207 protein-coding genes, 7 tRNA genes and 1 other RNA gene (2 of these 215 only partly in view) are annotated in these 226,642 nt (G+C 69.1%); 114 read left to right on the top strand and 101 right to left on the bottom strand.

Features of this window, described 5'->3' with window-relative positions; translation table 11 throughout:
* Positions 1-495: the 3' portion of an SDR family NAD(P)-dependent oxidoreductase gene (locus BLV63_RS16940; RefSeq protein WP_066217281.1), read on the top strand. It extends 288 nt beyond the left edge of the window; the window shows 495 of its 783 coding nt (coding positions 289-783); its start codon lies beyond the left edge, outside the window; its stop codon occupies positions 493-495.
* A 100-nt stretch (positions 496-595) separates the two neighbouring features.
* Here the strand turns inward: BLV63_RS16940 and BLV63_RS16935 are convergent, their stop codons facing one another.
* Positions 596-2,221: an MFS transporter gene (locus BLV63_RS16935; protein ID WP_066217279.1), complete on the bottom strand. Its 1,626-nt coding sequence runs from the start codon at positions 2,219-2,221 to the stop codon at positions 596-598.
* A 511-nt stretch (positions 2,222-2,732) separates the two neighbouring features.
* Between BLV63_RS16935 and BLV63_RS16930 the strand changes: the two genes are divergently transcribed.
* The 6 genes from BLV63_RS16930 (at position 2,733) to BLV63_RS16905 (ending at position 5,578) form a co-directional block, all read left to right on the top strand.
* The gene (locus BLV63_RS16930) at positions 2,733-3,236 is read left to right on the top strand and encodes an Asp23/Gls24 family envelope stress response protein (protein ID WP_082724320.1); all 504 of its coding nucleotides are present in this window, start codon (positions 2,733-2,735) and stop codon (positions 3,234-3,236) included.
* Entirely contained in the window at positions 3,233-3,424 is a 192-nt protein-coding gene (locus BLV63_RS16925; RefSeq protein ID WP_066217277.1) for a DUF2273 domain-containing protein, read from the top strand. Before BLV63_RS16930 ends, BLV63_RS16925 begins: the two co-directional genes overlap by 4 nt.
* Positions 3,421-3,813: a hypothetical protein gene (locus BLV63_RS16920; protein WP_066217276.1), complete on the top strand. Its 393-nt coding sequence runs from the start codon at positions 3,421-3,423 to the stop codon at positions 3,811-3,813. The genes BLV63_RS16925 and BLV63_RS16920 overlap by 4 nt, the downstream gene beginning before the upstream one ends.
* A 6-nt stretch (positions 3,814-3,819) precedes the next feature.
* Positions 3,820-4,425: a DUF6286 domain-containing protein gene (locus tag BLV63_RS16915; protein ID WP_373277872.1), complete on the top strand. Its 606-nt coding sequence runs from the start codon at positions 3,820-3,822 to the stop codon at positions 4,423-4,425.
* Positions 4,422-5,027: a hypothetical protein gene (locus tag BLV63_RS16910; RefSeq protein WP_066217272.1), complete on the top strand. Its 606-nt coding sequence runs from the start codon at positions 4,422-4,424 to the stop codon at positions 5,025-5,027. The genes BLV63_RS16915 and BLV63_RS16910 overlap by 4 nt, the downstream gene beginning before the upstream one ends.
* A 194-nt stretch (positions 5,028-5,221) precedes the next feature.
* On the top strand, positions 5,222-5,578 hold the full coding sequence (locus BLV63_RS16905) for a hypothetical protein (RefSeq protein WP_066217271.1): 357 nt from the start codon (positions 5,222-5,224) through the stop codon (positions 5,576-5,578).
* A gap of 105 nt (positions 5,579-5,683) precedes the next feature.
* On the opposite strand, the gene BLV63_RS16900 is transcribed toward BLV63_RS16905, so the two are convergent.
* Entirely contained in the window at positions 5,684-7,309 is a 1,626-nt protein-coding gene (locus tag BLV63_RS16900) for a glycoside hydrolase family 13 protein (RefSeq protein WP_082724323.1), read from the bottom strand.
* Positions 7,310-7,544: 235 nt separating this feature from the next.
* On the opposite strand from BLV63_RS16900, the gene BLV63_RS16895 reads away from it, so the two are divergent.
* From BLV63_RS16895 to BLV63_RS16875, 5 genes are all read left to right on the top strand, one after another.
* A complete protein-coding gene (locus BLV63_RS16895; protein ID WP_066217268.1) occupies positions 7,545-8,834 on the top strand; it encodes an ABC transporter substrate-binding protein in 1,290 nt (429 codons plus the stop codon).
* Between the two features lie 88 nt (positions 8,835-8,922).
* Positions 8,923-9,951, top strand: coding sequence for a carbohydrate ABC transporter permease (locus BLV63_RS16890; RefSeq protein WP_066217266.1), 1,029 nt, complete (start codon positions 8,923-8,925; stop codon positions 9,949-9,951).
* Between the two features lies 1 nt (position 9,952).
* Positions 9,953-10,825, top strand: coding sequence for a carbohydrate ABC transporter permease (locus tag BLV63_RS16885; RefSeq protein ID WP_066217264.1), 873 nt, complete (start codon positions 9,953-9,955; stop codon positions 10,823-10,825).
* Complete coding sequence (locus BLV63_RS16880) at positions 10,822-11,154, top strand: hypothetical protein (protein WP_244907368.1); 333 nt, start codon at positions 10,822-10,824, stop codon at positions 11,152-11,154. Before BLV63_RS16885 ends, BLV63_RS16880 begins: the two co-directional genes overlap by 4 nt.
* Positions 11,155-11,227: 73 nt before the next feature.
* Complete coding sequence (locus tag BLV63_RS16875) at positions 11,228-12,280, top strand: LacI family DNA-binding transcriptional regulator (RefSeq protein WP_373277871.1); 1,053 nt, start codon at positions 11,228-11,230, stop codon at positions 12,278-12,280.
* 45 nt (positions 12,281-12,325) lie between these two features.
* Here BLV63_RS16875 and BLV63_RS16870 read toward each other — a convergent pair whose 3' ends face one another.
* Together BLV63_RS16870 and BLV63_RS16865 are read right to left on the bottom strand one after the other, a co-directional pair.
* Positions 12,326-13,216 (bottom strand): DUF8083 family protein, encoded by an 891-nt coding sequence (locus BLV63_RS16870; RefSeq protein ID WP_066217262.1) that lies wholly within the window; start codon positions 13,214-13,216, stop codon positions 12,326-12,328.
* A 29-nt stretch (positions 13,217-13,245) separates the two neighbouring features.
* Positions 13,246-14,052, bottom strand: coding sequence for an exodeoxyribonuclease III (locus tag BLV63_RS16865; RefSeq protein WP_066217261.1), 807 nt, complete (start codon positions 14,050-14,052; stop codon positions 13,246-13,248).
* Between the two features lie 90 nt (positions 14,053-14,142).
* On the opposite strand from BLV63_RS16865, the gene BLV63_RS16860 reads away from it, so the two are divergent.
* Positions 14,143-15,279, top strand: a complete 1,137-nt coding sequence (locus tag BLV63_RS16860) for an NADH:flavin oxidoreductase/NADH oxidase (protein ID WP_074784685.1) — start codon at positions 14,143-14,145, stop codon at positions 15,277-15,279.
* Positions 15,280-15,395: 116 nt separating this feature from the next.
* Here BLV63_RS16860 and BLV63_RS16855 read toward each other — a convergent pair whose 3' ends face one another.
* From BLV63_RS16855 to BLV63_RS16840, 4 genes are all read right to left on the bottom strand, one after another.
* Positions 15,396-16,493 carry a VanZ family protein gene (locus tag BLV63_RS16855; protein ID WP_066217259.1) on the bottom strand — a complete coding sequence of 366 codons (1,098 nt, stop codon included), beginning with the start codon at positions 16,491-16,493 and terminating at the stop codon, positions 15,396-15,398.
* Between the two features lie 83 nt (positions 16,494-16,576).
* Positions 16,577-17,056: a hypothetical protein gene (locus tag BLV63_RS16850; protein ID WP_066217257.1), complete on the bottom strand. Its 480-nt coding sequence runs from the start codon at positions 17,054-17,056 to the stop codon at positions 16,577-16,579.
* Entirely contained in the window at positions 17,053-17,673 is a 621-nt protein-coding gene (locus BLV63_RS16845; protein WP_066217255.1) for a response regulator, read from the bottom strand. Before BLV63_RS16845 ends, BLV63_RS16850 begins: the two co-directional genes overlap by 4 nt.
* Entirely contained in the window at positions 17,670-18,830 is a 1,161-nt protein-coding gene (locus BLV63_RS16840; RefSeq protein WP_066217254.1) for a sensor histidine kinase, read from the bottom strand. The genes BLV63_RS16845 and BLV63_RS16840 overlap by 4 nt, the downstream gene beginning before the upstream one ends.
* Positions 18,831-19,085: 255 nt before the next feature.
* On the opposite strand from BLV63_RS16840, the gene BLV63_RS16835 reads away from it, so the two are divergent.
* Positions 19,086-19,679 carry a GlcG/HbpS family heme-binding protein gene (locus tag BLV63_RS16835; protein ID WP_066217252.1) on the top strand — a complete coding sequence of 198 codons (594 nt, stop codon included), beginning with the start codon at positions 19,086-19,088 and terminating at the stop codon, positions 19,677-19,679.
* Positions 19,680-19,684: 5 nt separating this feature from the next.
* Positions 19,685-20,455 (top strand): ankyrin repeat domain-containing protein, encoded by a 771-nt coding sequence (locus tag BLV63_RS16830; RefSeq protein ID WP_306306619.1) that lies wholly within the window; start codon positions 19,685-19,687, stop codon positions 20,453-20,455.
* A 127-nt stretch (positions 20,456-20,582) separates the two neighbouring features.
* On the opposite strand, the gene BLV63_RS16825 is transcribed toward BLV63_RS16830, so the two are convergent.
* Positions 20,583-21,599 (bottom strand): LacI family DNA-binding transcriptional regulator, encoded by a 1,017-nt coding sequence (locus BLV63_RS16825; RefSeq protein WP_066217250.1) that lies wholly within the window; start codon positions 21,597-21,599, stop codon positions 20,583-20,585.
* A gap of 157 nt (positions 21,600-21,756) precedes the next feature.
* Between BLV63_RS16825 and BLV63_RS16820 the strand changes: the two genes are divergently transcribed.
* The 4 genes from BLV63_RS16820 (at position 21,757) to BLV63_RS16805 (ending at position 26,371) form a co-directional block, all read left to right on the top strand.
* Complete coding sequence (locus BLV63_RS16820; protein ID WP_066217248.1) at positions 21,757-22,830, top strand: C45 family autoproteolytic acyltransferase/hydrolase; 1,074 nt, start codon at positions 21,757-21,759, stop codon at positions 22,828-22,830.
* 43 nt (positions 22,831-22,873) lie between these two features.
* Positions 22,874-24,223, top strand: a complete 1,350-nt coding sequence (locus tag BLV63_RS16815; protein WP_066217247.1) for an MFS transporter — start codon at positions 22,874-22,876, stop codon at positions 24,221-24,223.
* 137 nt (positions 24,224-24,360) lie between these two features.
* Complete coding sequence (locus tag BLV63_RS16810; protein ID WP_082724319.1) at positions 24,361-25,512, top strand: enoyl-CoA hydratase/isomerase family protein; 1,152 nt, start codon at positions 24,361-24,363, stop codon at positions 25,510-25,512.
* A gap of 70 nt (positions 25,513-25,582) precedes the next feature.
* Positions 25,583-26,371 (top strand): enoyl-CoA hydratase, encoded by a 789-nt coding sequence (locus BLV63_RS16805; RefSeq protein WP_066217246.1) that lies wholly within the window; start codon positions 25,583-25,585, stop codon positions 26,369-26,371.
* A 112-nt stretch (positions 26,372-26,483) separates the two neighbouring features.
* On the opposite strand, the gene BLV63_RS16800 is transcribed toward BLV63_RS16805, so the two are convergent.
* From BLV63_RS16800 to nadE, 3 genes are all read right to left on the bottom strand, one after another.
* A complete protein-coding gene (locus tag BLV63_RS16800; protein ID WP_066217244.1) occupies positions 26,484-27,251 on the bottom strand; it encodes a glucose 1-dehydrogenase in 768 nt (255 codons plus the stop codon).
* Positions 27,238-27,861 (bottom strand): TetR family transcriptional regulator, encoded by a 624-nt coding sequence (locus BLV63_RS16795; RefSeq protein ID WP_066217242.1) that lies wholly within the window; start codon positions 27,859-27,861, stop codon positions 27,238-27,240. The genes BLV63_RS16800 and BLV63_RS16795 overlap by 14 nt, the downstream gene beginning before the upstream one ends.
* Positions 27,862-28,006: 145 nt before the next feature.
* Entirely contained in the window at positions 28,007-28,834 is an 828-nt protein-coding gene (gene nadE, locus BLV63_RS16790; RefSeq protein ID WP_066217240.1) for an NAD(+) synthase, read from the bottom strand.
* Between the two features lie 269 nt (positions 28,835-29,103).
* Between nadE and BLV63_RS16785 the strand changes: the two genes are divergently transcribed.
* The 5 genes from BLV63_RS16785 (at position 29,104) to BLV63_RS16765 (ending at position 33,161) form a co-directional block, all read left to right on the top strand.
* Complete coding sequence (locus BLV63_RS16785; protein WP_066214682.1) at positions 29,104-30,495, top strand: MFS transporter; 1,392 nt, start codon at positions 29,104-29,106, stop codon at positions 30,493-30,495.
* Between the two features lie 9 nt (positions 30,496-30,504).
* Entirely contained in the window at positions 30,505-31,074 is a 570-nt protein-coding gene (gene pyrE, locus BLV63_RS16780; protein ID WP_066214684.1) for an orotate phosphoribosyltransferase, read from the top strand.
* Complete coding sequence (locus BLV63_RS16775) at positions 31,055-32,113, top strand: alpha/beta fold hydrolase (protein ID WP_139244781.1); 1,059 nt, start codon at positions 31,055-31,057, stop codon at positions 32,111-32,113. The genes pyrE and BLV63_RS16775 overlap by 20 nt, the downstream gene beginning before the upstream one ends.
* Before the next feature lie 97 nt (positions 32,114-32,210).
* Positions 32,211-32,729: a phosphoribosyltransferase gene (locus BLV63_RS16770; protein WP_066214690.1), complete on the top strand. Its 519-nt coding sequence runs from the start codon at positions 32,211-32,213 to the stop codon at positions 32,727-32,729.
* A gap of 90 nt (positions 32,730-32,819) precedes the next feature.
* Entirely contained in the window at positions 32,820-33,161 is a 342-nt protein-coding gene (locus BLV63_RS16765) for a hypothetical protein (protein WP_066214692.1), read from the top strand.
* A 16-nt stretch (positions 33,162-33,177) separates the two neighbouring features.
* Here BLV63_RS16765 and BLV63_RS16760 read toward each other — a convergent pair whose 3' ends face one another.
* Complete coding sequence (locus BLV63_RS16760) at positions 33,178-34,002, bottom strand: HAD-IIA family hydrolase (protein ID WP_066214694.1); 825 nt, start codon at positions 34,000-34,002, stop codon at positions 33,178-33,180.
* A gap of 182 nt (positions 34,003-34,184) precedes the next feature.
* On the opposite strand from BLV63_RS16760, the gene BLV63_RS16755 reads away from it, so the two are divergent.
* The 4 genes from BLV63_RS16755 (at position 34,185) to BLV63_RS16740 (ending at position 37,936) form a co-directional block, all read left to right on the top strand.
* A complete protein-coding gene (locus tag BLV63_RS16755; RefSeq protein ID WP_066214696.1) occupies positions 34,185-35,459 on the top strand; it encodes a hypothetical protein in 1,275 nt (424 codons plus the stop codon).
* A gap of 98 nt (positions 35,460-35,557) precedes the next feature.
* The gene (locus BLV63_RS16750; protein ID WP_074784654.1) at positions 35,558-36,292 is read left to right on the top strand and encodes a TrmH family RNA methyltransferase; all 735 of its coding nucleotides are present in this window, start codon (positions 35,558-35,560) and stop codon (positions 36,290-36,292) included.
* Positions 36,293-36,488: 196 nt separating this feature from the next.
* Positions 36,489-37,511 (top strand): class II fructose-bisphosphate aldolase, encoded by a 1,023-nt coding sequence (fbaA, locus tag BLV63_RS16745; protein ID WP_066214698.1) that lies wholly within the window; start codon positions 36,489-36,491, stop codon positions 37,509-37,511.
* A 2-nt stretch (positions 37,512-37,513) separates the two neighbouring features.
* Entirely contained in the window at positions 37,514-37,936 is a 423-nt protein-coding gene (locus BLV63_RS16740) for a DUF3151 domain-containing protein (RefSeq protein ID WP_066214700.1), read from the top strand.
* 232 nt (positions 37,937-38,168) lie between these two features.
* On the opposite strand, the gene BLV63_RS16735 is transcribed toward BLV63_RS16740, so the two are convergent.
* Positions 38,169-39,743, bottom strand: coding sequence for an AMP-binding protein (locus tag BLV63_RS16735; RefSeq protein ID WP_066214703.1), 1,575 nt, complete (start codon positions 39,741-39,743; stop codon positions 38,169-38,171).
* Between the two features lie 254 nt (positions 39,744-39,997).
* Between BLV63_RS16735 and BLV63_RS16730 the strand changes: the two genes are divergently transcribed.
* From BLV63_RS16730 to BLV63_RS16680, 11 genes are all read left to right on the top strand, one after another.
* Entirely contained in the window at positions 39,998-40,687 is a 690-nt protein-coding gene (locus BLV63_RS16730) for a SipW-dependent-type signal peptide-containing protein (RefSeq protein ID WP_066214704.1), read from the top strand.
* Between the two features lie 3 nt (positions 40,688-40,690).
* The gene (locus BLV63_RS16725) at positions 40,691-41,236 is read left to right on the top strand and encodes a signal peptidase I (protein ID WP_254780621.1); all 546 of its coding nucleotides are present in this window, start codon (positions 40,691-40,693) and stop codon (positions 41,234-41,236) included.
* A complete protein-coding gene (locus tag BLV63_RS16720; protein WP_066214706.1) occupies positions 41,233-41,994 on the top strand; it encodes a hypothetical protein in 762 nt (253 codons plus the stop codon). Before BLV63_RS16725 ends, BLV63_RS16720 begins: the two co-directional genes overlap by 4 nt.
* Positions 41,991-42,494: a hypothetical protein gene (locus tag BLV63_RS16715; RefSeq protein WP_066214708.1), complete on the top strand. Its 504-nt coding sequence runs from the start codon at positions 41,991-41,993 to the stop codon at positions 42,492-42,494. The genes BLV63_RS16720 and BLV63_RS16715 overlap by 4 nt, the downstream gene beginning before the upstream one ends.
* Positions 42,495-42,584: 90 nt before the next feature.
* Positions 42,585-43,874: an adenylosuccinate synthase gene (locus BLV63_RS16710; RefSeq protein WP_066214710.1), complete on the top strand. Its 1,290-nt coding sequence runs from the start codon at positions 42,585-42,587 to the stop codon at positions 43,872-43,874.
* A 180-nt stretch (positions 43,875-44,054) separates the two neighbouring features.
* A complete protein-coding gene (locus BLV63_RS16705; protein WP_066214712.1) occupies positions 44,055-44,510 on the top strand; it encodes a CoA-binding protein in 456 nt (151 codons plus the stop codon).
* A 97-nt stretch (positions 44,511-44,607) separates the two neighbouring features.
* Positions 44,608-45,006: an MmcQ/YjbR family DNA-binding protein gene (locus tag BLV63_RS16700; protein ID WP_066214714.1), complete on the top strand. Its 399-nt coding sequence runs from the start codon at positions 44,608-44,610 to the stop codon at positions 45,004-45,006.
* Between the two features lie 655 nt (positions 45,007-45,661).
* A complete protein-coding gene (gene ngcE, locus BLV63_RS16695) occupies positions 45,662-47,071 on the top strand; it encodes an N-acetylglucosamine/diacetylchitobiose ABC transporter substrate-binding protein (RefSeq protein WP_066214718.1) in 1,410 nt (469 codons plus the stop codon).
* A gap of 92 nt (positions 47,072-47,163) precedes the next feature.
* The gene (locus BLV63_RS16690) at positions 47,164-48,066 is read left to right on the top strand and encodes a carbohydrate ABC transporter permease (protein WP_082724198.1); all 903 of its coding nucleotides are present in this window, start codon (positions 47,164-47,166) and stop codon (positions 48,064-48,066) included.
* Entirely contained in the window at positions 48,063-48,950 is an 888-nt protein-coding gene (locus BLV63_RS16685) for a carbohydrate ABC transporter permease (RefSeq protein WP_066214722.1), read from the top strand. Before BLV63_RS16690 ends, BLV63_RS16685 begins: the two co-directional genes overlap by 4 nt.
* Before the next feature lie 319 nt (positions 48,951-49,269).
* Positions 49,270-50,145, top strand: a complete 876-nt coding sequence (locus tag BLV63_RS16680) for an endonuclease domain-containing protein (RefSeq protein WP_254780619.1) — start codon at positions 49,270-49,272, stop codon at positions 50,143-50,145.
* 93 nt (positions 50,146-50,238) lie between these two features.
* Here BLV63_RS16680 and purL read toward each other — a convergent pair whose 3' ends face one another.
* Genes purL through purS form a run of 3 tightly spaced genes read right to left on the bottom strand, consistent with a single transcriptional unit; the run spans position 50,239 to position 53,560 of the window.
* Positions 50,239-52,548, bottom strand: coding sequence for a phosphoribosylformylglycinamidine synthase subunit PurL (gene purL, locus BLV63_RS16675; protein WP_066214724.1), 2,310 nt, complete (start codon positions 52,546-52,548; stop codon positions 50,239-50,241).
* Complete coding sequence (gene purQ, locus BLV63_RS16670) at positions 52,548-53,306, bottom strand: phosphoribosylformylglycinamidine synthase subunit PurQ (RefSeq protein ID WP_066214726.1); 759 nt, start codon at positions 53,304-53,306, stop codon at positions 52,548-52,550. The genes purL and purQ overlap by 1 nt, the downstream gene beginning before the upstream one ends.
* A 2-nt stretch (positions 53,307-53,308) precedes the next feature.
* Positions 53,309-53,560, bottom strand: a complete 252-nt coding sequence (gene purS, locus BLV63_RS16665; RefSeq protein WP_066214728.1) for a phosphoribosylformylglycinamidine synthase subunit PurS — start codon at positions 53,558-53,560, stop codon at positions 53,309-53,311.
* A gap of 224 nt (positions 53,561-53,784) precedes the next feature.
* Here purS and BLV63_RS16660 point away from each other — a divergent pair, with 224 nt between their 5' ends.
* The 3 genes from BLV63_RS16660 to BLV63_RS16650 all read left to right on the top strand — a co-directional run bounded on the left by BLV63_RS16660 (position 53,785) and on the right by BLV63_RS16650 (position 57,993).
* Positions 53,785-54,219, top strand: coding sequence for a YchJ family protein (locus tag BLV63_RS16660; protein ID WP_074784683.1), 435 nt, complete (start codon positions 53,785-53,787; stop codon positions 54,217-54,219).
* A gap of 155 nt (positions 54,220-54,374) precedes the next feature.
* Positions 54,375-54,668, top strand: coding sequence for a DUF1540 domain-containing protein (locus tag BLV63_RS16655; protein WP_066215003.1), 294 nt, complete (start codon positions 54,375-54,377; stop codon positions 54,666-54,668).
* 175 nt (positions 54,669-54,843) lie between these two features.
* Positions 54,844-57,993, top strand: coding sequence for a S8 family serine peptidase (locus tag BLV63_RS16650; protein ID WP_082724178.1), 3,150 nt, complete (start codon positions 54,844-54,846; stop codon positions 57,991-57,993).
* 142 nt (positions 57,994-58,135) lie between these two features.
* Here the strand turns inward: BLV63_RS16650 and BLV63_RS16645 are convergent, their stop codons facing one another.
* The 4 genes from BLV63_RS16645 to BLV63_RS16630 form a co-directional block, all read right to left on the bottom strand.
* On the bottom strand, positions 58,136-58,486 hold the full coding sequence (locus tag BLV63_RS16645) for a hypothetical protein (protein ID WP_066214733.1): 351 nt from the start codon (positions 58,484-58,486) through the stop codon (positions 58,136-58,138).
* The gene (locus BLV63_RS16640; RefSeq protein WP_373277854.1) at positions 58,483-59,406 is read right to left on the bottom strand and encodes a 3-methyladenine DNA glycosylase; all 924 of its coding nucleotides are present in this window, start codon (positions 59,404-59,406) and stop codon (positions 58,483-58,485) included. The genes BLV63_RS16645 and BLV63_RS16640 overlap by 4 nt, the downstream gene beginning before the upstream one ends.
* A gap of 81 nt (positions 59,407-59,487) precedes the next feature.
* Positions 59,488-60,063, bottom strand: coding sequence for a hypothetical protein (locus BLV63_RS16635; protein WP_066214737.1), 576 nt, complete (start codon positions 60,061-60,063; stop codon positions 59,488-59,490).
* Between the two features lie 56 nt (positions 60,064-60,119).
* Positions 60,120-60,566 (bottom strand): MarR family winged helix-turn-helix transcriptional regulator, encoded by a 447-nt coding sequence (locus BLV63_RS16630; protein ID WP_066214740.1) that lies wholly within the window; start codon positions 60,564-60,566, stop codon positions 60,120-60,122.
* Positions 60,567-60,690: 124 nt separating this feature from the next.
* On the opposite strand from BLV63_RS16630, the gene BLV63_RS16625 reads away from it, so the two are divergent.
* Both BLV63_RS16625 and BLV63_RS16620 read left to right on the top strand, forming a co-directional pair.
* A complete protein-coding gene (locus BLV63_RS16625; protein WP_066214742.1) occupies positions 60,691-60,915 on the top strand; it encodes a hypothetical protein in 225 nt (74 codons plus the stop codon).
* A 119-nt stretch (positions 60,916-61,034) separates the two neighbouring features.
* Positions 61,035-61,253 carry a hypothetical protein gene (locus tag BLV63_RS16620; protein WP_066214744.1) on the top strand — a complete coding sequence of 73 codons (219 nt, stop codon included), beginning with the start codon at positions 61,035-61,037 and terminating at the stop codon, positions 61,251-61,253.
* Positions 61,254-61,337: 84 nt separating this feature from the next.
* Here BLV63_RS16620 and BLV63_RS16615 read toward each other — a convergent pair whose 3' ends face one another.
* The 5 genes from BLV63_RS16615 to ffs all read right to left on the bottom strand — a co-directional run bounded on the left by BLV63_RS16615 (position 61,338) and on the right by ffs (position 67,386).
* A complete protein-coding gene (locus BLV63_RS16615; RefSeq protein ID WP_066214746.1) occupies positions 61,338-62,705 on the bottom strand; it encodes an aspartate kinase in 1,368 nt (455 codons plus the stop codon).
* A 164-nt stretch (positions 62,706-62,869) separates the two neighbouring features.
* On the bottom strand, positions 62,870-63,478 hold the full coding sequence (locus tag BLV63_RS16610; RefSeq protein ID WP_066214748.1) for a GNAT family N-acetyltransferase: 609 nt from the start codon (positions 63,476-63,478) through the stop codon (positions 62,870-62,872).
* A 105-nt stretch (positions 63,479-63,583) separates the two neighbouring features.
* Entirely contained in the window at positions 63,584-64,177 is a 594-nt protein-coding gene (gene recR / locus BLV63_RS16605; RefSeq protein WP_066214750.1) for a recombination mediator RecR, read from the bottom strand.
* A 117-nt stretch (positions 64,178-64,294) separates the two neighbouring features.
* The gene (locus BLV63_RS16600; RefSeq protein ID WP_074784652.1) at positions 64,295-67,216 is read right to left on the bottom strand and encodes a DNA polymerase III subunit gamma and tau; all 2,922 of its coding nucleotides are present in this window, start codon (positions 67,214-67,216) and stop codon (positions 64,295-64,297) included.
* Between the two features lie 73 nt (positions 67,217-67,289).
* An RNA gene (gene ffs, locus BLV63_RS16595) (signal recognition particle sRNA small type) lies at positions 67,290-67,386 on the bottom strand.
* 119 nt (positions 67,387-67,505) lie between these two features.
* On the opposite strand from ffs, the gene BLV63_RS16590 reads away from it, so the two are divergent.
* Positions 67,506-67,593, top strand: a tRNA-Ser gene (locus BLV63_RS16590).
* Between the two features lie 114 nt (positions 67,594-67,707).
* On the opposite strand, the gene BLV63_RS16585 is transcribed toward BLV63_RS16590, so the two are convergent.
* On the bottom strand, positions 67,708-69,456 hold the full coding sequence (locus BLV63_RS16585; protein ID WP_066214752.1) for a cytochrome c biogenesis protein DipZ: 1,749 nt from the start codon (positions 69,454-69,456) through the stop codon (positions 67,708-67,710).
* A 375-nt stretch (positions 69,457-69,831) separates the two neighbouring features.
* On the opposite strand from BLV63_RS16585, the gene BLV63_RS16580 reads away from it, so the two are divergent.
* The 7 genes from BLV63_RS16580 to BLV63_RS16550 all read left to right on the top strand — a co-directional run bounded on the left by BLV63_RS16580 (position 69,832) and on the right by BLV63_RS16550 (position 75,912).
* Positions 69,832-70,494 (top strand): fasciclin domain-containing protein, encoded by a 663-nt coding sequence (locus tag BLV63_RS16580; RefSeq protein ID WP_066214754.1) that lies wholly within the window; start codon positions 69,832-69,834, stop codon positions 70,492-70,494.
* A gap of 118 nt (positions 70,495-70,612) precedes the next feature.
* Positions 70,613-71,191, top strand: a complete 579-nt coding sequence (gene sigK / locus BLV63_RS16575; RefSeq protein ID WP_066215010.1) for an ECF RNA polymerase sigma factor SigK — start codon at positions 70,613-70,615, stop codon at positions 71,189-71,191.
* Positions 71,184-72,086: an anti-sigma factor gene (locus BLV63_RS16570; protein ID WP_066214756.1), complete on the top strand. Its 903-nt coding sequence runs from the start codon at positions 71,184-71,186 to the stop codon at positions 72,084-72,086. Before sigK ends, BLV63_RS16570 begins: the two co-directional genes overlap by 8 nt.
* A gap of 164 nt (positions 72,087-72,250) precedes the next feature.
* Positions 72,251-72,688, top strand: coding sequence for a DUF4383 domain-containing protein (locus BLV63_RS16565; RefSeq protein ID WP_066214758.1), 438 nt, complete (start codon positions 72,251-72,253; stop codon positions 72,686-72,688).
* 320 nt (positions 72,689-73,008) lie between these two features.
* Entirely contained in the window at positions 73,009-74,229 is a 1,221-nt protein-coding gene (locus BLV63_RS16560; RefSeq protein ID WP_082724179.1) for a M23 family metallopeptidase, read from the top strand.
* Between the two features lie 280 nt (positions 74,230-74,509).
* Positions 74,510-75,319 carry a hypothetical protein gene (locus BLV63_RS16555; protein WP_066214762.1) on the top strand — a complete coding sequence of 270 codons (810 nt, stop codon included), beginning with the start codon at positions 74,510-74,512 and terminating at the stop codon, positions 75,317-75,319.
* A 71-nt stretch (positions 75,320-75,390) separates the two neighbouring features.
* Positions 75,391-75,912, top strand: a complete 522-nt coding sequence (locus tag BLV63_RS16550) for a glutathione peroxidase (protein WP_066214764.1) — start codon at positions 75,391-75,393, stop codon at positions 75,910-75,912.
* Positions 75,913-75,963: 51 nt separating this feature from the next.
* On the opposite strand, the gene BLV63_RS16545 is transcribed toward BLV63_RS16550, so the two are convergent.
* On the bottom strand, positions 75,964-76,971 hold the full coding sequence (locus BLV63_RS16545; protein WP_254780617.1) for a Cof-type HAD-IIB family hydrolase: 1,008 nt from the start codon (positions 76,969-76,971) through the stop codon (positions 75,964-75,966).
* A 131-nt stretch (positions 76,972-77,102) separates the two neighbouring features.
* Here BLV63_RS16545 and BLV63_RS16540 point away from each other — a divergent pair, with 131 nt between their 5' ends.
* Together BLV63_RS16540 and BLV63_RS16535 are read left to right on the top strand one after the other, a co-directional pair.
* The gene (locus tag BLV63_RS16540) at positions 77,103-77,402 is read left to right on the top strand and encodes a type II toxin-antitoxin system VapB family antitoxin (RefSeq protein WP_066214766.1); all 300 of its coding nucleotides are present in this window, start codon (positions 77,103-77,105) and stop codon (positions 77,400-77,402) included.
* 6 nt (positions 77,403-77,408) lie between these two features.
* Positions 77,409-78,038: a LytR C-terminal domain-containing protein gene (locus tag BLV63_RS16535; RefSeq protein ID WP_074784650.1), complete on the top strand. Its 630-nt coding sequence runs from the start codon at positions 77,409-77,411 to the stop codon at positions 78,036-78,038.
* A 56-nt stretch (positions 78,039-78,094) separates the two neighbouring features.
* Here BLV63_RS16535 and BLV63_RS16530 read toward each other — a convergent pair whose 3' ends face one another.
* Both BLV63_RS16530 and BLV63_RS16525 read right to left on the bottom strand, forming a co-directional pair.
* Positions 78,095-78,754, bottom strand: a complete 660-nt coding sequence (locus BLV63_RS16530) for a TetR/AcrR family transcriptional regulator (RefSeq protein WP_066214768.1) — start codon at positions 78,752-78,754, stop codon at positions 78,095-78,097.
* A 110-nt stretch (positions 78,755-78,864) separates the two neighbouring features.
* Positions 78,865-79,599, bottom strand: a complete 735-nt coding sequence (locus BLV63_RS16525; protein ID WP_066214770.1) for a DsbA family oxidoreductase — start codon at positions 79,597-79,599, stop codon at positions 78,865-78,867.
* A gap of 168 nt (positions 79,600-79,767) precedes the next feature.
* Here BLV63_RS16525 and BLV63_RS16520 point away from each other — a divergent pair, with 168 nt between their 5' ends.
* On the top strand, positions 79,768-81,069 hold the full coding sequence (locus BLV63_RS16520; protein WP_066214772.1) for an MFS transporter: 1,302 nt from the start codon (positions 79,768-79,770) through the stop codon (positions 81,067-81,069).
* Here BLV63_RS16520 and BLV63_RS16515 read toward each other — a convergent pair.
* The 3 genes from BLV63_RS16515 to aceA all read right to left on the bottom strand — a co-directional run bounded on the left by BLV63_RS16515 (position 81,066) and on the right by aceA (position 84,790).
* Positions 81,066-81,551: an SRPBCC family protein gene (locus BLV63_RS16515; RefSeq protein ID WP_066214774.1), complete on the bottom strand. Its 486-nt coding sequence runs from the start codon at positions 81,549-81,551 to the stop codon at positions 81,066-81,068. The genes BLV63_RS16520 and BLV63_RS16515 overlap by 4 nt on opposite strands.
* A gap of 263 nt (positions 81,552-81,814) precedes the next feature.
* Complete coding sequence (gene aceB / locus BLV63_RS16510; protein WP_066214775.1) at positions 81,815-83,440, bottom strand: malate synthase A; 1,626 nt, start codon at positions 83,438-83,440, stop codon at positions 81,815-81,817.
* A 33-nt stretch (positions 83,441-83,473) separates the two neighbouring features.
* On the bottom strand, positions 83,474-84,790 hold the full coding sequence (aceA, locus tag BLV63_RS16505) for an isocitrate lyase (protein WP_066214777.1): 1,317 nt from the start codon (positions 84,788-84,790) through the stop codon (positions 83,474-83,476).
* A gap of 141 nt (positions 84,791-84,931) precedes the next feature.
* Between aceA and BLV63_RS16500 the strand changes: the two genes are divergently transcribed.
* Both BLV63_RS16500 and BLV63_RS16495 read left to right on the top strand, forming a co-directional pair.
* Positions 84,932-86,443 carry a helix-turn-helix domain-containing protein gene (locus BLV63_RS16500; RefSeq protein ID WP_373277851.1) on the top strand — a complete coding sequence of 504 codons (1,512 nt, stop codon included), beginning with the start codon at positions 84,932-84,934 and terminating at the stop codon, positions 86,441-86,443.
* A 158-nt stretch (positions 86,444-86,601) separates the two neighbouring features.
* Positions 86,602-88,026 carry an amino acid permease gene (locus BLV63_RS16495; RefSeq protein WP_066214781.1) on the top strand — a complete coding sequence of 475 codons (1,425 nt, stop codon included), beginning with the start codon at positions 86,602-86,604 and terminating at the stop codon, positions 88,024-88,026.
* A 111-nt stretch (positions 88,027-88,137) separates the two neighbouring features.
* Here BLV63_RS16495 and BLV63_RS16490 read toward each other — a convergent pair whose 3' ends face one another.
* Positions 88,138-88,413 carry a helix-turn-helix domain-containing protein gene (locus BLV63_RS16490; RefSeq protein ID WP_066214784.1) on the bottom strand — a complete coding sequence of 92 codons (276 nt, stop codon included), beginning with the start codon at positions 88,411-88,413 and terminating at the stop codon, positions 88,138-88,140.
* A 109-nt stretch (positions 88,414-88,522) separates the two neighbouring features.
* Between BLV63_RS16490 and BLV63_RS16485 the strand changes: the two genes are divergently transcribed.
* From BLV63_RS16485 to BLV63_RS16475, 3 genes are all read left to right on the top strand, one after another.
* Positions 88,523-90,448 (top strand): site-specific DNA-methyltransferase, encoded by a 1,926-nt coding sequence (locus BLV63_RS16485; protein WP_066214786.1) that lies wholly within the window; start codon positions 88,523-88,525, stop codon positions 90,446-90,448.
* Positions 90,449-90,594: 146 nt separating this feature from the next.
* Positions 90,595-93,306, top strand: coding sequence for a restriction endonuclease (locus tag BLV63_RS16480; protein WP_066214788.1), 2,712 nt, complete (start codon positions 90,595-90,597; stop codon positions 93,304-93,306).
* A 282-nt stretch (positions 93,307-93,588) separates the two neighbouring features.
* Complete coding sequence (locus tag BLV63_RS16475) at positions 93,589-94,071, top strand: SRPBCC family protein (RefSeq protein WP_066214790.1); 483 nt, start codon at positions 93,589-93,591, stop codon at positions 94,069-94,071.
* A gap of 94 nt (positions 94,072-94,165) precedes the next feature.
* Here BLV63_RS16475 and BLV63_RS16470 read toward each other — a convergent pair whose 3' ends face one another.
* The 4 genes from BLV63_RS16470 to BLV63_RS16455 all read right to left on the bottom strand — a co-directional run bounded on the left by BLV63_RS16470 (position 94,166) and on the right by BLV63_RS16455 (position 97,812).
* Positions 94,166-95,014, bottom strand: a complete 849-nt coding sequence (locus tag BLV63_RS16470) for a hydroxymethylpyrimidine/phosphomethylpyrimidine kinase (protein ID WP_066214791.1) — start codon at positions 95,012-95,014, stop codon at positions 94,166-94,168.
* A gap of 100 nt (positions 95,015-95,114) precedes the next feature.
* The gene (locus BLV63_RS16465) at positions 95,115-95,543 is read right to left on the bottom strand and encodes an anaphase-promoting complex subunit 10 family protein (RefSeq protein WP_139244780.1); all 429 of its coding nucleotides are present in this window, start codon (positions 95,541-95,543) and stop codon (positions 95,115-95,117) included.
* Between the two features lie 5 nt (positions 95,544-95,548).
* Complete coding sequence (locus BLV63_RS16460) at positions 95,549-96,943, bottom strand: hypothetical protein (protein ID WP_066214793.1); 1,395 nt, start codon at positions 96,941-96,943, stop codon at positions 95,549-95,551.
* Positions 96,940-97,812 (bottom strand): hypothetical protein, encoded by an 873-nt coding sequence (locus BLV63_RS16455; protein ID WP_139244779.1) that lies wholly within the window; start codon positions 97,810-97,812, stop codon positions 96,940-96,942. The genes BLV63_RS16460 and BLV63_RS16455 overlap by 4 nt, the downstream gene beginning before the upstream one ends.
* 320 nt (positions 97,813-98,132) lie before the next feature.
* Here BLV63_RS16455 and BLV63_RS16450 point away from each other — a divergent pair, with 320 nt between their 5' ends.
* Entirely contained in the window at positions 98,133-98,861 is a 729-nt protein-coding gene (locus BLV63_RS16450; protein WP_066214797.1) for a queuosine precursor transporter, read from the top strand.
* A gap of 15 nt (positions 98,862-98,876) precedes the next feature.
* Here BLV63_RS16450 and BLV63_RS16445 read toward each other — a convergent pair whose 3' ends face one another.
* Together BLV63_RS16445 and BLV63_RS16440 are read right to left on the bottom strand one after the other, a co-directional pair.
* Entirely contained in the window at positions 98,877-99,284 is a 408-nt protein-coding gene (locus BLV63_RS16445; protein ID WP_066214799.1) for a DUF6264 family protein, read from the bottom strand.
* Between the two features lie 107 nt (positions 99,285-99,391).
* Complete coding sequence (locus tag BLV63_RS16440; RefSeq protein ID WP_139244778.1) at positions 99,392-99,985, bottom strand: TetR/AcrR family transcriptional regulator; 594 nt, start codon at positions 99,983-99,985, stop codon at positions 99,392-99,394.
* A 55-nt stretch (positions 99,986-100,040) separates the two neighbouring features.
* Here BLV63_RS16440 and BLV63_RS16435 point away from each other — a divergent pair, with 55 nt between their 5' ends.
* Both BLV63_RS16435 and BLV63_RS16430 read left to right on the top strand, forming a co-directional pair.
* Positions 100,041-101,801 carry an ABC transporter ATP-binding protein gene (locus tag BLV63_RS16435; protein ID WP_139244777.1) on the top strand — a complete coding sequence of 587 codons (1,761 nt, stop codon included), beginning with the start codon at positions 100,041-100,043 and terminating at the stop codon, positions 101,799-101,801.
* Positions 101,802-101,836: 35 nt separating this feature from the next.
* Positions 101,837-103,075 (top strand): cation:proton antiporter, encoded by a 1,239-nt coding sequence (locus tag BLV63_RS16430; protein WP_066214803.1) that lies wholly within the window; start codon positions 101,837-101,839, stop codon positions 103,073-103,075.
* 90 nt (positions 103,076-103,165) lie between these two features.
* Here the strand turns inward: BLV63_RS16430 and BLV63_RS16425 are convergent, their stop codons facing one another.
* Positions 103,166-103,645: a hypothetical protein gene (locus tag BLV63_RS16425; RefSeq protein WP_066214805.1), complete on the bottom strand. Its 480-nt coding sequence runs from the start codon at positions 103,643-103,645 to the stop codon at positions 103,166-103,168.
* A gap of 303 nt (positions 103,646-103,948) precedes the next feature.
* Positions 103,949-104,104 carry a hypothetical protein gene (locus tag BLV63_RS18700; protein ID WP_157412732.1) on the bottom strand — a complete coding sequence of 52 codons (156 nt, stop codon included), beginning with the start codon at positions 104,102-104,104 and terminating at the stop codon, positions 103,949-103,951.
* Between the two features lie 146 nt (positions 104,105-104,250).
* Between BLV63_RS18700 and BLV63_RS16420 the strand changes: the two genes are divergently transcribed.
* Positions 104,251-105,564 (top strand): MFS transporter, encoded by a 1,314-nt coding sequence (locus BLV63_RS16420; protein WP_082724181.1) that lies wholly within the window; start codon positions 104,251-104,253, stop codon positions 105,562-105,564.
* A gap of 147 nt (positions 105,565-105,711) precedes the next feature.
* On the opposite strand, the gene tgt is transcribed toward BLV63_RS16420, so the two are convergent.
* The 6 genes from tgt to BLV63_RS16390 form a co-directional block, all read right to left on the bottom strand.
* Positions 105,712-106,968: a tRNA guanosine(34) transglycosylase Tgt gene (tgt, locus tag BLV63_RS16415; RefSeq protein ID WP_174521276.1), complete on the bottom strand. Its 1,257-nt coding sequence runs from the start codon at positions 106,966-106,968 to the stop codon at positions 105,712-105,714.
* An 82-nt stretch (positions 106,969-107,050) separates the two neighbouring features.
* The gene (locus BLV63_RS16410; RefSeq protein WP_066214808.1) at positions 107,051-108,040 is read right to left on the bottom strand and encodes a DUF6707 family protein; all 990 of its coding nucleotides are present in this window, start codon (positions 108,038-108,040) and stop codon (positions 107,051-107,053) included.
* A 113-nt stretch (positions 108,041-108,153) separates the two neighbouring features.
* On the bottom strand, positions 108,154-108,696 hold the full coding sequence (locus BLV63_RS16405) for an NUDIX hydrolase family protein (RefSeq protein ID WP_066214810.1): 543 nt from the start codon (positions 108,694-108,696) through the stop codon (positions 108,154-108,156).
* Between the two features lie 27 nt (positions 108,697-108,723).
* Positions 108,724-109,239 carry a VOC family protein gene (locus BLV63_RS16400; RefSeq protein ID WP_066215019.1) on the bottom strand — a complete coding sequence of 172 codons (516 nt, stop codon included), beginning with the start codon at positions 109,237-109,239 and terminating at the stop codon, positions 108,724-108,726.
* A gap of 68 nt (positions 109,240-109,307) precedes the next feature.
* A complete protein-coding gene (locus tag BLV63_RS16395) occupies positions 109,308-109,892 on the bottom strand; it encodes a TetR/AcrR family transcriptional regulator (RefSeq protein ID WP_217640480.1) in 585 nt (194 codons plus the stop codon).
* Positions 109,893-109,978: 86 nt separating this feature from the next.
* Positions 109,979-111,970, bottom strand: a complete 1,992-nt coding sequence (locus tag BLV63_RS16390; RefSeq protein ID WP_066214814.1) for an MDR family MFS transporter — start codon at positions 111,968-111,970, stop codon at positions 109,979-109,981.
* A gap of 208 nt (positions 111,971-112,178) precedes the next feature.
* Between BLV63_RS16390 and BLV63_RS16385 the strand changes: the two genes are divergently transcribed.
* A complete protein-coding gene (locus tag BLV63_RS16385) occupies positions 112,179-113,024 on the top strand; it encodes a helix-turn-helix domain-containing protein (protein WP_254780616.1) in 846 nt (281 codons plus the stop codon).
* A gap of 89 nt (positions 113,025-113,113) precedes the next feature.
* Positions 113,114-113,902 (top strand): phosphatase PAP2 family protein, encoded by a 789-nt coding sequence (locus BLV63_RS16380; protein WP_066214815.1) that lies wholly within the window; start codon positions 113,114-113,116, stop codon positions 113,900-113,902.
* Here the strand turns inward: BLV63_RS16380 and BLV63_RS16375 are convergent.
* A complete protein-coding gene (locus BLV63_RS16375; RefSeq protein ID WP_066214817.1) occupies positions 113,886-114,947 on the bottom strand; it encodes a glycoside hydrolase family 76 protein in 1,062 nt (353 codons plus the stop codon). The two genes, BLV63_RS16380 and BLV63_RS16375, sit on opposite strands and share 17 nt — an antisense overlap.
* 209 nt (positions 114,948-115,156) lie before the next feature.
* Here BLV63_RS16375 and BLV63_RS16370 point away from each other — a divergent pair, with 209 nt between their 5' ends.
* Positions 115,157-116,329, top strand: a complete 1,173-nt coding sequence (locus BLV63_RS16370) for an acyl-CoA dehydrogenase family protein (RefSeq protein WP_066215025.1) — start codon at positions 115,157-115,159, stop codon at positions 116,327-116,329.
* 9 nt (positions 116,330-116,338) lie between these two features.
* On the opposite strand, the gene BLV63_RS16365 is transcribed toward BLV63_RS16370, so the two are convergent.
* On the bottom strand, positions 116,339-117,226 hold the full coding sequence (locus BLV63_RS16365; protein ID WP_066214819.1) for a DUF1684 domain-containing protein: 888 nt from the start codon (positions 117,224-117,226) through the stop codon (positions 116,339-116,341).
* 195 nt (positions 117,227-117,421) lie between these two features.
* Entirely contained in the window at positions 117,422-118,183 is a 762-nt protein-coding gene (locus tag BLV63_RS16360; protein WP_139244776.1) for a hypothetical protein, read from the bottom strand.
* Positions 118,184-118,401: 218 nt separating this feature from the next.
* Here BLV63_RS16360 and BLV63_RS16355 point away from each other — a divergent pair, with 218 nt between their 5' ends.
* The 5 genes from BLV63_RS16355 (at position 118,402) to ppc (ending at position 128,684) form a co-directional block, all read left to right on the top strand.
* Positions 118,402-120,021, top strand: coding sequence for a sigma-70 family RNA polymerase sigma factor (locus BLV63_RS16355; protein ID WP_066214821.1), 1,620 nt, complete (start codon positions 118,402-118,404; stop codon positions 120,019-120,021).
* Between the two features lie 950 nt (positions 120,022-120,971).
* Positions 120,972-123,269 (top strand): prealbumin-like fold domain-containing protein, encoded by a 2,298-nt coding sequence (locus BLV63_RS16350; RefSeq protein WP_066214822.1) that lies wholly within the window; start codon positions 120,972-120,974, stop codon positions 123,267-123,269.
* Between the two features lie 77 nt (positions 123,270-123,346).
* Positions 123,347-124,750, top strand: a complete 1,404-nt coding sequence (locus BLV63_RS16345; RefSeq protein WP_066214824.1) for a SpaH/EbpB family LPXTG-anchored major pilin — start codon at positions 123,347-123,349, stop codon at positions 124,748-124,750.
* A gap of 30 nt (positions 124,751-124,780) precedes the next feature.
* Complete coding sequence (locus BLV63_RS16340; RefSeq protein WP_074784648.1) at positions 124,781-125,716, top strand: class C sortase; 936 nt, start codon at positions 124,781-124,783, stop codon at positions 125,714-125,716.
* Positions 125,717-125,849: 133 nt separating this feature from the next.
* Positions 125,850-128,684, top strand: coding sequence for a phosphoenolpyruvate carboxylase (ppc, locus tag BLV63_RS16335; RefSeq protein ID WP_066214826.1), 2,835 nt, complete (start codon positions 125,850-125,852; stop codon positions 128,682-128,684).
* A gap of 89 nt (positions 128,685-128,773) precedes the next feature.
* Here ppc and BLV63_RS16330 read toward each other — a convergent pair whose 3' ends face one another.
* Entirely contained in the window at positions 128,774-129,361 is a 588-nt protein-coding gene (locus BLV63_RS16330; RefSeq protein ID WP_066214829.1) for a DedA family protein, read from the bottom strand.
* A 119-nt stretch (positions 129,362-129,480) separates the two neighbouring features.
* Here BLV63_RS16330 and BLV63_RS18990 point away from each other — a divergent pair, with 119 nt between their 5' ends.
* Positions 129,481-129,885, top strand: a complete 405-nt coding sequence (locus BLV63_RS18990; protein ID WP_066214831.1) for a hypothetical protein — start codon at positions 129,481-129,483, stop codon at positions 129,883-129,885.
* An 82-nt stretch (positions 129,886-129,967) separates the two neighbouring features.
* A complete protein-coding gene (locus BLV63_RS16320) occupies positions 129,968-130,414 on the top strand; it encodes a hypothetical protein (RefSeq protein ID WP_066214833.1) in 447 nt (148 codons plus the stop codon).
* A 41-nt stretch (positions 130,415-130,455) separates the two neighbouring features.
* Here BLV63_RS16320 and BLV63_RS16315 read toward each other — a convergent pair whose 3' ends face one another.
* Complete coding sequence (locus BLV63_RS16315; RefSeq protein ID WP_066214835.1) at positions 130,456-131,421, bottom strand: pseudouridine synthase; 966 nt, start codon at positions 131,419-131,421, stop codon at positions 130,456-130,458.
* A gap of 174 nt (positions 131,422-131,595) precedes the next feature.
* On the opposite strand from BLV63_RS16315, the gene BLV63_RS16310 reads away from it, so the two are divergent.
* The 3 genes from BLV63_RS16310 to BLV63_RS16300 all read left to right on the top strand — a co-directional run bounded on the left by BLV63_RS16310 (position 131,596) and on the right by BLV63_RS16300 (position 133,505).
* Positions 131,596-132,033, top strand: coding sequence for a VOC family protein (locus tag BLV63_RS16310; RefSeq protein ID WP_217640479.1), 438 nt, complete (start codon positions 131,596-131,598; stop codon positions 132,031-132,033).
* Positions 132,034-132,172: 139 nt separating this feature from the next.
* On the top strand, positions 132,173-132,820 hold the full coding sequence (locus BLV63_RS16305) for a winged helix-turn-helix domain-containing protein (protein ID WP_066214837.1): 648 nt from the start codon (positions 132,173-132,175) through the stop codon (positions 132,818-132,820).
* Positions 132,813-133,505: an SRPBCC family protein gene (locus tag BLV63_RS16300; protein ID WP_066214839.1), complete on the top strand. Its 693-nt coding sequence runs from the start codon at positions 132,813-132,815 to the stop codon at positions 133,503-133,505. The genes BLV63_RS16305 and BLV63_RS16300 overlap by 8 nt, the downstream gene beginning before the upstream one ends.
* Positions 133,506-133,672: 167 nt before the next feature.
* Here the strand turns inward: BLV63_RS16300 and BLV63_RS16295 are convergent, their stop codons facing one another.
* Positions 133,673-134,251: a TetR/AcrR family transcriptional regulator gene (locus BLV63_RS16295; RefSeq protein WP_254780615.1), complete on the bottom strand. Its 579-nt coding sequence runs from the start codon at positions 134,249-134,251 to the stop codon at positions 133,673-133,675.
* 55 nt (positions 134,252-134,306) lie between these two features.
* On the opposite strand from BLV63_RS16295, the gene BLV63_RS16290 reads away from it, so the two are divergent.
* Positions 134,307-134,903 (top strand): DUF4188 domain-containing protein, encoded by a 597-nt coding sequence (locus BLV63_RS16290; protein ID WP_082724183.1) that lies wholly within the window; start codon positions 134,307-134,309, stop codon positions 134,901-134,903.
* 77 nt (positions 134,904-134,980) lie between these two features.
* On the opposite strand, the gene yczR is transcribed toward BLV63_RS16290, so the two are convergent.
* Entirely contained in the window at positions 134,981-136,468 is a 1,488-nt protein-coding gene (gene yczR, locus BLV63_RS16285; RefSeq protein ID WP_066214843.1) for a MocR-like transcription factor YczR, read from the bottom strand.
* Between the two features lie 59 nt (positions 136,469-136,527).
* Here yczR and yczE point away from each other — a divergent pair, with 59 nt between their 5' ends.
* A complete protein-coding gene (yczE, locus tag BLV63_RS16280; protein WP_306306605.1) occupies positions 136,528-137,316 on the top strand; it encodes a membrane protein YczE in 789 nt (262 codons plus the stop codon).
* 54 nt (positions 137,317-137,370) lie between these two features.
* Here the strand turns inward: yczE and BLV63_RS16275 are convergent, their stop codons facing one another.
* The 9 genes from BLV63_RS16275 to BLV63_RS16235 form a co-directional block, all read right to left on the bottom strand.
* Positions 137,371-138,000 carry an MBL fold metallo-hydrolase gene (locus BLV63_RS16275; protein WP_066214845.1) on the bottom strand — a complete coding sequence of 210 codons (630 nt, stop codon included), beginning with the start codon at positions 137,998-138,000 and terminating at the stop codon, positions 137,371-137,373.
* Complete coding sequence (locus tag BLV63_RS16270; protein ID WP_066214847.1) at positions 137,997-139,091, bottom strand: S-(hydroxymethyl)mycothiol dehydrogenase; 1,095 nt, start codon at positions 139,089-139,091, stop codon at positions 137,997-137,999. The genes BLV63_RS16275 and BLV63_RS16270 overlap by 4 nt, the downstream gene beginning before the upstream one ends.
* Positions 139,092-139,251: 160 nt before the next feature.
* On the bottom strand, positions 139,252-139,755 hold the full coding sequence (locus BLV63_RS16265; protein WP_066214849.1) for a tetratricopeptide repeat protein: 504 nt from the start codon (positions 139,753-139,755) through the stop codon (positions 139,252-139,254).
* Positions 139,752-140,705, bottom strand: a complete 954-nt coding sequence (locus BLV63_RS16260) for a DNA-formamidopyrimidine glycosylase family protein (protein WP_066214851.1) — start codon at positions 140,703-140,705, stop codon at positions 139,752-139,754. Before BLV63_RS16260 ends, BLV63_RS16265 begins: the two co-directional genes overlap by 4 nt.
* Positions 140,698-145,728 (bottom strand): DNA glycosylase AlkZ-like family protein, encoded by a 5,031-nt coding sequence (locus BLV63_RS16255; protein WP_066214853.1) that lies wholly within the window; start codon positions 145,726-145,728, stop codon positions 140,698-140,700. Before BLV63_RS16255 ends, BLV63_RS16260 begins: the two co-directional genes overlap by 8 nt.
* A gap of 103 nt (positions 145,729-145,831) precedes the next feature.
* On the bottom strand, positions 145,832-146,491 hold the full coding sequence (locus tag BLV63_RS16250; RefSeq protein ID WP_074784675.1) for a DUF4232 domain-containing protein: 660 nt from the start codon (positions 146,489-146,491) through the stop codon (positions 145,832-145,834).
* Between the two features lie 133 nt (positions 146,492-146,624).
* Positions 146,625-147,338, bottom strand: coding sequence for a YcnI family copper-binding membrane protein (locus BLV63_RS16245; RefSeq protein ID WP_066214857.1), 714 nt, complete (start codon positions 147,336-147,338; stop codon positions 146,625-146,627).
* Positions 147,339-147,421: 83 nt separating this feature from the next.
* Positions 147,422-148,114 (bottom strand): hypothetical protein, encoded by a 693-nt coding sequence (locus BLV63_RS16240; protein ID WP_254780614.1) that lies wholly within the window; start codon positions 148,112-148,114, stop codon positions 147,422-147,424.
* Between the two features lie 90 nt (positions 148,115-148,204).
* Complete coding sequence (locus BLV63_RS16235) at positions 148,205-148,918, bottom strand: TetR/AcrR family transcriptional regulator C-terminal domain-containing protein (protein ID WP_174521274.1); 714 nt, start codon at positions 148,916-148,918, stop codon at positions 148,205-148,207.
* An 83-nt stretch (positions 148,919-149,001) separates the two neighbouring features.
* Here BLV63_RS16235 and BLV63_RS16230 point away from each other — a divergent pair, with 83 nt between their 5' ends.
* The gene (locus tag BLV63_RS16230) at positions 149,002-150,657 is read left to right on the top strand and encodes an amidohydrolase (RefSeq protein ID WP_066214859.1); all 1,656 of its coding nucleotides are present in this window, start codon (positions 149,002-149,004) and stop codon (positions 150,655-150,657) included.
* A gap of 50 nt (positions 150,658-150,707) precedes the next feature.
* A complete protein-coding gene (locus BLV63_RS16225; RefSeq protein ID WP_066214860.1) occupies positions 150,708-152,075 on the top strand; it encodes an APC family permease in 1,368 nt (455 codons plus the stop codon).
* Positions 152,076-152,176: 101 nt separating this feature from the next.
* Here the strand turns inward: BLV63_RS16225 and BLV63_RS16220 are convergent, their stop codons facing one another.
* The 3 genes from BLV63_RS16220 to BLV63_RS16210 are packed head-to-tail and all read right to left on the bottom strand — an operon-like array spanning position 152,177 to position 155,513.
* The gene (locus tag BLV63_RS16220; protein ID WP_082724186.1) at positions 152,177-153,349 is read right to left on the bottom strand and encodes a DmpA family aminopeptidase; all 1,173 of its coding nucleotides are present in this window, start codon (positions 153,347-153,349) and stop codon (positions 152,177-152,179) included.
* Positions 153,346-154,002 carry a TetR/AcrR family transcriptional regulator gene (locus BLV63_RS16215; RefSeq protein ID WP_066214864.1) on the bottom strand — a complete coding sequence of 219 codons (657 nt, stop codon included), beginning with the start codon at positions 154,000-154,002 and terminating at the stop codon, positions 153,346-153,348. The genes BLV63_RS16220 and BLV63_RS16215 overlap by 4 nt, the downstream gene beginning before the upstream one ends.
* Complete coding sequence (locus BLV63_RS16210; RefSeq protein ID WP_066214866.1) at positions 153,999-155,513, bottom strand: APC family permease; 1,515 nt, start codon at positions 155,511-155,513, stop codon at positions 153,999-154,001. The genes BLV63_RS16215 and BLV63_RS16210 overlap by 4 nt, the downstream gene beginning before the upstream one ends.
* Before the next feature lie 256 nt (positions 155,514-155,769).
* On the opposite strand from BLV63_RS16210, the gene BLV63_RS16205 reads away from it, so the two are divergent.
* From BLV63_RS16205 to BLV63_RS16175, 7 genes are all read left to right on the top strand, one after another.
* The gene (locus tag BLV63_RS16205; RefSeq protein ID WP_066214867.1) at positions 155,770-156,480 is read left to right on the top strand and encodes a hypothetical protein; all 711 of its coding nucleotides are present in this window, start codon (positions 155,770-155,772) and stop codon (positions 156,478-156,480) included.
* Between the two features lie 118 nt (positions 156,481-156,598).
* Positions 156,599-157,228, top strand: coding sequence for a copper resistance CopC family protein (locus tag BLV63_RS16200; RefSeq protein ID WP_082724187.1), 630 nt, complete (start codon positions 156,599-156,601; stop codon positions 157,226-157,228).
* 76 nt (positions 157,229-157,304) lie between these two features.
* Positions 157,305-157,892, top strand: coding sequence for a copper chaperone PCu(A)C (locus BLV63_RS16195; protein WP_074784644.1), 588 nt, complete (start codon positions 157,305-157,307; stop codon positions 157,890-157,892).
* Positions 157,889-159,184 carry a Dyp-type peroxidase gene (locus BLV63_RS16190; protein ID WP_066214871.1) on the top strand — a complete coding sequence of 432 codons (1,296 nt, stop codon included), beginning with the start codon at positions 157,889-157,891 and terminating at the stop codon, positions 159,182-159,184. The genes BLV63_RS16195 and BLV63_RS16190 overlap by 4 nt, the downstream gene beginning before the upstream one ends.
* Positions 159,185-159,394: 210 nt before the next feature.
* The gene (locus BLV63_RS18820; protein ID WP_066214873.1) at positions 159,395-160,000 is read left to right on the top strand and encodes a sunset domain-containing protein; all 606 of its coding nucleotides are present in this window, start codon (positions 159,395-159,397) and stop codon (positions 159,998-160,000) included.
* A 176-nt stretch (positions 160,001-160,176) separates the two neighbouring features.
* A complete protein-coding gene (locus BLV63_RS16180) occupies positions 160,177-160,494 on the top strand; it encodes a hypothetical protein (RefSeq protein ID WP_139244775.1) in 318 nt (105 codons plus the stop codon).
* 36 nt (positions 160,495-160,530) lie between these two features.
* Positions 160,531-161,379: a hypothetical protein gene (locus BLV63_RS16175; RefSeq protein ID WP_066214880.1), complete on the top strand. Its 849-nt coding sequence runs from the start codon at positions 160,531-160,533 to the stop codon at positions 161,377-161,379.
* A gap of 64 nt (positions 161,380-161,443) precedes the next feature.
* Here the strand turns inward: BLV63_RS16175 and BLV63_RS16170 are convergent.
* From BLV63_RS16170 to tadA, 4 genes are all read right to left on the bottom strand, one after another.
* Positions 161,444-161,533 (bottom strand) — tRNA-Ser (locus BLV63_RS16170).
* 198 nt (positions 161,534-161,731) lie between these two features.
* Positions 161,732-163,750, bottom strand: a complete 2,019-nt coding sequence (locus BLV63_RS16165; RefSeq protein ID WP_066215035.1) for an MDR family MFS transporter — start codon at positions 163,748-163,750, stop codon at positions 161,732-161,734.
* 30 nt (positions 163,751-163,780) lie between these two features.
* On the bottom strand, positions 163,781-164,257 hold the full coding sequence (locus BLV63_RS18155; protein WP_082724189.1) for a MarR family winged helix-turn-helix transcriptional regulator: 477 nt from the start codon (positions 164,255-164,257) through the stop codon (positions 163,781-163,783).
* Between the two features lie 163 nt (positions 164,258-164,420).
* The gene (tadA, locus tag BLV63_RS16160; RefSeq protein ID WP_066215036.1) at positions 164,421-164,921 is read right to left on the bottom strand and encodes a tRNA adenosine(34) deaminase TadA; all 501 of its coding nucleotides are present in this window, start codon (positions 164,919-164,921) and stop codon (positions 164,421-164,423) included.
* A 150-nt stretch (positions 164,922-165,071) separates the two neighbouring features.
* Between tadA and upp the strand changes: the two genes are divergently transcribed.
* Positions 165,072-165,719: a uracil phosphoribosyltransferase gene (gene upp, locus BLV63_RS16155; protein WP_066214885.1), complete on the top strand. Its 648-nt coding sequence runs from the start codon at positions 165,072-165,074 to the stop codon at positions 165,717-165,719.
* 77 nt (positions 165,720-165,796) lie between these two features.
* On the opposite strand, the gene BLV63_RS16150 is transcribed toward upp, so the two are convergent.
* Positions 165,797-167,374: a sensor histidine kinase gene (locus BLV63_RS16150; protein ID WP_082724190.1), complete on the bottom strand. Its 1,578-nt coding sequence runs from the start codon at positions 167,372-167,374 to the stop codon at positions 165,797-165,799.
* Positions 167,371-168,111 (bottom strand): response regulator transcription factor, encoded by a 741-nt coding sequence (locus tag BLV63_RS16145; RefSeq protein WP_066214888.1) that lies wholly within the window; start codon positions 168,109-168,111, stop codon positions 167,371-167,373. The genes BLV63_RS16150 and BLV63_RS16145 overlap by 4 nt, the downstream gene beginning before the upstream one ends.
* Positions 168,112-168,344: 233 nt before the next feature.
* On the opposite strand from BLV63_RS16145, the gene BLV63_RS18445 reads away from it, so the two are divergent.
* Positions 168,345-168,710, top strand: a complete 366-nt coding sequence (locus tag BLV63_RS18445; protein WP_139244774.1) for a hypothetical protein — start codon at positions 168,345-168,347, stop codon at positions 168,708-168,710.
* Here BLV63_RS18445 and BLV63_RS16140 read toward each other — a convergent pair.
* From BLV63_RS16140 to BLV63_RS16130, 3 genes are all read right to left on the bottom strand, one after another.
* Positions 168,639-169,013 carry a hypothetical protein gene (locus tag BLV63_RS16140; RefSeq protein ID WP_066214890.1) on the bottom strand — a complete coding sequence of 125 codons (375 nt, stop codon included), beginning with the start codon at positions 169,011-169,013 and terminating at the stop codon, positions 168,639-168,641. The two genes, BLV63_RS18445 and BLV63_RS16140, sit on opposite strands and share 72 nt — an antisense overlap.
* A 94-nt stretch (positions 169,014-169,107) precedes the next feature.
* Entirely contained in the window at positions 169,108-169,944 is an 837-nt protein-coding gene (locus BLV63_RS16135; protein ID WP_254780627.1) for a sigma-70 family RNA polymerase sigma factor, read from the bottom strand.
* A 700-nt stretch (positions 169,945-170,644) separates the two neighbouring features.
* Complete coding sequence (locus BLV63_RS16130) at positions 170,645-171,475, bottom strand: aggregation-promoting factor C-terminal-like domain-containing protein (RefSeq protein WP_066214896.1); 831 nt, start codon at positions 171,473-171,475, stop codon at positions 170,645-170,647.
* 669 nt (positions 171,476-172,144) lie between these two features.
* Between BLV63_RS16130 and BLV63_RS16125 the strand changes: the two genes are divergently transcribed.
* Together BLV63_RS16125 and BLV63_RS16120 are read left to right on the top strand one after the other, a co-directional pair.
* A complete protein-coding gene (locus BLV63_RS16125; RefSeq protein ID WP_066214898.1) occupies positions 172,145-173,044 on the top strand; it encodes a winged helix family transcriptional regulator in 900 nt (299 codons plus the stop codon).
* Between the two features lie 440 nt (positions 173,045-173,484).
* A complete protein-coding gene (locus BLV63_RS16120; protein ID WP_066214899.1) occupies positions 173,485-174,009 on the top strand; it encodes a SixA phosphatase family protein in 525 nt (174 codons plus the stop codon).
* Here BLV63_RS16120 and BLV63_RS16115 read toward each other — a convergent pair.
* The 6 genes from BLV63_RS16115 to BLV63_RS16090 all read right to left on the bottom strand — a co-directional run bounded on the left by BLV63_RS16115 (position 173,924) and on the right by BLV63_RS16090 (position 180,930).
* A complete protein-coding gene (locus tag BLV63_RS16115; RefSeq protein WP_074784642.1) occupies positions 173,924-174,499 on the bottom strand; it encodes a hypothetical protein in 576 nt (191 codons plus the stop codon). The genes BLV63_RS16120 and BLV63_RS16115 overlap by 86 nt on opposite strands.
* A gap of 81 nt (positions 174,500-174,580) precedes the next feature.
* The gene (locus BLV63_RS16110; protein ID WP_082724191.1) at positions 174,581-175,276 is read right to left on the bottom strand and encodes a TetR/AcrR family transcriptional regulator; all 696 of its coding nucleotides are present in this window, start codon (positions 175,274-175,276) and stop codon (positions 174,581-174,583) included.
* Complete coding sequence (locus BLV63_RS16105; RefSeq protein ID WP_066214903.1) at positions 175,273-177,324, bottom strand: YhgE/Pip domain-containing protein; 2,052 nt, start codon at positions 177,322-177,324, stop codon at positions 175,273-175,275. Before BLV63_RS16105 ends, BLV63_RS16110 begins: the two co-directional genes overlap by 4 nt.
* Complete coding sequence (locus BLV63_RS16100) at positions 177,321-178,097, bottom strand: heme ABC exporter ATP-binding protein CcmA (protein WP_074784640.1); 777 nt, start codon at positions 178,095-178,097, stop codon at positions 177,321-177,323. Before BLV63_RS16100 ends, BLV63_RS16105 begins: the two co-directional genes overlap by 4 nt.
* 98 nt (positions 178,098-178,195) lie before the next feature.
* Entirely contained in the window at positions 178,196-179,668 is a 1,473-nt protein-coding gene (locus tag BLV63_RS16095) for an aldehyde dehydrogenase family protein (RefSeq protein WP_066214907.1), read from the bottom strand.
* On the bottom strand, positions 179,665-180,930 hold the full coding sequence (locus tag BLV63_RS16090) for an amino acid deaminase/aldolase (RefSeq protein ID WP_082724192.1): 1,266 nt from the start codon (positions 180,928-180,930) through the stop codon (positions 179,665-179,667). The genes BLV63_RS16095 and BLV63_RS16090 overlap by 4 nt, the downstream gene beginning before the upstream one ends.
* Positions 180,931-181,036: 106 nt before the next feature.
* On the opposite strand from BLV63_RS16090, the gene BLV63_RS16085 reads away from it, so the two are divergent.
* From BLV63_RS16085 to BLV63_RS16075, 3 genes are read left to right on the top strand one after another with little or no spacing between them, the layout of a single operon-like run.
* On the top strand, positions 181,037-181,975 hold the full coding sequence (locus tag BLV63_RS16085; RefSeq protein ID WP_066214909.1) for a LysR family transcriptional regulator: 939 nt from the start codon (positions 181,037-181,039) through the stop codon (positions 181,973-181,975).
* Between the two features lie 45 nt (positions 181,976-182,020).
* Positions 182,021-183,325 carry a D-arabinono-1,4-lactone oxidase gene (locus tag BLV63_RS16080; RefSeq protein ID WP_066214910.1) on the top strand — a complete coding sequence of 435 codons (1,305 nt, stop codon included), beginning with the start codon at positions 182,021-182,023 and terminating at the stop codon, positions 183,323-183,325.
* 57 nt (positions 183,326-183,382) lie between these two features.
* Positions 183,383-184,630, top strand: a complete 1,248-nt coding sequence (locus tag BLV63_RS16075) for an MFS transporter (RefSeq protein WP_074784638.1) — start codon at positions 183,383-183,385, stop codon at positions 184,628-184,630.
* Between the two features lie 53 nt (positions 184,631-184,683).
* Here BLV63_RS16075 and BLV63_RS16070 read toward each other — a convergent pair.
* Together BLV63_RS16070 and BLV63_RS16065 are read right to left on the bottom strand one after the other, a co-directional pair.
* Positions 184,684-184,757 (bottom strand) — tRNA-Arg (locus tag BLV63_RS16070).
* A 183-nt stretch (positions 184,758-184,940) separates the two neighbouring features.
* A tRNA-Arg gene (locus BLV63_RS16065) sits at positions 184,941-185,014 on the bottom strand.
* Positions 185,015-185,278: 264 nt separating this feature from the next.
* Here BLV63_RS16065 and BLV63_RS16060 point away from each other — a divergent pair.
* Positions 185,279-187,108, top strand: coding sequence for a phosphoenolpyruvate carboxykinase (GTP) (locus BLV63_RS16060; protein ID WP_066214912.1), 1,830 nt, complete (start codon positions 185,279-185,281; stop codon positions 187,106-187,108).
* 229 nt (positions 187,109-187,337) lie between these two features.
* On the opposite strand, the gene BLV63_RS16055 is transcribed toward BLV63_RS16060, so the two are convergent.
* The gene (locus tag BLV63_RS16055) at positions 187,338-188,243 is read right to left on the bottom strand and encodes a LysR family transcriptional regulator (protein WP_066214914.1); all 906 of its coding nucleotides are present in this window, start codon (positions 188,241-188,243) and stop codon (positions 187,338-187,340) included.
* Between the two features lie 72 nt (positions 188,244-188,315).
* Here BLV63_RS16055 and BLV63_RS16050 point away from each other — a divergent pair, with 72 nt between their 5' ends.
* Positions 188,316-189,371, top strand: coding sequence for an EamA family transporter (locus tag BLV63_RS16050; RefSeq protein ID WP_066214915.1), 1,056 nt, complete (start codon positions 188,316-188,318; stop codon positions 189,369-189,371).
* A 178-nt stretch (positions 189,372-189,549) separates the two neighbouring features.
* Positions 189,550-191,274, top strand: a complete 1,725-nt coding sequence (gene poxB, locus BLV63_RS16045; protein ID WP_066214916.1) for a ubiquinone-dependent pyruvate dehydrogenase — start codon at positions 189,550-189,552, stop codon at positions 191,272-191,274.
* Positions 191,275-191,371: 97 nt separating this feature from the next.
* On the opposite strand, the gene BLV63_RS16040 is transcribed toward poxB, so the two are convergent.
* A complete protein-coding gene (locus tag BLV63_RS16040; protein WP_066214918.1) occupies positions 191,372-191,905 on the bottom strand; it encodes a CGNR zinc finger domain-containing protein in 534 nt (177 codons plus the stop codon).
* Positions 191,906-191,930: 25 nt separating this feature from the next.
* Here BLV63_RS16040 and BLV63_RS16035 point away from each other — a divergent pair, with 25 nt between their 5' ends.
* On the top strand, positions 191,931-192,131 hold the full coding sequence (locus BLV63_RS16035) for a hypothetical protein (protein ID WP_066214920.1): 201 nt from the start codon (positions 191,931-191,933) through the stop codon (positions 192,129-192,131).
* A 58-nt stretch (positions 192,132-192,189) separates the two neighbouring features.
* On the opposite strand, the gene BLV63_RS16030 is transcribed toward BLV63_RS16035, so the two are convergent.
* On the bottom strand, positions 192,190-192,798 hold the full coding sequence (locus BLV63_RS16030; protein WP_066214921.1) for an NAD(P)-dependent oxidoreductase: 609 nt from the start codon (positions 192,796-192,798) through the stop codon (positions 192,190-192,192).
* 89 nt (positions 192,799-192,887) lie between these two features.
* Between BLV63_RS16030 and BLV63_RS16025 the strand changes: the two genes are divergently transcribed.
* Complete coding sequence (locus BLV63_RS16025) at positions 192,888-193,265, top strand: winged helix-turn-helix transcriptional regulator (protein WP_066214924.1); 378 nt, start codon at positions 192,888-192,890, stop codon at positions 193,263-193,265.
* Positions 193,266-193,342: 77 nt separating this feature from the next.
* Here the strand turns inward: BLV63_RS16025 and BLV63_RS16020 are convergent, their stop codons facing one another.
* From BLV63_RS16020 to BLV63_RS16010, 3 genes are all read right to left on the bottom strand, one after another.
* Positions 193,343-193,963, bottom strand: coding sequence for a dihydrofolate reductase family protein (locus BLV63_RS16020; protein WP_066214926.1), 621 nt, complete (start codon positions 193,961-193,963; stop codon positions 193,343-193,345).
* Positions 193,964-194,076: 113 nt separating this feature from the next.
* Positions 194,077-195,534, bottom strand: coding sequence for an amino acid permease (locus BLV63_RS16015; protein ID WP_066214928.1), 1,458 nt, complete (start codon positions 195,532-195,534; stop codon positions 194,077-194,079).
* Between the two features lie 217 nt (positions 195,535-195,751).
* On the bottom strand, positions 195,752-197,167 hold the full coding sequence (locus BLV63_RS16010; protein WP_066214930.1) for a phosphomannomutase/phosphoglucomutase: 1,416 nt from the start codon (positions 197,165-197,167) through the stop codon (positions 195,752-195,754).
* Between the two features lie 69 nt (positions 197,168-197,236).
* Between BLV63_RS16010 and BLV63_RS16005 the strand changes: the two genes are divergently transcribed.
* From BLV63_RS16005 to BLV63_RS15995, 3 genes are all read left to right on the top strand, one after another.
* On the top strand, positions 197,237-197,659 hold the full coding sequence (locus BLV63_RS16005; protein WP_066214932.1) for a DUF6157 family protein: 423 nt from the start codon (positions 197,237-197,239) through the stop codon (positions 197,657-197,659).
* 164 nt (positions 197,660-197,823) lie between these two features.
* Positions 197,824-199,986, top strand: coding sequence for a RecQ family ATP-dependent DNA helicase (locus tag BLV63_RS16000; protein WP_066214934.1), 2,163 nt, complete (start codon positions 197,824-197,826; stop codon positions 199,984-199,986).
* Between the two features lie 84 nt (positions 199,987-200,070).
* On the top strand, positions 200,071-201,558 hold the full coding sequence (locus BLV63_RS15995; RefSeq protein WP_169795523.1) for an alpha-L-fucosidase: 1,488 nt from the start codon (positions 200,071-200,073) through the stop codon (positions 201,556-201,558).
* A 159-nt stretch (positions 201,559-201,717) separates the two neighbouring features.
* On the opposite strand, the gene BLV63_RS15990 is transcribed toward BLV63_RS15995, so the two are convergent.
* Positions 201,718-201,809 (bottom strand) — tRNA-Ser (locus BLV63_RS15990).
* Between the two features lie 180 nt (positions 201,810-201,989).
* On the bottom strand, positions 201,990-204,083 hold the full coding sequence (locus BLV63_RS15985; RefSeq protein WP_066214941.1) for a prolyl oligopeptidase family serine peptidase: 2,094 nt from the start codon (positions 204,081-204,083) through the stop codon (positions 201,990-201,992).
* Between the two features lie 147 nt (positions 204,084-204,230).
* On the opposite strand from BLV63_RS15985, the gene BLV63_RS15980 reads away from it, so the two are divergent.
* Entirely contained in the window at positions 204,231-206,216 is a 1,986-nt protein-coding gene (locus BLV63_RS15980; RefSeq protein WP_066214943.1) for an FAD/NAD(P)-binding protein, read from the top strand.
* A 101-nt stretch (positions 206,217-206,317) separates the two neighbouring features.
* Here the strand turns inward: BLV63_RS15980 and BLV63_RS15975 are convergent, their stop codons facing one another.
* The 3 genes from BLV63_RS15975 to BLV63_RS15965 all read right to left on the bottom strand — a co-directional run bounded on the left by BLV63_RS15975 (position 206,318) and on the right by BLV63_RS15965 (position 212,194).
* Positions 206,318-210,880: an ExeM/NucH family extracellular endonuclease gene (locus BLV63_RS15975; protein ID WP_066214945.1), complete on the bottom strand. Its 4,563-nt coding sequence runs from the start codon at positions 210,878-210,880 to the stop codon at positions 206,318-206,320.
* Between the two features lie 221 nt (positions 210,881-211,101).
* Positions 211,102-211,878 (bottom strand): VOC family protein, encoded by a 777-nt coding sequence (locus tag BLV63_RS15970; RefSeq protein ID WP_066214947.1) that lies wholly within the window; start codon positions 211,876-211,878, stop codon positions 211,102-211,104.
* 228 nt (positions 211,879-212,106) lie between these two features.
* Positions 212,107-212,194 (bottom strand) — tRNA-Ser (locus BLV63_RS15965).
* Positions 212,195-212,362: 168 nt separating this feature from the next.
* Between BLV63_RS15965 and BLV63_RS15960 the strand changes: the two genes are divergently transcribed.
* The 6 genes from BLV63_RS15960 (at position 212,363) to BLV63_RS15935 (ending at position 218,087) form a co-directional block, all read left to right on the top strand.
* A complete protein-coding gene (locus BLV63_RS15960) occupies positions 212,363-213,346 on the top strand; it encodes an NAD(P)H-quinone oxidoreductase (protein ID WP_066214949.1) in 984 nt (327 codons plus the stop codon).
* An 84-nt stretch (positions 213,347-213,430) separates the two neighbouring features.
* On the top strand, positions 213,431-215,701 hold the full coding sequence (locus BLV63_RS15955) for a carbon starvation CstA family protein (protein ID WP_066214951.1): 2,271 nt from the start codon (positions 213,431-213,433) through the stop codon (positions 215,699-215,701).
* 125 nt (positions 215,702-215,826) lie between these two features.
* Positions 215,827-216,009, top strand: coding sequence for a YbdD/YjiX family protein (locus BLV63_RS18985; protein WP_066215043.1), 183 nt, complete (start codon positions 215,827-215,829; stop codon positions 216,007-216,009).
* A 20-nt stretch (positions 216,010-216,029) separates the two neighbouring features.
* Positions 216,030-216,734 carry a bacterial proteasome activator family protein gene (locus BLV63_RS15945; RefSeq protein WP_066214953.1) on the top strand — a complete coding sequence of 235 codons (705 nt, stop codon included), beginning with the start codon at positions 216,030-216,032 and terminating at the stop codon, positions 216,732-216,734.
* A gap of 3 nt (positions 216,735-216,737) precedes the next feature.
* Positions 216,738-217,163 carry a hypothetical protein gene (locus tag BLV63_RS15940; RefSeq protein WP_066214956.1) on the top strand — a complete coding sequence of 142 codons (426 nt, stop codon included), beginning with the start codon at positions 216,738-216,740 and terminating at the stop codon, positions 217,161-217,163.
* A gap of 84 nt (positions 217,164-217,247) precedes the next feature.
* Positions 217,248-218,087: an aldo/keto reductase gene (locus BLV63_RS15935; protein WP_066214958.1), complete on the top strand. Its 840-nt coding sequence runs from the start codon at positions 217,248-217,250 to the stop codon at positions 218,085-218,087.
* A gap of 97 nt (positions 218,088-218,184) precedes the next feature.
* Here the strand turns inward: BLV63_RS15935 and BLV63_RS15930 are convergent.
* Positions 218,185-218,257, bottom strand: a tRNA-Thr gene (locus BLV63_RS15930).
* A gap of 247 nt (positions 218,258-218,504) precedes the next feature.
* On the opposite strand from BLV63_RS15930, the gene BLV63_RS15925 reads away from it, so the two are divergent.
* Entirely contained in the window at positions 218,505-219,269 is a 765-nt protein-coding gene (locus BLV63_RS15925; RefSeq protein ID WP_066214960.1) for an HAD-IA family hydrolase, read from the top strand.
* Positions 219,270-219,368: 99 nt separating this feature from the next.
* On the opposite strand, the gene BLV63_RS15920 is transcribed toward BLV63_RS15925, so the two are convergent.
* The 3 genes from BLV63_RS15920 to tmk form a co-directional block, all read right to left on the bottom strand.
* The gene (locus tag BLV63_RS15920; RefSeq protein WP_082724195.1) at positions 219,369-220,973 is read right to left on the bottom strand and encodes an alpha/beta hydrolase; all 1,605 of its coding nucleotides are present in this window, start codon (positions 220,971-220,973) and stop codon (positions 219,369-219,371) included.
* 119 nt (positions 220,974-221,092) lie between these two features.
* A complete protein-coding gene (locus tag BLV63_RS15915) occupies positions 221,093-222,235 on the bottom strand; it encodes a DNA polymerase III subunit delta' (RefSeq protein WP_066214962.1) in 1,143 nt (380 codons plus the stop codon).
* Positions 222,232-222,930 (bottom strand): dTMP kinase, encoded by a 699-nt coding sequence (gene tmk / locus BLV63_RS15910; protein ID WP_066214963.1) that lies wholly within the window; start codon positions 222,928-222,930, stop codon positions 222,232-222,234. Before tmk ends, BLV63_RS15915 begins: the two co-directional genes overlap by 4 nt.
* A gap of 131 nt (positions 222,931-223,061) precedes the next feature.
* On the opposite strand from tmk, the gene BLV63_RS15905 reads away from it, so the two are divergent.
* Positions 223,062-224,240, top strand: a complete 1,179-nt coding sequence (locus BLV63_RS15905; RefSeq protein WP_066214965.1) for a trans-sulfuration enzyme family protein — start codon at positions 223,062-223,064, stop codon at positions 224,238-224,240.
* A 9-nt stretch (positions 224,241-224,249) separates the two neighbouring features.
* Entirely contained in the window at positions 224,250-224,573 is a 324-nt protein-coding gene (locus BLV63_RS15900; RefSeq protein WP_066214967.1) for a DUF2516 family protein, read from the top strand.
* Positions 224,574-224,641: 68 nt separating this feature from the next.
* Here the strand turns inward: BLV63_RS15900 and BLV63_RS15895 are convergent, their stop codons facing one another.
* Entirely contained in the window at positions 224,642-225,475 is an 834-nt protein-coding gene (locus tag BLV63_RS15895; RefSeq protein ID WP_066214968.1) for a class I SAM-dependent methyltransferase, read from the bottom strand.
* 82 nt (positions 225,476-225,557) lie between these two features.
* On the opposite strand from BLV63_RS15895, the gene BLV63_RS15890 reads away from it, so the two are divergent.
* A complete protein-coding gene (locus BLV63_RS15890) occupies positions 225,558-226,304 on the top strand; it encodes a phosphoglyceromutase (RefSeq protein ID WP_066214970.1) in 747 nt (248 codons plus the stop codon).
* A gap of 137 nt (positions 226,305-226,441) precedes the next feature.
* Here BLV63_RS15890 and phoU read toward each other — a convergent pair whose 3' ends face one another.
* Positions 226,442-226,642: the final stretch of a phosphate signaling complex protein PhoU gene (gene phoU / locus BLV63_RS15885; protein WP_066214972.1), read on the bottom strand. It continues 462 nt past the right edge of the window; the window shows 201 of its 663 coding nt (coding positions 463-663); its start codon lies off the right edge, out of view; its stop codon occupies positions 226,442-226,444.

Genomic DNA, 226,642 nt, shown 5'->3' with positions numbered 1-226,642 from the left:
CTGCAGAAGCCCTTCGACGAGAATCCGGTCGAGGATGAACTGAACCACCTGCGGCTCCATGTGCAGACCACGCTGGAGCTCTGCCATGCGGCGCTGCAGGAGATGCTGCCGCGCGGCACGGGCCGGATCATCAACGTGGCCAGCGTCGCGGCCTTCGCGACCCGTGGCACGTACGGCGCGGCCAAGGCCTGGGAGCTGAGCTTCAGCCGCTGGGCCAATGTGAACTACGGGCCGGCCGGGGTGAAGGTCACGGCGCTGTGCCCGGGCTTCACACACACCGAGTTTCATCAGCGCATGGGCATCGACAAGGCGGCCATGCCCCGCTGGATGTGGCTCGACGCCCGCCGGGTGGTGCGGGACGGCCTGGCCGACAACGCACACGGCAAGGCCGTGTCGATTCCGAGCCTCCGGTACAAGGCCGTGGTGGCCGCGACGAGGCTCCTGCCCGCCCGCTTCGCCCGTGGCCCGGCGCGGAGGCCGGTCGAACAGCCCTGACAGCACCCCTTAAACACCATCGACTGCTCCCTACGATGCCGTTCCACGCCCTTTCCGGGCGTTTCAGGCATCGTAGGGAGCAGCCGATGAGAGGGGGAGGCTACTTACCGGCGCCGGCCAGCGGACGGTCCTCGAAGGGGAGGGTGTCCAGGTCCAGCAGCGGGTTCTCCTCCTGGGTGGCCACGAGCTCGCGGGCCTCCTCTTCGGTCGCGACGCTCGGCATGGAGCCGGGCAGCGGGCGACGTGCCGATTCAGGCAGGAAGTAGATCGCGATGCCGCCGATCACCGACGTGGCCATCAGGTAGTACGCGGGCATCATGTCGTTGCCCGTGGCCTGGATGAGCGAGGCCACGATGAACGGCGTGGTGCCGCCGAAGATCGCCATGGAGAAGTTGTAGGCGATGCCCATGCCGCCGTAACGGCTCGACGTCGGGAACAGGGCCGGCAGTGCGGAGGCCAGGTTCGCCACGTAGAAAGTCACGGGGAACGCGACCAGCGCCAGGCCCAGCAGGGTGGACCAGACTTCGCCGACGCCGATCAGCAGGAAGGCCGGGATCGACAGCACGATGGTGCTGCCCGCGCCGACCCACAGGACCGGGCGGCGGCCCACCCGGTCGGACAGGCGGCCGGTCAGCGGGATGCAGGCGGCCATGATCACCAGGACCGGGATGGTCAGCAGGGTGCCGTGGACGGGGTCGTAACCCTTCGAATCCGTGAGGTACGTCGGCATGTAGGACGTCAGGGCGTAGCCGACGGTGTTGGCCGCGGCGGCGAGGATCATCGCGAGGATGATCTGGCGCCAGTACGTCTTCACCAGCGTGATGGGACCCGTGTTGGTGGTCGGATCATTCTCCGTGGCGCTGCTGACCTTGGCCTCCTGGGCATCCAGGGTGGCCTGGAACTGCGGGGATTCCTCGATCTTGCTCCGGAAGTAGATGGCGACCAGGCCCAGCGGGCCGGCGAGCAGGAACGGGATGCGCCAGCCCCAGGCTTCCATGTCGGCCGGGCTCAGGGTGAGCTGGAGGACCGAGACGAGGGCGGCGCCGACGGCGAAGCCCAGGTAGGAGCCCATGTCCAGGAAGCTGGCGAAGAAGCCGCGCTTCTTGTCCGGGGCGTACTCCGAGACGAAGGTGGTGGCGCCGGCGTATTCACCGCCGGTGGAGAAGCCCTGCACGAGCTTCAGGGTGACAAGCAGAGCCGCTGCCCAGCCGCCGATCTGTGCGTAACCGGGCAGCAGGCCGATGGCGAAGGTGCTGGCGGCCATCATGGTGAGCGTCGCCGCGAGCACGCGCTGACGTCCCACCTTGTCGCCGAGCCAGCCACAGACGATGCCGCCCAGCGGACGGGCGATGAAGGTGACCGCGAAGGTGCCCAGCATGAAAAGGGTGCGGATGGCGGGGTCGGCGTCCGGAAGGAAGACCGGACCCATGACCGTCACGAGATAGCCGAACACGCCGACGTCGTACCATTCCATGGTGTTGCCGACGATCGTGCCGCCGATGGCCTTCTTCAGCATCGGCTTGTCGACGACGTTGACGTCGGAGACCTTCAGCCGGTAGCTGGGAAGACGGAACTTGCGGGCGGGCCCCCCAGGGCGCCTCGGTGCGGCAGCGGGGACGACGGTGTCGGTGCCGCCGGCAAAGGCCGAGCGGGCGCCGCGGGCGTCCTCGATGGGTCGGTCACCAGGGGCCGTCACGGTCTTCTGTGAGTCTGGGTCTATGGGCATTTGGGCTTCTCCTTGAGGGAGGTCATTTGCTTGCGACTTGCACTTCTGTGCGGGGTCCTGCCCCGCGATGACGTTCAAGTTTAGTCCCGTTGACGCAATTTGATGGAATCGGAGGCGCTCAAGACGCCGTCTGTGAGGCGGTATGACTGCCGGAGAAACCCCGGAATTCCGCGGTTTTTCCACGCTCCTGAAGAAATCCTGGGAGCCTCGTCACACGGGGCCGGAAACAGCCGTTCCGCGGCCGCTCCGGCAGGGCGGGCTCCCCACCTCAGCCTTCTCGCGTACTAGCGCCTAGTCCGCTCCCCAAACTCGCTTCGCTCCCCACCGGCTCCCAACACTCGCTTCGCTCGTGTCGGGTCCCTCGCCGGCGGGGCCCCAGCCCGGGGCCCCGCGTACTAGCGCCCAGTACGCTCCCCAAACTCGCTTCGCTCGTCCGGGGCCCCTCGCGTACTAGCGCCTAGTCCGCTCCCCAAACTCGCTTCGCTCGTCCGGGGCCCCTCGCGTACTAGGCTTGAGCCAAGGGAAAGGGAGCACAGTGGACTCTGAATTCGAGCAGCACACAGCAGGCGGACGGACCGTGATCTCTGATTCAGCGGTGGCCAAGGTCGCCGGGCTCGCGGCACGCGCCGTCGCGGGTGTCCATGCCCTCGGCACGGGAAGCACGCCCCGCGCGCTGGGCGCCATCCGTGACGCCGTCGGCAACCCGGACCACGTCCCCGGGGTGCGCGCCGAAGTCGGCGAGACCCAGGTGGCGGTGGACCTCACCCTCGTGGCCGAGTTCGGCTACCGCTTCCACGACATCGCCAACGCCGTCCGTGCCGCCGTCTACCAGGCGGTGGAGGACCTCGTGGGCATGGACGTGATCGAGGTCAACATCGAGATCAACGATGTTCAGCTGCCCGGCGCCAAGCAGGAGAACCGCCCCGCCCGTGGCGCAGCCGCCCCGACCCCGCAGGAACTTCCGCAGGGCACCGGGCCGGACGCCGTCGTCGTCGAAGGAAAGCGAGTCCCATGAACCACACCCTGAGCGGTATCGCCATCGGAGCATTCCTGGCCTTCATGTCCTTCCAGTTCGGCTGGTGGGGCTTCCTGGTCTCCCTCATCTTCATGGCCGTCGGCGCCATTCTGGGTCGCGCGGCCGAAGGCCGGATCGACCTCCGCCGGGTCCTGGACGCCCTGACGGGACGGCGCTCCTCCTCATGACCGACGCCGCCGTGGCACCGGCAGGGACCCCCGCACCGCAGCAGCGTGTCCTGGCCGGTCACAACCGATTCAGCACGCAGGCCCTCACCAGCCTGGCGAAAGCGGCCTGCGCCGAAGCCCTGGACGTGCCGGCGCAGGATGTGCGCGTCGAATGGCGCGACGACGACGGCCTCCTCGCCCTGAGCGTGGTGAGCCCCGTGAGCATCCCCGCGCTGAGCGAGGTGGTCCGCGACCCCTCGGCACTCGCCGGCGGCACCATCTGGGACCGCGCCGTCCACGCCAAATCGGCCATCCGCGCGCGCGTCATGCAGCTGAGCGGTTCCGAGCTGAGCCGCGTGGACATCCGGATCTCAGGCGTCGTGCATCGCACCGCGGGAAGGGTCAGGTGAATGGGCGTGTCCGTTGAACCGCTGTCCGCAGAAGAGGAACGCCGTTTCCTCGACGAGATCACCCGCCGGGAGCTCACGCCGTCGAGGTCTGTCGCGGCGCTCCTCGCCGGGATCCTCGTCATCGTGCTGTGCGTCTACCTCATGCTGGAGTCCGTGCTGGCGCTGTTCCGCCTGCCGGGCTGGCTGATCGACCCGGATCGCGCCCTCGACTGGATCGCGACGTTGCCCGCCGGCGGGCCCGCCCCGGTCCTGGCCCTCGGCGGCGCCGTGCTCGCCATGATCGGGCTGATCTTCCTCCTCGTCGCCGTCGTCCCGGGTCGCCGGGCCCGGCACAGCATGCCTCATCCCACGCTGGCCGTGGTGGTGGATGACGAAGTGGTGGCCTCGACTCTGGCGCGCCGCGCCCGGCTGGCCGCCAACGTCTCCTCCGCGCAGGTCATGGTCACCGTGGCCCAGTCGCAGGTGGTCGTCAACGTCCGTCCCACCTCGGGCCTGCGCGTGACCCCGGAGGCGGTGGAGCGAGCCGTTGCGGACGAACTCGGCGCCATGGGACTGGAACCCCGGCCCAGCGTCACGGTCAACATTGCGAGCACGGGAGTGGTGGGCGCATGAACGGCACGCCGAGAAGGATCAACCGCTTCTTCACCGGCCTGGTGGGCTTGGTGGTGCTGGCCGCCGGAGTCTTCCTGATGGTGGTGTCAGCCGTCCCGGCCGTGGCACAGGCCTGGCACCGGGTGGCGGAGCAGTGGGTGGAGTGGTTCCACCGCCGTTACGAGTCCACGCCTCTGCTCGCGAGCAGCTGGATCTACCTGGTGGCCGTCGCCGTGCTGCTGGTGATCGTGCTGCTCACGGTCCGGTGGATCTCCGTCCAGGGTCAGGGCCGGGTCAGCCTCCTGGTGGATCACGCCGATGATTCGCCGACGCCGGGCGATGTCACCATCAGCGGCAATGTCGCCGAGCAGATGCTCCGCGCCGCGCTGGCGGGCCGGAGCGATCTGCTCGGCCTGTCGGTGGGCACCTACCAGTACCGCGGCGTCACCGGGCTCCGCGTCCGGCTGTATCCTCGCAAGGGCGCCTCGCCGCAGAAGCTGGTCCGGGAGGTCGGCGTGCTCCTGCAAGGGCTCGACTCGACGGTCGGGCAGCACACCCCGGTGCTTCTCCACCTGGGGACGGGAACCCGGGCGCTGTTCACGCGCGAGGAACGGGTGCTCTGAGCCTTCTTGCTGCTCCGAGGTCCCGGGTGCGGCAGTGTGTCTCAGAAAGACGTGTCACCGCCGGTGACCACGTCCGATGCCGGATCGGCCTTGCTCCTGAGCGATGTGCCGTCTAGCTTGAAGGTGGAGTCAGCCTGACACCGGGCAAGCCGCCGACCAGCGCTTGCACAGCCACCGAGCATGCAGGAGTCATCATGAGTGAGAACATTCCGGGCGCCGAGGAAGTCAACAACGCGGCCGACACCGCCGGCGAAGCCGTGAAGAACGCCGCCGGCACCGCGGCGGAGCACGCCCCCGAGGGCGCCCGCGAATTCGTGGACGGCGCCGTCGAGAACGTCAAGAACTTCACCGAGGACGCTGTGGGCAACGTCAAGGAGTTCGCCGGTGACGCCACCGAGAACGTCAAGGAGTTCGCGGGCGATGCCGTCGAGAACGTGAAGGAATTCGCGGGCGATGCCGCCGAGAACGTGAAGGAGTTCGCCGGCGACGCCGTGGAGAACGCCAAGGGTCTCGGCGCGAAGATCGCCGGTTTCTTCAAGGGCGACAAGTAAGACGCGCCGCCTGAACCAGAACGCCGCGAAGGGCGGGCCCCGGAGGAATCCGGCGCCCGCCCTTCGTCATGCGCCCCGCCGTCGTGCGCGGCAGGTGAGCCGTCGTCAGCTCTTGCTCGGCACCAGATAGACGGTGGTGTCGGATGGGACCTTGTCCTCGACGGGTCCGCTGGCGAGGGCCAGGGAGAACCCGGCCGGCAGCGCCACGGGGGAGTCGCCCATGTTGGTCAGCACGAGCACGCCGCTGTTCAGGAACGCCACGACGCCGTGAGCCGGGTCGTGCAGGGCGGACCACAGGTGGGAGCCGCGCCCCAGACCATGCTCCCGCCGGAACGCCAGCGCCGCGCGGTAGAGCTCGAGGGTGGAGCCGTCGACGCCGTCCTGCACATCCGCCGCGTGTTCGCCGAAGGATGCGGGCTGCGGAAGCCACGGCTTGGCACCGTCCCGCGGTCCGTGCAGGCTGAAACCGTAGCCCGGGGCGTCCGCGGTCCACGGGAGCGGGACGCGGCAGCCGTCACGGCCGCGCTCCTCGCCGTGGGTGCGGAAGAAGGACGGGTCCTGGCGTGCCTCGGCCGGGAGCGTGGTGTGCTCCGGGAGCCCCAGTTCCTCGCCCTGGTAGAGGTAAGCGGATCCCGGCAGGGCCAGCTCCACGAGAGTCGCGGCGCGGGCGCGCGCCAGGCCGAGCGCGGCGTCGGGCTGCTCGTCCTCGGCCGCGATGCCCTTGGGGAACGTGGTGGGATCGCTCAGACCGAAACGGCTGGGGTGCCGCACGGTGTCGTGGTTGCTCAGCACCCAGGTGACAGGCGCCCCGACGGCGGCCACGGCCTCGATCGAGGCGTCGATCGAGGTGGCGAGGCGTTCGGCGTCCCAGCCGGCCAGGAGGAAGTCGAAGTTGAAGGCCTGCTGCATCTCATCGGGCCGCACATAACGGGCCAGTCGCTCGGCGGGCTCGACCCAGGCTTCGGCCACGAGCATCCGGTCACCCGGGTATTCGGCGAGGAGGCGGTGCCAGTCGCGGTAGATCTCGTGGACGCCGTCCTGGTCGAAGAAGGGCGCCTTGGAGAGGTCCTGGCCGCTGCCGGTGCCCTTCTCCTGGGTGGCTTCGCCTTCGGTGATGGAGCCCTCCACCATGGCGGCGGCGCCTTCCCAGTCCGGAAGACCCTTGGCCTTGATCATGCCGTGGGCGACGTCCACCCGGAAGCCGTCGACGCCCTTGTCCAGCCAGAAACGGAGGACGGACCGCATCTCCTCGCGCACCTCTTCGTTACCCCAATTGAGATCCGGCTGCTTGGTGTCGAAGAGGTGGAGGTACCACTCGCCGGGGGTTCCGTCGGCATTCGTGGTCCGGGTCCAGGCGGGTCCGCCGAAAATGGAATTCCAGTTGTTGGGCTCGATCTCACCGTTCTCGCCCTTACCGGGACGGAACATGTAGCGGGCGCGCTCGGGAGAGCCGGGGCCTGCGGCGAGTGCCTCCTGGAACCAGACGTGCTCGTCCGAGGTGTGGTTGGGCACGAGGTCCACGATCACCTTCAGGCCCAGCTCATGGGCCTTGTCGAGCATTCCGTCGAAGTCCTCGTTGCTGCCGAAGAGCGGGTCGACCACGCGGTAATCGGCCACGTCGTACCCCGCGTCCGCCTGCGGCGACTTGTAGAAGGGGCTCAGCCAGACGGCGTCGACCCCCAGTTCCGCCAGGTACGGAAGCTGCTGCGTGATGCCCGGGATGTCCCCCATGCCGTCACCGTTCCCGTCGGCGAACGAACGCGGGTAGACCTGGTATACCACTGCGTCGGACCACCAGGTGCCGTGGTGTGCCTCGTGGGATTCGGGTGCGGTCTGCGGCACGGGAGAACCTTCCTAACGATTCTATGTAAACGCTTGCATCGGACGATGGAAGCTTACTAATGTGATCTACGCAACATCAACCCGACTGGGAAGACTTGCTTCGCTCACTGAGGAGTCATCTGCAATGAAACCACGTAAATTCCTTGTGCCGGCCGCAGCGGTCGCTGTTCTGGCTGTAACCCTCACCGCCTGTGGCGGCGGGAGTGGGTCTGGCAACGGAGGGGGCGGCAACGATGCCGCGTCACAGGGCCTCGACGGACGCGGCCCGATCACCTTCGTGACCGGCAAGGACAACTCGAATGTCTGGCGTCCCACCATCGACCGCTGGAACTCGGCCCACCCGGACCAGAAGGTCACGCTCAAGGAACAGACCGACAACGCCGACCAGCAGCACGACGATCTGGTTCAGCACTTCCAGGCCAACGACGCCAATTACGACGTCGTGACCGTGGACGTCGTCTGGTCCGCGGAATTCGCAGCCAAGGGCTGGCTCCAGCCGCTCAAGGACAAGATGGCGGTGGACTCCACCAAGCTGCTGCCCGCGACGGTCAAGGCCGCGACGTACAACGGCACCCTCTACGCCGTGCCGACCTCCTCCGACGGCGGTCTCCTGTACTACCGCAAGGACCTGGTCCCCAACCCGCCGAAGACGTGGGACGAGATGATGTCCATGTGTTCGATCGCCAAGCAGCACAACATGAGCTGCTACGCGGGCCAGTTCCAGAAGTACGAGGGCCTGACGGTGAATGCGGCCGAGGCCATCAACACCTTCGGCGGCAAGATCGTCGATGACCAGGGCAAGGCCGCCGTGAACACTCCGGAGGCCAAGGCCGGTCTCTCCAAGCTCGTGGATGCCTACAAGAGCGGCAACATCCCCAAGGAAGGCATCACCTACCAGGAGGAACAGGGCCGTCAGGCGTTCGAAGACGGCAAGCTCCTCTTCCTGCGCAACTGGCCGTACGTCTACAACCTCGCCAAGAGTGACGGCGCCTCCAAGGTGAAGGACACCTTCGGCGTCGCGCCGCTCCCGGGCAAGGACGGCCCCGGCGCCTCCTCGCTGGGCGGCCACAGCGCAGCCATCAGCGTGTACTCCAAGAACAAGGCCACCGCGCATGACTTCGCGAACTTCCTGATCCAGGACGAGCAGCAGAAGTTCTTCGCCACTCAGGGCTCCCTGGCCCCGGTGACCGCTGATCTCTACAAGGATCAGACGATCGTGGCCAAGCTGCCGTACATGCCGACGCTGCTGACCTCGATCCAGAACGCGGTTCCGCGTCCGGTGACCCCCTTCTACCCGGCAGTCACCAAGGCGGTTCAGGACAACTCCTACGCCGCGATGAAGGGTGAGAAGACCGTCGATCAGGCACTGAGCGACATGCAGGCCGCCATCGACGCGGCCAGCGCCTCCAAGTAGCCGAACTGGTGGGGCCCGCTCCAGGGCGGGCCCCACCATCGCCCCTGCGCGGGGCCATCGACCAGGGGAACACCACAGAGGAGTCACCATGTCCACAGATGCCCCCTCGCAGACGCGGGGCACCACCACCGGCGGCGGCGCGGGGAAAGGGTCCAAAGGCGGACCCGGTCTGGCCGGCGCGGAGAGCGCCGACCGGCGCGAAGTGACGCAGGGCCGCTGGGCCTACACGCTGCTCACACCCACCTTGATCCTGCTGGCCGTGGTGATTGTCTACCCGATCATCAACGCCATCATCATGTCCTTCCAGAAGGACGCCGGCCTCGACCCGGCCACCGGCTTCTTCGTCCAGGGCGGCTTCGCCGGAGCCGACAACTACGTCCACTGGCTTCTGCAGCAGTGCAACGGCCAGGCCTGCCCTCCCGGCACCCTCGGTTCCCAGTTCTGGAACGCGATGGGCACCACCTTCTTCTTCACCGTCATCACGGTGATCCTGGAGACCGTGCTCGGTTTCTGGATGGCCGTCATCATGGCGCGCGCCTTCAAGGGCCGCAGCCTCATCCGTGCCGCCGTCCTGGTGCCGTGGGCCATCCCCACCGCCGTCACGGCCAAGCTGTTCTTCTTCATGTTCGCCTTCGATGGCATCATCAATCAGCTCTTCGGCACGCAGATCCTCTGGACGGGTTCCGAAGGGCCCGCCCGCTGGGCCATCATCATCTCCGACGTCTGGAAGACCACCCCGTTCATGGCGCTGCTGATCCTGGCGGGTCTCCAGCTCATCCCGGACGAGGTCTACGAGGCCGCGAAGGTGGACGGCGCCAGTGCCTGGCAGCGCTTCACCCAGATCACGCTCCCGCTGGTGCGGCCGGCCCTGATGGTCGCCATCCTGTTCCGCACCCTCGACGTGCTGCGCATGTACGACCTGCCCGCCATCATGACCGGTGGCGCGAACAACACCACCACGCTCTCCATCCTGGTGGTGCAGCAGGTCAGGCAAGGCCTCAACGGGGCGTCCGCGCTGTCCACCATCACCTTCCTGGTGATCTTCCTGGTGGCATTCATCTTTGTCCGCTTCCTCGGCGCCAACGCCGTGGAGTCCGCCGCACCGAAGAAGAAGTGACATGAGCAACGCAGTCAGCACCGCCTCCGAAACCACGCGCCGTCGTGCCTTCAGCTGGGCGCCCGCGCGCACGTACCTTCAGGCCGCCGTCATTCTCGTCTGGTGTCTCGCGCCCTTCTACTGGATGATCGTCACGGCCTTCCGCGATGTCGGCTTCACCTTCGATCCGACGCCGTTCTTCACCCACGTCACGTTCGACAACTTCCGCACGGTGTTCGATGAGAGCCTGGGCAACCACTTCGCCCAGAACCTCCTGAACAGCCTGATCGTGGCGGGCACCACCACCGTGATCTCCCTGGTGGTCGGCGTGTTCGCGGCCTACGCCCTGGCCCGGCTGAAGTTCCGCTTCAAGGAACTGGTGCTCGGGTTCATCCTGGGCGCGTCGATGTTCCCCGCCGTCGCCCTGATCACCCCACTGTTCCAGTTCTTCACCGGGATCGGCTGGATGGGCACCTACCAGGCGCTGATCATCCCGAGCATCTCCTTCTCCCTGCCCCTGGCGGTCTACACGCTCACATCCTTCTTCCGTGAGATGCCGTGGGAGCTGGAGGAGGCGGCCCGGATCGACGGCTGCACGCAGGGCCAGGCGTTCCGGAAGGTCATCCTGCCGCTGGCCGCGCCCGCGACGTTCACCACCGCGATCCTGACCTTCATCGGCGCCTGGAACGAGTTCCTGATCGCCAGCCAGCTCTCGGTGGATTCCACCAAGACCGTCACCGTGGCCATCGCCTCCTTCGCCGGCGCCCAGCCGCACCAGGAGCCGTACACAGCCGTCATGGCCGCCGGAACCGTGGTCACCATCCCGCTGGTCATCCTGGTGCTGGTGTTCCAGCGCAAGATCGTGGCCGGTCTGACCGCCGGCGCGGTCAAGTGAGCAAGCAGCAGTCCTCCGCGGACGACGACGGCCGCCGCGCCGCCGTCGCCCGCGGGCGGACCGTGGGCGGCTGGGAAGGCCCGGCCCGGGAGGAGCCGGAGCGGAAGCCCAGCCGTCGCCTCCTCAGAAGCGCTGAGGATCTGGACATCGTCCTGGGGATGCTGGGGTTCTGGACCCTGGTCCTCTTCGGCACCACGGTGTGGATGGAGGTCACGGGACAGCCGGCGCTCGGCTGGGCGCTCGGCCTGCTTGCGGCCGTGCTCGCCGTCTGGGGACTCATCAGGCTCCGCAGGCGTCTGCCGTCCCGGGCCATGGGCCGTCGCAACTGAGCACGAGGCGTCATCGACTGTGACGTGACATGGCACGCGTGGTTCAATTCATGATCCGGAGAACCTGAGGAGTGTGACTGGCATGGCTGCGCGTGCCGCCCGTGGTGGGCATCATGGCGTGAGCATCGAGGATGTGGCTGCCGCGGCCGGCGTCTCGACGGCGACCGTCTCCCGGGCCGTCCGCGGGCTTCCGAGGGTCTCCGAACAGACCCGCCGGCGCATCCTCGACGTCGCCTCCGAGCTCGGGTACGTGGCATCGTCCGCGGCGTCCGGCCTGGCGACGGGCCGCACCCGCACCATCGGGGTGCTCGCGCCCTATGTGGACCGCTGGTTCTTCTACAAGGCGCTGGAAGGCGTGGAGCGCGAACTCCATGAGCAGGGCTACAACCTGTCGTTGTTCAGCCTCGACAGCCGCTCCGGCGAACGGCAGCGGACCTTCAGCAAGACCATGGTCGCCAAACACATCGACGCCCTCCTGGTGCTCTGCATGGCGCTGTCGATGGACGAGATCCAGGAGCTCCGCCGGCTCGACATCCCGCTGGTCGCGGTGGGTGGGCCGGTGGAGGGCTGCTCCAGCATCGGCATCAACGACGTGGAGGCCGCAGCCCTCGCCACCCGCCACCTGCTGGACCTCGGGCACCGTGACATCGGCGTCCTGCATGGCCAGGACGACGACGAGGACCTCAATTTCCAGGTCCCCGAGCTGCGCGTGAACGGGTTCCACGAGGAACTCGCCCGCGCCGGGGTCGAGTACCACCCGGAGTGGGAGGTGCGGGGGAACTTCACACTCGCGAGCGGGGCCGAGGCGTTCGAGGAGCTGTGGAACCGGCCGGGTCCCAAGCCCACGGCGCTCATGTGCGCCTCCGATGAGATGGCCATGGGCGTGATCCTGCAAGCGCAGCGCCGCGGCTTGCGGGTGCCGGAGGATCTCTCGGTGATCGGGATCGACGACCACGAGTTCTCCCCGGTCATGGGGCTGAGCACCGTGGCCCAGGATCCGGTGGCGCAGGCCCGGCTCGGGACGCGCATGCTGCTCGACGAGCTGGCCGGCAAGGCGGGGTCCGTCCACGATGTGCACGCGGACTTCGAACTGAAGAGCCGGACGTCCACCGCGCCGCTGTCCTAGCTCTTTTCCCGGCGTCGTCTCAGGTGCGGACGGCGCGGGCCCGGCTCAGCTGGCGCGGCCGAGGTGCCGCAGCGGCACCCAGCGCGTGATGAGGCGCTGATACGCGGCGGCCGCGCCCGTCATGTCGCCCTCCGCGAGGCACTCGATGCCCATGCGGACATCGCTCGGGGACTCGTCCGGGTACACGCGGTCCGCGAGGGCTCCGTAGTCCAGTTCCAGGACACTGCTGGTGTGGAACCGCTCGAGCCACCCGACCACACGGGTCATCTCGTCCAGGAAATCCAGCTCCGGGGCGCCGAGGGACAGCGCCGCGATCAGGGTCCGGGAACGCGAGATCGCCTCCGTCACCGGCGTGTAGAGGCGCAGGGTGGCGATGCTCCCGTCCCTGTTGTTGATCATCTCCTGGCGGTCCGCCTCGTGGAAGAAGATGAACCACGCGAACGGAACTCCCCAGGTGGCGGTGCGGGTGAACAGCAGATCGGAGTCGATCAGGCCGGAGTCCACCAGCGTCTTGAGCCGTTCCTGATGCCGTTCGGTGGCGTCCACGGGGACGATCCGCTCCAGGCTCTCCGAGGTCGACCCGTCCGCCAGTTCCTCAGCCGCCAGCGCGGAGCGGAGCACCGTCTGGTTCGGGCAGTACAGCAGAACTCCCCGCTCGCTGGGGTCCGCGACGGCGCGCGAAAGCTCGGCGCGGCTGCCCGGGTAGGGGTCGTTGGGCTTCCGCAACAGCCGGTGAAGGGTGCTGCGCAGCTCGCGGCGCTCGACGTCGTCGCGCATCTGCCGCAGCTCCGAGGCGCTGAGGATGGCGCGCTCCGTCAGATCGCCGTACTGCGCGACGATGGCGCGCCGCTGCGGGGCGCCGAAGGCGTCGAGCGGCTGATAGACGCGCAGAGCGGAGATGTAGGGGAACCCCATGGGGGAGTCGTAGAAGGTCATCGGCTTCCCGGCCGCGCGCTGGGCATGGCTCAGTCCGCGAGTTCGACGATCACGGGGGCGTGGTCGCTGGCGCCCTTGCCCTTGCGCTCCTCACGGTCGATCACGGCGCCGGTCACGCGGGAGGCGAGGGCCGGGGACGCCATGACGAAGTCGATGCGCATGCCCTCCTTCTTCGGGAAACGGAGCTGCTTGTAATCCCAGTAGGTGTAGACGCCGGGGCCGGGGTTGAGCGGGCGGACCACGTCCGTGAAGGAGGCTTCTTCGAAGGCGTGGAAGGCGGCGCGTTCCGGGGCGGAGACGTGGGTGAGTCCTTCCTCGATGAAGAAGTCGATGTCCCAGACGTCGTCATCCTGGGGCGCGATGTTCCAGTCGCCCATGAGCGCGATCTGGGCGGCGGGGTCGGTGTCCAGCCAGGCCTCGGCGTTGGCCTTCAGGGTGTCCAGCCACTCGAGCTTGTACGGCATGTGCTCGTCATCCAGGGCGCGGCCGTTGGGCACATACAGGCTCCAGACGCGGACGCCGTTGCAGGTGGCGCCGATGGCACGGGCCTCCTGCTCCGGGTTCACCCCGCCCTTGCCGAACGTCGGCTGCCCGGGGAAGGTGCGCTCCACGTCCTCCAGACCCACGCGGGAGGCGATGGCCACGCCGTTCCACTGGCTGAACCCGAAGTGCGCCACTTCATAGTCCATGCGCTCGAAGAGCTCCCAGGGGAAGTTCTCGTCCTTGCACTTGGTCTCCTGGATGGCCAGGACATCGCAGTCACTGCGTTCCAGCCACGCCTCCACACGGTCGGCGCGGGCACGGAGGGAATTGACGTTCCAGGTGGCGATCTTCACGCTCCCAAGCTATCAAAGCGGACCGACAGTTTGGTGACCCGCGGCGTCACCATCGGAATACGTTCCGGCGACGCGGGGTTGCCCATCATCGTGAGCCAACTTTTCACTGAAGCAGTCCTGTCAGCCCCGTCCGGCCAGCTCACGCTGCGCAACCGGACCTTCCTCGCCCCGATGTGCATGTACTCGGTGGATGCGCGCGACGGCGTGCCGACCGCCTGGCATCAGGCGCACCTCGGCGCCCGCGCCGCCGGCGGTTTCGGCATGGTGATCACCGAGGCCACCGCCGTGGTGCCGGAGGGACGGATCTCCCCGGAGGACCTCGGCCTGTGGAACGACGAGCAGGTGGAGGCCTTCAAGCCGATCACCGCGTTCATCAAGAGCCAGGGCGCCGCCGCAGGCGTGCAGCTGGCGCACGCCGGCGGCAAGGCCTCCACGTACGGCTGGCTGCCGCGCTGGGTGGACAGGGGTCTCACCGGATCGGTCCCGGTGGACGACGGCGGCTGGGTCACCGTGGCGCCGTCCGTCACCTCGATCCACGGCCTGGCCGAGTCGCATGAGCTGACCGTCGAGGAGATCCAGGAGTCGGTCGCGTCCTGGGCCGCGGCCGCCCGTCGCGCCGATGAGGCCGGATTCGACTTCATCCAGATCCACGCCGCCCACGGCTACCTCGTGCACCAGTTCCTGTCCCCGCTGAGCAACACCCGCACGGACCTCTACGGCGGCTCGTACGAAGGCCGCACCCGGTACCTGCGGGAAGTCGTGGCCGCGGTCCGCGAGGTCTGGCCGGCCGACAAACCGCTGGGTGTCCGCTTCTCCGGTTCCGACTGGGTCGAGGGCGGCTGGACCATCGAGGAGACCGCCCGTCTCGCGGTGGAGCTCCGGGCCGAGGGCGTGTCGGTGTTCGACTTGTCCAGCGGTGGCATCGGCGCGTATCACGGCCCCACCGGCCCGGGATATCAGATCGCGCTCGCGGCCCAGGTGAAGAAGGCCCTGGCCGCGGACGCCGAGGAGCGTGGCGTGGAGAACGACGCCTTCGTCAGCGCCGTCGGCATGATCAACGAGGCGCAGCAGGCCGAGCAGGTCCTGGTGAACGGCCAGGCCGACGGCGTCTCGATCGCCCGCGCCGCCCTCAAGGAGCCGAACTGGCCCGCGCTCGCAGCTCGCTCCCTCGGCGAACCCCTGGACAAGACGCCGTTCGCACCGCAGTACTGGCGCGCGCACTGGTGAGGTGAGTCCTGCGGGGCGTACCTGCTGAAACAGTGGATTCCCGTCGAAACAGTGTGTTTAACACGCGGTTTCGACGGGAATCCACTGTTTCAGGGTGGGGCGGAGGAGCGCCCTGCTCAGCCCCTGGCGACCGGCTTCACAGGCTCGGCAGCCGGCGCCTCCCGTGCGTCCCGGACCTGCTGGCCCGACACCAGGCCCGGCAGGCCACGGCCCTTCGCGCTGAACACCAGCGCTCCGAGGGACACGAGGACGAACAGGGATTCCACCCAGCCGAACCCCTCCGGGAGGAGGCCGAGCAGCGCATAGCCGCCGATCCCGCCGAGCAGGCGCAGGAGCCGGGCAAGCGGGCGGGGGAGCGGCCCGCCGTCGTACTGGAGCTGGACCGCCTGGTCGCCGACGGTGCGTCCGCTCACCAACGTGACCACCAGCCACACCAGGAACGCGACGCCGGTGCCGACCACGCCGGAGTAGTCGTCCTGGTTGAGGGCTTCGCGGTCGTTGAGGACGTAGAGCAGGACCGCGCGGATGCCGACCGTGATCGACACGCTGAGCAGGACGAACGCCAGCCAGTCGCACAGCACGCCCAGGAAGCGCCGTGGCTTGGTGACGGGACGCGCGACGTCGGCGGCCGGGGCCACGCTGCGTCGTCGCCCGACGAAGGGCAGAGCGATGAGGGAGCCGAGGAGGGCGCCGAGGGTGTTGGCCATCAGGTCGTCGACGTCGAAGAACCGGTAGGCGCACGGGTACAGCCCCCACACGCCGGTCAGCTGGGTGAACTCGATCAGCGCCGTCGTCGCCAAGCCGGTCAGGGTCGCGATCACGACGCCCCGCCCGCCCAGCACTCGGATGAAGAACCCGAGCGGCATGAACAGCACCACGTTGAAGACCACCTGCAGGACCGCGAAGTCCATGACGGCCGCTCGGAGTCCTCCGCCGGACGATGCGAGCGAATCCCGGATGTCCTGGACGAAGGCGAACGGCTGAACGTTCGCCCCGACGCACTGATAACCGGCCGGGTCGGGCAGGGGTAGCAGCGTGTAGGTCCAGATGGCCCAGAAGTACACGAGCGCTGCGCCCCAGAGGACGAAGCGCCCTGCGGTGAGGCGGCCCCGTCGCCGGTAGCTGGCGGCCACGAACGGGACGAAGAGCAGGATCCCGGTGACCAGGCCGAGTCCCATGGCCATGAATGCGGACGTGAGGTGAACTGAGCGCATGACTTGAGTGTTCCATCGGAGCGCTCGGAGGGGGGCCGAAAATCCGCTGTTTCAGGGTGAACTCGCGCACACCGTGGGTGATCTCACCCCGCCTTCAGCACCAGCTCCACCACATCCCGGACCACGTCCAATGACTCTCGCAGCGCCTCACGGGACGTCAGCGTCTCCGCCCAGCGGCGGTCGAAGGTGGCCGAGGCGAGGCGGGCCACCCGCCGGGCCTCGGTGACCGGGTCCGCGGCCCAGTCGAACTCCACGGTGCGCACCGCGGCCGGTTCCACCGGCGTCGACGGAGCATCCCGCACCTGGACGGCCTGGTCGGTCACGAGGAACCCCACGCTCTCCATGCGGCGCGCGAACAGGTTCTTCGCCTGGAGCCCCGCGAACAGCAGCGGGGTCTCGCCGAGCAGCACGGCCTCTTCACCCAGGTCCTCGACGGCCGCAGCGAACACCTGATCCTGATCGTCCAGGGGGTGGCCGGCCAGTCCGGGGGCGAACAGCAGGAACCGCACCGGCCCCTGCCTGCGGCACACCAGCCCCGCGACGTCTTCAGCGCGCACCGTCACCGCATCCCCTCCCTGCGCAGCGCCTTCGCGATGGCGGCGGCCCGCGAATCCACCCCGAGTTTCGCGTAGATGTGCGCCAGATGGGTCTTGACGGTGGCCTCGGAGATGAACAGCTTCCGGCCGAGCTCCTTGTTCGAGAGCCCCTGGGTCAGGAGGGTCAGCAACTCCGCCTCCCGAGGCGTCAGCGCTTCGTCGGGGTTCCTCATCTGCTGGAAGAGCCGGCTCGCGACGGGCGCGCTCATGTGGCTCTGGCCCCGGGACGCGCCCCGCACCGCGGCGAAGATCTCGTCCGGGGCGGCGTCCTTGAGGAGGTACCCCATGGCCCCGGCGTCGACGGCACGCACGATGTCCGCGTCCGAGTCGTAGGTGGTGAAGACCAGGACGGCCTGCCCCGGGCGCTCGGCCCGCAACCGCCGGATCGCTTCGATCCCGTCGATCCCCGCTCCCATGGCCAGATCCATCAGCACCACATCCGGCGCCTGGTCCAGCGCGACCGACACGCCCTCCTCACCCGAGGACGCCTCGGCCACCACCTCGATGTCCGGCTGGGTGCTGAGGAGCGCCCGGAGCCCGCTCCGCACCACCAGATGGTCGTCCACCAGCAGTACCGTGATCACGTCGTTCCTCCTTCCACCGCGCCGGTGTCCCCGGCCGGGATCTCCACGCCGATGACCGTTCCCTCGCCCGGCGCGGATTCCACTGCGAACGTGCCGCCGAGCTGTTCGACCCGCTGCCGCATCGCGCGCAGCCCGTACCCGCCTCCTGGGCCCGGCTCCGGGGTGGTGGTGGGCAGGAAGCCCACGCCGTCGTCGTACACATCCAGCGTGACGGACCCCGGCAGATAGCCCAGCGTGACGCTCGCCCCCTGGGCGGAGGCATGCCGTTCGACGTTGGCCGCGGCACTCTGGGCGATGCGCACGACGGCGTGCCGCACCTCGGGCGGCAGGGCCCGCGGGGTGCCGGTCACGCTGATCCGCGTCGCCGGAACGTGCCGCCGGACGGCCGTAGCAAGGGCCTCCTCCAGCGGCAGATCGGGTTCCGGCGCGGTGGCCAGATTGTGGACCAGCCCCCGGGTCTCCGCGAGGTTCACCCTGAGCTGTTCGGTCGCCTGCCGGACCTCGGGACTCAGACCCTCCGTGCGATCCGCCGCCTCCAGCAGGAGCACCGTGCTGGCGAGGCCCTGCGTCACGGTGTCGTGGATTTCACGGGCCACGCGCTCCCGTTCCGCGAGTGTGCCGGCGGCTCGTTCCGCGGCGGCCGTCTGGGCCTGCGCCGTCCGCAGTTCGGCATTGAGCTGGGCCTGGCGGGACAGGGCGTCCTCCAGGCGGTCGTAGACGAGGGTGAGGACCAGTGCCGCGGCCGCTGGGCCCAGCAGCGCCGCGACGTCGGTGTACCCGCTGAGCTTGAACAGTCCCACGGACGTGCTGAGTGCTGTCAGCCCGGTCGCCAGCGCGGCGGCCTTCCCCGACACCGCGGACCGGCCGACGAAGAACACCGCGAACGCACACCAGGCGAAGCTCGGGGCGAGGATCACGAGTGCCGCCCAGACCGCGACGAGAACCCACGTGACCGCAGGCCGGGCGGGTCCGCGCATCCGGACCGCCGCCGCGTACAGGGCGCACAACGCAGCGGCCAGGACCAGGACGAGGGAGTTCTCGTCCGGCCCGTGACGCAGCACGTACCGGATCAGGGAGGCGGTCACGAGCACCGCGAAGCCACAGTGCACCGCCACGCCGAGATAGCGCTCGCGGCCTGCCGGGGGTGCGGTGATCATGGGGCCACTCTACGAGACCGGGCCGACAGGAAAGCGCGTCTCATCCTTTTGGCTGAGACGGCCACCCGAAGGCATGACGAACCCCTGCCGGAACAGCCGATGTGCCCGCAAGCGCCGCTCGGAAGGATGGATGTCAGGAGTTCACGGACCCGTCAGGAAGGCCGGGGGAGACCCGGCACGCCGGGGTCCGTGAGCTCGCACCGAGACCATCGAAACCGATCCACGCACGATCCATCCCCGAAGGGCAGGCACATCATGGCCATCAGCAAGAGCAACATCAAGGTCCTCTCCGCAGCGGCGGCGGCGCTCCTCCTGACCGGCGGCATCACGGCGGCCGCCAACGCCGGACAGGTCTCCCAGCCTGCGGCCGCGCCCGCGGCGGAGACCGCCAAGCGCCTTCCCACGGCGGACATTCCGGCCGGCGAGGGCACCACCGTCTCGCAGAACCGGATCTCCGCGACCGCCTCGGCCAAGGCCGTCCAGGCCGCCCTGGCCAAGTGCGTGGGGGACAAGCTCCCGTTCGTCTCCGTGACGGTCGTGGACCGCTTCGGCACGGTCCAGGCCGTCCTCCGTGGCGACAACGCCGCGCAGCACACCCTCGAAGCGTCGAAGCAGAAGGCCTACACCGCGGCGGCTTTCGGCGCTCCCACGAGTGAGCTGGCCGGACGCATCAGCGGCAACGGCAAGCCCTCCATCGCCGATCTGCCCGGCACCCTGTTCCTGGCGGGCGGGGCCCCGCTCAAGGTGAACGGCGTGTCCGTGGCGGGGATCGGCGTCGGCGGCGCACCCGACGGCGCCCTCGACGAGGCCTGCGCCGCGGCCGGCGCCGAGGCGATCCTGGGCCGCTAGGAGCCATGATGGAAGCCATGCCGACGCGTGGCGCAGTGCTCAAGGGGAGCCTGGCGGTCCTCACCGTCGGGCTCCTCGGCGCGTGCGCCCCGGGTCCCACTCAGGCGGGTTCCACTCAGCCGCCCGACGACGACGCCGCACCCTCCGCGCGGCCGTCGCCGCCGGCGTCGTCCCCGGCGCAGCATGGGTCACCCACCGCCGAAAGCGGCAGCACGGCGTCGCCCGCCGTGCTCGACGCCCGGGCCCGAGCCGCCGCCCGGGCCCGCCTGACCGAGGCTCAACGCGCCCGATTGGACCAGGACCTCATCCGGGCCGCGAAACGGAACGACGCCGCCGAAGTGAAACGCCTCATCGAGCAGGGCGGTGACGTCGATGCCAAGGATTCGATCCAGGATTCCGCCTTCCTCTACGCCGGGGCGGAAGGGTTCAACGAGGTCCTGCGCCTCACCCTGGCGGCGGGAGCGGACGTGCGGAGCGTCAATCGCTTCGGCGGGACCGCGCTCATCCCTGCCTGCGAGCACGGACATGTCGAGACGATCCGGATCCTCCTCGCGGCGGGGGTGCCGGTGAACCACGTGAACCGTCTCGGCTGGACGGGGATGCAGGAGGCGATCCTGCTGAACACGGGCGGGCCGCGGCAGCAGGAAGCCGTCCGGCTCCTCCTGGCCGCAGGCGCGGACCCCGGCATACGGGACCCGCAGGGCCGCACAGCCCTCGACAACGCCCGGCGGATGGGCTTCACGGAGATCGTGCGGATCCTCGAATCCCGCCGCTGACACCCCCGCACCTGTCACCCTCCAATCGACTGCTCCACACGATGCCGAAATCCCAGGAATTCCGGGCCGAATGACATCGTGCGGAGCAGTCGATCGGAGGGGCGGGCGGTCGGGGCGCGGAAGGGGACTAGTCCTTCCGCGTCGAGGCACGGGGTCGGAGCCGGGCCCGGGTGAGGCGCGGGCCCATGGTCTCGCCGGTCTTGAGCAGTTCCTGCAGCATGTCCAGGAGCAGGTCCGCGGTTCCGGCGGGGTTGAGTTCGAAGGCCGTGATGGCAGGCCGGCTGGACCGGGCATGCTCGGAGTCCGACGCCGCCGCGATCATGACCTGTCCGGGAACCGCCAGTCCGGCCGCCAGGACTTCCTGCTGGACGCCCGCCGCGTGCCGCCCCGTCATGCAGAACACCGCTTCAGGGACGCCGTCCGCGAGGATGCGCAGCCCGGCGTCGCGCCCGCCGTCGAGGCCGGACCGCTCCGACTGCTCGTAGACCCGCGGCGTCACCCCGTGGCGCTCGCACCATGACAGGTACTCCTGGAGGAAGTCCGCGTTCCAGGCATTCCGGTCCGTCCCGGAGACCAGCACGATCTCACGGGCTCCGGCCGCTTCGAAATGCGCCAGGATCTGCCGGGCGGCGAGGGGGTCGTCCTCGGACGACCAGCGCGTGAAGTCCGGCTTGTCCAGGAGCTTGCCGTAGCAGACGTAGGGGATGCCGCGCCGGTCCAGGAGGTCGATCACGGGGTCCTGGGCGTTGGGGCTCATGATGACGTACCCGTCCATCGAGAACGCCAGTGGCGGCACCGGGCTGCGGGTCAGGTCCGGCACGAGCGTGAGGCTGAGCCCGCGGGCCAGGGCGCGGGAGGACAGGATCCCGGCGAAGCGCTCGAACACGTCGACGCCGGCCGGGGTGTAATCGCCCAGGGCGTCGAGGGAACGCATCACGAGGCCGATGGCGCCGATACTGCCCTGCCGCATGCCACGGGCGAAGGCATCCGCTTGGTAGCCGAGTTCGTCCGCGGCGGCTTTCACGCGGGCCCTGGTCTCCTCGCTGATGGTCCCCTTGCCGTTCAGCGAGTGCGAGACGGCGGTGATGGACACCCCCGCGCGGCGCGCCACATCCCGGATCGTCACCCCTTTGCCACGTGCCACGGACCCTCCTCAAGTCGTTGTCACCCCCATTTCACCAGGGACGGAACCGCCCGCACACGCGTCGCGGAGGCCATGTGGAAAACCATCATTGCATAAAACGTTTTACTTCCCTAATGTGATCTGCACCTCAGAAAACGCCCCCACGAAGGAACCCCTCATGAAGCTCTTCACCGCCACCTCCACCACGCAGGACCCTGCTGTCCGCGGCCGTGAACTCGGACTGGAGTTCGGCGACCGCTTCGAGCACGTGTCCGGGCTGTACCTCGACCATTTCGCGGCGCTGAAGATCCCGGGGGAGACCGTGCGGCGTATCGCCGAGGCGAGCCACGCGGCACTGGCCGGCTGGGCTCCCGGCCTGGCCGCGGAGGCGGAGGCCATCGCCTCGGCCGCCGGTCTCGAGCTCTGGCGGCTCGCCGCCGTCGGCGCCCGCACCGAGATCCTCGCCGCCGAGCCGCCGCGCGGTGAAGGCGAGTGCTCCACCGCGGTCCTCACCGGTGCGGACCACGCCCCGGAGACCCTGCAGACCTGGGACTGGCACGAATTCCTGGTGCCGGACGGGCTGCTGCTGGACCTGACCACCCAGACCGGCCGCCGGGTCAAGCTGTTCACCGAGTTCGGCACCGCCGCGAAGATCGGGGTCAACGACGCCGGGCTCGGCCTGCACTTCAATATCCTGTCCCACCGCAGCGACTCCGATCAGGGCGGTGTCCCGGTCCACGCGATCGCCCGCCGCATCCTGGAGGAGGCCGCGACCGTGGAGGAGGCCCAGGCCATCGCGGCGAGCGCCACCGTCAGCGCCTCCACCGTCTTCACCGTCTTCGACTTCCACGACGGCGGCTCCCGCGCCGTGAGCCTCGAACTCGCCCCGGCCGGCCTCGGCGTCGTCCGGCCCGGCGAGGACGGCTGGCTGTTCCACACCAACCACTTCCTCGATCACGACCTCTTCCAGGGCGACACCATGCCCGCCGACTCCTCCACCGCCGAGCGCTATCAGCATCTCGATGCCGTCCGCGGAAATCTCACGGGCCTGGCGCCCGTCGAACGGGCCCGTGCGGCGTGCGGCGGCGAAGGATCCGCCGCCGCCATCTGCATGTCCCCGGACACCACCAAGCCCGTCATCGATCAGTGGGGCACCCTGCTGACGATCGGCGTCGACGTCGAGCACTTCGCTCTCGACTATTTCGTCGGCCGCCCCGACGAAGCCGCCGTTCACGGCCTCGCGCGCTTCTGACCTCCCCTCCCTCCCCGCATCATCTCCTCAAGGAACCACTCTCATGTCCCACACCCAGTCCTCACCGGCCGCCGCCCCGGCGCCGCGGGATGCCCCGACACTGGGCACCCAGGCCACCACCGCGCTGCGCACCTTCTTCATCTCGGGTTTCGGCACGGCGCTGGAGTTCTACGACTTCATCGTCTACGGCCTCGCCGCCGCCCTCGTCTTCCCGACGCTGTTCTTCCCCGCGACCGACCGGCTGACCGGCACCCTCGTGGCCTTCGCCGCGTTCGGCGCCGGGTTCATCGTCCGGCCGCTGGGCGGCATCGTGGTGGGCCACTTCGGTGACCGGATCGGGCGCAAGTCCATGCTCGTCATGACCCTGCTCCTGATGGGCGGCAGCACCTTCCTCATCGGCTGCCTCCCGACGTACCAGAACGTCGGTCTGCTGGCTCCCGTGCTGCTGGTGATCCTGCGCCTGGTGCAGGGGTTCGCGGCCGGTGGTGAATGGGGTGGGGCATCGCTCTTCGGCATCGAGAACTCGCCCGAGAACCGTCGCGGCCTGTGGGGCAGTTTCACGAGCACGGGCATCGGCATCGGCAGCCTCTTCGGCACGGGTGTCTTCACGGTGATGACCCTTCTGCCGGAGTCCGAGCTCACCGCCTGGGCCTGGCGTGTGCCGTTCTGGCTGGGTGGTCTCCTGGTCCTCGTGGGCCTGATCGCCCGCACCCGCATGCCGCACGAAACGGTGAACACGGAGAGCGCCCCCCGCGTTCCCCTGCTGGCGGCCATCCGGAAACACCCGAAGCAGATGCTTCTCGCCATCGGCGTCGCGTTCGGCTACAACACCATCGCGTACATCGGCTCCCTGTTCACGGTCACCTACACCGAGGAGCGTGGGTACACCGACACGCAGTCCCTGCTGTTCCAGGTGGCCGGCTCGTTCGCCTTCATGCTCGCCGCCCCGTTCATGGGTCTGCTCTCCGACAGGATCGGGCGGAAGAAGGTGATCGCCGGCGGCGCCGTGATCTACGCGGTGTTCTTCTTCCTCTTCTTCGGGATGGTCGACAGCCGGGTCGCGTTCCTCGCGACCGTCGCCTTCATCCTGGTGAACATCTTCATGGCCATGCCGCAGGGCTGCATCCCGGCGTTCCTGGGTGAGCAGTTCTCGAAGGAGAGCCGTTACTCGTCCATCTCGGCGACCTACCAGACGGGCGCGGCGCTGGGCGGCGGCACGGCGGCGAGCATCGCCACGGCCCTGTTCATCGCGTTCAACCGCGGCTCCCTGGGCATCGCGCTGTACTCCGGCGCCGCCTGCCTGGTCCTCGCCCTGTGCGTGCTCGGCCTCCGGGAGACGTACAAGGTCCGCACCAAGGACCTCGGCGAGAAGCCGCAGGACGTCCGCGTCTGAGGCCTCGCCGCCGGGGTGAGGTGGGCGGTCTGCGCCCGGCTCAGCCTCCTCCTCCGTCCACCGACGGAGGAGGAGGCTTTTCCACATCGGGTGCCGTTGCAGATGAAACTGGTCCTCCTTTCGGGCAAGCTAGAGCCATGGAGCCTTCCAGTACCAGCGCACCGTCCACTCTCTCCGCCTCCGCCGCCACGGCAGGGCAGTCTGCCGCGGAGGTGAAGCCCGCGGAGGTGACCTTCGAACAGCGTGGTCACGCCGGGGTGGTCATCCTCAACCGGCCGCGTGCGGTCAACGCGCTCAACCAGGGGATGGTGGAGGCGGTGGACGCGCAGCTGCGGGCCTGGGCGGTCGATCCGTCGATCGAGCACGTCATCATCACCGGGGCGGGTGAACGTGGGCTGTGCGCCGGCGGTGACGTCGTGGCGATGTACCGGGACATCGTGGCCGGAGAGCGGGCGTCCCATGACTTCTTCCGTGCCGAGTTCCGGATGAACTCGCTGATCTTCGGCTACCCCAAGCCCGTGATCGCCGTGCAGGACGGGCTGGTCCTGGGCGGCGGTGTGGGCATCTCCGCGCACGCGTCTCACCGGGTGGTCACCGAGAACACCCGGATGGGCATGCCGGAGGTCACCATCGGCTATGTTCCCGACGTCGGCGGGACCTGGCTGCTGGGCCACGCCGGCGTGGCGGGCGTGCACGCTGCGATGACAGGTGACCATGTGGGCGCCGGGGATGCGATCCACCTTGGGCTCTCGGACGCCTTCGTGCCGGCCCCGAACCTCCCCGAGTTCCTGACCTTCCTGGAGACCGACACGGCCGACGACGCCGTGGCCCGCTTCGCCGAGATGGCGCCGGAGGCGGTGCTCGCCGCGGCCGGGGACGCTGATGGGGCCGCCCCCTGGATCGAGGACTGCTACGCGGGGGCCTTGTCCGGCGACGCGTCCGCGGCCGTCATCCTGAGCCGCCTCGAAACGCATCCGGACCCGCAGGCCCAGGAGGCCGCCGCGACCCTCAAGACCAAGAGCCCGCGTTCCGTGGCCGTGGCGCTCGAAGCCGTGCGTCGGCACTGCTCCGGGACGCTGGAGGAGGCTTTGCGGGAGGAGTTCCGCGTCGCCGTCCGGTGCCTGGCCTCTCCTGACATGCGGGAGGGTATCCGCGCGCAGGTGATCGACAAGGATCGCACCCCGCGCTGGGAGCACCCCGGGCTGACCGAGGTCAGCCCTGAACTCGTCGCCTCCTACTTCGCTCCGTTCGCACCCGGCGAGACGGACGGCGGGGACCTGGTCCTCTGATCCGGGAGGCCATGCCTCCAGAGCCCGACACCGCAGCAGTCAGCCCGCATTCCCCATTCCTCAGACGCCGATGGCGAAGGAGCAAACACCCGTGCAGAACATCCTGGTGGAGCGCCGTGGGCGCGTCACGATCGTGACCCTCAACCGGCCGGAGGCGCTCAATGCGCTGAACCTGGCGACCATGACCGAGGTGGTGGAGGCCGTCCGGGCGGCGGATGCGGATCCCGGCACCGGCGCCGTGGTCCTCACGGGGTCGTCCAAGGCGTTCGCCGCCGGTGCGGACATCAAGGAGATGGCGTCCAAGGATCATCTCGAAATGTACCGGGCCGATTGGTTCCGCGGCTGGGAGGAGCTCTCCCGGGTGCGGATCCCCGTGATCGCGGCGGTGTCCGGCTACGCGCTGGGCGGCGGCTGCGAACTGGCGATGATGTGCGATCTGCTGATCGCCGCCGAGAACGCGAAGTTCGGTCAGCCCGAGATCAACCTCGGCGTCATCCCCGGCATGGGCGGTTCGCAGCGGCTCACGCGGGCCGTGGGGAAGGCGAAGGCGATGGACCTGGTGCTCACGGGCCGGATGATGGACGCCGCGGAAGCGGAGCGGTCCGGGCTGGTCTCCCGCGTGGTGCCCACGGAATCCCTCCTCGAAGAGGCGCTCGCGGTCGCCGAGACGGTCGCCGGGAAGTCCAAGCCGGTGGCCATGATGGCCAAGGAGGCCGTCAACGCCGCGTTCGAAACAGGGCTCGCTCAGGGCGTCGTCTTCGAGCGCAGGCTGTTCCACTCCCTGTTCGGCACGCCCGACCAGGTGGAGGGCATGGCGGCATTCCAGGAGAAGCGCCCGGCCGAGTTCAACCGGGACTGATGGCGGGATCCTGAGGTGTTGTGTGCTCAGTAATTGCGGGTGTTCGGGGCCACGACCCGCGACTACTGAGCACACAAGTCGGATCAGGCGCAGATGTCTGCGGCCAGGGGCATCACTGTCCCGCGATGTACTCGATGGACGGCCCGGCCGTCCATCCGCCGTCTACGGCCAATTCGGCGCCCGTGGTGTAGGAGGCGGCGTCGCTGAGCAGGTAGCAGACCGCTCCCGCGAGTTCCTCAGGGCGGCCGACGCGCTGGAAGGGATTGTTGGGGAAGGCGCCGTCGGCTGCGCTGATCCCGGTCACGGCGGTCATCGGTGTCAGGACCATGCCCGGATGTACCGAATTGACCCGGATCTTCTCCCGGCCGAGTTCGACGGCGGCGACCTTGGTCAGGCCCCGGACGCCCCACTTCGCGGCTCCGTAAGCCCCGGTCAGTGCCATGCCGATCAGGCCTGCGGCGGACGAGATGTTCACGATCGACCCACCGCCGGCTCGCCGCAGTGCGGGCACTGCGGCGGTGATCCCGGTGTGCACAGCGACAAGGTTGATGTCAATGATCCGCTGGAAGGTCTCGCGGCTTTCCTCTGCCACGGGGGTCCCGGAGGCGGAGACGCCGGCGTTGTTGACCAGGCCGGTCAGTGCGCCGAACTCGTGCTCCGCGAAATCGACGGCCCGTTTCCATGAAGCGGGGTCGGTGACGTCGAGATGGATGTAGCGGGCGCTTTCGGCGCCGAGGTCCGCGGCGAGAGCGGACCCCTGCTCATCCAGGATGTCGCTGATGAGGACGCGTCCTCCCTCGGCCACGACGGCTCGGGCGAAAGCTTCTCCGAGTCCGCGGGCGGCTCCGGTGATGAGGACGACTTTGTCAGTGAGATTCATGGTGTGCCTTTCCTTCGATGAACGCCTGGTGGGCGCCGGGGTGTACGGGGTGCGCGAGTCGCGCCATAGCGGTCGACACGGCACGGGCTGCTTCCTGAGGGCTCTGCCCCGTGGTGTTGATCTGCCCGAGGCCGGCGATCATGAAGGTGATCGCGTGACCGCTGGCGACGGTCGTCTCGAGGGAATCCTCCGGTGCGCCGATGATGCGCGCGACCGGTGCGCGGAGCAGCTCAGCGGCCTCGTAACTCGCTTCGAGCCAGATCCGCCGCAACGCCGAGCTCGCGAGAACCACTTGCATCAACCGGGTGGAGACGATCCCGGCGGTGCGGGCCAAGGTGTCGGTGAAGGCGGACTCGAGCGCGGAGTTCAGTGGAACCCCGTCTGGCTGGGCGGCCAGAGCGGAAGCGTAGATCCGATCGCCTCGGTCGAACAGGGGGCGGAGGCTGTCCTCCTTGGTCGGGAAATACCGGTAGAAGGTCCGCTCGGACAGGCCTGCCGCGGCGGCCAAGGTGGCGACCGTAGGTGTGGCGTCACCCGCGGAGAGAAAGACCTCCGCGCAGTGTTCCGAGATGGTCAGAAGTTCATCAGGGCGCAAGGGCTGCCGTGCCATGATTTCCACGGTACGCCTAAATGGCAGAAACTGCCACAAAAGCGATCGCGCCTGGCCGCGAACCTCTCCGCGAGAGAACAGTTGGCGCCCCATAGAAGCGATCTATGGGGCGCCAACTGTTCTCTCGCGGGCGGGGGAGGTGAGGTCAGCCCTGCTTCCACCACTCGTCGTGGATCGTGACCGGAGTGGTGCGCTTGTGGCGTGTGCGGAGGTACTTCTCCTCGATCGTCGCGGCGACGCCCTCGGGAACCTCGCGGCCCTCGAGGTAGTCGTCGATCTGGTCGTAGGTGATGCCCAGCTCGTCCTCGTCGGTGCGTCCGGGCTTGCCGTCCAGAAGGTCCGCCGTCGGGACCTTCTCCCACACCTGGCGCGGCGCGCCCAGGTGCTCCAGCAGCTGACGGTTCTGGCGCTTGTTGAGGCCGAAGAGCGGCAGCACATCGGCCCCGCCGTCGCCGAACTTGGTGAAGAACCCGGTGACCGACTCGGCGCCGTGGTCGGTCCCCACCACGAGGTAGTTGTGTTCGCCGGCCAGCGCGTACTGCGCCACCATGCGGATGCGGGCCTTCACATTGCCCTTGTTGAAATCGGAGATCTCGGAGCCCGTGGTCTTCAGGAACTCCTCCTCCACACCGTCCACGCCGGGCCCCACATTGAAGGTCCACTCGGTGTGGGGCTTGATGAACGCGAGCGCCGCCTGGGCGTCGTCCTCATCGTGCTGGACGCGGTAGGGCAGACGGACCGCGACGAAGGCGGCCTCCACCCCGTCGAAGGAGAGCTTCTCGACGGCGAGCTGGCAGAGCTTCCCGGCGAGCGACGAGTCCACTCCTCCGGAGATGCCCAGCACGAAGCCGTTGGTCTTGGTCGCCCGCAGATAGGACGCCAGGAAATCCACCCGTGCCGCAACCTCCGCCGCGGGGTCGATCTCGGGCTTGACGCCCATTTCCTCGATGATCTGTGCCTGAAGTGCGCGCATACGCCCAGGGTACTCGCCTCGCGTTTCGCGAGGGTTACACCGTTTCCGCGCGCGGCGCCCCCGCGCCCCCGCGCCCCCGCGCCCCCTCGCGCGGTGCCCCCGCGCCCGGACGCTCCGCACCGGCGCCCCGCGCCGACCGCCCCCACCCGGACGCCCCGCCCCCACCCGAACGCTCCCGGGGGCAGAATGGAACCGGCGGCACCCGCCGCCGTGCTTCCGGGCCCATCCCGCCCCGGGGGCATCGCGCTGCAGAACCGGAGTTCCTCGGCATGAAGACCGGCCCCGCCGCTCAGCGGCTCATTCTCTGGATCACCATCCTGGCGTCCTTCGTCTCCTTCCTGGACGGCAGTGTCATCAACGTCGCGCTCCCGGCCATCGACCGTGAATTCGGCGGGGGACTGGCCACGCAGCAGTGGGTCGTGGACGCATACCTCATCACCCTGGGCGCCCTCATCCTGCTGGCGGGATCGCTCTCGGACGTGCTCGGCAGGATCCTGATCCTGCGGATCGGTCTGATCGGCTTCGGTGTGACCTCGCTCGTGTGCGCCTTCGCCCCGACGGCAGAGGTCCTGATCGTGGGCCGCGGATTCCAGGGAGCGGCCGCCGCGCTCCTCGTGCCCAGTTCGCTGGCGCTCATCACCGCGAACTTCAGCGGACCCGACCGCGCGAAGGCCATCGGCCATTGGACGGCGGGCACCACGGTGGCCTTCATCGCGGGGCCGATCCTGGGCGGCGTCCTGGTGGACACCGTCGGCTGGCGCTCCGTGTTCTGGATCAACGTCCTGCCCATCGCCGTGACCCTGTACCTGCTGGCCGTCCTCGGGATGAAGGACACCCGGGCGCAGGGTGTCCGGATCGACTACGCGGGGGCCGTCCTCTGCGTGCTCGGCCTCGGCGGCCCGGTGTACGCCCTGATCGAGCAGGGGAATCTGGGCTGGGGGAGTCCCGGCATCTGGATCCCGTTTGTCGTGGGCGTGCTGTGCCTGGCGGGTTTCCTCTGGCGCCAGGCGACGGCGAAGCAGCCCCTCATGCCCCTGAGCCTGTTCACGGTGCGCAACTTCGGCGTCGGGAACATCGCCACCACCTTCATCTACGCGGCGCTCTCGATCGGCGGCCTGATCGTGGTGCTCTTCCTGCAGCAGGTGGCGGGGTTCCCGGCCACCTTCGCCGCTCTGGCCACGCTGCCCATCAGCATCCTGAACATCGCGCTCTCCAGCTGGTTCGGCTCCCTCGCGGGACGTTTCGGACCGCGGTGGTTCATGGCCCTTGGGCCGATCCTGGGCGGCGCCGGCTACCTGCTCATGGTCACGACCCGCATGCCGGTGGACTACTGGACCCAGCTGCTGCCGGGCATCCTGCTGTTCGGCATCGGCCTGTCCGTGACGGTGGCCCCGCTGACGGCGGCCATCCTCGGCTCGGTGTCGGAGGAGCAATCGGGCATCGGCTCAGCGGTGAACAACGCCGTGGCGCGGGTGGCGGGCTTGGTGGGCGTGGCCGTGCTCGGCCTTATCGTGGGACCGACGCTGGACCTCGACGGCTTCCACCGGGTCCTCCTCGTCACGGCGCTCCTGCTGGTCGTGGGCGGTCTGGTCTCCGCGGTGGGCATCCGCAATCCGCCGGTCCAGGAGCCGGCTGACGGCGCGGCCTCCGCCAGTCGATAAACTTCTCGTATGACTGCCCTCGACGCCGCCGCTGCCCGCGCCCGCCTGCTCGACCTCATCAAGGAACTCGCCGTGGTCCACGGCAAGGTGACCCTCTCCAGTGGCAAGGAGGCCGACTACTACGTCGACCTGCGCCGCATCACCCTGCACCACGAGGCCTCCCGCCTGGTGGGTCAGGTCATGCTCCAGCTGCTGGACGACGCCGGCATCGAATTCGAGACCGCGGGCGGCCTGACCATGGGCGCCGACCCCGTGGGCACCGCGCTCATGCACGCCGCCGGCGACGCGGGCCGCTCCATCGACGCCTTCGTGGTCCGCAAGGCCCAGAAGTCCTACGGCATGGGCCGCCAGGTGGAAGGCCCGGGCGTCGATGGCCGCGACGTCGTGGTCCTCGAGGACACCTCCACCACCGGCGGCTCCGCGCTGACCGCCATCGAAGGCGTCCGGAACGCGGGCGGCAACGTCAAGGCCGTGGCCGTGATCGTGGACCGCAACACCGGCGCCAAGGAAAAGATCGAAGCCGAGGCGGGCGTCCCCTACCTGTTCGCCTTCTCCAAGGATGAACTCGGACTCGACTGATCTCCCGCCCCCTGTGCCCGGGCCGGACGGTCCGGGCACAGGGCCCGACGACGACGGCGCGGCCCGCCGTCGCGATCTCGCGTCCCTGCTGCGCACGGCCGGCCGCATGCGCCGGTTTTCGCGGCGGAGTTTCCTCTGGCTGGGCGGCGCCTCCGCATTCCTCGCCGGGGACCTCGTCTACACGAGGGCCATCGCCGAGCAGCGACGGCAGACCACGATCCTGACCCTCGGTGACGACGCGCCCGGGGACGCCCCGGCCGACGCGGGCTGGTATCTGCTCCCGGGATTCAAGACCAGCTGGGACGAGGCGTCCTTCATCCTGACGACCCTCAAACCGGCGATCGGCCGCTGGGGACGGATGGCCGCCGTGGGGTACTCGAATCTCGGCCTGTCCGTGAACGACGTGGTGGACGCCATCGCCGCGTCGATCCGGCTCCGCGGGATCCGCCACGTGTTCTTGTACGGACACAGCTTTGGCGGGATGCTCGCGGTGCAGACGGCGGTGCTCCTGTGGGAACGTCACCGGATCCAGGTGCGGTTCATCCTGCTCGACTCCAGTCCCGCCAGCCGCTACGACGTGCTGGACCAGGACTCGTTCGGCGGCGTCGTCTACACCTACGAGCAGGGCGTGCCGATCCCCACGATCGTCCGGGGCGGTTACGAGCTGGGGGAGCGGATCGTCAACAAGCACGAGAGGACCTGGCGGCAGATCCTGGAACAGACGGCCGAGCAGCTGAGCCCGCTGGCGCCGTCGTCGTTCCTCATCCAGAGTGAGGCGGCCTACGTGTACGGCTTCGATGTGCGCCCGCTGGCGGAGCGGCTGCCGTACACGAGCCTGGTGTTCATCGGCAATCCGGAAGACGGCACGGTGGACTACGACACGGCCCGGCAGGGCTGGCGGAACGCGTTCCCGTCCCAGCTGCTGAGCTCCGACATCGAGACGCTCGGGGCGGTCCCCGCTCACGCCAGTCCGCAGTGGAGCCCGCAGGTGTACCACCCGATCCTTGAGCGGATCATGAATCGCTACTTCCCCCTGTGACTTCCGGTGGGCGCACCCCCAGGCGCGCCGTGGCCGTCGCACTGTCGCGTTCCGCCCCGACTACCCGCCGCAGCGGGCGCACCGGTAACTTTGGTACATGGCAAACAACCTTGATGATTCCGGGGTGGACGTCCTCCCCGAGCCCGAACGCGAAGTCCTCACCTGGGACACCTTCGGCGACGCGTCGCGCGAGCTGGCCCAGACCGTGGTGGACAGCGGGTTCCAGCCGGACGTGGTGGTGGCGATCGCCCGTGGCGGCCTGCTCCTGGCCGGCTCCATCGCCTACGCCCTCGGGGCCAAGGCGTGTGGCGCCCTGAACGTGGAGTTCTACACCGGCATCGGCACCGTGCTGCCGGAGCCCGTGGTCCTGCCGCCCATGCTGGACGAGGGCGCGCTGAGCGGCAAGAAGGTGCTCCTGGTGGACGACGTCTCCGATTCCGGCCGCACCCTGGCCAAGGTGGTCGACCTGATCGGTGACTGGGGCGCCGAGGTCAAGACCGTCTGCCTCTACACCAAGCCCCGCACCATCCTGGCGCCGGACTTCGAATGGCGCCGCACGGACAAGTGGATCACCTTCCCGTGGTCCTCGCTGCCGCCGGTCGAGCCGACGGTCTGAGCCCTGATCTTCGACCCTGGAGCACGACGGCGGGCCGGCCTCCGGTCCGCCGTCCCGGCTCGCTGACGAGAGCATCCTGAGGAGAGCGGCATGAGCGTTTCCGGGCAGCCCCTGCCGAACGGCGTGATCCCGTACGTCGAGCACCACGAGGGGGAGCGGCGCCTGCTGACCCTTCAGGTGACCACCCAGAACGTGATGGCCTCGGGCCGGTTCTGGCCCGTGGTGAGCATCGACGGGCGCAGTTACGTGGTGTTCTGGGGGTTCATGACCTTCGAGATCCCGGCGGACCGCTCCTGCCACGTCGCGGTGTACATCCAGGCCGACGCCATGACGCAGGCGGCTTCCCTGCTGCTGCCCCCGGGCCGTGACGTCACGCTCGTCTATGCGACCGATTTCGCCACGGGCCTGGGCAGGCTGGGCCCGGCCGCCTGAGCCGGCCCTGCCCGGCCTAGATCTGGTCGACGAGCGCCGCGACGCTCGTGAGGACCTGGTTGGGGCGGAACGGGTAGGAGCTGATCTCGTCGCTCCGGGTGATGCCGGAGAGCACGAGCACCGTGTGCAGACCGGCCTCCATGCCCGCCACGATGTCCGTGTCCATGCGGTCGCCGATCATGGCCGTGGTCTCGGAGTGGGCGTCGATCCGGTTCATGGCCGAACGGAACATCATCGGATTGGGCTTGCCCACGATGTACGGTTCGCGGCCGGTGGCCTTGGTGATGAGCGCGGCGATGGCGCCCGTGGCCGGCATCGGGCCTTCTTTGGAGGGGCCGGTGGCGTCCGGGTTGGTCGCGATGAACCGGGCGCCCGCCAGGATGAGGCGGATGGCCATGGTGATCGCTTCGAAGGAGTACGTCCGGGTTTCGCCGAGCACCACGAAGTCGGGGTCCTGATCCGTGAGGATGAAGCCCGCCTCGTGCAGCGCCGTCGTCAGTCCGGCCTCACCGATCGTGTAGGCGCGGTTGCCGCTGTCCGAGCTGTGCACCTGCTCCTTCAGGAACTGGGCCGTGGCCAGTGCGGAGGTCCAGATGTTCTCCTCGGGGACCTCCAGGCCGGACGACGCCAGGCGCGCGGCGAGGTCTCGCGGCGTGAAGATCGAGTTGTTGGTCAGGACGAGGAAGCGCTTGGAAGTGTCGACCCAGCGCTGGATGAGTTCGGCGGCTCCGGGGATCGCGTGGTTCTCATGAACCAGCACGCCGTCCATGTCGGTGAGCCAGCATTCGATCTCCTGACCGCTCCGGTGATTGCGCAAGGGACTGCGTTCGGCGTCGCTCATGATTCCTCCTCAGATGAGACTGTCTCCACTCTACGTTCCGCCCCACGTCTGAACGGAACGTGAAATCGCCGTCATGACTGGCGCGACAGCCCGGAATATGGCGAAATGGGAGAGAGTTTCCCAGTGAATCCAACGATTTGATTTAATGGGACTCATCACTCCTCCTCGTGAAAAGAAGACCCATGGACCCGAACAACGAGCCTGAACAGCCGCCCCTCGGCAGCACCCGACCCCTGGACCCCCGCGATGTCCCTGGCCGGCCCGGCCAGAATCCGCAGCAGAACCCAGGACAGCAGCAGGGGAACCCGTACCCCGGCGCCCAGAATCCCGGCGCACAGAATCCGGGCGCCCAGAATCAGGGCCAGCAGTACCCCGGCAACCCCTACCCGGGGAACCAGTACCCGGGCGCCGGTCAGCAGCAGAACCCGTACCCGGGTTCCTCCTACCCCGGTCAGGCTCCGACCCAGTCGTATCCCCAGCAGCCGGGACAGCAGCCCGGTCAGCAGCAGTCCTTCCAGGTGCACGTCCCGGAAGAGGAGGACCACACGGTCCTCCGCAACGGCCTGCCGCCCGTGCCGCCGCCCCCATCCGCCGGCAACCGCAAGACCCTGGCGATCGTGCTCGGCAGCATCGCCGCCGCACTCGTCGTGGTGCTCGTGGTCGTGTTCGCCTGGCTGGTGCCGGCGCTGTCCGGCAACAAGGAGCCGCGCGCCGTCGACACCGCGTCGCAGCAGAGCAGCCCGGAGTCCAGTCCCGAGGAGACGACGTCGGAGCAGCCCTCCGAAGAGCCGTCGCCGGAGGATTCCAGCGCCCCCGCCGTGTCGATGCCCGCCGGTGCCGTTCCACTCCCGGAGGAGTGGAAGGTCTACAAGAGCCCGGACGGCGCACCGGCGGACGGCGATTCCACGTTCAGCCGTTTCGTCACCGGTGAGTCGAGCTTCGCCCGCCTGAAGGAATGGTCCACGGACGTCAGCCTCGGCATCACGAAAGACCCGGAAAGCGGCCAGGAGATGCAGCGGGCCGCCGCGGGCACCAATCAGCTCGACTCGGACGGCCTGTCCGTCGCGTTCTCCTTCTTCGCCGAATCGGAGTCTCAGAAGTACGGTTCCGACCCGGAGAAGATCAAGGGCCTCATCAAGCAGCTCGAGACGAAGCTCAGTGGCATGTCGTCCGAACAGCTCGCCTCCGTGGTGGTGAGCCACAAGTGCGCCTCGGACTTCCGCACCACGAAGCCGGAGATCCGGTCCTTCCTCCGCGGCCTGGCCGTGGTGGTCGGCTTCGAATGCAAGACCTCGAAGGGCGACGCCATCCAGGGCGTCAACCTCTTCACCATCACGCCGTGGGGCACGCCCCAGCTGCTCGGCGTGAGCGGTCACCAGAGCTACTGGGACCAGCACCCCGGCCTCATGGCGGAGCTGGCCAACTCCTTCCGCATCAACAAGTGGCGGATGCCCTGAGCGGCCCACACCTCCTGCTCGGCCTCGTCTGAGACCGGCACTCCGCGCAGAGCCCGGGCCTTCGGTCCGGGCTCTGCGCGTCCCACTACAGTTGAAGGGTGACTGATCAGACCTCCGGCGACCCCGGCCTGCCCGCCCCCGCACAGGACACGGACGACGACGCCGGGGCCCGCGCCGTCGTCGCGCCGGATGCCGAGGGCGGAGCGGACGCCGTCGCGGCTCCGGAAGTGGGCGTCGGCCCGTGGGAGGGGCCGTGGCCCGAGGGGGACCATTGGGACCCTGAGTTGCTGGAGCACGGGGACCGGCGCAATGTGCTGGATCAGTACCGCTACTGGAAACACGACGCGATCGTGGCGGAGCTCGACACCCGTCGGCACGATTTCCATGTGGCGATCGAGAACTGGCAGCACGATCTCAACATCGGGACCGTGGTCCGCACCGCGAACGCCTTCCTGGCCAAGGAGGTCCACATCATCGGGCGCCGGCGCTGGAACCGCCGCGGGGCGATGGTGACGGACAAGTACCAGCACATCCGGCACCACCCCACGGTCGACGACTTCGTGGCCTGGGCCCAGGGAGAGGGCGTCACGATCCTCGGCGTGGACATCTTCCCGGACTCCGTGCCGCTGGAGACCTACGAGCTGCCGAAGAACTGCGTCCTGGTGTTCGGTCAGGAGGGGCCGGGGCTGTCCGAGGAGGTCCACCGTGCGGCGGAGGCCACCCTGTCGATCGAGCAGTTCGGCTCCACCCGGTCCATGAACGCGGCCTCGGCCGCGGCGATCGCGATGCACGCGTGGGTGCGTCGTCACGTCTTCGGCCAGCACGTGTCCTGACGCGGCACGGCCGACGGCCCCGGCGTGCCGCGTGATCCCCCGCGGAGCGCCGGGCCCGCCGCGCGTCATGATCCGGGCCACATTCCATGCCCGCGTGCTTGCTGGCTAGGATGGGTTCAGTCACGCGGAAATAGCGCGAATCGGTCGGCACCATCCCTGCTGTCCGGCCCATCCCGTTGCATCACCAGGAGTCAGCATGCCTATCGCAACCCCGGAAATCTACGCCGACATGATCGACCGTGCCAAGGCAGGCGGCTTTGCCTACCCGGCCGTGAACGTCACCTCCTCGCAGACCCTCAACGCGGCCCTCCGTGGTTTCGCCGAGGCCGGTTCTGACGGCATCATCCAGGTCTCCACCGGTGGTGCGGCCTACTGGTCCGGCGCCTCCGTCAAGGACATGGTGGCCGGTTCCCTCGCCTTCGCGGCCTTCGCCCGCGAAGTGGCCAAGAACTACGACATCAACATCGCCCTGCACACGGACCACTGCCCGAAGGACAAGCTGGACAGCTTCGTCCTGCCGCTCCTCGCCGCCTCCGAGGCCGAGGTCAAGGCCGGCCGCGACCCGCTCTTCAACTCCCACATGTGGGACGGCTCCCACGAGGAGCTCGGCGAGAACCTGCGCATCGCCCGTGAGCTCCTGGACCGCACCGCGGCCGCCAAGATGATCCTCGAGGTCGAGATCGGCACCGTCGGCGGCGAAGAGGACGGTGTGGAGAACGAGATCAACGAGAAGCTCTACACCACCACCGAGGACGCCCTGGCGACCATCGAGGCCCTGGGCTCCGGCGAAAACGGCCGCTACATCACGGCCCTCACCTTCGGCAATGTGCACGGCGTGTACAAGCCGGGCGGCGTGAAGCTGCGTCCCGAGCTGCTGAAGAAGATCCAGGAGGAGGTCGGCGCCAAGATCGGCAAGGCCAGCCCGTTCGACCTGGTCTTCCACGGCGGTTCCGGCTCCTCCGAGCAGGAGATCGCGGACGCCGTCTCCTACGGCGTCATCAAGATGAACGTGGACACGGACACCCAGTACGCCTTCACCCGCCCGGTGGCCGGCCACATGTTCAGCAACTACGACGGTGTGCTGAAGGTCGACGGCGAGATCGGCAACAAGAAGGCCTACGACCCGCGCGTCTGGGGCGCCTCCGCCGAGGCCGGCATGGCGGCCCGCATCGTCGAAGCCGCTCAGCAGCTCGGTTCCGCCGGCAAGAGCGGCAAGTAAGCATGTCCGACGAATTCCGTTCGAACCTCCTGGGGCCTGAGCCCACGAAGCTGCCGGCCGAGACCGAGGTGTACCAGCACCTCGCTGTCGGCGCGCACCCCCAAGAGCTCGTGGCGAAGTACCCGGCGTCGTCCCTGCTCTGGGCCCTTGCGGCGGAGCAGGCCTGGACCGAAGGCCGGACCGTCGAGTCCTACGCGTTCGCCCGGGTCGGGTACCACCGCGGCCTGGACGCCCTGCGCCGCAACGGCTGGCGCGGCGCCGGTCCCATCCCGTGGGAGCACGAGCCGAACCAGGGTTTCCTCCGGGCGCTCTACGCCCTGGGCCGCGCCTCCGCGGCCATCAATGAGCCCGACGAGCCCGAGCGGATCGAGAAGTTCCTCAACGACTCGGACCCCACGGCGAAGGCGGCCATCGAGGCCCTCTGAGCTTCGGCTGAGCTTCGACTGAGCCGAGCTTCGGCTTGCTGATACGACGACGGCGGCCGGTCACCTCTTGGTGACCGGCCGCCGTCGTCGTATCAGGAGCGCCGGGTCGCCGACATCGCTATTGCCCGCCTCCCCGCCGCTGAACTCGCGATCTTCGGGCTGAGCTCGCTACTGCTTTCAGCGAGCTCAGCCCCGTTCCAGCGAGTTCAGCGCGGGGTCGCCGCTGTCCCCTTCAGGCCTTGCGCAGCTCGCGCCGCAGGATCTTGCCCGACGCCGACTTCGGGATGGCGTCCAGGAACTCGACCTGCCGTACCTTCTTGTGCGGGGCGACGTGGGCCGCCACGAACTCCATGACCGCGGCGGCGTCGAGCTCCGAACCGGGCTGCCGCACGACGAACGCCTTGGGCACCTCCTGGTGGTCCTCGTCGTAGGCGCCGACCACTGCGACGTCGGCGACCTCGGGGTGCGTGAGCAGCAGGGCTTCCAGCTCGGCCGGCGGGATCTGATAGCCCTTGTACTTGATGAGCTCCTTGAGCCGGTCGACGATGCTGACCACGCCGGTGGAGGAGACCGTGGCGATGTCCCCGGTGTGCAGGAAGCCGTCGGCGTCGAGGGTCTCCGCCGTCGCCTCGGGGAGGTTCAGGTACCCCACCATGACGTTGGGCCCGCGGCAGAGCAGGTGACCCGGTTCGCTCACGCCCTCGGCCGGAGGGTCGATGTCCTCCCCGGTGGCCAGGTCCACGATCCGGATGTCCATGTTCGGCACGGTGTAGCCGCAGCTGCCCAGCGGCACGCCTTCGGACGAGCGGGGGATCAGGTGGGAGACCGGGCTCATCTCGCTCATCCCGTAGCCCTGCAGCATCGTGCAGCCGAGACGTTCCGCGACGGCGTGCCCCAGTTCCTCGTCCAGCGGCGCGGCCCCGGACAGGGCGGTGTGGACGCTGGAGAGGTCGTAGTCCGCCACGAGGGGGTGCTTCGCGAGGGCGACGGCCACCGGAGGCGCGATGAAGAGGTACGTCACGCGGTGTTCCTGGATGATGCGCAGGAACTCGGTGAGGTCGAACTTGGGCATCGTGACGAGCTGTGCGCGTTCGGCGAGGGCCAGGTTCAGCAGCACGGTCATCCCGTAGATGTGGAAGAACGGGAGCAGGGCGAGCAGCACGTCGTCGCGGTCGACCTCCAGGAGAGCCCGGCTCTGCTGGACGTTGGCCACCAGATTGCGGTGGGTGAGCATGACGCCCTTGGGCTTGCCGCTTGTGCCGGAGGAGAAGGGGAGCGCCGCGATGTGGGTGGCGGGGTCGAGGTGCACTTCGGGCGCCGGGTGGCCGGCGGTCAGCACGTCCTTGAGGGAGGGGTGTCCCGGGGCTCCGTCCAGGACCACGAGGCGCTCCGCGGGAATGCCCTGATGGGCCGCGGCGGCTTCGGCGCGTTCCAGGAACGGCGAGATCGTGAAGAGCCAGCCGGCCCCGGCGTCCTCGAGCTGGTGCCCCACCTCGTCGGCGGTGTAGAGAGCGTTGATGGTGGTGGCGGCAGCGCCGGCGCGGAGGATCCCATGGAAGACCGCCGCGAAGGCCGGGATGTTGGGGGCGAAGAGCCCCACCACATCGCCCGGCCGCACGCCGTGGGCCGCCAGATAGCCTGCGACCGCGTCGATCTGCGCCGCGAGCGTCCCGTAGTCGGTCTGCGCGCCGGTGGTTCCGTCGACCAGAGCGATCCGCGCGCGGTCGTTGTCATCCAGGGAGCCGAAAAGGTAGTCGTACACGCTCACATCAGGGATGTCGACGTCGGGGAACGGACTGCTGAACACGGTGCCTCCTGCGTGCCGGTGCCAGGCGCCGACAGGGCCGCGGTGCCTTGGTTACCGGTCAGTATGGGTGATCCCGGCCGAAATGGCGAGAGGTCCAGACCGGCCCCGACGTGCGACGCGGCAAGATGACGGATTGCAATCACTTACCCGTTGACACGGTGTGCCTCCGATGATGCACTGAAATCAGCACTGCATGGCAGCAGTAGGGGGCCGGGTGCTTATTCATCACTCAACTGCTATGACAAGGCATCACCATGGAGAATCAATCCACCACTCGTCCATTCCGTTCCCGGAAAGTCCGCGCCATCCTGGCCGGAGGTCTCGTTCTGGGAGTAGGCGCGGTCTTCACGCTCGCCGCCTGGACCGACAATGAATGGGTCTTCGGCCAGAACGACGCCGGAACCGGCGGCCCGGGCACCCGGGTCTACCACATGGAGCAGAACACCTGGACCGGGACCGCGGGCGCCGCGGCCTGGAGCGACCAGAGCGCCAAGAACGGCGGGGCCCTGACCTTCGCCGTCAACGCCGACAAGCTGGTCCCGGGCAGCACGGTCTACGCGCCGATGCAGCTCCGGGCGGCGGTCGGCTCCGAGGCGCTGACCGCGACCCTCGCCGAAGGCGTGCAGGCCACCCCCGTGGTGGACCCCACCAACAACTCGGCGCTCTACGCGGCTCTGACCTACTCGGCCAAGACCGGCGTGACCAAGGCCCAGTGCAACGCGGCGGGCTTCACCGCCAATGGCACCGTCCTGGTGGCCGCCGGTCAGCCGCTGACCGCCACCTCGGCCACTCCGATCAGCCTGCCGGCCGGTCCGGATGCCGTCACCGCCGGCACCGGGGTGGACATCTGCCTGGCGATCACGTTGCCGACCACCGCGGATCCGACGCTCCAGGGCAAGAAGACCACCCCGCTCTGGCGCTTCACCAGCACCGTCGGTTCCTGATCGGTGCTGACGCGCAGCATCAGGACGGTCCGCGAGGTTCTCCTGAGCGTCGCGGCCGTCCTGGGCCTGGTGTGTCTGCTGTCCGTCCTGGCGGCCCTGCTGTTCGGTGCGGGATTCGTGGTCTTCCGGACCGGTTCCATGGAACCGGAGTACCCGGTGGGCGCCCTGTCCCTGACGATGCGGGTTCCCGCTGACCAACTCAAACCCGGGGAGGTGGCGTCCGTGACGCGTCAGGGCACGAAGACCCTGGTCACGCACCGCGTAGTCTCCGTGGCGCCCGAACCCGGCGCCGGGAAGGGAGCGGCGACCCTGGTGCTCAAGGGGGACGCCAACAGTTCCCAGGACCCGGTGCCGTACCAGGTGACGACCGCGCAGCGCGTGATCTTCACGGTTCCCGTCGTCGGCTCGTGGGTCATGGCGACCCGCGGGCCGTGGTTCCTGGGAGCCGCCACCCTCGTGCTCGCCGCGCTGGTGACCTGGGCGTTCTGGCCGCACCGGGTGCCACGGCATCGTGGAGGGCAGCAGGCGGGTCCTCAGGAGTCGTCATGAGACGGGCCGGACGCCGTGCCGCTCTGCTCTTCGCGGGTCTCCTGCTCGCGAGCCTCGCCGTGGTCGGCGGGCCCGCAGGGGCGGCGAGCGGTGCAGGCCAGGATCCGGTCTTCACTCCAGTTCCGGAGACGGGCGAGCGGGGGCATCTCCAGCTCGCCTCGTCGCCGTATCCGCTGACCTTCCCTTCGCTGCGTCCGGGCCAGCAGTACAGCTGGCAGCTCAGACTGCGAGTGGCCGAAGGGGACCCGGCCGCAACTTCTCTGAAGCTCAGTGCCACGGGGGCGCTCGCGGTGACCGGGGGTTATCTGGTCACGGTGCGCGAGTGTTCCGAACCGTGGAACGGGGCGAGCGGCGTGGGAGCGGAACTCCGCTGCCCGGGGCGTCCCATGCTCCGCGTCGACCGTGAGGCGCTGAAAACGGTGGATCCACAGACGAGTGTTCCTCTGGCGGGCCTCCCACGGGGGAGGGACTCCTATCTGGCGGTCACGCTGGAGGCTCCGCGCGGGACCCCGGCGGCTCCCCGGGGCGGCCTGCGGCTCGGGCTCGGAATCACCGCGCAGTCGGAGGACGACGCCGGGCCCACCCCTCCGGGCGGCGGTCACCTCGGCGACACGGGCTTCGAGGGCGGCCGGTTCGCGCTGCTGGGCGGCGGGACGCTGCTGGCCGGGGCCGCTTTATGGGCGGCGTTCCGGCGGGGTCCGGCCGCGGTGACCCCGCGGGAAGGACCTGACGAGGAGAAGGACGGAGGAGCATCGTGAGGACCCGAGGCGGGATCGCCGCAGCGCTGGCCGCGTGCGCCGTCGTCGTCTCCGCCGTGCCCACCTCCGCCGCGTGGAGTGACAACGAGTGGACGGCGGGCGCCGGAATCGGGACCTACACGGTGCCGCCGGCCACGCTCACCAGACCCTGTGCCTACAACGCCGGGGTGCTCGGGCTCGGCGCCAAGATCATCATCTATTGGAAGCCACCTGCCGGGTTCACCCTCTCCAATGCCACCGTGTACGCCTCGCAGAGTGGTCTCGGGTCAGCGCTGGCTCCTCTGACGGGTTTCTCCATGACGGCGAACACCACCGGCACCACCACGGAATACACCACCGAGGTCCCCGTGAACCTCCTCGGGGGACTCCTGGGCCTGGGCACCGATCTGGAACTGGCGATCGTCATCAACAGCGGCACCTGGCCCTCCGTGCCGGTCAAGGTCCGCGCCAATCCGGGGCTCGTCGGCGGTCTGGGAGGGTCCTGCACGAACATCGGCTGACCGTCGTGAAGCGGCCCGATGCGGGCTGTCGGCCCCGGTCGACTAAGCTGGGTAGGTCAACGCCCCTGCCGAATCCTCGGGGAGGATCTAATGCCAGCAATCGTGATCGTCGGAGCCCAGTGGGGCGATGAAGGCAAGGGAAAGGCCACCGACCTCCTGGGCGGGCGCGTGGATTACGTGGTCAAGCCCAACGGCGGCAACAACGCCGGCCACACGGTCGTGGTGAACGGCGAGAAGTACGAGCTCAAGCTCCTTCCCGCCGGCATTCTCAGCCCCAACGCCATCCCGGTCATCGGCAACGGCTGCGTGGTGAACCTCGAGGCCCTCTTCCAGGAGATCGACGGTCTGGAGGCCCGCGGCGCGGACACCTCCCGCCTCCGCGTCTCCGCCAACGCCCACCTCGTGGCCCCGTATCACCAGGTGCTGGACAAAGTCACCGAGCGCTTCCTCGGCAAGCGCGCCATCGGAACCACGGGCCGCGGCATCGGCCCCGCCTACATGGACAAGGTGGCGCGCCTCGGCCTCCGCGTTCAAGACGTCTTCGACGAGTCGATCCTCCGCCAGAAGGTGGAAGGCTCGCTGCACCAGAAGAACCAGCTCCTGGTGAAGGTCTACAACCGCCGTGCCGTGGAGGTGGAGGAGATCGTCCAGTACTTCCTCTCCTTCGCCGAGCGCCTTCGCCCTCTGATGATCGACTCGACCTATGAACTGAACAAGGCCCTGGACGAGGGCAAGGTGGTCCTCATGGAGGGCGGCCAGGCCACCTTCCTGGACGTGGACCACGGCACATACCCCTTCGTGACCTCGTCCAACCCCACCGCGGGCGGCGCGTCCGTGGGCTCCGGCATCGGTCCCACGCGCATCTCCCGGTCGATCGGCATCATCAAGGCGTACACCACGCGTGTGGGCGCCGGTCCGTTCCCCACTGAGCTGTTCGATGACATGGGTCTCTACCTGCAGAAGACCGGTGGCGAGTTCGGCGTGAACACTGGCCGTCCGCGTCGCTGTGGCTGGTACGACGCCGTCCTGGCGCGTCACGCCTCCCGCGTCAACGGCTTCACGGACTACTTCCTCACCAAGCTGGACGTCCTCACGGGCATCGAGCAGATCCCGGTCTGCGTGGCGTACGACGTCGACGGCGTCCGCCACGATGAGATGCCGATGACCCAGACGGACTTCCACCACGCGAAGCCCATCTTCGAGTACTTCCCCGGCTGGACCGAGGACATCAGCGGCGCCAAGACCCTGGAGGACCTCCCGGAGAACGCCCGCGACTACGTCCTCGCGCTCGAACGCCTCTCCGGCACCCGGTTCTCCGCCATCGGCGTGGGCCCGGACCGCGAGCAGACCATCGTCGTCCACGACCTGATCGAGGACTGATTTCCGCACCCCTTTCTCGAGGGCCGGTGGCGCGTTGGCGCCGCCGGCCCTCGGTGCTTTCGAGCCGGACTGGCGGGTTCCCGGAAGCGGCGCATCGCGAGCCGCAGCGAGGAACGAGCGCAGGCGAGTGTCTAAGCCGCGGGGGAACACGTCGGGCAGGCGGAGGAATAGGCTTAGGGCATGGCACACGTCAACGATCCCGCCGTCATCGAGAACCTCATCACCACGCAGGGCCGCTGGGCCGTGGTCGGGCTGAGCACCAACGAATGGCGCGCCGCCTATGACGTCTCCCTCACCGTGCGGGACCGCATGGGGATGGAGATCATTCCCATCAATCCCAAGGGCGAGGACGTTCACGGCGAGAAGGGCTACAAGCTGCTCTCCGAGGTGCCGGGCCAGGTGGACGTCGTGGAGTGCTTCGTGAACTCCGAACGCGTCGGCGCGGTGGTGGATCAGGCCATCGAGGCCGGCGCCAAGGCCGTCTGGATGCAGCTGGGCGTCGTGGACGAGGCCGCCGCCGAACGGGCCGAGGCCGCCGGGCTGGACGTCGTCATGAACGAGTGCCCTGACCGGGTGCTGCACCGCTGGGCCCAGGAGGGCCGGCGCCTGGACACGGACGGCTCCGCGACGGCCTGAGCGCCCCGCACACGCACACACGACGACGGCGGGTGGCCCCGGCGTCGTCGCCCCCGGTTGAGAGCCGCAGACGGCGGCCTGGCGAAGAGGAGCGGTCATGGACGCCCGTGAGCTGCGCGAGTTCTGCCTGGGGTTCCCCGGCGCCATCGAGGACTTCCCGTTCGACCCGGACACCTCGGTCTTCAAGGTCGCGTCCGAGGTGGAAGGCGCCCGGCATCCGGCGAAGATGTTCGCGCTGACCCGGCTGCGCGCCCTGCCGCTGTCCGTGAGCCTGAAATGCGATCCCGTGCTGGCACTGCAGCTGCGGGCGGGATACCCGCAGATCACCGGGGCCTGGCATCTGAACAAGAAGCACTGGAACGGTGTGCTCCTGGAGGGGCTGCCGGATGAGCTGCTGCGGAACATGATCGAGGACTCCTATGACCTCGTCGTGTCCGGGCTGAGCCGGCGCCAGCAGGAACAGCTGAGCTGGAAGGGCCTGATCGAGCGCGGCTGAGCGGGGCGTGTCCGGGCGGCTTTCCGGGCGCTCGATCCGATCCGGTCCGATCCGGTCCGGGCGACGGGCCGGGTGGTGGGCCGGGTGGTGGGGCCGGGCCGGGCAACAGGGACGCCCTGGCCGGACCCCACCACTGTCCCCAGGACGAGGTCCTGGGCACCGGGTGACCGCCTCCTAAAACAGTCACCCTGCCACCCGCGACGGGAATCCCCCGATTCCCGTCCACGGGCGCACCGCACGCGCCCCCGAGGGCTACCCCTGAGACCACCGTGCCGCGTACTGTGCAGGGTAGCGCCGGGTGCCGGGTCCACTCCCAAGTAGTGACTACCCGTTTCTCACCGGTGCGCGGGCTGACATCAGGCCGCGACCGGCCCGACACGGAGGGGCGGTCGGGGTCCGGACCCGTGGATCGCGCCGCTGAACTGCGGCGATCCTCGAGAGGTCCCGGGGCGGGAGGCGTTCTGAAACCTCACCGACCCCTGGCGGTTATGAAATCGCAATGAAAGAAGTTGATCAAAACTCCCGGGAAATATTGCGTTTCGCTCAAAGATGGTGTTGCATATCACACAGACGCGGGTCTGCTTGGATCCAGGTCACGCTGGTCGAAGTCGCAGATGACCCGCCCAGTTCCTTTGAGTCATCGGAAGGTAACGATATGAAAATGCAGAATCAGCCGTTCGCGCGGCGTGGATTCCTCCGGGGGGCGCTCGCCACGGCCGCGGTCATCCCCATGGGTGGCGCATTGGCTTCCTGCGCGTCCGGCGGTGACAGTGCCGCTCCGGCCGCCACCGGCAACGTCTCTGCAACGAACCCCTTCGGCCTGGCGGACAAGGCCACGGTCGACGCGGTGATCTTCAAGGGTGGCTACGGTGTGGACTACGTGGAGTTCGCCGCCAAGACCGCCGAGAAGAAGTTCGCCGGCAGCACCTTCAAGGTCGCAGCCTCCTCGGCCATCTCCGCCGAACTGCAGCCGCGTTTCGCCGGCGGCAACCCGCCGGACCTGATCGACAACTCCGGTGCTCAGTCCATCGGCATCTCCACCATCCTGGACCAGCTCGAGGACCTCAAGTCCGTGGTCGACGCCAACAACTACGAGGGCACCAAGATCTCCGACACCCTGTACGAGGGTGTGCTCGCTCCGGGCACCTTCGGTGACAAGGTCGCGGCGATCAACTACGTGCTCACCGTCTACGGCCTCTGGTACTCCGCCTCCCTCTTCAAGGACAACGGCTGGACCGTGCCGAAGACCTGGGACGAGGCGTTCGAACTCGGCGAGAAGGCCAAGGCCAAGGGCAAGTTCCTCTTCCTCTGGGGTAAGGAAGCCGCGACGTACTACCAGGAACTCGCGTTCGCCTCCGCCATCAAGGAGGGCGGCCAGGACGTCCGCCTGAACATCGAGAACCTGAAGCCGGACGCCTGGAAGCAGGACGCCATCATGAAGGTGTTCAAAGCGCTCGAGAAGCACATCAAGGCCGGGCACTTCAAGCCGGGTGGCTCGGGCACGCAGTTCACCGCGGCCCAGGCCCAGTGGTCCAACGCGCAGGAGGCCCTGCTCTACCCGTCCGGGTCCTGGATCGAGAACGAGATGAAGGACCAGACCAAGGCGGACTTCCAGATGACCGGCACCCCGGTGCCGACCGTCACCTCCGGGTCCAAGCTGCCGTTCGAGGCGCTGCACTCCGGCGCGGGCGAGCCCTTCATCGTGCCGTCCCAGGGCAAGAGCGTGGCCGGCGGCAAGGAACTGCTGCGTGCCATGCTCTCCAAGGAAGCGGCCACGAACTTCGCCAAGACCAAGCTTTCGCCGACCATCGTCAAGGGCACAGTTCCCGCCGACGGCTTCGGCTCGACGGCGCTGGTCTCCCAGACGAAGATGCTCGACGCCGCCGGCAAGAACGTCTTCAACTGGCAGGTCTTCGACCTCTACGGGACCAACAAGGACCAGCTGGTCGTGTGGAACGCCTTCCTGGACGGCAAGAGCTCCGCGGAGGAGCTGGCCGATGCACTGCAGAAGATCTCGGACAAGGTCGCTGCCGATTCGTCCATCAAGAAGGTTGAAATCAAGTGACCCTGCCTGTTCCGGGCACCACCACGGGCGGCGGCCTCCCGGCCGCCGCCCCGCGGCGGCGGAAGCCGCTCACCTGGGACAAGGTCAGCTTCATGCTGGTGTTCCTTGGCGTTCCCCTGGTGATCTACGGGCTTTTCGTGGTGTGGCCATTCCTCCAAGCGTTCTTCTACAGCCTGACCGACTGGTCCGGTTTCTCCCCGAAATACAACTTCGTCGGACTCGCGAACTACATCAAGATCTTCCAGGACGATCTGTTCCTGAAGGCACTGGGCAACAACATCCTGCTGCTGATCGTGGTTCCCCTCGTGACGATCGTCCTCTCCCTGGCTCTCGCCGTCGTCGTCACCGTGGGCGGCAGCAGCAAAGGCCAGGTCAAGGGCCTGAAGGGCTCCAGCTTCTACCGCGTGGTCTCCTTCTTCCCGTACACCATCCCCGCGATCGCCATCGGCATCATGTGGGGACAGATCTACGACCCGAGCGGCGGCCTGCTGAACGGCCTGCTCCGGGCGTTCGGATTGCAGAACTTCAAAGACTTCGCCTGGCTGGGCAACTCGAACACCGCGATGTTCGCTTCCATGTTCGTCATCATCTGGGGCTTCGTGGGCTTCTACATGGTGCTCTTCATCGCCGGCATCAAGGGCATCCCCGCCGAACTGTATGAGGCGGCGCGCATCGACGGCGCTGGGCGCTTCCGCACCGCGGTGAGCCTGACCATCCCGATGATCCGCGACAACATCCAGACCGCCTACGTCTACCTGGGCATCCTCGCCCTCGACGCCTTCGTCTACATGGCGGCCCTCTTCCCGAACGCCGGTGGCCCGGAGAACACCACGCTGGTCATGTCCCAGCAGCTGTTCTTCACCGCGTTCCAGCGTGGCCAGTTCGGCACCGCGACCGCCATGGGTGTGGTCATGGCCGTGGCGACGCTCATCTTCTCAGGACTCGTCTTCCTGGTGAACCGGCTGACCGGTGGTAAGGATCAGGAACTCGTATGAGCATTCTCAACAAGACGAAGGCTCCCGAAGGACACGTGGAGCGCAAGGCCGAGTCGACGACGAGTGACCGTGTGGTGGCCGGAAGCAGCCACGTGGTGCTGATCCTGTGGTCCGCCATCGTCGTCCTGCCGCTGCTCTGGACGTTCATGTCCTCTTTCAAGACCTCCGCGGAGATCTTCGCCTCGCCGTTCGCGCTGCCGAGTGTGTGGCGCTTCGACAACTACACCCGGGCGTGGACCGAGGCCGGCATCGGCCAGGCCTTCGGCAACTCGCTCATGCTGGTGGGTGCGTCCCTGGTGCTCGTGATGCTCCTGGGCGCCATGTCGGCCTATGTCCTGGCGCGCTTCAGGTTCTGGGGCAACCGCTTCATCTACATCCTGCTGCTGGCGGGCAACACCTTCCCGGTCTTCCTGGCCATGGTGCCCCTGTTCAAGATGCTCGAGCGGATGCACCTGCTGAACACCCTGTTCGGCCTGATCCTGACCTACGTGGGCTTCGCGCTGGCCTTCACGGTATTCTTCCTGCACAGCTTCTTCAAGAATCTGCCGGGAGAGATCGCGGAAGCCGCGGCGATCGACGGCGCGGGCGAGTGGAGGACGTTCTTCCAGATCATGCTGCCGATGGCCAAGCCGGGCCTCGCGTCCGTGGCGATCTTCAACTTCCTCGGTCTGTGGAACCAGTTCCTCATCCCGGTGACGATCAACGCCGCCGGCCCGAAGGTGCTCTCGCAGTCCCTGGCCGCCTTCGCGCAGCAGATGGGTTACGCCGTCGACTTCGGCGCACTGTTCGCCGCGGTCACCATCACGGTGATCCCCGTCCTGGTGGTCTACATCATCTTCCAGCGTCAGCTGCAGGGTTCGGTGTCCCAGGGCACGTCCCGCTAGACCCCGGCCGCCAGACGCTGAAGGCCCCCGCGCTTCGCCCCACAGCGAGGAACGGGGGCCTTCGCGTACCCTCTTCGCCTTGCCCGCCTCACCCTCCCCGCCCTCCCATCGACTGCTCCATAGGATGCCGTTCCGGGCCGGATTTCCCCTGAAATGACATCCTATGGAGCAGTCGATCGGGGGTGTGGATAACCCGACGCACCATCGCCAGGTTCGGTGTTTGATATGGTCCATGACCATCAAGCGGCCGGCTCCCACTTCGGAACCGATGAGACCCTTCAGGACCGGGTCTGCGGAAGGGGCCGGATTCTCGACCAGGGTGCTCCATCGCCTGGGCGCGCAGCAGCTGGGCAAGGGGGTCTGGTCGTGGTCCCTGGCGGACATCAATGGGGTTCCAGACGGACTGAGCGGCACAGCCCTGGCGCGGTGGATCGCTCCGTTCCTGGAGACCAACTACGGCGTGGCCGCTTCCCTCTGGACCGCTGCGAGACTCTGGGAGCTGCCTGTCTGGGATCGGGGGGATCGCCGGATGCACGTGATCCGGCCCGACTCTGCCGCGGATCTCACACGGCCCTTCGTCGAAGCCCATCGCGCCAGACTCCTTCCCGGGGAGGTGTGCTGGTTCGGGGGCGTACCCGTCACCACCCCGGCCCGGACGTGGCTCGATCTCGCCGCTGTCGTCACCCTGGATGAGCTCGTGGTGGTGGGGGATGCCTGCGTCCGGATCCCGCGTTCCGAGTTCGAGCCCCGGAAGGGGACGCATGCCACACCAGGGGAACTCCGTGCCGTCGTCCGCGGGCATCGAGGCAAACGGGGGATCAGCTCCGCGCGGACGGCCCTGGAGCTCGTCCGAGTGGGCGCCGACTCGCCTCAGGAGACGCTGCTGCGGCTCGCCTTCGAGCGAGCCGGGTTCCCAGAGCCTCTGCTCAATCCTCGAGTGGCGGTTCCCGGGACGGGCGAGGAGTTCCAGCCCGATCTCGCCTTCCCCGAGCACAGGATCGGCGTGGAGTACGACGGCGAGCACCACAGCGCGGCAGCGCAGGTCGGGCGAGACATCCGGAGAGCGGAGAAGTACGCGCGGGCAGGATGGCTGGAGGTGAGGCTCTCGAAGGAGCACACCGTCGACGATCACCGTCTTGCGATCCGGAAGGTCAGAGACGCCCTGATCTCCAGAGGTTGGCGGAAGGCCGCTTAAACGACGATCGACTGCTCCATAGGATGCCGGAATCCGCCGGAAAGGGCGGAAAACGACATCCTATGGAGCAGTCGATCGAGGGGGAGAGGAGGGTCAGCCGAAGTACTTCGGGAGGGTCCCCTCGTGGGCTTCGCGGAGGGCGTCGAGCGGGAGCGTGTCCACGCCGTTGATCTCCAGGGCGCCGGAGGCGGAGTCCACCACACCGATGCGGGCGTGGGCGAAACCGCGGGCCGTGCACATGTCGTTGAAGCGGACTTCCTCGCTCCGCGGCACGGACACGATGGCCCGGGCCTGGGACTCGGAGAACAGCAGCGTGAACAGGTCCACGCCATCGCGTTCCGCGACCTCGTCCAGGCCGATGCGGGCGCCGACGTTGTAGCGCAGTGCCGACTCCACGAGAGCCGCGGCGAGGCCGCCCTCGGAGAGGTCGTGCGCGGCGTCGATCATGCCGTCACGGGAGGCGTTGATCAGGATCTCACCCAGCGTGCGCTCAGCGGCGAGGTCCACGCGAGGCGGCAGACCGCCCAGGTGACCGCGCAGCTTGGACCACTCGGAGCCGTCCAGTTCGGCCGCCGTCGTGCCCAGAAGGTAGATGGCCTGGCCATCCTCACGCCAGCCGGACGGGGTGCGGCGTGCGACGTCGTCGAGCTTGCCGAGCACCGCGACCACGGGGGACGGGTGGATCGGAGTGGTGCCGGTCTGGTTGTACAGGGAGACGTTGCCGCCCGTGACCGGGACACCCAGTTCCATGCAGGCGTCCGAGAGGCCGCGGATGGCCTCGGCCAGTTGCCACATGACATCCGGGTCCTCGGGGGAGCCGAAGTTCAGGCAGTCGGAGACCGCCATCGGCACGGCGCCGCCGGTGGCCACGTTGCGGTAGGCCTCGGCCAGTGCCAGCTGGGCGCCCTGGTACGGGTCCAAGTAGGTGTAGCGGCCGTTGGCGTCGGTGGAGAGCGCGACGCCGAGGCCGGTCTCCTCGTCCACGCGGATCACGCCGGCGTCGTCCGGGAAGGCCAGAGCGGTGTTGCCGCCCACGTAGCGGTCGTACTGCTTGGTGATCCAGGACTTGTCGCACATGTTCGGCGACGCGACCAGCTCGGTCACGGCCGCGGCGAGCTCGCCGGAGGTGGCCGGGCGGCCGGCGTCCTGCACGGACCCGGTGAAGGTGTCCGCCTGCAGAGCGTCCTGCCACGACGGGCGGGCGTAGGGGCGGTCGTAGACGGGACCGTCGTGCGCGACCGTCTTCGGGTCCACATCCACGATCACTTCGCCGTCCCAGGTGATGATGAGGCGGCCGGTGTCGGTGACCTCACCGAGCCAGGAATACTCCACGGCCCACTTGTCCATGACGGCTTCGAACGCCGCGACGTTCTCCGGCGTCACGACGGCCATCATGCGCTCCTGGGACTCGGACATGAGGATCTCGCCCGGCGTCAGGGTGGGGTCGCGCAGCAGGACGCTGGTCAGCTCGACCTGCATGCCGCCGTCGCCGTTGGAGGCCAGCTCCGAGGTGGCGCAGGAGATGCCCGCGGCGCCCAGGTCCTGGATGCCCTCCACGAGGGAGTGCTTGAACAGCTCGAGGCAGCACTCGATGAGGACCTTCTCGGCGAAGGGGTCGCCCACCTGGACGGCGGGGCGCTTCGAGGGCTTGGTGTCGTCGAAGGACTCCGAGGCCAGCACGGACGCGCCGCCGATGCCGTCGCCACCGGTGCGGGCGCCGAACAGCACGACCTTGTTGCCCTTGCCGGAGGCGTTCGCCAGGCGGATGTCCTCGTGGCGCATGACGCCCACGGCGAGGGCGTTCACCAGCGGGTTGCCCTGGTAGACGGCGTCGAAGACCATCTCGCCGCCGATGTTCGGCAGACCGAGCGAGTTGCCGTAACCACCGATACCGGCCACGGCGCCGTGCATGACGCGCGCGGTGTCCGGGTGGTCGATCTCGCCGAAACGGAGCGGGTCCATGACGGCGACCGGACGGGCGCCCATCGAGATGATGTCACGCACGATGCCGCCGATGCCGGTCGCGGCGCCCTGGTACGGCTCCACGAACGACGGCGAGTTGTGCGACTCGATCTTGAAGGTCACGGCCCAGCCGTCACCCAGGTTGGTGACGCCGGCGTTCTCGCCGATGCCGACCAGCATGTCCTTCTTCATCTCCTCGGTGACCTTCTGGCCGAACTGGCGCAGGTGGTTCTTGGAGGACTTGTAGGAGCAGTGCTCGCTCCACATGACGGAGTACATGGCCAGCTCGGCGCCGGTGGGGCGGCGGCCCAGGAGCTTGACGATCTCCTCGAACTCGTTCTGCTTCAGGCCCAGCTCGGCCCACGGCAGTTCGACCTCGGGGGTGCCCGCCGCATTCGCGACGGTGTCGATGTTGAACTTGGCGGTGGTTTCCTGGGTCATCACTTTCCTCCCACGATCTGGGTCAGCACGGAGGTGAAGAAGCCGAGGCCGTCCACCGAGTGGCCGCCGTCCTGCTCCGGGCCGAAACCGGCCTCCACGGCGTGCTCCGGGTGCGGCATGAGGCCCACCACGTTGCCGGCGGCGTTGGAGATGCCGGCGATGTCACGGCGCGAGCCGTTCGGGTTGAAGCCGACGTAGCGGAACACCACGCGGCCCTCCGCCTCGAGCGCGTCGAGCGTCTTCTCGTCCGCGATGTACTGGCCGTCCTGGTTCTTCAGCGGAACCGTGATCTCCTGGCCCTGCGTGTAATCCGCGGTCCAGGCGGTGTTCGCGTTCTCCACGCGGAGCACCTGGTCACGGCAGATGAACTTCAGGTGGTCGTTCTTGATCATGGAGCCCGGCAGCAGGTGGGACTCGGTCAGGATCTGGAAGCCGTTGCAGATGCCGAGGACCGACAGCTTGGCGTCCGAGTTCGCGGCGTCCACGATCTTTCCCATGAGGGGCGCGAAACGTGCGATGGCCCCGGCGCGCAGGTAGTCGCCGTAGGAGAAGCCGCCGGGGATCACCACGGCGTCGACATCCGCGAGTTCAGTGTCGGCGTGCCAGAGCGGCACGGCCTCGGCGCCGGCGAGGCGGACGGCACGTGCGGCGTCGCGGTCATCCAGCGTTCCGGGGAAGGTCACGACGCCGATCCGGGCGCCGGCGAGAGGGGTGATGGCCGCGGCGGCGACCTCACCGATCAGGGGGATCTCGGTCATGATCAGGCCTCGACGACCTGGATGTTGACCACGTCTTCGATCACGGGGTTGGAGAGCAGGGTCTCGGCGGCGTCACGGGCCTTGGCCAGGATCTCGTCCGTCACCTCACCCTCGACCTCGAGCTCAAAGCGCTTCCCCTGGCGGACCGACACGAAATCGGTGAAGCCGAGGCGGGGCAGCGCGCCCACGATGGCCTTGCCCTGCGGGTCAAGGATTTCGGGCTTGGGCATGACGTCGACGACGATCCGGGGCATCCGGCAACTCCTGTGTGCGTGCGTGCGTTGAACCTGGGCCGGGTGTCGCCCCAGGCCAGGGCCGTCACGGAAGTGTTGCCGTCTCACGCGCTTCCCGCTTCCACGCATGGGCTCCCGGAAGGAGATGAGAGGCGGGGAAAACGGTGGCAGCGACGCTCCGCGAGCTTGCACCTCCCATTCTACCGGTTGCGCCCAGGCCTTCGCGCCGTGTTTAGGCTATGTGGATGAGCGCCCGGAAGAGCCCCGCACCTGGTCCCTGCCCCTGCCTGAGCGGGGAGTCGTACGACGCCTGCTGCGGGCGCTTCCACACGGGGGAGGCCTGGGCCCCGACCGCTGAGGCGCTCATGCGGAGCCGGTACAGCGCTTTCGCCGTGCTGGACGAGGACTACCTGCTCGCCACCTGGCATCCGGACACCCGGCCGGAGGACCTGGAACTGGACGAGGACCTCCGCTGGCTCAGACTCGACATCACCGCCACCACCGCGGGCGGCCCCTTCGACACCGAGGGGACCGTCACCTTCCGCGCCCACTACCGCGCCCCGGCGGACGACGACGGTGCGGGGGCGCCGTCGTCGCGCACCGTGCGCGGGGTGCAGGAAGAAGTGAGCCGCTTCGTGCGGGAGGGCGGGCGCTGGTACTACGTCGATGCGGCTGGATGAGGGCCGACGCCGTGGTGCGATGAGCGTGTTCTGAGGCTGACCTGGGCCCATTAGCGAAAACACACATACGCAATTCCGCCGGGTCAAACCGCGGCGGACGGTCGTACCGTGGAAGAAGCGGGGACCCCCGCCGCGAGGAACCAGCAGGAGGAATGATGAGCACTCACGTCACCGAAGTGTCCGCTTGCAGTGTGGATGCCTGTTCGTTCAACCACGACGGTTGCACGGCCTATGGCATCACGATCGGCGGCAGCGACCACCACGCCCAATGCGCCACCTTCATCGACACGAGCTCCCTCGGCGGGCTGCCCAAGGTCCTGGCGCACGTCGGCGCGTGCCAGCGCAGCGAGTGCCGGCACAACGACCACCTCATGTGCGGCGCGCACGACGTGAAGATCGGTCCCGGGGCGGAGCGCGCGGACTGCCTCACGTATGACCCGGCCGGCTGATAACGCAACTCGAAACGCAACTGATAACAAACTGTGAAATAACCCTGTCACAACTGGGTGCTGCTTCATTAGGGTAAGAGTCAACCTGAGTGTGAGCCGCGTAACAACGCGGCCGATCGGGCATGACCCCTCCGGTCAAGGGACTGGAGGACCTTCGTGAAAGGTTCACGCACCCATGAGAAGAACAGGGAAGGGCCTCCTGCGCGGCAGGGCGCTCACCAAGGCCCTCGCGGCCGGCGTCAGCATCCCCGTGCTCCTGAGCACGGCCGTCATGACGCCCGCCCAGGCTGCACCCACCGTGGTGCCCGGGCAGAGCAGCATCCAGCAGTTCCAGGCCGGCCGCTACATCGTGGTCCTCGCCGAGAAGCCTGCCGCAAGCTACGACGGCGGGACCCCGGGCCTCGCGCCCACCAAGCCGGAGGCGGGCCGCAAGCTGGACGCCGGAAACCAGAACGTCCAGCGGTACCGTCAGCACCTCCAGTCGGTCCAGAAGCAGGTCGCCGGCCAGGAGGGCGTGGCCATCAAGCGCAGCTTCTCCACGGCCCTGAACGCGTTCTCCGCTCAGCTCAGTGCCGAGCAGGCGAGCAAGCTCGCCAAGGACCCGAAGGTTCTGGCCGTGGCCCCGGACCGGCAGTACGCCCCGGACTACTCCAGCACGGACTACCTCAAGCTTCCTGGCAAGACCGGCCTCTGGCAGCAGCAGCTGGGCGGGGTCAAGAACGCGGGCAAGGGTGTTGTCGTCGGCGTGATCGACTCCGGATACACCCCGTCGAGCCCGTTCTTCGCCGGTGACGAGGTCAAGCCTCTCCAGGGCGCCCCGAAGGTCGGCGTCCCGTACCGCAACGAGGACGGCAAGATCGCCATGCTCAAGTCGGACGGCGACACGTTCGTCGGCGACTGCCAGGCAGGCGACGGCTTCGAAGGGACCGAGTGCAACTCCAAGGTGCTCTCCGCCCGCTACTTCGCCGATGACTTCCTCAACACCGTCCCGCCGGAGCACCGCGCACCGGAAGAGCTGATCTCCCCGGTCGACGTCGGAAGCCACGGCACCCACACCGCAAGCACCGCGGCCGGCAACTCCGACGTCCGCGCCAATCTGGGCGACCGGGACATGGGCATCACGAGCGGTGTCGCCCCGGCGGCCAAGCTCTCCATCTACAAGGTCTGCTGGGAGGACGACGACCCGGACACGGGCGGTTGCTACTCCTCCGCCTCCGTGGCCGCCATCGACCAGGCCATCCTGGATGGCGTCGACGTCCTGAACTACTCCATCTCCGGCAGTGCCACGAGCACCACCGACCCGGTGTCCCTGGCCTTCCTCTCCGCCGTCTCGGCCGGCATCTTCGTCTCGGTCTCGGCCGGCAACAGCGGCCCGACCGCGAGCACCGTCAACCACGGCGCCCCGTGGCTGACCACCGTCGCGGCCAGCTCCTTCACGAGCGAACTGCAGGGCACGGTCGAGTTCGAGGACGGCACCAAGTTCCGCGGGGCCAGCCTCATGGCCAAGGAGGTCCCGTACAGCAACCTGGTCCTCTCCGGGAACGCCGCGTCCGGCAAGGGCGACGCGAACCTGTGCGCCCCGGACAGCCTCGACCCCGCCAAGGTGAGCGGCAAGATCGTGGTGTGTGACCGTGGCGTGGTGGATCGCGTCGCCAAGAGCGCCGAGGTCAAGCGTGCCGGCGGCGTCGGCATGGTCCTGGTGAACCTGAGCGCCTCCAGCGAGGACGTGGACATGCACGCCGTGCCCACGGTCCACGTCAACCCGCCGGCCACGCAGCAGATCAAGGACAAGGTCACCGCGAACCCGGCCATCAAGGCCCGGCTGGTCAACCATGACACCACCGGTCTCCCGGCGGAGCCCCAGCCGCAGGTCGCGGGCTTCTCCTCCCGTGGTCCGCTGCTGGCCTCCGGCTCCGATCTGCTGAAGCCCGACGTCGCCGCCCCCGGTGTCGCCGTCCTGGCCGGTGTGTCTCCGATCGCGGAGCACGGCGCGCTGTTCGGCATGATGTCCGGCACCTCGATGGCCTCCCCGCACATCGCGGGCTTCGGCGCCCTGGCTCTCTCCAAGAACCCGCAGTGGTCGCCCGCCACCATCAAGTCGGCGCTCATGACCACCGCGACGGATCTGAAGAAGGCCGACGGCAGCAAGGACAAGGACCTTTTCGCCACGGGCGCCGGTCAGGTCAACCCCGCCGGGTTCCTGAACCCCGGACTCGTGTACGACGCGGGTCAGGACGACTACCTGCGGTACATCCAGGGTCTGGGCTTCGACCTCGGCATCCCGGGTCTCGGTTCCACCAAGACCCGTGACATGAACGTCCCGTCCTTCGCCCTCGGCAATCTGACGGGCCGTATCGAGGTCACCCGCACGCTCACCGCGCTGACCCCCGGCCTCTACCGCGCCGTGGTCAACGTCCCGGGCGTGAACGTCAAGGTCACCCCGTCGGTGCTGAACTTCAACGCCGCCGGTCAGAAGAAGACCTTCAAGGTCAGCTTCGAGAACGCGGGCGCTTCGCTGGGCCAGTTCGCGATGGGCCAGCTGAGCTGGCAGGGCGCGGGCAAGAGCGTGACGTCGCCGATCGCGGTCCGTCCGCAGTCGGCCGTGGCGGCCACCAACCTGTCCTTCACCACCGCCAAGGGTACGGACAAGGCCACTTTCCCGGTGACCTCCGGCAGCGACCGTCCGACCAAGCTGACCCTGGACGGCCTGTCCAAGGCGGATGCCACGGAGATCCAGCTGGTCCCCGGCCCGGCCGGTGACAAGCCGGACGCCTCCAACGCATCCAAGACCGTGACGGTTCCGGCCGGCACGCCGTTCGCCCGTTTCGCGGTGGCGTCCTCGCAGGACAACGCCGACTTCGACCTGGTGGTCCTGGGCCCGAACGGCAAGGTCTACACGGCGGCCACGGCCTCCGCGAGCGAGTCCGTCTCCCTGACGAACCCCGAGCCCGGTCAGTACACCCTGCTGGCCAACCTCTACGCGAGCCCGGGCAACCAGCCCGTCAAGGCGAGCCTGGAGGCCTCGGTGCTCGGAGCCTCCGTGGGCAACGCCACGGTGACGCCGAACCCGCTCGTGCTCAAGAACGGCAAGACGGCCGACGTCACGCTCGCGTGGAAGGGTCTGACTCCGGGCTCCTACATCGGGCGCGTCAGCTACTCCGGTTCCTCGGTGCAGACCTTCGTGAACGTCGTGGTGACGGGCGCCGGAACCTCGGTGGCGGCTCCCGCCGCGGAGAGCCCGGATGCCGGGGTCCGCGCCAAGGCGGAGCAGGAACTGCAGAAGCGTCCCGACCTGAATCAGGAGGACGCTCCGGCGGCCGGCTGATCCCGACCGCTGAGTGACGCGGAAGGGCCGGTGGGACATGTCCCGCCGGCCCTTCCGGCGTTTCCGGAGGTCACGCCGGATTCGCTGCATCTCCCTGGATGCGCTGCGTCGCCGTGGGAGCGTCGCCCGGCGATGCCGCCTATCAGGCCTCCGAACCGCCCAGCAACGGCGCCAAGGCATCCCAGCGGGCGGTCTCCCGCGAATCGGAGCGGCTGAACCGGCGGTCCACCGGCCGGCCCTCCAAGGTGCCCGTGACGTGCGCACGCTGCTCCCCGCCGAAGACCGGCCGGGCCTCGGAGACTGCCGCCCCCTGGCGCGGCAGGGCGGGGAGGAGCAGCCGTTCGCCGTGGCGCACGACGGCGTCGTACGCGGCGTGCGGGTCCGGCACCGTCGACGCGGGGCCGGGACCGTCCGGCCCGCCGACCAGGCGGAAGGTCACCTCGGGCGCGCCGGCGGCGGGCGCGAGGGTGACGGTCAAATCCATGGAGGTCATCGCGTCTCCTGAGGGGTCGAAGGAACGGTGCGGTCCAGTTGTTCCAGGAAGCGGGCGCGGAGCCCTTGGGTCTCCTCGGCGAAACCCCGCTGCCGGGCGACGTACTCTGCTTTACCCTCGGGGGTCTCGATCCGGATCGGGTCGTAGCCCCAGGCGGCGAGGTCGTACGGGGAGGCCTGCATGTCCATGGCGCGGATCCGGTAGGAGAGCTCGAAACAGTCCATGACGAACTCGCTCGGCAGCAGGGGAGTGAGCTTGTAGGCCCACTTGTAGACGTCCATGTTGGCGTGCAGGCAACCGGGCTGTTCCAGGTCCCGCTGGGTCTCACGGGTGGGCTGGAGCTCATTCAGCGGGGTGGCGTCCGGTGTGTAGAAGCGGAAGGCGTCGAAGTGGCTGCACCGGATGCGGTGGTTCTCGACCACCTGGTCCGTCGCCTCGCCGCCGAGCCGGAGCCCGAGGTACTCGTGGCGCAGCTCGAACTTCTCCTGCCGGTACACCATGGCCCATTCGTGGAGGCCGAAACAACCGAACTGCGCCGGGCGGGCCAGCGTGCCGCCCAGGATGATGCGGGCGAAGCCGACGGCCTCGCGCCGGTCCGTCAGGAAACCCTCGACGTCCACGGTGACCGCCACCGCCCCGGGCGAGAGGCCGAGAGCGTCGAGTTCCTCCGGGGTCAGTGCCCGGTAATGCTTCCAGGTCTGGCGCTCGCGGGCGTGCGGGCCGAGCAGGACGGTGCCCGCACCGGGATGCCAGCGGCGCAGCTGCCCGGGCTTGTGGGTGTAATACGTGAAGAGGAAATCGTCCACGGGGTGTTTGCGGCCCGTGTGGCGGCGCTCCAGGAAGGGAACCGCGTACCGGTCCACGCGGGCGGCATGAGCCTCGGCGTGGGGAAGCCACTCGTCCTCGCTCAGGACTCGGATGGTGGCGGGGGCTGCGGTGGACACGTCTCCATTATCCCGCGTCGTCGCATGGGCGCAGACGAACGACGCCGGCCGAACCCCTCAGACGTTCGCCCCTGCTTCGCCGAGCAGGGGTCCGAGGGCTGTCCACTGGTTGATCCTGCAGCCGTCTGACCTGCTCAGGGAGAGATCCACCGTCTTGCCGCGGACGGTGCCCTTGATGGTGGCCGTCGCGGGACCGCCGTACTGCTCGGTGCACGCCTGGGCGGTGTTCTTCGTCGCGGGGAACAGATAGGCCGGATGGGCTTCGACGAGGGCGCACGCTTCGTCCGCGATCGGGACGGTGGAATCGGGTTTCGCCGTCTTGCCCGAGCACAGCAGACGGGTCTCCGTCGCTTTCGCGCCGGGCTTCGCGACGACGGAGATGGTCAGGTCGGCCGTGACGGAGGCGTCGGGAGCCGGACGGTCGTTCGTGGCCGGGGGAGTCGTGGGCAGCTGACTCGGTGAGGGACTGGAGGAGGCGCCCGTGGAGCCGATGGCGCCCGGCGTCGTCGGGTTCGGGGACGGGCTGCCGGAGGGCGTGCAGGACGCCAGGGCCAGAGCGGTGGCGACGGCGGCCAGGCCCCTCAGCGTGGTCCGCAGGCCGGAAGGATTCCTGGATGAGAGGTGCTGGGCCATGGCGTCTCCTTGCTCCGGATCGATGATCCCAGTGTAGGCACGCGGGGCCCGGCGGGTCAGTCCTCCGCGGTGGCCGCTTCGATGAGGTTGTGCATGGCCTTGTTCAGCACCATGACCTCCTCGCGCGTGAGCTTGAGCCGGCGCATCATGGCGGGCGGGACGGCGCGGGCCTTCTCCTTGAGTGCGAGGCCCTCCGTGGTCAGTTCGACGTCGAGCGCGCGGGCGTCCTGGGCGTTCGGGGTGCGCCGGACGTAGCCCATGTCCTCCAGCCGTCGCAGCAAGGGCGAGATGGTGGCGGGCTCGTGCAGGAGCTGCGCGCTGACCTCTTTGACGCTCAGCGGATTGTGGTCCCAGAGGGCCAGCATCACCAGGTACTGCGGGTGGGTCAGGCCGAGGGGTTCCAGCACTGGGCGGTACGCCTGGACGACCGTCCGAGAAGCGACCGTGAGTGCGAAACACAGCTGGTTCTCGAGTGAGAGGTCTGTGTCTGCATTCGAATCCACGGGTCCATCCTATCGTCCGGGTTGTCAAGACCCTGTCGAGAGGGCCAAGGAGCGAGATTAGTTAGTGTACTAAATAACTTGCTATGCTGAAGGAGTCGAGGATGCCCTGAACCGAGGGAGAGAGATGAGCGACCAGACCTTCACCCAGCGCTTCATGCGGGCCACCGGGAAATTCCGGGCGGTCTTCGGGCCGGCGAACCGCAGTGCGCTGGACCACGAGATGACCGAGGAGAACAAGGTCCTCCTGGCCCAGCGTCAGGCCGAGACCCTCCAGTGGGAGACGATGACCCGGCCGGACGGCAGCACGTACGTCGTCTCCAGGAACCCGGACGACCACTCGCTCCGCTGAGCCTCCAAGGCCGGAGGGATCTCCTGATTCATCGGCTCTTTTCCCTCCCCGCGGACTTAAAATCGTCCTAAGCGCTCCGGGTGGAGAGGCCGCCCGGCGTGAGCAGGGAGGTGGCTGGCATGACCACGATGACCGAGAAGTTCATGCACCTGACGGAGAACGCCGCGAAGCTGTTCGGTTCGGCGTCCCGGGGCGACGCGGCCGCGCCGGTGGTCCATCGGCACGACGATTTCGAGAAGGCCTCGGAAGAGGATCTCAGCCATTTCGAGATCGAGACGGATTCGCAGGGCCATCATTACGCGACGCGGAAGCCCGGCCCGCAGGCGCCCCACCGCTGAGGTGAGACAGCAGGCGGTTGAACACGACGACGACGGCGGTTCCCCGCCGTCGTCGTCTGCGTGATGAAGCCGGTGCCTCCGCCGTCAGCGGCCGGTGCCGCCGTACACGGTGGCGGTGGCGTCACCGTCCAGTTCGAACGCCTTGTGGATCGCGCGCACGGCGTCATCCAGCAGATCCGCGCGGGTGACCACGGAGATGCGGATCTCCGAGGTGGAGATCATGTCGATGTTGATCCCGGCGTCGGAGAGGGCCTTGAAGAAGGTCGCCGAGACGCCCGGGTGGGAGCGCATGCCCGCGCCGATGAGCGACAGCTTGCCGATCTCGGCGTTGTAGTCGATGCTCTCGAAACCGATCTCCGGCTGGGCCGCGCGGAGAGCCTCGAGCGCGTCGGCGCCCTCGACGATCGGGAGGGTGAAGGAGATGTCCGTGTGACCCGTGCCCTTGGTGGACACGTTCTGCACGATCATGTCGATGTTCGAGTGCGCCTTGGCGATGACCTGGAAGATCGCGGCGGCCTTGCCGGGGATGTCCGGCACGCCCACCACGGTGACCTTGGCTTCGGAACGGTCGTGTGCGACGCCGGAGATGATTGGCTGCTCCAAGGCAACTCCCTCTTTGATGGTGATCTTGTCATCGGGGCTGGGCAGGACCCAGGTGCCCTCGTGCTGGCTGAAGGATGAGCGGACGTGCAGCGGCACGCCGAAGCGCCGGGCGTACTCGACGCAGCGCAGGTGCAGGATCTTCGCGCCGGACGCGGCGAGCTCCAGCATTTCCTCGCTCGAGATCGTGGCGATCTTCTGGGCGGAGCCGACCACGCGCGGGTCGGCGGTGAAGACGCCGTCCACGTCCGTGTAGATCTCGCAGACGTCGGCGTCCAGTGCGGCGGCGAGGGCGACGGCCGTGGTGTCCGAGCCGCCGCGGCCGAGCGTCGTGACTTCCTTGGTGTCCTGGCTCATGCCCTGGAACCCGGCGACGATCGCGATGTGACCCTTGTCCAGGGCGGTGCGGACGCGGTGCGGGTCGACGTCGATGATGCGGGCCTTGCCGTGGATCGCATCCGTCAGCATGCCGGCCTGCGAGCCCGTGAAGGACTGCGCCACCGCACCCTGCTTGTTGATGGCCATGGAGAGCAAGGCCATGGAGATGCGCTCGCCAGCCGAGAGGAGCATGTCCATCTCGCGGGCCGGGGCGCCGTCCGTGACCTGCGCAGCGAGGTCCAGCAGTTCATCGGTGGTGTCACCCATGGCGGAGACCACCACGACGACGTCGTTGCCCGCGTTCCGGGCTGCCGCGACGCGGGCGGCCACGCGCTTGATGCCGTCGGCGTCGGCGACGGAGGAACCACCGAACTTCTGGACGATGAGCTGCTTGGTTTTGCCGGTGGCGGGCGTGGCGGCCCCGGGCTCGGTGGTCAGTTCCGCTGCGGGCAGCTCACTGGTGGGCAGACTCATGCATGGACCCTTACTGGTCGGGCGCCGGGCGGCGCCAGGTTCTGGGGGTGGCGGACCTCTGCGTCCGTGACGTGCGCGGCCGGGGCAGGGCACAGGCCGCGTGCAGCCATTTTATCGCCGTCGTCTCGCAGTGCGGAAAATGTGACTCACATGCTGGACCGGGGTCAGGCCGGGTCCGGGCGGTCCAGGCGGAAGCGGATGGACGGCAGGCCCTTTCCACTCTGGTCCTGCTCCGCGGTGAACCAGCGGTCGGGGGTGAATCCGAGGCTCCTCAGCAGTGCCTGGGATGCGACGTTCGGTTCGAAGACGCCGGCGAACGCGGTCCGGATGTCCCGCTGGGTGAAGAGCCACTCGACGAGGGCCCGGGCGGCCTCGCTGCCATACCCCCGACGGTGGAAGGCGGGGTCCAGCACGTAGCCGAGAGCCGCCTGGCCGGGTTCGAGATGACCCGGCTCCGGGGGATTCCTGGTGGTCCACGTGCTGGCCTCTCCGATCACCTGTCCGGAGTCCCGCAGCTGGATGGCCCACGCGTGCCTGAAGACCGTGGTGGTGGAAGCGGCCGCACGCGCCTGATCGGAGGCGATCCGTTCGCGTACCTGGGTGGGATCCAGTGCCTCGTGGGACAGATACCGCGTGGTCTCCTCGCTGCCGCGGATCCTCTCCAGAGCTGGGGCATCGGAGGACTCGGTGGGTCGGAGCACCAGCCGGTCCGTCGTGATGGGGGCGATCGGTGGTGTGGGCTGAACGCCCAGGCGGGACCCGGAGATGACCATGAGGCCAATCTAATACGGACGCCGTCCGGCGCTCCGTCGCGGGCCCCGCCGAGGCGCGGTGGGCTCAGTACGGTGGGCTCAGTACAGGGGCCCCGTGCGGTGGACTCAGACCGCGAGGCGTCCGGCGAAGGCCCGGCCGAGGGTGGCCTCGTCCGCGTATTCCAGATCGCCGCCGACCGGCAGGCCGGAAGCCAGGCGGCTGACGTTGACCCCGATGGGCTTCAGGGTGCGGATGAGGTACGTCGCCGTGGCTTCGCCCTCCACATTGGGATCGGTGGCGATGATGATCTCCTGGACCGTGTCATCGGACAGGCGGGTGAGGAGTTCCCGGACGCGCAGCTTCTCCGGCCCGATGCCGTCGATGGGGCTGATCGCGCCGCCGAGCACGTGGTACCGGCCCCGGAAACTCCGGGTCCGCTCCACGGCCATGACATCCTTGGACTCCTCCACGACGCAGATGATGCTCGCGTCCCGGCGCGGGTCACGGCAGATGCTGCACGTGTCCTGCTCGGAGACGTTGCCGCAGATGGTGCAGAACTTCACCCGCGTCTTCACCGCGGTGATCGCCTCGGACAGCTTGCGCATGTCCTCCGCGTCCGCCTCGAGGATGTGGAAGGCAAGCCGCTGCGCGGACTTGGGGCCGATCCCCGGCAGGCGTCCGAGCTCGTCGATCAGCTCTTGAACAGCGCCCTCGTACACGGCGTCCTCTTTTCCTGCGCTTCAGCTCTTGCTACGGGTCGGTTCTTGGTGCGGGCCGGTTCTCACGACGGCCGGTTCCTGCTGAGGCCCCAGCGGGCGACAGCTCGGAAACCACGGTCAGCGGCGGATGATCGGGGTGCCGTCCAGGGTGGTCTCCTCGATGAGGGTCCCGTCCAGCAGACGTTCCACGGCCGCGCGACCGAACGTGCTTGATTCTTCGATGGTCTCATCATCGGCGCTGATCTCGTCCACCGCGTAGCCCGCCACGCTGCCGTCCGGGTTCTGCGCCTGCGCGGGGGCGGCCCGTCGGGCCTCCTCGCGGGCCCGCTGCGCCTGAGGGCTGTTGGAGAGCCGCTGGTAGAGACTCTGGCTGCCGTCGCGTGAATCCTGTTCCGGTCCGGGGCCGGAGGGTCCGGGTGTGGATGCTTCCACAGGCCGCGAGACGGGCCGAGGCGCCGGTGCGACGGCGGCCGGTGCCGTGGTTGCCTGGCCGGCGGTGTCCGCTCGCTCAGGGGCGTTCGCCGGTTCGGCGGGCAGTCCCCAGGGGTCACCGGCCGGAGCCCCCTCGGCTGCCGGCGCCGGAGCCGGACCGGAGCCGGACAGGTCCTCGTCGGAGAGGTCCTCATCCTCGAACTCGGGGTCCTGGAACCCCTGTCCGGGGATGGCCGCGGATGCGGCGGAACCGCCGTTCCCGGTGCTCACATTGCTCTCGGTCCCGACCGTCCACCGGCCGGGGGAGACCTCACGGGCGCGTGACCAGGGGTCGTCCTGGAGTGCGGCGGATGAACCGGGGGATGCTGCCGGATCGGACTCGGGCGTGACCGACTCGGGCGCGACCGTAGCGGGCACGGACGGGGTCGTGGGCCGAGACGTGGAGCGCGCCGGCGCCGCCGGAGCAGCGGGAGCCGAGGGCCAGCCCCGATCGGAGGGACCGTCGTCGTACGGCGGTTCCTCATCCAGCGGCGGCTCGTCCTCGTCGCGCGGCTGATCCAGCGGGTGGAAGTCCCCGGAGGGAACCTCCCGCTGAGGCGCTGTCCTGCCGGGGCCGCTAGCCGGGGGGATGTTCTCCTGGCTAGCCGGTGCTTTTGGGCTGTCGCCCCAGCCTGGAGGTTCCTCCACGGAGGCGGGGGCGACTGCGGGGGCCGGCGCCGCCGGTTCCTCCGCGGCGCTCGGCCGGGCGGTCTGGAACGACGGCGGTGGCGCCGCCGCGTCTCCGGCGACGGCTTCGACGCGGCAGTCGAGGCCCAGAACGTCCTTCACCGCCGTCTGGAGGTGCGTCTTGTGGTCACCGCGACCGAAGGCCCCGGCGAGGCCGTTCGTGGAGAACGACAGGATCACGGCGTCCCCGTCGAGGCGAGCCACCGTGGCGTTGGGGGCCACGAGCGCCCAGGTGCTGCGCTTGATCTTGCCCAGCCGGTCCAGGATCTGCGGCCATGCCCGGCGCAGCGCCTCGACGTCGCCCGCGCTCTGGGGCGCGGGCTGCTGCTGAGCCGCCGGGGGAGGGGTCTGAGCGGATGCGGCGTGCATCCCGGCCGACGACGGCGCGGCAGCCTCATGCGGGCGGGGCGCCGGTTCCGCGGTGGGGGACGCAGCCGGGGCGGGCTCGGGAGCGGCCTCGGCCGGCCGTTCGCGGGCCGGCGGTGTGGACGCCTGCTGAACCGGGAGGTCCGGGGCATTCGTGGTCTCCGCGGCACGCGCCGGCTCGACCACAGGAGCAGTGGCCGGGGCGGGGGCGGTCCGCTGGGGGGCGGCTCCGGCGTCGTCGGTCCGGGTGGTGACAGGCGCGCTCGCCGGCGCGGGCGCGGCAGGCTGCGCGGCCGGGGCGGGAACCTGTGCCGGTGCGGGGGCCTGTGTCTGGGCCGGAGCCCCGCCCAGGGCGAGACGGCGTTCCAGCGCGTCCAGGCGCGCGGCGGCACCGCGTTCGGTGCTGTCCGCCGCCGGGAGCATCAGGCGGGCGCAGAGCAGTTCGAGGTGCAGGCGCGGCGAGGTGGCGCCGGTCATCTCGGAGAGCGCGGCGTTCGTGACGTCCGCCGACCGTGACAGCTCGGCGGGGCCGAGCGTGAGCGCCTGCTGGCGCATCCGGGCGATCTGGTCCTGGGGCATGCCGCGCAGGATGGTGGCGGCGCTGTCCGGCATGGCTTGCACGATGATCAGGTCCCGGAAACGCTCCAGGAGATCCTCGACGAAACGGCGCGGATCGTGGCCGGTCTGCAGCACGCGGTCCACGGCGCGGAACACGGTGGCGGAGTCATGGGCGGCGACCGCGTCCACCACGTCGTCCAGGAGTGAGGCGTGGGTGTAGCCCAGGAGGGAGACGGCCAGTTCGTAGTCGAGACCCTGTGGGCCGGCGCCGGCCATGAGCTGGTCCAGCACGGAGAGGGAGTCACGCACGGACCCGCCGCCCGCGCGGATGACGAGCGACAGGACGCCCGGGGCCACGGGGACGTTCTCCTGCTCGCAGAGCTGCTCCAGGTAGGCCAGCAGCGGCTCCGGAGGGACCAGACGGAAGGGGTAGTGGTGGGTCCGCGAGCGGATGGTGCCGATCACCTTGTCCGGCTCCGTCGTGGCGAAGATGAACTTGATGTGCTCCGGCGGCTCCTCCACGATCTTCAGCAGGGCGTTGAAGCCTGCCGACGTGACCATGTGGGCTTCATCGATGATGAAGATCTTGTAGCGGTCGCGGGCCGGGGCGAAGGTGGCGCGTTCGCGCAGATCACGCGCGTCGTCGACGCCGCCGTGGCTGGCCGCGTCGATCTCGATGACGTCCAGCGAACCGGCGCCGCCGCGGGCGAGTTCCACGCAGCTGGGGCACACGCCGCACGGGGTGTCGGTGGGTCCTTGCTCGCAGTTCAGGCAGCGGGCGAGGATGCGAGCCGAGGTGGTCTTTCCGCAGCCGCGGGGGCCGGAGAAGAGGTAGGCGTGATTGACACGGTTCTTCTTCAGGGCCGTCATCAGGGGGACCGTGACATGCTCCTGACCGATCACGTCCGCGAAGGTGTCGGGGCGGTATCTGCGGTAGAGAGCGCTGGCTTGGGTCACAGGGAAACCCTATCAATCGAGGCTGACAGGAGAAGCCGTCGTTCCGCGGCTCCGGGCGGGCCGGGCCTTTAACGTAGAAGACCCCTCGCGCACCCGCCAGAGCCCACTTACCCTTGCTACCTTCCGGTCCTGGGGGAGTTCGGCAGGATGACGCCACGCGAGGAGTCGCACACCAGCTTAGCGGGCCGGACGCAGAGGGGGAAATCGGCGCGGGCTGAGGTGGCGGGCGGCCCTTGATTTGGTGGTCCCGCCAGAGGTCCGCTAAGCTGATACCTGCCCTTAGGGCAATGGAGAATTCGCCTAGCGGCCTATGGCGCACGCCTGGAACGCGTGTTGGGTTAACGCCCTCGGGGGTTCAAATCCCCCATTCTCCGCCAGAAAGCCCCCTGGAACCTCGGTTCCAGGGGGCTTTTGCGTTCCCGTCTTCCTGCCGTCTCCCGGCCCGACGCGACGTGGGCCGGGAGGTGGCTCAGGAGACGGCAACCGTCAGCTCACCCGAAGGTGAACGAGTAGAGCTGGACGCCCGGCGTCGGCCGCAGTTCCAGGGTCCCGGCGCCGGAAGTGTCGCTCTGATGGACCACGTAGGACTTCGGCGGGCCGGAGATCTGGAGGGTCTTCTCGCCGTCGGGGCCCTTCACGGTGACCGAGCCGGTGCCGCCCAGCACCGCCTGGACCTGTCCGGCGTGGAAGTTCAGCCGTACCCCTGACCCCGGGGCGGGAGCATTCCGCGGGACCGAGATCCGCTGCGATTCAAGCGTCCAGGAACCGGTGAGCGCGAAACTGTCCGGAGCCTGCGACGCCGGGTAGGCGAAGAGGGACGTCCCCGAGCGGTACGTGGCCGCACCCGAGTAGTTGACCTGCTTGGACACCCCCAGGAACGTCTCGCGGGTGGTGTTCTGCGGCAGCGCGCCGTCCTGTCCGGCCGCCCCCGTCTCCACGGGCGCCGGCAGCTCCTTGCCCGGCTGTGCGGAGCTCAGGAGGGAACGGACGAGCTTCTCCGTGAGGGCATAGCCGCCCTCGCCCTGCTGGATGTGCCGCACGTTCCCCTGGGCGTCGATGAGGTACTGCGCAGGCCAGAAGCGGTTCCGGTAGGCGGTCCAGGTGGCGTAGGAGTTGTCCAGGGCCACCGGGTACTGGATGCCGTGGTCCTTGATGCCGGCGCTGACGTTGCGGGTTTCGCGTTCGAAGGCGTACTCCGGCGTGTGGACGCCGATCACCTGGAGACCGGCATCACGGTACGCCTTGTCGAGCGCGGTGATGTGGGGCAGGGACCGCTGGCAGTTGATGCAGGAGTAGGCCCAGAAGTCCAGGAGGACCACTTTGCCCTTGAGCTGCTTGAGCGTCAGCGGATCCGAGCCGAGCCAGGCGTTGATGCCGCGGAGTTCGGGTGCGGGTCCGCAGTCCTGCAGTTCCGTGGAGCCCTGGGTGCACTTGGAGAGGTCCTTGTTCTCGTCCGTGGCCACGCCGCCCAGATCCAGGGGGCTGCCCTGCGAGGGCGTCAACTTCTCCTGGAAGGACGCGGTGTAGTCCGGGATGAGCCGCTGCACGGCCGCGGGAAGGTCGAAGGCCAGGCCTGCCGCGAGGGCGATCATGAGCACACCGGCCAGGATGCGGATGCCCTTCTGGCGGCGGCGGAACGCCTTGAGCCGCTCGGCCAGGCCGCGGCCCGCGAGTGCGAAGAACAGCAGAGGAATCGCGACGCCGACGGCGAACGACAGCGTGAGCGCCAGGGTCCCGGCGCCGATGCGGCCGGTGGCGCCGGAGACGGTGATGGCGGCCAGAACAGGACCGGCGCACGGGACGAAGACGGCCCCGAGTGCGAGGCCCAGGCTGAAGCCGCCCCGCTTGCGGGCGTCCACCTGCCGGCGGGGGATCCAGGAGAAGGGCCGTTCGAGCCACTCCTCGAGACGCGGGATGAGCATGCCGAGTCCGACCGCCGCCAGCACCGCGATGCCGGCCCAGCGGAAGATGTCCTGCGGCAGCCCCAGGAGTCCGAGGAGCAGTGAACCGAGCAGCGTGAAGACACTGAAACTGATCACCAGCCCCAGGATCACCTGGTAGGGCCGCCACCGGGAGACGGCCCGTGCGGGCGCGTCGTCCTCACCGGGAGCGGCGCCAGGATCGCGCCGTGCGCTGTCCAGACCTCCCGAGAAGAAGATGACCGGTAAGACGGGCAGGATGCAGGGCGATATTCCGGTCACCAGACCGCCCAGGAAGCCGATGATGATGTTCGTGTCCATGCCGGGTATTCGGTGCGCCGCGTCCCGGCGGATTGGACGGCGGGCCGGAGACGGGGATCACCCGGTGCATCAGACCGGTGGAGCGGCCGGCGGAACGGCCGGCGGAGCGGCCGGCGGACTGGACAGCAGCCCGGCCGGCTGGTCGGTCCGCGGGCCGGGGCCCGTCGTCGTCGTTCACCGGGGGGCCTCCCGCCCGACGCCGGGGCGACCGGCTCGCGGTGTTCGCAGCGCCCCAGGAGAGCCGGGAAAGCGCCTCTCGGAAAGTTTCCGGAAATTCCTCCAATCCGTCTGCGGACCCTGCTCCGAAGTACTGGCACCAACAGGTCAGCCCAGCTTCTGGATGCGGACCGCACACCTTTGAAGAGGAGCATCATCATGAAGAAGATCCAGCGTCTTTCCGTCCTGGCCGGTCTCGCAGCCGTCGTGCCCCTCGGGCTCGCAGCATGCAGCGGCGGGATGAGCGGTGGCGCCGCCACCTCGTCCGCGCCGTCCCCGGCGATGTCCTCCAGCAGCGCGGCCGCCAGCCCCAGCATGGATCCCGCCGCCAACCTGGTCGGCCCCGGCTGCCAGGCGTACGCCTCCGCCAACCCGAGCGGTCCCGGATCCGTCCAGGGCATGTCCACCGACCCGGTGGCCGTGGCGGCCTCTCACAACCCGCTGCTGAAGACCCTGGTCCAGGCGGTCTCGGGCAAGCTGAACCCCCAGGTGAACCTGGTCGACACGCTGAACGGCAGCCAGTTCACGGTGTTCGCACCGGTGGACAGCGCCTTCGCGAAGATCGACGCGGCCACCATCGACAGCCTCAAGAAGGACGCCCCGGCGCTCAAGAAGATCCTGACCTACCACGTGGTCCCGGGCCAGATCGAGCCGGCATCGATCGTCGGCACGCATGACACGGTCGAGGGCCAGAAGGTCACCGTCTCCGGTTCCGGCGACAACCTGAAGGTCAACGGGGCCAACGTGATCTGCGGTGGCGTCCGCACCGCGAACGCGACCGTCTACCTGGTGGACTCGGTCCTCCTGCCCCCGGCCAAGTAGTCCCTACGGAGCAGGACCCCAGGTGAGACCCGGGCGGCGGGCCGTCAGGCCCGCCGCCCTTCCCATCCCGGCAAACAGGTGGCGGAGGAACATGCGCGGACATGAGACAGTGATGTACATGCATCCACCCGGGTCAGGGCCCGCCGCCTCCGCTGACATCGACGAACTGATGGAACTGGTGGCGCAGGGCGATCAGTCCGCCTTCGGCAGTCTCTACGACGCCCTCGCCCCGCATGTCCACGGCCTGGTGCTGCGGGTCCTGCGGGATCCGGCGCAGAGCGAGGAAGTCACCCAGGAGGTGTTCCTGGAGGTCTGGCAGCAGGCCAAACGCTTCGACGCCGACCGGGGACGCGCCCGGGCCTGGATCACCGTGATGGCGCACCGCCGGGCGGTCGACCGGGTGCGGGCCGCGCAAGCCTCCCAGGAACGGGACCTGCGCGAAGGCATCAAGGAGTACCGCGAGAGTTACGACGATGTGGAGCATCGCGTCCAGGTGGCCCTGGAGAGCGAGAGGGTCCACAAGGCGATGGAGTCGCTGACCGAGGTCCAGCGGCAGGCCATCAAACTCGCCTACTACGGCGGGTACAGCTACGGAGAAGTGGCCCAGGCGCTCGACCTGCCCCTGGGCACCGTGAAAACCAGAATTCGTGACGGCATGATCCGTCTGAGAGACACGTTAGGAGTTGGCCATGGATGATCAATTGCATCTGCTGACCGGCGCCTACGCGCTCAACGCCTTGGACGAGGACGAACGCCGCGACTTCGAGACGTCGCTGACCCCGGGCCATCCGGTCACGGAGGAAGCGCGCGAACTGAGCCAGGTGGCCGCGCTGCTGGCCGCCGGCACGACGCCGGTGGCGCCGCCCGCGGACCTGAAAGCACGCCTCATGGCGCAGATCGCCGTCACCCCTCAGATCGAGGCGGTCAGCGCGCCGGAGGCGCAACGGTCATCCGCGCCGGAGGCGCAGCAGGCTTCGGTGCCGACGACGTCGGACGCCGAAGCCGGTGCGCAGGCCGACGTTCCTGTGAAAGACGTTCCCGCGAAGACCGCCGAGGCTGAGCCGGCCGGGGCCGACGTCGTGCCGCTCCCGGTCCGTCGGGCGCCGTCGTCGACACGCTGGCTGGCCGCGGTCGCGACCGTGCTCGCCGTGGCGGCCGCAGGGACGGCGGGATGGGCCTTCCAGGCGCAGTCGCAGCGGGATGAGGCGCAGCGGCGGCTGGCCGCGGCACAGGACTCCCCGGCCGAGGCGATGAACAGGATCATCGCCGCTCCGGACGCCAAGCTGAAGCAGTTCTCGGTCCCCGGTGGCGCGACCATGCTGGTCATGCATTCGGAGAAGGAGGGCCGTGGCGGTGTCATGACCCTCGGCATGGGGGCGCCGCCCCAGGGCAAGAGCTACGAACTCTGGCTCATCGATCAGGCGGGCGCGGCCAAGCCGGCGGGTCTGCTGGAGAGCGGCGGCGGAGCGTCCACCTGGAACGAACTGCCCGGCGGGATCGGTTCGGCGTCCTTCCTGGGGGTCACGATCGAGCCGGAAGGCGGTTCGGCGCAGCCGACCACCAAACCGATCCTCGTGGAGTCCATCACCTGAGGTCCGCTGACAGCACCTGAGAAAAGCCCGGGAGAAATTCTCCCGGGCTTTTCCAATCCGCCTCGCCATCCGCTCCGAACTCATGGTGCGGGAAGTCCGCACCGGGGGCTGAAGTCACCGGACGGCGCATCGGGCGCCGTGGAACACGAGGTGAGGAGCACGAAATGTCCAGCAATGTCATCCAGGGCAAGAGCCCGGTACGTCTGACCGCGACCCTGGTGGGAGCAGTCTTCCTGCTCGTCGGAATCCTGGGGTTCGTCCCTGGCATCACGTCGGGGGACATGGAGGCGGCGGGCCACCATTCGCACGCCATGCTCCTCGGGATCTTCCAGGTCTCCGTCCTCCACAACGTGGTCCACCTCCTGTTCGGTGTGGCCGGCCTGATTCTCGGCCGCAGCGTTGCCGGGGCCCGGAACTTCCTGGTCTGGGGCGGTGTGATCTACCTGGTGCTGTTCGTGTACGGGCTCTTCTTCGGTGAGGAGTCGGCGGGCAACTTCGTCCCCGTCAACATGGCGGACAACATCCTCCACTTCGCGCTCGGCGCCGCGATGCTGGCCCTGGGTCTGATCCTGGGACGCACCCCGGCCCTGCGGAGGGCATGACGTCTCCTGACGGCTGCACGCGCCGGTGGGGCGCCCCGGGACCGGGGCGCCCCGCCGGCGTTTTCCAGGTTCAGGGCCGGACCGCCGGGCGTCGTGAAGGCCCTTCCCGTGCGGTTCCCGGAGGGGTTCTGAAACGGGGCGCGGGATTCCCTTGAATTCGCGACGGCGGCGGGGGCACACTGGGAAGTGATTGCCCGGTCGGGCGGTCGACACAGACGACAACAGGGGATGTTCAGCGCTGTGCAGGTCTTGGGGATGGAAGCACTGTGAGGGGCCACCACGTGCCGCGTCATCGCGGCCGCGGGCCCGTGAAAGCATCGATGAGGGCGAGCCTGGTGATGGCCGGCGTCGTCCTCGTGTCCCTGGCACTGGGGACGCCGTCCGGTCTGGCGCAGTTCACCGCTGTCAGTGAACGCCAGGCGCCGAGCGCGGCCACCGACCAGGTGGGGGCCCACCCTCTTATCGGACCGGTCACCGCGGAAGCCGAAGCCTTCATCTCCTTCGAACGCACCACTCTGCAGAGCCGTCCGAAAGGGGCGCGGGAACGTCTCAACGTGGCTCAGGCCGGACGCCACCGTCCCGCCGCAGGTCACCTCTCCGCCCCGTTGGAGGTCCTGATCCCCACGTCGCCCTTCGGTCCGCGGGTCAATCCGCTGACCGGTGAGGTGGGCGAGATCCACTGGGGCCAGGACTACGGCGCCGCGTGCGGCACTCTCGTCTATGCCGCCGACGCCGGGCGGGTGCGCAACGTCGGCTGGTCACCGTACGGCGGAGGAAACCGCATCGAGATCGATCACGGCAACGGGCTCGTCACGACCTACAACCACCTCTCCGGCATCGCCGTGAACAAGGGCGAGCGGATCGACGTGGGACAGGTGATCGCCAAGGTGGGGACCACCGGTTCATCGACCGGCTGCCACCTGCACTTCGAGACCATCAAGGACGGCAAGTACGTCAATCCGCTGCAGTGGATCCTCGATCCCATCAAGCAGGTGGACCGGCTGGACCGCATCGCGTTCACGGACTACTCGCGGGCGGGCGCCAAGTCCGCGTGGACCCTGCCCGGCGGCTCGTCCGGCACCGAGGGGATCATCACGCCTGAAGCGGAGAAGGACGGCGGCAAGATCCCGCCGGGCACCAAGGTTCCGCCGGCCCGCCCGGAACCCCCGCAGCCCGAGCATCCGACGCCGGTCCCGACCCGCCCGACGCCGAGCCCCACCGGATCGCCCACGCCGAGCCCGACCGGCACACCGGAACCCACTCCGACTCCGACGGGCCCCACGACGACGCCCGTACCGACGACGCCGGCGCCGACACCGAGCAGCACGCCGACCTCGAGCCCCGCGGTGCCGCCGAGCACGGGTTCGCCCGCGGGGAGCGGTTCGCCGTCCGGCTCGCCGGGTGCGGGAGGCCAGAGCGCGGGCGGCCAGGGCACAGCAGGCCAGGGCACGAGCGCCGGCGAGTCCGGTTCGCCGGCGCCCACCTCTTTGCTGAGCCCCTCGCTGCTGCCCAGCGTGCTGCTGCCGCTGATCACACCGTGATCCGGGAGAACCCCGGCCTGATCGCAGCGTGATCCGGGAGATCCGGCCTTCGGATCCCGCCGTGCCGTCGCCGTGCCCTCCTGAGCTGAAGAGGTCTGTTGCCGTGGGCGGCAATGTGCAACAACGATGTCAAGGTTGGCGTGGTCCATGTCACTGGGCGAGAATCAGTGACAACGGCTTTCAGGAGAGGGCCGCCCAAGGGGGATCCACGCGTGATGACTGAGTTCTGGGTTTTCGGCGCCGTCGCCGTGAGGCCCGGCCGTGCCCGGACGTGGCTGCCATGAGCGGCCGCCGCGTCGCCCCGCCGTCGGCCCGGACGGCACGCGTCAGGACCCGGAGCCGGGGCGCCCGCCGCGCCGAGACCCCGGCGCTCGCCGCGTGGGGCGTCGCCGCGCCAGGTCATCGCCAGACCGTCTCGCTGGTCACGCTGAGTGCCGTGCTCCTCGTCTCGACCGCTCTGGTGTCGGGAGGGACCGCACAGCCGGATCCGGCCGCCGACCACCGTTCCACCTCGCAGGCCGAAACCCAAACCGCCGCACCCGGCACGCCCGGCGTCGTGCTCTCGCGGCCGGCGGACCGCAGTGGCGGCGCCCGGACGGCCGGCGCCACCGTGCCCGCGCAGCAGGCCGACGTCCCGGCTCAGGATCCTGCGAAGGGAGCCGCGGTCGCCGGTCCGACGGGGGTCCCCGACGAGCAGGGCCGCGTCACCTCCCAGTCGTCCGGTGGGAACGCCGCAGGCACGGGAGCCGGCGCAGGAACCGACGTCGGAACCACTGCGGAGACCGGCCCCGGAGCCGGCTCGCCGGATCCGGGGCCGACGACGCCGGAATCGGAGACCGGCGGGAACGGAACCGCGCCCGGCGATGGTGGCGCGGAGTCTCCCGCTCCCGGCGCGCCCGCGCAGCCGGGACCGTCCGCCCCTGCGATCCCGTCGACACCGCCACCCGTGGCTCCTCCGGCCACCCAGGCGCCGGCGCCGAAGCCTCCCGCGCCGCAGCCGGGCACTCCGGCCCCGAAACCCCCGCAGGGCACCCGGTGCATCGTGGACGTGCTCGGCATCAAGATCTGCCTGCCTGTGCTGGGAGGCTGACCCCGGCTGACAGGGCAGGGGCTCCGGCCTTCGTGTCCGTCACGGCTGCCGGACCGGCGTAGGCTCGTGAGGTGACCTCTCTGTATGACATCCCTCTGACCATGAACGACGGCGCCACCTCGAGTTTCGGACGCTTCCGCGGCAAGGCGGTCCTGGTGGTCAATGTCGCCTCGAAGTGCGGTTTCACCTCACAGTACGACGGGCTTCAGAAGCTCTACGAGCGGTTCCAGGACGAGGGTCTGGAGATCCTGGGCGTGCCCTGCAACCAGTTCGCGGGGCAGGAGCCGGGCGAGGACGCCGAGATCGCCGAGTTCTGCCGGCTCAACTTCGGTGTGACGTTCCCTCTCACCGCCAAGGCGAAGGTGCGCGGCAAAGAACAGCACCCGCTCTATCACGAGCTGACCCGCTTCAAGCACCCCCTGCTGCCGGGCCTGATCAAGTGGAACTTCGAGAAGTTCCTGATCAGCCGCGACGGCGAGGTCCTGGAACGGTTCGGGTCGCGCACCGAACCCGACGACGCCGAACTGGTCGCCGCCGTCGAGGCAGCGCTCGCGGCGCCGGGAACCGCCGACGCTCAGCCGGCGGCCGACTGACCGCTCCGGCGGGTCCCGCCGATTCCGCCGGTCACCCGGTGGGAATCCGGCTCAGCCGTCCAGGCGCTCGTGCCAGGCGCGGAGGAACGCCAGCCCGGCCTCGTCGTTCACCACATCCGCGCCGAGGCCGACGTGCACGGAGGTCAGGACGTGGTACGGCTTGTCGGGAAGCTCCTCCGCGGGGCGGACGTCGACATGCGCCACGGCGTGCCCCTGCGCCTGCAGCCAGTCGGCCATGGCGTAGTCCGTGCCGGAATCGCCTACCGTGCGCCATTGATCGGGCTCCAGCCCGCGCTCCTGGAGCCACGAAAGAGCGCGCCATGCTCCGAGGTCCTTCCCCAGGCGCGCGTGTTCGATGTCGGTCGAGATGATGGTCGGGTCCACCAGGAAGTGGTTCGCCCGGGAGTCCTTGATACCGCTCGCCTGTTCCGGGGCCGCGGAGCGGATGAGGCCGCGCATGGCGTGGGCCGGCATGAGGGAGAGCGCGTCGGCGTCGAAGTGCGGCTGCTGCGCCAGGTAGTCCGCGCTGGGAGTCTCCACGTGCTGCTCCACGGAGACCATGGCGAGTTTGGTCTCGTCGAAGAACATCCACTCCGAGTACTTGCGCGTCACCAGCTCGCGGATGGCCGCGGCGTAGCTGGCGGGGACCTTGAACTGCTCGTCCACGTGGACCTCGCCCGCGCCGTCGCGGTCGAAAGTGAACCAGGTGGCGCCCTTCTCGCACACGGCCAGGAACTCGAGGCCATCCGGGATGCCGGCGGCGAGCATGGGCCGGACCACCTGCTGCTCGATGAAGTCCGCGGACCGGCCGGTGTTGAAGATGACGGGCACGCCGTCGGTGGCCAGCCAGAGCAGCTCCGCGATGACCTCGTCCGGGACGGAGCGGGTGACGGGGCTGGCGATCGGCCCGTCGACGTCGAGCAGCAGCGCCAGCGGGGGACGGGTGCCATCGCCCGGCTCCACCGGGATGGTCGCCTCCCGGGGAGCCCGCGGTTCCGGGCCGGAGGACTCTTCCGGGGAGTGGGTGACGGGGGCGGCCGGGGCACTGCTGTCAGTCATGACCACCATTCAACACCCGGGCTCCGGCGCCCTCCAATCCACCCTCGTCAAATGGTCACCGTTCCACTACGACTCGTGGTGCGGGCGGCGTGCCGATTCCCCGGGACCTGTTTCTTGCCTAGGCTTGCAGGGTGATCTTCAAAGCTGTCGGTGAAGGACGTCCGTACCCGGAACACGGGCACAACACGCCCAAGGACTGGGCCGCGCTGCCGCCCCGGCCCGTGCGGCTGGACGAACTGGTCACCACCAAGCGGACCCTGGACCTCGAGGCCCTCCTGGCGGAGGACTCCACCTTCTTCGGCGATCTGTTCCCGCATGTCGTCGAGTACAAGGGCGTGAAATACCTGGAGGACGGGCTGCACCGGGCGGTGCGCACGGCCCTGCACCAGCGGACCGCCATCCACGCCCGCGTCCTGGTCATCGAGGAGTGAGGCACGGTGGCGCGGGATCCTGAGCGCCTGCACGGGAGCCACGTGGTCTCCCGCCAGGAACTCGAGGCGGCTTTCGCGGAGGACCCGGACGACGACGGCGACGGGCGCCGCTTCCGCCTGCGCCTGCGTCACGCTGTGGTGCTGGTGGTCCTGCTCGTCCTGGTGGCCGGCGGCATCGGCGTGGCCTTCGCGATCCAGAAGGGCTACCTGAGCATCCCGCAGGCGGAGTCGTCGCCTCAGAAGACCTCGGTCTGCCCCTCCGGGACCTTCACCCCGCTCAAGCCGTCGGCCGTGAAGGTCAACGTCTTCAACGCCACGGACCGGCGCGGGCTGGCCGGCAATGTGGCGGCACAGCTCAAGGCACGGAAGTTCGTGGTGGGCGCCGTGACGAACCGGGATCTCTCCCTGAACACGCCCGTGGCCGTGATCTCCGGCAAGGACGGCCATGCCGCGGCACTGACCGTGCAGCGGCAGTTGCAGGGCGCCGACTACTACCAGGACGGGCGGAGCGACGGCACGGTGGACGTCATCCTGTTCCAGGGATTCGCCGCCGTGACCCCCACGGCCAAAGTGGTCCAGGGCCCGGGGAAGCTGCTCTGCCCTCGCGAGCTGGCGGCGAGCACTCCCGCGAAGTGATTCCCGCGAGACGGGGCCCTCTCAGGACCTGACGCACCCGCTCGAGTGAGCCGGACTCAGGCCAGCGGAGTCAGCAGGGGTGCGACCACCACGGGGCGGCCGTCGTCGTCGAACTCGGCACCCGCTCCGCTCGCGATGAACCGCACGGTGGCCGCGATCTGCAGCTCCAGCTCCGGCGAGCCGGGCTGGTGGGACTTGGCGCGGGAGGCGGTCGAGGACAGGGTGCCGAGGATGAGACGGGCCAGGGACTCGACGTCTCCGTGGGGCAGGAAGCCCTGCTCCATGCCGTGCCGGAGGATCTGCTGCAGCAGGCCGTTGAGCTCGCCGACGTGATCGGCGAGGCGGGCGAACGACTTGGGGGAGAGGACCGCCGCCATGGCGGGTCCCGGGGGCAGGTGCCGACGCGTGAGGTCTTCCACCTGGGCCCGGATGTAGAGGGAGAGCTGGTCGACGGGGTTGTCGAGTGATTCCAGACCGGCCTTGAGCTCGGCCACGAACTTCTCGGTCTCGGTCAGCGCGTAGGAGACCAGCAGCTCCTCCATGTCCGCGTAGTAGTTGTAGACCGCGGTGCGGCCGATGCCCGCGTGACGGGCCACGTCCGTCATGGTCAGCCCAGGCAGGCCCTGGGTGAAGAGGAGTTCGCCGAACGCGGTGAGGATCTTCCGCTGGGTCTCGGCGCGCTGGGCCACATTGTTGGCCGCGGAGATTTTGGGCATAGAGACACTTTACCGGATTGTGTCATCAAAAGGGAGATGCCGGCCTGGGAGAAGGCTGTGTGTTCGCGCACGCCCTCGCTCAGGCCGGCATCATCGCCGACGGAGTCGGTTCAGCAGCCGTTCGGGCCGCAGGCCTGGCCGTTGAGATCGGCGTCGTCAGCCGTGGATCCGGTGGCCTGGGCGCCCACCGCGGCGGGCGTCAGGAGCGGGTGGCTCTCCTGCCAGACCTCGTCGAGCACCTGGGAGAACGTGTCGCTGGACTGGGCGCCGGAGACGCCGTACTTCCGGTCGAACACGAAGAACGGGACGCCGCTCACGCCGATGGCGCGGGCCTCCGCGATGTCCTCGCGGACCGCGTCGGCGTACTTGTCCGTGGTGAACAGCTCCTCCACGTCCTGGGCGGGCAGGCCCAGCTCGGCGCCGAGGGTGCGCAGGTACTCGTGGTTCCCGATGTCCTTGCCGTGCTCGAAGTGGTCGCTGAGCAGGCGTTCCTTGGCCTCGTCCGCCTTGCCGGACTGCGCGGCCAGGTGGATGAGGCGGTGTGCGGTGAAGCTGTTGGCGACCACGACCGTGTCGAAGTCGTACGCCAGGCCCTCGCCCGCGGCCTGCTCCGTGACATGACCGAACATCGTGCGAACCTGTTCGGGTGCCATGCCCTTGCGCTCGCTGAGGTACCCGAGTTCGGTACCGTCATAGTGTTCGGGAATGCTCGGATCCAGCTGGTAGCTTCGCCACTGGACCTCCACCTCATCGCGGTGCGGGAACTTCTCCAGGGCTTTTTCGAACCGGCGCTTGCCGATGAAGCACCAGGGGCAGGCGACGTCGGACCAGATTTCAATCTTCACGTCAGGAATCAACCCGGGGGAGATGACCGTTATTCCCGCGGTGGGCTCAGGGGGAGCGCGACCTCGGAGCACTCCCGAGCGGGAGCCCGGGACCCCTAGGGCGATTATGGTATACCATAGCGGTTTGTTCGAGACAGGGCGTTCAGCGCGCCCGGAGAGCGTGGCAGCATGACCCGTACCCCCACGACCGTGGCGTCCCGGTCGACGCACTCCACCACCCATGGACAGCCGGCCTGGCTCCTTCTGCTCGCGATCATCGGCATCGCCCTCACGATGCGCGGACCCTTCATCGGCCTGGCGCCCCTCGCGCCGGTGTTCCGGAACGAGGTGGGCCTCAGCGAGGTCCAGTTCGGCATCCTCACCGGCATCCCCGTGCTGTGTTTCGCGTTCTTCTCACCCGCGGCCTCCTGGCTGGGCCGCAAGGTGGGCGCCGAGATGGCGGTGTCCTTCACAGTCGCCGGGGTGGCCGTGGGAGCGGCGATCCGGTCGGTCGGGCCCGAGTGGGCGCTCTTCGGGGGAACCGCGGTGATCGGCGCGGCCATCACGATCGGCAACATCGTCATGCCGCTGATCGTCCGGCGGGACTTCCCCGTGGAGCGGCAGAGTCTCACCATGGGCGTCTACTCCGGCACCCTCAACTTCAGCGCGTTCCTCGCCTCGGTGGCCACGGCCCCCCTGGCCCAGTGGCTCGGGTGGCAGGGCGCCCTGGCGCTGTCCGCCGTCGTCGCGCTCGTGGTGCTGGGATTCTGGATCTGGACCATGGGTGCGGCCGTCGCACTCAAGCCGGTGGCGATCTCCGGCCCGGGGTCCGGGCAGGAAGGGCTCAGCGCCTCCGAGGAGAAGGCCGCCGGCAAGGCGGCACGCAGAGCCGCGGCGCGGCTGCAGGGTGCGACGCTCTGGGTGACGATCGCCCTGGTGATCGGCTTCGCGGGCCAGTCCTCGAGCTACTTCGGCATCACGGCGTGGCTGCCCAGCTATCTGCACGACACCATCGGGCTGGCGCCCACCGAAGCCGGGGCGGGATCGTCGATCTTCCAGGTGATGGGCATCCTCGGCGCGCTCGGCACGCCGCTGCTGGTGCGCTGGCTCGGCGGGATCGCCGGCACGCTCGTCATCGGCGCGCTGTGGGTGACGGTCCCGCTCGGGCTGCTCCTGGCGCCGCAGCTGTGGTGGCTCTGGGCGTTCACGGGCGGCACCGCGCAGGGCGGCGGTTTCACGCTGGTGCTCTCGGCGATCATCAAGGCCGGCTCCACACAGGCCCAGACGGCCCGGATCTCCGCCTTGGTGCAGGGCATCGGGTACATCTTCGCGGGCATCGCGCCGAGTGTGATCGGCTCGGTCCACGTGAGCGCCGGCAGCTGGCAGCTCGCGCTCCTGGTGCCGCTGCTGACCACGACGGCGTTCCTCGTCTGCACGACGTGGGGCGTGTCCCGGGCGAACAAGCTGGCCGCCGCGCGGCAGCTGGCCTAGGAGCGGCGGCCGCTCCGGACCGCGTCGAGGACTTCAGGGTCGGCGCAGCCGGCGGCGAAGCCGTCAAGGCGGGCTCTGATCTCCCGTTGCAGGACCTTGGCGCCGATCCACTCCGCGAGCGGCGCGAGCCATGCCGGCCGGCACGCGAAGCTGTAGCGCCAGCTCACGAGCGTGCCGCCGTCGTCCGCTGCTTTGAACCGCCAGCCCCCGGCGAACCGTTCGAAGAACCACGGCCCCTCGGTCATGTGCATGCCGGTGTGCGACGGCGGGTGGAAGGACACGCACTCGCTCACCATCGGCATCCCCCAGCGGTGCCGCGTCCACGTCCGGACGCCCTTGCCCTGGGAGGTCGCGCCGTCGAGGAGCCGTTCGGCCCGGATGAACCGGTCCCAGCGGAGCCGCAGCTCGCCGTGGGTCTGGGACACCGCGAACGCGAGTTCCGGGTCGATGGCGACGGTGGTGGTGGCCTCAAGGGTCGGCATGGTCACAGTCTAGGGGCGCGCGCCGTTCGGCCCGGGCGTTGCGTTGCGTGCTCAGTTGTTGCGGGTTCCGGCGCTTCGGACCCGCAACAACTGAGCACGCAACGCAACGGACGATCAGCACCGGCCCAGCACGACGACGGCGGCGCACCTCTCCGGTGCGCCGCCGTCGTCGTGGGGGCGGATGTTCCCTGTCGGCCGGGCCGCCCCCGGCCTTCGGGGTACGTGTTGCGAGTCCGTCGCGGCGCCGGCGCCGACAGGTGGTTTCAGGCGGCCACCAGCCGACGTTCCCTCGCATCCTCCGCGGAGGTGGAGAGGAACCGGGCGTAGGCCGGGATGGTCAGGAAGGTCGGGAAGAAGGAGGCCAGGGCCACTTCCTCGAAGAGCTCCCGGGCGTCGCGGAATCGGTCACCCTCGAAGCGCTCCAGTCCGCTGTAGACCTCCTCGAAGATCTCCGTCACCCATTCGCGGGTGATGACCTCGCCCTGGTCTGTGATCGCCTGGTTGTGGATCCACTGCCAAAGCTGCGAACGGGAGATTTCCGCCGTGGACGCGTCCTCCATGTTGCGGCGGATCGTCACGGCGCCGTTGCCCCGCAGCCAGGATTCGATGTACCGGATGCCGATCTCGACGTTCGAGCGGATGCCCGCCTCCGTGATGGTGCCGGTGGTCTGCGAGAGGTCGATCAGAGCGCGGGCGTCCGGGACCACGTCCAGGCGCTGCCGGTCCATCTGGTGCGGGCGCTGACCGAGGGCGGCGTCGAACACCTCGCGGGCGGAGGACACCAGATCCGGATGCGCCACCCAGGTGCCGTCGAACCCGTCCACGGCGAAGCGCGTGGTGTCCGCGCGGACCGCGGCGGTCGCGCGAGCGTTCTGTGCGGCGTCGCGCCGGCTCGGAACCTCGGCGGACATGCCGCCGATCGCCATGGCGCCCCGCTTGTGGCAGATGTGCACCAGCTGTTCCGAGTAGGCCCGGATGAACGGCTGCTCCATGGTGATCTGGGAGCGGTCCGGGAGGACGAAGCGCGGACCACGGGTCCGGAACGTCTTGATGAGGGAGAAGATGTAGTCCCAGTGCCCGGCGGCCAGCCCGGAGGCGTGATCCCGCAGTTCGTACAGGATCTCCTCCATCTCGAAGGCCGCCGAGATGGTCTCGATCAGGACCGTGGCGCGGATGGTGCCCTGGGGCAGCCCCAGCAGGTCCTGCGCCAGGATGAACAGGTCGTTCCACCAGCGCGCCTCCTGATGCGTCTCCACCTTCGGCAGGTAGAAGTAGGGGCCGCGGCCCTGGGCCAGCAGGCGACGGGCGTTGTGGAAGAAGTAGAGCCCGAAGTCCACGATCGACCCGGAGACCGGCTGGCCGCCCGAGAGGAGGTGCTTCTCCGGCAGGTGCAGACCGCGGGGACGCATCACGATGGTGGGGAGCGTGCCCTCGGTCAGACGCAGCTCCGTGCCGTCCGGGGCGGTGAAGTCGATGCGCCGTTCCAGGGCGTCCATCAGGTTCAACTGGCCGGAGATGATGTTGCGCCAGCTAGGGGTCAGGGAATCCTCGAAGTCCGCCACCCAGACCGAGGCGCCCGAGTTGAGCGCGCTGATGGTGGTGCGGCGGTCGGTGGGCCCGGCCAGTTCGACGCGGCGCTCGTTCAGACCCGGGGCCGGCGGAGCGACCCGCCAGCTGCGGTCCTCCCGGATGTGTTCGGTGCCGTGCGGGAACTGCGGGTCCTCGCCTCCGGCGATCCGGGCCCGGCGGCCGTGACGGGCGTCGAGCAGTTCGGTGCGGCGCTCGCCGAGCGCCCGGTGCAGCCGTTCGATGAATTCCAGAGCCTCCGGGGTCAGGATCTCTCCCTGCCTCCGGATCGGCTGAGCGGTGAGCTCGAAGGTGGTGGTCATGTCACTGTCCTTAGAAAATTCGTGCGGGGAACCTCAGTGGAACTGGCCTTCTTCGGTGGATCCCACCAGGGCCAGGGTGCTGCCGTTCGGGTTCAGGGCAGTGGAGACCAGATCGAAGTAGCCGGTGCCCACTTCGCGCTGGTGCTTGGTCGCGGTGTATCCGCGGTCTTCGGCGGCGAACTCGCGCTCCTGGAGTTCCACATAGGCGCTCATGCCGTCACGGGCGTAGCCGTGGGCGAGATCGAACATGGAGTAGTTCAGGGCGTGGAAGCCGGCCAGGGTGATGAACTGGAAGGTGAAGCCCATGGCGCCCAGCTCGCGCTGGAACTTGGCGATCGTGGCGTCGTCCAGGTGCTTCTTCCAGTTGAAGGACGGGGAGCAGTTGTAGGCGAGCATCTGGTCCGGGAACTCGGACTTGACGGCCTCCGCGAACTTCCGGGCCAGCTCGAGGTCCGGGGTGCCCGTCTCCATCCAGATGAGGTCCGAGTACGGGGCGTAGGCCTTGGCGCGGGCGATGCAGGGCTCGATGCCGTTGCGGACCTTGTAGAAGCCCTCCGCCGTGCGCTCGCCGGTGATGAACTCCTGGTCCCGCTCGTCCACGTCGCTCGTGATGAGCGTGGCGGCTTCGGCGTCGGTCCGGGCGATGATGACGCTCGGGACACCGGACACGTCGGCGGCCAGTCGGGCCGCGTTGAGGGTGCGGATGTGCTGCTGGGTGGGGATCAGCACCTTGCCGCCCAGGTGGCCGCATTTCTTCTCGCTGGCCAGCTGGTCCTCCCAGTGAACACCCGAGGCGCCGGAGGCGATCATGGACTTCATGAGCTCGTAGGCGTTCAGCGGGCCGCCGAAGCCGGCCTCGGCGTCGGCGACGATCGGGACCAGCCAGTCCTCCACGGACTGCTTGCCTTCGGAGAACTCGATCTGGTCCGCGCGGAGCAGGGCGTTGTTGATGCGGCGGACCACCTGCGGCACGGAGTTGGCCGGGTACAGGGACTGGTCCGGGTAGGTCTGAGCGGCGTTGTTGGCGTCCGCGGCGACCTGCCAGCCGGAGAGGTAGATGGCCTTGAGTCCGGCCTTGACCTGCTGCACGGCCTGGTTGCCGGTGAGGGCGCCGAGGGCGTGGGTGTGCTCGCCCTTGCTCTGCTGCTCCTTGAGCTGGGCCCAGAGCTTCTCCGATCCGCGGCGGGCGAGCGTGTGCTCTTCGCTGACACGACCGCGGAGGCGGACGACGTCGGCGGCCGAGTAGTCGCGCTGGATGCCCTCCCAACGCGGGTTGGCAGACCATTCCAGCTCCAGGGCCGCCGCCGACTCTTCGGGGGTGCTCGGGGAAGTGGTGAATTCTGCGGTCATGTCCGTCTCCTCAAGTAGGGCTCTTCGCTGAGCTCTTGATGCCGGCTGTACTTTGCCGTGCTTCAAGATTTCCGCAGTTTCAACCCCCTTTCCAGACGTTTTCCCTGGAAAGAAATGCACTTCTTCCCGTATTCTCAAAAAATGACGCGTTCGGAGCAGCACACGGTCCGTGGCAACTGGCATGCCGGTCTGGAGAGGCCTGCGCCCCTCGGCGACAGCGGCGGGGTGGATGTCATCGCGCTCGGCCGCCGGGTCCGGCACCTGCGCAAGAAGGCGGGTCTGACGCTCGAGGCTCTCTCCGGCGTCGTCGGCATGGCGCCGAGCCAGCTCAGCCTGCTGGAGAACGGCAAGCGCGAGCCGCGCCTGGGCGCCCTGCAGCAGCTGGCCGGAGCGCTCGACGTCGGGCTGGACGATCTGCTCGGCACGGAACCTCCCAGCCGCCGCGCCGCCATGGAGATCGAGCTGGAGCGCTACCAGCGCAGCGCTCTCTACGAGTCCCTCAACCTGCCGGCCATCCGGGTGGGGCCGCGGCTGCCCAATGACGTGCTGGAAGCGCAGCTCGGCCTGCTGAAGGAACTCGAACGGCGCCTCAACGAGCAGCTCGCCACCCCGGAGGAGGCGCGGCGGGCGAACAGCGAGCTGCGCGTGATGATGCGCCAGCGGGGCAACTACTTCCCGGAGTACGAGGCCGAGGCCAAGAAGGTCCTGGCCGGCGTCGGGTACAGCGGCGGGCCGCTCAGCCAGTTCGTCATCTCGGACATCGCCGCCCACCTGGGCTTCACGCTGCATCACGTGAGCGACCTTCCGCATTCGACCCGGAGCGTGACGGACCTGAAGAACCGGCGGATCTACCTCACGCAGGGTTCTTCAGGCGACCACGATCCGCGCTCGGTGCTGCTCCAGGCGCTGGGCCACTACGTCCTGGGGCACGAGACACCGCGGAACTACGGGGACTTCCTGCACCAGCGCGTGGCCACCAATTACTTCGCGGCCGCGCTCATGCTGCCGGAGGACGCCACGGTCGAGTTCCTGCAGCACGCGAAGGCGGCCAAGGAGATCGCCATCGAGGACCTGCGGGACCACTTCGCCGTGTCCTATGAGACCGCCGCCCACCGCTTCACCAACCTCGCCACGCACCACCTCGGCATCACGACGCACTTCCAGAAGACCCACCAGAGCGGCATCATCTACAAGGCCTACGAAAACGACGGGGTGATCTTCCCGAAGGACCACACGGGGTCGATCGAGGGCCAGCCGAGCTGCAAGAACTGGACGAGCCGGGTGGTGTTCGGGGTGGCCGACAAGTTCAGCCCCTACAGTCAGTACACCGACACCAAGGCCGGCACGTTCTGGTGCACGGCCCGCACCGAGCGCTCCGCGGGCGGCCAGTTCTCCCTCTCCGTCGGGGTGCCGTACGCCCATGTGAAGTGGTTCCGCGGGCGCGAGACGACGGTGCGGTCGGTGTCGAACTGCCCGGATCCGAGCTGCTGCCGTCAGCCTCCGGCGCAGCTGTCCGAGGCCTGGGCCGGGAACGCCTGGCCGTCCGCGCGGGCACACTCGCACCTCCTGGCGGCCATGCCCCCGGGCGCGTTCCCCGGCGTGGACGAGACCGAGGTCTACAGCTTCCTGGCGGCGCACGAAGAGGGCCGGTGACTCCGTTCCGCCACTGACGTGTCCTGTGCCGGGCCGGGTGCAGCCGAGTAGGGGCGGCGTCCCGGAGCGGGGCATGACGTGAAAAGCCGGTCCATTGTGGCGTAGGATTCCGGGTGCCCTCGGGCGCATCGCACCACCTTCTGCAGAAATGAGGCTCCATGTCCCAGGACAGCCCGCACCCCGAGGGGAAGAAACTCCGCTCCCGTCACGTCACCATGATCACGCTCGGCGGGATCATCGGTTCCAGCCTGTTCGTCGGGTCGGCCAATGTGATCAAGGCCGTCGGTCCGGCCGCCGTGATCTCCTACCTCATCGGCGGTCTGCTGGTCTTCCTGGCCATGCGGATGCTGGGCGAGATGGCCGCGGCGCGTCCCGCCGTCGGCTCCTTCATGGAGTACGCCCGGGTGGGCCTCGGGGACTGGGCCGCGTACTTCGTGGGCTGGCTCTACTGGTACTTCTGGGTGGGCGTGATCGCCTACGAGGCCGTGGTGGGCGGCTCCATCCTGAACGGCTGGGTGCCCGGGGTGCCGCAGTGGGTCTTCTCGATCCTGCTGCTCCTCGTGTTCACCGGGGCGAATCTCGTGTCGCTCCGCTCCTTCGGTGAGACCGAGTTCTGGCTGGCCAGCATCAAGGTGGCCGCGATCGTGGTCTTCCTCGTGGTCGGCATCCTGTTCGCCTTCGGTCTGTGGCCGAACGCGCACTTATCCATCCCGAACCTCTGGGAACACGGCGGATTCATGCCGAAGGGCATCGATGCCGTGGTCGGCGGCGTGGCCATCGTGATCTTCTCCTACTTCGGCACCGAGATCGCCGTCATGGCGGCCTCCGAGTCGGAGGACCCCGCCAAGGGTGTGCGTCAGGCCACCAGCACCGTCATCTGGCGCATCCTGATCTTCTTCGTCGGAGCGGTTCTGCTGATCGTCACCATCGTGCCGTGGAACCAGCTCCCGGACCCGAAGGAGAAGGCGCCGTTCGCCTACCTCTTCAGCCTGTACGGCCTGCCGGGCGCCGACGTCGTCATGAGCGCCGTGATCCTGACCGCCGTCTGCTCCGTGCTGAACTCCGGCCTGTATTCCGCTGCGCGCATGTTCTCCTCGATCGCGGAGCAGGGCTACGCGCCGAAGCTGATCGCGCGGAAGTCCTCCTCCGGCGTACCCGTGGCCGCCGTCATCGCCTCGACCCTGGGTGGCTACGCCGCGGTGATCATCAACTTCACCGCCCCGGATTCCGGCATCTTCGACTTCATCATGAACTCCGCCGGCCTCGTGGCGCTGTTCGTCTACGCGTTCATCGCCCTGACCCAGCTGCGCACCCGTGCGGCACTGAGCCCGGAGGAGGAGTCGCAGCTGAAGCTCAAGATGTGGCTGCACCCGTGGCTCGGGATCCTGGTGATCGTGGCGGTGCTCGGCATCGTGGTGGTCATGCTGCTCTCCGGCGAGTCCGGTCAGACGCAGGTCTGGACCTCGCTCGTCTCCGTCGCGGTTCTGGCGATCTGCTGGCCGTTCGTGCGCAAGCGGCTGAAGGCGCGCCGCGCCGCCGGGCTCGAGGAGCACGGAGTGCCTGCGGAGATCCCGGGACACTAGGGCACTGGACCGTGAAAAGCAGGGCCGTCGGATTCCTTCCGGCGGCCTTTGCCGTCGCCGCCCGGAAACAGTGTCGGAGGGCGGGCGTAGGCTCCGGTCATGACCGGAGGATCACTTGCCGCTGTTCTCCAGGACCAGGTCGATCAGCTCTTTGGGATCGATCCGGTAGACGCGCGCCAGCTCCAGGAGGGTGGCGATGGTGGGGTTCGACGTCGAGCGGTCGCCGTAGTCACGGTGCCCCAGCTCGAGCGTGCGGTAGTGGCCGCGGGACAGGCCGATGAGCCCGGCGACCTCCGCCTGCGTCCAGCCGAAGTCCGCGCGAAGCGCCTGCAAGCGCAGACCGAGGGCCTTGGAGGCCTCCGGAGTGAGCTTGGCATGACTGGACACCCATCAATGACAGAGTAGAAAGCCCCTGCTCGTGACATGTATAACTGTCATAGTGTGCGAAATCGATCACTGTGACTGTTTGCAACGGTCCAGCAGGGAGGAGAACGGGATGCCGGACGGAATCCGGACGGTCGAGGAGCTTGCGGGGGAGCACCGCCCGGACCGCGTCGCGGAGCTGAGGGAGCTCTTCCCGGAGGCCTTCGCGGACGGCGCCGTGGACCTCGCTCGGCTGCGCGTCCTGCTCGGCGACGCCGTCCCCACCCTGGGCGCCGACGAGCCTCAGGAGCGCTACGGGCTTAGCTGGCCCGGCAAGCGCGAGGCCGTCCGGCTGGCGCAGCGGCCGTCCACGGGCACCCTGGACCCGCTGCACCACGAGTCCGCCGGCTGGGCCGGCACCCGGAACGCCGTCGTCGAGGGGGAGAATCTCGAAGTCCTCAAGCTCCTGCAGAAGCCGTACTACGGCAGCGTCAAGCTGATCTATCTGGACCCGCCCTACAACACCGGCCACGACTTCATCTATGAGGACGACTTCGCCGAGCCCACCGCGGCCTACCTCCGGCGCTCTGGGCAGGTGGACGGCCAGGGGTTCCGCACCTCGGCCAACCGGGAGACGTCGGGCCGGTTCCACTCGGACTGGCTGAGCATGATGTACCCGCGGCTCGTCCTGGCGCGGAGCCTGCTGGCCGAGGACGGCGCGCTGATCGTCTCGATCGACGACGGCGAGCTGGCCTCCCTGCGCCACCTGGTGGACGAGATCTTCGGCTCGGAGAACTTCGTGGCCACCCTGATCCATCAGCGGGCCAAGGGCGGGGGCAACGCCCGTCATGTGGTGCGCGGCCACGACTACGCGCTCGTCGTGGCCAAGTCCCTGCGGAGCCTGCCGCCGCTGCGCCGTGACAAGGTGGTCCAGGGCCGCGTCGAGGAGATCGACGGCGTGCGGTACCTGGTCGATGACGACGTGATCCGCAAGACGTTCGGCAAGTACGAGCCGGGGGTGGAACGCCGCTGCCTGTATGAGGAGCTCGTCGAGTACAAGGGCGAGGCGAAGAAGCGGGAGGTCGACGAGTGGATCGCCCGCGGGGAGCTCTTCCTCCTGCCGTGGGGCGGCGGCAAGCACGCCGTCGCGAAGCGCACCCCCGTCCGCGAGGCGACCTCCAAGCTCTACTCGATCGTGAAGGTCCTCTCCGAACAGGGCCGCAAGGACCTGGAACGGCTCGGCCTGGGCGGCGCCTTCGACTACCCGAAACCGGTGGACTTCGTGCAGCAGCTCGTCCGCGCCGCCACCTCGCCCACGGGCGGCGATCTGGTGCTGGACTTCTTCGCCGGCTCCGGCACGACGGCCGAGGCGGTCCTCCGGCAGAACGCCGACGACGGCGGCGACCGCCGCTTCCTGCTCGTCCAGCTTCCCGAGGAGTCCGGTCGGCCCGGGTTCCCCACCCTGGCCGCCGTCACCCGGGAGCGTGTCCGGCGAGCTGGACGCCTGCTGAGATCGGAGACGGAGTCGGAGGCGGCCGGCCCGGAGGCCCGCCCGGAGGCCGGCCCGGGGGCCGGCCTGGAGGCCGAGGCCGGCACAGGCCCGGCCGGCGGCACCGCATCCACCGACACCGGATTCCGGGCCTTCCGGCTGAGCGCGTCCCACTTCCGGGAGTGGTCCCCGGAGGTGAGCACGCTGCTCGGAGAGGACCTCGAGGTGTTCGTGGACAACGTCGAGGCGTCGGCCACGGACGAACAGATCGTGCACGAGATCCTCCTCAAGGCGGGTGTCCGCCTGGACACGTCCCTTGACGTGCTGCCGCTGGCCGGCGAGGTGGTGGTGCTCGCGGAGGGCGGAGCGGTCGCCGTGAGCGCGGCCCGGAGGATCACTCCGGAGTTCATCGAAGCATTGCTGGGCCTCGATCCGGCTCCGCGGCAGATCTTCCTGCTGGATTCGGCGTTCGGCGAGGACGACTCGCTCAAGCTCAATGCCCGTCTCCGCTTCGCCGCCCGCCGCGGAGAGACCGACCCCGACCGGGATCACGCGCTCCGGACGGTGTAGTCGTGCGCGGCGACGGTGTGATCGCGGCCAGAGCGCCGGGACGTCCAGAGGGGCCGGGACGGCCGGCCCCTCTGGCCGCTGCCACGGTTTCATCCGGGAGCCGCATCAGCCGCCCCTCACCCGCCCGACCTTTCAGAAAGAAGCCCATGGAACTCACCTTCGACGCCACTCAGCCGCACCAGCTCGCGGCGGTGGACGCCGTCGTCGAGCTGTTCAGCGGGCAGCCGCTCGCCCAGGGGTCGTTCGGCACCGCGCTCGAGGAGGAAGGCGTGCTGTTCTCCGGGGGCGGGGTGGGGAACCGGCTGGCGATCCCGCCGGAGCAGATCCTGGAGAACCTACGCGCCGTGCAGGGCAGGACGGAGAACTTCGTCCCCGAGGAGGCCCGGGACGAGGCGCTGAGATCGCTCGATTTCAGCGTGGAGATGGAGACCGGAACCGGCAAGACCTACGTCTACCTCCGCACCATCCGGCGGCTCCGGGAGCGGTACGGCTGGCGGAAGTTCATCATCGTGGTGCCCTCCGTCGCGATCCGCGAGGGCGTGCTGCAGAGCCTCCGCGCGATGGACGGGCATTTCGCAGAGCTCTTCGACCATCAGAGCCTCGACGCCTGGGTCTATGACTCAAAGGACATCAGCAGGATCCGCAGCTTCAACCGGGACAGCGAGCTCAAGGTCCTGATCATGACCCTGGCGTCCTTCAACAAGGCCGGGAACGTCCTCTACAAAGACCTCGAAGGGCTGGGCCGGGGCATCAGCCTGCTCGCGGAGACCCGGCCGATCGTCATCCTCGACGAACCGCAGAAGATGGAGAGCAGGAAGAGCAAGGAGGCACTGCGCCAGCTGAGGCCGCTCTTCACCCTCCGCTATTCGGCCACTCACAAGGACCGCCACCACCAGCTGTACACGCTGGACCCGGTGCGGGCGTACGACCTGGGCCTGGTCAAGCAGATCGTGGTCCGTTCGGTCCTCCAGGAGCACGACCCCAACCGGGCCGGGATCCTGGTGCGCTCCGTCGACGCGGACCGGGGCGGGGTGAGTGCCACGGTCGAGATCGACGTCCGGGCCGGGGATGGCGTGGCGCGGAGGACGGTGCGGCTGGACCGGGCGGGCCAGGACCTTCAGGAGCTCTCGGGAGGGCTGGAACGGTACGCCAGCTGGGTGGTCGAGGACATCCACGCCGGTGCCGGCGAGGTGACCTTCGCCAACGACCGCGTGCTCCGCGTCGGTGAGCGGACCGGGGTGGACCGGGACTCGCTCATGAAGGCCCAGCTCAGGGCCACGGTTGAGAGCCATCTGCAGCACGAGGTGCTGGTGCGCCGGAAGTTCCCCGAGCCGGGCCGCCGGGTCAAAGTGCTGTCCGTGGTGTTCATCGACCGGGTCGCGAACTACACCGGAACCGGCGAGCAGGAGCCGAAGATCCGCCGCTGGTTCGAAGAAGCCTACTCGGAGCTCGCCGCGCAGCCGCGGTTCGCCGGGCTGGGCCTGCCCGAGGTCGACGCGGTCCACACCGGCTACTTCGCCACGGACCGTGCGGGACGGCCCCGTGACACGTCGGGGACGACCGCTGACGACCAGACCGCGTACGACGAGATCATGCGGGACAAGACGAAGCTTCTGGAGCACGGCAACCCGCGGCGGTTCATCTTCAGCCACTCGGCGCTGCGGGAGGGCTGGGACAACCCCAACGTCTTCCAGATCTGCACCCTCAACGAATCGGTGTCCGTGGACCGCAAGCGGCAGGAGATCGGGCGCGGCCTCCGCCTCCCGGTGCACGAGAACGGCGAGCGCTGCTTCGACCCCGCGGTCAACCGGCTCACGGTCATCGCCAATGAGCACTACGACGACTTCGCCCGCGCCCTGCAGGCGGAGATCGAGGACGAGACCGGCGTGACGTTCGACGGCGGCCGCATCCGCGACCAGCGCGCCCAGGTGCACGTCGAGGTGCCGGAGCTCACCGCGCTCGCGGACGACCCGGCCTTCCGCGCGCTGTGGCGGAGCATCAACCCGCGGACGCGGTACGAGGTGAGCCTTGACGCCGGAACCCTCCGGGCCGACGTCGTCGAGCGGCTGCGGCGGGAACCCGCCGTCAGTGCGCCGCGGCTCGTGGTCGGTGACGCGGTGCTCGGCATGACGCGGGGCGGCCCGGGGGCCGCGGGAGGGGTGGGCGCCCGGATGGTGCACGGATTCCAGGACGCCGGGCAGGTGGACACGGCGCCCAGGATCCCCGACGTCCTGGGCCACCTGCAGCGCGAGACCGGCCTCACCCGGGCCACGCTCGCGGGCCTCGTCACGGCGTCGGGCCGGGCGGAGGAGCTGACGGTCAACCCGCAGGCGGTGCTGGACCTGCTGGCACGGGTCATCAATGAGTCCCGTCGTGCCCTCATGGTCCAGGGCATCCGCTACCACCGGGTGGACGAGCAGGAGCACGCCGAATGGCCGCTGGAGATCCTGCGGGATCTGGACGGCGAGGCTGACGCCCGGCACGTGGTGGGCGTGGAGGGGTCGATCGTGAGTCATGTCCGGGTCGACTCCGAGGTGGAGCGGGACTTCGCCCGCGGGCTGGACGACCGCTTCGCCGATGGGGACGCGGACGGTGACGTGAAACTGTTCCTCAAGCTCCCGCCACGGTTCCGGATCCCCACCCCGGTGGGCGGGTACAACCCGGACTGGGCGGTCCTCAAGATGGAGCTCAGGGATGGGCGGCTGCGGGACGTCGCCGTGGTGGCGGAGACCAAGTCCACGCACCGTCAGGACGCCCTCCGTCCGGAGGAGCAGCGCAAGATGGCCTGCGGTCGGGCGCATTTCGCGGCCCTCGGGGTGCGGTACCAGGCGCCGGTGGTCGACGCCTCGGAGATCTGAGAGGGGGAGCGGTGGATCCGTTCAGAAGTGGTCCGTCCGGCAGTGCGAGCTGGCCCGGCCTGCCGGCCGGAGACCGGGCAGGCGGTGGCGGTTCGCCGTGGCCGCCGCCCGTCCCGGAACAGCCGGATGGAGGGATCCGGGCCCTGCTCTGGCCGTTGCGCTGACGCGACGGCTGGCAGCGGCGGCGTTCGACGGCGGTGGGTGCGCCGGCGTCGCGGGTCATGACGGTCACGTGGGGAGAACACCCGTGACGACGCTCGCGGCGGGGCTTAAGCTGATCGCATGAGCACCTTCGCCGTCACCCGCAGCGCCTTCATCCAGGCCGCACCCCAGGACGTCTTCGCCCACGTCAACAACTTCCACCTCTGGGGCGCCTGGTCGCCCTGGGAGAAGCTCGACCCGGCGATGACCAAGAACTACAGCGGCCCCGAGTCGGGCCGCGGCGCGGCGTACTCGTGGGAGGGGAAGAAGGCCGGATCGGGCGCCATGCTGATCGAGGCCATGACCGAACCGGCCGGCAGCACCGACGGGTCCGGGTCCATCGACATCCGCCTCAACTTCCTCAAGCCCTTCAAGAACGAGAACCACACGCTCTTCACGTTCGTCCCGGAGGGCGATGGAACCAAGGTCACCTGGACCATGAGCGGCGAGAACAAGACCCTGTTGTCCAAGATCTTCGCCAAGGTGTTCAGCATGGACAAGATGGTGGGCAAGGACTTCGAATCGGGCCTTGCGAGCCTCAACGAGGTCGTGACCAGCTCCTAGGCGGCTCCTCCTCCCCGCGCGAGAGAACAGATGGCGCCCCTACCCAGGCCGGGTAGGGGCGCCATCTGTTCTCTCGCGCGGGGGTGGGCCGGGGTCAGGCGCCGGCGCCGCCCTGCCAGAGGGCGGTGAAGGGGGCTCCGGAGGTCACGCGGTTCTCGATGCCTCGGGTCACGAAGGCCTTGGCGGTGCGTGCGGCTTCCAGCGGGGTGGCGCCCTTGGCCAGCCCGGCCGTCACCGCGGCGGCCAGCGAGCAGCCGGCGCCGGAGACGGCGACGTCGCCCACCTTGGGTTCGGAGAGGATCTCCAGGGTCTCGCCGTCGTAGAAGACGTCGACGGCGGCGTCGCCGGCCAGGCGCACGCCGCCCTTGGCCAGCACGGCAGCGCCGCTGAGGGCGTGGATTTTCTTCGCGGCCTCGACGAGGTCATCGACCGTGGAGATGGTCATGCCGGAGAGCGATTCGGACTCGAAGTGGTTCGGGGTGACGAACGTGGCCAGGGGCAGGATCTGGGCCTTGAGCGCCTGGTCGGTGTCCAGGGCGTGGCCCGGCTCTTGACCCTTGCAGATCAGCACGGGGTCCAGCACGATGTTCCGGAAGCCGCCGCCCTGGAGCGCCGTCTCAACCGTGGAGATCGTGGCGGGGCTGCCCAGCATGCCGATCTTGACGGTGTCCAGCACGCTCCCGGCGCCCGACTCGGGACCGTAGGCCGCCGTCGTCGCCTCGAGCTGGTCGGCGATGACCTGCTGATCCACCGGCACGAAGCGGTGGTTCCAGTTGTCCTTCGGGTCGAAGGAGACGATGCAGGTCAGGTTCACGATGCCGAAGACGCCCAGCTCCTGGAAGGTCTTCAGATCGGCCTGGGCGCCCGCGCCGCCGGTCGCCTCGGAACCGGCGATGGTCAGCGCGATGGCGGGGGATTCGGAATGCAGTTCGGTCGACGTCATGGCACCATCCTCCCACTGCGCGCGGCCCCCGCGCGTTGTGCGGGTGGACAGCGGACGACGACGGCGATCGGTCAGCGGGCGCGTCGCGTCCGCCGTCGCGTCACCCCGCGATGCCGGGGTTCGGGTTGGCCTTGAGGAACTCGCGGTAGCTGCTGAGGGTGTTCCCACCCGAATACCCGAGGACGGACGGCGAGTAGGAGCCCGAGCCGTCCGCGGCGGTGACCAGGATCGTCAGCGACGCTTCAGGGTCGCCGTCCGCGGCTTTCACGATGGCCGGGAAGGCCTGCCGCATGAGCTCCTTCAGCGCGGCGTCGTCGCTCGTGTCCGCCTTGATGTCGACCGTGCCGGTCCGGCCCATGCCCTGTTTGGTCGAGTACTGGCTGTCCACCGAGGAGACGTGCGGGAGCGACGCGACGGCGGCCTTGTACTTCTGCGCCAGCGCGCCGTCGTCCGGCTTAGCCCCGCCCGTGCACGCGCTCAGCAAGGCGATCAGGGTTCCCGCGAGCAGGATCAATTTCAGTCTTCTCATGGGTTTCATTGTCTCCGGCCGATGTTGGACACCGTCGAACTCACCTGGCTGAGATCGTCGGTGATGAAGCGCTGGGTTGAAGGGTCGTTCTGGTATGCGGACAGGTCCGAGGTGTTCGCATAGCGCTCCACCGAGTTCGCATAGTTGTTGAAGTCGTGGTTGCCCGCGGCGTCGAGAGGCCCCACGCCGGGGGGATTCGGGAGCGTCACCACGGTGCCGCTGTTGTCCCTCGTCCAGGGCACGACCAGGGGGCCGAGCGGCTTCGCGTTCCCCAGGTCGAGCTGGGGAACCACATCGGTCTCGTGCTGGATCTCCAGGGTGTTGACGCTGTCCGGGATGTGGGTCGAGTCGACCGGCGAACCGTACGTGATGACGTTCGTGAGGTTGAACCGGTCCCGGAATCCCGAATCGGCAGCGAGGGCCGCCGCGGTCATGCCGCCCTGCGAGTGGCCGACGAGCATGACCGGGGCTCCCTCGGGGATTCCGGCATTCTCCATGGCGAGCCGCACGGACTGACTCATGGTGGACAGGTTCCCGGAGGCCGTCTCTAGGTTTCCGGTGAGGTCCATGGGGTCCGAACCGGACAGCGGATTCCAGTTCTGCGTCCCGGGGATGCTGACGATGTACGCCGGTCCGTCGCCCTTGTCCACCGTGGTGATGCGGACGGCGTTGTCCGGGACGCCGGATTTGCCGGTGTCGTCATACGTGGCCGTGACCCCGCGAAGGATGTTGGCCAGGTTGGTCGGCAACGGGGTGTTCTGATGCCCGTCGATCAGCGGGGGCTGCTTGCCGTGCGACGCCGGATCGTAGACGCCCACGAACTGCGGGTCCCCGGCGTAGGGGGTGCCGTCGTCGAAGAGATGGGGGTTGGCGAGACCGAGCGTATTGGTGGTGGCGGCGAGATTCAGGGTGGACCCCACCAGGAGCGCCCCTCCCGCGACCAGCTCCGTGAGCGACGGCGGCTCGGCGTGGATCAGGGAGTTCCACGCCATGTGCCCGAAGTTCCCGAGCGCTGACGCCTCCTGGCCCAGCGCCGAGACCAGGTTGTGCACGGGGGAGTGGGAGTCGTTGATGACCCAGTTCCACGCCTGCTCGAACGGATTCCCGCCGCCCCCGCCGTGGGGCCGCCCGTCGCCGGCGTTCTTGCTGGCCACTTCCTGCTCGCGGACCTGCTCGCGCATGGTCCGGGCCGCGGCGTGCAGGGCGTGCGACGCCGCGGTGAGAGTGTGTCGATGACCGTTCCACTCGCTCTTGAAACCGTCCGCATCGGGCCCCTTCCAGGGTGAGGATGCGAGCGAGGAGCTGATGTCCTTGCTGAGCTGCGCCAGCCGGTCGGCGCCCTGGTCGAGCTTCTTGCCGAAGGCCTTGCCCTGCTCCACGTCCATGCCGAACAGGCTCATGAGCGAGCACCGCCTTCCGCGGCGCTGCTCAGGAATTGCTGAGCGCCCAGGACGTCCCAGACGAGCTGCCGCGCCAGGGTTCCGGGTTCCTGTGGGATGAGCACGACCCCGGGCCGGCCCTGCGGCACGGCTGCTGGGGAGCTCTGACCGTCGGCACCGCCGTCCACCTGCCGGCCGGGCGTCGTCCGCACCTCGAACAGGCGATCCGTCAGAAGCCAGAGATGCACCGAGCGGTACAGCGGGGACCCGGGGTCCGGGACGCCGGTGGCGATCTGCCGCCCGGCGGCCACGGACAGTTGCACCGTGGCCCGTGTGGCGGCGTTCACCGCGGCCAGCTCCGACGCCGTGACAGGGATGCGTTCCTCCCGGTCGATGGAGGGCATCGCGGTGGAGGTCAGTTCGGCGAAGCCGGGCAGCGCCGCGGACACCACCGCCCAGAGCGATTCCTCGGAGAACTCCGTCACGGCCATGCGCTCGCCGACCGCCTCCGTGACGATCCTGCCGTCCGGGAGCTCCCGCACTGTTCGCGAGGTGGTCCGGGCCAGTCCCGAGCCACCTGCCAGGCTCACGTCGCAGTGCACCGAGACGCCGGAGCTCCGCGCCACCAGCTCGAGGGTGAGCGGGGCTTCGGCCGTGCGCGTCAGCGTCCGCTGCCAATCCGGGGTGAGGGCGCCGTCGTCGTCCGTGATGCCTGCGGCGTGAAGCTCAGCTTCGAGCGCCTGCCGCTGCTCGTCGGTGAGATCCGCGAGCGGATCCGGCAGAGCGGCAACAGGCGGCTGCGCATTCGAGGCTCTGGAGGCCTTCTCCACAGCGAGCGCCCAGCTGAGCACATTCAGGTCAAGCGAGTGATCCGTCATCGCGGCTGTCATGTCGTCTCCGGGGTTCGTCGCCTCGGCGTCTGATCGCCGGGTTTGTGGTCACGGTACTACGGCGCCGCCGGGCGGGACATGGGGAGCGCTGCCCATCGGGGCCGGAACACGCGCGGCCGGCAGCTGCCGGAGCTTACGACCCCTCTGCGGCCGGCTCACGCGTCGTGGGAGAATACCGGAGGGATTCCGCCGAGCCGGGATCTCTCCAAGTGCTAATACAGCGGGGTCCGACGACCCTGGCGAACCACTTTCCGGGCCCGACCCCGACGCTGCCGCGCACGTCGTGGGGCTGACGGCCCTTCACCTGAATTGAGAATCACATGAACGCCGAGAACACCGCCGTGCCTCCCTCCCAGCAGGGCGCCGCCACCGGTTCCACCGTCAAAGCCCCGAGCTACGCCTCCATCGGCAGCCCGTTCTTCGGGATCCTGCTCGCGATCATGGCGGTGATCGTGATCCTGTCCAACATCGGCGCGTCCAAGGGCGTGGTGATCGGGCCGGTGGTGACGGACGGCGGCTTCTTCCTCTTCCCGCTCGCGTACGTCCTGGGCGATGTGATCTCCGAGGTGTACGGCTTCAAGGTGGCGCGGAAGGCCATCATCACCACGTTCGCGATCTCCGTGTTCGCATCCCTGTCGTACTGGGTGATCATCGCGTTGCCCGGTTTCGATGACGACTACGGCCGCGCCAAGCAGGCCGCCCTGGAAGGAGCGCTCGGTCCGGTCCCGCAGATCGTGCTGGCCTCCTTGCTGGCATTCCTGGTCGGGCAGACCATCAACTCCTGGATCCTGGTGAAGATGAAGGCCCGCACGGGCGAGAAGACCCTCTGGGCCCGCCTCATGGGGTCGTCCGGTGTGGGCGAATTCGTGGACACCCTGATCTTCTGTTCCATCGCGGCGCCCGTCATCGGCATCGCGGACGCGCCGACGTTCATCAACTACGTTCTGGTCGGTTTCCTCTACAAGACCCTGGTCGAGTACGCCCTGGTGCCCGTCACCGCTCTGGTGATCCGCTGGATCAAGCGCCGCGAACCGAGCTACGGGGCCTGAGGCGGAGCGGGGCTTTCAGCGTCCAAGGCCCGCTTGCATGAGGCCGGCTCCGGCTGCCCAGACCAGGATCGCGACGAAGGCCCCTGCGAGGGTGACCCACCACGCGGTCCTGCGACGGGCGATGCGGATGATGGTCCAGATGACCGCTCCGACAAAGACAGCGGGTGGTACGGCGAGAGCTATCAGCCACCCGACCGACATCAGGCCGGTATTGCATTGATTCGCGTAGCAGCCGTCAGACATCATCGAGAGAAACAGGGTCAGGAATCCGAGGAATGCGAATCCGACGACGCCGACGATGATCAGGCTGATCGAGACGATCAGGTCTGCGATCTGGGCACCTGACCTGGCCGGCTTGGGAGCCCCCGGCCAGGGCCCTGCCCCTATGGGGCCGGAGAATTGCGGTGGTGGCTGTGCCCTCATGGCGACAGTATTGCATGGCGGCACCCGCCGTTCGGGGAATGCGCCGACGCGACCTCGTCTGCTGGTTCGTAGCGAATCGCTGCGTCAGTAATGGCCGATTCTGGCGCCTAATTCGTCGGGTGGGTCCGATGGCTGGGGGCTGCGAGTTTTTGAAGGGTGAGGCGCGTGGCGGAGCGTACGGTTCGTGGGCGGTATCCGTTGAGGGTCACCTGTTTGTGGGCTGTCCAGAGTGCGGTCCACAGCATGGTGTGGATCCACTCCGCCGTGAGCTGATCGTCGATGGTGCCGTCGGCTTGTCCGCGTCGAATGGTGGCGAGTAGTTGCTGGTCCGGTTCGCTGTCGAAGTCATCGACCTCCGCGTGGATCGTCTGCATCCACCAGGAGAACAGCTCGATCCGGTCCTGCAGCTCCTCGACGATCCGCTCGAATGCCTCGTACCCGGTTCCGCTCTCGATGTCGGCGCCCTCGATCGCCTCCTCGTATTGAGCCTCGACATGCGAGTTGATCGCTTCGACGAGCTCCGCCCGATCCGCGAAGTAGCGGTGGAGGGTGCTCCGCGCTACCCCCGCATGCCGTGCTACGGCCCCGAGAGCGGCCCCTGGGTTGGTCACCAGAACCGCGATTCCCGATTCCAGGAGGGCGTGGCGCGTCCGGTCGCGTTTCGATGGTGTTGCGGAGGACGGTGAAGGCATCGAACTCATCTCCTGATGGTACACATTTTGACGATTTTGGGACACTCATGTCCTAATTAGAGGTATGTCCAAGACGATTATCGAACACGCCGGGTCCACGGGATCCCGTCCGCCGTCCAGGACGGCAATTCTCTGGAGCTTCGCTCGCCCGCACCGTGGGAAGCTGGCGTTCGCGTTGGTTCTCGGCGCTGCGGCGGCTGCCATGGAGCTCATCAGCCCGATGGCGACTCGCTGGGTTCTTGATGCGCTGGGTGCCAGGGAACAGTTCGTGGCTCCACTGGTGGTGCTCATCTGTTTGCTGATCGTCGGCGCGGCGGTGACGTGCTGGCAGGCCATCGTTCTCGGAACGATGGCCGAAGATGTGGTCTTCGAGACCCGGCGCGGTATGGTGCAGCGCTATCTGCGTGCCAGGCTGCTCCCGCTGGTGCAGCGTCCGGCCGGTGAGCTGGTCACTCGGGTGACGAGTGATTCCGTGCTGTTGCGCGAGGCCGCCTCCACGAGCATCGTGGGACTGGTCAATGGTTCCATTCTGTTGGTGGGGACCGTGGTGATGATGTTCGTTCTTGACGTGTCCCTGGCCCTGGCCACCATGATCGCCATAGCGCTGGTCGCGGCGGTCTTTGCCTTCTTGATGCCTTCGATCGCGGATTCGCAGGATCGCGCCCAGGATTCACTCGGTCGCCTCGGCGGCTCTCTGGCCACCACGCTCCGAGCCATCAAGACGGTGAAGTCGACGACGTCCGAGCCGAGCCAGGAGAAGCTCCTGGTTTCTCATGCTTCCGAGTCTCGTCGGCATAGTTTGCGAGCAGTCCGCCTGGAGGCTGTCGTGTGGAGTGTGGGATGGGCCGGCGTCCAGGCCGCCACGATTTTCGTCCTCTGCTTCGGAGCGATGCGAGTGGCTTCAGGAGAACTGCAGTTGTCCACCCTCATCGCGTTCCTCTTGTACGTCATGGGGCTGCTCAGCCCGGTCACGGAACTGGGACAGAACCTGACGAGCCTGCAGGCAGGGGTCGCGGCGGCGGGACGGATCCGTGAGGTGCAGTCACTGCCGGTGGAGTCGGATTCCGTGACCGCGCCAGGTGGGTGGCGTTCAGATGCCGCGCCCGCCGTCGCGCTCGACGATGTCCATGTGCGTTATCACCCGGAGGGGCCCGCCGTGCTGCAGGGCGTCTCGCTCTCGATCCCTCCGAAGGGCCATACGGCGATCGTCGGCCCGTCCGGTGCTGGGAAGACCACCATCTTCTCCCTGATCCTGTGTTTCATCGACGCTGAAAAGGGACGCATCTCCCTCCAGGGTGCGCCCTACGAAGCCCTCTCGAGGACCGAAGTCCGCCAGGCCATCGGTTATGTGGAACAGGATGTGCCTACTCTTCCCGGCACGTTGAGGGAGAACCTGACCTTCGGCAGCACCAGTCCGTCGGCCGGTGACATCGCAGACGTTCTCCGTGAGGTGCGGCTGGAGGAGTTCGTCAACGGACTCCCTGATGGACTGGACAGCGCACTCAACTCGGAGACCGTCTCCGGCGGGCAGCGTCAGCGCATCGGTATCGCCCGGGCCATGCTGTCCAAGCCGAAGGTGCTTCTCCTGGACGAAGCCACAGCCCAGGTGGATGGGATCTCTGAGGCCGCGATCGGCCGGATGATCGATCGTCAGGCGAAGGACGGAGCCGTGGTGACGATCGCCCATCGCCTCAGCACCGTCGTCGGCGCAGACAGGATCTTCCTCATGGACGCAGGACGCGTCGTCGGCGCAGGAACCCACCGGGAACTCCTGGAATCCTCGGATCTGTACCGTACGATGGTGGCCTCCTTCAGCCTGGACTGAGGAGGCCCGGACGCAAGGAAACGGACGAACACCCCATGATGCTGGCAATCGCGATTCTCGGCTGCGCTTCATTGTGCTGGGCTCTGGTGCACCGAAAGCTCAGGGCCGCCTGGATCACCGGCCCGATGATCATGGCAGGACTCGGCGCCCTGGTCGGAGCCTTGAGCGTCAACGGATCCGCTGAGTTTTTCGACTCCCATCTGGCGCTGTACATCGCAGAAGTCATCCTGGCCCTGTTGCTGTTCAGTGATGCGGTGGATGTCCGTGGATCGGTCCGCGCGCAGTTCGGGCCGGTGCCGCTGAGGCTCCTTTTCATCGCGCTGCCGTTGTCGGTCGCCCTGGTGATCGCGTTCGGTTTCGTCCTGCCCCTGGACCTCTCGACGGCGGCGATCCTGGCGGTGGCGTGCATCTCCATCCCCGCCGACTTCTCTCCGGAGTTGTCGATTCTGAAGGACAAGAAGGTGCCCAACCGCGTCCGTCGCTGGCTGAGCGTCGAAAGCGGCTACAACGACGGCCTCGTGTCCCCCCTGCTGCTCGGGGCCCTGGCCCTGGGCGCCAGCGCTCAAGCGTCGAAAAACGATGCCCTCGGAGCCCTGCTGAAGGCCGCCCCCGCCGGACTGCTGGCCATCGTCATCGGCGCAGTCCTGGGCGTGGCACTGGGATACCTTTTCCGGACCGCCCTGGCCAAGGGCTGGGCGGACCGTCAGAGCATCCGCATCGGCATCGTCGCCATTCCCATCACCACCTTCGGGCTGGCCGTCACGCTGGGGGCCAACGGCTTCGTGGCCGCGTTCGTCTGCGGTATCGCCTTCCGTTTCGCCCGGGGCCGCGAGTGGGAGGACAAGGTGGAGCTCACCTTCGTCGAAGATCTCACCTCCTTGGTGAACCTCATGCTGTGGTTCGCGTTCGGGCTCTCCGCCGTGATCCTGATCGGTGCGACCTACGACTGGTGGCCGACGCTGTTCCTCGCACTGTTCGCCCTGACACTGGGGCGGTTCGTGCCTGTCTGGCTCGCGTTGAGCAAGTCGAAGGTCCGGCCCAAGGACAGGCTGTTCATGGCCGCCATGGGCCCGCGGGGCGCCGCCTCCATCGTGTTCGGGCTACTGGCCTTCAACGCCTTGCCGCCCGAAGAGGGCTATCCGGTCCTTGCGGCCACGACCATGGTCGTCCTCGGCAGCCTCATCCTGCATGGGGCAGGAGGAGCCATACTGATCAACAAGCTCTACGGTCAGCGCCACGGGAACCCGGACCCAGCCCCCACGTCTTTGCCATAAGCAGCCGAATGAGTCTCGGCGCCCTTCACACGCGAAGGGAGTCGGCTCGGTGGACGACCAGGTGTCTGGCGTTATCGCCGGGTCGCAGCGTCAATCATGTGCCTCCGTGGGCGGCAACGGACGGTTGAGTTCGTGGTTGTATGTCAGGCGGAGAGTGGCCTTGGCGCGCTGGTACAGAGCCATGATGGCCGAATCGGGGAGCGATAGAGCGGCAGCTGCTTGAGTGAAATCGCCCAATTCGATGTCGAAGATCCAGATGATGTCTCTGAACGGTCCCGGGAGGCGCTGGTACGCGTTCCATGCTGCTTCATTCTCGAAGAGGGCGGCGATTCTGCTCTGCCGAGGTGAGTGCTGGTCGTGCTCGATCCGGCCCTGATCGTGACAGTAGTCGTGCCACGTCTCCCAGGTTCCAATGGTTCGCGGTGCAGTGCAACGCTCCGGACTCGTCAGCCGTGGATCGACCTGGGTGTCGTCAGCCGTGAACGTCCGTGCAACCGGATCCTCAGGGCGGCCGGGGTGCGGCAGCTGTCGACCGGGGTGGTCGCTTCCGCGTGCTTCTTGTTCGTTCATCCACATTCCTACTGAGGTCGGAGCTGTTCGGCGCGTCGCAAGACTCCCTGTGACGGATTCGCATCCGTGACGTGTTGGCGGCGCTCGTTTGCCTCAGGGTTTTCGCAGCCGGGCGGGGACGGCGTCGCTCGAGGGAACCCTGGACACAAGAGAGGACGAAGGAGGTGCCGGAATCCTCACGCGTGCCGTGAAAACAATCTGCGCCGTCATCGTTCATTGCCGGCGCGCCGACCGCTCTGCGGCGGTGGAAGTTCCCGGCGACTCCACGCTTCGCCATGAGCGTGAGCCATGAGGTGAATCGGACTACGGCCGAGGAGCCGCGGCCGGTGTCACCTCGACCAGCTTCCAGATCGCCAGGCGTCCGACGACGGCGCACAGCGCCCCGGCGCCGCCCAACAGGAGCCAGGCGCCCAGGCTCTCGGCGTTACCGCCCAGCCCCATGAACAGCAATGCGGGCATCGGGGTGAGGAACCCGGCGACCCCGCGGCCTTTCCGGTCGCAGCTGTGACCAATATGACCAATACACCGTGACCGGGACCACTCCGGGGGTAGCGTGGCCCGCGGCTGCGGCGCATCGGCGCGTGGCGGCGGAAAGGTGCAACGGTATGTCAGGAACACGTCTTGCCCCACCGGCGAAGCAGCCCACGATGGGCCGCGCCGTCGCGAACATCCTCAAGGGCTCGGCCGGCAATCTGATCGAATGGTACGACCTCTATGTCTACGCCGCCTTCTCCTCCTACTTCGCGAGCTCCTTCTTCAACGGCAAGGACCCGGCGCAGGCCCAGATCGACGCGTACCTGACGTTCGCCCTGACGTTCCTGATGCGGCCGGTGGGCTCGTGGTTCTTCGGACGCTTCGCAGACCGCCGCGGACGCCGCGCCGCGCTGACCCTGTCCGTCAGCCTCATGGGCCTCGGCTCACTCCTGGTCGCCGTGCTGCCGACGGCCGCGCAGATCGGCGTCTGGGCGACCGTCCTGATGTACGCGTCGCGGCTGCTGCAGGGCTTCTCGGTGGGCGGCGAGTACGGCACGAGCGCCACCTACATGAGTGAGGCGGCGGTGAGCGGCAAGCGGGGCTTCTTCTCGAGCTTCCAGTACGTGACCCTTGTCGGCGGCCAGGTTCTGGCCCTCCTGACCCTCGTGATCCTCCAGCAGACGCTGGGCGAGCGGGCCATCCACGACTGGGGCTGGCGCATCCCGTTCGCCATCGGCGCCGTGGCGTCCCTGCTGGTGCTGTGGCTGCGGCGGACCATGGACGAGACCATCACCACCGAACAGCGCGAAGCGGTCCGCTCGGACGGCGCCCAGCCCGGCACCCTCAAGCTCCTCTTCACGAAGCACTGGAAGCAGTTCCTGGTGGTGGTGTTCTTCACCATGGGCGGCACGTGCGCGTTCTACCTCTACACCACGTACATCCTCAGCTACATGAACAACGTCTCGCACATCCCGAAGTCCCAGACCTCGGTCATCAACTTCTGGGCGCTGCTGCTGTTCATGCTGATCCAGCCGCTGTTCGGCCTGCTCTCCGACCGGATCGGACGCCGGACCTTGCTGATCGTCTTCGGCGTGCTGGGCACCGTGTTCACGTGGCCGATCATGTCGACGCTGGCCACCGTCCACGACCCCCTCCCGGCGTTCCTGCTCATGGTCGCCGCACTGCTGATCGTGGTGAACTACACGTCCGTCAACGCGATCATGAAGGCCGAGCTGTTCCCATCCTCGGTGCGCGCCCTCGGCGTGGGCCTGGGCTATGCGGTGGCGAACTCGCTCTTCGGCGGGACGACGCCGCTCATCGGCGAGTGGCTGTCCGCCCAGGGGCACAAGGAATGGCTCTTCACCTACGTGACCATCACGATCGCGCTCTCGCTCGTGGTGTACATCTTCTTCCTGCCGAAAGACCGGCCGGAAGACCTCGACTGACGCTGCGAATCCCCCCACGCGGCGTCTAGCGTACGACGGCGCGCGGCACCCGGCTGAGCGGACCATCCCCCCCACGGTCCAACGGCGGCCGGGCGGCCGCGCGCCGTCGTCGTCTCCGCACGCTGCGGGGTGGGGGAGAGGACGCCGTCAGGCCGAGTAGTACCGGCCCAGCGTCTCCGCCTTGTACACGGCGAAGTCACCGGACTCCATGGCGAGACGGGCGTCGTCCACGAGCTTCACCACGAAGCGCTCGTTGTGGATGGAGACGAGCGTGGCCGCCACCATCTCCTTGGCCTTGAAGAGGTGGTGGATGTAGGCGCGCGTGTAGTTGGCGCAGGCGTAGCAGTCGCAGCCGTCGTAGAGGGGGCCGAAGTCCGCCTTGTACTTACGGCCGGAGAGGTTGAAACGCCCGTCCGGCGTGTAGAACGCGGAGTTCCTCGCGACGCGCGTGGGGGAGACGCAGTCGAAGGTGTCCGCGCCGTTCTCGATGGCCGTGAAGATGTCGTCCGGCTCGGAGATCCCGAGCAGGTGCCGCGGCTTGTCCTCCGGCAGCTCCTCGGCGCACCAGCCGACGATCGTCCCGAGATTCTCCTTCTCGAGCGCTCCGCCGAGGCCGAAGCCGTCGAAGTTCATGGCGCCGAGGTCGCGGCAGGCCTTGCGGCGCAGGTCCTCGTAGTGGGCGCCCTGGATGACGCCGAACAGGGCCTGGTACGGCTTGCCGACCCGCTCCTCGGTGAGTCGGAAGTGCTCCGTGACACAGCGTTCCGCCCAGCGGCGCGTGCGCTCGAGGGACTCCTCCTGATACGCGCGGGAGTTCTGGAGGGTGGTCAGCTCGTCGAAGGCGAACATGATGTCCGCGCCGATCTGGTGCTGCACCTGCATGGAGATCTCCGGGGTGAAGCGGTGCTTGTCGCCGTTGAGGTGGCTCTTGAACCAGACACCGTCCTCGTCCACATGGGCCAGGCGCTCCTTGCCGGGGGCGACCGCGTCATCCGGACCGGAGTTGTCCACGACGTCCATGTTGATGACCTTCTTGAAGCCGGACCCCAGGCTCATGACCTGGAACCCGCCCGAGTCGGTGAAGGTCGGTCCCTGCCAGTTCATGAACCGTCCGAGCCCGCCCGCGGCGTCCAGGATCTCCGGACCGGGCTGGAGGTACAGGTGATACGCGTTGGACAGCAGTGCCTGCGCGCCGAGGTCCTTCATCGACTCGGGCAGCACCGCTTTCACCGTGGCTTTGGTGCCGACGGCGATGAACGCAGGCGTCTGGATCTCGCCGTGGGGCGTCCTGATGGTTCCGGTGCGGCCCTGCTTGCCGGGTTCGGCATCCGCCAGGCGGGTCCCGACCGTGAAGCCGAACTCCTCCTGGCGGGCAGGCTCGCGCTCGGGGACGGCGGGGTCGATCAGGGATTCAGCGGTGGAAGACACCCTGCCATTCTGCCAAAGGTTGCTCCCGGACAGGTCCGGCCGGGGTCCGCCGGGCCCCTCAGCCGCGGATGAGGTCCAGTTCCAGCCGCACGCGGCGCTCCACCTCGTCCGGCGCGAGGGTCTGGGATCCGCCGTGGGCCATGAGATGCAGCAGGGATTCGAGCCGCAGGATGCGCCATTCGCGCTCCGCCTCGTGATTCCCGCTGTCCATGGCGCGGAAGACCTCTTTGTCATACAGATTGGGTTCGTTGAGCCGTCGCTGGCGGATCTTCGCTTCGAGGCGTGAGCGGAACGGGTCCAGGCTCTGCCCTTCCGGGGCCTTGAGCAGGAGCCGGTAACGCTCCGCGCGGTCCCGGTCGCCGAGCTGATCGGCGAGGTAACTGGACAGCGCGAGGCTCGCCTCGGTGTGGGTCCAGCGGGCGGGGTTCCCGTCGAAGGGCAGCACGTTCAGCAGATCGGCGACCGCGAGAGCCCCCTCGGCGTCCTGGTGCTCCAGGAAGAGGTCCTGGGAGAAGGCGCGCAGATCGGCCAGGCAGCTGCCCGATTTCACGTTGATGCCCTTGGTCAGCCGTTCGGCCAGATTCTGCAGTCCGGCGCGACCGGGATACTGCTCGGCGAGGTCCTCGATGAGCTGCTCCGGGGTGAGCTCGGGCGCGGGGATCCTCTCGCGGGCCTCCCGGACGGCGGCGTCCTCCTCGGGCGCCGGGAGGGGCGCGGGTGGCGGCGGAACCACCAGGCCGGAGGCGGTCTCCGCGTCACCGGCCGGGGGCTCGGCCCTCACGTCTCCGGACCCGGCCACTGCCGCGGCGCCGACGGGAAGTCCCGCCCCCGCGCCCGCCACCACGAGCACCGTGGCGGTGAGCGCCACGCGGAGGCTGGCGCCGTCGTCGAACATCAGGCGGTTCTGCAGAGGGTTGCCGAGGTCGTCATCCTCGGTGACCACGGCCTGCACCTGGGGGCTCAGTTCGCCATCGGGCAGCACCACGCGGACCCCTTTGGTGATCAGGCCGGCTGCGAGCTCGACGCGCAGCGCTTCGTGATGTTCCATCAGTGGGTTACCTCCCGGTGTCCGGTCCAGTTCGCCGCACAGTCTACAAACCGCGCCTGACAATTCGGCGGGAGGGAGGACACGCCGGGGCGCCCGACCGGCCGGAAAGCAGCCTAGAAGGCCGCGATCCCGGAGAACGCCAGAGCCTGCCGCACCAGCTGTCCGCGGCCGCCGTCGAACTCCTGCTGGACCGCGGGGCTGAGCACTTCATCCGGCGACATCCAGGTCAGTTCCAGGGCGTCCTGGCGCGGGCTGCATTCTCCGGTGACGGGCACCAGATAGACGAGCGAGACGGCGTGCTGCCGGTCGTCGGTGAAACCCGTGTGGGACGGCGCGGGGAAGTACTCCGCCACGGTGAACGGCACCGGGCTCGGCGGGAGCTGCGGCAGCGCGAGGGCGCCCAGGTCCTTCTCGAGGTGGCGCAGCAGCGCGGCGCGGATGGTCTCGCGGTACAGGACGCGCCCGGACACCAGGGAACGCACCATGTTGCCTTCGGCGTCGCCCTGGAGGAGGGAGCCGACCTCGATCACGAGTCCGAGCGGATCCAGCCGCACGGGAACCGCCTCCACGTAGACCATGGGGAGGCGGTTCCTGGCCTCGTAAAGGTCCTCATCGGACAGCCAGCCGGGGTAGGGGTCCGGGGTGCGTACGCTCATGAACCCATTATGACCGGCGGGCGGGCCTCAGCCCGCGAAGCCGGCGGCCCACTCGTTCACGCGCCGCTTGCTCTCCTCCGGGGACAGGTCCTCGACGCGCGTCATCACGGCCCAGCGGACGCCGAACGGATCGAGGATGGAGGCGTACCGGTCGCCTGAGACGAAGTTCGCGGGCGCTTCGCGGATCGTGGCCCCGGCGGCCTCGGCCTTCGCGGTGACGGCGTCCACATCGGGCACGTAGATCGCCAGGGACATGCTGATCCCGCCCGGCTGGGGCGCCACGAGGCCGAATTCGGGCAGGGGGTCGCCGATGGTGATGCTCCCGGAGGCGAACCGCAGCTCGGCCTCGCCGATCGCGTCGCCCATGCGCGTGTCGGAGACGACGACGGCGCCGAACACGTCGCGGTAGAACTCCAGGGCCGCGGTGGCCGGCGAGACCACGACGTGGGGCGTGATGGACGTCCGGCCGTGCGGAAGGCCGTCGGTGGTGAACTCGCCGGTGGCGGGCGCGGTGGGCTGATCCTGTGCTGGTGTTTCGCTCATGACACCACTCTGACGCGCGGCACTGGGCTGCGTCTTGAAGAAATCGGCCACGGGCAGGGCCCCGGGGCTCAGTGCCCCTGCGCCACCTCGGCCAGGACCTTGATCATGGCTTGGAGGTCCTCGGCGGACGGCCGGTCCTCGATCCCGGCATGGCTGCTGTCCGAATGCAGGAAGAGCGCGGCGAACACCAGGGAGGTGGCGGCGCGGGCCCGCAGCGGGGTGGTCTTCTGCTCGGCCAGGGCGATGATCTCGGCCCGCAGTCCGGACATCCAGTGGTGCACGGCGGCCATGAGCTCGGGCTCGTTGTCCACGAGCTTCTTCAGACGCGGGACGCTGTCCGGTCCGCTGGAGAGACTGCCGATGAGGTGGCAGAGGTCATCGATGATCGGCCCTTCGCTGTCCAGGAACAGGTGCGCGCGGGCCTCGGAGAGCGGGTTGCTCGGCAGTCCCAGGGACGCTGCCGCCTTGGACGGGAAGTAGTTGAAGAAGGTCCGTTCCGAGATCCCGGCCCGGGCACAGATGTCCGCGATCGTCACCTGCGCCAGTCCCTCTTCGAGCACCAGTGCCCGTGCGGCATCATGGATCGCCTGCCGGGTCTGCTGCTTCTTGCGTTCCCGCAGGGAACCGTGGACTGCGTCTGTTTCGGACGTCATGGGGGTCATGGATGCTTCCTCCGGTCTGCCCGTGATCCGGCCCCGGGAGGTGCCGGGGCCGGATCACGGTTCAGTCCTGGAGCCGCTCAGCTCTCGGCGAGCTGGGCGGCCGTGTTCTTATCGGCCTGTTCCTGCAGAGCCGAACGCTGGCGCAGCGGCGGCACCTTGAAGAACCAGCTGAGGATGAACGCCAGGACGATCACGCCCAGGCCCACCCAGTAGATGCTGACCGCCGAGGTGTTGAACCCGGTCATGAACTGACGGGTCAGGCGCGGATCGGCACCCTTGAGGTACGAGGTGTCCGAGGTCGACGCGCTGCCGCCATTCTCCGACTTCTGTTCCTTCAGCTTATCGATCATGGTCGGCGCGAGCTTGTCCACCACGGCCTGACGCTGACCGGCGTCACTGAAGTCGATGGCGAGCCTCCCGTTCACGACGGCGGCGTTCGCCTGCCGTGCGGCGGCCTCCAGGGCCTTCTGCTCGGCGGCCGGCTTCGCGGCGGCGACCTGCTGATCGATGATGCTCTGGGCTGCTTCCGCGGGAAGCTGACCCGCCGTGACCTTGGCCTGGACGGCGGCGGTGACCTGCCGGGTCACCGCGTCGTCCGCGGCCTTCTTTGCGGCGGCCGTGCCCTGGTCGAGGCCCTTCTGGAGCTCGTCCTTGACCGGGTTCACGATCGGGTTCCACAGCTGATCCATGACGCCCTTGTTCGCCGGGGCGCTCGCCACGGACGGCGTGAGGGCGGCGTCCAGGGAGGCCTTCAGATCGTTCTCGTTCTGCATGGCCGTGGTGATGTTGTTCGGCATCACGGCGAACAGCACGGAGAGCAGCACCGCGGTGCCCAAGGTGCCGCCGATCTGGCGGAAGAAGGTGGACGAGCTGGTCGCCACACCCATGTCGCGGGGCTCCACCGAGTTCTGCGAGGCGAGCGTCAGGGTCTGCATGAGCTGGCCGAGGCCGAGACCGATCAGGAACATGCCGATCATGAGGAACCAGAGCGGCTTGTCGATGGTCATGAACGTCAGCACCAGGTAGCCGCACGCGGTGGCGAATGTGCCGGTGATCGGGAAGATCCGGTACTTGCCGGTCTTCGCGATCAGCTGACCGGACACGATCGAGGCGATCATGAGGCCCGCGACCATGGGCAGCGTGGCGAAGCCGGACTCGGTGGGCGTCAGGCCCGTGACCAGCTGCAGGTACAGCGGGAGGGTCAGCATGGCGCCGAACATCGCGAAGCCCACCAGGAAGCCGAGCACCGTGGCCATGGAGAACGTGCCGGAGCGGAAGAGCCGCAGCGGGATGATGGCGTCCGATTTCATGATCGATTCGATGATGATGAAGGCCGCGAGACCCACGGCGCCGATCACGTAGCAGGCGATGGAGCCCGCGGAGCCCCAGCCCCATTCGCGGCCCTGTTCGGCCACCAGGAGGAGCGGGACGAGGGTGACGATGACCGCCGTCGCGCCCCACCAGTCGATCCTGACCTTGCCGTGCTCGTGGAACTTGGGCAGGTGCAGGAAAGCGAGCACCATGGCGAGGGCCGCGAGGCCGATCGGAACGTTGATGAGGAAGACCCAGCGCCAGCCGGCGATCCACAGGATCTGGTCGGCGTCGGCGAACACGCCGCCGATCAGCGGGCCGACCACGGAGGAGACGGCGAAGACGGCCAGGAAGTAGCCCTGGTACTTGGCACGCTCCCGGGGAGCCAGGATGTCGCCCATGATGGCCAGCGGAATGGACATGAGGGCGCCGGCGCCGATGCCCTGGAAGCCGCGGAAGGCGGCCAGCATGAGCATGGAGTCCGAGAACGAGGAGAGGAGTGAGCCGACCAGGAAGACGCCCAGGCCGAAGAGGTAGAGCGGGCGGCGGCCGAAGATGTCCGAGAGCTTGCCGTAGATCGGCGTCGAAATGGTCGAGGTGATCAGGTAGGCCGTGGTCACCCAGGCCTGCTGGTCCAGCCCGTGGAGGTCATCGCCGATGGTGCGGATGGCCGTGCCGACGATCGTCTGGTCCAGGGAGGAGAGGAACATTCCGGCCATGAGCGCGTAGATGACCAGAAGGATCTGGCGATGCGTCATGACGGGATTGCCTGAGCCGGGTTGCTGGGCCTCGGCAGATGCTGCGTGAGCAGTGCTTGTGGACATGAAAGAGACCAGGACTTTCAGTGAAGGGTTCTGGGGAAGAGTGTGCCGGATTCGGCGACAAGTTTGCAGACTCTGCAACTTTACATACTCTGCAATAATTCCGGCAAGGGTCTGTGATCCCCGACACGGGCAGAATGGGATCGTGATCTCTTCCAAAGGACACCTCAACCCCGGCGCGGCCGGCGTCCGCCTGGACCGCTTCGCTCCGCCGGCCGGCACGGAGGACGTGGTGCGGCATCTCTGGCGCGTCCGGTGGTCCCTGCCCGACGGCGCCGTCCAGCGGCAGCGCGTGCTGAGCTACCCGGCGTCGAACGTGGTCTTCGGGCCGGACGGCGCGGTGCTGTCCGGTCTCGGCACGGCGGTCGCCACGCGGGATCTCGACGGCGAGTCCTGGGCGCTGGGCCTGCTGCTCCGCCCCGCCGTCACGAGGCTGTTCAGCGCCGAAGCCGTCAGCGCCGAACTCTCGAGCGCCGGGCCGCCGGCTGCGCTCGTGGGCCGGGTGGTGCCCCTTCACGGCGCGCCGGTCGCCGCGGTCCGCGCCGTGATGGAGGGCGACGACGCCGGCCCGGCCCCGCTGCACGCGGCGCTCGCGGAGTGGCTAGCCCCGTTCGCGGCACGCGTCGACGAGCGGATGCGGCTCTGCAATGAGGTGTGCCGCCTGGCGGAGGAGGACCCGGACATGCTCCGGGTCGACGAGCTCGCCCGCGCCGCAGGGCTCCCGGTCCGGTCGCTGGACCGGCTGGTCAAGGAGCACGTGGGGGTGACCCCGAAGTGGCTCATCGACTGCCGCCGCCTGCAGGAGGCGGCCACGGTGCTGTACGGCGATGCCACGGCCTCCCTGCCGGACCTGGCGCACCGGCTCGGCTTCTCCGACCAGGCGCATTTCAGCCGCAGTTACCGGAAGGTGATCGGGGAGACTCCGGCCCAGACCCGGGCGGCAGGGGAGCGGGCACGGTCCGCGGGGAACGTGCCGCCCCGGCTGCGCTGAGCGGAAGGGAGGCGGCCGAGGGGACGCCGGGTCACCCGTGCGGCCGGCGTTCCGGGGATTCCCCAAGGTGGGCTCGCTAGATTGATCCGATGACCACGCCCCGCCTGCGCCCCAGCCCGCCCCTGACGGTCCGTCCCGAACGGGTCCGGTGGCTCGCAGCGGCCTTCGTCGTGGTGGGCGCGGGATGGTTCGTGCTGATGATGTTCAGCTTCCTGGGCAACTTCGGGGTGGGCGCCGCTGATCAGCCCGTGCACGACTGGGCGATCTCTCTCAGGACCCCCGTGGCCACGGCGATCCTGGCGTTCATCACCACGCTGACCGGACCGAGCTGGATGACCGTCATCACGGCGATCGCCGGGTTCGGGTGGATGATCGTGTCCCGGGAGTGGCGCCGTCCGGTCCTGCTGATGGGTGCGATGGGTCTCGCGGTGCTGGCGTCGACGCTCATCAAGCACGAGCTGAGCCGGGCCCGGCCCGACCCGGTCCAGATGATGCTCGCCATCGACCAGTCGTATTCGTTCCCCTCGGGCCACACCCTGGGGACGGCGGTCTTCGCCGGGTCCCTCGCATATCTCCTGGCGGCCCACTCCGCCCGCCGGAACGCCTTCGCCCTCGGCGCGGTGCTCGCCGTCGCCTTCACGGCCCTGGTGGCGTTCACCCGTCTCTATCTCGGCTATCACTGGCTCACGGACGTGCTCGCGTCCGCGGGCCTCTCGCTCGTGTTCATCGCCGCCGTCATGGTGGGGGACCTGCTGCTCAGCAGGAGACCGGTGGCGACGACGGAGGCAGACGGTGCGGTCGGTGCGAAAGGACCGTCCGGGCAGCCCGCCGTGCGTCCGGAGGGTGACCTCGCGGACGGGCCTACCGAGCGGGCATGAGAGTCGCGGCGGCTTCGAGGGTCATCCACGCCTGAAGCTGGGCGGCGAACTCCACCGTGCCACCCAGCAGGGCGGGGTCGTGGCCGCCCGTCGTCTCTCGCGGGAAGACCCAGCCGTCCGCGGACTCCTGCCGGCCCGCCCAGAACGCGTCCGCCGTCGTCGTGACGAGTGCGGCCGCCGTCTCCCGCGCCGTGGGCGCCAGCCGGTCGTCCCGGGCAGCAAGGGCGAGGTAGCGCGCGAGGATTCCCGTGAAGAGGGCTCCGTCGCCGGGGCCGTGCGTCTGCAGGGCTCCGCCGGGGTGGGTGAGCCGGTCGGACACGGCCTGGATCAGCTCCTCCGCGTGCCGCAGGTCATCCGCGGCGCCGAGTGTCAGGTAGGACCCCAGCACCGGCCCCTGATTGTAGGAGTAGACCTCGCGGGCCACCGTGGTGCTGCCGTCGGGCTGGAGGTGGATGCCGTCGAGGAAGAGGCCCGTGTCCGGGTCCAGCAGGCGTTCCCGGAGCCAGTCGACGAGAGCCCTGGCGCGGACGGTGTCCCCGCTGCGGGCGAAGTACAGGGACACCGGGGCCGTGGCCGGGGTGTTCTTGAAATCCCGGGCCTTGCTCCAGAAGCTGCCGCCGCCCAGCTCGGCCGTGCTGGCGAGCACGAGCTGGCGGTTGAGGGTCCGCTGCAGGGCGTCGAGGCCGCGGGCGTGACGCGCTCCGGGGTCGAGGGCCTGGAGCCGCTGGGCCGCCAGGGCGAGCCACGCCATGTCGTCGGTGAAGGAGTTCACGTAGCGGAAGACGTTGTGCAGGCGGATGGACCGGATGACGCGCCGGGCGAGGGCCGCTTTCCGGCCGTCCGGATCCTCTTCGCGCAGCGCGGCGTCCACGAGGGCGTCGACGTAATGCGCCTGCCACCAGTAGTGCCAGACGCCGAGTTCACTGAAGGCGCGGCTGGGCGCCTTGACCCTCCCCAGGTGGGTTCCGGGGAGGCCCGCGAGACGGCGGCCGTGGCGGGCGATGACCGAGCGGGCCGCCTCCGCGGCCCGGTGCTGTGCGTCCATGAGCTGAGCCTAGCGGCTGCCTCGTCGACGGCCCTGTCCCGGCCGTTCCATACCCGGGCAGGAATGTGATGTAGTTAACATGCATTAACGCAATGGCCTCATCCGGCCAGACGTCGATGCGGTTGATCACCAGCATGCCGGACCCGCATCAGGTCTCCGGCACCGGCACAGGCGCCCTGTCGACCACGGGGCGTCGGGAAGGCTGTCCCATGACCCCGGAACTGCCCACCGCCGATTTCTACGGCGTCGAAGACCTTCTGAGCGGCAAGGAGCGGGCCAAGCTCGCGGAAGTGCGCGACTTCCTGGACGCCGAGGTGAAGCCTCACGCGGCCGCCTGGTGGGATGCCGCCGAGTTCCCGTTCGAACTCCTGCCCAAACTCGCCTCCCTGGAGATCAACACCCCGACGCGCCGCGGGTACAGCCACCTCTTCATGGGGCTGCTCATCGCGGAGCTGAGCCGGGCGGACGTCTCCCTCGGCACGTTCTTCATGGTCCACCACGACCTCTTCGTCGAGTCCCTGCACCGTTTCGGCTCGCAGGATCAGAAGGACCGGCTGCTCGACGACGCCGCCTCCCTCCGCACCACCGGCGCCTTCGCGCTCACGGAACCGGAGCACGGCTCGGACATCGCCCGCGGCCTGTCCACCACGGCGGTCCGGCACGGTGACGAATGGGTGCTGAACGGCTCCAAGCGCTGGATCGGCAACGGCACCTTCTGCGACCACATGCTGCTCTGGGCGCGGGACCGGACGCCCGGAGCGGAGGGGGCGATCCGGGGATTCATCGTGGCCGGGGACCTCCCGGGGCTGACCCGGACCCGGATCGAGGGCAAGACGGCCCTCCGGACGGTGCAGAATGCGGACATCGAGCTGCGGGACGTCCGGGTGAGCGAAGCCGACCGATTCGCCGGGATCTCCAGCTTCGCCGACACCAACGAACTCCTCCGCGGCTCCCGTGTGCTCGTCGCGTGGCAGGCCGTGGGGCAGCAGCTCGCCGCCTTCGACGTCGCCCGTTCCTACGCGATCCGCCGCGAGCAGTTCGGCAAGCCGATCGCCTCGTTCCAGATGGTGCAGGACCGCCTGGTGAAGATCCTCGGCAACGCCGTCTCCGGCGCCACCATGATGACGCGCATCGCCCAGCTCGACCAGCAGGGCCTCGCGGGCATGCCCCAGGTGGCGCTCGCGAAGGCCCACGTCACCACCGCCATGAGGGAGTCCGTCGCCCACGCCCGTGCCGTGCTGGGCGGCAATGGGATCGTCACCGGTTATGGTGCCGCCAAGGTCTTCGCCGATGCGGAGGCGATCTACACCTATGAGGGCAGTTACGAGGTCAACACCCTGATCGTGGGTCGCGAGATCACCGGGGTCTCAGCGATCCACTGAGGGCGGTGCTCAGCGCGCCTTCCGTTCGCCGGCCTCCACGGCCGAGGGGATCGCATTGCCGGGCACCGGGGCAGGGCAGGTGCCGAAGTCGGTGAACGCGCTCGGGTAGTTGATGGCGCGGTTGAAATCGATCACGACGGTGCCGTCCGGCCGCGGCCGGGCCGTGGAGACCTTGCGCCACTCGTCCGTGGTGTCGCCGTTGCTCGCATCGTGGAAGGTGATGGTGAGGGCGCCGAGCTGCTCCTCCTCGGCCTGAAGGCGGTGTTCCGTCTCCGAGCCGGGCAGCGTGAAAACGACCTCGCCCACCGAGTGATGCACGCTGTTCACGTGGGGATTCGCGGTGGCGATCGGCACGGCGCGCGGTTCCGGGTACGGTTCGAACCGTGCGGTGACCACGAGTTCCGGGCGGTAGTCGAACACCGGGACGCCCTGGAACCCGGTGAGGACGGGGGAGGAGTCGTCACGGGTGCGGATCGCGTACCGCCCGCCCCGGACCGCCAGTTCCACGAGGACCTGCGTGCCGTCCGGTCCTCCGAAGGTCACCCAGTCGAGCGATTCTTCGTCGTTCAGCCGCGCGCTCACGGTGCCGACGACGCCGCCTTGCCGCCCGCCGTCCGTGTCCGCGGCGCCGGTGCCGCCGTCGGCCACGGCCCGCAGACCGTCCTCCTCGGTGGCGCGCAGCCAGGCGGTGGTCCCGTCCGTCCACCAGAGCCCGGGGACGCCGTCCAGCGCGGTCGGGGTGTCGGGAAGCCACTGCAGCGACGTGAGGGTGAGCCAGCCGTGGGACGTGGCCAGTGCGGTGTTGCGGTTGTCCCGGAAGCGGAGCCAGCGGGCTTCCTGCGGGTCGGCGGCGGCCTGAGGCGTGACGGCGGATGACTGCGGGGCTGAGGGGTTCATGGTTCCTCCTGGTCGAGAACTCACTCCACCTAACCACGCTGCGCCGCTGCTCATTCCCCGTGCCGGAGACAGGCTGCGCAGGTTGAATCGACCAGGGATCGATGAAAAAGAGGAGGGCGCCGTGGCGTGAACCACGGCGCCCGGCCCCGAGACGATGGGGGGCGTGCCTCGGGACCTCCCGACTACTGAGTGGGGTCAGCCCTCGAATCGTGACGCGATGCCGGAGATCTTTTTCAGGGAAATTCCGGGAGCCCCTGCGAAGCCGCTCCGGGAGGCCTCCTCCTGGGTCACGGCGACCGGCATCAGGACGCCGTCCCGCAGGGTTTCCAGGGCCGTGCGGCACTCCTGGAGGCGGTGGAGGGAATCTTCGTCGTCGCGTCCGGCGACGGCCACGGTCCCGGCGATGTGGGCTGCGCAGAAGCCCGGGCCGAGAGCCTGGCTCACCGCATCACCGAGTTCGGCGAGCACGGTCCAGCTCAGAGGGGCGGCTGCGCAGTTGTGGCGCAGAGCGAACGAGGTCACCAGCACCGGCCCGGAATCCGCAGCCAGCATCTCTCCGACGGTGTGCCGGAAGTGGGACGGCGTGTAGAGGCCGGTGGCGACGTCGAGGCAGCCGAGCTCCGCGGTGTCGTGGCTGGTCTCCGCCCAGGCATCGATGGCGCAGGCCGTGGCATCCAGATCGAGCTCCTGGCCCATGGACGTGTAGAGCGCCTTGAGGTCCAGCAGGACTTCGCGCGCGCCGACGCCGGCCCAGGCCCGGGCGACACCCAGGCTGGCACTGGATTCGGAGGACAGCCGTGCATCCGTCAGCAGCTGCTGGGCGATCGACTCCACCGGAGCCAGGTCCCAGTCGCCGGTATGTCGCCAGCCGGCGCCGAGGCTGGCAGCGCGCCACGTCTCCACCAACTCGCGCCAGGACAGGTGGTCCTGGTTCTCCATACCCGGCGTCGGGTGCATGATGGCGCCCCCCTTCCCGTCCAGTGCTGATCGTGCATGTCTAACGTAAAATTGAGTGTGCACAGCTGGCACATCGTGACGCTACTTCCCGCTTTCGTGTGAAGTGTCATAATTTAAAAAAGTCGGAGAATCCGGCGTCACGATCTGCACTCCAAGACTACTTCTCTTCTACGGGGAGCGTTTCGGAGGGGAACGCGGTGCAGCGGAGGGGGTATGGCGTGTCAGACGACACCCAGATGAGTGACGGGGATCTGTGTCTCCGGGTCCGCGAAGGGGACCAAGAAGCCTTCGGCGTGCTCTATGAACGTCACGCCCCCCTGGCACTCTCCATTGCCCGCCAGGCCGTCGACAACTACGCCGACGCCGAAGACGTCGTCGCCGATTCCTTCCACGCCGTGCTGGACAAGCTGCGGTCGGGCGACGGCCCGGACACCTTCTTCCGCGCCTACCTCCTCCAGGTGGTGCGCCGGACCGCCTATGCCCGCAACCGCAGCGCCGGACGGGCCATCCCCACGGCCGATGAGCAGCAGCTGGACCGCCTGGAGACCCCAGACGACCCCACGCTGATGGAGTTCGAGAGCCAGGCGGCGGCCACCGCGTTCCGGGCGCTCCCCGAGCGCTGGCAGGAGGTCATCTGGTACCTCGACGTCGAGGGCCAGAAGCCCGCCGCGGTCGCGCCGATCATGGGCCTGGCCCCCAACGCCGTCTCCGCCCTGGGCGTCCGTGCCCGGGACGCGCTTCGCCGCGAGTACCTCCAGGCCCACGTGACGGGCGACGTTCCGGAGGAGTGCAAGCCGTACCGCGACAAGCTGGGCGGCTACGTCCGGGGCAGCCTGCCCCGCGGCGCCGAACGCAAGGTGCGCGACCACCTGGAGACGTGTGCGAAGTGCACCGCCATCATGGTGGAGCTCGGTGATGTGCGCGCCACCATCAAGGCCGTGCTCCTGCCGCTGGTCATCGGCGTGGGACCCGCCGCCTGGTGGCTCACCTCCGCGGGCCAGACCGCCGTCCTCGGGTCGCTCGCCGGCACCACCGGTGGCCTGGGCACCGGGGTGCTCAGCGGCGCCGCGGCTGCGGGCGCCGGCGGGGGAGCCGCCGGGGGCGGGGCCGGCGCGAGCGGCGGAGCTGCCGGTGGCGGTGCCGCCGGTGGCGCCGCAGCAGGAGCGGGTGCGCTCGGTATCGCCGCGGCGGTCGCGGGCATCGCGGTCGTCGCCGTCGGTCTGGTGATGGCGCCGTCGGTCCTGGCCGCCTGGCAGTCTCCGGCGACGCAGCAGTCCGCTCCGCAGAGCCAGGCCGCCGCGCCGAACGCGGCGCAGGCGCCGTCGTCGCAGACCTCTGCGAAGCCTCCGGTCGCGAAGAGACCGGCGGCGCAGCCCGCTGCCGCGCAGCCTGACGTCCCGGCCCAGAATCCCGCGCCCAGCCCGTCGGACCTGCCGCAGCTGATCGCCCCGCTGCTCCCGGCTCCTCCCGCGCTCACGCCCACTCCGGCGCCCTCGACGCCGGGCACGGCCTCGCCGGCGCCGAGCAAGAGCGCGACGCCGAGCAGCTCCGCCACGCCGACCGAGACCTCCGGACCGACCACGGAGTCGACACCGACCCCGACGCGCACGGTCAACCCGACGCCGACGGGGACCGCCACTCCGACGACGGCGACGCCCACCCCGACGGAGACCTCGACGCCGACCCAGACCGCGACCCCGACCGACACGGCGACCCCGACCCCGACGGGCACTCCGACCCCGACCGGGACTGTCACGCCGACGGTGACGCCCACCCCGGAACCGACGACAACTCCGTGTTTGCTGTTCCCCTGGCTGCAGTGCCCGATCATCTTCTGACTCTGTTCGCCGCCTGAGTCCGGATCGGTGGCTCCTAGGAGTCTGAGCCGGCCGGTTCCACCCCGGGCGACCACGATGTTTCGTCCGATGACGGCGGTCGCGTCACGATTCACCGTCGCGGTGCTCTTCATACATGTCGGGGGTCACGGTCTGGTCGTGGCCCCCGATGCAGGTCTCGTTCTGCTCCTGGACCGGGACTTCCGTGCGCTGAGCTGATACGGCTCGGTGTCCGGGATGCGGGTGCCGGCGTTCCCTAAGATCGCCGCCTGTGCGGCATAGCCGGCACCCGCACTTCTTCCTGAGCCCTGCGTGCGGAGTCCTCCACTGCGGGCGGATGGTCAGCACGCGAGGTGCCGGCCACGCGCTGTTTCGCCGGGCTTCCGGCCCTATCGCGCCCTTCAAAGCACCTGATGGAGGTGTGATCTGTCCCTCTAAATGGACGCCCTTCTTTTATGTGACTTGCACAACAAAAAAAATTCTGAGTGAAATTCGACTTTTTCTCGTCACGAATGCATCAGATCGCGCACTAGGACCTATGAACAGGCGATAAGGGGCGGCCGCCCTCGGCTCGGTAGAGCACTGAAGCCAGAGGGAAGGACGGACGTGAACTGGATCGTGCGTGCATTGCGCCGCGTCTCCTCACCGGGACGCCGTGCTCCGCATCCGGGCTCTGATCGAGCGGGTGCCGGAGACGGGCTGCCGAAGTACATGACCTTCGACTGCCGGGACGGGATGCATGAAGCCTGCCTGGTCTGCCGCTGCACGTGCCACCGGGAGCCTCCGACCGAGGAGATCTTCCTGGCTGAAGCCGCGCCGGAAACCCAGCTGGAAACCCGGCCGGAATCCGTGATGCCCCCGTCGCCCGACGCTGTACCCGCCCTAAGGAGAGTCTGATGTTCGTGCCGTTTCGGCCTGGAAACCCACCAGCTGGGAGAAGACGTCCACTGATCGTGCACGTCGCACTGCTGTGTGCGCTGATCGCCGGCGCCGTGGTGGGAGGGGCTGCGCCCGCGCAGGCTCTCGCCACCCCGGTGCCACGTTCCGTGCCCGCAGCACCCAACGCTTCAGTCATCCAGTGCACCGCCGGGGTCGTGTACGGCGTCTCGGCGAACGGCCAGCTCCAGCAGGTCACCGCCGGCACGGTGACCTCGATCGGCTCCCGGGCCAGTGGCGTCTCCAGCTTCAACGGCCTCGGCATCGGCACGGGCGGTTCCCCCGTCCTGGCCTACGAGCGCACGAACGGTGGCCGAACGGCCACCATGTTCTCCTTCGACCCGGTCAGCCTCGCCTGGAGCAACACGGGCGACGCCTACAACACGGCGCTGGACGGCTACAACGGCCAGCTCGTGGCCGGCGCCGTGGACCTCAAGACGGGTTCCTACTACTTCGGCGGCTTCTCCAGCAACGGCGCCCAGTACTACCTCTGGCGGTACAACCCGGGCAGCTCGCCCCGCTTCACCTTCATGGGCACGCTGGACACCTCCACCAACGCGGCTTCCGCCTCCAACGGTGACATGGCGTTCGACGCCGCGGGCAACCTTTTCGTGGTGCGCGGCGTCGGCAGCACCACCACGGTCTTCTCCGTGACCGCGGCCAACCTTGCGGCCGGCACGGGCGGCACCATCCCGTCGTCGACGTCGAACTCCTTCACCACGAACGCGAACGTGAACGGCGTGGCCTTCGACGCCTCCGGCAAGGCCTACCTCGGCACCGGCAACACGGTCACCTCCTACGACATGCCGAACTGGACCAACGCCACGGTCGTGGCGTCGTCCACCTCCGGTTACTCCGGCACCGACCTCGCCTCCTGCTCCTCCCCGGCGACCATCACGCTGGAGAAGGACGTGCAGGGGCGGGTGAATGACACCGACCAGTTCGCCCTGAGCCTGACCCAGGGTTCCACCACCCTGGGCACCGCCACCACCGCGGGCACGGCCACGGGCGTCCAGTCCCAGCGGGTGGGCCCGCTGCCCGCCGTCCGCGGCACCACCGTGAACTTCTCCGAGACCGGCGCCGGCGGCACGAACCTCTCCGGCTACACCAGCAGCTACCAGTGCACCGTCGACGGCCAGCCCATGACCCCCGCGGTCTCCGGCACCGGCACGTCCGGCTCCGTCACCATCCCGGTCACCGGGCAGGAGATCCTGTGCCGGATCGTCAATTCGCCGCGCTCCGCCGCGGTGACGGTCAACAAGACCTGGGTCGTGGACGGCAAGAGCTACGCCGACGGCCAGCAGCCCGCCGGGATCTCCGCGACGCCGTCGCTCACCCCCGTCGGCACCGGCACCGGTTCCGTGACCTGGGGCCAGCGCCGCACCGGCTTCACGATCGGCCAGAGTGTCGGCATCGGCGAGACCACGGTCATCGACCCGAACGCGTTCCCCGGCTGCACCCTCAGCTCCGCCACCATCTCCGGACCGGGTGTCAACGGCACCCAGGCCATCGGGCAGCCCACCACCGTGAAGCTCCCCGGCACCGAGAACGTCTACCAGGTGACCAACACCGTCACCTGCCAGACCCTGACCGTGATCAAGAACGTCCAGAACACGCACGGCGGAACCCGCAGTGCGACCGACTGGAACGGTCACCTCAAGGCGACCCAGGGCCAGAACGTGCTGAGCTACAACACCGGCCAGAAGCGCTACGTGGCCACCGGCTCCTACGTCATCTCCGAGGACCTCCTGGCGGGCTACACGCAGGCCGGCATCACCTGCCAGGGCGGCACGCTCGCGGCCGACGGCAAGACGGTCTCCGTCGCGGCCGGCGCGAATGTCACCTGCACCATCACCAACCAGGACCAAGCCGGATCCGTGACCTGGAAGAAGGCCGATGAGTCCGGTCGCGCCCTCGCCGGTTCCGTCTGGACCCTGACCGGTCCGGGCGGCGCCACTCAGGAGATCACCGACTGCGTCGCCGCCTCCGCGGCGTCCTGCACCGGCGCCGACAAGGACCCGGCCGCAGGCGCGTTCAACCTGGCCGGACTCGACATGGGCGACTACACGCTCGTGGAGAAGTCCGCGCCGGCCGGCTATGTCCTGGACACGACTCCGCACCGCTTCACGCTCACCTCTGATCGCAAGGACTTCGCGTTCACGACGGCGTTCAAGAACGTGCAGCGCGCGGCCGTGACGCTGCCGCTCACCGGCGGCACCGGATCGGACCTCTTCACCCTCGGTGGGCTCGCCGTGCTGCTGGGAGCCGGCGTCACCGCCGGCGTCCTGCACCGTCGCCGGGCAGCCAAGTCATGATCTTCCACCACAGACGACACACCATCCCCGCATCTCCGGCGAACGACGCCGGTGACCTCCGAAAGGAAAACAACACCATGGGCCACTCCACGTTTGGTCTGGGACGGCGCTTCGCCGCACTGGCCGGCGCCGTAGCGCTCGCACTGGTCGGCGGCGCCGCCGCAGCCCAGGCGGACACCCCGGCGCCCTCCGCAGGCAACATCAACGAGTCCACGCCGACGTCGCTGACGATCCACAAGTACGACGGCACGCCCGGCGCGGCCGGTGACGGCACCCAGAAGACCGACACCTCGCAGCTCGGCAACGCGCTGGCCGGCGTGACCTTCAAGATCACCCCGGTGACCTCGAAGAACGGCCAGGCTCTGGACCTGCACACGCAGGCCGGCTGGGACCTCCTGCAGGGCGTCAAGGCCTCCGACGTGACGGCGGCCAACGGCTACGCGTTCGGCACCCCGGTCAGCGTGACCACCGGCGCCGACGGCTCCGTGACCCAGTCCCTGCCGCAGGCCGTGTACCTGGTCACCGAAACCGACCCGGGCACCAACAACGTCATCTCCCCGGCCCAGCCGTTCCTGGTGACGCTGCCCCTGCCGCAGAGCAACGGCAACTGGCTCTACGACGTGCACGTGTACCCGAAGAACAAGATCAACACCACCACCCCCACCAAGGAGGTGGCCGATCCGGTCGCTCCGGTCCTGGGCTCCCAGGTCACCTGGACCATCAACGCCCCGGTGCCGGCCCTGGCCGCCGGTGACACCTACAAGTCCTTCGTCATCACCGACCAGCTGGACTCCCGCCTGAGCTACACCTCCGCCACCGTGGACGGCTTCACCTCCGGCACCGATTACACCGTCACCGAGTCCAACGGCCTCGTCACCATCACCTTCACCCCGGCCGGCGTGGCCAAGCTCTCCTCGGGCCAGACGGTCGTCGCCAAGGTGACCACCAAGGTCACCTCCCTGGGCGACAACGGCGTCATCACCAACACCGCGACCGTGAACACCAACGGCTCCAAGGTCGACACCAACAAGCCGAGCACCAACTGGGGCCCGCTGCAGATCCTCAAGTACGCCCAGCAGGACGAGAGCAAGACCCTCTCCGGCGCTCACTTCGAGATCTACACCGCCAAGGACGCCGCTCAGCCCGTGGGCACCCTCGTGACCGACGCCAACGGCAAGGCCTCCATCAGCCTCTGGGTCGGCAACAACGACGTCACCAGCAAGACCTACTGGGTCAAGGAGACCCAGGCTCCGGCCGGTTATACCCTGCCCCAGGATCCGTGGACCCAGGTCACGGTCAAGGCCAACGGTGACACCGCCCCGGTCGTGCTGAAGATCGCCAACACGCAGCAGCCCGCCGTGACCCTGCCGTTCACCGGCGCCGAGGGTCAGCTCCTGCTGACCGTCACCGGCATCGCCCTGGTCCTGGTCGCCGTCGGCGCCGCGCTGGTCATCAGCCGCCGTCGCGCAGCACAGCGCTGAGACCGGTGACCACCACCAACGGGTGAGTTCATGAACACTCCCAGCACAGCGCCGGCCCCGGGCACCGCCCGGGGCCGGCGCGCTGCCCGCCCCGCTCGCACCTGGCGTCTCCCGGTGGCCGCCGTGGTGGTCGCCGTCATCGCCCTGGCCGGGATGGCGGTGCTTCTGTACCCCACCGCGGCCTCCTGGTTCTCCCAGCTCGAGCAGTCCCGCGTGATCGCCAACAGCGCGACGTCGGTGGACGCCGACCGCGGTCGCGAGAACGAACAGCTCCGCCTCGCCCACGCCTACAACAAGGCCCTCGCCTCCGGCGCCGTCCTCGACGCCAATCAGCGCCTGCCCACCGGCGAAGGCAAGAGCAGCGACAGCTCGCTGAATTACGACTCGATCCTCAAGGACTCCGCCACGGGCGTCATGGCACGCCTCATGGTCCCCTCCATCGGGGTGGACCTGCCCATCTACCACGGGACCTCGGACGAGACCCTGCTCAAGGGCCTGGGCCACCTGGAGGGCACCTCCCTGCCCGTGGGCGGTTCCGGCACGCACTCCGTCATCACCGGTCACCGCGGCCTGGCGAACGCCACCATGTTCACCGATCTGGACCGGGTCAAGGAGGGCGACATGTTCAGCCTGTCGGTCGCCGGCGAAGTGATCAGCTACCGGGTGATCAACACCCAGGTGGTGGACCCGGATCAGACCAAACCGCTGCAGGCTGTCCCGGGCAAGGATCTGGTGACGCTCGTGACCTGCACCCCGCTCGGCATCAACTCCCAGCGCATCCTCGTCACCGGCGAACGGGTCACTCCGACCCCTCCCGCGGACCTCGAAGCGGCCGCCGCCCTTCCGACCATCCCGGGCTTCCCCTGGTGGGCCGTGATCCTCGTCGGCGGACTGCTGCTCGCTCTCGTGTACGTCTGGCGCAGCGGCTACGCGCCTCGCGTCAAGGCCGTGCAGACCGCCTCCTGAACGGTCCGCACGGCGGCCGACGGTTCCCCTGAGGGGTGGCTTGCGGCTAAGATCACATGCTCAGCAGCCAGCCGATCTGGCTCTCAGTATCCAGCGACGTGTACTGGCCATCCCCTGCCCCGAGGAAGCGCCCATGCCGTTGAACAACCCCTTGCCCTCCGCCGTCCCGAACCCGGCCGATCCCAGTGAGGAACTGGCCCCGGAGCTGCGTGCCGACGTGCGCCGGGTCTCCACGCTTCTCGGTCAGTCCCTGGTGCGCCAGCACGGGCCCGAGCTCCTCAAGCTCGTCGAGCAGGTGCGCCTGCTGACCAAGGAGTCCAAGGAAGCCGCCCGCGGCGTCGGCGAGGCCACCGGGCCGTGGAGCGCAGACGACGTCGCGCAGCAGGTCCGCGAACTGCTGTCCTCCCTGCCGCTCGAGGAGGCGACCCGTCTGGTCCGCGCCTTCGCCTTCTACTTCCACCTGGTGAACGCCGCCGAGCAGGTGCACCGCGTCCGCGTTCTGCGCTCCCGGGCCGAGAAGGACGGCTGGCTCGCGCGGGCCGTCACCGAGATCGCCGAACACGCCGGTACCGAGGCCCTCCAGGACCTCGTCAACGAACTCGACGTCCGCCCGGTGTTCACCGCCCACCCCACGGAGGCCTCGCGCCGCTCCGTGCTGGACAAGCTCCGCGCCCTCTCCGACGTCCTGTCCGAGCCCACCGAGGACGGCACCGCGGCACGCAGCCGCCAGGACCGCCGACTGGCCGAGATCATCGACCAGATGTGGCAGACGGACGAACTGCGTCAGGTCCGTCCCACCCCGATCGACGAGGCCCGCAACGCCATCTACTACCTCGGCAACATCCTCACGGGCGCCATGCCGGAGGTCATGACCGAACTCGGCGAGCTCCTGTCCGAGCACGGCGTCACCCTGCCGGCGGAGAAGGCCCCCATCCGCTTCGGGTCCTGGATCGGTGGCGACCGGGACGGCAACCCCAACGTGACGGCCGAGGTCACCCGCGAGATCCTGCAGCTGCAGAACCAGAACGCGATCCGGATCGCCATCTCCCTCCTGGACGAGCTGATCTCCGTCCTCTCCAACTCCACGGCCCTCGCCGGCTCCAGCGAGGAGCTCCAGGAATCGCTCCGTGAGGATCTGGCGAAGCTGCCCGGCCTCGACAAGCGCGTCCTCGAGCTGAACGCCCAGGAGCCCTACCGTCTCAAGCTGACCTGCATCAAGGCGCGCCTGCTCAACACGGGCCGCCGGATCGCCGCGGGCGGCGCCCACGAACCGGGCCGCGACTACGTCAGCACGGAGGCGATCCTGGCGGATCTGCGCTTCGTGGAGGACTCCCTGCGCGAGCACTCCGCGTCCCTGGCCGCCGACGGCGCGCTCGCCCGGGTGCAGCGTGCGGTCGCCTCGATCGGGCTCCAGCTCGCCACGCTGGACATCCGTGAGCACGCGGACCACCACCACGACGCCGTCGGGCAGCTGTTCGACCGCATCGGCGAGCTGAGCGGCCCGTACGCCGAGCTCTCCCGCGACGAGCGCTGGGAGGTGCTGCGGGCCGAGCTGGCCTCGCACCGCCCGCTCTCGGGCCACCCGATCGTGCTGGACGGCGCCGCGGACAACACGTACAACGTCTTCCGCGTCATCCGCCAGGCGCTCAAGGCATACGGTCCGGACGTCATCGAGACCTACATCATCTCGATGACACGCGGCGCGGACGACGTCCTGGCCCCCGCGGTCCTGGCCCGTGAGGCGGGACTCGTCCAGCTGCACGGCGAGACCCGGTACGCCAAGATCGGCTTCGCACCGCTCCTGGAGACCGTGGACGAGCTGCGGGCGTCGGAGCAGATCGTGGACCAGCTGCTCTCCGACCCCTCCTACCGCGAACTCGTGCGGCTGCGCGGAGACGTGCAGGAGATCATGCTCGGCTACTCGGATTCCAACAAGGAGTCCGGTGTGATGACCAGCCAGTGGGAGATCCACAAGACGCAGCGCAAACTCCGCGACGTGGCGCTCAAGCACGGCGTGCGACTGCGGCTCTTCCACGGCCGCGGCGGTTCCGTGGGCCGTGGCGGCGGACCCACCTACGACGCCATCCTGGCCCAGCCGAACGGCGTCCTGGAAGGCGAGATCAAGTTCACCGAGCAGGGCGAGGTCATCAGCGACAAGTACTCGCTGCCCGAGCTGGCCCGGGAGAACCTGGAGCTCTCGCTGGCCGCCGTCATGCAGGGCTCGGCACTGCACCGTGCGCCGCGCACCACGGAGGAGGAGCGCGAGCGGTACGGCCAGGTCATGGACGTCATCTCCGACGCCGCGTTCGCCCGTTACCGCTCGCTGATCGACGATCCCGATCTGCCCGCGTACTTCCTCGCCTCCACCCCGGTGGAGCAGCTGGGTCAGCTGAACATCGGGTCCCGCCCGTCCAAGCGTCCCGATTCCGGGGCCGGTCTGGGGGGTCTCCGGGCCATCCCGTGGGTGTTCGGCTGGACCCAGTCCCGGCAGATCGTGCCCGGCTGGTTCGGTGTGGGCTCGGGTCTGAAGGCGGCTCGGGAAGCCGGCCTGGAGCACGAGCTCCGGGAGATGGCGGAGCGCTGGAACTTCTTCGCCTCGGTGCTGTCCAACGTCGAGATGACGCTGGCCAAGACGGACATGGACATCGCGAGCCACTACGTCGGAACCCTGGTGCCGGAGGAACTGCACCGCCTCTTCGACGCCATCCGCGCCGAACACGCGCTGACGGTGGCGGAGGTCGAGCGCCTGACCGGTGAGTCGGAGCTTCTCGAGGCCCAGCCCACGCTGCAGCGGTCCCTGCGCGTCCGCGATCAGTACCTGGACCCGATCAGCTACCTCCAGGTGGAGCTGCTGCGCCGCGTCCGCGAGGAGGCCGGAGCCGGGGAGTCGGAGATCGCCGAGACCCTGCAGCGCGCCATGCTCATCACCATCAACGGTGTGGCCGCCGGCCTGCGCAACACGGGCTGAGCCTCACGGCGCCACGCGGCGCGGGGACCGGGAGGCCGGGCCCCGCGCCGTCGTCGAACCGGCCGTCGTCCGGCCGGCCGAACTCACGGTCAGGAAGCGCGACGGCGGCGGGTGACCACGAGCCCCAGCACGGCGCCCACGAGCACACCCACCGCGAGGCCCAGCAGTGAGCTGACCCAGAACGGCAGGCGGGTGGTCTGCCCGGTGACGTAGCCGAGCCCGACGGTCCAGGTCGCCCACAGCACGCTGCCCAGGAGCGAGCACGCGACGAAGGTGCGGGTGGGGATGTCCGCGATTCCGGAGCCCGCGGACAGGACCAGTCGGCCGCCCGGCAGGAACCGCAGGCCGATGATCACGCCGTAGGTGGGGGTCCGTCCGGCGCGTTCCAGCGCACGGCGGATGCCCGCATGGATTTTCGAGGTGAGGCTCCACCGGTCCATGAGGTGCGCCAGCCGTCGCTTGAACAGCAGGAACACCGCGAGTTCGCCCAGGAACGATCCCAGCGCGGCGAGGGCCAGCGCCAGGGGGAGTGAGCAGTGCCCCTCGGCCGCGAGAGCGCCCGCCGCCACCACGAGAGCCTCGGACGGGAGCGGCGGGAAGACGGTGTCCGCCATCACGAGGGGGACGATCCACCAGTAGAGCGCGGTGCTCCACGTCGTGGGATCGGAGAAGTCCATGGCAACAAGGTACGTCACCGGGAACCGGGGTGGGGCCGGGAGCCCGTGGCGAAGGGCCGGTACAGTGGGCATCGTCCGCGGGTGCGGATCACTCGTACGGAGATCTTGGGGGTATTTCCATGGGAAGACTGTTCGACGGACCGTGGCCGGTCCTGCTCATCATCGTCCTGACGCTGGGGGTCGTGGCCGCGCTCGTCATCCTCGCGGTGGTCGCCGGTTCCCGGCCCAGCCAGGACGCCGCGTATCTGGCCAGGCTGCGTGACGGGCAGCTGACCCTGGAGAGCCAGACGGCGTATCTGCAGGGGGTCGGGCACCGCACGCAGTCCCTCGTGTCGGGTGTGATCGGGCTGTTCGTGCTGGGAATCGTCCTCGGGCCCGTGGCGATCGTGCAGGCGAGCCGGGCCGAGGCACTCGGCGTGACGGCGACGGCGGGCAAGGTCCTCGGCTGGATCGGCGTCGGTTTCGGCGTGCTCTGGGTGCTGGGGTTCGGCATGGGCGTGGCCGGCCGTTTCGCGAACTACTGAGTCGACTGAACCTGCCGGACCGTAGAATCCCGGTAAGGGTTCAGATCCGGCCGGCATTCGGCCCGCGGCGAGGAGGGACGGCATGTTCGGTTCCCGGAAGAGGAAGCTTGAAGACCTGGTCGAGGCGCTCAGGCCTGATCTGAGCCGGGAAGCTCTCGGCGTCGGTCCGGCCTTCCCGGGAGTCGCGCCGAACCCCTATTTGAGCGGCGAGGCACGGAAACGCACCGCCGAACTGCGCAACGGTCTGCTCGCCCTCGGAGTCCTGGTCGATTGGCGCGAAGTGGGCGGCGAGGGCAGGCCCCGCGTCGTGCTCCTGTTCGACGTGGAGACAGCTGACGGGCTCGCGTTCCGCGGCCTCGCCGATGAAGATCTGAGCATCACCGAGCTCACCCGGCTGGCGTCCGGGCAGGCGATGCCCGTGCGCTACCGGCCGGCCGTGATGGATCACTATGTCGCTCTCGCCCGCGACGCCGACCCTGGCCGGGTGCAGGCGCTCGCCGAGGAGATCGCGCGCCGTCGGCGCGGCTGAGGAGTGGCGCGTTCGTCCTGTTCGGTGAGGGTCGCGGGGCGTCAGTCCCGCCGCGCCTCCGACAGCGTCAGCTCACTGCGGTACTCGACGGGTTTGCCGGACAGCGGATCGACGAAGCGGATTCCCCGGGCCAGCAGCTGGAGCGGACGCTCGTAGTCGTCCGGGGCCTGGTCCAGCAGCACAGGATAGAAGGGATCGTTCAGGATCCCCAGCCCCAGCGACGCCATGTGCACGCGCAGCTGATGCGTCTTCCCGGTGTGCGGCTCCAGACGGTAGAGGGCGCGCCCGCGGGGGTGACCGGCGTCGTCGTGCGCTGCCGTCCGATGCGGCTGCTCGATGAGCTCCACCCGTTCGATGCGCGTCTCCGTGTTCGGTTCACCGTCGACGACCTGCGCCAGCAGGTAATCGCGCGACTTCGTCATGCGGTTGCGGACGAGGGCCGGGAATTCCGGGTCCGCGAAGCCGTCCTCGGGGACGACGGCGGACACGCACTCGTACTCCTTCTGCACCTTCCGTTTTTCGAAGAGGACCTGGTACTTCCCGCGCGTCTCCGGATTGGTGGAGAACAGCAGCACGCCCGCGGTCATGCGGTCGAGGCGGTGCATGGGGATGAGGTCCGGGATGTCGAGCAGTTTCCGGAGTCTGACCAGGGCGGACTCCTGGATGTAGGTGCCGCCGGGCGTGGTGGGCAGGAAGTGTGGCTTGTCGACGACGAGCAGATCGCCGTCCTGGTGCAGGATGGACAGCTCGACCGGCAGGCGCTCCTCGGGCGGAAGGGTGCGGTAGTACCAGATGAAGACGTGGTCGCGCAGGGGAGTGGTGCGGTCCAGGGGAGCGCCGGTCTCGCCGACGATCTCTCCGGCGTCGAAGCGGTCCAGGATCCCTTGCGGGTCGATGTGACCCCAGCGGTGCAGCATGTACTCCAGCGCGGTCTCCCACGGGCCGTCGTGCGGCAGGCGCAGGCGGGTGGCGTTGACGCCGTCGCGGACCGGCAGGGGGGATTTCATCACCGGGACAGTTTAGTCGGCCTGTCGCTCGGCTCGGCCGGGCCGGCTCTCGCGTGACCTTGCACTTTCTCGGGCTTGTGGGCGCGGAACCCCGAGAAAGTGCAATCTCGGTCCCTGAGCGGGTGGCGCATCCGGGGGCTCCCCGACGCGAGGACCCCGGCGTAGGCTGGCGCCATGAGCACTTTCAGGCTGGACCATGTGGGTGTGACCGTGCGGGATCTGGACGGGGCGATCGCGTTCTTCGAGGCGATCGGTTTCGAGGTGGAGGGCCGGGCCGAAGTCGGCGGTCCCTGGGCGGATCGGGTCAACGGGCTCGACGGGACCCAGGTGGAGATGGCGATGGTCCGGCCGCCCGGCGGGGGAGAGGGGAAGCTCGAACTCACCCGGTTCATCGCGCCGCCCGCCGAAGGCGAATCCGAGGGCCGCCCGGTCAACACCTACGGTTTCAGCCACGTCTGCTATCAGGTGGATGACGTGCGCGACGTCGTGGCGCGCGCCGAGGCTGCGGGCTACGGTCTGGTGCGGGAACTGGTCAATTACCAGGACGTCTTCCTCCTGGCGTACCTCCGCGGCCCCGAGGGACTCCTGGTCGAGGTCGCCGAAGCGCTCTGAGGCTGCCCCCTCTGATCGACTGCTCCATAGGATGCCGTTTTCCGCGTTTTCCGGCCCGGAAACGCATCGTATGGAGCAGTCGATGGGCGGAGGGAAAAATGTCCTTGACAAGAAAATTTGTCGGTGAAATCATGGAGCCATGAAGGACATCGAAGTGATCGAGGATCCCCGGATTGCCGAGGTCTCGCTGGACCCGATGCGCTCGCGGATCCTGGAAGCGCTCGTGGAACCCGCCTCGGCGGCCACGGTCGCCGGGCGGATCGGAGCGCCTCGTCAGAAGGTGAACTACCACCTGAAGGCGCTCGAATCGGCCGGACTCGTCGAACTGGTCGAGGAGCGGCGCAAGGGCAACATGACCGAGAGGGTCATGCAGTCCAGTGCCGGCTCCTACCTGATCTCGCCGCTGGCCCTGGCGTCCATGGCGCCGAAACCCGAGAAGTACACGGACCGCTTCTCCGCCTTCTGGATGCTGGCCCTCGCGGGCCGGCTCGTCCAGGAGGTGGGCAAGCTGATCGCGGGAGCCGTCGCCGCGCGGAAGCCGCTGGCGACCTTCGCGATCGACGCCGAGCTCAGCTTCGCCAGCGCCCGCGACCGCGCTGAGTTCGCGCAGGAGCTCTCCGCCGTCGTCGACTCCCTCGTGGAGAAGTATCACGACGCCGGCACCCCCGGGGCGCGCAGGCACCGTCTGGTGCTGGCGCTGCACCCCGAACTGAAGACCGGCGGGCAGCCCGCCACGCCGGCGCACGACATCACCGACACCCCGGACAAGGAGCAGGACCATGAGTGAGAATCGCGAATTCCGCATCGAAGCCACCACCGAGGTGGAGGCCACGCCGGAGCGGGTGTGGGAGGCCATCAACGACGCCACCGCCGCCTGGATGTTCCCCACGGACCAGTGGCCCGCCGAGTACCCGGTCAAGGAGTACCCCACGCACGTGATCTCGAGGATGGACGGCCCGGACGGGTGGTTCAACCAGCTGGAGAACACCATCGAGGCACTGCCGGGTGGCAAGTCCCGGATCCGCTATGTGCACAGTGGCGTCTTCACGGACGACTGGGACCAGCAGTACGACGGCGCGTCCAAGCACACGCTCTTCTACCAGCACACCCTGGGGCAGTACCTCAAGTACTTCGACGGTCAGCCCGTGGTCTTCACAGACGTCCAGGGCCCCGCCGCTTCCGGGGCTCCCGATGCGTTCGACAAGCTCAAGGAGTCCTTCGGGATCGTCGACGCGCACGCCGGGGAAAAGGTCGACGTGACGGTCCCGGGCGTCGGCGAGCTGAAGGGCGAGCTCGACTACGCCAATGAGTGGTTCTTCGGCATCCGCACGGGCGACGCGCTGTACCGCTTCTTCGGCCGGAACCACTTCGGTTCGGTGGTCGGCCTGACGGTGCACGACTTCTCCGGGTCGGCGGATTCCGAGGCCACCGCCGCCGCGTGGGGCCGCTACCTCGAGGGTCTCTACGCCTGACCCTCTCGTCGCCCCTCACTCCCCATCGACTGCTCTATGGATCGACTGCTCCATAGGATGGGTTTCCACGCCGATTCCGGCGGAAAACGACATCCTATGGAGCAGTCGATCTTTGTGGGGGGGTGAGGGTGGGATGGGGTTGGGGCGTGGGCTCGGATTGTGGGGCGTCAGATTGCCCAGGCGCGTTCGATCGCGTCGAGTGCGGCCAGGTACTGGGTGCCCCGGTCAGCGGTCGGTGAGCCCAGGCCGGCCATCTCGAGGCTCACCATCCCGTGGACCTGGGCCCAGATGACGGCGGCGATCTCCTGCGGTGAGCCGTCGCGGAGGGTTCCCCGCTCCTGACCTGCCCTGATGGCGGACAGCAAGGGCTGCAGAGTGATCTCGGATTCCGGCTCGGGTGGGTCCTGCCGGCCTTCCTTGAGATTCAGGAGGCCGCCGAACATGAGCCGGTAGAGGGCGGGGTGGTCCTGCGCCCACTGGCGGTAGGCGATGCCCAGGGCGCGGAGACCGCCGTCGGCGGCTGCCTCCTGCGCGGCGCCGAAGGAGGCGAAGCCGTGGTTCACGACCGCCTTCAAGAGCTGCGCCTTGCCGCCGAAGAGCGAGTAGATCGCGGTGGTCGAGGTGCCCGCGGCCGCGGCGAGATCGCGGAGCGTGACTCCGGCCGGGCCGCGTTCGGCGACCAAGGCGGCCGTGGTGTTCAGGAGGGTGTGCCGGAGCTGATCGTCATGAGTCACAGGTCTTGCCATGCCTGACATTGTTTCATAACCTTGTTTTGTAACAACGTTACCAAACGGAGGCGTCATGAGTTCCACAGTTTTCCCGGGTCGGTACACGGCGGCCCTGAAGGATCCGGCGCTGAAAGATCCTGCACTGAAGGATCCGGCGCTGAAGGATCCGGCTGGGCAGGGCGATCCGACGGGGCAGGACGGCGGCGCGCGCGATGAGGTGACGGTGTTCCTCATCGGGATGCGGGCGAATCGCTGGTGGAAGCTGGGCCGCATCGCGCAGGTCACGTCCGCGATGCCGAAGATGCTCGCGCACCTGTCGCGCACGCCGGAGGCGGGCATGCTCGGTTTTCACACGTGGTTCGGACGGACCACGATCATCCTCAGCTACTGGGAGAGTCCGGAGCATCTCAATCGCTTCGCAGCGGATCGGGAGGCGCCCCACCTTGAACCGTGGCGCCGCTTCATGAAGGAGCTGGCGGGAAGCGGCGATGTCGGGGTCTGGCATGAGACATATCGGGTCCGCACGGGTGATTTCGAGACCGTCTACAGCGACATGCCCCGCTTCGGTCTCGCCGCCGCCGCGCAGCACGTTCCGGTGGGGCGGGGGACCGGCACCGCCCGCGAGCGGATGCGGCACGGCGCCCCCACTCCCGGATCGACTGCTCCCTAGGATGTCATTCCGGGCCGGAATCGGCGGGAAACGGCATCGTGTGGAGCAGTCGATCGGAGGTGGGGTTGGCGAGCGGGTCAGGCGATCGCGACGGCGGGTGGCTCCGGCAGCCGCCGACGCAGACCGGGAGTGCGGAGCAGCTGAGCCTGCGCGTCCTTGAGGGCCAGGACGCCCCGTTCGAGATCGTCGGCGGGAAGCGTGAACGGGAGCCGGAGGAAGTGCTCGAACGCCCCGCCGACGCCGAACCTCGGCCCCGCCGCGAGGCGCACTCCGCGCTGGGCCGCCAGGAGGGTGAGCGCCGCGCTGCTCACGGCCTCACCGTGGGCGCCCTGCCGCGGGAGTCGGCACCACACGGACAAGCCGCCGTCGGGGACCTCGGTCCGCCATTCGGGCAGGTGTTCCTCCAGGAGCGCGAGCAGCGTGTCGCGCTGGGCCCGCAGCTCATTCAGCCGGGGGCCGAGTCCCGGCAGGTCATGCTGGAGGATGTGCCGGCCGGCCAGCTGCTCGGCGACCGGTCCTCCCAGATCCAGCGGTGTCCGCGCCCGTGCCATGCGCTGGATGTTCTCCGCCGAGGACCGGGCCCAGCCGATGCGCAGCCCGCCCCAATGGGTCTTGCTGAGGGAGCCGATCGTGACCACGCCGGGTGCGTAGGACCCCAGGTGCGGAGGAGCGGTGCCGTCGAAGTCGATGTCACGCAGGGTCTCGTCGGCGATCAGCATGGTGCCGGACGCCGCTGCGGCCCGGGCGACGCGGCGTCGCTGCTCGGCGGGCATGAGGCGCCCGGTGGGGTTCTGGAAATCCGGGATGAGGTACGCGGCGGCGGGCCGGTGCCGCGCCAGGGCCGCCTCGAAGCCATCGACGTCCCAGCCGTCCGTGAGAGGGAACGCGAGCGGGACGGCCTTGCACTGCCGGGCGCCGATCGCGTCCAGCGCGTGCGGGTAACTGGGGTGTTCCACGAGCACCCGGCTGCCCGGGGTCACGAACGCCGCAAGGGCGAGAGCCATGGCCTGCTGCGCCCCTCCGGTGACCATGACCTGGTCCACGGTGGTGGGCAGCCCCTCGGCGGTGAACTTCGCGGCGATCGCCTCGCGGAGCTCGGGGAGGCCGTACGAGTCGTAGCCGAAGCCGGGCAGCAGGGCGGGAAGCTCGCTGAGAGCCGCCGTGTAGGCCTGATGGACGGCCGCTCCGTTGGCCGGGAGGCAGGCGTACGCGAAGTCGACCACGCCGTGCGGGGCACGGAGTCCGGGCGCGTAGTCCGCGCGCGCCGCCCAAGGGTCCTCCTCGCCGGCCCGGCTGGGGATGGAGGTGCGGGCACGCGTGCCTTGTCCTGCGGAGAGGTAGCCTTCCTCGCGCAGTGCGTTGTAGGCGGCCGTGACGGTGGTGCGACTGACGCCCAGGGCGAGCGCGAGCGTCCGTTCGCTGGGCAGCGCCGAGTCGAGCGGGAGTCTGCCGTCGAGGATGAGGAGCCGCACGACGTCGGCCAGCTCGCGGTACGCCGGCGCCGAGCCTCGGCGCCACTCGCCGAGAAGTCTGACGAAGACGGTTCCTGAAGTGGCCTGATGCATGAAGCCAGTATTCCAAAGTGGCTATGTTTTTCATAGCCACTTCCTGGGAGAGTGGAACCATGATGTTCCGAAGGATTTCTCAGCTCATTGCCGGACTGGCCTTGTACGGCTTCTCCATCGCTCTTTTCGTCCGCGCCGGACTGGGCACGGCACCCTGGGACGTCCTGCACCGGGGAGTCTCACATCTGACGGGCATCAGCACGGGTGTGGTGATCATCGTGCTGAGTTTCCTGATCCTGCTGCTCTGGATCCCTCTGCGGCAGAAGCCGGGCTGGGGGACTCTCGCCAACGCCGTCCTGGTGGGGCTGTTCGTGGACCTGTCGATGCCGGTCATCCCGCAGCCGGACGGGCTGGTCTGGCAGATCCTGTTCCTGCTCGGGGCACTCGTGCTGAACGCTGTGGCCACGGCGTGCTACATCAGTGCGAATTTCGGGCCCGGGGCGCGGGACGGGCTCATGACGGGCCTGGCCCGACGCACCGGATGGCCGCTGTGGCGGTGCCGCACTCTCATCGAGGTGACCGTGGTGGCCATCGGCTGGGCTCTGGGCGGCGTGCTCGGTGTGGGAACGGTCGCGTACGCCTTCGGTATCGGTCCGCTGGTGCAGTGGCTCATGCCGGTCTTCGCCATCCCGGGCGTGCGCCGTGCGACCGTCAAGACCAACGACGGAGCAGTGGCCGAGGCGGTGGCGGTTCCGGTGGAGGCGGCACCGTCGGTGGAGGCTGCGGCGCCCGTGCAGACGACGCGGCCGGCGGAGGCCGCGGCTGCCGGAGTGGCTGAATCGGACGTGGAGCCCAGGGAGACTGTGGAGGCGTCCGCCGTCGAGCGCTTCCCCTCGACTGCTCCGTAGAAGTCCCCTTCGGACCTGGAACGGCACCTTACGGAGCAGTCGATGGGTGCGGGGTCAGTGGCCCCGGTCGATCCATTCCTGCAGATGCGGAGCCTCGGCACCGATGCTGGTCGAATCACCGTGGCCGGTGTGGACCACCGTCTCGGCCGGAAGCGACAGGAGCCGGTCCCGGATCGAATCGATGATGGTCGGGAAGTCGCTGTAGGACCGTCCCGTGGCGCCGGGGCCACCGGAGAACAGGGTGTCCCCGGTGAAGACGGTGCCGAGGCCGGGTGCGTGGAAGCTCACGGACCCGGGCGAGTGCCCCGGGGTGTGCAGGGCGATGAGCTCGGTGCCGCCGACCTCGAAGCGCTGCCCGTCCGCGATCTCCGCGTCCGGGGTGGTTCCCGGGTACACGGCTTCCCAGAGCATCTGATCCGCCGGGTTCAGGAGCACCGGCGCGTTCACCCGGTCGGCGAACTCGCGGGCGTGCCGGATGTGGTCGTCGTGGCCGTGGGTGAGCAGGACCGCCTGGACCTTCCGGCCCGCGACGGCGTCGGCGATCGCCGCGGCGTCGTGCGCGGGATCGATGACCAGCACCTCGGCGTCGTCACCCACGATCCAGACGTTGTTGTCCACGTCCCAGGTGCCGCCGTCCAGGGAGAAGGTTCCGGACGTGACCAGGTGGTCGATGCGGGCCGTCACAGCTCCACCACCGAACGCAGCACTTCGCCGCGGTGCATCTTGTCGAAAGCGGCTTCGACGTCACCCAGGCCGATGCGCTCGGTCACGAAGGCATCGAGCGGCAGGCGGCCCAACCGGTACTGATCCACGAGCATGGGGAAGTCGCGGCTGGGCAGGCAGTCGCCGTACCAGGACGACTTGAGCGAGCCCCCGCGGCCGAACACATCGAGCAGCGGCAGGTCGAGGGTCATCTCCGGTGTGGGGACGCCGACCAGCACCACACGCCCGGCCAGGTCCCGGGCGTAGAAGGCCTGCTTGTAGGTCTCCGGACGGCCGACCGCGTCGATCACGACGTCGGCGCCGAAGCCCCCGGTCAGCTCACGAATGCCCTCGACGGGGTCCGTGTCACCGGAGACGATGCCGTGCGTGGCGCCCAGCGTCTTCGCGAGCTCCACCTTGGCGGGATCCAGGTCGACGGCGATGATCGTCGTCGCGCCGGCCAGCTTGGCGCCCGCGATGGCGGCGATGCCCACGCCCCCGCAGCCGATCACGGCCACCGATTCCCCGCGCTTGACCTCGCCGGTGTTCATGGCGGCGCCGATGCCGGCCATGATGCCGCAGCCGAGGAGGCCGACGGCCGCCGGGTCCACATCATCGTCGATCTTGGTGCACTGACCCGCGGCGACCAGGGTCTTCTCCGCGAACGAGCCGATCCCGAGGGCCGGCGACAGCGGGGTGCCGTCCTGGAGCGTCATCTTCTGGGTGGCGTTGTGCGTGGCGAAGCAGTACTGCGGCTGCCCCTTGGCACACGCGCGGCACGTGCCGCAGACGGCGCGCCAGTTGAGGATGACGCGGTCGCCCGGCTTCAGATCGGTGACGTCCGGCCCGACGGCGCTCACGACGGCCGTCGACTCATGACCCAGGAGGTACGGATAGTCGTCCCCGATGCCGCCGAGCTTGTAGTGCAGATCCGTATGGCAGACGCCGCAGCTCAGGACGTCGACGAGCGCCTCCCCGGGACCCGGGTCCGGCACCAGGATGGTCTCGATGCTCGCGGGAGCACCCTTCTCCCGGACGACGACTGCCTTGACTTCGTGGACGGCTGCGGCCATGAAACACCTCCGGTGCTGTGGGTTGAGCTGTGGGTCGTTCAATGCTGTTCCGAGCCTAGCGAGATCCGCGGTCACCTGTCGCCACGTGACCGCCCAGGTGGACATCCCGGGGGACGGCCGTGTGGACAGCGCACCCCGCTGCCGCGCCCGCGCCGGGAGCTCAGCTGGTCTGGCGGTCGAGGCCGGCCAGATACTCGGCGTTCCCGCGGAGCGCCGCCTCGTACCGGGCGAGTTCCGGGGAGTCGACGTGGTCCGCGAAGAGCGTCAGGGCCGACGACAGAGTCGCATGATGACGGCCCTGGGCATGCAGGGTCAGCAGCTCGAAGACACCCAGCGAGAGCGAGGACGGGAAACGTTCCCGCCCCGCACGGAACAGCTCGGCGGACCGCTCCAGTTCACCGAGATTCCGCAGGGTGCTGCCGTACTGGAGGTAGCACTTGCGGAGGCTCTCGCCGTCGAGCCCTGCCTCCATGGCTCGCTGATAGTACCCCTCGGCGACCGACTCCTGGCCGTCGGTGTCGTAGGCCCCGCCCACGTGATAGAGCACCTCGGGATGATCCGGATGTTCGGCGAGGACCTCGAGGAACGCGTCGATGGTGGGCTGCATGTTCTCCCGGTCGCGAGCCGAGAAGATGGTCTCGAGGCGGTCTTCCAGGCTGGTCATGGGGTCCTCCGGGGTGTGGGATCGGCAGGGAGCGGCTGGCACCGCGGGCAGAAGTAGATGACACGGTCCTGCGTCACGCGCGCGGGCCCCCGGGAGGGGCCGCCCGTTCGGCCGGCGGATGGGCCCCCGGTCCAGGTGCCGGGCTCGCCGAGCGATCCTTCCCGGATGGGCGTTCGGCACCGCAGGCAGGGCTGTCGGGTCCGCCCGTACACGTGGTACCGGGGCCAGGATCCTCCGCCCGCGGGACGGATCCCCTGCGGCAGCGAGGTGGTCTGCCGGGCCGGGGTGTCGCGGTTCATGTCCAGCAGGCGATGGGCCTCCGCCACGACGCCGCTCAGGTCCAGCGCGCCGGCCGGGCGCTCCGCGCGGTCCAGGAGAGCCTGCACAGGTGCCGCCGGGTGGAGACCGGCCAGGAAACAGAGCTCGTTCCGGTAGATGTTCCCCACGCCCGCCATCACCCGCTGATCCAGCAGCGCCAGGCCGAGCGGCCGGGCGGGGTCGGCCCGCAGGTTCGCCTCCGCCGTCGCGGGGTCCCAGTCCGGTCCCAGCAAATCGGGCCCGAGATGGCCCACGACGCTGGACTCGGCGGACGTCTTCAGCACTTCGAGGATGCCGAGGGAGAACCCGACGGCGGAGCCCCGCTCGGTGCGCAGGACCACCCGGGCCGTGTGGCCGGGTCTCCGCCAGCGCTCGTCCGGCCCGTAGCACTGCCACGCGCCCTCCATCTTGAGGTGCGAGTGGATCGTCAACCCCTCCCGGCCGACCCCCTCCGGCGGGGAGAGCCGGTGCAGGAGGTGCTTGCCGCGCGCCACGACCTCGTCGGTGCGCCACCCGCTCAGGTCCAGCGTGGCGAAGCGGGGCACGCGGAAATCGCTCGCGAGCAGGGTCGTGCCGCGCAGGAAGGCATCCAGCAGGGACGCTGCGCGCCAGACGGAATCCCCCTCAGGCACGGATCCTCACTCCCCGGGGGGTCGAATAGGCTCCGGCGGCGAGGAAGGCGGCGGCCAGCGGGGTGTCCAGGAGGTCCCGGCCGTTGACCTTCTCCATCGCGAGCCGGTCCACCGCGCCGCGCCGGACGGTCGTGACCAGTGAGGACGCGGCCTCGGTCAGCAGGGTTTCATCCTCCGTGAAGCCGAGGAGGGTCTTCCCGCCCCGCTCGACGTACAGGATCAGACGCCCGTCCACGAGGACCACGAGGGCGCCGGCCTTCCGTCCGGGGCGGTGCCCGCTGGCCGCGCCGTCGACCGTCGGCCAGGGCAGGGCCGCGCCGTAGGGATTGGCCGGGTCCGTGGCGGCGAGCGTCACCGCGGTGTGGGGACGGTCCTCCGCAGCCAGGATGGTGCCGTCCTCGGAGAACGACCGCAGCCGGTCCACCGTGGCGGGGACCGAGAACTGGGCGGCCCCGAGCTTCTCGATGAAATACCCCCTGCGGGTCCGGCCGCTTTCCTCGAGTTTGCTGAGGATGCGGTAGAGAAGGGCGAACCCGCCCGGCACCTGCTCGGAGACGACGGAACCGCGGGTCAGGACGCCGTAACGGTCCAGGAGCAGCTCGGCCAGCGCGTGGGCGCGGACCGTGGGGTCGAGCGGCTGCGGCATGACCGCGGACCAGCGTCCCGCGCCGAGCGGCGGGACCGTCGCCATCCCGGGACCGTCCAGTCCTGCGCCGGGGAATCCACTGGTGCCGCCGAGTCGCGAGCGGCGGAGCGGACGCGCGCGGGACGGCCTCGGTGCCTGCTTGTGCGCGGTTCCGCCTCCGGCCAGGAGCGCGCGGACCGGGGCGAATGTGTCCCCGGTGACGCGACCGGCCCAGACCAGACCCCAGAGCTCAGCGATCATCTCCTCATCCGTCAGCACGGAGTCGAGGCCTCCCGCGCTCTCCTTGAGCGGGCGGAAGAAGTACGCGCCGCCGCCGGCCAGGTGTTCCAGGATGCGTTCCTGGGCCGCCGTCGGCTCGAATTCGGGCGCAGGATTCACGGTCAGTGCTGCGGATTCCGCCAGGTGGAGGCTGATCCAGCCGTCGTTGCCGGGCAGCGACGCGGTGCCGGTCCAGAGCACTTCCCCGCTCGCCATGAGTTCGTCCAGGAGGGTGGGGGCGTAGTCGCGGATGCGGGCAGGGAGCACCAGGGTCTCCCAGGCGGAGGCCGGGATGGGGACTCCGGCGAGCTGGTCCACCACGGTCAGGACGCCGTCGAGTCCTCGGAGAGGCGCAGGGCTGCGGGACGTGCCGACATTCTGCCAGGACGGGAGGAAGCGGCCGAACGCCTGGGCGTCCACTGGTTCCACTTCGGCGCGCAAGGCGGCGAGCGAACGACGGCGGAGCCTCCGGAGCACCTCGGCGTCACACCACTCCTGCCCACCGACCAGGCGGGCCGTCTCGCCGGTGGACGCGCCGCCGGGAAGGCTCGGGTCCGGAAACGCCTCGCTGTGACTGACACCCGCGGCGTCGCCCGGGGGCACTGCGTCGTCCGCGGGCGCCGCCTCGGGCCCGGACACCAGCTCGGGATGCGGCCGGAATTCGCCCTCCACCACGCGGCCGTCGGTCGCCAGCCGTTTCAGGACGGAGAGCACCACGGCGGTGCCGAGGCCGAGGTGTGTGGCGAGCTCCGCCGTCGTGAAGGGTCCGTGCGTGCGGGCGTAGCGGCCCACCAGGTCGCCGAGCGGATCGGCCACCGGTTCGAGGAAGGCGAGGGGGACGCCCATCGGGAGCGGCACACCGAGCCCGTCACGCAGCCGTGCCGAGTCCTCCACAGCGGCCAGATGTTCCCGCCCCCGGAGGCTGAATCGGAGCGCACGGCCCGTGGCGACCAATTGGCGGGCATGCTCCTCGGCGTCCTGCGGATCCTGCAGACGTTCCGCGATCTCCGGCACGGTGAGCGGACCGAGAAGCCGGAGCAGATCGGCCGTCCCCTCGACGCCCCTCAGGCGGCGGTCCGGCAGGAGCCGCTGCAGTTCCAGCCCGGTCTGTTCGACCACGGCCGGGTCGAGCAGTTCGCGCAGTTCGACGCGCCCCAGAAGCTCATTCAGCAGACCGGAGTCCAGGGACAGGGCCGCGGCCCGGCGCTCCGCGAGTGGGGAGTCGCCCTCGTAGAGGAACTGGGCCACGTAGCCGAAGAGCAGGCTGCGGGCGAACGGGGACGGCTGGGACGTGGTGGTCTCGGAGATCTGGATCTCGCGGCGTTCGATGCGCCCGGCCACATCCTGGAGGGCCGGCAGGTCGTAGACGTCCTGGAGGCACTCCCGCACGGTTTCGAGGACGATGGGGAACTGCGGGTACTTCTTGGCGACGTCCAGCAATTGCGCGGCACGCTGGCGCTGCTGCCAGAGGGGCTGCCGTTTGCCGGGCGTCTGCCGCGGGAGCAGGAGCGCACGCGCGGCGCACTCGCGGAACCGAGAGGCGAAGAGGGCGCTGCCGCCCACCTCCTCCGTGACGATCCGTTCGAGTTCCTCGGGTTCGAAGAGGAACAGCTCCGCCCCCGGCGGCTCGTCCTCCATGAGGGGCACGCGCAGCACGATGCCGTCGTCGGCGGCCATGACCGAGCCGTCCAGCCCGTACCGCTCCTGCAGTCGGCGGCCCACGGCGAGGGCCCACGGCGCGTGCACGGGCATGCCGAACGGGCTGTGCAGGACCACGCGCCAATCGCCCAGTTCGTCATGGAAGCGTTCCACGAGCAGGGCCCGGTCGTTCGGCACCACCGTGGTGGACTGCTGCTGCTCGGTCAGATAAGCCACGAGATTGCCTGCGGCGTAAGAGTCGAGGCCGATGCCTTCGCAGCGCGCGACGGCGGCCGATTCGTCCGCGCCGGACACCTCCCGGATGAACGCGCCGAGCGCCTGTCCCAGTTCGAGGGGACGGCCCAGGGAGTCGCCCTTCCAGAACGGCAGCTTGCCCGGCTGACCGAAGGCCGGCGTGACGAGGACCCGGTCAAAGGTGATGTCCTCGATCCGCCAGCTCGTGGCGCCGAGCGCGAAGACGTCCCCCACGCGGGACTCGTAGACCATCTCTTCGTCCAGCTCGCCGACGCGCTTGCTGGACTTCGAATCCTCTTCGCCCACCAGATAGACGCCGAACAGGCCGCGGTCCGGGATGGTCCCGCCGGACACCACGGCCAGACGCTGGGCGCCGGGCCGGCCCTCGATGGTCCCGGCGTTCCGGTCCCAGATGATGCGTGGCCTGAGCTCGGAGAACTCATCGCTCGGGTACCGCCCGGCGAGCAGATCCAGGGTCGCGTTGAAGGCCCCGCGGGGCAGCGCCGAGAAGGGCGCGGAGCGGCGGACGACGGAGAACCACTGTTCGACGTCGATCGGCCCCAGCGCCGTAGCCGCGACTGTCTGCTGGGCCAGGATGTCCAGGGGATTCTGGGGGATGCTGAGCCGCTCGATCTTTCCGGCCGTCATGCGTTCCACGGTCACGGCCGTGTGCACCAGATCGGCGCGGTGCTTGGGGAACAGGACGCCCTGGCTGACCTCGCCCACCTGGTGCCCCGCGCGGCCGACGCGCTGGAGGGCGCTCGCGACCGACGGCGGCGACTCGACCTGGATCACCAGGTCCACGGCGCCCATGTCGATGCCGAGTTCCAGGCTGGACGTGGCCACGACGCAGCGCAGACGTCCGGACTTCAGATCGTCCTCGATCTGCGCCCGCTGTTCCTTCGACACGGAGCCGTGGTGCGCGCGGGCCAGGATCGGTTCGGCCCCGGTGGTCTGTCCGGCCTGGGCCATCATGTGGGCCGGGGTCGCGGTCGACGCCGGGGCGCCGTTTCGTGGTTTCTCGCCGTCCCGCAGACGTTCGACGGCGGCCGCCACGGCTTCCGTCGCCGGGCGGGGGAGGTCGGCGTCGCGCAGGCCGTCGTCAGCCAGCCCGCCGTCGAGCCCGTCCTCGTCGGCGCCGTCCACCCAGGCGCTTTCGACCTGGCGCTCCGCATAGATCTCATTGAGCCGTGCGGTGAGCCGTTCGGCGAGGCGCCGGGAGTTCGCGAAGACGATCGTGGACCGGCGGGCCAGCACGTGGTCCACGATCTTCTCCTCGACATGAGGCCAGATCGAAGCCTGCGGCTGGAGCCCCGACGCCGGCCCGAGGTCGTGGGCGGAGGCCGCCGTCGGGAGGTCCGACATGTCCTCCACCGGCACGCTTACCGTCAGTTCCCACGTTTTCGACGCCGGAGGGGCCACGACGGAGACGGGGGACTCCCCACCGAGGAAGCGCGCCACGAGGTCCCGGGGCTCCACGGTGGCGGACAGGCCGATCCGCTGGGCGGGCCGGTCCAGCAGGGCGTCGAGCCGTTCGAGCGACACCGCCAGATGGGCCCCGCGCTTGGTGCCGGCCACCGCGTGGACCTCGTCCAGGATGACCGTGTCCACGCCCGTGAGCGTCTCCCGCGCGCTGGAGGTGAGCATGAGGAAGAGGGATTCGGGCGTGGTGATGAGGATGTCCGGCGGATGGCTCAGCAGCTTGCGGCGTTCGTTCGCGGGGGTGTCACCGGAGCGGACGCCCACACTCACGTTCGGCGCGGGCAGGCCCAGCCCCTTGGCGGTCTGAGTGATGCCGATGAGCGGGGCGCGGAGGTTGCGTTCCACATCCACGCCGAGCGCCTTGAGCGGGGAGATGTAGAGGACTTTGGTGCGGGGCTTGGCTTTCCCCGCCGCCTTCGTGGTGGCCGCCGGCGCCGGCAGATCCGGGATGTCCAAGGTGTCCTCCGGCGGAGGCACGGGGACAGCCGTGTCCCCGTCCCCGGCGAGCGGGCCGTGGATCAGCCGGTCCAGGGCCCACAGGAACGCCGCGAGGGTCTTGCCGGAACCGGTGGGCGCGACCACCAGGGCATGGTGACCCTGGGAAATGGCGTGCCACGCCTCCTCTTGCACCCGGGTCGGCGCGGCGAACGCCCCCAGGAACCACTGGCGCGTGGCCTTCCCGAAGCGCGACAGGACCTCCGCGGGAGTCTTCCCGGCGGCGTCCTTCAGGGCTTCGTCTGACATGGGACCATCTTGCCGTAGGGGACTGACAGGAATTGCACGCCGTCTCCCCGGGCCGCTGGGCGGCGGCCCGGGGAGGCGAGGCCGCGGGAATCCTCGGTGAGGTTCAGGCGGCCTTGAGCGCCTGGACGGTGAGGAGCTTCACCGCCGCATTGGAGCAGCCGTCCACCGTGACCGGGATGAACAGCGGATCGCTCGAACCCGGAGCGTAAACGCGGTACTGGTGCGCCGCCACGTGCACGCAGTCAGGGTGCAGACCGGCCTGGCTGTACCGCAGCTGAGCGCCCGCGGCCTGGCCGGGGGCGAGGGTGACGGTGGTCGCCGGCACGGACGCGTCCTGCTCGGCGGGCGCGCCGATGGCGGGAGCGGCCGTGCCCGGCACCAGCTCGACCTTGGGGAATCCGGTCACGGTGCACGTGACGCCGCCCGTGTTCTTCAGCGTCAGAGTGCCGTAGACGCTGCCCGCCGCACCACCGCCTGCCGTGTTCAGGGACGCGGCGAGCGAATCGGCCGTGCAGGGCTTGGGCGCCGCGACGGGCGGGGTGGTGGTCGTGGGCGGCGGAGTGGCCGTGGCCGACGGGGAGCTCGACGGCGTGGTGGCGCTCGGTTCAGGCGTCGTCACGGTGGGCGACGGCGAGTCGCTGGACGGGGAGGGGCTGCTGCCGCTTCCCGGAGTGCTGCAGGCGGCCATCCCCAGTACGAGGACCGTCGCTGCGGCCCCGAGAGGGAGGGTTCGTGACGTCAGGAACTTCCTCGGAGTGCTCATGGAACCCACCCTAGTCCTGTGACGCCTGAGCTGGGGAACAAAAAGGCCACGACCGGCCCGGGGCGGACCCACCGGCTGATGCGGTGGACCGGCTCCCGGGCCGGCGAGGCCTCAGAAACCCTTCCGGCGGCGTCTACTTCGCGGCGGCGCGGCGGGTGCGGACGAGCGCCACCCCACCCAGCACGAGGCCCGCGACGCCGGCACCCAGGCCCACCCAGGAGCGGGCGGCGGAGGCGCCGTCGTCGCTCGTGGAGGAGGCCGGCGCGGCTGCCTCGGGGGTCGCGGCGCCGTGGCCGCCATGCTCACCGCCCGCGGAAGCGGCCGTGACCTTGAAGGACGGGGCGGGGGACTTGAGGGACTCCTCGTCCTGGCCGGCGGCCGGGATCTGGCTCCAGTCGGTCGAGCCCGTGCTGCACTCCTGCAGGGTGGGGAAGTAGAGCGTGGTGTCCGGGGTGCTGGGCACCTTCACGGACAGGACCAGGGCGTCGCGCTGGTGCGGATCGAGCGGGGTCTTGGCCGTGTAGACGATCGCCTTGGTGCGGGTGGTGATCGAGTTGCCGGTCTCGAGCTTCTTGGGCTCGGGGAGCTTCTCGGTGACCTTCTGGATGGTCCAGTTCGGGTTCACCGTGGGAGTGGCGTCGTCGAGTTCCTTCGGAAGGCTGATCGTGACCTTCGTGGTGGGCTGGGCGTCGCAGCCGTGGGGGATGCCGAAGGTCAGGAGGGCGTAGGAGCCGGCTCCGGTCTTGTCCGGCGTGACGCCGACGTGGGCGCTCGCGGCCGCGGCGCTTCCCACGAGGAGAGCGGCGGCGCCGGCTGCGGACAGGGTGGACTTCAGGATGCGTGACATGGTGGCCTTTCGCGGCGCGCGCGAGGGCGCGCCAAAAAATGTGTTCTCCGGCGTATATACCGGTAAGGGCATGCTGGCGGTCGTCAGAGGACGACGACGCGCGGCGGCCCGCGGAGCCTGTCACGGCGGAGGGTCCGCCACGGAAGCCGCGGCGGCTCGGGTGCGAACGGAGCCCGGAGTGCCCGCCCGGCGACCGGGAGGACCGGGGTCTTCGTGGCCCGGAAGAGAGGGCGCAGCCACGCGGCCAGGGCCCAGAGGGCGGCCTCTCCCCGGGCCAGCAGGAGTGCCGTCAGCAGGGTGGCCACGACATGGGCCAGGAGCATCCCCGGGTCGTGCGTCAGGGAGCCGTGCCCCGCGGAGTGTCCGAGAGTCGGGGAGAGGTGCTGCAGCGCGCCGGCCAGGGCGGCGCCGTCGTCGTGCTGGTGGACCGCAGGCAGGGCGGTCTGGGGCGTGCCCGTGTCGGCCAGTGCCGTGAACGCTTCGTGGAGCAGCACCTGGCCGGCGCCGAGCACGGCGGTCATGGCCGGGAGTCCGAGGCGGATCTTGGTCGCCAGGACCGAGGCCAGAAGGGTCAGCGCGAGCAGGGCGGCGAGGATCGCCGGCGCGGGGAGCGCGCCGCCGGCCAGCGTGTGGGCGCCTGCCGCGAGGGTCAGGATCCCGGTGCTCAGGAGTCCGGTCCGCAGCAGGTGGAACGGCGCGGGGCGTCGGGTCCGTGCCGCGGCGGCCGGCGCCACGCCCCGCTCGGCACGCCGGAGGAGACGATGCGATGAGGGCACGGCTCCTCCTTCTGCGGGCAGGATTCGCTTCACCGGGCACGGCCCGGGACGCGGAGATCGGGGTGGATGGCGAGTGCCATCCGGGCCATTCTACCGGGCGGTGGTCGCGTCCCCGGGCCTGTTGCGGAGCCGTTCGAGCGAGGCCGAGAGGCCGGCGAGGAAGGCGTCCAGACCGAGATCGAACGCCTGGTCGGCCACGGCGGTCGCGTAGGAGGCGTCGTCCTCCCGGCCGAGGAAGCGCTCCCGGACGGCCAGGGCCTGCGTGAAGACGGGCACCTGTTCGGCGAAGTCGCCGGTGTCGAAGATGTCGGCGGGCGCCACGGCGTCGAGGGCCGAGCCGAGGATGAAGCTCTCCAGGGACACGATGGCGCTGACCACGAGTTCCTCGGGCCAGCCTTCGTCGAGGAAGCCCTGGGTGACGGCCTCGTACATGCTCAGCGTGGGGTTGGCGCCGGTGACGGGCGTCGTGGCCAGGAGGGCGATCGCGTGCGGGTGGGCGGCGAAGGCGGTGCGGTAGGAGCGGGCCCAGCGCCGTGTGGCATCGAGCCAGGGGAGGGTTCCGAAGCCGGAGTGGTCGATCCCGGACGTGATGAGTTCGCGCATGGAGCTCAGGACCTCGGTCTTGTTGCCCACATGGTGATACAGCGCAGGGGTCTTCACGCCGAGTTCGCCGGCCAGCGCGGCCATGGTGAAGTCCTCGGGGCCGGTGCGTCGGAGCACGTCAAAGGCGGTCCGGACGATCAGGTCCCGGTCCAGCACGCTTCTCTTCGGCCGTCCCGCCCGTCGTGGCGCGGTTGACATCATGACTGTCCCCTCTTGCGTGTTGCGTACATCACAGACTACTGTGATCCACAATTATTTAATCCCATTAAATATTTGGAGTTCGAATGGTCCTGACAGTCTTCCACGGCGGCGTGGTCGCGGCCGATCCCCGCAGCCCCGGACAGGGCGATGGCGCAGCACAGGGCGACGCCACCGCCCTCGCGGTCCGCGACGGCGTCATCGCGGCCGTCGGCCCGGACGCCGAAGCGCTGCTCGGCGAGGCGGACCACGTCGTGGACCTGGACGGCGCCTTCCTGGGTCCCGCCTTCGCGGACGGCCACGCGCATCCGCTCTTCGGCGGGATGGAGGACCTCGGCCCCCAGATCCGTTCGTGCGGGTCCGTCGACGAGATCGTGGCCGCCGTCGCCGCATACGCGGAGGAGAATCCGGACCAGGAATGGATCATCGGCGCGAGCTACGACGCCACGCTCGCCCCGGCCGGACTCTTCGACGCCGCCTGGCTCGACGAAGCGGTGCCGGACCGGCCCGTGGTGCTCAAGGCCTGGGACTACCACACGCTGTGGGTCAACTCGGCGGCGCTGCGTGCGGCCGGGATCGACGCCGGAACCCCGGACCCGGACCGTGGCCGGATCGTCCGGCGCGAGGACGGCAGCCCTCTCGGAACCCTGCAGGAGTACGGCGCGCTGGAACTCGTGGAGCGGGTCGCTCCGGGATACTCGCTGAGCCGGCGTGTTTCCGCCCTGGAAAGCGCCACGTGGACGCTCGCCGCCTCCGGGATCACCTGGGTGCAGGACGCCTGGGCCGCCCTCGAACACCTGGACGTCTACCTCGAGACCGCGCGGCAGGGCCGGCTCAACACCCGCCTCAATCTCGCGTTCCTGGCCGAGCCCGGCCGGTGGCGGGAGAACCTGGACACCTTCGTCGCGGCACGCGAGGCCGTCCAAGCGGTCGGATCCGATCTGCTGACCGCGCAGACCATCAAGTTCTTCGCCGACGGGATCATCGAAAGCCACACCGCCTGCATGCTGAGCCCCTACGCGGACTCCCCGGAGGACACGGGCCTCCCCAACTGGAGCCAGGACGAACTGAACGACGCGCTCGCCGCCGTCGACCGTCTCGGCTTCCAGGCCCACATCCACGCGATCGGTGACGGCGCCATCCGCATGGCGCTGGACGGCATCGAGGAGACGGCGCGGCGCAACGGCCCCCGCGACCGCCGTCCCGTGCTGGCTCATCTGCAGGTCATCGACCCCGAGGACGTCCCGCGCTTCGCGGAACTGGGCGTCGTGGCCAACTTCGAGCCGCTCTGGGCCCGTGAGGACGACGTCATGAACCTCCTCACCATCCCGCGTCTCGGCAGCCCGCGCTCCGAACGCCAGTACCCCATCGGCAGCCTCGTGGAGCGGGGCGTCGCGGTGTCCTTCGGCAGCGACTGGCCCGTCACCTGCCACGAACCGGTGCCCGGACTCGCGACGGCGGTCACCCGCCAGACCCCCGACCACCTGCCCGCGGGCGGCTGGCTGCCCACCGAACGCGTCGACGTCGACGCCGCCCTCGCCGCGTACACCTCGGGCGTCGCCCATCAGGCGTTCGCCGAAGACCGCTGGGGCTCGCTGCGCCCCGGCCTGAGCGCCGACCTGGTGCTGCTCTCCCACGACCCCCGGGACGTGGCCCAGGAAGAGATCCAGGACATCCAGGTGAAAGGCACCTGGCTGGCCGGACGCCGCACCCACACCGCGCTGCTCCCCGCCGCGCACTGAGCCGCACGCCGAGCAGACCCCGCGTGCCTCCCCGACAGAAAGACCTCCCCATGGCATCCACCCCACTCGAACCCCCGGCACAGGCCGGCCTGGTTCCCGGCGACCGTCCCCGTCAGCTCCGCCGCGTCCTCGGCCTGGCCGCGCTGGTCATGTTCGGCCTGAGCTACATGGCCCCCGTGACCGTGTTCACGACCTTCGGAACCGTCACCCAGATCACCGACGGCCACCTGGCCGCCGCCTACGTGGTCGCCCTCGCGACCATGTTCTTCACCGCCCTCAGCTACGCCCGCATCTCCGGGGTCATCCCGGCCGCGGGCAGCGCCTACTCCTACACGACCCAGACGTTCGGCGGCCATCTCGGCTTCGTGACCGGCTGGACGCTCATGCTGGACTATCTGTTCCTGCCGATGATCAATTTCCTGCTCGTGGGTCTCTACCTGAACTCGGCGTTCCCCGCCGTGCCGGGCTGGGTGTTCTCGCTGGTGAGCGTGGTGGTCGTGCTGGCGTTCATCGCGCTGGGCGTGAAGTTCGTGGGCAAGTTCAGCGGCGTGATCGTGGCGATGGCCGTGGCGATCATCGTGGTGTTCATCGCCCTGGCCGTCTCGTACCTCTCCGGCAATCCCGCGCCCTCGGTGCTCGCCCCGTTCGAGACCGGTTCCGGCGGGGTGGGCCCGATCTTCGCCGGCGCGGCCGTGCTGGCCCTGTCCTTCCTCGGGTTCGACGCCGTCTCCACCCTCTCCGAGGACGCCCGGGACGCGCAGCGGAACATCCCGCGCGCCATCGTCATCACCACGGTGCTGGGCGGGGTCATCTTCATCGCCGTCGCCTGGGCCGGCGGCCTCGTCTTCCCCGACTGGCACGCCTTCGGCTCCCTGGACACCGCGGGCATCGAGCTGATCGAGAAGGTCGGCGGCCCCGTGCTGAGCGCGATCTTCATCGCGGTGTTCGTGGCGGGCTGCATCGGCTCGGCCATGACCAGCCAGGTGAGCGTCAGCCGCATCATCTACGCCATGGGCCGCGACGGGCTCCTGCCCCGCGCCTTCGGCAAGCTGCACCCGCGCTTCGGGACGCCCGTGCTCGCGGCCGTCTCGGTGTCCGTGGTGTCGCTGCTCTCCCTGGTCCTCTCGCTGGAGATCGCCGCGACCATGATCAGTTTCGGCGCGCTGTTCGCCTTCTCGATGGTCAACCTGTCCGTGGTGAAGTACTTCATCTGGGACCGCAAGGGCCGCACCCCGAGGGATCTGCTGATCCACCTGGTCCTGCCGCTCATCGGATTCGCCCTGACCATCTGGCTCTGGACCTCCCTCGCGCCGACGTCCTTCACGGTGGGCGTGTGCTGGATGGTGGTGGGCGTGATCTTCCTGGCCGTCCGCACGAAGGGATTCCGGCAGGCGCCCCCGAAGCTCACGTTCGAGTAGGGCGGCGGCGGGCACGGCTCCCGCAGCACGACGACGGCGGTGGGCCGGGCAGCGCGCCCGGCCCACCGCCGTCGTCGTTCAGAGAGCCGTGGCCGGCACGGTCACGACGCGAACGCCGCGCGGACCTCTTCGTGGGGGAGCGCATGGCTCCTGTGGCCCGCGCGGCCGACCATGTCCCGGGCCGCGACGAGGGCGTTGAGGACTGCCTCCTCGGTGGCTTCGACCACGGCCTCGTAGAAGGGGTCCATACTGCCCCACGCCACCTGGGCGAGCTGTTCGATGACCACCCCGCCGGCGCCCATGCGCGAGCCGAGGCCGCCCTCGTTGGCCGTGGAGAAGGCGAGGAAGATGTCGCCGGAGAAGTGGCTTCCCGTGGTGCCCGTGCGCGCCAGTCCCAGGCTCACCCGGCGGGCGAGCGCGCGGCACTGGTCCGGGAGCATCGGCGCGTCCGTCGCCACGATCACGATCACGCTCCCGGCCCCGGCCACCGCGTGGGCCGGGGAGGCGGTGTCGCGCTCGAACCAGTCGGTGGTAGTCATGGGGTCGGGGGCCTGGGAGTCCCGCCCGAGCCGTCGCCCGGCCACCCGCAGTTCCTTCCGGGAGCCGAAGTTGGCCTGCAGGAGCACGCCCACGGTCCAGGAGTCGTCGCCCGAACGGACCACCCGGGAGGCCGTGCCCGTCCCGCCCTTGAAGCCGTAGCAGTTCATGCCGGTCCCGCCGCCCACATTGCCTTCGGCGATCGGACCGGTGCGGGCGGCGTCGAGGGCGGCCGCGGCGTGCTCGGGACGGACGGTGTCCGCGTTGATCGAGTTCAGGTAGCCGTCCCAGGTCTCGCCGACCACGGGCAGCATCCACTGTGCCGCCACCGCGGGGTGATGCTCAGCCATCCACCGGTCGATTCCCCGGTGCACGGCTCCCACCGCATGGGAGTTGGTGAGCGCTATGGGCGTCTGGAACTGTCCAGACTCCTCGATCCAGGTGCTCCCGGTCAGCTCGCCGTTGCCGTTCAGGACGGCGAGTCCGGCCGCGCAGGGCGACCCGGCGGCCGCCTTGCCCCGCGGCAGGATCGCCGTGACGCCGGTGCGGGTCACCACGGGTCCGTCCTCGATCAGCGTCGCGTACCCGACCTCCAGGCCCGGCACGTCGGTGATCGCGTTCCACGGTCCGGGCTCGCCGTCGAACGGGATGCCGAGATCCCGGGCCCGCGGCGCGGCGCCGAGCGGAGCGGTCCCGGACGGACGGCTCGTGCTCGGATCGGAAAGGGGTGCGGTCACTGCTGCTCCTCGGAGGTGGGTGATGTGGACGGGGTGGGCGTAGACGGTTCGGACGGGCCGGGCGTGATGAGCGTGCAGTCCAGGGCGAGCTCCGCGAAGAGGAGGGTGTTCCGCAGATAGCGGTCACGCTGCCAGTCGTCGGGGTCGATGAGGTAGAGGTCGTAGGCGTCCTCGAGGGCCACCAGGTTCTCCGCGATCGCATGGATCTCCATGCGGGGCCGGAACGCTCCGAGAGCCGTGCCGACTTCGAGCACGATCTCGTACAGGGCGACCTGCCGTTCCACCACGAGCGCCAGATTGCGCCGGTAGTGCGGGTTGTCCTGGGCCGCGGACACCACTTGGTACACGATCCGCAGTTCGTCGCTGATGTGCTCGGGGATCCCGGCCTCGATCATGAGGCGGAGCCGTTCGACCGGGTCGGAGACGCCGTCGATCAGACGCCGTCGCTGTTCGCTGAACTCGTCGATGACGCCCTTCACGGCCTCCATGACCAGCTGGTCGAAACTCTCGAAGTGGTACAGGACGCTGCCCGTGCTGACCTCGGCGCGCTCGGCGACCGCGCGCACGCTGGCGTTGGCGATGCCGTGTTCGGCGATCACGCTGCTCGCGGCAGCGATGAGGTCCTGGCGGCGCTGTCTGCTCTTGGCCCTCATGCCACCGGCTCCTCGGCCGCCACCGGCGCGGACGCGGCGGCGCGCTCTTGGGGCGCCGAGACCACCACGGTGGCATTGAGGGCGGCGTAGCGTTCGGGGGAGCGCCGCTGCATCACGAGGCCGGCGATCACACCGCCCACGAAGACGAGCGGCACGACGCCGATCAGCAGGAGATTCACAGGGCCGGTCATGCCGGACACGATATCGAAGTGCGAGACGATGATGGCGAACGCGGCGATGAGCCCCAGGGCGCCGAGCACCGGTGCGACGACCACACGCCACACCCCATGGCCCCGCCGGTCCTTCCGGAAGAAGCCGATCACGGAGACCGCGGCCACGCCCTGGGCGAAGACCAGACCCGCCACGCCCGCGGCGTACGTCCACAGGCTCAGCCCGAGATACGGGTCCGTTCCGGAGAGCGCCCCGGCGATCATGACCACCAGGCTGACGCCCGTCAGCGCCAGGCTCGCGACATGCGGCGACCGCATGCGGTGGTGCGTGCGGGAGAACACCGTCGGCAGCAGGCGCTCGCGGCCGAGAGAGAACACATACCGCGCACAGGCGTTGTGGAAGGCGAGCGCGCAGGCGAAGAAGCTGGTGATGACCAGGATCTGGAGCACGACGCCGGCCCAGGCTCCCAGCGACTGCTCGCCGGCGATGAACATCATCTCCTCGAGCTTGTCCGAGTTGGCGAGCGCCAGCACGCCGTCCGCGCCGAACGCGACGGTGAGGGCCCAGAACGTGAAGGCGTAGAAGACGGCGAGGAACGCGATGGCCAGATAGGTCGCGCGGGGGACCGTGCGGTCGGCCTGCTTCGCCTCCTCCGCGTAGATGACGGTCCCCTCGAAGCCGAGGAACGCCCCGAAGCCGAAGACGAACAGGACGCTGGCGCCCGGGACGAAGAAGATGTTGACGGGGTTGAACGAGGCGGCCGTGGCCTCGGCGATGTGGGCGCCGTTCTCCACGATCGCCGCGATCGAGACGATGAGGAGGATGAGGACCTCGGCGGTGAGCAGCACTGCCAGGACCTTCGCCCCGACGTCGATGCGACGGTAGCCCAGCAGCCCGATCAGGAGCACCGAGAGCGCCGACCAGACGCCCCAGTGCAGGTGGATGCCGAACAGATTCCCGAACGTCAGGTCCGCGAAGAATCCGAGCAGGGCGTAGAAGCCGATGAGGAGGAACGCGTATGCCATCACGGTGACGAAGGCGACGCCGATGCCCACCGGCTTGCCCAGCCCGGCGGCCGCGTAGGCGTAGAAGGCGCCCGTGTTGCGGACGAACCGGGACATGGCCGTGAAGCCGATGGCGAAGAGGATCAGGACCGCGCCGCTCGCGAGCATGGCTCCCGGCGCCCCGATCCCGCCAAGGAAGAACGACAGCGGCGCCGCGCTCGCGGCCACCGTGAGTGGCGCCGCCGCGGACACGACGAAGAAGACGATGTCGACGGTGCCCAGTCTCCCGGGTGCGAGGGAATCCGGGGCCTTGGCCTCGGTGGTCGTGCTCTGCATGGGAACCTCCGGTGTGCCTCGATGCGAAAACTGAACAAGTGTGAGAAAAGTCTCACCCTGCATTCGTGGCATGGTCAAGGCTTTCAGCGCTTAAAGTTGACCAGCTGTTCAGATTTCCGATCTGGACCGTTCGCCCCGCGCCATGTCGAGGAGGAGGGCCGCCGGGAGCCCCCGACACTTCGACAGCTCGTAGAAATTCGTGGATAATCGGGCCTGGACGGGCGGTGCGCCCTTCCAGGACGGACGGGGAAGGACCATGACGGCACGCGGAGCGCGTTTCGCACGGGGCTGGGTCGCAGCCACCGCCGCGACGTCGATCGCCGCCTTCTCGCATGTCCTCGCGGGCGGAGCCGTTCCCGCGGCCGCCGTCCTGCTGCTCTCCCTGGTCCTGTCCGGGCTGGTGTGCACGGTGCTTGCCGGGAAAACCCTGCTCACCGGGAAAGCACTCCATACCGGAAGCCCCCTTTCTCTTTGGCGTCTCTCCGCCGGTGTCCTGTTCAGCCAGGCGCTGTTCCACGGCCTGTTCAGCATGGCGCCCGCGGGGATGACCGCCGGGACGACTGCGGGAATGACCACCATGCCGGCCGCCACGATGGCGCACGACATGGCCCGGATGGGTCACGCCGGACACGCGGCCCGGTCGATGGCCCCGGTCCCGGGCAGCGTCGCCACGGACGGGTCCATGGCGCTCATGGATCATTCCTCACCGCTCATGTGGCTGGGCCACGTGGTCGCCGCGGTTTTCACCATCGCCGTGCTGCGCCATGGCGAGGTGACCCTCCTGAAGCTTCTCGCCGCTCTGCGGATGCGGCTCCTTCCTGTCATTCCCCGGGTGGCGCCGCTCGTCGTCGTGCCCGGATCGCTGACCATGCCGCTCGACCGGCGCGTCACGCCGCTGCGCAATCTCGGCGTGCCCCTGCTGGTCATGCGCCACCGCGGCCCGCCGCTGCTGTCTGAGTCGTTCTAGTCACCCCGGCCACCGGTCCGCCTCGTGCGCCGGTGCCGTGAGACCTGCGCGGAGTCTCCGCGCCACACTTCTCAGCCGCCCTGCCGGGCCCCTGTGTCCCGCAGGGCAGGAAGCAGTCATGAGTTCTTTGCCATTCCTTGCATGGCGGAACCCGGGGCGTCGTGCCTCCGTGCTGACGGCCGTTCTGGTGCTGTGCTTCGCCGTTCTCCTGGCGGGCGCACCGAAGGCCTCGGCGCACGACCAACTGGTTTCGTCCATCCCGTCCGACGGCAAACGCCTGTCGGCAGCACCCACCCAGGTGTCCGTCACGTTCAGCGCGGCCCTCATGGACCTGGGCTACGAGATCCGCGTCGTCGATGCGGCCTCGAAGAACTGGGCCCAGGGGAAGCCCGTGCTCGCACGGGAGACCCTGGCCCAGCCCCTCGCGCCGGACCTTCCGGAGGGGGAGTACCAGGTCCGCTGGAGGGTCGTCTCCAGCGACGGCCACCCCATCAGCGGCAGCTATTCGTTCCTGGTCGGAGCGAACGCGAAGGTGGGCACCATTCCGGCGCCCGGACTCGCGCCGGGCACCGAACCCGCGGCCGGAGCTACCGCGCCGTCCGCTGAGGCCGGCGCCACGTCGGAATCCGGTCAGGCGGCCGGGGTCCCCGGCTGGCTGATCGCCGGCGGCATCGGCGCGGCCGTGGGCCTCGGCCTCTTCCTCGCCGTTCGGGCCCTCCAGCGCCTGCGTCGCGACGACGCCGCCTGACAGGCACCCTTTTCATCCCACACTTTCACCCGTCCCGGCCTCACGCTGCCCGGACGGGCACAGATCAGGAGTCACCATGACCACCAAGAAGACCCTTTCCCTGCTGTCCCTCGCCGCTGCCGCTGCTCTCGCGCTCAGTGCCTGCTCCTCCGGGAACGCTCCGGCCCCGGCCGCGTCCTCGACCAGCCCGGCGCCGGCCCTCTCGATCAGCGAGCCCTGGGTGAAGGCGGCGTCCTCCGGCATGACCGCCGCGTTCGGGACCGTCCGCAACGGCAGCGGCAAGGACATCACCATCACCACCGTGACCACCCCTGCCTCGCCCATGGCCGAACTGCACGAGACCGTCATGAACCCCAGCGGCGGCATGCAGATGCGGGCCAAGGAAGGCGGGTTCACCATTCCCGCGGGCGGTGAGCTCAAGCTCGAGCCCGGCGCGAACCACATCATGCTCGTGAAGCTCGCCAAGGCGTACCGCGCCGGCGACGAGATCCCCTTCGAGCTCAAGGCCAGCGACGGCACGACCCTCAGCTTCACCGCCCAGGTCAAGGACTTCTCCGGCGCCAAGGAGAACTACGCGCCCGGTGGGGATTCGAGCCAGCACTCGGGTCACGGCGGTGAGGATCACTCCGGGCACGCGCAGCCCACGACCTCCCCGGCCAAGTGAGTCCGCGGGACGTGGAGCCGGCGGGCGCCCCTGAGGGCCGTCCGGAGGAGCCGACGGGCGCGGGTTCCGCCGCGGGATCTTCCCAGGGGGTACGACGCCGGAACCTCCTCCTCGGTGGCGCCGCGGCGGGGGTGGGGGCCCTGGCCGCCGCCGGGACGCAGCTGGTGGGCGGCGCGCCGTCGTCGTCCGTGGCGGCGGAGACGCCCGACAACGGAGCCGGCACCGTGCCCTTCTTCGGCCCGCGGCAGGCCGGGATCGGCACCGCGGCGCAGGCCCACGGCGCCTTCGTGGCTCTGGACCTGAAGCCGGGGATCGTGGCGGCGGGGGTGAAGTCCCTGCTGAAGCTGCTCACCTCCGACGCCGCGCGCCTCACGCAGGGGGAGGGCGCCCTCGCCGACACGGAGGCCGAGCTGGCGTTCCGCCCGGCGAACCTGACGGTCACGTTCGGCTTCGGGCCGGGGCTCTTCCGGGTCGCGGCGCCGGGCCGGGCGCCCTCGTGGCTCCGGCCACTGCCGAAGTTCGGCATCGACCGCCTGGTGAAGGAGTACAGCGGCGGGGATCTGCTCCTGCAGATCTGCGCCGATGACCCGCTCACGGTCGCGCACGCTCAGCGGATGCTGCTGAAGGACAGCCGGAGTTTCACCACGGTCCGGTGGGTCCAACAGGGCTTCCGGCGGGCGTACGGCACGGAGAGGCCGGGCACGACCATGCGGAATCTCTTCGGTCAGGTGGACGGGACCTCCAACCCGTCGCCCGGCAGCGAGAGCTTCGAGCGCGTCGTGTTCGGGGACGGGACCAACCGGGCTTGGGTGGAGAACGGGACGTCCCTCGTCCTCCGGCGCATCAGCATGAACCTCGACAAGTGGGACGAGCTGGACCGCTCCGGACGCGAGGAGTCGGTGGGGCGGAAACTCTCCAACGGCGCTCCGCTGACCGGGTCCGACGAGCACGACGAACCGGACTTCAAGGCCCTGAATCCGGTGGGCTTCCCCGTGATCGCGGACTTCTCCCATCTGCGCCGCGCGCGGCCGGAGGACCCGTCCCAGCGGATCTTCCGGAGGGCGTTCAACTACGACGTCCCACCTGGAGGCCCGGGGGTGTCCGATTCGGGGCTGCTGTTCGCGTCGTTCCAGGCGGATGTGGACCGGCAATTCGTGCCGATCCAGAAACGCCTGGACGATCTGGACATCCTGAATCAGTGGACGACGCCGGTGGGCTCGGCGGTCTTCGCCATCCCCCCGGGGTGCGGTCCGGACGGCTTCGTGGGGGAGGGTCTGTTCGCCTCCGCATGAGGTGGTGAACCGAGGTCCCCGGGGCCGTGAGATGCCGAGGCCGGCGCCGTTCGAGAGGGCGGCGCCGGCCTTCGGCGTCGGCGCCGCCCGTCGCGGAGCGACGTTTCGGAGCCTCCTCTGTGTTCGCGGCGGAGAGCCGGATATGCTGACACCGCATCACTCGCATCACCGGTTGAACCGGACTTTTTCACTGGGGGACATTCCGTGTCTATGAAATCTCTGGGGCGCGCGGTCATCGCGGCCCTGACGGCGCTCGTCGCCGTCGTCGCCTCGCTGGTCGTGGCGGCGCCTGCCGAGGCGGCTCCGACCGTCGCCACCCGCGTCGCGTCCTACGCGGCCGGACCCGCCACGGTCACCCGTGGCAAGCCGATCACCATCCAGGGACAGGCTCAGCGCCTGAACGGGCGGACCTGGGCCAACACGGGCACCGTGAAGGCGGTCGTGTACTTCGACCCGGACGGCGCCAAGCCCAACGCGGCGGTCCGCACGCTGAACAGCAACACCCGGGGATTCGTCCGCACCTCGTTCACCGCAAGCGTTTCGGGCAAGTGGTCGCTGCGGATCGTGTCGACCGGCACGCTGAAGGCCAGCTCGAGCGTGCAGAAGTACGTGCGCGTCGTGGCACCGCCGCGGCCTGTCGCCACCGCTCCCATCAGCAAGTGGAACTGCCCTGCCTGGGCGCCTATCAAGGGCAACCGTTCGAGCATGATCTACCACATGCCGGGTCAGCGCTACTACACCCGGACCGCTCCGGAGAGGTGCTTCGCCACCGAAGCCGCGGCACAGCGTGAGGGCTACCGCCGGGCCAAGGTCTGAGTTCTCAGGCTTGACGATGCTCCCCCGGAGCCGGACCGAAATATCGGTTCGGCACCGGGGGAGTTTTTCGTGGGGGCCGGACGCCTGGGGGTGAGCCGGGTCGGCCGTCCGTACGGTTCGGGAGGGCCCGGCCGTGTCACTTGGGCAGGGTGCCGGCCTCGCGCGATAGTTGGCCTATGAGAATTGAACTGAGCCGGCTGGACGCTCACGCGGCTGATTCCGTGGGCCGGGAACGGACCGTCGAGCATCCGGCCGACGATCTTCTGTCCGGTCTGCTCGAGACCGTGGTCGTGCCCTGGCTGGTGTCCGCACCGTTGGCCCACTGGACCTGCCGGGCGCGGGTCCGTGGCGAGCGGGTCGACATCGCCGAGTTCCCCTGGGCGCGAGGCCGGACCCCCGGATTCCAGCTCCTCATCGCGGATGAGCCGGTCGAGGGCCTTCTCACCCCTGGAGCGACGGCCTTCGAGATCGTCGGGCTGCCCTCGTTCGGTTGACGGACTCACCCCAGGACGCTCCCGCAACAGACCTCTGTGGCACGAACGAAGAAGGACACGGTGCAGCTCACCAAGAATTTGGACATCCCCTCCCGCGAGGTCGCGGGCACTGGCGCTCTGGTGTGGAAGTCGGCGTCAGTCCGCAAGGGCCGTCTCAAGGCCGCGGTCATCTCCACGGCCGTGTTCGCCGTGGTCGCCGTCGGCGTCGCAGTCCTGCTCGCGTGGGCCACCAACCCGGTGTGGGGGAACTACCCGCAGACGCAGGCGACCGTGGTCGCGAACATTGAGAGCACTACGTCGAAGGGTGGCGTCTACTGCACCACCACGGTGCGGTTCGTGCTCGACGGCGTCCCGCGCGAGGCGAGCGTGAAAAATGAGGTTCGGTGCGGCAGCCTGCCCAAATACAAGGCGCAGGTCACCCTGGCTTACAACCCGGCCGACTTCTCTGGTGTCCTGATCGTCGGCCATGACGAGACGGTGCGATCCAACGCGTCAATGATCGCCTTGGTCTCCGCGATCCCGCTCCTTGGGCTTCTGACGGTGAGTGTCATGTGCGTCCGCTCCTACAGGAACGCCAGGAGGGCCGCCACGGCCAGGGCATGGCAGGAGATCACGGTAGTCGTGAAGGACGTGGCATCCCATCCGGAGCACACGGACCTTCTCGTCCATGCACGGGATGCCAGCGGTGCGGACCTGACCTTCGTGATCGGCTATCCCACGCCCAAGATGCCCGGATTCGAGCCGCAGAAGGACGGCGAGGTCACCTTCCGGCTCGTCAGCGACGGCGACGGTCACGCGGTCCTGAGCACTCCCGACGGCCCCGGAACCTGCGACGCCACCATCTCAACGCCGAACAGCTTCGAGCTCCGGACTCTGGGGTTGTGAGCGGTCCCGTCAATGACGAAGGCCCTGGAACCTCTGATCTCTCAGGGTTCCAGGGCCTTCGCTCTGGCGGTGACGGTGGGATTTGAACCCACGTTGGCTGTTACACCAAACAACATTTCGAGTGTTGCACCTTCGGCCGCTCGGACACGTCACCAACGGTTGACCACTTTACCGTAGCCGGACACCCCCGCCCAAACGGAGGACCTCCGGGCCCGATCCCGGGGCTCGGATCCGCCAGTTCCCGGGCTTTTCGCCGAACCGCCGAGCCTCCCCCGAACCCAGGAAACGCCCGAGGGGCGCCCACCGCAACCGGTGGACGCCCCTCTCGGCCCCTCCGCAGGAGCCGGCCGACTCAGCCCGCGCTGTGCCGTCCTCGAGTCGCCAGATACAGCGCGGCTTCCTTCTGGAGCTGCCGCTCGGCGTCGAGCTCGGCCTGGATCCTCGCCAGCTCGCCGGCCGCCTGGCCCTGCCGCTCGGACATCTCCAGCTGCGCGAGCAGCTGGGTGTTGACCTTCTCGCTCAGCTTGGCGAGCTGCTCCTGCTGCTTCGCGAGCAGGAGCTGGGTCTGCTGGAGCGCCGCGAGCGTGGCCGCGGTGTCGCCCTGGGGCACAACGCCGGGCGCCTCGCGCTCAGCCAGCAGGAGCCGCAGCTCGGAGTCGAGCCCGCCCTCCAGGCCGCCGTCGTGCGTCGCCGGGGCGGTGCGCTGATGTCCTGCGACGTGAGCCGGAACGTGCTGCTCCGGTGCGTCGCTCGGATTCAGACCGTTGGCGAGCGCCTCACCCGCGGCTCCGGAGGGAGCAGCGACCGCGGCGAGGGTCGCCGTCGTCGTGTCGGGTTCCGCGGTGGAGCCCTCGGAAGCCGCCTTGGCCGGCTGCATCTCGACCGTCTTGCGGAGCGGGACCTCCTTGATGAACAGCACGGCGATGATCGCGGCGATGGCCACGAAACCTGCGATCAGGAAGATCTGCGCGGAGGCGTCACCGTAGGCGGCCTTGACGATCGTGGCGATCGGGCCCGGCATGTCCTTGACGTCCAGGCTCGTGCTCGACGCGCCGGATCCGGCGGGGACCTTGATGTGGTGGTCGATGAAGCCCTGTTTGATCAGATCCGATGAGCGGTTGCCCAGCACGGCGCCCAGCACGGACACGCCGATCGCGCCACCGACGGTCCGGAAGAACGCCACCGAGGCACTCGCGGAACCGATGTCCCGCGGAGCGACGGTGTTCTGCACGGCCAGGACCAGGTTCTGCATGGTCATGCCGAGACCGAGGCCCAGGACGGCCATGTAGACGCCGGTGATCCAGAAGTCGGTCTCGTGGTCGATCGTGCCGAGGAGGAGCATGCCCGCCGCGGTCAGGATCGTGCCGGCCACCAGGTAGCCCTTCCACTTGCCGTAGCGGGAAATCAGCTGACCCGCGACCGTGGAGCCCACCAGGTTGGTGAAGATCATCGGCAGGGTCAGCAGGCCGGCCTCGGTGGGCGTCGCGCCACGGGCCACCTGGAAGTACTGGCCGATGAAGGAGGAGGAGCCGAACATGGCCACACCGATGGCCACCGAGGCCACGATGCTCAGCGCGGTGGTGCGGTTGGAGATGATCTTCAGGGGGATGATCGGCTCGGAGACCTTGGCCTCGACCAGGATGAAGAGCAGCAGGCCGACGACCGAGCCGCCCACCATCGCCGCGGTCTGCCAGGACCACCACTCGTAGTAGTCCGGGTTGCCCGCGAAGGAGACCCAGATCAGCAGGGTGGAGACGGACGCGCTGAGCAGGATGGTGCCCAGCCAGTCGATCTTCGCCTTGCGGCGGATCTGCGGCAGCTTCAGGGTGATCTGGAGCAGGATCAGGGCGATGATCGCGAGCGGGACGCAGACGTAGAACGTCCAGCGCCAGCCCCAGTGATCCACGATCAGACCGCCGAGCAGCGGGCCGCCGGCGGTGCCCACGGCGAGAACGGCGCCAAGGTAGCCGGAGTACTTGCCACGCTCACGCGGGGCGATCATGACGCCCATGATGGCCTGGGACAGGGCGATCAGACCGCCCATGCCGATGCCCTGGATGACGCGTGCGGTCAGCAGCATGGGGATGTCGGGGGAGAGGCCCGCCACGACCGAACCCGCCACGAAGACGACGATCGACAGCTGGACCAGGATCTTCTTGTCGTAGAGGTCCGCGAGCTTGCCCCAGATCGGGGTGGTGACGGCGCTGGCCAGCATGGAGGCCGTGATGACCCAGGCGAAGTCCGTCTGGGTGCCTTTGAGGTCGGAAATGATGGTGGGCAGCGCGTTCGAGACGATCGTGCTGGACACGATCGCCGTGAAGAACGCGGCAAGGAGGCCGGTGAAGGCCTCCATGATCTGCCGGTGGCTCATGGGCTGAGCCTCGTGGGTGGGATTCAAGTTTCAGTCTCCTGCGGGGGTGGCGGCGGCGTACGGGGAGGGCTTGCGACGGTAGGACTGCAAGGCCATGGTGAGGTCGGTGAGGTTGGAGCGGCACGTGAGCGCCTGGTCCTCGTCCCAGTCACCGAGGAGGCTCAGGAGCGCCTGAACGCGGTCCTCCTCGGCCCGGGCGAGCTGTTCCTGCCCGATCTCGGTGACCTCCAGGAGCTGGGCCCGGCGATCCGTGGGGTCCTGCGTCCGGGTGATGAAGCCGCGTTCCTCGAGTTCCGCGAGGTGGCGGCTCAGCACGGGGGAACTCACTCCGAGCCGCTGCGCGATGTCCACCGCACGCCCACCGTGTTCGGTGATCATGTGGAGCACCCCGAGCAGGGCCGTGCTGGTTCCCGGTGCCAGGGAGTCGTGCGAGAGGCAGCGCAGTGCGCGCTGCAGATCCACGACCCCGCGGATGAGTGCCCGCGCTGTTGCTGGCTCTACCGGCATCCGATCCTCCTGTAATTGCTTGTGGCAACTATATAAGTGGAAAGGTTGCTTAGTCAAACTAATATTCGGGCGAGGGTGTGCGGGGAGGGAGCTGAGGGATGAGGAGGGCACGACGACGGGGCGCGCCGGCTCCCGCGCGCCGTGAGGGGGAGCGGTTCCCGGGTCAGCCCCGGTGCCGGGCGAAGAAGTCCCGCAGGAGGGCGGCGCACTCGTCTTCGCGGATCCCGGGGTAGACCTCCACCCAGTGGTTGAGGCGGCGCTCGCGGAGGATGTCGAAGACGGAGCCCGCGGCGCCGGCCTTCTCATCCCAGGCGCCGAACACCACGCGGGGGATCCGGCTCAGGACGATCGCCCCGGCGCACATCGCACACGGCTCGAGCGTGACCACCAGGGTGCAGTCCTCCAGACGCCAGCCGTCGGATTCGCCGCCGTCGTCGGCCATCCTGCGGCGGAGAGCCTCGGCTCCGGCCCGGATCGCGACCACTTCGGCGTGGGCCGTGGGGTCGCCCAGGGCCTCGCGTTCGTTGCGGCCGGTGGCCAGGACGGCGCCGTCGGGACCCAGCAGCACGGCGCCGATCGGTACGTCCTCGGTGCGGAGCGCCTCCCGGGCCTCGGCGAGGGCGAGGCCCATCCAGTGCTCGTGGTCGGCGTCGTGCGGGATCATGCCCACCAGCGTATCCGCCCTCCCGCGCTCGCGAACCGCCAGAGGATGCCCCTATGCCCGACGGATACGGGCGCCTACTGGCGGTTCGCGAGCGGAAGTGCCGCGGTTCGCCAGGGACGGCATGCGGCCGGCGTCCTGTAAATTTGACCCATGCGCACCATCGTTGTGGACCACCCGCTCGTCGCCCATAAGCTCACCGTGCTGCGGGACAAGACGACGCCTTCGCCCGTCTTCCGTCAGCTGACCGAAGAGCTCGTCACCCTTCTCGCCTACGAGGCCACTCGCGAGGTGCGTACCCAGCCCGTCACCATCGAGACCCCGGTGGCCACCACGATCGGCACGGCTTTCACCAAGCCGACGCCCCTGGTGGTCCCGATCCTCCGGGCCGGCCTCGGCATGCTCGAGGGCATGACCAAGCTGGTCCCCACCGCCGAGGTGGGCTTCCTGGGCATGGCCCGTGACGAGCACACCCTGGATATCATCACCTACGCCGAGCGCCTCCCGGAGGACCTCACGGGCCGCCAGGTCTTCGTGCTGGACCCCATGCTGGCCACCGGTGGCACGCTGCGCGAGGCCATCAAGTTCCTCTTCCGCCGCGGCGCCGACGAGGTCACCTGCATCTGCCTGCTGGCCGCGCCCGAGGGCCTGGCGAAGCTCGAGGAGGAGCTCTCCGACACGAACGTCACCGTGGTCCTCGCCTCGATCGACGAGCGCCTCGATGAGAAGGCGTACATCGTCCCCGGCCTCGGCGACGCCGGCGACCGCCTCTACGGCGTCGCGAGCGTCCTGGAGGCCTGAGCCCCCATCGCCGTCGCGCCCAGGGCGTCTGGCCGCCGTCGTCCTTCCGGGCGCGGCGGGCAGGCGCCCTTCGCCGTTCACTCGGCCGGGCGCAGCTCCACGGAGAACACGGTGCGTCCGGGCCGGGACTCCAGCGTGACGATCCCGCCGTGCGCCTGGACGATCGCCTGCACGATCGAGAGACCCAGCCCGGACGAGCCGCCCGTCCGGGCCTTGTCCGCCTGGGTGAAGCGGGAGAACACCTCGGGCTGCAGCTCCTCGGGGATGCCGGGGCCGTCGTCGGTCACCGTGAGGGTCGGCCTGCCGTCGGCGGAGACCGCGACGCTGACCTCCACTTTGGTGCCTTCCGGCGTGTGCTTCTGGGCATTGGTCAGTAGATTCACCAGAACCTGGCGCAGCCGCGCCGGATCGGCCCAGGCGTCCACGGTTCCCGCGGGGACCGCGAGGCGCCAGTCATGACCGGAGTCCTGGGCGCGTTTCTCCATGACCTCCTCGACCGCGAGCTGCACGAGATCCACCGGGCGGCCCTGGATCGCCTGCCCCTCGTCCAGCCGGGCGAGCGTCAGCAGGTCCTCGACGAGCGCGTTCATCCGGACGGACTGGCTCTGGACCCGGGACAGGGACTCCTTGCCCTGATCGCTGAGGGACTCGGTCAGACCGAGCATCTCGCTGTAGCCGCGGATGGCCGTCAGCGGGGTCCGGAGCTCGTGGGAGGCGTCCGCCACGAACTGCCGGGCCTTCACCTCGGAGGCGTGCCGCACGGCCAGGGCGCCGGCGACGTTGTCGAGCATCCGGTTGAAGGCATGACCCACGCTGCCCACTTCGGTGTCGGGGTCCGTGGCGCTCTCCGGGACGCGCACGCCCAGGGCGACCTCGCCGACGTCGAGCCGCGACTCGGCCACCTGTCCGGCCACTTCGCTGAGCTGAGCGAGCGGGCGCAGCGTCCGGCGGATGAGCCACGTGCCGACGACGGCGCAGATCACCAGAGCGCCCGCCGACACCAGGAGGGTGGTCAGGACGAGGGCGCCGAGGGCGTCGTTCTTGCCGGCCAGGGGGAGCCCGGTGACCACCACGGCCCCGCTCGGGGTGGTGGACGCCAGCATCCGGTACTCGCCGACGCTGAGCCGGCTGGTGACCGGGGCGGCGCCCGGACGGTAGGCCTCCGGTGTGGCCGAGAAGAGCGCGATCTTCCGGAGGTCGCTCGTGGGAAGCGGGGCGAACTGCCCGTCGTCGCGGAGGATCACCGCCGCGCCCTGGGAACCGTCACTCAAGGACACGGCCGTGATCGTGCCGAGAGCCTGGCCGCGGAACTCGGGGGACCCGCCGGGCCCGACCGGGCCGCCCAGGGTCGCCGCCGCACGGTGGTTGGCCAGCCGCAGCTGCGAGTCGACGTCGTTGGTCAGGACGCGGTCCATGGTCGCGTAGACCACCGAGCCGAGCACCGCGGCGATGACCGTCAGGAGCGCCATGGTGACGAGCACCAGCTTGGTGCGCAGGGGCCAGGACTTGAGACGCCGCCAACGGGGCGTGGCAGGGGAAGGGCCAGTGCTGGAGGGCCCGGCGCTCGAGGGGCTGCCGTCGGAAGGCCCGCCTCCGGTCGGTGGATTGACGGGCGGCGGGGGAACGGCGCCCTCGGGGATGCTCTGTGCGGTCATTCGGCACCCGGCCGGATGACGTAGCCCACGCCCCGGACCGTGTGGATCATGGGGGGACGTCCCACATCGATCTTCTTGCGCAGGTAGGAGATGTACAGCTCCACGATGTTCGCCTGGCCGCCGAAGTCGTAATGCCACACGTGGTCCAGGATCTGGTTCTTGCTCAGCACGCGCCGCGGGTTCTCCATGAGGTACTGGAGGAGGTCGAACTGGGTGGCGGTCAGCTGGATCTCCTCGCCGCCACGGCGGACCTCCCGCGAGTCGATGTTGAGCACCAGATCGCCCACCACCAGTTCGGACGCGTCCTTGGCGGTGGCGCCGGAGCGCTGCACGAGGCGGTGCAGGCGCAGGGTGAGCTCCTCGAGGCTGAACGGCTTGGAGACGTAGTCGTCGCCGCCGGCCGCCAGCCCTTCGACCCGGTTCTCCACGCTGTCCTTCGCGGTGAGGAAGAGCGCCGGGACCTCAGGCATGAAGGTGCGGATCTTCTGAAGGGCTTCGACGCCGTCGAACACAGGCACCATGATGTCCAGGACCAGCACGTCCGGCTGGAACTCGCGGGCCACCCGCACCGCGGACGGGCCGTCCTCCGCGTACTGGACCTCCCAGCCGCTCAGCTTGAGACCCATGGCGACCAGCTCACGGAGCATCGGCTCGTCGTCCAGGACCAGGGCGCGGATCGGGGATCCGTCCGGGCGGGTCAGACGAGGCAGGGACTGGAGTGACGGTGGCAGCGACATACCTCCACTCTGGACCCTCGCCTTCGCTTCTGCCTAGGCGTTCGCTGTGTGCTCGCTGTGAGCGCACGACGGCGCGTGGCCGGGGAGGGGTGGAATTCGTTCAGGATCGCGTCATCTCCGGCCGGTACCCTGCTTAGGAACGGTGTCGGGGAGAGAACTTTCAGGGCCCTCGACGACCGCGTTCCCACCGGAACCGGCTCCCACAGGACCGAGAGCGAGGCGAGGCGTCCACGATGAAGGCAACCGCGAGGGGGCGAGCGGGCGAACCGCGCCCGCGACATACGGCCGCGGCATCCTGGCTGCGGCTGCTCCCGCTGTTCGGCGGCGTCGTGGTCCTGTCCTTGTGGGCGGCCGGCATCCTCCCCGTGCTGCCCGCCGTCATCGCCTTCTCTGTGCTCGCCCTGGCGCAGCTGGCCGGCGGGGTGATCCGCGCCCGTCGCGACATGGACCACCGGGTCCAGGAGGTCGTCGATGCGCGGAAGGACGTCCCGTCGCAGAAGCCCGCTGAGGACGCCGAGCCTGATGCCTCAGGGAGCGTAGACCTCGACCCGGCGCAGACTGACCCGGCCGGCAAGGAACTCCAGCGATTCGGTGAATGAGATGCCGGCGTCGTTCCGATAGTCGATGACGAGCACGTTCTCCGCGGTGATGAGACCTCTGAGGTGCACGGCGTCGGCGAGGTCCCATCGGAAGTCCGGAGCTCTGAGCGCCGCGACGAGTTCGGCCACTCCTCTGAGCGGTTCCGACGTCCCGTCAGGGCTCTGATGGAATTCGATGTTTTCACCCACGAGGGTGGAAATGGTTTCGACATCCAATGCCCGCCAGGCATAAATCCAACGGGTCGAGAAACCGAGCAGGGAAAGGTTTCGCCAGCACTGCTGTGGACCGGTCTCGTCGGGCATTCAGGTGCTTCCTTGGCATGAATATGCCCCCAAAAACGGGCATTTTGCGGGATACCATTTGATTGTATCGCACGCCGTGGAATCGACGGGTCGACTAGGGATTTCCAGCCGCGGAATGACTGATCACGGAGGCGTTGATCCGATGCAGCAGCCCCGTCGGATCGAGCCCGTGGTTCGACGGCTGAGAGGCGACGATCAAAGCGACCGACGTCCAGATCATGAGGTGCGTCATGTAGTCCTTCCACGGCCAGCCCGGGGGACGGTTCTCGTCCTGAACACGGAAGACGCCGCTGTCGAGGAGCTCGGTGATGGCTTTGCGGCACGTGCGGCACGTCTCCAGATGCCGGTGAAACCAGGCCTTTTTCCGGGCCGTCAGAGTTCCGCTCAGATAAGACGGCACATATTCGATAGTGAACTGGCAGTCTTCCGATTCCTGCTGTCCCAGAAGTTCCCGGAGATATGCGACCCGAAGGGCTCTTTTCGCGCGCCGATGCAGCACGACGGCGGCATTAGGCGACAGGCCCAAAGAAGGCGCGACATCCTTCGGCTGCATATCCTCGATATCGAGATACCAGATGATCATGCGCCATCGTTCGGGAAGTGACTCGAAGGCCTTCCGGGCCGACTCATTCTCGAACGCGGCGATCACCCGATCGGTCACCTCGGGAGCTTCGCCCACCGAATCCAGGTCATCCGCCAGCACTTCGCGGCGTCGACGGCGGGAATTCCTCCAAACCGTCCGCGAGACACTCGACAAAAGGTACGGGAGGAACACGCCCTGGGGGCCGCGGCCCGACTTGATGGCCGCCAGCACGGCGGCGAAGGTGTCGTTCACGGCGTCCTCGGCCGCGCCGTGGTCATGCGTCAGGCCGTAGGCGATGCGGTACGCGGAAGCGCGGTGCTTGGCGAACAGGGCCCCGAAAGCGACCATGTCCCCGGAACGGGTGAGGGCCAGAAGTTCGACGTCGCTGCGCCTACGCAACAAGATCCCGATCACTCGGATGGTGGGGGATTCCCTGCGCCGTGTGTCCGTGCGTCGATCCCGCTCCGTCGTGTCGCGTCCTTCGGCGCGAAGGGCCGACCGGATAACGGTCCTTTCTGCCGAAAGCTGATGCGCGCCTCCCTCTGCCGAGCTGCGTGTCCTTCATTTCCACCCCTAGATGATTCCCGCGGTGAAACATTCATATCTTGTTGCGCAACTCGATGAGGACGCGGAGAGCGTGCGCAGCTTCGAACGAAGGAAGATGCGCACGATCTCAAGCGGCTGACCTTGATGGCGCGCGAGCTGGTCCGATGACTGGAAGCCGAGTTCCTGGACCGCGATGTGAAAAAACATGATGTCTCACCGTTGGCGATGTGCAGTGCAACGAGGAGAAGAAGCACGCCCCCATGCCGCTGTCCCCGGGTGGGTGCGGGCGTCGATCTGATCGACGCACGAATCCCACTTGAACAGAGTTAGACGACTTGACGCGATCTGTGACGCGACAAAGTCAAACAATTGCGGAAAACCGCGAACTCTCGACGGCGATCAGAAAGAACAGGCCGGAGGAGGTGCCGGAGCGCCGCATCGGATCCGCGCGGGCGGTGCGAGGAGCGCCGGCCCGCTTGCAGCGGGCCCGGCAACGGTCGGCTCAGTACCAGTTGTTGGCGTAGTGGAAGCCGAGGGCGCCGCAGGGTGAGCCGTAGCGTTCGGAGACGTACTTCAGGCCCCAAGTGATCTGGGTCTTGTAGTTCGTCTGCCAGTCGGGCGCCACGGAGGCCATCTTGGTGCCCGGCAGCGCCTGGACGATGCCGTAGGCTCCCGAGTCCGCGTTCTGCGCGGTGGTCTTCCACCCGGATTCCCGCGTCCACAGGGTCACGAGGCACGGCATCTCGCCCGCACCCCAGCCGTACTTGCCGAGCTGGCTCGCGGCGAAGGCCTGCGCGGCGGCCGGATCGTCGACCGTCTTGGGCGGCGCGGCTTCCTCTTTCAGCGCGTCGACCGCCTGCTTCAGCGCGGAGGCCTGACTGGCGGCCTCCCGGGCCGACTTGCTGGCCTCGGCGCCTGCCGAGACGCTCTCCGAGGACAGGGTGGCCAGCACGGAGAAGTCGAACTTCTGCCCCACGTTCTTGACCTTGCGGAATTGGGGGGCGCTGAGCTTGACCTCGGGGGCCGCCTGCGCCGTGGGAGCCGCGGGGCGGGTGTCCTGCGCGGCGATGGACGCCTGGGTGGCGAGGCCGCCGGCCAGCGCGAGCGTCAGAACGGAGCCGACGACGGCGGCCCGGGCGCCGCGGGTGCGCGGAAGGATGCTGGGGAGCTGGCTGAGGACGGATCGCTTCTGGCGGGCGCTCGGCACAGCGGACGTCGTGGCGGCCCGTGCTCCGGTCGTCGAGCTCTCGCCGCGGGTGCTCCTGGTGGCGCGCACGGCGCGGGACTCCACGGCGGCTCGGCCGTCGGTGGTCCGCGGTCGGTTCGCGGTCATGCTCAACCCTTCGATGCTTCTGGAAGGGGCGGGTCCGTGGACTCCGGACGCGGACACCCTGGTGGTGTCCCGTTCTTCCGGTGGACGCTCTGCCCCACGGACCAGTCTAGGTGGCGGACGCGCTCATGTCACATTTAGGTAACGACGCTTCCCGGATTCAGATCTCGCCTCAGGGGCCTCGTGGATGCTGAAGCGTCCACCATGCGGTCAAGCGGATCTGGCATGAGTTTCAGTTCACAGTTGAACTTTCATGCGCTGGATGCCTGATCTGGTTCATAAAATTCGATCAATCGCGCCGAGATCGACCGTGAAAGGGTTGATTCGCATCTCCCGAGGCCTCTTGTCAGAATGGTGAGATCGGTCACAATGGACACATTTGTCTCGCCATGTGGACGGTCCACAGCTTTGTTACTTGCCAGTTGTGTTTGTTACGTTGCACACTCGGAGATGTGAATACCAACTCAACAGCATCTGCAGCCGCAGCGACCCTCTCCAGCGCACCCGCTGGCCGGATGGTTGGCTGTTGTCGAATGTGCGCCTGACCTCCACCCCTCAGCTCAGGCAACCGTCCTCACCCCGCCCAATGAAGGGCACTTTCCTGATTCATTGCGGGGACTCAACATTCGAGCCGCGATGACGGCAAATTCACTCTCAGAGGTTTGAAACAACATGTCAGTTGCATCCGGATACGTCCACATCTCCCTGCGGAACGCCAACAAGGCACCTGCCGTCCGCCCCGAATTCGCGAACCGCCCGGTGGCGGCCCCGCAGCAGTACCCGGCCGGCTACAACGGCCAGTTCGCAGCCCCCGCCCCGGCCCAGCAGCCCGGCTACCCCCAGCAGGGATACGGCCAGCTCCGTGCGGTTCCGCAGCCGGGCGCCCCGGCCGTCGAGGGCCACCCCGTGACCGCACCCACCCCGGTGATCGCCCGCGGCGCCAATGGCGCACCGGCCCGTCCCGCAGCAGGCACCCCCACGGTGGCTCGCGGCTTCGTCCTCTACGTCGGCATCGATGAGGAGACGGCAGCCGCCTCCGGGCAGTCGATCGCCAAGCTCGCCCAGGAGATCCGCGCCTACGCTCAGTCGCTCGTTCAGGGGGCTGAGAGCTACGCCGCCGTCGCCGTCGCGCCGGCCAGCGCTCCGGGCTCCGCCCTCGACGTCGTGCGCAGCACCTTCGGCGATCCGACCGTCGCCAACCGCCAGCGCGTCGAGGCGCCCCGCCCGGCCGCCGTCCCCGATCAGCGCCCCAGTGGTGTGCTGATCGACCTGGCGCGTCGCGAGGTCCACCTCGACGGCGACACCCTGAACCTGACCTTCAAGGAGTTCGAGCTCCTGAACTACCTCGTGGAGAACGGCACTCGCACCGTGGACCGCGAGGAGCTCCTGGAGAACCTGTGGCGCAACGCCGAGGAAGTCCCCAACGAGCGCACCATTGACGTGCACATCCGCCGTCTCCGCTCGAAGCTGGGCCGCCTGGCCAACACGGTCCGCACGGTCCGCGGGCAGGGCTACCGCTTCTACGAGCACCCCGAGGTGGTCGTCTGGGCCGCGCCGGAGTACTCCATCTGACGTTTTCGGTTCTGTGAGAAGGACGGGGATCCCCTCCGCGCCTGCGCTCCGGCCCCGCTGCACTTCAGGTTTCCGGCTTCTGTCGGGCTTGAGGCAGCGGGGCCTTCACGCAACAACGGCGCTGTCGGGGACCCCCGTCCTTCTGCTCGTTCCCGGTCAGAGGGAGTGCGTCCGGCTTGGTGGGGGATCACCCGTGAGTGGGGCCGGTTCTGTGCGAGCGAGTGGGTGACCTGGCCTGCGGCCGTGACGGGTGGTCTGTGTGTGGGGTGCCGGGGGTATCCGGAGAGCGCCGTTGTCGCGTAGAAGCCCCGCCCCGCTGACAGCTTGAGGCGAGCCGGTCCGCAAAAGTCGGCGGGGCTGAAGCGCAGGCGCCGAAGGATGCCCGCGGCGCCCCACCCCGCACGTCCAACGAGAACCCTCCGCGGGGATAGTGTTTTCCCATGAGCGAGCATCACGTGAAGCGCCTGATCATCATGCGTCACGCCAAGGCGGACTGGCCTCTGGGGGTCCAGGATCACGACCGGCCTCTGGAACCCCGTGGGCATCGTGATGCGGCGGCGGCCGGGGCCTGGCTGCGGGAATCGGGGAACGTCCCGGACTTCATCTTGTGCTCCACCGCGGTGCGGACCCGCCAGACCTGCACCTGGGTGTGCGAAGAGCTGGGGGAGAAGGCCCCGACACCGAAGCTCGAATCGGGGCTCTACGCCGCGACCGGGCGGCGCATGCTCACGGTCCTCAACCACGTGCCGGAGACGGTGACGAGCCTGATGATCATCAGCCACATGCCGGGGGTACAGGACCTCGCGCTGCTCCTGGCGGACCGCGACTCGGATCAGACCGCCTACATGGACATGGCGGAGCATTACCCCACCAGCGGGATCACCGTGCTTGAGAGCGTGAAGCCCTGGGCGGAGCTGGACGGTCAGGACGCGCGCCTGGTGTCCTTCGAGGTGCCGCGGGCCTGACAGCAGTCCTCGCCGTCGAGCGGCCTCCCCCGGACCGGCCGGCCGCCGGTCGAGCGCTCCGGTTGCCCGCCGTGCGGGTGGGGCGCTTGCGTCCGGTGACACCAGCCTTCTTCACGGGCCAGACGCTGCCCAGGAACAGCAGGAGTGCGGCCGGCAGTCCTGCGGCGAGACTCAGGAAGAAGTACAGATCGCTTCCTGCGCCGGGGCCGGTGGTGTGCATCCGGTCGTAGCCCTCGGAGAATCCCAGCCCCCAGAGACGGACGTACGCCAGGGCGAACGTGACGGCAACGGTGGTCAGGATTCCGGCGGCGAGCAGCACCTTGTTGCGGCGCAGGATGGCGACGGACGCGATGGCGCAGACGAAGCCGATGAACGCGCACACCAACAGGAGGACCAGGCCCAGCGTCTCTGGGGCCAGGACCGTCTGGATCAGGAGCGCGGCGCAGGCCAGGGCCGCGCCGAGCATGATCTTGGTGGTGAGCAACCGCATGGCGACATTCTTTCAGAGGGTTCTGACAGTTTTCCTGGTCCGTATCCTCGGTCCCCGGGTCCAGGGACCGAGGGGCGGGCGTCAGCGCGCCAGGTAGCCCTTCACGAAAGTCATGATGGCTTCGACGCTGGCTTCCTGGGAGCGCCCCGGATGGAAGCTCTTGCGGTCCAGGCCCACGATGAAGCAGGCACCGAAGATCGCCGCCTCCAGGCCGCTCCGCGACACGTCCTGGTTCACCGCGTACCGCTGGCCGATCCGGTCCAGGGCCTGGGAGATCACGTCGAGCAGTTCCGAGCGGAGTTCCCGCATCAGATCACGCCACTCGTTCTCCGCCTTCCAGTTCTCGTTCATCCAGAGCTGCCCGAAGGACGGGTAGTCGTCCAGGAACGCGATCGCCTCGGACACCACGGACTCCATGGCCGCGACGGGATCCTCGACAGCAGGCACCGCTGCGAAACGGGCCAGGAGGATGTCCACGCCGTGCCGGAGCAGCTGCGCGATCAGCTCGGACTTGCTGCCGAAGTTGTAGTACACGGTGCCCTTGGAGACCCCGGCCTCGGCCGCGATCTCGTCCACCGTCACTTCGGCGGCGCCCCGCTCGCCGATGAGCTGCATCGATGCGTCGAAGATCTTCTGCCGCGAGGCCGACGTCCGCTGGGGACGACGACGGCGGCCCGCGCCGTCGTCGTCGCCCACGGCAGGACCCTGGCCGGGTCCGCCGGCGTCACCGACCGCCGACGGCAGTCCTGGGCGGGTGGCCGGCTCGGCGGGACTCATACCGAGATCTCCGGCTTGAAGCTCTTCAGGGTCCAGAGCTTGTGCTTGTGGACCGCGAGCGTGGACATCGCCATGCCGAGCGCCGCGTAGCCCACCAGACCCAGCATGATGGGGGCCACCATGGACAGGTCGCCGCCGTAGATGAGGTGGCGCATGCCGGTCACCACGTAGCCGAGCGGCAGGATGTCGTGGACCACGTGGAACGGCTCCGGGGTGGTCTGCCACGGGAACGTGCCGCCCGAGGAGACCAGCTGGAGCACCAGCAGGATGAGCACCACGAACTTGCCCGGCGTGCCCAGCAGGGCGCAGATGCCCTGGATGAGAGCCGTGAACGCCATCGCCGCGAACAGCAGGAAGACGAAGGTCAGCGCCGGATTGGCCGATTCGAGTTTCAGGCCCAGCGTGACCACGGCCCACAGCAGGGCCGTCTGCACCGCGGAGACCACGAAGAAGGGCAGCCAGCCGGCGATGCCGATCTTCCACGATGGCGCGTTGGACGCCAGGGCTCGCTGGGTGAGCGGGCGCATGGCCTGCACCAGCATGAAGGCGCCGATCCACAGCGAGAGGCTGAGGAAGAACGGGGCCAGGCCGGCGCCGTAGGTGGTCGCCTTGGTCTGCGCGAGCTTGTCGACGGCCACCGGATCGGACATCACCTTGGAGACGCTCTCCCGCTGGGTCGCGTTCGGGTTGGGGATCTGGCCCGAGCCCTCCGCGAGCTTGGTGGCCAGTTCCTTGCCGCCGCTCGCGGCGGTCTTGGCGCCGTCCTGCAGCTTGGCCGCGCCGGCGTTGAGCTGCGTGGCGCCCGAGTTGAGCTTGGTGGCGCCCTGGTAGGCGCTCTGCTCGCCCGCCGCGAGGGTCTTCGCCCCGTCGGCCAGCTGGTAAGCGCCCGAGTTGGCCTGGTTGATGCCGTTGACCAGGGTGGGCGCGGAATCGGAGAGTTTCTTGGCGCCCGCGGACACCGCCGCGGCGCCATCGGAGAGCTTCTGGATGTCCGCCGCGGCGCCGTTGATCTTCGCCTTGGCCTCCTGGACCGGGCTCGAGCCCTGGACGGTCTTCAGGTCCGCGAGGATCTTGTCCGCCTGTTCCTGGGTGATGAACTGGTCCTTCACGAGCTTGCTGACCGTGGTCTTCACGTCCGCGTCGGCCTGGGTCTCGACGGTCTGGAGGTCCTTCACCGCGCCCTGCACCTTGGCGTTGAGCTGCGCGTTGCCGGCGGCCACCTGGGCCGCGCCGTCGGCGAGCTGCTTGGTGCTGGACGGCAGGGGCGCGGCGCCCTGGCTGAGCTGGGACAGCCCGCTGCTCAACTGGTTCGCGCCGTCGGAGAGCTTGTTCGCGCCGGCCACGAGCTGGCCCTGACCGTCGACCAGCTGGCTGGCGCCGGAGCTGAGGTCGGTGGTGCCTTTGTGGAGATCAGCCGTGCCGGTCTGGAGCTGGGCGAGCCCGTTGGACAGCGTCTTGGCGCCGTCGGCCGCCTTCACCATGTTCTGGTGGATGACGCCGAAGCCGGACAGGAGCTGATCGGCCGTCTGCTCGCCGACCTCCTGGGCGACGCTCGCGTGCACGGCGGTGGTGAGCTTGTCCACGATCGTGCTGAGCAGGTAGTTGTTGGCGTCGTTCGTGGTGACGTTGAGCATGGCCTGGTGCGCCGAGTCGAACGTCGACGGGGACACGAGGTTCTTGGAGAAGTCCTTCGGGATCTTCAGGGCGAAGGCGTACTTGCCCGTCCGCACGCCCTCATCGGCCTCCTGCGAGGTGGGAACGCGCTGCCAGTCGAAGAGGTGCGCGTCCACGAGGGAGTCGGCCACCTTCGCGCCGGCCTTCAGTTCCTCACCCTTGGTGCCGTCGGGCTTGGACGGGGTGGCGCCGGTGTCCTCGACCACCAGGGCGGCCTTGATGCCGCTCAGGTTGTTGTACGGATCCCAGTTCGCATAGAGGTAGATGGCCCCGTACAGCAGGGGGACGAGGGACAGGGCGACGATGGTGAGCTTGGGCAGCACACCACTGGTCATGCGCTTGAGCTCGGAGCGGGCCAGGCGTAGAACGGTCACTTCGCTTCCTCCACGTTCTCATCCGCACTGTTTTTGTCAGCATCCGGCGTCTCACTCGACTCACTCGACGCGGCATCGCCGACCTGCGCGGCGCCGGCGGCCAGGGCCTCCTCCGCCTCCTCTTCGGCTCCCGGCGGCAGCTCCGCATGCGGAACGGAGTTGCCGATCACCGCGCTGGGGCCTTCCCAGCCGTCCGGCAGGGTCGCCACGACCGCGACGACGGCGAGCGGCCGCCCGGCGTCGAACGCGAGCTGTTCGCAGCGCTCCAGCCAGACGGTGGGGTCGGCGCTGTGCCGGTCGGGGGAGTCGAGCACGAGCAGGTCGACGGCGGGATCGGCGAGGGCCAGCTGGGTCAGGAGGCTCACGCGGCGTTCCGCCGGAAGTTCGTCGACCCAGAGCTTTTCCACGTCCTCGAAGGAGTTGAGCTTGAGCCAGGGCTTGGCGAGCAGGGCGCCACGGTAACGGCGGGGGATCAGCGCGAGGTCCTCGGTGACCAGGTCGCAGACGGAGAGGTGCTGTTCGGGCTCGTTGATGCCGGGGGAGTCCACGAGGGCGGAGGCCTTGCGGACGGCTTTGAGCCGGGTGCTGCCGTTCCAGGACAGGTGACCCGAGGACGGCTTCATGCGTCCGGTGAGGGTCAGGGCGAGGGCGGTGCGGTCATCCTGGTTCTCGCCGCGGACCAGGAGCAGTTCGCCGGGGGAGACACGCAGTGAGGTGGCGGGCAGGAGGTCGGTCCTGCGGCCGTTCACCTGGAGCGCACGGGCGTCGAGCATGGGGGAGGTGCCTTTCGTGAAGAACGTCTGACACCAGAGTATCTAAACTGACTGGTCAGTTCAAATAGTTCTTCGCGGGCACCGAACCCCTGTGCGGATCACCGACGGCGGCCGTGCACCAGCGTCACCAGACGCCCCATGAGCCGTACCTGCCAGGCCTCGCGCCGGAACGAGAGGACCGGCACCGGGAGCGGGAAACGCTGCCGGGCCACGCTGTGCGGACGGGCGAACTCCCGCAGCCCGTCGGCCCCGTGGATCCGGCCGAACCCGGAATCCCCGGTCCCACCGAAAGGCAGGGCCGGGACCAGGGCGAACGACATGACGCTGTTGATGGACGTCATGCCGGCCCGCACCCTGCGTGCGATCGCCCCTGCCTTCCCGAGGTCCCTGCTGTAGACCGCGCTGCCCAGGCCGTACACGCCCGCGTTGCTCTTCTCCACGGCCTCGGCCACGGACCCGACGCGGGTCACCGTGAGCGTCGGGCCGAACGTCTCCTCGCGCACGGCCTCGCTGTCCTCCGGAACGTCGAGCAGGATGACCGGTTTCACGAACGGCGGCGCCACCGACTCCTCTCCGCCGGCCACGGCCCGCCCACCGTCTGCGAGGGCGGCCTGGATGTGCCGCAGGACGGTGCTGGGCTGGCTGGGCATCGTCAGCGGCCCGATGCGGTCCGCGTCGCCCGGCCCCGCCGTCACGGTGCCCGCGATCCTGCGGAGCTCCGCGACGAACTCGTCGTACACGGGAGCCTCCACGTACGCACGCTCCATGCCGATGCAGGTCTGCCCGGCGTTGCCCCACGCGCCGAAGGCCACGTCCTGGGCCGCGGCGCGGACGTCGGCGTCGGCGGCGATGATCGCGGCATCCTTGCCGCCCGCCTCGATGACCACGGGGGTGAGAGTCTCCGCGCAGGCCGCCATGACCTTCTTGCCCGTGGCGGTGGACCCGGTGAAGGCGAGCTTGGAGACGCCGGAGCGACAGAGCGCCGAACCCGTGGCGCCGAGTCCGGTCACGAGCTGAAGGACCGGCAGCTCCGGCACGGCGCGGTGGAAGGCCTCGACGAGCCACGAGCCCACCGCGGTGCTGTACTCACTCGGCTTGAACACCACGGCGTTGCCCGCCGCGAGGGCATAGGCGATCGACCCCATCGGCGTGAACACCGGATAGTTCCACGGGCCGATCACACCCACCACGCCCAGCGGCTGGTACTCGACGCTCGCTGCCAGGTTCGCGCCCAGGACCCCTGGCCGCACCGAGCGCTTGCGGAGCACCCGCTGCGCGTTCCTCGCCGCCCAGTCGATGTGCTCGACGGCGGCCATCACCTCCAGCCGGGAATCGTCCACCGGCTTCCCGGTCTCCTCCCGCATGAGACGCGCGAGCTCGTCCAGCCCCGCCACGACGGCGTGCTTGAACGCCAGCAGGCGGCGGAGCCGGCCGTCGAAGCCCAGCCCGTCCCACCAGGCCGCGGCCTCCCGCGCGCGGTCGACGGCGGCCGCCACCGCGCCGTCGTCGTCCACGGGGAAGGTGGCCACGACGGCGCCGGTGGCCGGGTTGAGGGAATCGAACGTGCTCATCCGAGGAATGCCTTTCCTTCGCCGCGGTAACTGGGGACGGACGCCACCAGCCGGTCGCCGTCCACCACGTGCAGGGTGTCGACGTGTTCACAGAGTTCGCCGGCCTTGGCATGCCGGAACCAGACCCGGTCGCCGAGGGACAGGCTGTCCGCGGCGGGCCCGTGCACCGGGGTCTGGACCTCGCCCGCGCCTTCCGTGCTCAGGAGCTTCAGTCCCGTCGGCCAGACGGGGCGGGGCAGCCGGTCGGGTCCCGACGGGCCGGACGCCACCCAGCCGCCGCCGAGCACCGTGGCGAACCCCGGTGCGGGTTTGCGGACTACGGGCAGGGCGAAGAAGGCGGCGGGTTCCGGGTGGAAAGCGCGGTAGCCGTCGAAGAGCGCGGGGGCGTAGAGCCCGGATCCGGCCGCGAGTTCGGTGACCGCGGCTTCCGCTCCGGTGGTCTCGAAGCTTCCGGTGCCGCCCCCGTTGACGAATTCGAGGGGCGAGCCGGCGGGCAGTTCCCGGTGCACGGCGTCCACGGCCTCGGCGCGGCGCGCGGCGAGTTCCCTCCCGGACAGGGCGTGCAGCGCGCGGATCTGGGCGCGGTGCAGAGCGGAACCGGTGTCATCCCCGAGCCCGGCGATCTGTCCTTCATAGGACATGATCCCCACGAGCCGGAACCCCTGTCGCCGGACGATCTCGGCGGCCACGGCGGCGGCATCCTCGGGGGTGTGGACGGGCGAGCGCCGCATGCCCAGATGCGCGCGGCCACCCGCCAGGCGCAGCGACGCGTCGAGGTCCAGGCACAGTCGGAGCGGTGCGTCCGGCCCGGCGAACGGGGCCAGGAGATCCAGCTGATCGGCGGAGTCCACCATCAGCGTGACGCGCTCGCGAGCGGTGGGCGAGTGGGCGAGGGCGGCCAGGGCGGCGCGGTCGGCGGTCGGATAGGCGACCACGACGTCGTCGAACTCCTCGGCCAGCCAGAGCGCCTCCGGGAGGGCGTAGGCCAGGATGCCGCGGAAGCCGGGAATCTCCAGCACGGCCCGCAGTACCGCGCGGCTGCGGATCGACTTGCTGGCCACCCGGATGGGCTTGCCCTGAGCCCGCCGCAGCAGGTCTGCGGCGTTCCGGCGGAGCGCGGGCAGGCTGAGGACCGCGAACGGAGCCTCGAGGTGTGCGGTGGCGCGGTCCAGCGCGGCGAAGCCACCCGCGCCGGTGAAACCGTTCCGCCCCGCCGTGGAGCCGTCCGGGGCGAGGCTGAAGGAAAGGGTGCTGGCGGACATACCCCGACTGTGACACGTCGCACACCTCGAGGGGAAACACCCGGGTGGGCCTGACTCACATCGAGGTGTTGTCAATCGACAGACGCCCTCCCAGAATGAGGAGGTGATGGACGTCAACACGCGCCGCCTACGCTACTTCGTGGCCGTGGCCGAGGAGCTGCACTTCAGCCGGGCCGCAGCGCGGCTGTTCGTCGCTCAGCAGGCGCTCTCGAAACAGATCCGGGAGCTCGAAGCCGAGCTGGGGGTCACCCTTCTGAACCGGACCACTCGTCGGGTCGAGCTGACCGAGGACGGTGAACACTTCCTGGAGGTGGCCAGGGGAGTGCTGGACGCCTGGGATGACGGGCTCCGGCGCGTCCGGCTGGCGAGCCGCGCCGGTCAGCGGGTCCTCCGGCTCGGCTTCGTGGTGGGTGCGGCACTGGAACTGACGCGGCCGATCCTGGCGGAGTTCGCGCGGCGCCATCCGGATGTGGAGCTCCGCCTTCAGGAGGCGGCCCTCAGCGACCCCAGCTGCGGCCTGGCCGACGGCAGCAGCGACCTCGCGATCCTCCGGCCGCCGCTCTCCCTGGCCGGGGTGCAGCGGCTGCCGCTCTTCGTGGAACCCGTCGTCGCCTGCCTCGGCTCGAGCCACCGGCTGGCGGGCCGGAGCATGATCTCGCCGACCGAACTGCTGGACGAGCCGCTCACGGTCGGCGGAGGGCACGACGCCGCGTGGCGCGGGTTCTGGTCCCTGTCCGCTTTCCGGACGGAGGGGCATCCGCCGCGCATCGTGGAGACCTCGTCACCGACGGAGGAGGCGGAACTGGTGGCCAGCGGGGTGGCGACCGCGCTCACCGGAGCCGCGATGGCGAGGTATCTGGTGCGCCCGGGGCTCGTGTACGTCCCGGTGGAACCGCACCCCGGTTCGGAGGTCGCGCTCGCCTGGCGCGAGGACGCCCCGAGCGAGGTCGTCTCCCTGTTCGTGCAGGCGGCGCAGGACGTGCGTGACGCCGAACAGGGTCTCGTCCGCAGCATTGAGCATCCGGTGGTTGTGAATTCACCCTGATCCAGTGTTTGTGCTCCAGGTCACATCGGCGTGAGCATGGAGGCCATGTGGAAGAACTGGGTCGGAGATCAGGCCTGCACCCCGGCGAACCTCGTCCAGCCCGCTTCGGTGGAGGCTGTCCAGGAGTCGGTGCGTGAGGCGGCCCGGCAGGGGAGAGGGATCCGCGTGGTCGGCGCCGGACACTCCTTCGGCGACAACGTCCTCACCTCCGGGGACCTCCTGTCCCTCGACCGGCTGAGCGGTCTTCTCGGCGTCGACCGTGAGGCGGGGACCGTCCGTGTCGCGGCCGGGACCAGGCTGCGCGATCTTAACCGTCTGCTCGACGGGCACGGCATGGCGCTGGCGAATCTGGGTGACATCGACAGCCAGTCGGTCGCGGGGGCGATCTCGACCGCCACGCATGGCACGGGCCGGAGCCTCGGCAATCTGGCGACGTTCGTGGAGGACGTCGAACTCGTGACGGCGGACGGTGAGGTGCTGCAGGCGTCGACCGCCGGGCCGGACGTCCTGTCCGCCGCGCGGGTCTCGGTGGGGGCGCTCGGGGTCGTCACGGCGTACACCCTGCGGGTGGTGCCTGCCTTCGCGCTGCACGGTGTGCAGGAGCCGGCCTCCCTGGAGGAGACGCTCGGGAGACTCGACGAGCACGTGAATGGCAACGACCACTTCGAATTCTTCACTTTTCCCCACAGCTCCACCGTGCTGGCCAAGCGGACCAACCGCGTCACGGATCCCGTCCCGGAGAACGACGGCCCCGCCCCGGGACGGCTGCGCTCCTATCTCGAGGGAGAGCTGCTCGAGAACACGGCTCTGGACCTGGTCTGCCGCCTGGGCCGTGCCCGCCCCGGCCTGATTCCCCGGCTCAACCGGCTGGCGACGGACCTGGTCACACCGACCTCGCGGACGGGCGTCAGCCACGAGGTGCTGGTCAGCAAGAGGAGCGTCCGGTTCACGGAGACCGAATGGGCTCTGCCCCGCGAGGCATGCGTCGAAGCGCTCACGGAGATGCGGCGGCTGGTGACGGCCCGGGGCCTGGACGTGAACTTCCCCTTCGAGGTCCGCTTCGTCGCGGGGGACCGGGACTCCCTCCTCAGCCCGGCCTACGACCGGGAGAGCTGCTACATCGCGGCGCACATGTACAGCGGCATGCCGTGGCAGGAGTTCTTCACGGCCGTGCAGACCGTGGCCCTCTCCTACGGCGGACGGCCTCACTGGGGGAAGCGTCACAGCCTCTCCGCCGCGCAGCTCGCAGAACTGTATCCCCGCTGGGACGACTTCCAGCGGGTCCGCCGGGAACTCGATCCGGCCGGACTGTTCGCCAATGACCACGTCCGCCGCATCTTCGGCGCCTGAGACGGCTTCTGACATGCGACGCCGAAACCCGAGCTCCGACATCCCAAGGAGAAGGACATGAGCCAGCCAGCCGCCGTCGTGCGATCCGGTGGGATGACCACACAGCGGGTAGCGACCGCCGCCGCCTTCTTCCTGCAGGGATTCCTCTTCATCACCATGACCACCCACTTGCCGCAGATCCAGGGGCTGTTCGGCCTGGATGCGGCGACCCTGTCCCTGGTGCTCCTGGGCATGGTGGTGCTGGCGGGCGCCGGCTCGGTGCTCGCCGGGCAGATCGCGCGGCGGCTCGACTCCGCCCAGGCGCTCCGGGTGGGCCTCGGGCTGATCGGCGCCGGCGCGATCGAGGTCGGTCTGGCGCCCGACCTGTTGCTGTTCTGCCTGTTCCTGGCCGTGTACGGGGTCGGTCTGGGCACGGTGGATGCCTCGATGAACATGCAGGGCGTGGCGCTCGAGCACCGCCTGCGCCGCACCCTGCTGCCCGGCTTCCATGCGGCGTGGACCGCGGGCGGGATCGTCGCGACGCTCGCGGCACTCGCCTTCGGGGAAGCCGCGCTGGCGGCGTCCGTGACCCCCTTCGGGGTGGTCGCGGTGGTGGCGACTGCGCTGCCGTTCCTGCGCCGGGACCGAGGAGCGGAGGCGGGGTCCGAAGGCGTTCAGGTGAGCATCCCGTGGAAGCGGCTGATGCTGGTGGGGCTGGTCCTCGTGCTCTTCTACATGGTGGACACCGCCGCCTCCACCTGGGGTCCCGCCTATCTGCACGACCTTTTCGGCACGGGCCTGGGCAATGTGGCCGTGGCGACCCTGCCGTATCTCGTGGCCTCACTCCTGGCGCGGCTCGCGGGTGACTGGGCCGTGGGACGGTTCGGGGCGGTGCGGCTCCTGAGGGCCGCAGCCGTGCTCTCGGCCGCCGCGCTCGCCGTCGTGGTCCTGGCCCCGAATGCGGCGATCGCGGTGCTGGGCTTCGCCGTCCTCGGCTTCGGGGCAGGCATCATCGCGCCGCTGTCCTTCTCCGTGGCGGGCTCGATCGCGGCGCTCGGCCAGGCGGGGTCCGGTGGCGCCGACGACCCGGTGCGCCGTGCCCGGGTGGATTCCGTGATCGCACGGTTCAACCAGTTCAACTATGTGGGGGCGCTGCTGGGATCCGTGCTGACGGGACTGGTGGGGGCGGACTCGCTGCGCCTCGGCTTCGCGCTGCCCCTCGTGCTGGTCCTGGCGATCCTGCCGCTCGCAGGGGCATTCCGGGACAGCAGCGCTGGGCGGGACGGCAGCGCAGTCCGGGGTGCCGGCGCCGTCCGGGAGGAGTGAGGCGGGTACGAGAAAGCCCCGGTCCGTGGACCGGGGCTTTCGCATCTTCTCTGTGCGCCCAAAGGGATTCGAACCCCTGACCTTCTGTTCCGTAGACAGACGCTCTATCCAGCTGAGCTATGGGCGCATGTTTCTCCCGGGATGTTTCCCGTTCGAACCTCGAGATACTTTACCCGAAAACTCTTCAGGATGCACGACGGCGGGGAGCGCGGTCCCGGAAAGGCCGGGATCCGGGGGAGCGGCGGGCGTGCATCCGGGAACACAAAAGCCCCGGTCCGTGGACCGGGGCTTTCTGCATTCATCTTCTCGGTGCGCCCAAAGGGATTCGAACCCCTGACCTTCTGTTCCGTAGACAGACGCTCTATCCAGCTGAGCTATGGGCGCTTGGCGTCATTCCGGAAGCGACTCCCGGTTGAACCTTCATAAACTTTACGGGAACTTCTGGCGGCTTCCAAATCGACGGCCGGTGACGCCCCGCACATGTACCGGTCTACGTGACCTTAATCACAAAAACGATCGAAAAGCGTGATTCGACCACGGAAAACGTCCCGAACGAGGCTTCCCCGTCAAATATTGCTGAAAATCCGTCCAGTGGTCCATACCTACGATTGAGACACCCGCCCAGGAACCCATCGAAAAGGACTCACTATGGGAAATCTGACGACGTCTCGCCTGACAGCTGACGCCCCCACCACCCACCAGAAGCTTCTGGCCTGGGTCGAGGAAGTGGCAGAACTGACGCAGCCGGACTCCATCTACTGGGTGAACGGTTCCGAAGAAGAGTACGCACGCCTGACCACTGAACTGGTCGAGGCCGGCACCCTGGTCCCCCTCAACCCGGAGACCTTCCCGAACTCCTTCGCCGCCTTCTCCGATCCGGCCGACGTGGCCCGCGTGGAAGAGCAGACCTTCATCTGCTCCGAGAAGGAGGCCGATGCCGGCTTCACCAACAACTGGATGGCCCCCGCCGAGATGAAGGGGAAGCTCAACACCCTCTTCGCCGGCTCCATGCGTGGCCGCACCATGTACGTCATCCCGTTCGTCATGGGTCACCTTGACGCCGAGGACCCCAAGTTCGGCGTCGAGATCACCGACTCCGCCTACGTGGTCGCCTCGATGCGCATCATGGCGCGCATCGGCACCGACGTGCTGGACAAGCTGACCGCCACGAACGCCTTCTTCGTCCCCGCGCTGCACTCCGTGGGCGCTCCGCTAGAGCCCGGTCAGAAGGACGTCGCCTGGCCATGCAACCCGGACAAGTGGATCGTGCACTTCCCGGAGGAGCGCTCGATCGTGTCGTACGGTTCCGGCTACGGCGGGAACGCGCTGCTGGGCAAGAAGTGCTTCTCCCTGCGCATCGCCTCGGTGATGGCCCGGGACGAGGGCTGGCTCGCCGAGCACATGCTGATCCTCAAGCTCACCAGCCCGGAGAACAAGGACTACCACGTGGCGGCGGCCTTCCCGTCCGCGTGTGGCAAGACCAACCTCGCGCTCCTCGACCCCACCATCAAGGGCTGGAAGGTCGAGACCCTCGGCGATGACATCAACTGGATGCGCTTCGGCAAGGACGGTGAGCTCCGGGCCGTGAATCCGGAGGCAGGCCTGTTCGGCGTCGCTCCCGGCACCGGCTGGGGCACCAACCCCAACGCCATGCGCGCCATCGCCAAGGGCAACAGCATCTTCACCAACGTCGCCCTGACCGACGACGGCGGTGTCTGGTGGGAGGGTATGACCGACGAGACCCCGGCGCACCTGACCGACTGGCAGGGTAACGACTGGACCCCCGAGTCGGGCCGCCCGGCAGCGCACCCGAACTCGCGCTTCTGCACCCCGATCGACCAGATCGACATGCTCGCCGAGGAGTACTTCGCTCCCGAGGGCGTCCAGGTGGATGCCATCCTGTTCGGCGGACGCCGCAAGACCACCATCCCGCTGGTGACCGAGGCCCGCGACTGGACCAACGGCATCTTCATGGGCTCCACGCTCTCCTCCGAGACGACGGCCGCCGCGGCCGGTGCCGTCGGTGTGGTGCGCCGCGATCCCATGGCCATGCTGCCGTTCATCGGCTACAACGCCGGCGACTACCTGAAGCACTGGATCTCGCTGTCCGCCAAGGCGAACCCGGAGAAGCTGCCGAAGATCTTCCTGGTCAACTGGTTCCGCCGCACTCCCGAGGGTGGCTTCGCGTGGCCCGGTTTCGGTGAGAACTCCCGCGTGCTGAAGTGGGCCATCGAGCGCATCGAGGGCAAGGCCGACGCCGTCGAGACCCCGATCGGCTTCGTGCCGACGGCCGGCTCCCTGGACACCGACGGCCTGGACGTCTCCGCCGAGGAACTGGACGCCGCTCTGGCGTTCCGCCCGGAGGAGTGGGAGGTCGAGGCCGCGAGCATCGAGGACTGGTACGCCAACTTCGGTGAGGCCCTTCCCGCGGACCTCCGCGCCGAGCTGGACGGGCTGAAGAGCCGCCTCGCTTCCTGAATGAACCTCCACGGCCGTGAGCCGTGCTGACGCCAAGACCCCCGGATCTCCGGGGGTCTTGGCGTTTCCGGGGTGTGGAATCCGGGCGGTGGTTCACTGACCTCGCTGTTCCCGGGCTGAGTCCGCTGCGCGCGGCAGCGAGGTGAGACGTCCCGCAGCGAGGTCAGCGGCGACGACGGCGGCTCGCTCGCCGGGGCGCGCGGCGGGCTGTCCGCCCGGGCCGTCGTGCTCAGGGCCAGGCGGCGTCCGCCGCTTCATGCAGGAGCCGGACGAGGAGCTGAACCCCCGGGCTCGCGGACATGGTCTGCCGGTACGCCGCCGAGACGGAACGGTGGGCCTGTTCTCCGGCGAGGGGTCTGGCCACGACCCCGGCGGGCAGGGCGCCCCGGCCCAGGCGCGGCACGAAGGCGAGCGCGAGGCCCTGTGCCACGAACTCCAGATGCGTCGCGAAGTCCGGGTCGATGAAGGCGATGCGCGGGGTGGCTCCTTCGCTCGCCAGGAGCCGCAGCAGTGCCTCATGGCAGATCGCCCCGCGCGGTTGCGAACACCAGGTCTCCTGCAGCAGGGCGGCGCGGGGAACGGCGTCGAGGGCGGCCAGCCGGTGGGTGGAGGGCAGCATGATGTCCGCGACGTCGTTGCAGAGCGGCTCCAGCACGACGTTCCCGGGGATCTCCAAGGCCACGGAGTTCCAGTCGTGGACGACCGCGAGGTCGACGTCCCCGTGGGCCACCTTGCCGACCGCCTCGGCCGGATCCACGGCGACGATCTCCAGACGCATCTCCGGGGCCTCCTCGGCCAGTCGGGCCGCGACGCTGACCAGCAGCCCTCGGGCCGCGGTGGAGAAGCTGGCGACCGTGAACGTGCCCTTCGGCTGCTCGCCGGCGGTGAGGATCGACTCCATCTCCTCGAGCTCGGAGAGGATCCGGCCACCGTGCTCGACGAGGGCCCGGCCGCGTTCGGTCAGGAGCACCCCGCGGCCATGGCGCTCCAAGAGCGCGGCTTTCGAGTGGCGTTCAAGCTTCTTGATCTGCTGGGAGACTGCGGACGGAGTGAAGCCGAGTTCGGTGGCCGCGGCGGCCACGCTGCCGGTCCGGTGGACCGCGACGAGCGCTTGCAGCGCCTGGAGATCGATCATGCAGAAATGCTACCGAATCTGCGGTAGGAATCAACGCTGGTGCTAAAGGCTCGCCCGCGACACGATGAAGAGGTGAAAACCCGTCATGTCCTGCTGGCCCTGCTCGTCGCGCTGATCTGGGGCGTCAACTTCGTCGCCATCGAAGCGGGCCTCCGCGATGTCCCGCCCCTGACCTTCGCCGCGCTCCGCTTCGCCCTGGTGGCGTTCCCCTTGATGCTCTTCGTCCCGCGGCCGCGGGTCCCGTGGTGGACCGTGGTGGGCGTGGGGCTGTTCATGAGCGCGGGGCATCTCGGCTTCATCTACCTGGCGATGCACCTGGGGCTGCCCTCGGGCCTGGCCCCGCTCATCCTGCAGAGCCAGGTCCTCTTCACCGTCCTGCTCGCCGCGCTGCTCCTCGGGGAACGGCCCGGCCGGGTGCAGCTGCTGGGGATCGCCGCAGGGGTGCTGGGCCTGGGGATCGTGGTGCTGGGCCGGGGTGCTTCCGCGGATGTGCTGCCTCTGCTGCTCGGGCTCGCGGGCGGTCTGTCCTGGGGTCTCGGCAATGTGGTGTCCCGTTCGGCCCGGGGTGCCAAGCCGTTCTCCCTGGTCGTGTGGTCCGCGGCGGTGGTCCCGGTCCCGCTGTTCGCGCTGTCCATGGTCCTGGACGGCCCCGCCGCCCCGGTCCGGGCGCTCGCCACGATGGGCCCGGTGGCCTGGGCGAGCACGGCGTTCACGGTCCTGGTCTCGACCCTCCTGGCGTTCACGGTCTGGAACGGACTGCTGCAGAAGTACCCCGCGGCTCAAGTGGCGCCCTTCACGCTCCTGGTCCCGCCGGTCGCCATGCTGGCCGGCTGGCTCGCCTTCGGCGAGATCCCCGGCGTCTGGGACTTGGTGGGCGGCGCGGTGCTGCTCGCCGGCGTGGCCGTCTCGCAGTCAAGTGGGGCGCTCCTGGCGCGGCGGGGCCGTTCAGCGGGTGATGTGGTGCCGACGGCCGCGATGGCGCCCGCGACGACGCCGGCCGTGACGACGACGGCCGGCGCCGTGGCCTCCCCGGGCCCGGACCCGGTGCTGGCTTCAGCCCCGGCCGGGATCGCCGAAGTCCCGCCTCGCGGTGGCGACCGGACTCCGGAGCCCGCCGGGCAGGGGTGACCCGGAGGCCGGCCCTGCACCCGCGCATCGGTTCCCCGGCACACCCGGGCCGGGCCGTCGTCGTCGTGCGCCCAGCCGCGCGGCGGAGCGCGGTGTCCAGCGCGTCACAGGGAACTGTGAGGAACGAGTCGCACGGCCGGGGTTCCGCGGGACGTGACCGGGCCGTAGGGTCGGAAGCATGGCAACCATCGCAAAGAACATTGTCGACACCCTTGCCGCCAACGGCGTCCACCGCGTCTACGGCATCCCCGGTGACTCTCTGAACGGCTTCACCGACGCGCTCCGTGAGACGCCCTCGATCGAGTGGGTGCACGTCCGGCACGAGGAGGCCGCGGCTTTCGCGGCGGCGGCCGAGGCGGCGCTCACCGGCGAACTCGCCGTGTGTGCCGGCTCCTGCGGCCCCGGCAATCTGCACCTCATCAACGGTCTCTACGACGCCAACCGGTCGCGCGTCCCGGTCCTGGCGATCGCGGCTCACATCCCCACCAGCGAGATCGGCTCCAACTACTTCCAGGAGACGCACCCGCAGGAGGTCTTCCGGGAGTGCAGCGTCTACGCGGAGCAGGTCACCGATCCTTCGCAGATGCCGCGCATCCTGGACATCGCGATGCGGACCGCCATCGAGAAGCGGGGCGTCGCGGTGGTCGTCATCTCGGGTGACGTCGCGCTGGCGCAGGCGGCGAGCGAGGCCGTCTCGATCATCCGGAAGACCGAGCCGCGGATCGTCCCGTCCGAGCCGGAACTGCGGGAGGCCGCAGGAATCCTGAACTCCGCGTCCAAGGTCACCATCCTTGCCGGCGCCGGTGTCCGGGGCGCCCACGAGCAGGTCGTGGCGCTGGCGGACGCCCTCGGAGCTCCGATCGTGCACGCGCTGCGCGGCAAGGAGTTCATCGAATACGACAACCCCTTCGACGTCGGGATGACCGGTCTCCTCGGCTTCGCCTCCGGCTACCGCGCCATGGAGGACTGCGACGCCCTGCTCATGCTGGGCACCGACTTCCCGTACCAGCAGTTCTATCCGGATCACGCCAAGGTGATCCAGGTCGACGTGCGGGGTGAACAACTCGGCCGCCGGACCCGTCTGGACCTCGGCCTGGTGGGCACGGCCAAGGACACGGCCCAGGCGCTGCTGCCCCTGCTGGAGCGCAAGACGGACCGTTCGCACCTGGACTCGGCGCGGAAGCACTACGTGAAGACCCGGGCGAAGCTCGACGAACTCGCGAGCCCCACCCGGAAGGGCCAGCCGCTGCACCCGCAGTACGTGGCGCGGGTCGTGGACCGTCTTGCGGCCGACGACGCCGTGTTCACCGCGGATGTCGGCTCGCCGGTCGTGTGGGCCGCGCGGTATCTGACGATGAACGGGAAGCGGCGCCTGATCGGCTCGTTCAACCACGGCAGCATGGCCAACGCCCTGGTTCACGGGATCGGCGCCGCCGCCCTGGAGCCGGAGCGTCAGGTGGTCGCGCTCGCGGGCGACGGCGGCCTGACCATGCTGATGGGCGAGCTCATCACGCTCACGCAGAACAAGCTCCCGGTCAAGCTGGTGGTCTTCAACAACTCCTCGCTGAACTTCGTGGAGCTGGAGATGAAGGCCGCGGGCTTCGTGAACTTCGGTACCGGGCTCTCCAACCCGAACTTCGCGGCCGTGGCCGAGGCGCTGGGCATCAAGGGCATCCGCGTGGAGAACGCGGAGGACCTGGAAGGCGCCGTGCAGGAGGCTCTCGCCTATGACGGCCCGGCCCTGATCGACGTCGTCACCGCGCGGCAGGAACTGTCCGTGCCGCCGTCGGTGTCGCTGGAACAGGCGAAGGGTTTCGCGCTGTACGCCCTGCGCACGGTCATGTCGGGCCGCGGCGATGAGCTGCTGGATCTGGCCCGGACCAACTGGCGGCAGCTCTTCTAGGTCCGGCCGCCCGGCGTCCCCGCGAGGGAACAGCTCGTGCCCGCAAGATGACTCTTTGCGGGCACGAGCTGTTCCCTCGCGGCGCTGGTGGGCGGGTTCAGCGGCGGGCGGCGCGGTGCCGACGGACGGCGGCGCGGTTCGCGCAGCGCACCGAGCAGTACTTCTGCGTGCCGTTGCGTGAGACGTCGACGACGACGTTCCGGCACTCGCCGTCGACGTCCGTCCCGGCGGCGCACCGGGACAGCCGGTGCATGCCGCGCGTCGTCAGGTGCAGGGCGGTGCCGACCGCGAAGACGGCTCTCAGGGTGCTCGGGAGGCCCTTGTCGTCGTCGCGGTAGTGGAGATGCCACCCCTCGCCGTCGTGGTCCGTGAGATGGGGGTACGCCGCTTCGTCCGCCATGATCCGGTTGAGGAGGCGCGCCCGCGACGGTCCGTCGGCCGTGTCCACCACGTCGAGCCACTCATCGAGGGCGACCCTGAGCCGGGCGTGGTCCCCGGGCTCCTCGGGGAAATCCATCGTCATGCCGAAGTCGCGCGTGCGGGACACGATGCCGTCGCGGTCGGCCGGCCAGTCGTTGGCGAGGGAGGCGGCCAGGAGGACGGCATACTCCCCGTAAGGGTTGAGATGCATAAGGCCATTACATCAGGCTGGGTTCATGGACACCAGAACAGCGCTTCAGCCGGCCGTGCAGGCCGAGACCCCCGACCATCTCTGGGCCATCCGGTCCCGGCACTCCACGTCCGAGGGGGTGGTCCTCTACGAGCGGTGCGAGGACTGCGGCTCGTGGAGGATCGAGCGGGTGGACGGGCGTTTCGTCCTGCCCCACGTGCTGCATGCTCCGCGAGGGAACAGCTGAGGCCCCTTCCCGGGGTGGGAAAGGGCCTCAGCTGTTCCCTCGCGGGAGGGGTGTGGACTCAGTTGGCGGCGTTGAAACGCGCACGGCGGAACTGCGGGTTCTCGATCTCGTCGAGAGCGGCGACGGCGAAGTCCTGGGTGGAGATGAACGGGCCGGCGATGGAATCGCGCTCCACGTGGTACTTGCCGGTGCGCTCGCCCGGGGCGATCTCGGGGGCGGGGGACTGCATGGTCCAGTCCAGACCCTCCGGCGCGGCTTCGTACAGGCCGAGGATGGTGGTGAAGCTCTGGGCCTCGGCGCGGTACGCCTCCGGGAAGCCCATGGCGTCGACCAGGCGGGTGGTCACGTCGGCCATGAGGGAACCGGCGCCACCGACCACGTACACGCGGGCGTCCGGCTGGGCGGCGATGAGATCGCGGTGCGCCTGCAGGATGGGCTCGTGGGAGTCGCCATTGCGCGGGGTGGGGATGGAGATGACGACGACGTCGTTCTCCTGGGCGAGGCGCTCCAGGGTCGCGGTGTCGCTGAACTCGGCGGCGACGGCGGTCGTGCCCTCGACGTCGACGCCCTGGCGGGTCACGGCGGTGACCTCGTGGCCGCGGCTGAGAGCCTCGTTGACGATCTGGCTTCCGACCATTCCGGTGGCACCGTAGACGGCGATCTTCATGATGTCCTCATTTCTGTAGCTGTCGTGCTGCTTGATGAATCAACAGTATCCATTGGAAAGCAAGTACTTCAACGTCATATAGTTACCTCATGGATACTTTGCCCTTCGACGTCATGGACCAGAACTGCCCCTCGCGCCTGGTCCTGCAGCGCATCGGGGACAAGTGGACCCCGCTCATCTTCCAGGCCCTCAAGGGCGGAGCGCGTCGTTTCGGGGAGATCCGGCAGGTCGTGGACGGAGTCAGCCCCAAAGTCCTGACCCAGTCCCTCCGCGCCCTGGAGCGTGACGGCTTGGTGGACCGTGAGGTCTTCGCCGAGGTGCCCGTCCGGGTCGAGTACCGTCTCACGCCTCTCGGGGAGGGCCTGCTGGGGCCGCTGGACGCCGTCCGCATCTGGGCCGAAGCCCATGCGGGGCAGATCCTCGCCGCCCGGGACGCCTACGACGACGCCGAGGCCGCCACGCTGTAGCGGCCCGCCACGCTGTGACGACGCCCTGACGGATCGTCGGGCGGGTGGCTGTTCAGGGCGCGGGCCGGCGGTGAGGATCAGGCCTGACGCACCACCCGGTACCGGACGTGGGTGCTGACGGGTGAACCGGCCGTCTCGACGATCTCCAGGCGGTAGCCGGAGGAGTCCGCCGGGAAGATCGACTCACCCGCGCCGAGCACCACGGGCGCGATGTCCAGCGTGAGTTCGTCCAGCTCTCCGGCCTCGAGCGCCTGCCGCACGGCCGAAGCGCCACCCGCGATGTCGACGTCGCCGTCGCCGGCTTCCCGGGCGAGCTCCAGGGCGCGGGCGAAACCTTCCGTGACGAAGTGGAAGGTGGTGCCGCCCTCCATCTCGATCGGGTCGTGCTCGTGATGGGTCAGGACGAACACGGGCGCGTGATACGGCGGCTCCTCGCCCCACCAGCCGCGCCAGTCCGGCATCGTGGCCCAGGACCCGCGCACGGGGCCGAACATGTTCCGGCCCATCACGTAGGCGCCCCGGGGACGGAGCAGGCGGGCGGTCCAGTCGGCGTCGACCTCGTGGCGTTCCTCTTCCGGTCCGATGTGCCAGCGATGCAGCAGGGGACCGCCCTTGCCGAGCGGGTTCTCCAGACTCTGATCCGGGCCGGCGACGAAGCCGTCCAGGGACACGGACATGTGGGCTGTGGTGAAGGTCATGGGTCCATGGCATCACGGACCGCGCCTCAGGAGAAGAGGGGCGCGACGCCGAAGCCCTCCCGTGCGGATCGCGCGGGAGGGCTTCGGCGCTGATGGCGGAAGGCCGGGGTCCGTCAGGGTGCGTTGTGCACCGGGACCGGAGTGGTCGTGTCCCCGGCGGGATCGACGACCGGGAGCAAGCCGGTCTCATCGACCAGTTCGATCCGGGTGCGGCCGGAGCCCTTGAGGAAGAGGAAGTACACCGCGGTCAGGATCGCGATCCACAGGGCGCCGATCAGGAGCGCCGGCCGGGAGTCCGGCAGCACTCCGATCATCACGATCACGAACACGATGAAACCGATGGCCAGGTAGCTGCCCGTCGGCCACAGGGGCACCGGGAACTCGGACGGGAGCATGCCGTCCCGCTTGATCTCCGCCTTCATCCGGACGTGGGAGAGGAGGATGACAAGCCACACCACCACGGTGGCGAACGTGGCCAGGGCGGCGATCAGGAAGAAGATCTGGTCGTGGAACCAGATGTTCAGCAGAACGCCCAGCAGGAGCGACGCGACCATCGCGAGGACCGTCAGGAACGGCACCCCGCTCTTGCTGGTCTTCATGAAGGCCTTGGGGGCCTGGCCCTGCTGCGCCAGGCCGTGCAGCATGCGGCCCGCGCCGAAGATGTCCGCGTTGATGGCGGACAGGGCGGACGTGATGACGACGGCGTTGAGCACGTGCGCCGCGCCGGTCAGTCCCAGCGAACTGAAGATGGAGACGAAGGGGCTCGCCTCGCCGTTGATGGTGTTCCAAGGCTGGAGGGTCATGATGATCCCGAGCGTCAGGATGTAGAAGAAGAGGATGCGCACGGGCACCGAGTTGATGGCCTTGGGGATGACCTTCTTCGGGTCCTGGGCCTCACCGGCCGTGATGCCGATGACCTCGGTGCCGCCGAAGGCGAACATGACGATGGTGAACGAGCTGAGCAGGCCCCAGAGGCCGTTGGGGGTCAAGCCGCCCTGGTCCCAGAGATTGTGCAGGCCGGCCGCGTTCTCGTGCTGGTTGTTCAGGCCGAAGACGATGATGGCGATGCCGCCCACGATCATGGCGATGATGGCCGTGATCTTGATGATCGAGAACCAGAACTCCAGCTCACCGAACACCTTGACGCTCACCAGGTTGACCGCCGCGATGATGAACACGGCCGACAGGATCCACACCCACCGTTCGACGTTCGGGAACCAGAAGCCCATGTACACCCCGAAGGCCGTGACGTCGGCCAGGGCGACCACGAACATCTCGAAGACGTAGGTCCACCCGGTCAGGAAGCCGGAGTAGGGGCCGAGGTACCGGGAGGCGTACTGGCCGAACGAGCCGGCCACGGGGTGCCGGACCGCCATCTCGCCGAGGGCGCGCATCACCATGAAGACGACGGCGCCGCCTACCAGATAGGCGAAGAGGACGGCCGGGCCGGCGGCCTGGATCGCTGCTGAGGATCCGTAGAACAGGCCGGTGCCGATCGCGGAACCGAGGGCGATGAAGCGGATGTGGCGGGCGTTGAGGCCTCGCCGCAGTCCGGTACTGGATGAAGTCATGGGCACGATCTCCTTTGAACGTGTGGGCCGTGAAAGCTCTCACACCAGGACATCGCACGCGGGCGACGCGGGAGGCCTTGTGACGGGTGACACTGTCCGGGATATCAGACGTGGGGATTGTGACGACCGGCTGACATGCGAGTGGGGCCCGTTTCCGGGCCCCACTCGAGAGCTTGTCGTCCGGCGACGCGGTGCAGAGGAGCGCCGCGCTCCGGGGTCAGCGGCGGACGAGCGCCAGGACGCGGTCCCGGACCTTCGCCATGGTCTCGGCGTCCTTGGCCTCGGCGTTCAGGCGCAGGAAGGGCTCCGTGTTGGACGGGCGCAGGTTGAACCACCAGGAACCGTCGGCGGCGCTGAACGTGCTGCCGTCCATGGTGTCCTCGGTGACGCCCTCACCCTCGAAGTCGGCGCGGACCCGTGCGACGGCGCCGGCCTTGTCCTCGATCTCCGAGTTGATCTCGCCGGAGGAGACGTACGGCTCGTACTCGCGGGCCAGTTCGGACAGCGGACCGTCCTGCTCGCCGAGAGCCGCCAGAACGTGCATGGCGGCCAGCATGCCGGTGTCGGCATTGAAGAAGTCGCGGAAGTAGAAGTGCGCGGAGTGCTCGCCGCCGAACACGGCGCCTTCCTCGGCCATGACGGCCTTGATGAAGGAGTGGCCCACGCGCGTGCGGACGGCGCGGCCGCCGTCGTGCTCGATGAGTTCCGGCACCGCGAGGGAGGTGAGCAGGTTGTGGATGATCACCGGGGTCTCCTCGCCGAGTGCCTTGGCACGGGCGATCTCGCGGCGGGCGACCATGCCCGTGATGGCGGAGGGGGAGACCGGCTCACCCTTCTCGTCGATGACGAAGCAGCGGTCGGCGTCGCCGTCGAAGGCCAGGCCGATGTCCGCGCCGTGCTCGACCACGGCCTTCTGCAGGTCCACCAGGTTCTCCGGCTCCAGCGGGTTCGCCGGGTGGTTGGGGAAGGTGCCGTCCAGCTCGAAGTACAGGGGGGTGATGTCCAGCGGCAGCGGGCTCAGCAGCTCGGAGCCGAGGACGGCCGGGGTGGTCAGGCCGGCCATGCCGTTGCCCGCGTCCACCACGACCTTGAGCGGGCGGATCCCGGAGAGGTCCACCAGCCGGCGCAGGTACTCGGAGTAGTCCTTGAGGACGTCCCGCTCGGTGATGGCGCCCGGAGCTTCGACGGACGGGATCAGGCCGGCGGCGAGGTACTCCTCGGCGGCGTGCTGGATCTCCTGGAGGCCGGTCTCCGACGAGATCGGCACGGCGCCGGCCTTGGCCATCTTGATGCCGTTGTACGCCGCAGGGTTGTGGCTGGCGGTGAAGGTGGCGCCGGCGGCGTCGAGGGCGCCGCAGGCGAAGTAGAGCTCGTCCGTGGAGATGAGCCCCAGGAGTTGCGGGTTGGCGCCGCGCGCCGCGGCGCCCTCGGCGAACTTCTGCGCGAACTCGGGGGAGGACGGACGCATGTCCCCGCCCACCAGGATGGTCTGTCCGGCCAGGCCCAGAACATCGACGAAGGCGGCGCCGACGGCCTCCACGATCTCGGCCGTGATGGTCTCGCCCACCAGGCCACGCACGTCGTAGGCCTTGAAGGATGGGGAAAGGTCGATGCTCTGCTGCTGTTCAGTCACCCGCCTAGTTTACGTAGACGCCGGTGGTTTTTCCTTCTCCTGTGGATGACCGCGCGGCACAATGGCGGTATGAAGACCGAGGACGGCCACACCACCAATTACCGGACCACCTTCATCGAAGTCGCCGAAGATTGCCCGGTCGTGTCCGCGGAGGTGCCCGCAGCCCGGGCGAAGCCGACCATGGCCCAGCGCCAATTCGAATTGATCGACGAGGCCCCGTACCAGCTGACCTCGGACGACCTGCTCTTCCGGATCCACGCGGAACGGACCGGGATTCCTCCGGAGGAATGGCCCGAAGCCCGCGCCGCCTTCTTCTCCAAGGGTCAGCCCTGCCTGCGGGCCTCGCCGCTGGCCAAGCGCTACGGCTGGGGCATCCACCACGACGACGACGGCCGCGTCGCCCTCGTCCCGCTCGGCTCCGAGCGCTATGCGGAGCTGGCCGCGGATCCCGCCGTGCAGCACGTCCGTGCCATGCGGAGTTCGCGGGGCTGAACCGGGAAGGCCTGTCGCGGGGCGGGGCCGATGTGGGGCTGTCGGTCGCTGTGCCGATGGGCCGGCCTGGGCCTCGCCCGCGGTGAGGTCCCGGCACGTGTCCTTGTCCACATACGGGACCACCCGGGGCGCGGGCCGGTAGTCCGTGCGGAATACTGGGGACCATGGCTGAGACGAACGCGGTGCACACCCAGAGCAGGAGCTATCAGGAGGCCGTCCAGGTTCTGAGGGACCTGGTGAACAATCCGGATGCCGAGTTCCACCGGGGCCAGTTCGAGGCCATCGAAGCATTGGTCGATCATTCGCGCCGGGCCCTCGTGGTCCAGCGCACCGGCTGGGGCAAATCCGCGGTGTACTTCGTGGCATCGCTGCTGCTGCGGCGTCGTGGTGCGGGCCCCACGCTGATCGTGTCGCCGTTGCTGGCGCTCATGAGGGACCAGGTCGAAGCCGCGGCGCGCGCCGGGGTGAGGGCCGTGGCGATCAACTCCGCCAACCAGCTCGATTGGGAGAATGTCTCGGCCCGCCTCGCGGCGGACGACGTGGATGTCCTGCTCGTCTCCCCGGAACGGCTCGTCAATCCGGCGTTCCGGGAACGCGAGCTCCCTGAGCTTATCCGCCGCACGGGTCTGCTGGTGGTGGACGAAGCGCACTGCATCTCCGACTGGGGGCACGACTTCCGTCCGGACTACCGGCGCATCGCGGACCTGATCCGGCAGTTGCCCGGTGACGTCCCGGTCCTCGCCACCACGGCCACCGCCAACTCCCGCGTGGTGCATGACATCGAGGAGCAGCTCGGCACGGACGTGCTCACCATCCGGGGCACCCTGGGTCGTGATTCATTGCGCCTGGGCGTCCTCAAGCTGCCGGACAACACCGCGCGCCTCGCCTGGCTCGCCGAGCACCTCAAGGATCTGCCCGGCAGCGGCATCATCTACACCCTCACCGTCTCCGCCGCGGAGGAGACGGCGCGGATGCTGTCCGAACGCGGCTACGAGGTGTTGTCGTACAGCGGGAAGACGGACACGGCGGAACGCGAACTCGCGGAACAGCGGCTGAAGGACAATCAGGTCAAGGCCCTCGTGGCCACCTCGGCGCTGGGCATGGGCTTCGACAAGCCGGATCTCGGTTTCGTGGTCCACCTCGGCGCCCCCAGCTCTCCCGTGGCGTACTACCAGCAAGTGGGCCGTGCCGGCCGTGGCGGCGCCAACGCCGATGTCCTCCTGCTCCCGGGTGCGGAAGACCGCGAGATCTGGAAGTACTTCGCCACGGCGTCCATGCCGGAGCAGGAGAAGGCCATGGCGGTGCTGGACGCCCTGGACGCCTCGCCCAAGCCGTTGTCCAGTCCCGCTCTTGAACCCCGCGTGGACCTGGGGCGCTCGCGGCTGGAGCTCCTCTTGAAGGTCCTGGCCGTGGACGGGGCGGTCGAGCGCGTGCAGGGCGGCTGGCAGTCCACCGGCAAGGGCTGGTTCTACGACGCCGAGCGGTACGCCCGCATCGCCGAGGCCCGTGTGCAGGAACAGGACCTCATGGTGATCTACCAGGAGACCGCCGGGTGCCGGATGGAGTTCATCACCTCGGTCCTGGACGACCCTGACGCGCATGCCTGCGGTCGCTGTGACAACTGCGCCGGGCCCTGGTACCCCAGCGGGGTCAGCCGGGAGGCCCTCAACGCCGCCGCGGCCGAACTGGACAAGGTGGGGGCCGTGGTCGAGACCCGCGCCCTGTGGCCCACCGGGATGGACCGGCTGGGCGTCCCGGTGAAGGGAAAGATCCCGCCCGCTGAAGCCGTGGCCGAGGGCCGGGCGCTCGCCCGCCTGAGTGATCTGGGGTGGGGCGGCCCCCTGCGGGAGGCGCTCGCCGAGAGCGCGGAGGACGCCCCCGTGCGGGAGGACATGCTCCGGGCCTGCGTCGCCGTGCTCCGTGACTGGGGCCGCCCGGAGGGGCGTGGTATCGATCCCTGGAGCGGACAGGACCGCCCGCTCGCCGTGGTCTCCGTGCCGTCCCAGAAGCGCCCACAGCTGATCGAATCCGTCGCCACCGGGCTCGCGGAGATCGGACGTATGCCTTACCTGGGATCGCTCGGCGTCCGTCATTCGATGGGTGGCGCGGGCCGTCGCGGCAACAGCGCCTATCGACTGGCCGAGGTCTGGGATCGCTTCGGGCCGACACCTCAGATCGAGGAATTCCTGGCGGCGCACCCTGGCGCCACGATCCTCCTCGTGGACGACTCGGTGGACACCCGCTGGACCGTGGTCGTGGCCGGGCGCTCCCTCCGTCAGGCCGGGGCCGGCGCGGTGCTGCCGTTCGTGCTCGCGCTCGCGGGCTGAGCACGGCCGGGCGGAAGCTGTGAATCGGCGACTTATTCTCCCGAAGGGGTGACGGGAGCTGATTCAAGAGGAAGGATAGTGATCGTGACTGAGCACACATCTTCCCCTCTCGATGAGGGCCACGCGTCCCTTCCCACCCTCAAGCCCAGCCTGGCGGCCGGTGCGGTCGTCGATGCGCACGACCCCGGCTACAGCTTCCCGGCCGATCCTCTCAGCCGTGCCCGTCTGGAGGACTGGCAGGATCACAAGTTCGGCATCATCATGCACTGGGGGATCTACACCTCCCAGGGCCTCGGAGACAGCTGGACGCTCTGCCGGTCCCGCGACGAGGAGATGATGCTCCTGCCGGCCGGATTCCAGGGCGACGACGATGCCTGGGAAGAGCAGTACAAAGCCGCCCGCACGGCCTTCGCGGGACAGGATTACGATCCTGAGGACTGGGCCGCGCTCGCCCGTGCGGCGGGGGCGAAGTACCTCGTGTTCACGTCCAAGCACCATGACGGCTTCAACATGTTCGACACCGCCCACTCGGACTTCAAGGTCACCGCGGAGGACGTCCCCCTGGGCCGCGACGTCCTCGCCGAGACGTTCGAGGCCTTCCGCTCCCAGGGCCTGGAGACCGGCGTGTACTTCTCGAAGGCGGACTGGAATCACCCGGGCTACTGGTCACCGGACGGCGACACCGTGGACCGCTTCCACAACTACGACGCCGAGGCGGACCCCGAGCGCTGGCAGAGCTTCGTGGACTTCACCCACGCCCAGATCGAGGAGCTCCTCACCGGCTACGGACCCGTCAACGTGCTCTGGCTCGACGCCGGATGGGTCTTCGCACCGTTCGAGCCCATCGACATCGACCGGATCGCCGCTCGGGCGCGGGAACTCCAGCCGGGCATTCTCGTGGTCGACCGGGAAGTCCACGGGCCGAACGAGGACTATCGCACGCCGGAGCAGCGGATCCCGGATCACCGCCCGTCCTACCCGTGGGAATCGTGCGTGACGCTTTCGGACAACTGGACGTCTCTCTCCCCGGACGAGCAGGCCAAGGACCCCCGGGAGGTGGTCGACATGCTGGTCAAGGTCGTCGCCCGGGGTGGGAATCTCCTGCTGGGCGTCGGCCCGGATCCCACCGGCGCGATCCCGCCATCCATCCGTGAGGCACTCGAGGTCATCGGAACCTGGCTCGAGGAGTTTGGACCGGCCCTGTACGGGACCCGCGCCGTGACCGAGGGCCTGATCCCCGGCAATGGTCTCGCCGAGAGCTGGGACGACGGCGGCACCACGTGGTGGCTGACCGAGACGCCCGCCGACGCCGGGACGCCCGGCCGGCTCCACCTGATCACCCTCGACGGTCCCGCCGATGGCGTCAGGATCCCGCTGTCCCGAAAGGTCGCGGAGGTCCAGGCCCTCGGTGGGGCGACCGTCGCCGGCTGGGCCCAGGATGCCGAGGACGTCCTCAACGTGACTCTGAGCGAGAGCGTCGAGGGGCTGGAAGGCCGTCCGGCGGCGGAGGGCGAAGCAACGGGGAAGGACTCCGCGCTGGGGGCTCGCGGCGTCGTCGTGCAATTCGCGTGACGGATCGGTCCGCGTGACTCGTCGCGGCGAGTTCGGGGGTCCGTTCCACAGCAGGTGGCTGCAGCCACCGGCTCCGGAACGGACCCCCGAACTCGGCTGCATCGCAGTGTTCCGGTGTCGCCGGGCAAACAAAAGAGCCCCGGTTTCCCGGGGCTCGATTGGCGGAGACGGGGGGATTTGAACCCCCGGTCGAGTTTAACCCCGACCCTTCATTAGCAGTGAAGTCCATTCGGCCGCTCTGGCACGTCTCCTCGCTATTTGCTAGCCATGCAAGAGTACCGAAGCGCCCGCCGCAACGCAAAACGACGCGGCCCCTCCCGCCGTCGCCCGCGAGACGACCGGGAAGCGGCGGCCGGACGGCGCCGGAGCGTGTTCCGGAGCCGCCGGAACACGCCCCGTGGGCGCCCGCCTCAGGCAGAAGCCCTCGCGGCTCAGCCCGGCAGCTGACCCGTCAGCGCCTTCCACAGGAAGTGCTGGTTGCGGGCCTGAAGCGCCGCGGCCTGGCGGTTGTCGGAGGCGCCGGCGTGGCCGCCCTCGATGGTCTCGTGGTACCAGACGTTCGGCACACCCATCGCCTGCATCCGCGCCGCCATCTTCCGGGCCTGGACGGGCCCCACCCGGTCGTCCGACGTGCTCGACCAGATGAAGGAATGCGGGTAGTCGACGGCGTCGCGCAGCAGGTGATACGGCGAGAACGTCTTGATGAACTCCCACTGCTCGGGGTCCTCGGGGTCGCCGTACTCGGCGATCCAGGACGCGCCCGCGGACAGCTTCGTGTAGCGGCGCATGTCCAGGAGCGGCACTCCGCAGGACACCGCGCCGAAGAGCTCGGGGTACTGCGTCAGCATGTTGCCCACCAGGAGACCGCCGTTGGAGCCGCCCGCGCAGCCCAGCAGCCGCGGCGACGTCACGTCCCGGTTCACGAGATCCTTCGCGACGGCGGCGAAATCCTCATACGCGCGGTGGCGCTTCTCCTGCAGGGCGGCGGTGTGCCAGGAGGGTCCGTACTCGCCGCCGCCACGGATGTTGGCCACCACGTAGACGCCGCCACGCTCCAGCCACCCGCGGCCCACGACGCCGCTGTAAGCGGGGGTCCGGGAGACCTCGAATCCGCCATAGCCGCTCAGCTGGGTGACATTGCTGCCATCCAGCACCAGGTCCTTGCGGGCCACCTGGAAGTACGGGACGCGCGTGCCGTCCGCGGAGACGGCGAAATGCTGCTCGACGGCGTAGTCGTCCTCCTGGAAGAACGACGGCGCGCGCTTGATCTCCGCGTGATCGCCGCCGACCGTCCCGCGCGTCAGAGTCGTGGGCGTGAGGAAACCGGTGGCCACGAGCCAGTAGTCGTCGCCGTCCGTCTCATCCTCGTCATCGACCGCGTAGGCGTTCACGTCGTGCAGCGGCGGGCAGGCGTCCAGGAGGTCCGAGGGCCACTCGCCGCCGGCGCCGTCGTCCGTGGCCTCGCCGCCGGCCGGGGGCGTCAGGACCCGGATCTGCGAGGACACGTCCACGAGCAGGTTCAGGAGGAGGTGGTTCCGGGTCCAGCTGTAGGACTGCAGAGAGGTCCGGGAATCCGGTTCGAACAGGACGGTGAGTTCACGGGAGCCGTCCAGCCAGTCGTCGAGGCGTGCGACCAGGAGCGAGCCGGCGGCGTACTCGGCTCCGCCCACGGTCCAGGGATCGCGCGGCCGGAACAGGATCCACTCGTGGTGCCAGGCCGTGCTGACAGTGCCCGGCTTCTCGATCCGGACCCATGCCCCGTCCCGCCACAGCGAGATCTCGTCATTGAAGAAGTCGACGTAGTCCACCGCGGCCAGTCGTTCGAAACCGGGCGTCGAATCGTGCGAGACGGAGGAGAGCATGTGGTCGTCCGGGACGTCGAAGAGCTGCTCCGCGTCCGACAACGGCGTGCCCCGGCGCCAGCGGGCGCTCGTCCGCGGGTAGGAGGACTGCGTCGCGGGGCGGCCTTCCGCCGTCGTGCTGACGAGGAGGGTGTTCTCGTCCTCCCAGCTCACGTGGCCCTTGGCCGTGGGCAGCACGAAACCGTCCGGCAGGAAGTTCCGGGTCTCGAGGTCGAACTCGCGGTACGTGACGGCGTCGCCGCCGTCGGGGGAGAGGCCGATCATCGCGTGACGCCACTCGTCGCCCGGCGCCGGGCGGAGGAACGTGGCGCCGTGCCAGACCCACTCCGCGCCTTCCTCGGCGGCCAGCGCGTCGAGGTCGAGCAGCACGTCCCATTCCGGGGTGGCCGTCAGGTAGCTCTCCCAGGTCGTGCGCCGCCACAGGCCCTTGGGGTGCTCGCCGTCCCGCCAGAAGTTGTAGTACCACCGGCCTCGTTTGCCGACCATCGGGATGCGGTCCGTCGAGTCCAGGACCTCGAGCAGGCGCTCCTGGAGCTGATGGAATTCGGCATCGTCCAGGACCTCCTGGGTGCGGGCGTTCTGCTCCCGCACCCAGGCGAGCGGCCCCTCCCCATGGATCTCTTCCAGCCAGATGTTCTCGTCCACCACGTCATGTGCCGTCATGGATTCATCCTAGACAGAGGCGCTGGCGTTGGAACGCTCCGGGTCGACGCGGCAGGACACACGGGGCCCTGTGGCGGCGCCCCGGTGGTCCCCGCCCCGGACCGGCCGGAGCCGTCCGCGGGAGCCCCGGCCCATTAGGCTTATCCCATGTCAGGGGATTCGGTGCGTCGTGTGGTGGTGATCGGTGCTGGGCCGCGCGGCAGCAGTGTTCTGGAGCGTCTGGCCGCCAACTGGAAGGCCCGCCGTGAGGACGGCGCCCTCGACGCCGGCGCCCGTCTCGAAGTGCACCTCGTGGACCCGTACCCTCTCGGCTCCGGCCACGTCTGGCAGCCCGGCCAGTCCCGGCTGTTCCTCATGAACACCCAGAGCTTCTTCCCCACCCTCATCCCCGAGGACCCGGACCTGGCGGCGCCCCTGGCGGGCGGCAGCTTCAACGCGTGGCGTGCCGCCGTCGCCGCGGGCCACGCGGACGCACGGGACCGGCTGAGCGAGGAAGAGCAGGCCGAGCTGCTCGCGCTCGGGCCCGACGCCTTCCCCAGCCGCGCGCTCTACGGGCGGTACCTCGAGGAGACGCTCGCCGCCGTCGTCGGGCGGATCGAGAGTGACCCGCTCCTGGAGGGCTTCCATCCGGTGCACCACCGGACCGAGGCCCATGCCGTCCGGCGGACCGGGGACCGCGGGTTCGTGGTCGAACTCCATGAGGGGAGCATCGCCGCGGACCGCGTCGTGCTGGCTCTCGGCCATGTCCCGGCCCAGCTCAACCCGGAACAGCGTGAGTTGTACCGCGCAGCGCAGGACCTCGGCCTCAGCTACTTCCCACCCGCGTGCCCGGCGGATGTGGACTGGTCGCTCGTGCCCGGTGGCGAGCCCGTCCTCGTCCGCGGGATGGGCCTGAACTTCTTCGACGTCATGGGTCAGCTCACCGAAGGGCGCGGCGGACGCTTCGAACGGCGCGACGGCGGACTCCACTACCTGCCGAGCGGCCACGAGCCGGTCATCCACGCCGCGAGCCGCCGCGGCGGTCCGTACAAGGCCAAGGCGCAGATCTCCAGCTACTACCCCAAGGAACGCCAGCTCCGGTACCTCACCGAGTCCGCGGTCCAACGGTTCCGGCGGTCCGGCGTGAAGCCCGGCTTCGGTCACGATCTGTGGCCGCTGCTGCAGCGTGATGTGCTTTGGGCCTACTACGACACGCTGGTCACCTCCGATCCGAACGCGATCCGGGACGCGGCCGAGTTCCTCGATCAGCTCGAGGAACTGCTCCGTCCGCATGCGCACAGCCCGGAGGACTGGATGGTCCCCGTCACGGCGCTGATCGAGCGATGCGTTCCCGAGTGGCTGCGTCTGAGCCTGCGGGCGCTCGCGGCCCCCTTCGCGCTGCAGCGCTTCGATTCCGCCGCCGCGTTCGACGCCGCGGTGGTGAGCACTCTCGACGAGGACGTGCGCCGCTCGGCCGCGGGGGAGAAGGACCCGGTCAAGAGCGCGGTGCTCATCCTGCACGCGGGCCGCTCGCTCCTGAAGGATGCGGTGGCCGACGGCGGGATCACAGAGGAATCCTGGGTGACGGAACTGCGGGGGCGCTTCGAGTCCCTCGTGGAAGGCCTGGCGAGCGGGCCGCCCGCCCTGCGCATCGAACAGCTGGCCGCCCTGGCCCGTGCCGGCGTCGTGCACTTCGTGGGTCCGGAACCGCGCTTCACGGTGGACCGCGCGGCCGGCTTGTTCCAGGCCTCCTCGCCGTGGGTGGACGGCAGTGAGGTCCGGGCCCGGACCCTGGTGGAGGCCCTGGCCCCGGCCAACCGGGTGTCCGCCGCGGCGTCGCCCCTGCTCCGTCAGCTCCTGGAGGACGGGCTCGTCCGCACGCGGCTCATGATGAGGCCCGAGGGCGGCCCGACGGAGGCGTCCGGTCTCGACGTCGTCGCGCATCCGTATCGTGCGGTGGCGGGCAACGGCGACGTCCAGGAGGATCTGCACGTGCTCAGCCTCCAGCTCTCCGCCGTGCAGTGGGGCGTGGCGATCGCGGCGGAGGCTTTCTCGGCCGGACCGGACGGCGAGCCCACCGAGCTGTTCCGCAGCGGTCAGCGCACTCTGCGCGACGCCGACGAGATCGCGCGGGCGGTCCTCAGCACGTTCTGAAGCACGTTCCGAACACGCTGCTCAGGACAGAACCAAGGGCCGGTTCCGATCGCGGAATGCGATCGGAACCGGCCCTTGTCGTCACCTCAGGTGAGGGGTGATCAGCCCTTCACGAGGCACGTGAGGTAACCGATCCACGCCAGGGCGTACTTGGCCCAACCCGCCACGTCCCACCAGTGCTTTGGCGGAACGGGCTTGGTGCAGGTCGGCTGCGGCACCTCGGTCTTGGCGACGGTGACGTTGACCTTCACCGTCGTGCCCGACTCCGCGGCCTTCAGCTGCAGGACGCCAGCACCCGCCGCGGCGCCGGCCGGAACGGCCAGGCTCACGGTGGCGGCGCCACCCGAGACGGGAACGGCGCCCAGTGCGGTGACCTTGCCGGCGGCGTCGGTGAACGTGGCCTCGAGCGAGGTGTTCACCGGGCTGCCCAGCGAGGTGAGATCCAGCTTCGACACCGCGGCCTGGATCTTCTCCCCGGCCTTCACGCTGGCCGGGGTCGAGTTCACGACGGCCACGCTGCGACGGGCGAAGTCCGGGGACACCGGGGAGTTGGCCTTGAGGAAGGCCATCCAGGCGTCGCGGTCCACCAGGCCGGAGTCACGGGTGTTGGCGCCGTCCTTGAAGACCCGGAAGTTGTCGCCACCGGTGGCCAGGAAGCTGAACGTCCCGATCCGGTAGGACTTGGCCGGATCCAGCGGCTGACCGTTGACCTGGATGGAGGTCACGCGGTCACCCGCGGGGCGGGCGGCGTCATAGGTGTAGTTGACGTTCTTGGAGAGGCCCAGCTGCAGGTACGGGCGGCTCGGCACGGTGCCGTCCGGGTTGGTCTGCCACTGCTGCTCCAGGAGCGTCTTGAACTGGGCGCCCGTGAGCGACGTGGTCCAGAGGTTGTTCACGAACGGCAGCACCGCATTGGCCTGGGCGTAGGTGATGGTGCCGTCCGTGCCGTAGTACAGCTCGTTGCGCAGGCCGCCGGGGTTGACCACGCCGATCTCGGCGCCGCCCACGGTCGGGTCCTTGAGCGAGGCGACCAGCGAGTCGGCCACCAGGTTGCCCAGGGTGGACTCGCTGGAACGGTCGTCACGCACCGGCGCGCCGGTGGTCGGGTCCTTCGTGAACGCGGTGGTGATGTCCTTCGTCACCTTGCCGACCGGCTGATTGCCGACGACGGCGGCGTCCGCGAGTGCCTTCTTCACGATCGTGTCCACCTGCTTCACGCGGGGGTAGGCCGCGATGAGGTCGGCGGCGGCGTCCGTGGTGCGGGCGACGTTACGGGCCGAGTACGCGGAGACCTGCTTGGAGGCGAGGTCCACGGTCAGCTCGATCTGGCCGATGTTCGCGCCGTAGCTGCCGGTCTGGACCACGGGACGGGTCTTGCCGTCCTGGCCGGGGACGGGACCGTCCCAGGCGTACTCCTTGTGGGTGTGGCCCGTGAAGATGGCGCCGACGGCCGGGCTGGTCTCGGTCACGATCTTGGCGAACGCGCCACCCGCGGCGATCTCCTGCTGGAGGGTCGCGCCGTCCGGGGTGCCGGCCCCGGCGCCCTCGTGGTACTCGGCGACGATCACGTCGGCGAGCTTGCCGTCCTTGATCTTGGCGGCCACGCGGTTCACGGCGTCGACCGGATCACCGAAGTCGAGGTCGGCGATGCCGGCCGGGGTGACCAGCGTGGGGACCTCCTGGGTCACGGCGCCGACCACGGCCACCTTCACGCCGTTGAGGTCGAGGATCTCGTATTCGGGCAGCGCCGGTTCCTGCGTGCCCTTCTTGTACACGTTCGCGCCCAGGTACGGGAATTTCGCGTTGGTCCCGCCCGCGATCACGCGGTCGCGCAGATCGGCCCAGCCACCGTCGAACTCGTGGTTGCCCACGGCGGAGGCGGTGAGGCCGAGCGTGTTGAGCACGTCGATGGTGGGCTGGTCCTTCGCCATGGAGGAGGCGAAGAGGGAGGCCCCGATGTTGTCACCGGCGGAGACGAAGGCGGTGCTGCCCGGGGTGGCGGCGGCGCGGAGCTTCTCCAAGGTGCCGGCGACGTTGACGGTGTTGTTGTCGATGCGACCGTGGAAATCGTTCACGCCGAGGAGGTTCACCTTCGCGCTGGTGGGCGCGGGGGTGGTGTTCAGGCCCACGATCACGGGATCGTGGTCACTGGAACGGTACTGGTCCGGAGCGTAGAAGTTGGTGACGTTGTAGTTCCAGCGGCTGTACTCCAGCGCGACGGACTCCACGGAGTTGATGTTCCAGATGTCGGCGCCGTTGACCATCTTCTCGGCCTCCGGGGACGCGAAGATGTGGTCCAAGGAACCGGACTGGCCGCTGAACACGTAGGAGTGCTTCTGGGTGCCGTCGGCGTTCTTGGCCTTGCCGTCCTGGTCGACGTAGCCGGCGTCGGTGAGGACGTTCAGCGGGTCTTCCTTGCTGTAGGCGTTGAAGTCACCGATCAGGAAGACCTTGTCGGTGCCCTTGTCCTTCGTCAGGGTGTCCACGAAGCCGAGCAGCGACTTGGACTGGGCGACACGGGCGAGGTTGGACGCGCCCTGTCCCTTGTCCGTGTCGTCCGGGGTGGCCGCGGAGCTCTTGGACTTGAAGTGGTTGGCCACGGCGATGAATTCCTGCGCCTGGGTGCCGCCCACGGGCTTGAACACCTGGGCGAGCGGCTTGCGGGCGCTGGCGAAGGCTGTGGTGTCGTTGTGGATCACGGACTCGCCCACGGGCTCGGCCACGGCCTTCTTGTAGATGAAGGCGGTCCGGATGACGTCCTCATCGCTCAGCGGCGGCAGAGCCGACGGGCTGCGGACGTAGTCCCAGGTGCCCGGCTTGGCGTCGTTGAGCGCGGTGACCAGCTTGGACAGCGCGTCGTCGCGGGTCTTGCCGAACTTGGCGGAGTTCTCGACCTCCATGAGGGTGACCACGTCGGCGCCGGAGCTGTTGATCGCGGCGACGATCTTGTCCTGCTGGCGCTTGAAGTGCTCAGCGGTCGCGGCGCCACGGGCATCGCAGCCGCCCTTGACGGTGACGGGAGCGCCGTCGCGGTCGGTGTAGTACTGGCAGCCGCTGAGGCTGTCACCGGTGGTCGGGAAGTAGTTCAGGACGTTGAACGAGGCGAGCTTGAGGTTGCCGCCCACGGCGTTCGGCACATCCGCGCGGGTGTTGCCGAAGGAGACCGGCTGCACGGTGTCCGCGCTCGCCGGGGTGAGGTGCTCGAGGGGCTCCAGCCGCCAGGCGTTGTTGCCGTAACCCAGGATGACGTTGGTCTTGAACGTCACGGGGGCGCCCACCCGGACCGGGTCCTTGGTGGTCAGGTAGGGCAGCGGAAGCGCCTTGGTGGTGGCGTTGGAGAGGAAGTTCGTGGTGGCGCCGTCATCCAGCTTGATGGTGCGGGCCTGGTTGTCGTCGGCCACGGCCTTGTTCTCGGCGGTGCCGTACGGGGCCACGGCGTTGGGCTGGACCGCGGGGGTCTTGCCGCTGGCGAGGGTCAGTTCACCGTACTGGTTGGCGTAGAAGTTGTCGGAGAGCGTGTAGTCGCCGGTCGGGGCGAGGAGCATGCCCTCGAGGGACTCGCGGAAGGTCTCGCTCGCCGGGAGGGTGAAGTGCGTGGCCTTCACCTCCGGGGCCGCGTCGGTGAGCTTGGTCAGCGAGGCGGCGTCCGTGACGTTCACCTGGGTCTGGCCGAAGTACTCGCTGACGGTGCCGGAGACCTGCACGTAGTCGCCGATCGCGACCGAGCCGACCGTGGCGGGCGAGTAGACGAACACGGCGTCGGAGGCCTGGTGGTCGGCCTCGGTCAGGTCGCCGCCGGTGCCCGGGGTCTGGATGTAGTAGCCGTTCAGGCCGCCCGTGGAGTAGCGGGCGGTGACCTTGCCCTTGGTGGTCACGCTCTGGCCGACGAGGGGGCTCGTGGCGCCGGTGCCCTGGATCTCCGCGATGGTGGCGGTGCCACCCGGCGTCGGGGTCGGCGTGGGGGTGGGCGTCGGTGTCGGGTCCGGACCGCCCGTCCCGCCCGACGGCGTCGGGGTGATCGAGGTGCTCAGGCTGAAGTCGGCCGAGTTGTCGTTGCTGTCCGCGTGATTGCTGCGGGTGAGCGCCTTGACATCGGTGTTCGACGACGGCGCGGTGGCCGCCTTGACCTCGTACGTGTTGCTCGTGCCGTAGCCGAGGAGGTCGGCCACGTTGGTCGGCTCCACCTGGCTGCCCGTACCGAGCCCGCTGAGAGCCGTGGCCTGGCGGGCCAGGATGACGGTGCCCGTGGTGCCGGACGGGTTGAACGACGGCGCGTCCTGGTCCGGTGTGGGCAGCTCCGCCGCCGTGGACGCCGCGTTGTTGCTGCCGCCCTTGATGAGGAACGTCCCCTTGGCGGGGATGCTGCCGCGGAGGGCGGTCACGGAGTTGGGGGCGGCGGTCCCGGTGCCGGAACGGTACTGGAGTGACCAGCCGTCCAGCGAGACGGGTGCGTCCGAGGAGTTGTACAGCTCCACGAACTTGTTGCGGAAGGCAGCCCCTGCGCTGCCTCCGCTCAGATATGCCTCATCGATGATGACGGAGGAGGTGCCCGGTGTGGCGACCGTGTTGACCAGCGCGAAGGCCGGCGCGGTCGCCAAGGGGGCCGCGATCAACGCGGCGGTCAGGGCACTCCCCAAGGTTGCTTTCGCAAGCGAGTGATTCATGGGGTTCTTTCTGTCCAGAGATCGGGTGTGATCCGGTGTCCTGTGGCGGACTGAGGGCTCGGACCGCCAGCAGGAAAGCGAGGGGTCCGTAGCCTAGTCCACCAAGAGAGAGTTAACTCCGGGTTGCGGGGAAAAGAAACTGTTGTTTCAGGATTCGGCGCGAAAAAATCCTGTGCCGTCACCGCCCGCGGAGGCGGGGACGGCACAGGACCGGACGGGTCTCAGACGAGCGACTGGTGCAGCATGAAGACCGCGCCGAACGGATCGGTGACCCGTGCGTGACGGCCATGCGGATCGTCCCGCGGCTCCTCCAGCACCCGGCCGCCGAGCTCGGTGACCTTCCGGGCGGCCTCGTCGGCGTTGTCCACCACGAGGTAGATGAGCCAGTGCGACGGCACTCCTTCGGGGAGGAACTTCGCGGCGTCGAACAGTCCCGCACGTGCCTGATCGCCTTCGCCGAGGGTGCTGTAGCGGAAGTCCTCGGTGTCCTCCATGACGGAGATGTCCCAGCCGAAGGCCTGGCGGTAGAAGTCCACCGCGGCGTCGTACTTCCGGCTGGCCAGTTCGTGCCAGCCGACGGCGCCCGGCTCGTTGATCAGGGAGTAGCCGCCATGGGAGAGGGGCTCCCACACGCCCACGAAAGCGCCGGAGGGATCCTCGGCGATCGCCATGACGCCCATCTCCGGGACGGTCATCGGCGGCACGACCACCTGTCCGCCCGCTGCGGTGATCGCCGCGGCGGTGGCCTCGGCGTCGTCGCTCTTGAGGTAGATGCCCCAGGTGCTCGGCATCTCCTGCTGGTCCGGCTGCTTGGCCATGAGGCCGGCCACCTGGCGGCCGTCCTTGGACGCGGTCACGTAGCCGCCGTACTTCTCCTCGTCGTCGCTTTCGAAGGTCCAGCCCAGGAGTTCGCCGTAGAACTTCTGGGCGGCTTCCACATCATCCGTCATCAGGTCGGCCCAGCAGGGATCACCGGGAGCGAAAGTAGGGGTGGTCATGATGCGCTCGCTTTCTCGGGAAGTGCCGCCGTGCGCCGGCGGATCAGGGTGGGCGGCGCCCGGGTGCCCTGATAGTGATGACGCTAACGCCGGGGTCCGACATTCTTCAACGGTCCGCCGGCGGCCGGTGGGTGAACTCCCGGCGGCCCGGGCCGGGGAGCCGGCCGTGAGCGGCGGCCGGGCATGAAAAAGGGCCCCGGGACCTGATGGTCCCGGAGCCCTTGTCCGCGGAAGGTATGGGATTTGAACCCATGAGACGGGGTTACCGCCTACTGGTTTTCAAGACCAGCTCCTTCGGCCGCTCGGACAACCTTCCCTGCGTCAAAGTGTTTCACAGCGCGGACGCGCGCTCCAAACGTGCGCGGCGCCGCCGGGGGAGGGGCGAACGCGGGACCTGCGGAGACGCCGCCTCCCGTGCGCCGTGCATCTGAGGCGCCGTGCACAATAGACGGGGGGCCAGAGCGTCCAGAGGAGAGTGGAGACCATGCGAGCCGTCCAGATCACCGAGCCGGGAGGCCCGGAAGTCCTGCAGGTGACCGAGATGCCGGATCCGGTGCCCGGCCCGGGAGAGGTCCTGATCGACGTCGTCGCGGCCGGACTGAACCGGGCCGACGTGCAGCAGCGCCGGGGCTTCTACCCGCCGCCGCCCGGCGCCTCCGACATCCCCGGCCTGGAGGTCTCCGGCCGCATCGCGGGCTTCGGCCCGGACGTCTCCCGTCCCTTCGCCGTGGGGGAGAAGGTGGTGGCCCTGCTCTCCGGCGGCGGCTATGCCTCGAAGGTCGTGGTGCCCGCCGGTCAGGTGATCCGGATCCCGGAGGGCGTCGACCTGGTGACCGCCGCGGGTCTGCCTGAGGTGGCGGCCACGGTGTACTCCAATCTCTACATGACGGCCGGCCTGCAGGAGGGCGAGACCGTCCTCATCCACGGGGCCACGGGCGGGATCGGCGCCTTCGCCATCCAGCTCGCGAAGGCGCTGGGCGCGGTCGTGGCGACGACGGCGGGCAGCGCCGAGAAGGTCGCCACGGCTCGGGGCTTCCTCGGTGCGGACATCGCGATCGACTACACGACGCAGAGCTTCCCGGAGGCCCTGCGGGAAGCGAACGGCGGGCACGGCGCGGACGTGATCCTCGACGTCGTGGGCGCCAAGTACCTCTCCGCCAACCTGGACGCGCTGGAGGTGCACGGCCGTCTCGTGGTGATCGGCCTGCAGGGCGGCGCCCGCGGGGAACTGGACCTGGGCGTCCTGCTGAGCAAGCGGGCCGCCGTCATCGGCACCACGCTGCGCGCCCGCCCGGTGGAGGAGAAGACGGCCATCATGGACGCCGTGCGGGATGTGGTCTGGCCGCTGATCGCCGACGGCTCCGTCCGCCCACTGGTCGCGCGGACGTTCCCGCTGGCCGAGGTCGCCGAAGCGCACCGGTACTTCGATTCCGGTCAGCACACAGGGAAGATCCTGTTGACCATGTGACGTGTCTCTGAACTAGGGTGCCTAGTGGGACCGCTGCAGCACTGCACGGTCGCATCCGCTGACGTATGCACCCAGGAGGCCCCCATGAGCGGTACACGCAGCACGGGAGAGCGGGGCGGCGCCCTGCCGCCCGCCGCCGTCGCACCGGAGAGACTCGACGCCGAATCCCGGCGCTGGACCCCCGCGCGGATCGCGCTCTGGGCGGCCATCGCCCTGCTCGGCGGGCTGGCGTGGGTCATGCTCGCGATCGTCCGCGGGGAGACGGTCAACGCGATCTGGTTCGTGTTCGCCGCGGTCTGCACGTATCTGATCGCGTACCGCTTCTACTCGAAGTACCTGGAGAGGAAACTGATCCGGCCGGACGACCGCCGGGCCACCCCGGCGGAGTACAAGGCCGACGGCAAGGATCACGTCCGCACGGACCGGAACGTCCTCTTCGGCCACCACTTCGCCGCGATCGCCGGCGCCGGCCCGCTGGTCGGTCCCGTCATCGCGGCCCAGATGGGCTATCTGCCGGGCACGATCTGGATCATCGTGGGCGTCGTGCTCGCGGGAGCGGTCCAGGACTACCTGGTGCTGTTCTTCTCCATGCGCCGCGGCGGCCGGTCGCTCGGGCAGATGGCCCGCGAGGAACTCGGCGTGGTGGGCGGCACCGCGGCCCTGCTGGCGACGCTGCTCATCATGGCGATCATCGTCGCCATCCTGGCGCTCGTGGTGGTCAACGCCCTCGGAGAGAGCCCCTGGGGCGTGTTCAGCGTCGCCATGACCATCCCGATCGCCCTCTTCATGGGCGTCTACCTGCGGTACATCCGGCCCGGGAAGGTCCTGGAGATCTCCATCATCGGCTTCGTCCTGCTGATGGCGGCGATCATCGGCGGCGGCTGGGTGGCGCACACCGAGTGGGGCGCGGCGTTCTTCCACCTGGACAAGACCACCATCGCCTGGGGCATCATCGTCTACGGTTTCGTCGCCGCGATCCTCCCGGTCTGGCTGCTGCTGGCCCCGCGCGACTACCTGTCCACCTTCATGAAGATCGGCGTGATCGGACTGCTGGCCGTCGCGATCGTGGTGGTCCGGCCGGAGATCAACGTCCCCGCCTTCAGCGAATTCGCGGGCCGGGACAACGGACCGGTGTTTTCCGGCGCACTGTTCCCGTTCCTCTTCGTCACCATCGCGTGCGGCGCCCTGTCGGGGTTCCACGCGCTGATCGCCTCCGGCACCACGCCCAAGCTGATCGAGAAGGAACGCCAGACCCGGTACATCGGTTACGGCGGCATGCTCATGGAGTCCTTCGTGGCGATCATGGCGCTGGTGGCTGCCGTCTCGATCGACCGCGGTCTCTACTTCGTCATGAATGCCCCGCTGGCCCTCACCGGCGGCACGGTGGAGCAGGCCGCGCAGTGGGTGAACTCGCTCGGTCTGGCCGGGGTGAACGTGACCCCGGGTGAGCTCAAGGACGCGGCCGCGGCCGTGGGGGAGCAGACGATCATCTCCCGCTCGGGCGGCGCGCCCACCCTCGCGGTCGGCCTGGCGCACATCATGCAGCAGTTCATCGGCGGACCGGGGATGGCGGCCTTCTGGTACCACTTCGCCATCATGTTCGAGGCCCTCTTCATCCTCACGGCCGTCGACGCCGGAACGCGCGTGGCCCGCTTCATGCTCCAGGATTCGATCGGGAACTTCGTCCCGAAGTTCAAGGACGCCTCCTGGCGCCCGGGCGCCTGGCTCTGCACGGCCGTCATGGTGGCGGCCTGGGGCGCGGTCCTGATCATGGGCGTCACGGATCCGCTGGGCGGCATCAACACGCTCTTCCCGCTCTTCGGCATCGCGAACCAGTTGCTGGCCGCGATCGCTCTGGCCGTGTGCCTGGCGATCGTCGCGAAGAAGGGCCGCTTCGGAGCGCTCTGGATGGTGGCGCTGCCGCTGGCCTTCACAGCGGTGGTCACGATCACCGCCAGCTTCCAGAAGATCTTCTCGACCGTCCCGGCCGTCGGGTACTTCGCGAACAACGCCGCCTTCAGCAAGGCGCTCGCGGACGGCAAGACGTCGTTCGGCACCGCGAAGACCGTGCCCGCCATGGAGGCCGTGGTCCGCAACACCATGATCCAGGGGATCCTGTCCGTGGTGTTCGTGGTCCTCGCGATCATCGTCATCATCACGGCCCTGATCGCCACCGTCCGGGCCTTCCAGGCACACCGGGCCGGGGAGCCGGTCACGGACCACGAGGACCCGTTCGTCCCGTCGAAGGTCTTCGCGCCCGCGGGCCTGATCCCCACCGCCGCCGAGCGCGAACTCGCCGCGGAGTGGGCGGAGGTGCCGGCGTCGGAACGCCTCGCGGACGCGGGGCACCACTGATGAACCGGAAGAGTCCGACGACGGCGGCCGCCCCGCCGTCGTCGGAGCCGTCGCCCGGGGCGCCCCTGCCGCCGGCCGCGGCGCAGGGCGTGCGGCCGGTCCGGTCCGCGTCACCGTGGGAGCGGCTGACCCGTGGCGCGGAGTCGCTGCGCCGGGGGATCCGGGGTGTCCTGGGAGCCGACGCGTATGAGAAGTACCTGGAGTTCCACGCAGCGCACCACCCCGACCACGAGCCGCTGAGCGAGGCGGAGTTCTGGCGGGACCGCACCGACCGGCAGGACCGGAATCCACAGGGCCGGTGCTGCTGAGCCCGTGAGAGTATGGGGCCATGAGTGAGGAGCCGAAGCCACAGGAATCCGCAGCGGCAGCCGGGCAGCATGGTCCCGTCGAAGGGCGTCCCGTCGAGGGGCGTCCCGTGGAGGGGACTCCGGTCGACGGTCAGGGGGAGACGCGGGAGCCCGCTTCGCAGGACCCTCGTGTACCGCAGGAGCCCCGTGCACAGCAGGGTCCCGGCGGCGAGGGCGACCGCCGGCCCCGCAACATGCTCGAACTCGTGGATGAACCGGCCAAGGTCATGCGGATCGGCACGATGATCCGGCAGCTCCTCGAGGAGGTGAAGGCCGCCCCGCTGGATGACGCGGCCCGCGGCCGGCTCGCGGAGATCCACGAGCGTTCCATCAAGGAACTCGAGGACGGCCTGGCCCCCGAACTCGTGGAGGAACTGGAACGGATCTCGCTGCCGTTCCCCGAGGACTCCGCCCCGTCGGATGCGGAACTGCGGATCGCCCAGGCGCAGCTCGTCGGCTGGCTCGAGGGCCTCTTCCATGGCATCCAGACCGCGATCGCGGCCCAGCAGGCCGCCCGCGAGCAGATGGCCGCTCAGCTCCGGCAGCTCCCGCCCGGCACGATGGTCGCGCCCGGCGTGGTCATCGGCGCCAACGGCGAACCGCAGCGCGCTCCGGCGGCACACCAGCAGAACCCCCGGCACGGAGGGCCCGAAGAGCCCGACTCCGGCCTCGGCCAGTACCTCTGACCCATGGGTCTCTTCAGCGAACTGAGGCAGGCCCGTCGTGACGACGCGGAACTGGGCAAGGGCCTCTGGCGGCGTGCCCACGACCGGTTCCGGCGCGGCCTCGACCGATTCCACCAGGTGCTGGACGGCGTGAGCGACGACGCCCTGTACGCCGAGTTGCTGCCGATCGCCGACGAACTGGCCGGTCTGCTCCCGAGGGTCCGGACGATCTGCGTGGAGGCGCAGCGGAGCACCCCGAGCGATGGCCTGGACATCCCGCCGGACCTGGCCCCCTTGCACCGTCTGCTCTCGCGGGCGGGCAACGACCTGGCGACCGCCGCCCAGGCGGCCACGATGGCCCGGCTCGGCACCACCGATGTGGACAGCGTGCGGCGGCGGGCCGCCGTCGTCGGCTCCCTGGTCTCCGAAGCGGAGCAATCCGGGCGGTGACCGGATCTATTCCCGGATTCGCTGACAGAGAACCGGGACCTTTGTGTCTGGTGGCGTGACAGCTTCCTTTGGAAGGATGGCGCCATGAGCGCAAACCCAGATCTCACTTTCAACGATGGCAACACCATCCCCCAGCTCGGCTACGGCGTGTGGCAGGTGGCCGACGACGTCGCGGAGACCGTGGTCGGCCAGGCCTTCGAGGCCGGTTACCGCCACATCGACACCGCCAAGATCTACGGCAACGAGGCGGGCGTGGGCCGCGCGATCGCGGCGTCCGGCCTGGACCCCAAGGACCTCTTCATCACCACCAAGCTCTGGAACTCCGACCAGGGCTATGAGAAGACCCTCGCGGCGTTCGAGGAGTCCCTGGACCGTCTCGGCCTGGACCACCTCGATCTGTACCTGATCCACTGGCTGCAGCCGCAGCGTGGCACCTACGTGGACACCTGGAAGGCCCTGGTCGATCTGCAGAAGCGCGGCCGCGTGACCTCCATCGGCGTCTGCAACTTCACCGGTGAGGCCATCGACGAGCTGATCGAGGCCACCGGCGTGGTGCCCGCGATCCACCAGATCGAACTGCACCCGTACTTCAACCAGTCCGCACTGCGCGAGTACAACGCGGGCAAGGGCATTCTCACCCAGGCCTGGTCCCCGCTGGGCCAGGGCGGCGAGCTGCTGAGCGACCCCGAGGTCGTCCGCATCGCGGAGAAGCACGGCGCCACTCCGGCCCAGGTCGTCATCGCCTGGCACCTGGCCATCGGCAACGTCGTCATCCCGAAGTCCGTGACGGAGAGCCGGATCGCGGAGAACTTCGCGGCGCTCGATGTGACGCTGGATGACGAGGACATCACGGCGCTGAGTAGCCTCGACCGTGGCGCCGAGGGACGTATCGGCCCCGACCCGGCGGTCTCCGACTTCGCCTGATCGGTGATCCACCCGACCTGTCCCGGCCGGCCCTGACCGAAGGGTCAGGGGAACGGCGAAGGCCCCCAGGAATTCCTGGGGGCCTTCGCCGTGTCCGAGCTTCCTATCAGAATCGAACTGATGACCTTTTCATTACGAGTGAAACGCTCTACCGACTGAGCTAAGGAAGCACATGCCGCGCCTGGCCTGCTGGCCTGACCGCACAGGAAACAAGTTTAGGGTGCACTCCGGCCGTGGGTCAAAACGGCCCTCTGCAGGGCCTTCTCCCGGGCGCGGTCGCCTGTTCATGTCCCGGTCCTGCACGGTTCAGCTGGCCGTCGCCCGCGCGCGGGAACCTGTAGCTCACGGCGCCCTGGGGGGCACGTGCTGCCGCGCGGCCGGACCCGTGTGGCGAGGACCAGCAGAGGAGCGCACACGATGACCGTGAACCCGGTAGCCGGACGGACCACCGCCCAGGACATCACGGGCCGGGCGAGCTGCCTGAGGCTCGCCGTGGTCGACATGTCCGGCACCACCGTCACCGACGGAGGACTCATCGACGAGGCCCTCCGCGACGCGTTCCTCGATGCCGGGGAGGACCCGGAGGGCCAGCGGTTCGGATCCATGATGGATTTCGCCCACAGTGCCATGGGGCTCTCGAAACTCGGCGTCTTCCGGCAGCTCTACGAGGGCGAGCCGGAGCGGGCGCTGCTGGCCAACGCCGTGTTCGAGAAGTCCTACGACCGGCTCGTGGCCCGCGGCGGTGTCCAGGCCATCCCCGGAGCCCGGGAGACGATGGAGTGGCTCCGTGAGGCGGGGATGCAGCTCTGCCTGGTCACCGGATTCGGCCGCCACACGCAGAACACCATCCTGGAATCGCTCGGCTGGATGGGCCTCGCCGACCTGAGCCTGTGCCCGGAGGACGCCGGACGAGGCCGTCCTCATCCGGACATGATCCTCACCGCGGTGCTCGCCCTCGACCTGGACGACGTCCGCGAGGTCCTCGTGGTGGGGGACACGACGGCGGACATCCAGTCCGGCCTGCGCGCCGGCGCCGGGCTCGTCACCGGCGTGCTGAGCGGCGCCCACTCCGAGTTCGCCCTGCGCGCCGCCGGGGCCGATGCCGTGGTCCCGTCCATCCGGGACATCCCCGGTCTCCTGCGGGAGGGGAGCCGGCCGCTCCTCGGCGGCCGGCAGCTCTGAGGACGAGCGAGGCGTCCCAGGACAGCGAAAGGCCCCGGCGGGATCCGCCGGGGCCTTTTCACTCACGCACGCACGCGCTCACTCATGGTGCGCAGAGGCTCAGGTGCAGCGCAAGCCGTCGTCCGGCGTCGTGCCCCTCACGAAGTAGCTGTCCACCGCCTTGGTGATGCAGTCGCCCGCGCGGCCGTAGGCGGTGTGGCCCTCGCCCTCCCAGGTGACCAGGGAGGCGTTGCCGAGCTGCTTGCGCAGGTTCCCGGCCCATTCGTACGGGGTGGCCGGGTCGCCGGTGGTGCCGATGACCACGATCGGCGCCTTGCCGCTGTACGACGCCGGTGCCACCTTGCGGATGCCGGTGGTCTTGAGGCCTTCGCAGGAGATGCCGCCGTAGGCCATGTACTTGCCGAGTGTGGGCGAGACCTTCTGGAGTTCCTGGGCCTCCTTGCGCATATCGCTCTCGGAGGAGTCCGGCGTGTAGTCCAGGCAGTTGATCGCGTTGAAGGCGAAGGAACTGTTGGAGGTGTACTTGCCCTGCGAATCCCGGTCCGCGCCGAAGTCGGCGAGCTGCATCATGGGCGACGGATCTCCCACGAGCGCCTGGGCGAGGGCCTGCCGCAGGGTCGGCCAGCTCGAACTGCTGTAGAGCGGGACGATCAGGCCGGAGACGAAGCTGTTCACCGTCACGGGACGGCCGTCATTGGCCGGCTGCGGGCTCTTCTCGTACTCGGCGAGGAGCTTCTGGATGCGGGCGATCCCGGCGTCGACCCCATCACTGAGCGGGCAGCCGGAGTTGCGCTGACACCATTCGACGAACACCCGGAGGCTCCGTTCGAAGGCTTTCGCCTGGCCCACGGTCAGCTGGGACTGGCTCAGGGTCGCGTCCAGCGCGCCGTCCAGGACCATCCGGCCCACGCGGTTCGGGAACAGCGTGGCGTAGGTCGAGCCGAGGAACGTCCCGTAGGAGTAGCCGAGGTAGTTGAGCTTGTCATTGCGGAGCGCGGCCCGCAGGATGTCCAGGTCCTTGGCGGCACTCGCGGTGTCCACATGGGACAGCACGGGGCCGGTCTTCTGCTGGCACGCCTCGTTGGTGTCGCGCTGCTCCTGGATCGCCAGCGCCAGGCCGTCCGCGGTGGCGGGGTCGAAGTACTCGGCCCGCTGTTCGTCCCGCTCCTGGTCCGTGAGGCACGTGACCGGCGCGGAGCGCTTGACGCCGCGCGGATCGAAACCGACCAGGTCGAAGTTCGAGCGCATCTCATCGCTCAGGATCCACTGAGCCGACTCGTTGACGAAGTCGAAACCGGACCCGCCCGGACCGCCGGGGTTGATGAAGAGCGACCCCTGGGACTTCCCGGTGGCCGCGATCTTGATCAGCGCGATCTCGATGCTCCCCTTGCCCGGATTGTCGTAATCGGTGGGGACCTTCACCGAGGCGCAGCTCGCATCGTGCTCGCAGGACGTCCAGCTCACCTTCTGGCCGTAGAAGTCCTTCAGTTCGGCCGGAGCGCCGTCGCTCAGGCCTTCCTGCTGGCTGCCGGCCGCGGGGGCCTTCGAGCCCTTCTCCGGAGCCGGGATGGTCACGCAGCCGCTCAGGCTCAGTGCCAGCACGGCCACGGACGCGACGACGGCGGCGAACAGCCCGGTGCGCGCCCGCCCCGTCCGCGGGTTCCGCCCCGTGCTCGTCGCAGTGCCCTTCACGCTCTGCCTCATCCTCGTCCGCCTTCCGAACTGTCGTGGTTCGCCGTGTCGTCTCCGCGGGCCGGTCCACTCCGGCCGCGGTTCTGTCTGTGAGTCGTTTCCCGGTCTCGCTGCCCGGCTGCGTGCCGGCTTCAGACCAGCCCCGCCGCCATGCCTTCCAGGGCCAGCAACGGGGCCACATTGCTCGTGACCAGCCGCCGCCGGGTGAGGTTGACGGCATCGATCCTGGCCAGGGTCTGCTCCGGCGTCCCATCGGCCGCGAAGGCCTCGATGTCCGCCCGGATCTCCTCGTTCACGAGCGACCCGGTGGCGCCCACCTGCAGGATGAGCACGTCCCGGTAGAAGGAGAGGAGATCGGTCAGCGTCCGGTCCAGCGAGTCGGTCACCGACCGCTTCCCGCGCCGCTTCTGGTCCTCCTCGAGGCGCTTGAGCTGGCCGCGCAGGGCCGGGGGCACGGTGGCCCCTTCCTCAAGGCCGAGGGACCCCAGGAGGGCGGCGCGTTCGGTGGCGTCACGCTCGGCGTTCGAGCTGTCCGCCTCGGCGGTCGCGATGGACATGAGCCGCTCCGCCATGAGCACCGCGGAGGTGATGCCCTTCAGGGCGAGGGGGAACCGGACGGTTTCCAGGCGGCGCTGCCGGGCGTCGGCGTCGCGGGCCAGACGCCGGGCGATCCCGACGTGGCTCTGCGCCATCCGCGCCGCACTGGCCGCGAGAGCCGGCTCCACGCCGTCGCGTGCCACGAGCAGCGCGGCGACGTCGTCCACCGCGGGCAGGCGCAGACCGACGCCGCGGCAACGGGACCGGATCGTGACCAGCACGTCCGCGGGGGAGGGGGCGCAGAGCATCCAGACGGTGCGTGCGGTGGGTTCCTCGATGGCTTTGAGCAGCACGTTCGTGGTCCGCTCCGCCATGCGGTCCGCGTCCTCGACGATGATGATGCGCCAGCGGCCGGACGCGGGGTGGTTGCCGGCGGTCGAGACCAGTTCACGGGCCTCGTCGATGGTGATCGTGACCTTCTCAGTGCGGACGTGCTGCACATCCGGGTGCGTTTCGCCGAGAATCGTCCGGCAGGCGTGGCACTGACCGCAGCCGCGCTGGGCGGGGTCGGGCTGTTCGCAGTTCAACGCGGCGGCGAAGGCCGTGGCCGCATTGGACCGGCCGGAGCCGGGCGGGCCGGTGAAGAGCCAGGCGTGGGTCATCCCGTCGCCTGCGGCCGCCCGGCGGAGCTGGGTGACCACGGCGTCCTGGCCGCGGAGTTCGTCGAAGACCGTCACGCGCCTGCTCCCGGCGAGCCCGGGCCGGCGCCCGTCGCGACGGCGGACGTGGCGCCATGAGCCGAGAGGACCTGCTCCACCCGGTCCAGGATCAGGCCGGCGATCACCGGGACGTCCTGGCGGGCGTCGATGACCAGATAGCGCTCGGGGGCGGCGGCCGCTGCTTCCAGATAGGCGTTGCGGACCTGGGCGTGGAAGGAGTCAGGTTCGGATTCGAGACGGTCCTCGCCGCCGGGAGCCCGGCGGGCACGCCCCTCGACCGGATCCACGTCCAGCACCACGGTGAAGTCGGGCCACAGGGAGCCGGTGGCCCAGGCGTTGAGGTCCCGCACCTCCTGGGTTCCGAGTCCCCGTCCGATGCCCTGATAGGCGACCGACGAGTCGATGTAGCGGTCCGTGATGACGGCCTCGCCGCGCGCCAGGGCGGGGCGGATGAGCTGTTCCACATGGGCCGCGCGTGCCGCCGCGTACATGAGGGCCTCGGTGCGGGGATCGATCTCGCCGTGTCCGTGATCCAGGACGAGGGACCGGAGCTTCTCGCCGATCTCGGTGCCGCCCGGTTCCCGGGTCTGGACGACCACCATGCCGCGTCCCCGCAGTGCCTCGGCCAGCAGCCGGCTCTGCGTGGACTTCCCGGCGCCGTCGCCGCCTTCAAAGGCGATGAACAGGCCGGTTCCGTTTGCGCTGGTAGTCACCCTCACAGCCTAGCGGGCCAAGCTGGGTGCAGGCGGAGAGTACGCTCCGATGTGGATGACGGGCGATCCCGTTGCCCACATGACGGGATCCCCTTGCCCGCGGTGCCGGAGCGCGCCGTAACGTGAGGTCCATGCACGAATCCCTGGACCTCAGCCCTGACTCACTCGTGGTGGCCGCCGGCCGTCCGGACCGGGAGCGGGACGCCCCCGTGAACCCGTCCGTGGTGCTCTCCTCCACCTTCATCGGCACGGGCCCGCTCGGCGCCGGGGACCGCGGCTACGGCCGGTATGCGAATCCCACGTGGGAGGCGTTCGAAGACGTCCTGGGCCGGCTGGAAGGGTCCGCCGAGCCGGCGCTCCTCTTCTCCTCGGGCCTGGCGGCCGTGAGCGCGGCGCTGTCCCTCGTGCCGCTCGGCGGGGTCGTCGTGATGCCGGGGCATTCCTACGCGGGCACCGTGCAGATGGCCTCCGAGCTCGCGGACAAGGGTCTCTTCACCCTGAGGCTCGTGGACATCGCGGACACGGACGCCGTCCTGGCGGCGCTGACAGCAGAAGACCGGGCGGCCGATCTGCTCTGGCTGGAGAGCCCGACCAATCCCATGCTCGGCGTCGCCGACCTTCCCGTCCTCATCGCCGAGGGCCGGAAGGCGGGCGCGCTCGTGGTCGTGGACAACACCTTCTGCACCCCGTTGGTCCAGCAGCCGTTGCTCCTGGGCGCGGACCTGGTGCTGCACTCGGTCACGAAGTACCTCGCGGGCCATTCGGACGTGGTGCTCGGTGCGCTGGTCGCCCGGGACCCCGGTCTGCGGGACACCCTCCTGCACCACCGAGCGCTGCACGGGTCCATCGCCGGCCCCTGGGAGGCCTGGCTCGCGCTGCGGGGTCTGCGGACGCTCGCGCTCAGGGTGGAGCGCTCGCAGGCCAGCGCGCAGGTCCTCGCGGAGCGGCTCGACGCGCACCCCGCCGTGGACCGCGTCCGATTCCCCGGGCTGCCCCAGGACCCCGGTCACGAACGGGCCGCGGCCCAGCTGAAGGGTTTCGGCTCCATCCTGGCCATCGAGGTGGGGGCGTCCGGCGGACACAGCGGCGCCGAGAACGCCGACGCCCTCGTACGGGCGCTGCGCCTCTGGGTGCCGGCGACCTCCCTGGGCGGCGTCGAGTCACTCATCGAACGACGACGGCGCCACGTCGCCGAGCCCGTGAGCGTCCCGGACAACCTGGTGCGGCTGAGCGTCGGGATCGAAAGCGCGGAGGACCTCTGGGCGGATCTGTCCCAGGCGCTCGACGCGCTGCCGGGCCACGGAGGATAGGCTGGAGGGGTGAGCGGACAGTTGCTGATCTCCTTTGCCACCATGGCCGTCTACTTCGTGATGGGCCTGGTGGCCTTCGGGCTGGAGGCCTGGGCTTTCATCGACGCCTTGATCCGGAAGCCCGGGGACTACGAGGCCGCCATGAAGCGCAGCAAGGGATTCTGGCTAGCCGTGACCGGTGCGGCCGCCGCGGTGGGCCTGCTCTCCGTGCTGTCGAGGTCGGGTGGCCTGGGCCTGTTCGCGCTCGTCGCCGTGACGGCATCCTGCGTCTATCTGGCTGATGTCCGGCCTGCCATCAAGGACCTCCGCAGCGGGGGCTACAACAGCTGGTGAGCACGGGCGCGCTGGTGAGGCGCGTTGGCTGGTGAGCAGCTGGTGAGCACGGCCTGGGCCTGAGGGCTTCACGCCCCGGGCGCCACGGCCTCCCACGCGACGGACAGCTCGCCCAGCCGGAAGCGGTGGGGTCCGTCGAGCACGGGCCAGCCGGTGTCCCGCAGGACTTCGCACATTCTCCTCCAGCGCTGCCGTTTCCCGAAGCTCGCCAACGGTGCCGCCGCCAGCCAGGCCTGATCCGCGGCATGCAGGAAGGCGTGGATGCGCTCGCCGGGAACGTTCCGGTGGATGAGAGCCTTGGGCAGGCGTTCCGCCGTCTGGGACGGCAGCTCCAGTGAGCCGAAGTGCACCGAGAGGTGGAGGCTGAGGGGGCCGTCGCCGTCGAGCGCCACCCAGGAGGCGGTTCTGCCCAGTTCATCGCACGTCCCTTCCACCACGAGCCCGCCCGGGGCCAGGCGGGAACGCAGCGTGTCCCAGATGGCCGCGACATCGCCCTCGTCGTATTGCCTCAGGACGTTGAAGGCCCGCACCAGCACCGGTCGCTCCTCCACCGGGAGCTCGAATCCGCCCAGCCGGAAGTCCAGACCGGGCCGGGCCTCCTCCAGGGCCTTGGCCACCCGGCCCGGTTCGATCTCCACCCCGGTGAGCCGGAAGCCGGGATCCACCGTGCGGAGTCGTTCGAACAGTTCGATCGCGGTGCGCGGACTCGCCCCGTAGCCGAGATCCACGGCCAGCGGCCGCTCGGCATCCCGGAACCGCCAGGCCTGCGTGCCGGTGATCCACCGGTCGACGCGGCGCATGCGGTTGGGGTTGGTGGTCCCGCGGGTGACGTTGCCCAAGGGTCTCCCGGTCCGTCCCGCGGCGCGGGCGGGGGCGCGGAGGCGTTCGGATTTCTGGACCACCGTCCCATGGTAGGCGCGGTCATGCGCGGCGACGTTAAGACGCAAACGACCGGGGGCCTCCGCGGCTGGCTAGGATTGAAGCATGACGTACACCTTGATCCTGCTGCGCCATGGTCACAGCGAATGGAATGCCAAGAACCTCTTCACCGGTTGGGTGGATGTGGACCTCAACGATCAGGGCCGTGCCGAGGCCGCCCGCGGCGGTGAGCTGCTCGTCGAGAACGACGTGCTGCCGGACGTGCTCTACACCTCGCGTCTCAAGCGGGCCATCAACACGGCGAACATCGCCCTCGCGAAGGCCGACCGCGGCTGGATCGACGTCAAGCGCGACTGGCGCCTGAACGAGCGTCACTACGGCGCACTCCAGGGCAAGGACAAGGCCCAGACCCTCGCCGAGTTCGGTGAGGAGCAGTTCATGGAGTGGCGCCGCAGCTACGACACCCCGCCGCCGCCCCTGGCCGACGACTCCGAGTTCTCCCAGGTGGGCGACCCGCGCTACGCCGATCTCGGCGACGCCGTGCCCCGGACCGAGTGCCTCAAGGATGTCCTGGTCCGTCTGCTGCCGTACTGGGAGTCCGACATCAAGGAAGACCTCAAGGCCGGCAAGACCGTCCTCGTCACCGCCCACGGCAACTCGCTGCGTGCGCTCGTGAAGCACCTCGACGGCATCTCGGATGACGACATCGCCGGCCTGAACATCCCCACGGGCATCCCGCTCGTCTACGAACTGGACGAGAACTTCGCCCCGCTCAACCCGGGCGGCCGCTACCTGGATCCCGAGGCCGCCGCGGCCTCGATCCAGGCTGTCGCGAACCAGGGCAAGAAATAAGGCTCCGTCAGGGATCCGCCGGCTGCTCGGTCGTTCCTCCCTTGGACGCAGCCCGGTCGGATCCCTGACGACGCACAGCACGACGGCGGGGTGGTCACCTGGGTGACCACCCCGCCGTCGTGCTGTCCGGATCAGTGTCAGGCGCCGCCGATCTCCTCCGGCTGCCACTCGCCGTTGACGAGGTAGCTGACCTTGCGGGCCACGGAGACCCCGTGGTCGGCGAAGCGCTCGAAGTAGCGGCTGGCCAGGGCGACGTCCACGGAGGTGGAGGCGTTGCCGGACCAGTCGTCCGCCGCGACGGCCTTGAAGACGCCGGCGTGCAGTTCGTCGACCTCGAG

The sequence above is a fragment of the Arthrobacter woluwensis genome, assembly GCF_900105345.1.
In the GTDB taxonomy this organism is placed as follows: domain Bacteria; phylum Actinomycetota; class Actinomycetes; order Actinomycetales; family Micrococcaceae; genus Arthrobacter_E; species Arthrobacter_E woluwensis.
This window is presented reverse-complemented; position numbering and strand designations above follow the sequence as displayed.

Coding starts and splice junctions, on each gene's coding strand:
- BLV63_RS16935 (WP_066217279.1), bottom strand. CDS start 2,221: ATGCCCATAGACCCAGACTCACAGAAGACCGTGACGGCCCCTGGTGAC.
- BLV63_RS16925 (WP_066217277.1), top strand. CDS start 3,233: ATGAACCACACCCTGAGCGGTATCGCCATCGGAGCATTCCTGGCCTTC.
- BLV63_RS16920 (WP_066217276.1), top strand. CDS start 3,421: ATGACCGACGCCGCCGTGGCACCGGCAGGGACCCCCGCACCGCAGCAG.
- BLV63_RS16910 (WP_066217272.1), top strand. CDS start 4,422: ATGAACGGCACGCCGAGAAGGATCAACCGCTTCTTCACCGGCCTGGTG.
- BLV63_RS16905 (WP_066217271.1), top strand. CDS start 5,222: ATGAGTGAGAACATTCCGGGCGCCGAGGAAGTCAACAACGCGGCCGAC.
- BLV63_RS16900 (WP_082724323.1), bottom strand. CDS start 7,309: ATGGGGGACATCCCGGGCATCACGCAGCAGCTTCCGTACCTGGCGGAA.
- BLV63_RS16895 (WP_066217268.1), top strand. CDS start 7,545: ATGAAACCACGTAAATTCCTTGTGCCGGCCGCAGCGGTCGCTGTTCTG.
- BLV63_RS16890 (WP_066217266.1), top strand. CDS start 8,923: ATGTCCACAGATGCCCCCTCGCAGACGCGGGGCACCACCACCGGCGGC.
- BLV63_RS16885 (WP_066217264.1), top strand. CDS start 9,953: ATGAGCAACGCAGTCAGCACCGCCTCCGAAACCACGCGCCGTCGTGCC.
- BLV63_RS16870 (WP_066217262.1), bottom strand. CDS start 13,216: ATGACCTTCTACGACTCCCCCATGGGGTTCCCCTACATCTCCGCTCTG.
- BLV63_RS16855 (WP_066217259.1), bottom strand. CDS start 16,493: ATGCGCTCAGTTCACCTCACGTCCGCATTCATGGCCATGGGACTCGGC.
- BLV63_RS16840 (WP_066217254.1), bottom strand. CDS start 18,830: ATGATCACCGCACCCCCGGCAGGCCGCGAGCGCTATCTCGGCGTGGCG.
- BLV63_RS16835 (WP_066217252.1), top strand. CDS start 19,086: ATGGCCATCAGCAAGAGCAACATCAAGGTCCTCTCCGCAGCGGCGGCG.
- BLV63_RS16830 (WP_306306619.1), top strand. CDS start 19,685: ATGATGGAAGCCATGCCGACGCGTGGCGCAGTGCTCAAGGGGAGCCTG.
- BLV63_RS16820 (WP_066217248.1), top strand. CDS start 21,757: ATGAAGCTCTTCACCGCCACCTCCACCACGCAGGACCCTGCTGTCCGC.
- BLV63_RS16815 (WP_066217247.1), top strand. CDS start 22,874: ATGTCCCACACCCAGTCCTCACCGGCCGCCGCCCCGGCGCCGCGGGAT.
- BLV63_RS16810 (WP_082724319.1), top strand. CDS start 24,361: ATGGAGCCTTCCAGTACCAGCGCACCGTCCACTCTCTCCGCCTCCGCC.
- BLV63_RS16805 (WP_066217246.1), top strand. CDS start 25,583: ATGGCGAAGGAGCAAACACCCGTGCAGAACATCCTGGTGGAGCGCCGT.
- BLV63_RS16800 (WP_066217244.1), bottom strand. CDS start 27,251: ATGAATCTCACTGACAAAGTCGTCCTCATCACCGGAGCCGCCCGCGGA.
- BLV63_RS16795 (WP_066217242.1), bottom strand. CDS start 27,861: ATGGCACGGCAGCCCTTGCGCCCTGATGAACTTCTGACCATCTCGGAA.
- nadE (WP_066217240.1), bottom strand. CDS start 28,834: ATGCGCGCACTTCAGGCACAGATCATCGAGGAAATGGGCGTCAAGCCC.
- BLV63_RS16785 (WP_066214682.1), top strand. CDS start 29,104: ATGAAGACCGGCCCCGCCGCTCAGCGGCTCATTCTCTGGATCACCATC.
- pyrE (WP_066214684.1), top strand. CDS start 30,505: ATGACTGCCCTCGACGCCGCCGCTGCCCGCGCCCGCCTGCTCGACCTC.
- BLV63_RS16775 (WP_139244781.1), top strand. CDS start 31,055: ATGAACTCGGACTCGACTGATCTCCCGCCCCCTGTGCCCGGGCCGGAC.
- BLV63_RS16770 (WP_066214690.1), top strand. CDS start 32,211: ATGGCAAACAACCTTGATGATTCCGGGGTGGACGTCCTCCCCGAGCCC.
- BLV63_RS16765 (WP_066214692.1), top strand. CDS start 32,820: ATGAGCGTTTCCGGGCAGCCCCTGCCGAACGGCGTGATCCCGTACGTC.
- BLV63_RS16760 (WP_066214694.1), bottom strand. CDS start 34,002: ATGAGCGACGCCGAACGCAGTCCCTTGCGCAATCACCGGAGCGGTCAG.
- BLV63_RS16755 (WP_066214696.1), top strand. CDS start 34,185: ATGGACCCGAACAACGAGCCTGAACAGCCGCCCCTCGGCAGCACCCGA.
- fbaA (WP_066214698.1), top strand. CDS start 36,489: ATGCCTATCGCAACCCCGGAAATCTACGCCGACATGATCGACCGTGCC.
- BLV63_RS16740 (WP_066214700.1), top strand. CDS start 37,514: ATGTCCGACGAATTCCGTTCGAACCTCCTGGGGCCTGAGCCCACGAAG.
- BLV63_RS16730 (WP_066214704.1), top strand. CDS start 39,998: ATGGAGAATCAATCCACCACTCGTCCATTCCGTTCCCGGAAAGTCCGC.
- BLV63_RS16720 (WP_066214706.1), top strand. CDS start 41,233: ATGAGACGGGCCGGACGCCGTGCCGCTCTGCTCTTCGCGGGTCTCCTG.
- BLV63_RS16710 (WP_066214710.1), top strand. CDS start 42,585: ATGCCAGCAATCGTGATCGTCGGAGCCCAGTGGGGCGATGAAGGCAAG.
- BLV63_RS16705 (WP_066214712.1), top strand. CDS start 44,055: ATGGCACACGTCAACGATCCCGCCGTCATCGAGAACCTCATCACCACG.
- BLV63_RS16700 (WP_066214714.1), top strand. CDS start 44,608: ATGGACGCCCGTGAGCTGCGCGAGTTCTGCCTGGGGTTCCCCGGCGCC.
- ngcE (WP_066214718.1), top strand. CDS start 45,662: ATGAAAATGCAGAATCAGCCGTTCGCGCGGCGTGGATTCCTCCGGGGG.
- BLV63_RS16690 (WP_082724198.1), top strand. CDS start 47,164: ATGCTGGTGTTCCTTGGCGTTCCCCTGGTGATCTACGGGCTTTTCGTG.
- BLV63_RS16685 (WP_066214722.1), top strand. CDS start 48,063: ATGAGCATTCTCAACAAGACGAAGGCTCCCGAAGGACACGTGGAGCGC.
- purL (WP_066214724.1), bottom strand. CDS start 52,548: ATGACCCAGGAAACCACCGCCAAGTTCAACATCGACACCGTCGCGAAT.
- purQ (WP_066214726.1), bottom strand. CDS start 53,306: ATGACCGAGATCCCCCTGATCGGTGAGGTCGCCGCCGCGGCCATCACC.
- purS (WP_066214728.1), bottom strand. CDS start 53,560: ATGCCCCGGATCGTCGTCGACGTCATGCCCAAGCCCGAAATCCTTGAC.
- BLV63_RS16660 (WP_074784683.1), top strand. CDS start 53,785: ATGAGCGCCCGGAAGAGCCCCGCACCTGGTCCCTGCCCCTGCCTGAGC.
- BLV63_RS16655 (WP_066215003.1), top strand. CDS start 54,375: ATGAGCACTCACGTCACCGAAGTGTCCGCTTGCAGTGTGGATGCCTGT.
- BLV63_RS16650 (WP_082724178.1), top strand. CDS start 54,844: ATGAGAAGAACAGGGAAGGGCCTCCTGCGCGGCAGGGCGCTCACCAAG.
- BLV63_RS16645 (WP_066214733.1), bottom strand. CDS start 58,486: ATGACCTCCATGGATTTGACCGTCACCCTCGCGCCCGCCGCCGGCGCG.
- BLV63_RS16635 (WP_066214737.1), bottom strand. CDS start 60,063: ATGGCCCAGCACCTCTCATCCAGGAATCCTTCCGGCCTGCGGACCACG.
- BLV63_RS16625 (WP_066214742.1), top strand. CDS start 60,691: ATGAGCGACCAGACCTTCACCCAGCGCTTCATGCGGGCCACCGGGAAA.
- BLV63_RS16620 (WP_066214744.1), top strand. CDS start 61,035: ATGACCACGATGACCGAGAAGTTCATGCACCTGACGGAGAACGCCGCG.
- BLV63_RS16615 (WP_066214746.1), bottom strand. CDS start 62,705: ATGAGTCTGCCCACCAGTGAGCTGCCCGCAGCGGAACTGACCACCGAG.
- BLV63_RS16610 (WP_066214748.1), bottom strand. CDS start 63,478: ATGGTCATCTCCGGGTCCCGCCTGGGCGTTCAGCCCACACCACCGATC.
- BLV63_RS16585 (WP_066214752.1), bottom strand. CDS start 69,456: ATGGACACGAACATCATCATCGGCTTCCTGGGCGGTCTGGTGACCGGA.
- BLV63_RS16580 (WP_066214754.1), top strand. CDS start 69,832: ATGAAGAAGATCCAGCGTCTTTCCGTCCTGGCCGGTCTCGCAGCCGTC.
- sigK (WP_066215010.1), top strand. CDS start 70,613: ATGCATCCACCCGGGTCAGGGCCCGCCGCCTCCGCTGACATCGACGAA.
- BLV63_RS16570 (WP_066214756.1), top strand. CDS start 71,184: ATGGATGATCAATTGCATCTGCTGACCGGCGCCTACGCGCTCAACGCC.
- BLV63_RS16565 (WP_066214758.1), top strand. CDS start 72,251: ATGTCCAGCAATGTCATCCAGGGCAAGAGCCCGGTACGTCTGACCGCG.
- BLV63_RS16560 (WP_082724179.1), top strand. CDS start 73,009: ATGAGGGCGAGCCTGGTGATGGCCGGCGTCGTCCTCGTGTCCCTGGCA.
- BLV63_RS16555 (WP_066214762.1), top strand. CDS start 74,510: ATGAGCGGCCGCCGCGTCGCCCCGCCGTCGGCCCGGACGGCACGCGTC.
- BLV63_RS16545 (WP_254780617.1), bottom strand. CDS start 76,971: ATGACTGACAGCAGTGCCCCGGCCGCCCCCGTCACCCACTCCCCGGAA.
- BLV63_RS16530 (WP_066214768.1), bottom strand. CDS start 78,754: ATGCCCAAAATCTCCGCGGCCAACAATGTGGCCCAGCGCGCCGAGACC.
- BLV63_RS16520 (WP_066214772.1), top strand. CDS start 79,768: ATGACCCGTACCCCCACGACCGTGGCGTCCCGGTCGACGCACTCCACC.
- BLV63_RS16515 (WP_066214774.1), bottom strand. CDS start 81,551: ATGCCGACCCTTGAGGCCACCACCACCGTCGCCATCGACCCGGAACTC.
- aceB (WP_066214775.1), bottom strand. CDS start 83,440: ATGACCACCACCTTCGAGCTCACCGCTCAGCCGATCCGGAGGCAGGGA.
- aceA (WP_066214777.1), bottom strand. CDS start 84,790: ATGACCGCAGAATTCACCACTTCCCCGAGCACCCCCGAAGAGTCGGCG.
- BLV63_RS16500 (WP_373277851.1), top strand. CDS start 84,932: ATGACGCGTTCGGAGCAGCACACGGTCCGTGGCAACTGGCATGCCGGT.
- BLV63_RS16495 (WP_066214781.1), top strand. CDS start 86,602: ATGTCCCAGGACAGCCCGCACCCCGAGGGGAAGAAACTCCGCTCCCGT.
- BLV63_RS16485 (WP_066214786.1), top strand. CDS start 88,523: ATGCCGGACGGAATCCGGACGGTCGAGGAGCTTGCGGGGGAGCACCGC.
- BLV63_RS16480 (WP_066214788.1), top strand. CDS start 90,595: ATGGAACTCACCTTCGACGCCACTCAGCCGCACCAGCTCGCGGCGGTG.
- BLV63_RS16475 (WP_066214790.1), top strand. CDS start 93,589: ATGAGCACCTTCGCCGTCACCCGCAGCGCCTTCATCCAGGCCGCACCC.
- BLV63_RS16470 (WP_066214791.1), bottom strand. CDS start 95,014: ATGACGTCGACCGAACTGCATTCCGAATCCCCCGCCATCGCGCTGACC.
- BLV63_RS16465 (WP_139244780.1), bottom strand. CDS start 95,543: ATGAGAAGACTGAAATTGATCCTGCTCGCGGGAACCCTGATCGCCTTG.
- BLV63_RS16460 (WP_066214793.1), bottom strand. CDS start 96,943: ATGAGCCTGTTCGGCATGGACGTGGAGCAGGGCAAGGCCTTCGGCAAG.
- BLV63_RS16455 (WP_139244779.1), bottom strand. CDS start 97,812: ATGACAGCCGCGATGACGGATCACTCGCTTGACCTGAATGTGCTCAGC.
- BLV63_RS16450 (WP_066214797.1), top strand. CDS start 98,133: ATGAACGCCGAGAACACCGCCGTGCCTCCCTCCCAGCAGGGCGCCGCC.
- BLV63_RS16445 (WP_066214799.1), bottom strand. CDS start 99,284: ATGAGGGCACAGCCACCACCGCAATTCTCCGGCCCCATAGGGGCAGGG.
- BLV63_RS16440 (WP_139244778.1), bottom strand. CDS start 99,985: ATGAGTTCGATGCCTTCACCGTCCTCCGCAACACCATCGAAACGCGAC.
- BLV63_RS16435 (WP_139244777.1), top strand. CDS start 100,041: ATGTCCAAGACGATTATCGAACACGCCGGGTCCACGGGATCCCGTCCG.
- BLV63_RS16430 (WP_066214803.1), top strand. CDS start 101,837: ATGATGCTGGCAATCGCGATTCTCGGCTGCGCTTCATTGTGCTGGGCT.
- BLV63_RS16425 (WP_066214805.1), bottom strand. CDS start 103,645: ATGAACGAACAAGAAGCACGCGGAAGCGACCACCCCGGTCGACAGCTG.
- BLV63_RS18700 (WP_157412732.1), bottom strand. CDS start 104,104: ATGCCCGCATTGCTGTTCATGGGGCTGGGCGGTAACGCCGAGAGCCTG.
- BLV63_RS16420 (WP_082724181.1), top strand. CDS start 104,251: ATGTCAGGAACACGTCTTGCCCCACCGGCGAAGCAGCCCACGATGGGC.
- BLV63_RS16410 (WP_066214808.1), bottom strand. CDS start 108,040: ATGGAACATCACGAAGCGCTGCGCGTCGAGCTCGCAGCCGGCCTGATC.
- BLV63_RS16405 (WP_066214810.1), bottom strand. CDS start 108,696: ATGAGCGTACGCACCCCGGACCCCTACCCCGGCTGGCTGTCCGATGAG.
- BLV63_RS16400 (WP_066215019.1), bottom strand. CDS start 109,239: ATGAGCGAAACACCAGCACAGGATCAGCCCACCGCGCCCGCCACCGGC.
- BLV63_RS16395 (WP_217640480.1), bottom strand. CDS start 109,892: ATGACGTCCGAAACAGACGCAGTCCACGGTTCCCTGCGGGAACGCAAG.
- BLV63_RS16390 (WP_066214814.1), bottom strand. CDS start 111,970: ATGACGCATCGCCAGATCCTTCTGGTCATCTACGCGCTCATGGCCGGA.
- BLV63_RS16380 (WP_066214815.1), top strand. CDS start 113,114: ATGACCACGCCCCGCCTGCGCCCCAGCCCGCCCCTGACGGTCCGTCCC.
- BLV63_RS16375 (WP_066214817.1), bottom strand. CDS start 114,947: ATGGACGCACAGCACCGGGCCGCGGAGGCGGCCCGCTCGGTCATCGCC.
- BLV63_RS16370 (WP_066215025.1), top strand. CDS start 115,157: ATGACCCCGGAACTGCCCACCGCCGATTTCTACGGCGTCGAAGACCTT.
- BLV63_RS16365 (WP_066214819.1), bottom strand. CDS start 117,226: ATGAACCCCTCAGCCCCGCAGTCATCCGCCGTCACGCCTCAGGCCGCC.
- BLV63_RS16360 (WP_139244776.1), bottom strand. CDS start 118,183: ATGCACCCGACGCCGGGTATGGAGAACCAGGACCACCTGTCCTGGCGC.
- BLV63_RS16345 (WP_066214824.1), top strand. CDS start 123,347: ATGGGCCACTCCACGTTTGGTCTGGGACGGCGCTTCGCCGCACTGGCC.
- BLV63_RS16340 (WP_074784648.1), top strand. CDS start 124,781: ATGAACACTCCCAGCACAGCGCCGGCCCCGGGCACCGCCCGGGGCCGG.
- ppc (WP_066214826.1), top strand. CDS start 125,850: ATGCCGTTGAACAACCCCTTGCCCTCCGCCGTCCCGAACCCGGCCGAT.
- BLV63_RS16330 (WP_066214829.1), bottom strand. CDS start 129,361: ATGGACTTCTCCGATCCCACGACGTGGAGCACCGCGCTCTACTGGTGG.
- BLV63_RS18990 (WP_066214831.1), top strand. CDS start 129,481: ATGGGAAGACTGTTCGACGGACCGTGGCCGGTCCTGCTCATCATCGTC.
- BLV63_RS16320 (WP_066214833.1), top strand. CDS start 129,968: ATGTTCGGTTCCCGGAAGAGGAAGCTTGAAGACCTGGTCGAGGCGCTC.
- BLV63_RS16315 (WP_066214835.1), bottom strand. CDS start 131,421: ATGAAATCCCCCCTGCCGGTCCGCGACGGCGTCAACGCCACCCGCCTG.
- BLV63_RS16310 (WP_217640479.1), top strand. CDS start 131,596: ATGAGCACTTTCAGGCTGGACCATGTGGGTGTGACCGTGCGGGATCTG.
- BLV63_RS16305 (WP_066214837.1), top strand. CDS start 132,173: ATGAAGGACATCGAAGTGATCGAGGATCCCCGGATTGCCGAGGTCTCG.
- BLV63_RS16300 (WP_066214839.1), top strand. CDS start 132,813: ATGAGTGAGAATCGCGAATTCCGCATCGAAGCCACCACCGAGGTGGAG.
- BLV63_RS16295 (WP_254780615.1), bottom strand. CDS start 134,251: ATGGCAAGACCTGTGACTCATGACGATCAGCTCCGGCACACCCTCCTG.
- BLV63_RS16290 (WP_082724183.1), top strand. CDS start 134,307: ATGAGTTCCACAGTTTTCCCGGGTCGGTACACGGCGGCCCTGAAGGAT.
- yczR (WP_066214843.1), bottom strand. CDS start 136,468: ATGCATCAGGCCACTTCAGGAACCGTCTTCGTCAGACTTCTCGGCGAG.
- yczE (WP_306306605.1), top strand. CDS start 136,528: ATGATGTTCCGAAGGATTTCTCAGCTCATTGCCGGACTGGCCTTGTAC.
- BLV63_RS16270 (WP_066214847.1), bottom strand. CDS start 139,091: ATGGCCGCAGCCGTCCACGAAGTCAAGGCAGTCGTCGTCCGGGAGAAG.
- BLV63_RS16265 (WP_066214849.1), bottom strand. CDS start 139,755: ATGACCAGCCTGGAAGACCGCCTCGAGACCATCTTCTCGGCTCGCGAC.
- BLV63_RS16255 (WP_066214853.1), bottom strand. CDS start 145,728: ATGTCAGACGAAGCCCTGAAGGACGCCGCCGGGAAGACTCCCGCGGAG.
- BLV63_RS16250 (WP_074784675.1), bottom strand. CDS start 146,491: ATGAGCACTCCGAGGAAGTTCCTGACGTCACGAACCCTCCCTCTCGGG.
- BLV63_RS16245 (WP_066214857.1), bottom strand. CDS start 147,338: ATGTCACGCATCCTGAAGTCCACCCTGTCCGCAGCCGGCGCCGCCGCT.
- BLV63_RS16235 (WP_174521274.1), bottom strand. CDS start 148,918: ATGATGTCAACCGCGCCACGACGGGCGGGACGGCCGAAGAGAAGCGTG.
- BLV63_RS16230 (WP_066214859.1), top strand. CDS start 149,002: ATGGTCCTGACAGTCTTCCACGGCGGCGTGGTCGCGGCCGATCCCCGC.
- BLV63_RS16225 (WP_066214860.1), top strand. CDS start 150,708: ATGGCATCCACCCCACTCGAACCCCCGGCACAGGCCGGCCTGGTTCCC.
- BLV63_RS16215 (WP_066214864.1), bottom strand. CDS start 154,002: ATGAGGGCCAAGAGCAGACAGCGCCGCCAGGACCTCATCGCTGCCGCG.
- BLV63_RS16210 (WP_066214866.1), bottom strand. CDS start 155,513: ATGCAGAGCACGACCACCGAGGCCAAGGCCCCGGATTCCCTCGCACCC.
- BLV63_RS16205 (WP_066214867.1), top strand. CDS start 155,770: ATGACGGCACGCGGAGCGCGTTTCGCACGGGGCTGGGTCGCAGCCACC.
- BLV63_RS16200 (WP_082724187.1), top strand. CDS start 156,599: ATGAGTTCTTTGCCATTCCTTGCATGGCGGAACCCGGGGCGTCGTGCC.
- BLV63_RS16195 (WP_074784644.1), top strand. CDS start 157,305: ATGACCACCAAGAAGACCCTTTCCCTGCTGTCCCTCGCCGCTGCCGCT.
- BLV63_RS18820 (WP_066214873.1), top strand. CDS start 159,395: ATGAAATCTCTGGGGCGCGCGGTCATCGCGGCCCTGACGGCGCTCGTC.
- BLV63_RS16180 (WP_139244775.1), top strand. CDS start 160,177: ATGAGAATTGAACTGAGCCGGCTGGACGCTCACGCGGCTGATTCCGTG.
- BLV63_RS16165 (WP_066215035.1), bottom strand. CDS start 163,750: ATGAGCCACCGGCAGATCATGGAGGCCTTCACCGGCCTCCTTGCCGCG.
- BLV63_RS18155 (WP_082724189.1), bottom strand. CDS start 164,257: ATGCCGGTAGAGCCAGCAACAGCGCGGGCACTCATCCGCGGGGTCGTG.
- tadA (WP_066215036.1), bottom strand. CDS start 164,921: ATGATCCCGCACGACGCCGACCACGAGCACTGGATGGGCCTCGCCCTC.
- upp (WP_066214885.1), top strand. CDS start 165,072: ATGCGCACCATCGTTGTGGACCACCCGCTCGTCGCCCATAAGCTCACC.
- BLV63_RS16150 (WP_082724190.1), bottom strand. CDS start 167,374: ATGACCGCACAGAGCATCCCCGAGGGCGCCGTTCCCCCGCCGCCCGTC.
- BLV63_RS16145 (WP_066214888.1), bottom strand. CDS start 168,111: ATGTCGCTGCCACCGTCACTCCAGTCCCTGCCTCGTCTGACCCGCCCG.
- BLV63_RS18445 (WP_139244774.1), top strand. CDS start 168,345: ATGAAGGCAACCGCGAGGGGGCGAGCGGGCGAACCGCGCCCGCGACAT.
- BLV63_RS16140 (WP_066214890.1), bottom strand. CDS start 169,013: ATGCCCGACGAGACCGGTCCACAGCAGTGCTGGCGAAACCTTTCCCTG.
- BLV63_RS16135 (WP_254780627.1), bottom strand. CDS start 169,944: ATGGTCGCTTTCGGGGCCCTGTTCGCCAAGCACCGCGCTTCCGCGTAC.
- BLV63_RS16130 (WP_066214896.1), bottom strand. CDS start 171,475: ATGACCGCGAACCGACCGCGGACCACCGACGGCCGAGCCGCCGTGGAG.
- BLV63_RS16125 (WP_066214898.1), top strand. CDS start 172,145: ATGTCAGTTGCATCCGGATACGTCCACATCTCCCTGCGGAACGCCAAC.
- BLV63_RS16120 (WP_066214899.1), top strand. CDS start 173,485: ATGAGCGAGCATCACGTGAAGCGCCTGATCATCATGCGTCACGCCAAG.
- BLV63_RS16115 (WP_074784642.1), bottom strand. CDS start 174,499: ATGCGGTTGCTCACCACCAAGATCATGCTCGGCGCGGCCCTGGCCTGC.
- BLV63_RS16110 (WP_082724191.1), bottom strand. CDS start 175,276: ATGAGTCCCGCCGAGCCGGCCACCCGCCCAGGACTGCCGTCGGCGGTC.
- BLV63_RS16100 (WP_074784640.1), bottom strand. CDS start 178,097: ATGCTCGACGCCCGTGCGCTCCAGGTGAACGGCCGCAGGACCGACCTC.
- BLV63_RS16095 (WP_066214907.1), bottom strand. CDS start 179,668: ATGAGCACGTTCGATTCCCTCAACCCGGCCACCGGCGCCGTCGTGGCC.
- BLV63_RS16090 (WP_082724192.1), bottom strand. CDS start 180,930: ATGTCCGCCAGCACCCTTTCCTTCAGCCTCGCCCCGGACGGCTCCACG.
- BLV63_RS16085 (WP_066214909.1), top strand. CDS start 181,037: ATGGACGTCAACACGCGCCGCCTACGCTACTTCGTGGCCGTGGCCGAG.
- BLV63_RS16080 (WP_066214910.1), top strand. CDS start 182,021: ATGTGGAAGAACTGGGTCGGAGATCAGGCCTGCACCCCGGCGAACCTC.
- BLV63_RS16075 (WP_074784638.1), top strand. CDS start 183,383: ATGAGCCAGCCAGCCGCCGTCGTGCGATCCGGTGGGATGACCACACAG.
- BLV63_RS16060 (WP_066214912.1), top strand. CDS start 185,279: ATGGGAAATCTGACGACGTCTCGCCTGACAGCTGACGCCCCCACCACC.
- BLV63_RS16055 (WP_066214914.1), bottom strand. CDS start 188,243: ATGATCGATCTCCAGGCGCTGCAAGCGCTCGTCGCGGTCCACCGGACC.
- poxB (WP_066214916.1), top strand. CDS start 189,550: ATGGCAACCATCGCAAAGAACATTGTCGACACCCTTGCCGCCAACGGC.
- BLV63_RS16040 (WP_066214918.1), bottom strand. CDS start 191,905: ATGCATCTCAACCCTTACGGGGAGTATGCCGTCCTCCTGGCCGCCTCC.
- BLV63_RS16035 (WP_066214920.1), top strand. CDS start 191,931: ATGGACACCAGAACAGCGCTTCAGCCGGCCGTGCAGGCCGAGACCCCC.
- BLV63_RS16030 (WP_066214921.1), bottom strand. CDS start 192,798: ATGAAGATCGCCGTCTACGGTGCCACCGGAATGGTCGGAAGCCAGATC.
- BLV63_RS16025 (WP_066214924.1), top strand. CDS start 192,888: ATGGATACTTTGCCCTTCGACGTCATGGACCAGAACTGCCCCTCGCGC.
- BLV63_RS16020 (WP_066214926.1), bottom strand. CDS start 193,963: ATGACCTTCACCACAGCCCACATGTCCGTGTCCCTGGACGGCTTCGTC.
- BLV63_RS16015 (WP_066214928.1), bottom strand. CDS start 195,534: ATGACTTCATCCAGTACCGGACTGCGGCGAGGCCTCAACGCCCGCCAC.
- BLV63_RS16005 (WP_066214932.1), top strand. CDS start 197,237: ATGAAGACCGAGGACGGCCACACCACCAATTACCGGACCACCTTCATC.
- BLV63_RS16000 (WP_066214934.1), top strand. CDS start 197,824: ATGGCTGAGACGAACGCGGTGCACACCCAGAGCAGGAGCTATCAGGAG.
- BLV63_RS15985 (WP_066214941.1), bottom strand. CDS start 204,083: ATGACGGCACATGACGTGGTGGACGAGAACATCTGGCTGGAAGAGATC.
- BLV63_RS15980 (WP_066214943.1), top strand. CDS start 204,231: ATGTCAGGGGATTCGGTGCGTCGTGTGGTGGTGATCGGTGCTGGGCCG.
- BLV63_RS15975 (WP_066214945.1), bottom strand. CDS start 210,880: ATGAATCACTCGCTTGCGAAAGCAACCTTGGGGAGTGCCCTGACCGCC.
- BLV63_RS15970 (WP_066214947.1), bottom strand. CDS start 211,878: ATGACCACCCCTACTTTCGCTCCCGGTGATCCCTGCTGGGCCGACCTG.
- BLV63_RS15960 (WP_066214949.1), top strand. CDS start 212,363: ATGCGAGCCGTCCAGATCACCGAGCCGGGAGGCCCGGAAGTCCTGCAG.
- BLV63_RS15955 (WP_066214951.1), top strand. CDS start 213,431: ATGAGCGGTACACGCAGCACGGGAGAGCGGGGCGGCGCCCTGCCGCCC.
- BLV63_RS15945 (WP_066214953.1), top strand. CDS start 216,030: ATGAGTGAGGAGCCGAAGCCACAGGAATCCGCAGCGGCAGCCGGGCAG.
- BLV63_RS15940 (WP_066214956.1), top strand. CDS start 216,738: ATGGGTCTCTTCAGCGAACTGAGGCAGGCCCGTCGTGACGACGCGGAA.
- BLV63_RS15935 (WP_066214958.1), top strand. CDS start 217,248: ATGAGCGCAAACCCAGATCTCACTTTCAACGATGGCAACACCATCCCC.
- BLV63_RS15925 (WP_066214960.1), top strand. CDS start 218,505: ATGACCGTGAACCCGGTAGCCGGACGGACCACCGCCCAGGACATCACG.
- BLV63_RS15920 (WP_082724195.1), bottom strand. CDS start 220,973: ATGAGGCAGAGCGTGAAGGGCACTGCGACGAGCACGGGGCGGAACCCG.
- BLV63_RS15905 (WP_066214965.1), top strand. CDS start 223,062: ATGCACGAATCCCTGGACCTCAGCCCTGACTCACTCGTGGTGGCCGCC.
- BLV63_RS15890 (WP_066214970.1), top strand. CDS start 225,558: ATGACGTACACCTTGATCCTGCTGCGCCATGGTCACAGCGAATGGAAT.